Raw genomic sequence first — 224757 nt, 5'->3', positions numbered from 1 at the left:
GGTGCCGGAAAGCCACCGCGCTCGGGCGGTCGATATCCAGAACGCCGACGACAAGTCCGTGCTCGCCGGCTACCGGACGATGCTCGCCTTGCGCAAGGCGCATCCGGCGCTGGTCAAGGGCCCGATCCGCTTTCTCGATACCGACGGCGATGTCCTTGCCTTCATCCGGCAGGGCGAGGACGAGATATTGCTCTGCGTCTTCAATTTCGCCGACAAGCCGGCCGACTGGCGACTGCCGCCGGATCTCCAGCCTGTCGAGGCGATCGCTCTGGGTGGCGGTGCCGTCCTGCAGGAGGAGGGGCTGTCGCTGCCGGCCCTGGGCTGGTTTGTCGGCAAGGTAGGCTGATCTTTCAGGGACGCCGTCCGGCTTCAAAAAAGATCGTGTCCGCATGCAACCGTGCCGAGTGATCCGCGCAACGTCACCGGCGCCACGTTTTTCATTTTCGGGCTTCTTCGGTACTTTCGTCGAGCTTGGCCACGACGGCATTCCTGAAATGTTTCCAGGTGGTTGCGCTAATGACAACTGCTGAGGGCAAAAGGCAAAATTACAGGACAACCTCAAGCTGCACCCAATTGAACCTGGTAATATAGATTAGCTATGGCTGGTTTAGGGTGAGGATGCTCACTTAGCGTCAAGCAAGACTCGGTTGAAATAGCATTTCCGTCTGTCTAGTCTCCTGCCACCAGCTGCCGGAACGGGAACCGGCGGCGCGCTCGAAGGGGCCAGAAATCGGTTCCGGGGCGTCAACACTCGTAAGGCGCAGCCGATGGGCAGCGCCACAGGGAGAGACTTCATGCTGAAAAATATGCTGAAGGCGACGCTTGTCGCCGCGACCATGACCTTTGCCGCAGGCACGTTCCTGACGCCGGCCCTTGCCGAGACCGTCTATAACAGAGGCAGCGCCGCCGAAGCGGAGACGGTCGATCCGCACAAGACCTCGACCGTCTACGAAGCCGATATCATACGCGACCTGTTCCAGGGACTGGTCATGCACGATCAGAAGACGAACCTCATCCCGGGCGCCGCCGAAAGCTGGACGGTATCGGATGACGGCACCGTCTACACCTTCAAGCTGCGCAAGGACGGCTTGTGGTCGGATGGCAGCCCGGTGACGGCTGACGATTTCGTCTATTCCTTCCGTAGGCTGGAGGATCCGGCGACCGCCGCCGAATACGCTTCCATGCTCTATCCCGTGAAGAACGCCGAGGAAGTCAACACCAAGAAAGGCAAGCCCGAGGACATGGGCGTCAAGGCGATCGACGCCAACACCCTGGAAGTGACGCTGAAGGCGCCGACGCCATACTTCCTGGAGATGCTGACCCACCAGGCTACCTATCCGGTCAACAAGGCCTCGATCGACAAGCTCGGCGCCGACTGGATCAAGGCGGGCAATCTCGTTTCGAACGGCCCCTATACACTGGCCGAGTGGATTCCCAACGACCACATGAAGCTGGTCAAGAATCCGAAATTCTGGGATGCCGCGACCGTCAAGATGGACGTCGTCAACTACATCCCGACCGAAGACCGCTCTTCGGCGATGAAGCGCTTCGAGGCAGGCGAACTCGACAGCTACGGCGACCTGCCGACCGAACAGCTCGCTGACCTCAAGACCAAGTTCGGCGATCAGGTCCGCGTCGGACCGTATCTCGGCACCTATTATTACGCGATCAAGACCGACAAGGCGCCCTGGGACAATGTCGAGCTGCGCAACGCCATCTCGATGGCTATCGACCGCGACTTCCTGGCCGAAAAGGTCTGGCAGAATTCCATGCTGCCTGGCTATTCGATGGTGCCTCCGGGCATCGCCGGCTACACGCCGGCAATGGCCAAATACGCCGACATGCCGCAGATCGACCGCGAGGACGCCGCCAAGAAGATCCTTGAGAAACTCGGCTATACGCCCGAGCATCCGCTGAAGATGGAGATCCGCTACAACACCTCGGAAAACCACAAGAACACCGCGGTTGCCATCCAGGAACAGTTGAAGCCGCTTGGCGTCGAGATCACGCTGCTCAACACCGATACCAAGACCCACTATTCCTTCCTCGAGCAGAAGGGCAACTACGACGTGGCGCGTGCCGCCTGGATCGCCGACTACAAGGATCCCGAGACCTTCCTCGGCATCACCCGCAAGGCCAGCGGCAACAACTATTCGAACTACGTCAGCCCGGCATATGAGGCGGCCATGGACAAGGCCGCGGCTGCCGGCGGCAAGCCGGAAGAGCGCATGAAGGACCTCACCGAGGCCGAGCGCATCCTTGTCGATGACGTCGGCAACATTCCGCTTCTCTACTACAGCTTCCACGATATCGTTTCCTCGAAGCTGCATGGCTTCGATGACAATGTGATGGACATCCATCCGTCCCGCTTCGTCTCCAAGGACTGATAATCATCCTTGACTGGACCGCCGCGCCCCATTTGGGCGCGGCGGACTGGTCGGTCATCGCACCGGTCCGAAAGTCGTGGTCGATTTTCGGCAAGCCCGGTGCGAAGATTTGGCGCCGGAGCGTGGCAATGCGTCCGCATGGACGTATGTCGCTCTGGCCGAAGCGGGGCGCCGATGCTGCGATACATCTTACGGCGGCTTCTGACCGCCATTCCGACGCTGTTCGTCATCGTGACCATGGCGTTCTTCCTGATACGCGTCGCACCGGGCGGCCCCTTCAATCAGGAGCGGGGCCTCAGTCCCGAGATCAGGGCCAATCTGGAAGCACAGTTCGGCCTCGACGATCCGCTCTGGCTGCAATATGCCCACTATCTCGGCAATCTTCTGCGCGGCAATTTCGGGCCGAGCTACAATTTGCCTGACTTCACCGTCACCGAACTGTTTGCCAAGGGGCTGCCGATATCGGTCCAGCTCGGCACCTCGGCGCTGATCCTGGCGCTGCTGCTTGGTTCGGTGCTCGGCACCATCGCCGCGCTCAACCAGAACAAGCTTGGCGACTATACGGTGATTGCGCTGGCGACCGCCGGCAGCACTATCCCCACCTTCGTCATCGCTCCTGTGATTCAGCTGGTGTTCGGATTGACCTGGAAGCTGTTGCCGATCGGCGGCTGGGGTGATGGCGCATTAATCAACAAGATCGGCCCGGTGCTGACGCTGGCCTTGCCGCAGATCGCCATCGTTGCCCGCCTGATGCGCGGGTCGATGATCGAGAGCTTGCGTTCGCATCATATCCGAACGGCGCGTGCGCTCGGCCTCTCCGACTGGTCGGTGGTGGTCAAGCACGCGCTGCGCGGCGCCATCCTGCCGATCGTTTCCTTCACCGGCCCCGCAGCCGCGGCGCTGCTCACCGGTTCGGTCATCGTCGAGACCATCTTCTCCATTCCCGGTGTCGGCCGCTATTTCGTCGATGCCGCGCTCAACCGCGACTACACGCTGGTGATGGGGACCGTGGTGGTGATCGCGCTCTTCACCATCGTCTTCAACCTGATCGTCGACGTCATGTACGCGGTCGTCGACCCGAGGGTACGCTATGACTGAGGGTGCGCTATGACTGACATCACAGCCGCCGCCGCTCCGCCGGCCGTCGTCGGCCGCTCGCTCTGGGGCGACGCATGGGCGCGCCTCAAAGCCAACCGCGCCGCCATGTTCAGCCTCTATTACCTGGCCTTCATTGGCGTCATCAGCATCTTCGGCCCCTGGTTCGTGCCGCATCAGTACACCACCATCTATGCCGACTATGTGCGCACGCCGCCAAGCTTTTCAGCCTATCCGAAGCCCGACATGATCGAGACGGCGCTCAAGGATGCCATCAAGCGCATGCGCGTCGACATCAAGGAGTGGAAACTGGACGGCAGTCGCGTCACCGTCACCGTCACCTCGACCAAACCGATCGACGACCGCAACATCCGCTATCTTGACCGCTCCGATGCCTTCGACGATACCAAGATAGAGAGCAAATCGGCCGACGGGCTCGAATTGACTATGACTGCGTCGGTCAAACAGCAGTACTTCCTGTTCGGCACCGACAACACCGGTCGCGATCTTCTCTCGCGAACGCTGATGGCAGGGCGCATCTCGCTGGCCATCGGCCTGCTTGCCGGCATTGTCGCGGTGGTCATCGGCGTCCTCTACGGGGCGGCGGCCGGCTTTTCCGGCGGCAAGATCGACGAGGTGATGATGCGCATCGTCGACGTGCTCTATTCCTTGCCCTTCATTTTCTTCGTCATCATGCTGGTGGTGTTCTTCGGCCGCAACTTCGTGCTGATGTTCCTGGCGGTGGGAGCGGTGCTGTGGCTCGACATGGCGCGCATCGTGCGCGGCCAGGCGCTGTCGATCCGGCGGCAGGAGTATGTCCAGGCGGCCGAAGCCATGGGCGTCGGCCAGCGCGGCATCCTGCTGCGCCATGTCATCCCCAATCTGCTCGGACCAGTGGTGATCTACATGACGCTGCTGGTGCCGCAGGTCATCATCCTGGAAAGCTTTCTGTCCTTCCTCGGCCTTGGCGTGCAGGAACCGATGACCAGCTGGGGCGTGCTCATCTCCGTCGGCGCCAAGAACATCGGCACCGCCAACTGGCTGCTTTTGTTCCCCGCCTTCTTCCTCGTGTCGACGCTGTTTGCGCTGAACTTCGTCGGCGACGGCCTGCGCGATGCGCTCGATCCGAGAGACCGATAATATGGGGACCAAATAAAATGGGGACCGTTGCGATGGAAACGCCCGAAACGATCCTCAGCGTCAAGGACCTTCGCGTCCGTTTCCGCACGCTCGACGGCGCGGTCGAAGCGGTCAAGGGCATCAACATCCACGTCAAGGCAGGGGAAACCGTTGCCGTGGTCGGCGAATCCGGATCCGGCAAGAGCCAGACCATGATGGCGGCGATGAGCCTGCTGGCGTCCAATGGCGAGGCGACGGGTCACGTCGATTATCGCGGCCGCAACCTTTTGACCATGAGCAAGCCCGACCTCAACAAGGTGCGCGGCGCCAAGATCAGCATGATCTTCCAGGAGCCGATGACCTCGCTCGATCCACTCTATTCGATCGGCAACCAGCTTATCGAACCGATCCGCAAGCACCGGGGGCTGAACGCAGCCGAGGCACGGAACGAGGCGCTCAAGTTGCTCAGGCTGGTGCATATCCCCGATCCCGAGCGGCGGATGAAATCCTATCCGCACGAAATGTCGGGTGGCCAGCGCCAGCGCGTCATGATCGCCATGGCATTGGCCAACGACCCCGACATCCTGATCGCCGACGAGCCGACGACGGCGCTCGACGTCACCATCCAGGCGCAGATCCTGGTGCTGCTCGCCGAATTGCAGCGCAAGCTCGGCATGGCCATCGTCTTTATCACCCACGATCTCGGCATCGTCCGGCGCTTTGCCGACCGCGTCTATGTCATGCGCTATGGCGAGGTGGTCGAGGAAGGCGAAGCGGAAGCACTTTTCGCCAACCCGCAGCATGCCTATACCAAAATGCTGCTGGCCGCCGAACCGACCGGCACCAAGGCGGCGCCGCCGCCCAGCGCTCCTGTGCTGCTGGAGGGCCGCAATGTCGAAGTGACCTTCAAGATCGGCGGCGGCTTCCTTGCCGGCGAACCGCTGCTGCTACGCGCCGTCGATCACATTTCGATCCGGCTGAAGCGCAACCAGACCATCGGTATCGTCGGCGAGTCCGGTTCGGGAAAATCGACGCTCGGCCGCGCACTTCTGCGCCTGTTGCCCAGCGACGGTGTCATCCGCTTCGGCGACCGCGACATCTCCACCGCCGACCGCCAGGCGATGCGGCCGCTGCGTCGTGAGATGCAACTCGTCTTCCAGGATCCGTTCGGCTCGCTGTCGCCGCGCATGACCGTCGGCCAGATCATCACCGAAGGGCTTCTGGTGCATGAGCCGAACCTGTCAGGCAAGCAACGCGATCAGCGCGCCGTCGAGGCCTTGCTCGAGGTCGGCCTCGATCCCAACGCACGCAACCGCTACCCGCACGAATTCTCCGGCGGCCAACGCCAGCGCATCGCCATCGCGCGTGCCGTGATCCTGAAGCCCAAACTGGTGGTGCTGGACGAGCCGACTTCGGCGCTCGACCGCTCGGTGCAGAAGCAGATCGTCGAATTGCTGCGCAAGCTGCAGGCCGACCACGAACTATCCTACCTCTTCATCAGCCACGATCTCTCCGTGGTGCGCGCCATGGCCGACTACATCATCGTCATGAGGCAGGGCAAGATCGTCGAGGAAGGCCCGACCGAACAGATATTCAGCAACCCGCAGGCCGCCTACACCCAGACGCTGATGGCTGCGGCGATCGATGTCACGCGCTTCCGGCTGAGTGCTTAAGGCGTGACGTTGAGCAGATAGTCAGGGTAGGGCCAGTTCGCTTAGCCCGCTGACCTGGGACATCTGTTGGCTCTTGTCGCGACAATGGCCTCTTGCCGCTGCTTCAGCAGTTCGATTCTGGCCGTCTCACGCTTGGCCACTGCGCTCTTCACGCGCGTGCCGCCGAGCAGCCAGTTCGGCACGCTGGTGTTGGCGACCTTGCCGCGGGTGATGGCGGTTTGCGAGATGTCGCGCGCGGTATCGCCTACGGCGGTGTTGAGCTCGGCGCATGTCATGCTGTCGTATTTCGCCGGGTTCACCGCGCTGCCCAGCGATGAGCAGCCTGCCGCCAGGGACAAAGCGAGCAGCGCTGACAGCCGGCTTGAAATCAACAAATTCATCTTCCGCAAACCTCGTTCCGGCCGCTGTCTCGGCGGCATTCCTATTATCGAGGTAGCGCGGAAGGTTGTCGCGTCAAAACACCATGCTGACAGCGACGCCGACGCGGCCGGTTTGCATCAAGCTATCTTGTGGGTCGGGAGAACAAACACCTAAGTGTCTGTTTTTTCTGGTCGGAGTGGCAGGATTTGAACCTGCGACCCCCTCGTCCCGAACGAGGTGCGCTACCAGGCTGCGCTACACTCCGTGACCAGACCGCGGGCTTATAGCTGCCGCATACCGTTCCTGCAAGCGGCAATGGCAGCGCTTCTGTCGCATTTCGTTGGCTTTCGTTGGGCATCGCCGCAAAGCTTGGCTTTCCCTCCCGGGATAAACCCGGCTTAAAGCCTTGTGTGCTAAGTCGCAGCCCCGATAGATCGTGTTTTCGCCATCTGGAGCTTTGCTGCCTTGCCCCTGAAAATCGTAGGCGACGCCCGGCCCAACAGCTTCGAATTCGAAACCGAAGCGCTGATCAAGGCGTCCGGCTTTCGCGAATACGACGCGCGCTGGTGGTTTGGCCATGCCGGTTCGACGCAACCGCCGGACCTGAACCTGATCGGCGTCCAAGCGTTGGGCATGGGCCTGGGCACTTTGATCCGCCGTCTTGGCGCGGGTCCCGACATCGTCACCGGGCATGATTTCCGTTCCTATTCGCTTGCCATCAAGCTGGCGCTGGTTTCCGGCCTGATGGCTGCGGGCGCAAAGGTGAAAGACATTGGCCTGGCGCTGTCGCCCATGGCCTATTTCGCCCAGTTCGCGCTCGACGCGCCTTCCGTCGCCATGGTCACCGCATCGCACAACGAGAATGGCTGGACCGGAGTCAAGATGGGTGCGGCGAGGCCGCTCACCTTCGGACCGGAGGAGATGAGCGCCCTGAAACAGATCGTGCTGTCGGGCGATTTCGATCTTGCCGGCGGTGGCTGCTACGAATTCGTCTCCGGTTTTCGCGAGACCTATCTCGACGATCTGGTGAGCGACAAGCGCATCGCGCGAAAGCTGAAAGTCGTGGCCGCTTGCGGCAACGGCACTGCCGGCGCCTTCGCGCCACAGGCGCTGGAGCGCATCGGCTGCGAGGTGATCCCGCTCGATGTCGAGCTCGACCACAGTTTTCCGCGCTATAACCCGAACCCGGAAGACATGCAGATGCTGCATGCCATCAGGGACAAAGTGCTGGAAACAGGTGCTGATGTCGGGCTGGGCTTCGACGGCGACGGCGACCGTTGCGGCGTGGTCGACAATGAGGGCAACGAGATTTTTGCCGACAAGGTCGGCGTCATGCTCGCGCGGGACATATCAACCCAATACCCCGGCTCGACCTTCGTCGTCGATGTCAAGTCGACCGGCCTGTTCAACACCGACAGCGTCCTGCGCGCCAACGGCGCGAAGACAGATTACTGGAAGACCGGCCATTCCTACATCAAGCGCCGCGTCGCCGAGCTTGGCGCCGTCGCCGGCTTCGAGAAGTCGGGCCATTTCTTCTTCAATCCGCCGATCGGCCGCGGCTATGATGACGGTCTCATCACGGCAATAGCCATTTGTGAGATGCTCGTCCGCAACCCCATAAGTTCGATGGCCGATCTCTATCGCGCGCTGCCGCTGACCTTCGGCACGCCGACCATGTCGCCGCATTGCGCCGATGACGTGAAATACGGCGTGGTCGGTCGGGTGGTGGCGGACTTCCAGGCGATACAGCGCGCCGGCAAGGCTTTTGCCGGCCAGAAGATCGCCGAGCTGATCACCGTCAACGGCGTGCGCATCGTGGCCGAAGATGGCACCTGGGGCGTGGTACGGGCGTCGTCGAACAAGCCGGAGCTTGTCGTGGTTGTCGAAAGCCCGGTATCGTCCGACCGCCGCCGGCAGATGTTCGAGGCGGTCGACGCCGTGCTGCGCCGCAGCCCCGAAGTCGGCGCTTACAACCAGACGTTCTGATTGGACCTTTCATGACCGAGCGCATCGTCAGTTTTGTCATGAGCGGCGGTGTCGGTTCGCGGCTGTGGCCGCTGTCACGCGAGGACAACCCGAAACAGTTCCACGATCTTTCCGGCGACGGCTCGATGCTGGCCAAGACACTGCGCCGGCTGACGGCGCGGCCGGAGGGCGAAACGCCGATCTTCCTGATCGCCGCCGAGCGCCATGCCGAGCGCGTGCATGCCGACCTTGCCGGCCTCGACCTCGCCGGCGGTGGCCCGCTGTTCGAGCCGACCGGGCGCAACACGGCTGCCGCCGTGGCGCTGGCCGCGCTGCGCACATTGTCGGAGTTCGGCGACAGCCTGGTGCTGGTGGTGCCGTCAGACCACGAAATCGCCACGCCCAAGCAGTTCTGGCAGAGCGTCGAGGCGGGCAGCCAGGCAGCGCTTGCCGGCCGTCTGGTGGTGTTCGGCATCAAGCCGACGCAGCCCGAGACCGGCTATGGGTATATCGAAGTCGCAGCCGAAAGCGGCGGCGTCTTCGACGTGTCGCGCTTCGTCGAAAAGCCCGACCTCGCCACTGCGCAGAGCTATCTCAGTGCGGGCACCTTCTACTGGAACACCGGCATTTTCCTATTTCGCGCCGGCGCCATGCGCGACGCATTTGCGGCCTTCCAGCCCGACATCTGGCAGGCCACCGAAGCGGCCTACAAGGCAGCAACGAGCGACCTGTCCGGCCTCTATATGCCGCTCGACCTCTACGCCGCCATCCCGTCGAACTCGATCGACTACGCCATCATGGAACGGGCCAAGGACATCGCCATGGTGCCGGCCGGCTTCCGCTGGAACGACCTCGGCTCCTGGCAGTCGCTGCTTGATGTCGGCCCTGCCGACGCCAAGGGCAATGTCGTCGTCGGCGATGTCGTCGCCATCGATTGCGAGAACTCCTACATCCGCAGCGACGGCCGGCTTTTGTCGGCGATCGGCATGAAGGATGTCGCCATCGTCTCGACCGCGGACGCCACCTTCGTTGCCCCGGTCAGCCACAGCCAGCACGTCAAGAAGATCGTCGAGCAGCTGGAGAAATCGGGACGGCTGGAAACCAGGTTTACGCCGGCACACGACCGCGTCATCGAGAGCGGCGCCTGGCGTCGGCGCGTGCATCACTGGCTGTTCGAGGAGACCTTGCCGCTGTGGTCGACTTCAGGCGTCGATGAGCGTCATGGCGGCTTCCACGAGGCGCTCGGCTTCGACGGCGAGGCGCTGTTGAAGCCCAAGCGCATGCGCACGACGGCGAGGCAAGTCTACGCCTTCGCCGTTGCCAAGGCCCGCGGCTGGGACGGTCCTGCCGATCGCCTGATCGCCCATGGCATCGCCTTCATGGCCGGCAAGGGCCGCACGGACCGGGGCGGCTGGGTGCGCACGCTCAATGTCGACGGCTCCGTCGCCGACCCAACCGAGGATGCCTACGACCATTCCTGCGTGCTGCTGGCGCTGGCGCACGCGCATATGTGCGGCGATCCGGATGCGCTGCGGCTGGGCCAGGAGACCTTCGTGTTTCTCGACGCGCATCTCGAGGACAGCCGCATGACCGGCTTTCTCGAGACATCCGACGGCGAGGGCGAGCGGCGCTCCAACCCGCATATGCATCTGCTCGAGGCCTTCCTCGCCTGGTATGAGGCGACCGGCGACCGCACCTATCTGCGCCGCGCCGCGCGCATCATCGACCTTTTCCGCAGTCATTTCTTCGATGCCGAGAGCTGGACGCTGGGCGAATATTTCGACGCCGGGTGGAAGCCGGCCGCCGGCGAGAAGGGCACATGGACCGAGCCCGGCCATCATTTCGAATGGGCCTCGCTGCTCACCGATTTCGTCGCCCGCAGCGGTCAGGGCGAGTTGAGCAATTTTGCCCGCAAGCTCTACGCCTCGGCCATCGCCAACGGCCTCAACCGCGCCACCGGCCTTGCCTATGGCGCCGTCTCAAGACAAGGCCTGCCGCTCGACCTTGTATCGCGCAGCTGGCCACAGGCCGAAGCGATCAAGGCGGCGATCGCGCTTGACGGGCCTGGTGGCCCCGACCTCAAGCCGGAGATCGAGGCGCGCGTCGGCCGCCTGTTCCGCTGGCACATCGATCCGGCCCCGCTCGGCCTGTGGATTGACCGCATCGACGAACGCGGCCGCTCCTTGGCATCGGACGTGCCGGCCAGCATCTTCTATCATCTGGTCTGCGCGCTGACGCAGTATCTTGATGGGACAGCGCAGAAGGGGTGAAGCGTTGGAGCTGCCAATCTCCCCCCTTGCGGGGGAGATGCCTGGCAAGGCAGAGGGGGTGCTGTCCCGCCGACGTCTCCGCTACTCGAAGATCAGACCAAAGGTTGGCGATCCGTCACACCCCCCTCTGGCCTGCCGGCCATCTCCCCCGCAAGGGGGGAGATCAGCTGTCACTTCGCTTTCAACCCTCAATACGGGCTCGCCACGTCCCCGGTCTCGACATACACCGCCTTCAGCTGCGAATAGAGCGCTAAAGCCGCCAGCGAGTTCTCGCGCCCGATGCCGGATTGCTTCACCCCGCCAAACGGAATTTCCACCGGCGTCAGATTGTAGGCGTTTATCCAGCAGGTGCCGGCCTGCAGTTCGGCGATCACCCTATGAGCGCGCTGCAGGTCGCGGGTGAAGACGCCGGCGGCGAGGCCGAATTCGGTGTCGTTGGCGCGGTCGATCACCTCGTCCTCGCCGTCGAACTTCAGCACGCTCATCACCGGCCCGAAAATCTCCTCGCGCGCAATGCGCATCGTATCGGTGACACCGGTGAACACCGTCGGCTCGACAAAGAAGCCGCCATCGAACCCTTGCAGCGACGGCACGTTGCCACCGCAGGCGAGCGTTGCTCCATCCTGCCTGCCGGCCGCGATGTAGGAAACGACCTTCTCCTGCTGCGCCTTGTTGACCAGCGGCCCCATCTGCGTCTCAGGATCGAGCGGATCGCCGATGCGGATCTTTTTCGTCCGCTCGACCAGCCGGTCGACGAAGCGGTCATGGATGCCGCTTTGTACGAAAACACGCGTGCCGTTGGAGCAGATCTGCCCGGTCGAATAGAAATTGCCGAGCATGGCGCCGCCGATGGCGTTTTCGAGATCGGCATCGTCGAAGACGATCAGCGGCGACTTGCCGCCGAGCTCCATCGTGGCGTGCTTCATCTTCGAACCGGCGAGCGACAGCACCTTGCGGCCGGTCGGCACCGAGCCGGTCACCGAAACCTTGGCAACGACATCGTGGCCGACGAGGCCGGCGCCGACATCGCCATAGCCTTGCACCACGTTGAACAGCCCGTCGGGCAGGCCCGCCTCTGAGTAGATCTCGGCCAGCGCCAGCGCCGACAGCGGCGTGTTCTCCGAAGGCTTGAATACCATGGCGTTGCCCATGGCGAGCGCCGGGGCGGATTTCCAGCCGGCGATCTGGATCGGATAGTTCCAGGCGCCGATGCCGACGCACACACCGAGCGCCTCGCGGCGCGTATAGGCAAAAGGTCCACCAAGATCGATCGCCTCGCCGTTGAAGACGGCAACCGCGCCGCCGAAATATTCGAGGCAGTCGGCAGCCGACGGCGCATCCGCCACCAGCGTTTCCTGGATCGCCTTGCCGGTGTCGAGCGTCTCGATCCGCGCCAGATCTGCGTTGCGCGCGCGCAAAATGTCGGCGGCGCGGCGCAGGATGCGGCCACGCTCGACCGGCTTCATCCGCGCCCAGGCCGGTTGTGCGGCCCGCGCAGCTTCGATGGCGAGTTCCAGCACGTTCGGCGTCGCCGAATGCAAGGTGGCGATGATCTCGCCGGTCGCCGGATAGATCACCGGCAGCGGCGCGCCGCCTTCGTCCTCGATGTAGCGGCCGTTGACATAGTGCGATGCCGTTGGCTGGGCGCGCATATGAATTCTCCAATGGTCTTGGCCGGACAATGCCCTATCGATCCGCCACCTGCCAGCGCGGATTGATCCAGGGTTCCTGGTTGGATGGCGCCAGCGGCGTGCGGCCGAGAATGTGGTCGGAGGCCTTCTCGCCGGTCATGATCGACGGCGCGTTGAGGTTGCCGTTGGTCACCCGCGGGAAGATCGAGGAGTCGGCGACGCGCAGGCCGTCGACGCCGATGACCCGGCACTCCGGATCGACCACGCTCATGATGTCGTCGGCGCGGCCCATCTTGCACGTGCCGCACGGGTGGTAGGCACTCTCGGCATGATCGCGGATGAAGGCGTCGAGATCCTCGTCCGACTGGACGTGCGAACCCGGCGAGATTTCCTTGCCGCGAAAGCCGTCAAAAGCCTTCTGGCCGAAGATCTCGCGGGTCAGCCGGATGCAGTGGCGGAACTCGGTCCAGTCGTCTGGATGCGACATGTAGTTGAAGCGGATGACCGGCGTCGCTTTCGGGTCGGGCGAGCGCAGCGTCACCGAACCGCGCGACTTCGACCGCATCGGCCCGACATGCGCCTGGAAGCCATGCGCCTTCGCCGCCGCCTTGCCGTCATAGCGCACCGCCGCCGGGATGAAGTGGTACTGGATATCGGGGTAGTCGACACCGGCCTGCGAGCGTACGAAGGCCGCGGCCTCGAAATGGTTGGTGGCGCCGAGGCCGGTCTTGAAGAACAGCCACTGCGCCCCGATCAGCGTCTTGGAGAATGGGTTGAGAACCGAATTCAGCGTGATCGGCTGGGTCGATTCCTGCTGGATGTAGAGCTCCATATGATCCTGCAGATTGCGGCCGACACCGGGCCGGTCGGCCACGACTTGGATGCCGTTCTCCGTGAGATGCGCGGCCGGGCCGATACCGGATAGCATCAGGATCTTGGGCGAATTGATCGACGATGCGGCGACGATCACCTCACGTCGTGCCTTAACGACCTGAATCTGTTTGTGAGCTTCGATCTCGACTCCGACGGCACGCTGATTCTCGATGATCACCCGGCGGGCGAAGCCTCTGATCACGCTGACATTTTGCCGCTTGAGCGCCGGCTTCAGATAGGCTGACGCCGCCGACCAGCGGCGGCCGCCGCGAATGGTTTGCTCCATCGGTCCGAAGCCTTCCTGCTTCGAGCCATTGTAGTCGTCGGTCAGTTCGAACCCGGCTTGGCGGCCGGCCTCGACAAAGGCGCCGTAGAGCGGATTCTTGCGCGGGCCACGCTGGACGTGCAGCGGGCCGCCGTGGCCGCGCCAGCCGTCCTCGCCGCCGTCACTGTCCTCCATGCGCTTGAAATAGGGCAGCACGTCGGCGAAGCCCCAGCCGGCCGCCCCCTGTTCGGCCCAGTGGTCGAAGTCGCGTGCGTGGCCCCTGACATAGACCATGCCGTTGATCGAGGACGAGCCGCCGATCACCTTGCCGCGTGGCGTCGCCAGCACGCGGCCGCCGAGATGCGGCTCCGGTTCGCTGGCAAAGCCCCAGTCGTAAAGGCTCATGTTGAGCGGGATCGACAGCGCCGACGGCATCTGGATCAGCGGCCCGATGTCGGTGCCGCCGAACTCGATGACGATCACCGAATGCTTGCCGTCTTCCGACAGTCGGTAGGCCATGGCCGAGCCGGCCGAGCCGGAGCCGATGATGACGAAGTCTGCTTCAAGCATGGTTCACATGCGCCCATCGTTCATATGCGAAATAAAATCGGCGAGCGAGACATTGCCGCCGGTAGCCATGACCAGGACCGTTTTACCCGCCACATCCACCTTGCCGCCGAGCAGCGCCGCCAGAGAGGCGGCGCCTGACGGCTCGAGCACCAGCTTCATCCGTTCGAAGGCGATCTTCATTGCCCGCCTAACCGATTGGTCGTCGACGGTGATGCCGCGCACGCCGGCGGTCTTGACCGCCGCGAACGGCGCGTCGCCCGGCCGCCGCGACATCAGCCCGTCGCAAATCGATTTCGGCGCGATCGGCATGGTCTCGATGGCGCCATGCGCTAGCGATGCACCCATGCCGTTGAAGCCTTCCGGCTCGACGCCGATGATCTCGGTTGCTGGCGACAGATAGTGGAAGGCGAGCGACATGCCGCCGATCAGTCCGCCGCCGCCGACTGAGCAGAACAGAAGGTCGGCACTGGCGTCCTTTGCCTCGAGTTGTTCGAGCGCTTCGAGCCCGGCGCCGGCCTGGCCGGCAACGATCTCCGGATCGTCGAATGGATGCAGCAACGCCAGCCCTTCGGTCTCGGCAATCTCGCGGGCCTTGGCGGCTGCGACCTCTTCACGGGCGCGCTCGCCATGATCGGTCAGCACGACGCGCGCGCCATAACCTGCGGTCGCATCGCGCTTGGCGGCCGGCGCGTCGATCGGCATGACGATGGTGACGGGAATGCCGAGCGCCTGGCCGGCAGCCGCCAACCCTTGCGCGAAATTGCCGGAGGAGTAGGCGACGACGCCTTTTCTGGCCTCATCCGGCGACAGCCGCTTCAACCGCCAATAGGCCCCGCGCACCTTGAACGATCCCGCCCATTGCAGCGATTCCGGTTTGATGAAGACGCGGGCCGCACCCGTCTCCTTGGCCAAGGCTGTCGATTCCAGCAAAGGCGTGATCTGCGTCGCCTTCGACGTCACGGCATAGGCCTGTCTGAGGTGCTCGAGGGAGGGGACAATTGTCATCATTCGCCTCGCGGAAAGCGTTTCTGTTCCTCGAGATTGTCGAGGTTCATGTGGTTGCGCATGTAGCGTTCCGACGCCTTCTGCAGTGGCTGGAACTCCCAGGGGTAATGCGTGCCGTTGCGCAGCGCGGGATAAACCACCCAGCGCCGCGCCTGGCTGACGCGCACCGCGGCATCGAAGGCCGCCATGTCCCAGCGCGCCCGCACTGCTCCTGTGAAGGCGGCCACCAGATCGGCATGCGCCGGATCGGCGGCAAGATTGGTGCGTTCTTGCGGATCGGCTTCGAGATCGAACAGAAGCGGCGGGTCGATCTCGCAATGGATGAATTTGTAGCGGCCGTCGCGGATCGCCACCAACGGCGCGTTGGAGCCCTCGGCGGCATATTCCATCAGCACCGGCGCGGTGCGCTGTCCGCCATCAAGCAACGGCAGCAGCGACTGGCCATCGGTCCACGGTGCGATCGCGGAGATGTCGATGCCGGCGAGATCGCACAATGTCGGCGTCACGTCGAGGTTGGAGACCGGCGCCTCGATCAGCCCTGCAGGAATGCCTTTGCCGGCGATCATCAAAGGTACTCGCGCCGAGCCCTCGAAAAAATTCATCTTGAACCACAGGCCGCGCTCGCCAAGCATGTCGCCATGGTCGGAGCAGAACAGGATGATGGTGTCGTCCAGCATGCGCGTTCGCTCCAGCACTGACATCAACTCGCCGACCTTGTCGTCGAGATAGGAGATGTTGGCGTAGTAGCCGCGCCGCGAGCGGCGGATCTGCTCCGGCGTGATGTTGAAACTGTCGTAGTCGCTGGCCCGGTAAAGCCGTTGCGAATGCGGGTCCTGATGGGCATAGGGGATGAATCCCACCTCCGGCTCAAGCGCCGGACAGTCTTCATAGAGATCCCAATATTGCCGCCGTGCGACATAGGGGTCGTGCGGGTGGGTGAAGGAAACCGTCAGGCACCAGGGCCGGCTGGCCTCGTCCTCGGAGGTGCGGGCAAGATCGTAGAGTTTTTGCACCGCGTGGAAGGCGACCTCGTCGTCATACTCCATCTGGTTGGTGATCTCGGCAACGCCGGCGCCGGTGACCGAGCCCAGATTGTGATACCACCAGTCGATGCGCTCGCCGGGCTTGCGGTAATCCGGCGTCCAGCCGAAATCGGCGGGATAGATGTCGGTGGTCAGCCGCTCCTCGAAACCGTGCAACTGGTCCGGCCCGACGAAATGCATCTTGCCCGACAGGCAGGTGTAGTAGCCGGCGCTGCGCAGATGATGCGCATAGGTCGGGATCGAGGAAGCGAATTCGGCGGCGTTGTCATAGACCTGGGTGCGCGACGGCAATTGCCCGCTCATGAAAGCGGCGCGGCCCGGCGCGCAAAGCGGCGAGGCCGTGTAGTTGTTGCCGAAGCGCGCCGAGCGTGCGGCCAGCGCCTTGAGATGCGGCACATGCAGGAAGTCCGCCGGCCCGTCCGCAAACAGCGTGCCGTTGAGCTGATCGACCATGACGATCAGGATGTTGGGTCGCCTTGATATCACTGAGGCTGTCACTGTGTCTGTCGCCCGCCGAGTTTGATTTCGAGATAATCTTCGACCAGCGCGATCGCGGTTTGAGCATCCGGCACGCCGTCCTTCAGCGCGCGCCTGATGTACAGCCCGTCGATCATCGCCGCGACCGCTTCCGCCGCGCGGTCGGCCTCGTTGCGCGGCAGTATGCCGGTCAGTCCGCTCATCAGGTTCGAGTGCAGCCGCCGCGCATAGACCCTGAGCAGCCGGCGCAGGGCCGATGATTTCTGTGCCTCGACATAAAAGGCGAGCCAGGCCGCGATGGTTTCCGGCCGGAACTGGATGTCGGAGAAGTTGACGGCGACCACCGCCGAGACGCGTTCGCGCGGCGAGCCGGCGGATTGCAGGGCGCGCCGCATGTCGATGGTCAGCTCGGCCAGTATGTGCCGCATCGTCGCCAGAAGGAGCTCGTCCTTGGCGCCGAAATAATGATGGGCGAGGGCTGAGGATACACCGGCACGGCCGGCGATCTCCGACATGGTCACATCAAGCGAGCCGCGCTCGCCGATCGCCGAGATCGTCGCGTCGATGAGCGCCTTGCGGCGCAACGGTTCCATTCCGACTTTCGGCATTGGGGAGATCCAGATCAAAACAGAGATTATTTTCTATTGACGGATCAATCAATAAAAAACTCGCGCTCGGATCAACCGATCGTGTCGCTCTGGCCCATCCCTTGGACTGGAAAACGGTTCACTGTTGAACAATATTAGAGGCTGATGCCGCGCTATGACATGTTAGGCTTGCGGCGAACGGAGGTTGCCATGACCGGATGCATCGTCGGCTGGGCGCATTCGCGCTTCGGCAAGCTTGAAGGCGAGACGCTCGAGGGCCTGATCACAAAGGTCGCGGTCGACGCGCTCGACCATGCCGGCATTGGCCCGGACGAGGTCGACGAGATCGTGCTCGGCCATTTCAACGCCGGCTTCTCCCCTCAGGATTTTACCGCCAGCCTGGTGCTGCAGGCCGATGACCGGCTGCGCTTCAAGCCGGCGACGCGGGTCGAGAACGCCTGCGCCACGGGTTCGGCAGCGGTCCGCCAAGGCATCCGCGCCATCGACGCCAATGCCGCCCGCATCGTGCTGGTGGTCGGTGCCGAGCAGATGACGACGACGCCCGGCCCCGAGATCGGCAAGAACCTGCTCAAGGCTTCCTATCTGCCGGAAGAGGGCGACACGCCGGCCGGTTTTGCCGGCGTCTTCGGCAAGATCGCACAGGCCTATTTCCAGCGTTATGGCGACCAGTCGGATGCGCTGGCGATGATCGCCGCCAAGAACCACAAGAACGGCGTCGACAATCCGTACGCGCAGATGCGCAAGGATTTCGGCTACGAATTCTGCCGCCAGGAAAGCGAGAAGAACCCCTTTGTGGCCGGTCCGCTGAAGCGCACCGACTGCTCCCTGGTTTCCGACGGCGCCGCCGCCCTTGTGCTGACCGACACCTCGACGGCGTTGAAGATGCGCCGCGCCGTCGCCTTCCGCGCCAACGAGCATGTCCAGGATTTCCTGCCGATGTCGAAGCGTGACATCCTGTCCTTCGAAGGCTGCGAGCAGGCCTGGAACCAGGCTTTGAAGAAGGCCGGCGTGACGCTCGACGACCTCTCCTTCGTCGAGACGCATGACTGCTTCACCATTGCCGAGCTGATCGAATATGAGGCGATGGGCCTAGCCAAGCCGGGCGAGGGCGGCAGGCTGGCGCTAGACGGCACGACTGCAAAAGACGGCAGGCTGCCGGTCAACCCTTCGGGCGGGCTGAAGGCCAAGGGCCATCCGATCGGCGCCACCGGTGTGTCGATGCATGTGCTGACCGCCATGCAGTTGACCGGCGAAGCAGGCGGCATCCAGGTGCCGGACGCAAAGCTTGGCGGCATCTTCAACATGGGTGGCGCTGCCGTCGCCAACTACGTTTCCATCCTCGACCGGATCAGGTAGAAGCGGCCCGTATTTTTCGGGGTGGTGATGACAAATCCGGTTCTGGTCGAAGTCTTGCGCGGCGCGATCGTCGAGAGCGCCCATCGCGGCGCTGTCGCAATCTTTGACGGTGACGGCAAGCCTGTCCTGGAGATCGGCGATACGGCGCGGCCGGTGTTTCCGCGCTCGGCGGTCAAGGCGATCCAGGCGCTGCCGCTGGTCGAAACGGGTGCCGCCGATGCCTATGGCTTCGGCGACCGCGAACTGGCGCTGGCCTGCGCTTCACATTCAGGCGAACCCGCGCATGTCGAACTGGCGCAGGCGATGCTGGCCAAGGCCGACCTCGACAAGTCGGCGCTGGAATGCGGCGCGCATTGGCCGTCGAGCCACGACGCGACGATCGCACTGGCCCGCACAGGCGTCTCGCCGAACGCACTGCACAACAATTGCTCGGGCAAGCATTCCGGATTTCTCTGCACCTGCGTGCACTCAGGGATTGCCCACCAAGGCTACGTCAAGGCAGGCCATGGTTTGCAGGAGATGGTGCGCGACGCCATGCAGGCGGTGACCGGCGCTGCCCACGATGCGGATCACCGGGCAACCGATGGCTGCTCGATCCCCACCTATGCCGTGCCGCTGAAAAGTTTTGCCCTTGGCTTTGCCCGCATGGCTACGGGCAGGAGCTTTGGCCCTGAGCGTGCCAAGGCGGCCAAACGCCTGCTGTCTGCCTGCATGGCCGAGCCTTTCCTGGTCGCCGGCACCGGCAAGGCCGATGTGGCGCTGATGCAGGCCGCGCCCGGCCGCATCTTCGTCAAGACGGGCGCCGAAGGCGTCTATTGCGCTGCCGTTCCGGAGCTTGGCCTCGGCATCGCGCTGAAATGTGATGACGGCGCCGGCCGCGCCGCCGAGGTGATGATTGCTGCTGTGCTGGCAAAACTTCTCAGCGCCGACGGCGCACTGGCGGCGAACCTTCTGGAGCGGGCCAATCCGCCGATCGAAAGCCGCATCGGCGCCAAGGTCGGCTCGCTGCGGTCGACGACGACGCTCAGCTGACCCTGTTTCGCTCGACCGTCAGGTGCGCATAGCCGCTATCGCTCGACCGCGCGAGGTCGCCGGTCGCCCGTTCGGCCCAGCGCTGGCCGATGATGGCGCCGTTCTCGGCGCCGTCGACGACGTTGTCGGAGATGATGGCGTTCCCAGCGCCCTCGACCACAGTGACGGCGATGCCGGTTCCGGCCTGACGAATGATGTTTCCCGTCGCCACAACATTGCGCATATAGGCGCCCCAGCCGATCTGCATGCCGTAGAGCGGCGCGTTCTCGATGACATTGCCCGAGACGGTGGTGTCGGCCTCGACGCTGATACCGACGCCGAAGCCCGGCGCGTCGGCGGGGTAGGGGCCGGTGGTCGAGAGGTTGCGCACGATGTTGTTCGAGCAGACACCCATACGGCCGCCCTCGTTGAAATTGACGATCGAGATGCCGTTAGCGGCACCATCGACGATGTTGTTGCCGATGATGGCGCCTTCGAAGGAGAATTCGGAATAGAGCGCGGTTTCGCCCGACCGCGAGCAGGTGTTCCCGGTCATCTGCAGATTGCTTGAACTGTTGGCGCGGATCGCCGAGAAGGCGCAGTCCGAGACGATGTTGCCGGTGACGGAGACATTGCCGGCACGGAATGCGTTGATGCCATTGCCGTTCTGCCCGGTGCCGCCGCTGCGCGCGCCGATCCGCTGCACGCGGTTGCCGCTGACGATCGTGCCGTCCTCGGCCTGCTGCCAGCGATGGACAAGAATGCCGCCATTGCCGCAGTCGGATACGGCATTATCGGATATCGCCAGGCCAGCGGCCTCGACGGAGTAGATGCCGGCGTCCGCAGCCCCCGAAATCTCGGAGCGCTCGACGCGGCCCGACGCATGCTCCAGCGCCAGCCCATGCTTGCAGCTGCCGGTGATCGTGCAATTGTCGATGACGAGATGGGCGACGCGGCGCAGGTCGAGCAGGCCTTGCGCATCGTCGGCCAACCCGCCGTTGGCGCCGTCGAAGACCAATGCGGTGAACTCTATATGCTCGGCCTGTTCGGCCGTCAGCAAATGGCCATTGCCGCCATAGAGGATGCGCGAGGCGCCCGGCACGCCCGAAAGCCTGACGCGGGCGGGCAGGGTCAGGTTGGACACGACATAGGTGCCCGGCGGCAGGAACACCGGCGCATTGCGCTGGCTTGCCTCGGCTAGCATCCTGGCAAAGGCCTTGCTCTGGTCGTCCGGTGCGTCCGGCTCCACGCCAAGCTCGGCGGCGTTGATCGAGCCGCGCACCGCCGTTTTCGCCAAGGCGTTGCCCACCGAAAGGCCGAGCACGGCAAAGCCGGCCGTCCCCTGCAGAAGCGTTCGTCTGTTCAACATCGGCACATCCCTTGCGATCATCCGGCTGATCGCAGGAATTGGGCCAGCCGCATAGGTCTCCGCTCGGCCATAGTCCGGCCAATGACCTGGTCCGGCAAGTGGCTTGTGCAGTCACGGAAGCGGGCCTAAGTTTATCCGATGAGCAGAGCTTTTACCCGCGAGGAAGACAGCGAAAACGCCATTGCCGGCATCGGCGAGCGGCCGATCAGCCAACACCGCAATCTGGTGACGGAGCGCGGCCTGGCGATGATCGAGGACAATCTGGCCGATCTGCGCGACATTTTGGCGAAAGCCGAGCGAAAAGCCGATCGCGAGCGCATTGCCGTCGTCTCGCGCGACCTGCGCTACTGGACAGCGCGCCGCGAAAGCGCCGAGCTTTCCGTGCCGGAACCGGGCAGCGACCAGGTGCGCTTCGGCATGGGTGTCACGCTGGAAAGCGATGACGGCAAGAAAGTGCACTGGAAGATCGTCGGCGAGGACGAGGCCGACCCCTCAAAGGGCAGCATCTCACACGTCTCGCCAATGGCCGTGGCGCTGTTCGGCAAGAAGGTCGGCGACGTCGCAAGCGTCAACGGCAAGGAATGGGAAATCGTCAAGCTGTCGGACGCCTGACGCCAGCTCACCCTATTTGCACAGCCAGCTTTCGCAACGCGGGCTCATACTTGTCCATGACACCGCGAGCAGCAAGCATTTCCCGTTCGACGTCGTCACACGGCACCGGCCTTAGGATGATGCCGTCGTCGGTTTCGATGATCTGGAGTTCATCGCCCACCTGCAGGCCCAAGCTGTCGAGCGTTTCCCGCGGCAGGATTACAACGCCCGATCCGTCCTCAAGTCCGTGAATGATGGTGTTCATAGCTATACCATAGGTTGCGCCCGATATTGTAACGCAACTTTGATAAGCAGTGCAACTGTTTCAATCAGCCCGCCAGCAGCCGGTCCAGCAACCGATCCGCAGCCTCCGGGATAACCGTCCCTGGCGGGAAGATTTCCGCGGCACCCGCTTCCAGCATTGCGCCGTAATCCTGCGGCGGGATGACGCCGCCGGCGACGATCAGCATGTCGCTGCGGCCGAGCTTCTTCAGCGCGTCGCGTAGTTCGGGGATCAGCGTCAGGTGCCCCGCCGCCAGCGATGAGGCGCCGATGACATGGACGTCCTGCGCCACCGCCAGCCTGGCGATCTCGTCGGGTGTCTGGAACATCGCGCCGACCGTGACGTCGAAGCCGAGATCGGCGAAGGCCGTGGCGATCACCTTCTGGCCACGGTCGTGGCCGTCCTGTCCCATCTTTGCGACCAGGATGCGCGGCTTGCCGCCGGACTTCTTCTCGAAAGCTTCGAGCTTCTCCAGCAATCGGTCGACCGTCAGATTGTCGCCAAGCGCATTGCGATAAACGCCGGAGATCGTTTGCACCGAGGCGACGTGACGGCCAAAGACCTTTTCGAGCGCCAGCGAGATCTCGCCGACCGTGGCATTGGCGCGCGCGGCGCGGATGGCAAATTCCAGCAGGTTTTCGTTACCCTGCGCAGCGCGGGTCAGCGCATCGAGCGCGCTCTCGACCGCGCCGACATTGCGCGTGCCTTTCAGGTTCTGCAGCTTCGACAATTGCCGGGCCTTGACCTCGGCATTGTCGATCTTCAGCACGTCGACGTCGATGTCGTTCTCGGGGCGATGCGCGTTTACGCCAACCAGTATCTGCTCGCCGGAATCGATACGCGCCTGCGTGCGCGCCGCCGCTTCCTCGATGCGCAGTTTTGGAATGCCCTGTTCGGTTGCCGCCGCCATGCCGCCAAGCGCCTCGACCTCTTCGATATGGGCGAGCGCACGCGCCGCCAGATCGTGCGTCAGCCGTTCGATATAGGCCGAGCCGCCCCACGGATCGATGATGCGGGTGGTGCCGGATTCCTTTTGCAGGATCAGCTGCGTGTTGCGGGCGATGCGGGCCGAGTGGTCGGTCGGCAGCGCCATCGCCTCGTCGAACGAGTTGGTGTGCAGCGACTGGGTATGTCCCTGCGTCGCCGCCATCGCCTCGATCATGGTGCGGGTGATGTTGTTGTAGGGGTCCTGCGCCGTCAGCGACCAGCCGGAGGTCTGGCAATGGGTGCGCAGCGACAGCGAGCGTTCATCCTTCGGTGCAAAATTCTTCTGCATCAGGGTCGCCCACAGCAGGCGCGCCGCGCGGAGCTTGGCGATCTCCATGAAGAAGTTCATGCCGACCGCCCAGAAGAAGGAAAGCCGCGGGGCGAAACGGTCGATATCGAGCCCGGCGGCGACGCCGGCGCGGGCATATTCGATGCCGTCGGCGATGGTGTAGGCGAGCTCCAGGTCCGCGGTCGCGCCGGCCTCCTGCATGTGATAGCCGGAGATCGAGATCGAATTGAACTTCGGCATGTGCTGGGAGGTATAGGAGAAGATGTCAGACACGATCCGCATCGAGGGCTTCGGCGGATAGATGTAGGTGTTGCGGACCATGAACTCCTTCAGAATGTCGTTCTGAATGGTGCCGGCGAGATCCTTCTGAGCAACGCCCTGTTCTTCGGCCGCGACGATATAGAGCGCCATGATCGGCAGCACCGCGCCGTTCATGGTCATCGACACCGTCATCTCGCCCAGCGGAATGCCGTCGAACAATTGCCGCATGTCGAGGATGGAATCGATGGCCACGCCCGCCATGCCGACATCGCCGGCAACGCGCGGATGGTCGCTGTCATAGCCGCGATGGGTGGGCAGATCGAAAGCGACCGAAAGGCCCTTTTGGCCGGCGGCGAGATTGCGCCGGTAGAAGGCGTTGGATTCCTCGGCCGTCGAGAAGCCGGCATATTGCCGGATCGTCCACGGCTGCTGGACATACATGGTCGGGTAGGGACCGCGCACGAAGGGCGGCATTCCCGGATAGGTGTCGAGATGCGGCAGCCCCTTGAGATCGCCCTGGCTGTAGAGATGCTTGACGGCAATACCTTCCGGCGTCAGCCGCTGGCCCTTGACCTCGACCGGCGCGCGCCGTGGCGCCGACCAGCCAATGTGGCTGAAATCCGGGATCACTGTGCGGCTCCGATTGCCTGGTCGATGCGGACCGGAAACAGCGCCTCGCACACCGCCACGCCCTCTGTGAAAGGCGGCCGCCGCTCAGCCGCCAGCGTCTCGACCGGGGCATCGTTTTTCAGCGGGTAAAGCGTGGTGCCGATGATTGCCCGTTCACCCGACCGGTAGGCCTCGGCGCGGCGCTCGGATGCTGCCTTGACGCGCTTCTGGATATGCCCTTGCTGCAGGCTTGCCAGAACGCCGCCTTCCGCTTCGATCCGCTGGAACTCTTCCCACGCCGCTTCGCACAGGCCCAGGGTCAGCGCCTCGACTGCGCCCGACCCAAATGCTGGGTCGGCGACATGGTCGATATGGCTTTCATTGGCCATGATCAACTGCGCATTGCGGGCGATGCGGCGGGCAAAGCCGGCCGGCAGCCCGAGGGCGATGGTGTGTGGCAGGATGGAGATCGAGTCCGCGCCGCCTGCTGCCGCTGCAAAGCTAGCGATGGTGGTGCGCAGGATGTTGGTTTCGGGATCCGCCGCCGTCATCATGCGGAACGACGTCTCGGCATGGATGTTGGCTGTCGATGCCGGGATGGAACAGGTTTCCTGGATGCGCGCCCACAGCCTGCGCAAGGCCCGGACCTTGGCCATCGACAGGAACTGGTCCTGGTCGACGCTCAGCGCAAAGCCGATATGGGGAGCGGCATAGACAAGCGGCTGGCGCGCATCCTCGAACATCCTGAGGTATGACACGGCGGAAGCGAGCATGGTGCCGAGTTCCTGCGCTTCCGTGGCGCCGGCATTGTGGAACACCCGCCCGTCGGCCTCCAGCAGCACACCCGGCACGCCCAGCGAGAAGAAATGCGCCAGCGATTGCGGCATCGATGCCTGCAACGCCTCGATCGACATGCGCAGCCGGCCGGTTCCGGCAAAGATTGCCGCCGGGTCGATGCCGAAGGAGAGGTTCAGCTTTGCCGGGTCGGAGCGGCGCTTGCTCAGGAACGCCACCAGCCAGTCGGCGACGGCACGGCTCCAGGGATGGGCGTCGATGCGGATCTGCGTGCGGTTGAGCGGTACGCCATCCAGCACCGTTTCCAGCGCCTGCGCCGTCCTCGGCAGGCCATAGCCGAACGCATTCGGAGCACCTTCGAAGACAAGCGACAATCCCGTCGCGCCTTGTGCCACATCGTCCAGGGCCTGCGCCTTGGCGCGGCCGATATCGGGATCGTCAATGCGCTGGCTGACGATCCAGGGCAATTTGGGGTTGGCGCGCACAAGCGGCTCGGCGCCGCCAGCGCGATCGTAGAGCGGTTCGATGCGAATCTGATCGTCGGTATGCGAGACTAGTTTTTCCTCGAAGGAGGCGCCGGCGAGCGCCTTTTCGGCCAAGGCCAGCCAACGCTGGCGCTCGACGTCAGCGGGTTCGACACTCCTGGTCAAGGCTCCGGCGCCCATCCATGCTCCTCGTTTTTATGCGGCCGCACCAGCGTCAGCCGTCCAGTCTACGGTTCCCTGCCAGATATCGCAATGCAATGCGCTTGCGCGGTTGGGATTCGCTTCCCTGACATAGGGCAGCCTGCGTGGACGAACCATGGAACGATTGCCAAACAGCGGCAAAATCCGCAAGTTCCAAAAACCGATTTGGAGGATTGGTTCAATTTAGACGATTGGCCCAATCTGGATGAATAGCCAACTGGATGGATAGCCCGATTGGAGAATAGCATTGTCGCTGCGCAATGGCCTGACTATACCCTGCGGCACGGCCACAGGCTTTTAACACATCAGTTTGCGGAGACATGGTCATATGGCTGACGACACCAGCATTTTCCTCGGCGCCAGCCGCAAGCCCGACGACAGCTATCAGCGCGCCGAACAGCTCTTGCTGCAATATGGGAACCGCCATGGCCTGATCACCGGCGCCACCGGCACCGGCAAGACAGTCAGCCTGCAGATCCTGGCCGAGGGGTTTTCCAATGCCGGCGTGCCTGTGTTCTGCGCCGATATCAAGGGCGACCTGTCCGGCATTGCCATGATGGGCAAGGCGCAGGATTTCCTGGTCAAGCGGGCCGAGCAGGTCAAGCTCGACCCTTACGACTTCCAGGAATTCCCGGTCATCTTCTGGGACCTGTTCGGCGAGCAGGGCCATCCGATCCGCGCCACCGTCTCGGAAATGGGGCCGCTGCTTCTGTCGCGGCTGATGAACCTCTCCGAAGCGCAGGAAGGCATCATGAACATCGCCTTCCGCATCGCCGATGAGGATGGCCTGCTGCTGCTCGACATGAAGGATCTGCAAGCACTGCTGGCCAACATCGCAGCGCGCGCCGACGAGATCAGCTCGCGCTACGGCAATGTCACCAAGCCGTCGGTCGGCGCAATCCAGCGCACGCTTCTCGTGCTGGAACAGCAGGGCGCGGCGCATTTCTTCGGCGAACCGGCTTTGCGCATCGCCGACATCATGCGCACCACCCGCGACGGCCGCGGCGCCATCAGCGTGCTCGCTGCCGACAGGCTGATGATGAACCCCAGGCTCTACGCCACCTTCCTGCTCTGGCTGATGTCGGAACTGTTCGAGGAATTGCCCGAGGTCGGCGATCCCGACAGGCCGAAGCTGGTGTTCTTCTTCGACGAGGCGCATCTGCTTTTCGACGAGGCGCCGAAGGTGCTGATCGACCGCGTCGAGCAGGTGGTTCGCTTGATCCGCTCCAAGGGCGTCGGCGTCTATTTCGTTACGCAGAACCCCTTGGATATCCCTGAAAAGGTTCTCGCCCAGCTCGGCAACCGTGTGCAGCACGCGCTGCGCGCCTATACGCCGCGTGAGCAGCAGGCGGTCAAGACCGCCGCCGACACCTTCCGGCCCAATCCCGATTTCGACTGCGCCACCGCCATCACCCAGCTCGGCACCGGCGAGGCGCTGGTCTCGACGCTGGAGGTCAAGGGCGTGCCGTCCATGGTGCAGCGGACATTGATCCGGCCGCCGTCGTCCAGGCTTGGCCCGATCACGGCGGACGAGCGCCGCAAGCTGATCGACCAGAGCCCGGTCGCCGGCCAGTACGACCAGACCATCGATCGCGAATCGGCCTTCGAGATGCTGCAGAAGAAAGCCGTGGGCGCGCAGGAGGCGGAAGAACAGGCACAGCCGGCCGACAGCGGCCGCTCGCGCTGGACCATCCCCGGCTTCGGCAATGACGATTCGCCGCCACCGCAATCCGGTGGCCGGCGCGTGCCGGCGCCGCGCCCGTCCAACCGCCAGACGGTGGCCGAAGCCGCGATCAAAGCTGTCGTGCGTTCGGTCGGCTCGTCGGTCGGCCGCGCGATCGTGCGCGGGATTCTGGGCAGCCTGTCCAGGGGGCGGTGAAAAGTGTCAGCCAGCCCGCCTCGGACATGATCAGCGGCCAAAATATCGCTATTGACGGCGGTTGGTAGGGATGGCCGGCCTCCTGGAACTGCGCGACGACCGCGCCCGTCTGGTCCTGGCGCCGCAAAAGGGCGCAGCGATCGCCCGCTTCGACGCACTGGTCTGCGGCGCAACGGTGCCGCTGCTCCGCCCCGACGATGGCACCGGCGCCTCCGGCTGCCAGCTTCTGGTTCCCTGGTCGAACCGCATCTCAGGCGGCGGTTTCGCCTTCGACGGCCGCTTCCATGCGATCGAGCCGAACGTGCCGGGGGAGGCCTTTCCAATCCATGGCGACGGCTTCCAGAGGGAGTGGCGGATTGCCAGCCACAGCGCCACCGAGGCAGAACTGGTCCTCGACGCCGGTGAAATCGGCCCCTACCGATATACGGCGCGGGTCGCCTATGCGCTGCATGACGGGGCCTTGGATGCCACGCTCACGGTGGAGAATCGCACCGGCATTCGCCTGCCTTACGGGCTCGGCTTTCATCCGTGGTTCCCGCGCAGCGCCGGAACGACGCTCGAGGCGAAGGCGGCGCGGGTCTGGCTGGAGGACAAGCATCATCTGCCGGTCGGCGTGGCGCCGGTGGCCGATTACCCCGCGTGGAATTTCTCGAACGCCTCCCTGTTGCCGCGAAGCTGGGTCAACAACGCCTTCGACGGCTGGGACCGCCGCGCCAGGATCACCCGGCCCGAGGACAGGATCGCCATCTCGCTCACCGCCTCGCCATTGCTCGACGTCTTCATCCTCTATTCGCCGTCGCAGGATGCCGATTTCTTCTGCTTCGAGCCGGTGTCGCATACCGTCGATGCGCATCACGGCAAAGGGCTGACCCCGCTTGAGCACGGCGCTACGCTGAGTGCAAACATGCGCCTCGATTGGCGTTCCGCTGCTTCGCTCTGATGCGTCATGTGCACACCCACTCGCGGATCTTGCATTTTTGTCCGTTCCGCTCGCACGCCTGCAGTGTCAGGTCTTCGGCATCCCGGCGTGTTTGCGCCGTCTCGGCGCCCCAACTGGTCAGCCGCCCTTCCGGCTTCTCGCCTACGGCGAGGGCGCCGCAATGCTTGTAGGGAAAGCCGGTATTGTCGTCATCGTCCCAATGGCGATGATTGCGGAATACGCTGACCACGGCGCAGCTGCCGCCGCCGGCGTTCTGGCAATGCTTCAGCGCGATGTCCATCGCCTCCTGCCGCTTGTCGGCGCCCCAAAAGAAGCCGTGCTTCTCGTCGGGGCTCGAATAGGCGATCGCCGCCCAGATGCCTCTCTCCTCCTGGGCCGGCGGCTCGGGCACGTCCGCCGCCGGGGCTAGGTCCGCCGCGCCCAGCCGCCCGGCGCAAAGCAACAGCATGCCGATCGCCGCAATGGCGGAATTCACCCTCATTGTACGCCTCCTTGTTTACCTGCTGCCGAGGCCACGGAAATGACGACGCAGCTGTTGCCGGTTGGCAGCAGCATCGCGTTGCCCCCTCCATTGGCCAGTTCATAGACGCTGATTTGTCCAAGATTGTTGGCGAGCTTGCTGTCTTTCGGAAGCAGGGCCGGAACATCGGCGCAATTGGCCGCGAATGGCGCCACCCTGACCATCGTACCTTCGCAAACGGATGCGGTGGGTGCCGCGAACACCAGGCCTGCCGCCGGGCCGCTGTAGCCCTGTGTAGCGTAGTTCATGCCGACCAAGGCTTCCACGAGGTGTTTGTCGGGGGCCTCGTTGTTCCAGATCGACTGGACGCTGTACGTCGTGCCGGTCGTCAGCATCTGCCCAAGGGCTGGGAAAATGTTGGAACAAGACTGCAAGCCTGCCTCTTTGGCGTGTTGCAGAAATGGCGTCTCGGCCAGGGCCGGATTGGGCTGGTTGGTCTCCGCGACCGCCGGCTGCGGCAATAAATTGTGGAGCAGGTCGTAGCGCATGGCCGCGAAGCCGGCCGTGGCGACGACGGCAATGGCGAGCAACGAGAAGACAGCGGTCCTCGCGCGGTTTCGTTGCGGTCTGCTCCGGTCTTCGATGCCGACCCGGACAGCATCCTTTCCCTGGTTGCGGGACATTATCCGGTCATGGATCGATTGCTGGTTCATCGCGATTGCCTCGTCAATTGATCGCCGCAACGGCCGCGGCCAAGCCCTTGAGGGTCGCGGTTACGTTGATCGTCCTGCCATCCGTGGTCGGGAAGGAGATGACGGATGCCGCGGCCTTCGAAATCTGTTCGCGCATGATCGGACCAACCGGCAGCATGCCGACGCAGACGGCCTGATTGCATCCGTCGAGTTGAATTTTTATCGGCTCCTTGCGCCCCTCGAATGTCAGCGAGACAGGAGCGTCGCTCTTGGCGATCGGCGGGGCGCGCAAGATCATGTAGGGGTTGCCTTCCTTGGTGGCGGCAAGCGACCAGCTGAACGCAACCTGTCCTGCCTGGTCCTCGATGATCTGGGTGACATTGCAGACCTTTTGGCGCGCCTTCAGGTTCTCGTCGCAGATCAGCGTCCAGTTCTCGAACGGACGGGTGGTCCGTTGATATTCGCCAAGCTTCGCATCCGCAGGGATCGCTACGTCGGAAGGTTTTACCCTGTAGCCGGAAGGGATTGCTTCCTGCCCGGCCGCTAACGGGCCGGACAGGAGCATTGACGTCATGGATATCGCGACAGCAAGGACTGCCTGCCTGATCATGGCCGGGCTCTAGTTCAGCGTAAGGCTGACGCCCGCGCCGACACCCCAGTGTCCGCCTGCCGTCGTACCGGACAGGTTCGCTCGAACACGTCCTTCCTCGCTGGTGTAGCCGGCGCCGAAGGCCAGGGCGCCTTCACCGCGCCAATAGCCTCCGCCGGCGGCCACGCTCAGCTTGCCGGGACGATCGTCGTAGCGCAGCGAGCCGGCCGCCAAGCCGATTGCCGCAGCCTGGCGCGCCTCGCCCCTGACCTCTCCCATGTCCATGTTGAGCTGGCTGAGTTTGGAGTCCGCATACGCATTGGCTTGCTGCAGCGTGGTGGCCGCCACCTGGTTGGTGTAGTTCTTCGAATTGTCCAGGTTGAGTGCTAACCCGCTGTTGAACTGCTGAACATTGACCGCATCGGTGTTGGCAACGCCCGGCCCGACATTGTGGATGACCACCGGCGTGTTGGGATCGCCGCCGGCAAGGGTAATCGAGTTGGACTTGTTGCCGTTCCCGTCCTTGTCGTACTGGACGGCGAACTGGTTGAGGTCGCCGACGCTACCCTGCATGGCTTCGACCGCCTGGTTGGTGGCGAAGAGCTGGCTGCCGTTGATGGCGTCGGTGGAGGTGCCGCTGATCCGGCCCGCCGCGACATTGGTGACGGTGCGCTCGTTGCCGACGGTGCCGACGCTGACCGTGCTCGTCGGAGCTGTTCCGGCGAAGGTATAGGCAACGCCGTTGATCGTGGTGCCGGTGGTGGCGACCGCCGCCGCCGTCGTCGAGCCCGCGCCGAGCGCGACGCTGCCCGGCTCGTTGGCCTTTGCGCCGGCGCCGAGCGCCACCGCCTGCGCTCCGTTGGTGGTCGCGTTGGTACCGAGGGCGATGCTGTCGGCCTGGTTGACCGTCGAATTCTGGCCGATCGCGATGCCTCCCGGCGCCGTCTGCTGCACGATGGCGCCATTGCCGATGCCGATGCCGTTGTCGCCATTGACGGTGGTGCGCGGACCGACCGCAACCGAATCGACGCCGACCGCAAGCGAATCCGCGGCCGTCGAATTGGCGTGGAAGTACAGGCTCCCCGTCACCGCGAACGAGCTCAGCGCGCCCTTCAACTGGCGAAGCGTGACCGCGTCCTGGTCCTGCGTGCCGTCGGCCACGTTGATGATCTGGCGGTAGGAGGTGGAGGTGCCGACCGAGACGGCGCCGAGCAGGCTCATGTCCGCGGTGTTGTAGGGAATGAGGCCGGTGCCGGAGAGGATCGATCCCGATACGGGTGCGACCGCCCGATCCGAAACCGAGCCGGCGCCGAGCGCCACGCCGCCGATGACGCTGGCCTGGGTGTCGCGGCCGAGCGCCAGCGTATTGTCGGCGCTCGCGGTCGCCTGGTAGCCCAGGGCGGAAGAGCCGATCCCTTGCGCGAAGGAGTCCGCGACGGCAAGCGTCCTGTCGTTGGTGCGCACATAGCGTATGCCGTCGCCATTGGCGTCGGTGTAGGCCAGCGAGGTGTCGCCGGTAATATTGCTGATCGAATTGCCGAGATTGGTGATGTCAGCAGTATTGGCAGCGATATCGGTGGTGTTCTGCGTCACCTGCTGGTTGGTCGCAAACAGCTGCGAGCCGTTGACCGCATCGGTCGAGGAGTTGCTCAACTGCCCGGCCGCGACGTTCTGGATCTGGCGTTCGGCGCCCACCGAGCCGACCGAGAATGCACCCGCGGGCGTCGCGCCGGCGAAGGTGTAGGCAACGCCGCCGATCGTGGTGCCGCCGACCGCCGTGGTCGCGGTCGACACCGCATTCGCGCCGATCGCCACGTCGCCGGCATTGTTGGCCACAGCATTCGGGCCGATGGCAACGGAATCCGTCCCCAGCGCCTGCGAATCCGCCAGCGTCGAATTGGCGTGGAAATACTTGATGCCGCCGCCCGTGCTGATGCTGTTGATCGTGTTGCCGAGATTGGTGATGTCGGCGGTGTTGGCGGCGATGTCGGTCGTATTCTGCGTCACCTGCTGGTTGGTGGCGAAGAGCTGCGAGCCGTTGATCGCGTCGGTCGACGAATTGCTGAGCCGGCCCGCCGCGACATTGGTGATGGTGCGTTCCGCGCCGACCGCGCCGACGCTGACGGTGCTTGCCGGCGTCGTGCCGGCGAAGTTGTAGGCGACGCCGCCGATCGTCGTGCCGGCGGTGCCGACCGCCGCGGCGGTTACCGAGCCCGAGCCGAGCGCCACGTCGCCGGCGTTGCTGGCATTGGCGAGGGCGCCCAGCGCGATTGCATTCTGGGCGCCGGCATTCGCTCCTACGCCGAGAGCGGTCGCTTGAAAGGCGGTTGCAAACGCGTTCTGGCCGATCGCGGTGCTGGACGTGGCTGTGGCATTGGCGTTGGCACCGACGGCGGTGCTGTATTGGCCCGAGGCCTTGGAGATGTATCCCATCGCCGTTGCGTCAAGCGCCGATGCGACGGCGCCGCTGCCGAAGGCCGAGGCGTTGGCGTCGGAGGCGCTCGAATTGGTGCCGGCCGCGATGGCGTTTGTCCCCGTCGCGGTCGCGACTGGTCCGATAGCAACGGAGTCCGTGCCCGTTGCGGACGAGTCCGCCGCCGTCGAATTGGCGTGGAAATACTTGATGCCGCCACCGGTGCTGATGCTGTTGATCGTGTTGCCGAGATTGGTGATGTCGGCGGTGTTGGCGGCGATCGCCGCCGTGTTCTGCGTCACCTGCTGGTTGGTCGCAAACAGCTGCGAGCCGTTGATCGCGTCGGTCGACGAGTTGCTGAGCCGGCCCGCCGCGACATTGGTGATGGTCCGCTCCGCGCCGAGCGCGCCGACGCTGACAGTGCTCGTCGGCGTCGTGCCGGCGAAGCTGTAGGCCGTGCCGCCGATCGTCGCGCCGCTGGTGCCGACCGCCGTCGCGGTCACCGAGCCCGAACCGAGCGCTACGTCGCCGGAGCTTGCCGTCGCCGTCGCGCCGTTGCCCAGCGCGACATTGCCGGCAAGGCCGGCTGCACCCGCCGTCGAGCCATTGCCCAGCGCCACGGAGCCTTGCCCGACGGCCTTGTTGTTGTTGCCGATGGCAACCGCGCCTGCGGCCTGGTTTGCGGCTGTGGCGGTTGCCGTGCCGTCGCTGTTGGCGATGTTGTTGGCGCCGCCGGTGAAGGCGCCGGTGCCGCTGGCATAGCTCGGATCGCCGATGGAGACCGCGCCGTTGCCGTAAGCCGTGTTGCCCGAACCGATGGAGACGGCCTTGCCGCCGGTTGCCACCGCATTGGTGCCCATGGCGACCGCTTCGGCCGAATCCGCCTTGGCGTTGTTGCCCACGGCGATGGCGCTCGTGGCGCTGGCGGTGGAGAGGGCGCCCAGCGCAACCGCATTCTGGGCGCCGGCATTCGCTCCTACGCCGAAAGCGGATGCTTGAACGCCGGTTGCAAACGCGTTCTGGCCGATCGCCGTGCTGGACGTGGCGGTGGCGTTTGCGTTGGCGCCGACGGCGGTGCTGTATTGGCCCGAGGCCTTGGATATGTACCCCATCGCCGTTGCGTCAAGCGCCGATGCGATGGCCTCACGTCCTACGGCAGCGGAATCGGCGCCGCTGGCGACAGTTCCCCAGCCTACGGCGGTCGCATAGTTGTTGCTGGCCGTGGAACTGGTGCCTAGAGCAGTGGCATTCCCTCCCGAAGCGACGGACAACGTGCCCAAGGCGTTGGAGCCGGCTCCAGTGGCATTAGCCTGAACGCCGAGTGCAACGGAATTGACACCGCTCGAGATCGTGCCTTGGCCCAACGCCATCGCGCCACCCGCTCCTGTAGCCTTCGCATTCAGGCCAATGGCAACCGCGTATTGCGCCGACGAAACGGACGAACGTCCCATCGCAATGGCATCGACCTGGGATGCTGTCACATCTGTGCCTATGCCGACCGCGCCTTGGGCCAGCGCTCCCGTTCCGGCCGCGGTACGCGAGCCGAGATAGACGGAGTTTATCGCCGTAGCAGTCGACTGGAATCCGATGGCGACGGCATTCTGGTTGCTTGCGACAGCGCTGTTACCTTGGGCAATCGAATCCACGCCGGATGCCGTTGCCCCGAACCCGAGCGCGGTGGCGCGCAATCCGGTCGCCCGGGTAACAGGGCCGATCGCGGTCGAGTTGACTCCGTCGGCACGCGCATTATTGCCAAAAGCGGCCGCGCTTGTGGTTGCAACCGAATTGACGCCAATAGCGCTTGCTGCGTCCCCGTTGGCCTTGGCGTTCCCGCCCACGGCGAGGGCATTGACGCCGGTTGCGCCTGCGAAGACACCTATGCCTATGGAATTGAGGCCATTGACACCCATCGCATAGCCGATGGCGATCGTGCCGTCGCCCGTTGCACTGTTGGAACTGCCCAACGCCACGCTGTTATTGCCATTCGTCGCGGCGCCGTTACCGATGGCGACGGCGTTGCCGCCGGTCGCCGAACCGCCGCCAGCCTGATATTGTGCCTGGGCCGGTGTGGCGAGGCCGAGCGCGGCGAGCGCGGCCAGGCCGCCGAGCATGCTGGCCGGGCTCACACCACAGGCCAGAGCCGAACGCACGCTGGTGCCGCTTCCCAATGTTCCCAGACCCATATTCTTGCGACCGAATCCAAGAACCCGGTGAGCCATGCGCAGCACCGCCATCAGGCGGCGCCGCACCGAGCGGCTGTCGGCCGCACCCGCGATCCAGTTTCCGACAAAGCTTGAAGAAAGTTCGATCCTTCTCCGCCCCTCGACGCGTTTGGTCATGCTAGTTTTTCCTCGCAATTGCCGAGGCGCTCTGATGTGCCGCACCATTCGCCTCGGTGGCCAAAAAATCTTCGAAATTGCGCGTCTTCTCCCGCAACGAGAGACCGACCTTCGCGCCTTGTTTTTCAATCAGCTGATAGGCGCTCGCGACCCATGGCTGCGTCGGTTCTGGAACCGTATGCAGTGCAGCCTCCGTCCGTTCCGGCGGCAGGCTTACCGCCACCAGCGCGCGGCAGAGATCGAAATGAAATCCCGGATCGCCTTCACCACAAGCCGGAGAGGTCAGTCCAAGCACGAAACAGGCCAGGAGATGGTCGAGTTCCGCAGCGCTGATCCGGCTGGCGTATTGGCGTTGCAGTGCAGCCCAGGCCGCTTCGGCCTTAGGCGCGAAGACCTCGATTTCCGCGAATTGAATGTCCATGGGACAATCCGACATGCTGTATCATCTGGTTGCTCCCCCCGCCCCAAATGACTTCCATCGCGACCATGAGCACATTCGCGGTGCAGGTATTTTGGAATAATCCGGAATCTTTGTAGGAAAATCCGGTATTTGGTCCCTGCGCGACAACTGTGACTGCTCTGCCACACAACCTTCGACTATACTGAAGATCAATCGAGGTATCGCCGCGGACAATCATGCGCGCCGCAACAGTCGTTAACGTTGCAGCTTCACCTGCTTGGGGGTTCTGTTCCGGTATCTGGACATGGTGACTGTCAAGTGGCTCTGGTCCGAGAATCCACTGAGATGAGCGACTTCCGCAATCGACAGGTCGCTCTCGATGAGAAGTTTTTCGGCGAAATCGAGACGCAGCCGCAGCAGGTATTTGTGCGGCGGCTCGCCAAAGGTCTTGGTGAATGCCAGGATGAAATGGCTCGGCGAAAGGCCACAGAGTGCGGCCAACTCGGCCACCGCGATCTTGCTGGAAAAACTTACCTCCAGGAATTCGCGCACCCGCCGGGCGCTGCGGTTCGACAGACCGCCCTTTGGGGCTTGTGGCAACTTTCGCGCTCCTGCGTAGTTCCGAAGCAAATGGACGCCGAACATGGTGACCAACGAATCGACATAGAACTCGTTTGGAGTTTCCCGATCCGTCAGTTCCGCCTTCAGCAACTGCGCGAGTTGCAGCGCTTGGAAGTCGACGGTCCCGAACGGCGGCGGCTGAAGCTCGGCATGGCCGGTGTCGAATTCACGCGTTGCCAGCTCGAAGAGACTCTCGGGGGTGAGCGCCACGATTGCGCTTTCCGTGGTGGATGACCGGGTCACCTTGCCGCCGAGGTCGGCTGGGACGATCATGATCATGCCGACGTCGCCGTCGTATTCGTGGACTTTGTCGCTGCCCAGCGATGCCGCAATCCCTGGTGAGGGTGTAAGCAGAACCGAAGCGAAATGTTCCGCCGCTTTGAATGTGTGTGATCCCGGCCCATGAACGACATGAGCCGCGCCGCCTCGAAACGTGACCAGGTAGCGCCCCGCGCTTTCCGGAATTCCGTCGAAGATGCGACGATCCGCGCGCCGCCGCTCTGTCCCGGCGCTTTCCTGGACGTTGCCTCTATGTTGCATCTTCGTCTCTGCCACTGCTGCGCCGATCAATCCAATCCTGTGCTGTATCGAGGCGCCCAGAATTCACGTTTGCTCCTGGGCGTTCCTTCGAATCTTACAGATGCTGCTTTATATTGCAAAGAAGAATTTGAGCTCAAGCGAAATTTTACCAGGATTTTGACTATAAATTTACAGGTTTGAATTTTTAGCCAAGGCTACCTGACTATTTTCCGATCTTATCTTACCATTTTTAGCCTAGTTATTGTGCATAGTGCGCCGTCACAATCCAGCGTTGTATTCTGAATATAGATCGCGCGGCCATTGACAGAGCTGGTCGACTATCTGTCATCGCCACGGACGATCCAGCAGCAGTTATCGCCCGAACCATGGCTTCTTTCCCTTGTGCTTCTTCATGGCGGTGGCCAAATGGCCTTGATCCGAAAATCCCGCGAGGTAGGCGACTTCGGCGATGGCGACCCTCCGGGAGCGATCCAGGGCTGCGGACAGAGCATATCCCGCTCCCCCGCATGGTTGCTCTTCTGGGATTGGCATTTTCGGGGATTGTGTCGAGGGCGTGCCGATCGACCCGATCGGCGCCTGCGCTGCGTTCCTGAACCTCGCCCGCATTTTTCATTCAGCCTTGCCTCAGCCGCTTTGCCAGCCCATCGAAATTCCGTGCCGTGCAAACAGCCAACCCGGAAATCCGGACGGTAATTTGTATCCCCCATAGTCCTGCCCAAAGGCAGCGTAGCGCATCCCGCGGATAGAAAAAACATTGTAGGTGAAGAAAAAAGTTCGCGCGAGAAAAACATGGCCTGGCTTGGCCGGCGCTACGGAATTATCCGGCTCACGCAGGCCTGCTAAAGATCGCCTCGGCGTTTCTCGTACAGATCCCAGGACAGCTCGACCATGGCCAGAAGAACGTCTTCCTGGCTCCACCCGGCGGCAACCGCCGCCTCGACAATTCCGCGGACGAGCGGCAGCAATTGCCGCTCGCATTCGGCCGACAGGTTGGCCTCGGCGCCGTCGGCAGGCGGACTATCGAAATCAAATCCCACCATCGGCGTTCCCCCGCCATCAATGATCTAATGAAATGTATGTCTCTGCAATCATACTCCCGTCTAATATACATCAATCGGTAACGAAACACAGCAGCGTCGAGATTGACAGGGCATGGCCGCCCCGATTGCAGCGGCTCCATGGTTCGTCTGGACGTCTTTTTTGGCCTCCTGTTGCCGGCATTGCATATCTTGGATGCGAACCCCAGGCATTCGCGTAAAGCTATCGGAATCCTGGCGGGGGTTTGCCGCATGGAGCGGCGAACCTGCCGCTTCATGACATCGATGAAGTCGATCAGGTCACCGGGCCGAGCAGGACCGAGCCATCCGGCACCCCGCCATCGATCGGGATGGCTCTGCGGTTTGCGCCCGCCGCCATCGGCTGGCCGATGTCGGACGTCACGATGACCGGGCTCTTCGACGGCACGCGGTCGTAGAGGTCGATGATGTCCTGATTTATCAGGCGCACGCAGCCTGACGAGACGGATTTGCCGATCGAGTTCCATTCCGGCGAGCCATGCAGGCGGTAGAGCGTGTCGACGTTGTCGTGGAACAGGTAGAGCGCGCGGGCGCCGAGCGGGTTCTTGAGGCCGCCGGGCATGCCGCCGTTCTTGGCGCTGTATTCTTCCAGTTCAGGCTGGCGGGCAACCATCTCATCGGGCGGCGTCCATTTCGGCCATTTCTGCTTCCACTGGACGACGGCGTCTCCCGACCATTCGAAGCCGGCGCGGCCGAGGCCGACGCCGTAACGGATCGCCTGGCCGCCTTCGCGCACCAGATACAGGAAATGGTTGGTCGTATCGACGATGATGGTGCCTGGCCGCTGGCCGGTCGGATCGGGAACGATCTGGCGCAGGAACTGCGGGTCCATCTTCTTGATCGGGATGGCCGGGAGCTCGAACCCGCTGTCGGAAATCGGGCCGTACATCGTCGCATAGTCGCCGAGCGGCGGCTCGTCATAGGTCGGCGGTGGCGGTTCGACCGGCGCCGGCGTCGGTCCGGTGGTGGTGCAGGCGGAGACCGCAATCGAAGCGGCGCCAAGGGCTGCAGCATTCAGAAAGCCGCGACGGCTCAGGCGATAGGGGTCGATTCCGGTCTTCAACATGGTTGCCTTTTTTAAGTCTCGAATCGCAAGAAAGCGTGAATGCCTTCAAGCGGCGCAGTGGTCGGCCTCCCCCAATGCCTGACGCGATAGGCGGTTCCGATTCTGGCCTGAGGGTGGACAAACAAAGGCGAAGCTGTGACCGCCCTGCCACTGTTGCTCGAAGGCAACAGAGTGATCAGCCGCCGGTCAGCAGGCCTTCAAGCGACGGCAGGATCAGCGCCGGCGGGAAATCCCGGTATTCCTCGGGCTGGTTGGCGCGGTTGATCCAGACGGTGCGAAAGCCGAATTTGGTGGCGCCGGCGATGTCCCAGCGGTTGGACGACTGGAACGAGACGGCGCCCGGATAGAGCCGCCAGCCCGTCGCCACCATGTCGTAGGTCGACGGGTCGGTCTTGAAGCGCCTGACGGCGTCGACCGAAAAGATATCGTCCAGCACCTGGTCGAGGGCGGCCGACTTGACCGCCGCTTCCAGCATCTCGGGCGAGCCGTTGGACAGGATCGCGAGCTTGGCGCCGGATGCTTTCAGCGCCTTGAGCACGGCCGGCACTTCCGGATAGCAGTCGAGCCGCCAATAGGCTTCGAGCAGCTTGGCCTTCAGTCCCTTGTCGGCGGAGGGAACCTTGAGCAGGGCGAAATCGAGCGCCTGTTCGGTGAGCTGCCAGAAATCGGCATAGCCGCCCATCAGCGTGCGCACCCAGGAATATTCCAGCTGCTTGGCGCGCCAGATTTCCGAAAGCAGCGGGCCGTCGGGGCCGATCTCGCCGTCGTGACGGCGCACGGCGGCGTGCACGTCGAACAACGTGCCATAGGCGTCGAAAACGTAAGCCGCGTAATGCATGGCGACAGTTTTGAGGGCAGGCGGCGCAAGGTGCAAGCATCGATTGTAGTCTTGATCGCTTTCTTGGGGCGCTCTGGCCTCAACAAAAACCGCTCCATGCCGGTTGACGGCGCCGGTCAAAGCATCTTCCAATGCTTGGCACAGGCAGCTTTGAAGCGGAACCGAACAATGACACTGGCGACTGCGGCGCTATCGGCGACATGGACCTTCGTCGACGGCGACTGGTACGAAGGCAACGTCGCCATTCTGGGTCCGCGCAGCCACGCCATGTGGCTCGGCACCAGCGTCTTCGACGGCGCCCGCTGGTTCGAAGGCGTCGCCCCCGATCTCGAGCTGCATGCCGCTAGGGTGAACGCATCGGCGACCGCGCTCGGCCTCGCGCCGTCGATGAGCGCCGATGAGATTGTTGGACTGACCTGGGACGGGCTGAAGAAGTTCGACGGCAAGACAGCGGTCTACATCAGGCCGATGTACTGGGCCGAGCATGGCGGCTACATGGGCGTGCCGGCCGATCCGGCCTCGACCCGTTTCTGCCTCTGCCTTTACGAATCGCCGATGATCTCGCCGACCGGCTTTTCGATCACCGTGTCGCCGTTCCGGCGGCCGACCATCGAGACCATGCCGACCAATGCCAAGGCCGGCTGCCTCTATCCCAACAATGGCCGCGCCATTCTCGAAGCCAAGGGACGCGGCTTCGACAATGCGCTGGTGCTGGACATGCTGGGCAATGTCGCCGAGACCGGAACCTCGAACATCTTCCTGGTCAAGGACAGCCACGTGTTGACGCCGGCGCCCAACGGCACCTTCCTGTCCGGCATCACCCGCTCGCGCACCATGACGCTGCTTGGCGATTACGGCTTCAAGACCACGGAGAAGATGCTGTCGGTGCGCGACTTTCTCGAAGCCGACGAGATATTTTCGACCGGAAATCATTCCAAGGTCGTGCCGATCACCCGCATCGAGGACCGCGATCTGCAGCCCGGGCCGGTGGCCAAGAAAGCGCGCGACCTTTATTGGGAATGGGCGCATTCGACTTCCGCCGGTTGAGCCGCTAAAAGGCAATTGGCGCTTCATTCCGGAGTTGTTCCAGATCAATGCAGCCCTATCTTAATCCGGTATCCGCACCGGATTTTTCCATGAGGAGTATGACCGATGGCTTTTGAATTGCCCGCCTTGCCCTACGACTACGAGGCCTTGCAGCCTTACATGTCGAAGGAGACGCTGGAGTATCACCACGACAAGCACCACAAGGCTTATGTCGACAACGGCAACAAGCTGGCCGCCGAAGCGGGCCTTGGCGATCTGTCGGTCGAAGAGGTGGTCAAGCAGTCGTTCGGCAAGAATGCCGGCCTCTTCAACAACGCAGCCCAGCACTACAACCACATCCATTTCTGGAAGTGGATGAAGAAGGGCGGCGGCGGCAACCAGCTTCCGGGCGCCCTGCAGAAGGCTTTCGACGCCGACCTCGGCGGCTACGACAAGTTCAAGGCCGACTTCATCGCCGCCGGCACCACGCAGTTCGGTTCGGGCTGGGCCTGGGTCTCGGTCAAGGACGGCAAGCTGGCGATCTCCAAGACGCCGAACGGCGAGAACCCGCTCGTCCATGGCGCATCGCCGATCCTCGGCGTCGATGTCTGGGAACATTCCTATTACATCGACTACCGCAACGCGCGGCCGAAATATCTCGAGGCCTTCGTCGACAGCCTCATCAACTGGGACCATGTCCTTGAAATGTACGAAGAGGCGAAAGCCTGATCGACCCAGAGAAGCCCCGGTACTCCGGGGCTTTTCTTTCTCAGCTGAAGCAGCAGGCACACAAAATTCGGCAGAATCCGGCCGGCGGACAGGGAATAATCCCGGCCCGCCCTCCGTTAACGTTAGGTCGCGACCCCTCATCATCCTGGAGCCAATTGAATGAGAAAGCTTGTTATCGCCATCTCTATGCTCAGCCTCGCCGCCTCGGCGGCTTTTGCCGACCCGATCCTCGACCGACAGGGACTGATGAAGGAACGCGGCAAGATTGTCGGCGGCCTGTCGAAAATCGCCAAGGGCGAGGCAGACTTCGATGCCGCCGCCGTGCTGACGGCGCTGCAGGCGCTGCAAGTCAATGCCGAGAAGTTCGATGTCGACGCGCTGTTCCCGGCCGGCAGCGACAGCGGTGATACCACCGCCTCGCCCAAAATCTGGGAAGACATGGCGGGCTTCAAATCGACCGAGGACAAGTACGTCGCCGACGTCAAGGCCGCAGTCGCCGCCGCACCCGCCGATGTCGATGCGCTGAAGGCGCAGATCGATACGCTCGGCAGTGATTGCGGCACCTGCCACAAGACCTATCGGGTGAAGAAGAGCTGATCCCGGGCAATGCCCTTGTGGAAAAAATTTGTCGGCGCCGCCCTTGTCCTGGGCGTCGTCGGTGCCGGCGCCGGCTGGTTCCTGTCGGCGCCGGTCAAGCTCGACACTGGCACCCTGGCGCAGCTCGGCCCCGGCGACGCCGCCAGGGGGAAGCGCATTTTCAATGCCGGCGGCTGCACCTCCTGTCACGCCAAGCCGGGCTCGCAAGGCGACGGCCGTTTGCAACTGGTCGGCGGCCTCGAGCTCAAGACGCCGTTCGGCACCTTCGTGCCGCCCAACATCTCGCAGGATCCCAAGGACGGCATCGGCGCCTGGACGGTCGAGGACCTTGCCAACGCCATGCTGAAGGGCGTGTCGCCGTCGGGCGAGCATTTCTATCCGGCCTTCCCCTACACATCCTACGCCCGCATGAAGCCGGCTGATATTGCCGATCTCTATGCGTTCCTGAAGACGCTGCCGGCGGTCGCCGGCAAGGCGCCGGACAATTCCCTGAGTTTCCCCTTCAACATCCGCCGCGGCCTCGGCCTGTGGAAGCGGCTCTATCTCAGCAAAGAGCCGGTGATTGCCTTTGCCGATGGCACGCCTGATCCGGTACTCGCCGGCCGCTATCTGGTCGAGGGGCCTGGCCATTGCGGCGAATGCCACACGCCGCGCGACATCACCGGCGGCACCAGGAAGAGCCAGTGGCTGGCTGGCGCGGCGGCCGCCGAAGGCAGCGGCATCGTGCCGAACATCACATCGGGCGAAGGCGGGCTCGGTGACTGGTCGGAAGCCGACATCGCCAACTATCTGGAAACCGGTTTTACCCCTGATTTCGATTCGGTCGGCGGCGCCATGGTCGACGTGCAGCACAACATGGCCGAACTGCCGCCGGCAGATCGCGCGGCAATAGCCGCCTATCTCAAGGCGGTGCCGCCGCATCCCAACGGCTACCCGGTGCGCAGCAAGCCGGCCAAGTGATCCCGGCTACAGGTGGCGATCTACAGGTGGCGATCACCGAGGAAGTCGAAGCCCGTCTCGAAGAAATGACTGTAATTGCAGGTCAGTTCCTCGCCGGGTGCGATGTCGCGCAAGGCATAGGTTTCCTCGGGCGAGGAGACATCGCAATTCGGTTCGTCGTCATGGTTCATGTAGCGTGCGTCGTCGGCTTCGAAGACGATGTAGTTCGGATCCCGGCGGTCTGGATAGGAATAACGGTCGAGATAGTTCTTCACCGGGCCGCTCTCGCCTTCATAGGTCTCGACGTCGATGATCCGGTCGAATCTGGGGTCGAGCTTCCAGACCAGCGTGCCCTTGGCAATGTGGTTCCTGGCGAAAACCCCGATGCCCTGGATCGGTGATTTCTCGAGATAGGTGTCGACGAGCAACATAGTGGCCCCTTTGCGTATGTCATGGTCTGGAAGGTGGCGCGCATTGGGTAGCGCGCAGCCATTGCAAATGCGAGTGAAAATGAGCAGCCTGGAATTCAAAAAGTGACGACCGGCGCGCCTCGACGGGCGCGCCTTTCGCATCGACATCAGCGCTGCTGCAAGGCCAGACGGACGCCTAACGCGCAGTAGATGCCGCCAACCACCTTGCCTTGCAATTTCACCACCGACGGATTGCGGCGCAGGAACGTGCCGAGCCGGCCCGCACTCACGGCAAAGACGACTGTGCTGAAAAGGCCGAGCAGAACAAAGATTATGCCCAGCGTCATCAGCTGGAGCATCACCGATCCGTTTTCAGGCCGCACGAACTGGGGCAGGAAGGCAAGGAAGAAAAGCGCCGTCTTTGGATTAAGCACTTCGGTCAGGACAGCTTGACGAAACGCCTTGCTGGCGGAGATCGCGAGTGCACCGGCAGTAGGATCGGCCGGTATTTTCTCGATGATTGCGCGAATGCCGAGGTAAACGAGATACGCCGCGCCGATGTATTTTACGACGCTGAACAGCGTTGCCGAAGTGGCGATGATCGCCGAAATGCCGACCATCGCCATGATGGTATGGAACACATCGCCAGCCGCGACGCCCGCGCCCGTCGCGACGCCAACCCTGGTTCCGGAACTCGTCGCTCGCGCGACCGTCAAAAGCGTGGCTGGGCCTGGAATAAACACAAAGCCAAGCACAACCGCTATGTAAGCCGTCAAGGTGGATAGATCGATCATTGCGACGCCTCCGTTGCATTCTCAGCCTTGCCCGTAACCTCGGGTTCGGGCTTGGCCGTAACCTTGAGCGCGAAGGAGTAGGTATAGGCGATCTCCTCCAGCCTTGAAAAGCGGCCGGAGGCGCCGGCATGGCCGGAATCCATGTTGATCTTGAACAGCACCGGATTGTCGCCGCTCTTGCGCTCGCGCAGCCGCGCCACCCATTTGGCCGGCTCCCAATAGGTGACGCGCGGATCGGTGAGGCCGGCCAGCGCCAGGATCGGCGGATAGTCGTGATCGGCGACATTGTCATAGGGTGAGTAGGCGGCGATCGTTTGGTAATCTTCCGCCGACGCGATCGGGTTGCCCCATTCCGGCCACTCCGGCGGCGTCAGCGGCAAACTTGCGTCGAGCATGGTGGTCAGCACGTCGACGAAGGGAACCTCGGCAACGATGGCGCCGAAATTTTGCGGCGCCATGTTGGCGATCGCACCCATCAACATGCCGCCGGCCGAGCCGCCTTGCGCGACGATGCGGTCGTGTTGGGTGTAACGCTCGGCGACGAGATGCTGCGCGACGGCGATGAAATCGGTGAACGTGTTCATCTTGTGCGCCCGCTTGCCGTCGTCATACCAGCCATAGCCCTTGTCCTTGCCGCCGCGGACATGGGCGATGGCAAAGACAAAGCCACGGTCGACCAGCGAGAACCAGTTGGTGTTGAACGCCGCCGGAATGGCAATGCCGTAAGAGCCGTAGCCGTAAAGCAGGCACGGTGCGGAGCCATCGAGCGGCGTGTCGCGGTGGTGCAGCAGCGAGACCGGCACCAGTTCGCCATCGGCGGCCGGCGCCATCAGCCGGCGCGTGACATAATGATCCGGATTGTGACCGGACGGCACTTCCTGGGTCTTCAGCAGCACACGCTCGCGGCTGCGCATATTGTAGTCGAAGACCTGCGCCGGGGTCGTCATCGACGAATAGGTGAAGCGCATGATCTCGGTGTCGTATTCATAGGACCCCGACAGGCCGAGCGAGAACGCCTCTTCGTCGAACGAGATCAGATGCTCCTCGCCGCTGCGGCGATCGCGAACGACGATGCGCGGCAGCCCTTCCTTGCGCTCGAGCCTGACCATATGATCCCTGAAGCCGACCACCGACAGGATCAGCCGGCCTGGCTCGTGCGCCACCAGCTCTTCCCAATTGGCGCGAACCGGGTCATTAGCCGGCGCCGTCATGATCTTGAAGTCCTTGGCGCCGTCGGCATTGGTGAGGATAAAGAAGATGTCGCCGCCTTCTTCCAGATCATATTGCAGGCCAGTCTCGCGCTTTGCCACCAGCTTTGGCTCGGCGAAAGGCTCATCGGCGCGCATCAGGTGATATTCCGAGGTTTCGTGATCGTTGATCCCGATCATGATCCATTCGTTGGAGCGCGTGCCGCCGACATCCATGAAGAAGCCGGGATCGGTTTCCTCATAAATCAGCCGGTCATTAAGGGGGCTGCCGCCGAGCGCGTGGAACAGCACCTTGGACGGGCGATGATTGTCGTCGAGCCTTGTGTAGAAGAAGCCGTCATCGGCGGCATTCCAGACGCCGCCACCACTGGTGGCCTCGATCTGGTCGCTCAGTTCCTTGCCGCTGGTGAGATCGCGCACGCGAAGTGTGAAGAATTCAGAGCCCTTGTCGTCGAACGCCCACAACAGCTTGCGGTGATCGGCCGAATGGTCGACGCCGCCGAGGCGGAAATAGGGCTTGCCCTCGGCTTCCGCGTCGCCATCGAGCAGGATCTGCTCATCGCCGCCATCGCGCGGCATGCGGAAATAGCGGGGCTGTTCGCCGCCAAGCTTGAAGGATGAGCCGTAAGCATAGGGGCCATCCTTCATCGGCACCGTCGAATCATCTTCCTTGATGCGCCCCTTCATCTCGCCGAACAGCTGCTTCCGAAGCTCTAGCGTATCGGCCATAAGCACTGCTTGATAGGCGTTTTCGGCTTCGAGATGGGCGCGGATGCGGCCCTCAAGCAGGGAAGGGTCCCTGAACATCGCCTGCCAGTTCTCGGCCCTCAGCCAGGCATAGTCATCTGTGCGGGTAATGCCGTGATGCGTGTCGAAGACGGGGTGTTTCTCGGGGCTCGGCGGGCTGGCGGTCGGAAAAGCTGAGGTCTTGGTCATTGCGTCTCACTGAAGAAATTACTTGAATGGCAAATGAACACGCCGATCAGCGCGGGTTCAAGGGCCGGGATGTATTGGTTGCGGCGGGCTCGGGAGATGAGCCAAAAGGAGAGGATGATGAATTTCCATATCAACACCGCTGCGGCTCTCGCCGTCGTCGCTTCGACCGTTCTGGCTTTCACCGGCCAGTCTCATGCAACCGCGTTCGCCGCTTGGCAAGTGGCTGGCGTGCCGTTCGGCGACACGCTCAACGTTCGCAAATATCCGTCCGGCACCTCGCGGAAGCAGGCCGCCTATCCTAACGGGACGATCCTGCAGATGACCGGCAAGTGCACCGGCGGCTTGAATCTTCTGGAGATCGCCGGCCAGCCGCACTGGAAACAGAAACAGGCAATTCGCTATCAATGGTGTCAAGTTTGGCACGACCCGGCGCAAAATGGTGGTTTTGTTAGTGGCTGGGTCTATGGAAAATACCTCACGCCGTATTGAATCCGGTCAGACCGAAGATCTTCTTCGGCGTGTTTCGCCAACGCTTTGCAACTTACAGTTTGGTACGAATCCGACAATCAGCCGCCCAAACCTCGAAGCATAGACCAAGCATCGCTGCCCACTTTATGAGTCCTTGCTGATTTAGCGGTGGTGTGACCTTACGTCATGCTAGTCCTGGTCCGACCAGAAAATATCGCGAAGTTACAGAGTGCACGAAAGATTGAAGCTGAAGAGCGACTATTCGATGAATATCGTTGAATATAGCGCAAGATGCGAATTGACTTACTTTGTCTGTGGGCTCATTAAGATGCCCGGACGCGAATCCATGAAGCTCTTCCCGCGTGAAATTCGCGCCATGCCCGATCTTCCAAAAAGGGCGCAAACAGAAACATCCTTCGTTGGGGCCTAAACCATGGATATCGTCGAAACACCTTCCAGAAATAGCGATGCGCTGATCGAGCTGACCGCCGATGTGGTGGCAGCCTATGTCAGCAACAATCCCGTGCCGGTCGGCGAATTGCCGAACCTTATCGCTGATGTCCATGCCGCTCTCGGGCGCGTGGGCGGAGCAAGCGAACAGCCTCCGGCCGACAAGCAGAAGCCTGCGGTAAACCCGAAGCGCTCTGTTCATGACGATTACATCGTCTGCCTTGAAGATGGCAAGAAGTTCAAGTCGCTGAAGCGCCACCTGATGACCCATTACGGTCTGACGCCCGATGAATACCGCGAGAAGTGGAATCTCGACGCCAGCTATCCGATGGTTGCCCCCAACTATGCCGCTGCCCGTTCGCAGCTGGCCAAGAAGATGGGCCTCGGCCGCAAACGCAAGGGGCGGTAACACCGGCTCCAATGGACAAGATCAACGGCGCCCCTTACGGCGCCGTTTTGTTTCTAGAACAATTCCAGGAAAACTGCCGAGCGCTTTCTCTTGGGAATTGCGTCGAAAGAAGAGAAGATAGAGCAATCAAGCAGTCTGCTTGAGAGCCATCTCGGCGTCGCGCTTGATGCGCTTGACCATTGAGCGCAGGCCATTGGCCCGCTGCGGCGACAGATGTTCGTCGAGGCCAAGCGACCTCAGCGTCGCCTCGGCGTCCGTTTCAAGGATCTGGCTGGCAGTCCGTCCCGAAAACAGCGCCAGCATGATGGCGACCAGACCGCGTACGATATGAGCGTCTGAATCGCCTGTGAAGGTGATGACCGGATCGGCGCCCGGCGCTCGGCTCGTGGTCAGCCAGACCTGGCTGACGCAGCCCGGCACCTTGTTGGCGGCGTTGCGTTCGGCGTCGGGAAATGGCGGCAGCGCTTCGCCGAGCTCGATCACATAGCGATAGCGGTCTTCCCACTCGTCGAGCAGGGAGAAGTCGTCGCGGATCGTCTGGATCGTCGTGGCCATTGCTCGGGATATAGTCATCCGCGGCTGCGGCGTCACGGAAAAAGAAGAAAAGCACCGCAGGCATCGAGAGGTCCGACCGGCCTGCGGTGTCGCTGTAGATACCAGCTGAAACGGTGTTTAGTTCTTCGCCACCAGCTTGGCAGGTATGTTGACTGTCGCCGGCAGCACGATGTCCTCGGCGACGCTGCCGGTGGCCAGCGATGTATCGGGCGAGGTCTCGGCGCTCTTGTCGTCCAGCATGGCGGCGGCGATCTTGGCGGTTTCCTTGGCCCGGGCGCTGATCGTATGCATCGCCGACTTGCCGGTTTCGCAGACGTCCGGCTTACGCTCGCAAATGCCGGCGATGTCGCCGACCGCTTCGCGCGCCGCAAAAAGCGCCTGGAACGGCCCGACGCTCTCGCGGCCATCCTCGTCGGGGCCGACGGTCAGCGGCAGCGCCAGCAACACCAGCGAAAACCAGAACGCCATTCTTATCAAAAAGCCCATCGATCTGCCCTCTCGTCCAATGACCGGATCATGCGTCCATGCGCAATGACCTCTTTATATCAGCGACAATGGCACATGAGGCGCAAAGGACGGCTTTCTTGCTCAGTGAAAATTTTCCTCAAATTTTAGGCAAATTCGAAGCGAGGCGTTTTGCAGTGCATTAGCCTCAAATGCCGCCAATTTTCTTAACCTTGCAGTAACCATCTAAGCGATTGTTGCGCATGGATATCTTCAGAAGAGCAGGCATGCCGGCTCAGGGTTTCGCAGCCACGGGCACGCCCTTTGCACATAACGCTCCGTTTACTATGGCTACAAATGGCGGTGCATTCCGGTGCCGGCGCTCCAATTTTTGCCGCAGCGCGCTCGTTGTTCCGGTCAGCCTTATTCATTCCTTAAACGCTGGATGCGAGTTTCAAACAAGCAAAAGCGACCTGCAACGCAGGGGCAGTCACGACCGGGTGCGAGTGCGTTGAGTTTGACAACTGCCAGATATATTGAACTGCCTGGCGCGCTGGCGGCCGGTTGCGAACGCATGGTCCATCCGGCCATCATCGGCCAGGGCGATCGCCTGCGCCAGCGCCGGTTCATCGGCATCATGCTTGCCGCTCCGTTCTTCGCCGCCGGTGCGGCGGTGACACTGGTCACCTCGGGCATGGGCGCCGCCGTCACCGTCGCAACCATTTTCGCCGCCTTCGGTCTTTGCTGGTTCGCCGCCTTGCTGGTGGCGGCGTCGGGCAAGATGACGCTGGCAGCCCAGGTTGCCCTTGCCGCCGGCGGTCTTGCGCTTGCCGGCGCCGTCGCGGCAGCAGGCGGCCTGGCGTCGCCGGTTGCGCTGCTGGCCCTGGCACTGCCATTCGAGGCCTGGTGGATCGGCGGTTCAAAGCGCGCGGCACTTTGGGGCGGCCTCTCGGCCTTGGCCGCAATGCTGCTGCAGCCCTTTGTCGCCTCTGTCGTCCCGCTCGGCGGGGCGCAAGTCGCGGCGTGGCACTGGCTGCTGCCGCTCGCCTGGGGCCTGACGCTGGTTCCCCGGCTCGCAGCCCTAGGCGATGCCGCACGCGCGCAGCCCGCGCTGCTTCCAAACGACCGCCTTGAAGACATGATCGACGCCGTTGTCCTGCATGTCGCCCGGCATGGCGAGGTCCTGGATGCCTCAGCCAAGGCGCGCACCATCCTGAAGCTGCCGCCGGAACTGCTTTTCGGCGCCGGGCTGTTCGACCGCATCCACCTGTCCGATCGCGTCGCTTATCTCAGCGCGCTTGCCGACATGCGCGATGGCGCCCTGGCGCGCCGGCTCGATCTTCGGGTAAGGCTGCCGCAGGACGGCAGCGCCTCGACGGCCGACAATTACCGGCCATTTCAGCTCGAACTGATGCGTGCCGAAGAGCAGCAGGAGACCTTCACTCTGCTGCTGCGCGAGAACGACGAGACTGCCGAATTGCGCGACGAGCTTGCTGCCGCCAATGAGGCCGCAGCGTCGGCCGAGGTGGCAAAGGGCCGCTTCCTGGCGGTCGTCAGCCATGAGCTTCGGACGCCGCTCAACGCCATCATCGGTTTTTCCGACATGCTGCTGCATGAGATGTTCGGCGGCTTCAAGGACCCGCGCCAGAAGGAGTATGTCGGCCTGGTGAAGGAGTCGGGCCAGCATCTGCTTGCCGTCGTCACCTCCATCCTTGATGTCTCGAGGATCGAGGCCGGCGCCTACGCGACCGAGCCCGAACCGTTCCGATTCATCGAAGCGGTCGAGATGTGCCAGTCGATGATGCAGCTGCAGGCGAATGCCAAGAACATCGGTCTCCAGGCGCAGATTGCGCCGGACGCCGGGGAGATCAATGCCGACCGTCGTGCCGTGCAGCAGATCCTGATCAACCTCGTCTCCAATGCGGTCAAGTTCACGCCCGATGGCGGCAATGTCGTCGTCGGCGCCAAGCGGATCGGCTCGCGGCTGCATTTCTGGGTCAGGGACACCGGCATCGGCATCGCCGAGGAAGATTTTGTCAATCTCGGCAAGCCGTTCATGCAGATCCAGAACGACTATACGCGCCGCTTCGAGGGCACCGGGCTCGGCCTGTCGCTGGTCAAGGGCCTGGTGGCGCTGCACGACGGCACGATGTCGATCGAAAGCATGCCGGGCGAGGGGACGACGGTCACGATCAGCCTGCCGGTGAACGGGCCGAAGAGGAGCGCGACCGAGAGGAACGGCGTGCTGCCGATGCCCGCGACCAGGACGAAAGGCGACGCGAAAGGGGACAGGAATGGCTCGCTCCGCAAAACAGCCTAAGGCGGTCAAGCGCCGCAGCGGCGCGTTCGAGGCCGGCGCGATTGCGCTGGGCGGCGCGATCTCGCGCAATCCGGTCCTGGTCGGCGGCTCGACCGCCTTCCTGGTGACGCTGTTCTACGTTTCCGCCAACGCGCTGTGGTACCAGCCGTTTCCGCATGCCGGCGCCTTCTTCGCCACCCGCAGCATCGAGGGTTTTCCGCACCCCGGCGCGGACGAACCCGAAACCACCATCAACATCCTGCGGCCCGGCCCGGCTCCGGTCAAAAGCGATCCGACCGTCGAGCAGGTCCAGGGCATCCTGAAGGATCTCGATTTCTACACGGGAACGGTCGACGGCATTTCCGGGCCGAATACCCAAAAGGCGATCCAGGCATACCAGCAGAAAGTTGGCATGCCGGCCTCCGGTGAGATCGACGCCGTCCTGCTCGACCAGCTCGGCGCCAAGCAGACAACGGCTGGCATCCCGCATCCTGTGCCGAGGCCCGTGGATATGGCCGCCGCTCGAGTTGCCGCGCCCGAGGCCGCGCCTGCGCCCATCCCGGTTTCCGCGCCGGTATCCGCCCAGGCGCCCGATGCCCGCATCGTCAAGATCCAGGCCGGCCTGAAGGCATTCGGCAATGACGACATGCAGCTCGACGGCGTCGTCGGCGCCCGCACCAAGGCGGCGATCAAGGAATTCCAGTCGCTGTTCGGCCTGCCGGAAACGGGCGAGCCCGACGAGGTCGTCTACGTCAAGATGCGCGACATCGGCCTGACCAATTGAGTGGTCAAGACGACCGCTCGCGGATAGACGAAAATCCGGCTAAGACGCCGCGCATGTCCTCCGGAGCCTCGTCATGCGCGTAACCACCGAGTTTTGGGTGTCGGCCCTGCTGCGCCGTGTTTTCGGCGCCGGCGGCTTTGCGGCCGTCGTCAAGCGCGGCGCGACCGAGGCCGGCGCTGTCTTCGTGCTCTCCCGCGGCAGGCTGGGCGACGTCTCCCTGTTCGGCCCGGCGCCGCAGACGAGCTACGATTCGGACAAACCGGATGATCGCTTTTTCACGCTGCTAGGCGCCGGCGACGATGCCGCCGCGCTTGACGCCAGGCTTGAGCGGGAGAAAAAATTCGATCCCGACATCTGGGTGGTCGAGATCGAGGCCGGAACGGTTTCCGTCGAGGAGCTTCTCTCCGTCAAGACGCCTTGAGGCTGGCCCCTAAGCTGGCTTTGTCGACGTCCGGCGCTTGGTCGCCATTCGCGGCGACAGGGGTGTTGCCGCGCACCGCTCGCGACAATGTTTCGGCCTTCCAGCCGCGCACCTTGTCGAGCGCCGCCTCGTGGTGCAGCAGCCAGTAGCGGTCGAGGAAGATGCGGATCGCCTGCGGGTGCGGAAACTCCCGGGGGTAAACCGCGACCACGATCAGGAATGCCCTGTCCTCACTGAGGTCGAGCGCCCGCAGCGCGGCGAGCAGCGAGACATAGCTCGAATGCTCGGTCAGCGACCGCGCCGTCGAGAAGTCGATATCGAGCGCGTCGGCAAGCGCGGTCTGGAAGAAGGCGGCGTTGCCGGTCAGCGCCGTCTCGCGCAGTTTGCTGTAAGTTGCTGAGCCGACGAAGGGAGTGACCGATGTCGCCTCGCCCTCGGCGAGCATCATCGAGCGCAGGCGGCGCCTGGCGGTTTCGGCGGCGCTGCCGGGCAGTTTTGGTGCGCTGGGAGCGGCGGCAGCGGCTTCGGCGCCGTCGCCCGCCACGTCGGCGATCGGCTCGGGCTGCCGCACGCGCACCAGAGTCGGCTTTTCCAGCGCCTTGATCAACTGCGCGATGGTCGGGTTCAAATCCTTGCGGCGGGCAATGGCGCGCGCATGCGGCAGGCCGTGGCGGCCGATCAACGCGATCAGGTCGATGTCGCCCAGCGCCCGCGAACGGACCAGCAAGGGCGCGCAGACATCGACCGGCTCCTCGCAAAGCCGCCGCACCAGGGCGGCCGGCGCATATTCGCATTCGGACAGGGCGGCGGCGACATAGCGGCGCGATTCGACCGGCACGCTGTCGAACAGCGGCAGCGTCAGATCCTCGAGCTGGGCGATCTCGCGGCGCGACGGGCGGGTCAGCGAGCAGAACGCCGACACCGCGGCGCGAAACAGCCTTTCGGCTTTTCCCGATTCCGTCCGTATGGCGATTTGCCTGAAATCCGAAGCTGACACGGAAGATACGCCCGACACTCGACACAACCCGGACCATGCTCAACCGCAACTGTGTCGGTTTCGCGTGAGGCCTGGAACAAACATCAAATTAGCCGCGATCCGTTAGCGCTCCGTTAACCCTCTGCCGGCCTTAATCACATTTGGAGGCGTTGCGTTGTGCTCCGGGGCAACCGAGAGGAATACGCGAACCATGGGCATGGTACTGTCTTTCGTGCCGCGATCGGCACCAGTCAATCGAGCAGTTCAGGACACCGGTACGCCGGCGGCGGTGATCATTTTTCCCGGCGTCCGCTACGAGCATCCGCCATTGGCGGGCCAGGCGCGACCGGCGGACAAGCCGGGCACACCACGGACGCCTGTTCCGCACCACTGAGTTTGCTGGTCGTCGGGCTGAGGTCAGTAGTCCTGCAGTTCGCAGGAGCTCTGGTCCAGGAACTGCGACACAACCGGCTTCCAGCTGTCGTCAGGCACGAAGGCGCGGATGACGAAGATGCCTTCCTCGATCGGCGCCTCGACGAAGATCGCCCCTTGCAGGTCTTCGGGAAGCTCCCTGCGCACGTCGATCATCTGTGCCGGCGTCAGCACCACGGTGTCCAGCTTGTTGCCGGTCGCCGTGCGGTCGTTGAATGAATAGAAATTGTGGCCGTTGCGGTCATAGACCGACACCGACCAGAACGGCACGCTGCCCGGCGCCTTGATCCGCACCATGCCTTCGGCAAGGTCGAAGCGGCAGGCGGCGGCGTAAAACAGCGGATCCACCGACTTCACCACCGGCGCGCCGCCCGCCTCGGCATCCAGCCTGGTCATCTTGTAGAGGTCGGACGCCATCGCCAGCCGTGACCAGGCATCGCGCTCGGTAAATTCCGGCACCAGCAAAAGCACCACGATGTGGACGATGCCGGCGCCGAGCAGGCCGAGCAGGATGGCGTGCAGCAACCTACGCATTGCAGCCAGCCTTGACGATCCGGGGCAGCGACACGTCGGAAAGGCCGGTGCTTGAGGCAATCGGCGTGTCGTAGAAGGTGAGCACGAAATACATCCGGCCAAAACCTTCGGTCAGAAGCCAGTTGCCGGGGGCCGGACGGTTGCCGACGGCGATGATCACCGAATTGTCGGGCTGACGCAGCACCTGGTAGGATTGCAGCGCCGCCAGCCTCGGCTTGCCGGTGTCGACCACGCCGAGCGATTGATCCGCGGCATAGAGCGTCCAGAACCGGGCTGTGGGGAAACTGCCCTCGATCCTGTAGTCGCATTGCCGCTGAAGCTCATTGCCGGCCGCATCGCGCTCGGCGATGAAGGACAAGCCCTCGGCCTTGCCGAGCGCCAGCACGCCTTCACGCGCCACGCGCGCCTTCGAATAGGGGTCGGCATCTTGCGTGCCGATCTCGGGAAAGGCGGTCCATTCGCCGATGCTGATCGCGCCGACGCCGCTCTGCGCCTGCAGCGCATACCAGACGCTGCCGCCGCCGAGGCCGATGGCTATGGCAAGCGAAAGCAGCGTGAAAAAGGCGGTCTTGAGCATGAAGAACCGGGACGAGTGAATTATCGTTGGGGGATATAGCGGGGCAGGCCGCAGAGCAAGCAGCGCTGTGGAATCAAAGCGCCGACAGGGTCTCCGGTGTCTGCGGCGAGCCGAGCACGGGCGCGGCCTGGAACACCTTGGTCATCTCGCGCAGCGTCTGTGTCGTGCGGCTGGACAGCACCGCCGGGCGCTCGGCCGCGGCATCCGCTGCTGCCTGATCGGCATTTTTCTTCTCCGCTTCCTCGGCCTTGGCCGCGATCTCTTCGTCGACGAAGGGTTTGTCTAGGCCGGGGATCGGCTTCAGGTCGATATTCTGGTGCGCGTAGACCATCAGCCGCTGCCACACCATCGCCGGCAGCGTGCCGCCGGTCATGTTGCGGGTCGGGGTGAAGTCGTCATTGCCGAGCCAGACGGCAGCCGTGTAGTTGCCGGTGAAGCCGACGAACCAGGCGTCGCGGTAGGATTGCGTCGTCCCCGTCTTGCCAGCGACGACGATGTTGGGCAGCTGCGCGCGCCGCGCGGTGCCGATCGCCGGCACCGCAGCCAGCATGGTGTTCATGTATTTCAAAGCCTGTTCCGACAGAACCCGATGCGGCGCCGGCGCATCCTTGGCAAAGTCGTAGACGACATCGCCGGTGCGGGTGACGAGCTGGGTGATGCCGTGCCGCGAGCCGGCGAAGCCGTTCTGCGCGAACACGCTGTAGCCCGTCGCCTGGTCCATGACCGTCATGCCCGATGTGCCGAGCACCATGGTCTTGTGCGACTCCAGCGGCGATTCCACGCCGAATGATTCGGCCATCGCCTTGATCGGGCCGATGCCGAGATAGTCCTTGGCCAGCCGTACCGGCACGGTGTTGATCGATTTGGCGATCGCCGTGATCAGCGTCACATTGCCGGCCGAGCCGCCATTGTAATTGTGCGGTGACCAGCCGCCCCAGCTGATCGGCCCGCCTGAGACGACGGAGTCCGGGGTGAACCCGTGCTCCATGGCGGTGGCGTAGACGTAAGGTTTGAACGAGGAGCCGGTCTGGCGCAGCGCCTTGGTGGCGCGGTTGAACTGGCTTGCGCCATAGTCGCGGCCGCCGACAATGGCGCGTACCGCGCCATTGGTCTCGATCACTACAACGGCGCCCTCGGTGACGTTGTATTCCTTGCCGAACTGGCGGAGATGGAATTCGACGGATTCCTCCGCCGCTTTCTGGATGTTGGCGTCGAAAGTGGTGTGGGCGACCAGCGAATGCTGGCCGGGCTTGGCGATTTTCTTGACCTCATCGAAGGCCCAGTCGAGGTAATAATCCGGGCTCTTCTGCTCGCCGCGGTCGACGATCTCGGCTGGATGCAGCCTTGCCTGCAGCACCTGGCCTTCGGTCATGAAACCGGAATCGACGAGGTTCGACAGCACCACATTGGCGCGAGCACGGGCGGCGGGCAGGTTGATGTGCGGGGCGTATTTGGTCGGCGCCTTGAACAGGCCGGCCAGCATCGCCGCCTCGGCGAGGTTCAGATCCTTGACGCTCTTGCCGAAATAGAAATCCGCCGCCGCCTCGATGCCGAACGTGCCGCCGCCCATATAGGCGCGGTCGAGATAAAGCTGCAGGATCTCCTTCTTCGACAGATTGGCCTCCAGCCACAGCGACAGGAAGGCTTCCTTGATCTTGCGTTGGAAGGTCCGCTCATTCGACAGGAACAGGTTCTTGGCCAGCTGCTGGGTGATGCTGGAGCCGCCCTGGACGACGGAATTGGCCCGCACATTCTCGAAGATGGCGCGCGACAGGCCGAGCACGTCGATGCCGTAGTGCTCGAAGAAGCGCCGGTCCTCGGTCGCCAGCACTGCTTTGATGACATGGTCCGGCATCTCGTCGACAGGCACGGAATCGCGCTGGATGATGCCGCGCTGGCCAATCTCGTTGCCGTAGCGGTCGAGGAAGGTGACGGCGAAATCGCCCTGACTGCGCCAGTCGCCGGTGGTGATCTGGAAGGCCGGCATCGCGAGTGCGAGCAGCACGACGACGCCGCCGGCGCCCATCGTAAAACCTTCGCTCAGCACCTCGATGATGCCGCGTCGCCAGCCGGTGACTCGGAAGCGCCGCGAAAAAATGGTCGCCGATTCCCAGAACTGGCCGGCCTTGAAGCCGATTTCGTAGAGCGAGGAATCGATCCACGCGTCCACCGCCAGCAGTGCGGCGGCGATCGGACCTCTTCGTCTTGGACGTCGTTCTAAAGGACTGGCCATTCCCGAAACTCACCCCACCCACCTGAGAACCGCAAGCGGGCAATTTCAGGGCGGGCATACCCGGCGAAGACTATTCTTCCATTTCAGCCCGGCTCACAAGGGCAGCCAGGCCACACCGCACGGTTTGTTGAGCGCCGCCCGGATCGTGACGCTGGAGGTCGACGCCGTCGATGCCGACGCCAGTGGCTTCGAGCCAGTCTGGCACAAGGGCCGGCGCGTCGGCTTCGTCGCCTCAGCCGGCTATGGCTACACAATAGGCAAAAGCGTCGCGCTGACGTTGCTGGGCGACGAATTCGCCGGGGAGGGGACCGCGCTTTGGGTGCACATTGTCGGCGTCGAGCGGCCGGCGCGAATTATTCCGGCCTCGCCATACGACCCCGAGGGCAGGCGATGCGGCAATGAGGAGTTTTGGCCATGGTCGATGACATTATAAGGGAGACCAGGCGCGAGCGCCGGCGCGGGCACACCGGTGAGGCCGGCAGCGGGTCAAGCCGCCACCCGAACTATCGCTCGCTCAAGAACCCGTTCCTGCCGCAGCCGGTGTTTTCGGACGACCAGGTCGCGGCCATCCACGACACGGCGTTGCGCGTGCTGGAAGAGCTCGGCATCAAGGTGCTGCTGCCGGAGGCACGGGCGATCTACGCCAAAGCCGGTGCGCTGGTCGACGAGGACAGCCAGATGGTGCGCATCGGCCGCGATATTGTCACTGCGGCACTGGCCTCGGCGCCGAAATCCATCCGGGCGCTGGCGGGCAACCGTAGCCGCGATCTCATGCTGGAGCTCGGCTCGATGACGTTCCTGGCCGGAGCCGGGGCGCCCAACGTCACCGATCTCGAACGCGGACGGCGTCCGGGCACGCTCGCCGCTTTCGAAGAACTGACCAAGCTTGTTCAGAATTTCGACGTGCTGCATATGCTCGGCCCCTGGATCGAGCCGCAGGATGTCGACAACCATTTGCGCCACTATGCCGTCAACCGTGCGCAGCTGACCCTGTCGGACAAGTTCCCCTTCGTCTTCGCCCGCGGCACGCCGCAGGTCGAGGATGGGTTCGAGATGATCAGGCTGGCGCGCGGGCTCTCGCAGGACGAGTTCCTGGCCGGCGTCCATTGCTACACCGTGATCAACACCAATTCGCCGCGCCAGCTCGATATCCCGATGGCGCAAGGCATCATCGACTTCGCCAGCGCCGGCCAGGTCTCTGTCATCACGCCCTTCTGCCTGGCCGGCGCCATGGCGCCGATCACCGTCGCCGGCGCATTGACGCTGCAGCATGCCGAGGCGCTGGCTGGTCTCGCGCTGGCGCAGATGGTGCGGCCGGGCGCACCGGTGGTCTACGGATCCTTCTCCTCCAATGTCGACATGAAGTCCGGCGCACCGGCCTTCGGCACGCCCGAGCACGTCAAGGCGACGCTGGGCGCCGGCCAGCTGGCGCGCTTCACCGGCCTGCCTTGGCGGTCCGGCGGCGGCAGTGCGGCCAACATTTCCGATGTGCAGGCGGCGCACGAGACGCAGTTCGCGCTGTGGGGCTCGGTGCTTGCCGGCGCCACCGTCTGCATCCATGCCGCGGGCTGGCTGGAGGGTGGCCTCAGCGTCTCCTACGAGAAGCTGATCACCGATATCGAGGCATTGCAGACGGTTGCCGAACTCTGCGCTACGACCCCCGGCGACGAGGATTCGATCGGCTTCGAGGCGATCGCTGAAGTCCAGCCGGGCGGGCATTTCTTCTCCGCCGGCCACACCATGACGCGCTACCGCACCGCCTTCTACGAGCCGCTGGTCGCCGATTGGTCGAATTTCGGCAGCTGGACGCAGTCCGGTTCGAAGTCGGCCACCGAGCGCGCCACCGGCATCTGGAAGCGGACGCTGGCCGACTTCCAGCCGCCGGCGTCGGCCGTTGCCACATCCGATGTGCTCGACGAGTTCATTGCCCGCCGCACCGAAGAGGGCGGAGCGTTGCCGGTGTCGTGAGGTTGGCAGCCGTCACGTCGGCCGCTTGTCGCCGGTCTTCGACGGCTCGCGGCGAATCGGCCCGGCATCGGCCTGCCTGTGCTTGTCGGCGGCAATCCGGCGGATGCGATCGAAGCGGCTCTCCTCCGCCGGCTTGGTCGCGGATACAGCGTTTGGCTTCGGGGCGAATGTGATCATCTGTCGATCTCCCTGTCGTTGATGACAGTCTTGACTGACTGACGGAAATTCCTGGCTCGCCGGGGAAATGTCCCCGGCAGCCTGTTCTGATTTATGCCCGCCCAGATTCCAGCGGGCAATTTTCGGGCGATGGTCAGTAGCCGCCCATGCCGCCACCGCCGCCCGCAGGCGCCGCATCCTTGGCCGGAACGTCGGTGATCATCGCTTCGGCGGTGATCAGAAGGGCGGCGATCGAGCCGGCGTCCTGCAACGCGGTGCGCACCACTTTCGCCGGGTCGACGATGCCGGCCTTGATCATGTCGACATAGACCTCGTTCTGGGCGTCAAAGCCCTGATTCTGGTCCTTGCTGTCGGACAGCTTGCCGACGACGATCGAGCCTTCGACGCCGGAATTCTCGGCGATCTGGCGGATCGGCGCTTCAAGCGCCCTGAGCACGATCGAAATGCCTGCCGTCACATCGTCATTGGCGCCAGTCAGCCCGGCCAGCGCCGATCTGGCGCGCAGAAGCGCCACGCCACCGCCGGGCACGATGCCTTCTTCCACCGCCGCGCGCGTCGCATTCAGCGCGTCGTCGATGCGGTCCTTCTTTTCCTTCACTTCAGACTCGGTGACGCCGCCGACGCGGATCACGGCGACGCCGCCGGCGAGCTTGGCCAGCCGCTCCTGCAGCTTCTCCTTATCGTAATCGGACGTGGTCTCCTCGATCTGGCCCTTGATCTGCGCGATGCGCGCCTGGATGGTCGCCTTGGTGCCGGCGCCGTCGATGATCGTGGTGGTGTCCTTCTCGATCAGTACGCGCTTGGCGCGGCCAAGCATCTCGATGGTGACGTTTTCGAGCTTGATGCCGAGATCCTCGGAAATCATCTGGCCCGATGTCAGCACGGCGATGTCTTCCAGCATCGCCTTGCGGCGATCGCCGAAGCCCGGCGCCTTGACGGCCGCGACCTTGAGGCCGCCGCGCAGCTTGTTGACGACCAGCGTCGCCAGTGCTTCGCCTTCGACGTCTTCCGAGATGATCAGCAACGGCCTGCCGCTCTGCACCACTGCTTCGAGGATCGGCAGCATCGCCTGCAGATTGCCGAGCTTCTTCTCGTGGATGAGCACGTAAGGCTCTTCCAGTTCGACGCGCATCTTGTCGGCATTGGTGACGAAATAGGGTGAGAGATAGCCGCGGTCGAACTGCATGCCTTCGACGACGTCGAGTTCGGTGTCGGCGGTCTTGGCCTCCTCGACGGTGATGACGCCGTCATTGCCGACCTTGTCCATCGCCTTGGCGATCATGGCGCCGACGCTGGCATCGCCATTGGCGGCGATGGTGCCGACCTGCGCGATCTCGGCCGACGACTTGACCTTCTTGGCCTTCGCCTTGATGTCCTTGACCACGGCGGCGACAGCCTGGTCGATGCCACGCTTGAGGTCCATCGGGTTCATGCCCGCGGCAACCAGCTTGGCGCCTTCGCGCAGGATCGATGCGGCCAGCACCGTGGCGGTGGTGGTGCCGTCACCGGCGAGGTCGTTGGTCTTCGAAGCCACTTCGCGCACCATCTGCGCGCCCATGTTCTCGAACTTGTCAGCAAGCTCGATTTCCTTGGCCACCGTCACACCGTCCTTGGTGATGCGCGGCGCGCCATAGGCCTTGTCGATGATGACGTTGCGGCCCTTGGGGCCGAGCGTGACCTTCACCGCATTGGTGAGGATCTCGACGCCGCGCAGCATGCGGTCGCGCGCGTCGGTGGCGAATTTGATTTCCTTGGCAGACATTTTTTTCAATCCCGTTGGTGTGGTGAAGCAAGCGGCTCGCCGGAGCCTGGCAAAGCCAGGCCGGTCAGGCGGCCTTCTTGGCTTTGACGCTCTTCTCGGTGACGACCGTCCCGCTCTTGCCGATATTGGCCGTCTCGCTCTTGTCGATGACGCCCATAATGTCGGCTTCCTTCATGATCAGCAGGTCCTCGCCGTCGATCTTGACCTCGGTGCCCGACCATTTGCCGAACAGGATGAAGTCGCCGGCCTTGACGTCGAGCGGAACAAGCGCGCCGTTTTCGTCGCGTGCGCCCGGCCCAACGGCGATGACTTCGCCTTCCTGCGGCTTTTCCTTGGCATTGTCGGGAATGATGATGCCGCCCTTGGATTTGACATCGCCTTCGGCGCGCCGGATGACGACGCGGTCGTGGAGTGGCCGAAACTTCATGAGAACTTCTTTCTGGGGCCGGCATAGGCGACCGCGCCGTTCTTATAGGCGTATTGGCACTCGATAGATAGGAGTGCCAAAAATTATTCGTGGCCAAAATTAAATATTAAAAAGTATTATGATGTCTGCCGGATTCGAAACGTCGCGAGGCGCCTAGATATTTCGAAAAATTGAATTTCGAGGCCAAAGCGACTATTTATATCGTAAGTTCGATTTCACCATTTCAGGCACGAGGAGATTTAGGCGATGGCCGAAGGCAATCAGAGCATCATGGAAAAAGCTGAAGCCCGCTTCATGGACAAGCAGAAGAAGACGGCCGAGCGCAACAAGGCAACCTCCGACTACATGTCCGAAGCGAGGGCCAGGGAGATCAAGACGGCAAGGCTCAGGGAATTGCGCCTGGCCAAGGAAGAGGCCGACCGCGTCGCGGAAGCCTTGAACCCGACACCGAAGAAGAAGCGGGCTACCGTCAAGAAAGCCGCCGCCGCGCCGAAGGGGGGCACGTCATGAGCCTGACATTCCCCAATCCAAGCCGCTTCTATGACGAGGCCGGCAAGCGCATCCGCTTTGTCGGCCATGACGGCATGTTCCAGATTTCCTTCTCTGTCGCCGCCGATGCCCTCTCGAAGGCGCCATCAGGGACGGCGACCGCGGAAGCCACCTATCTGGCGGCCTTCGATACCGCGTCCAGCTCCATCCATGACATTGCCAGCAAGGCCTACGCCCGCACCCGCAAGAGCATTTATGTGCTCACAGCCGCAGATTTCGGCTAGCGCGCGTTCGTCTTGCAATCAGAGCGGCTGAGATCAGCGTGCGTCAGGACTTGCGGTCGGCTTTTGCCCGCCGCTTGACGTCCCGGCTGTTCAGGCGGTCGGCCATCGCTTCCGCATCGCGCAAATTCATGGCCACCATTACCTGTTGCTTAAGCTCGACAGGCTGCCCGGTGAAGATGTCGAAGATAGTCCAGCTCTCGGGCTCGTCCATGCGCAACGCGTAGCGGTTTGCCATATCGGCATCAGGCCCTTGACATGAAAAATGCCGCCGCCAGGATCAGGATTGTCAGGCCACCACCGACAGCTTCAAGGCCAGGCCGCCATGCATTGAAAGTATCTCGCGCATGCGCAGGGCCACGGTGCTCTTCGACAGGGCGGGTGCTGCCGCAATCGCGACCGGGGGCTTGACGCCAAGCTTTCCAAAGGCCGGCAGCAGCGGTGGCGTTCGCATGAAATGACCTCGAATTGCCGGAGAAAACAGGGCTCCTCATAACACCCTTCTTGAAACTCCCCGCATGCCAAATAGAACCCGGTCCGTGAAAGGGCCATGCCGCCCGATTCGCCGCCTTCCATCAGGCGGATCGTCATCTGGCGCAATCCGTGCAACGCGGTTAGGTTGCGCGCGAAACTGAGGTTGTTCAAAGCGTGACAGGCGAACGGAGACGACGATGACGGCGCCCGGCGATTTGCTGCAAGCCTTGTTCATGAGATTGAAGAGCGATGCCTCGCTGACGGCGCTGCTCGGCGGCGCCGGGTTGCGCGAGCAGGCGGCCGACAGTGCCGCCTTCCCTTATGTGACCTATGGCAGGACCAGCGCATTCGATCTGGACACCGGCGCCGACAATGATGACGACCAGCTCATCACGCTGCATGTCTGGTCGAAGGCGCAAGGCGAGGCCGAGACGCGTCTGATCATGGACAGCATCCGGGCGCGCCTTGACGGCGCCGCTTTCGCCACCGGCTCGCGCGACCAGACCCGCCTGTCCTTGGAGTTCGCCGAGGCCCGCTACGACGAGGACCTGGCGCTCTACCACGGGGTGCTGCGGATACGCGCTCTCACCGAGCAAAGTGATTGAAGCAACCTAGATTTGCGCCTGGATCTCGGCCTTGTCGATGACTGACCACACCTCGAGGATGCGACCCTCTCCGAATTCGTAGAAAACATTCTCAGCGAACGACACGCGCTTGCCGTTCACCGGCAGGCCGAACAGCACGCCCTTGGGATGACAGTCGAAATGCAGGCGCGCCGCCACGCGCGGCGGCTGGCAGACCAGCAGTTCGATGTTGAAGCGGAGGTCGGGTATCGCCTCGAAATCGCCTTCGAGCATACGGCGATAACCCGACAGGCCGAGCATTTCGCCATTGTGCTGCACCTCGTCGCCGACAAAGTCTCCAAGTTTCGCCCAGTCCTGGGCATTCAGGCAAGCGATATAGCCCCGGTAAAGGTCGGCAAGGTGTTTATCCGTCATGGCGCACTCCGATGATTTGACGTTTTCCCGCGCTATTTAGGGCGGTCCCAGAATGGTCTCGCCTTGACCTGTTCCCAATCTGGCTGCGAATTGAGAACCTGCGCGCAAACACCATAGCCGCGCAGCCGGTTTTCCGGTTATGAATCCATTGCCCGGTCTGAGGGACTGGGCAGTAGGATCGCATTCATTCGTTGCGCGCGCAGGGGGTATTGCGGGGATGGATTTTCACCCGTTCACCGTTCATTTCACGTTCAGCACAGTTGCGTTACAACGCCGACCATGAAAACGCTTCGCTCTCATGTCAGAACCGCGATACTGGCGCTCACAGCGGCCGGCCTGTTGGCGTCGCAAGCGACGCCGGCAGCCGCGGCGGATTGCTACGCGATCGGCCAGCAGGTTGCCGAGCAGAATGGCGGCACGCTGGCCAAGGCTTCGCAGACGACGCGTGGCGGCCAGGAGGTCTGCGTCATCGTCGTGCTTGTGCCGGGCAAGGACGGCCAGCGTCCGCGCCGCTCCGAGATCGTCGTCCCGGCGAACTGATCCAATCTTCCCCCTTGCAGGGTCGTTTCCCAGACCACCGGAATCGGCCTATAGCTGACCCATCAACAGGCCTGACCGATCATGCGCGTACTCGTCGTCGAAGATGACAAGGATCTCAACCGGCAACTGGCCGACGCGCTGGTCGATGCCGGCTATGTCGTCGACCGCTCCTATGACGGCGAGGAGGGGCATTTCCTCGGCGACACCGAGCCCTACGATGCCGTCGTGCTCGACATAGGCCTGCCGCAGATGGACGGCATCAGCGTCGTCGAGCGCTGGCGCCGCAACGGCCGCAAGATGCCGGTGCTGATCCTGACAGCGCGCGACCGCTGGAGCGACAAGGTGTCGGGCATCGATGCCGGCGCCGACGACTATGTCACCAAGCCGTTCCACATCGAGGAGGTGCTGGCCAGGGTGAGGGCGCTGATCCGCCGCGCCGCCGGCCATGCCTCGTCCGAGCTCACTTGCGGGCCGCTGCGCCTCGACACCAAGGCCTCCAAGGCCGATGTCAACGGCGTGCCGCTGAAGCTGACCTCGCATGAGTTCCGCCTGCTGGCGTATCTGATGCACCATATGGGCGAGGTGGTGTCGCGCACCGAGCTGGTCGAGCATCTCTACGACCAGGATTTCGACCGCGATTCCAACACCATCGAGGTCTTTGTCGGCCGGCTGCGCAAGAAGATGGGCATCGACATGATCGAAACCGTGCGCGGCATGGGCTATCGCATGCGTGAGCCGGAGGCGTAAGGCGGAACCGCTCCCCATACCAGCAAGGAAGCCTTTTTCGGCGCGGCTCTGGCCGCGCTCGCTGGCCTTCCGCGTCATCGGCTTTTCCACGATCTGGGCGATCCTCACCCTGATTGTCATCTTCACTCTGATCACCACGCTCTACCGCCAGGCCAGCGAGCGCGGCTTCGACAGCCTGCTGTCGGCGCATCTGTTCAATCTGATCGGCTCGGTCGGCGTTTCCGAATCCGGCCAGCTCACCGGTGCTCCCGACCTTGGCGACCTGCGCTTCTCGGAGCCGAATTCGGGCTGGTACTGGTCGGTGGAGCCGGCTTCCGAAGGTGTGCACGGCAACCTTCATTCGTCCTCGATGACCACGACGATCCCGTCGCCGACCGTCGCCGAGGTGCCGTTCAATTCGAGCTTCCAGCGCAGCTACTCCACCGACGGTATCGGCGACGAGCAGCTCGAAGTGTTCGAGAGCGAATTCGTGCTCGACGCCAAGAACCGCGCCGCGCGCTTCCGCGTAATGGGCAACAAGACCGAGCTCGAACAGGAGATCGCCACCTTCCAGGGCCGATTGCTGACCTATCTCAGCCTGTTCGGCGTCGGCATGATCGCCATCAATGCGATCGCTATCCTGCTCGGCCTCCAGCCCTTGCGCCGGGTTCGCAACGCGCTTGCCCAGGTGCGCGAAGGCACGGCGCAGCGGCTCGATGGCCGGTTTCCCGCCGAGATCGAGCCGCTCGCCAACGAAACCAATGCGCTGATCGAAAACAACAAGCGCATCGTCGAGCGCTCGCGTACGCAGGTCGGCAACCTTGCCCATTCGCTGAAGACGCCGCTCGCCGTGCTGATCAATGAGGGCCGGGCTCTCGGCGGCGCCAAGGGCCAGCTCATCGCCGACCAGGCGGCGTCGATGCAGAAACAGGTCGACCACTACCTGCAGCGGGCACGGGTCGCGGCGCAGCGCGACAGCGTCGTCTACCGCACGCCGGTGACGCCGCTGGTGCAGCGCATGGTGCGCGTGCTGCAAAAACTCAAGCCTGATGTCAGCCTGTCGCTTACGCTGCCGGCGGCCGACATCGTCTTTGCTGGCGAGCGCGAGGATTTGGAGGAACTGCTCGGCAACCTTCTCGACAATGCGATGAAATGGGCGAAGAGCACTGTTGCCGTATCCGTCACGCCGGCCGCAGCCGGCCTGTTCGAGCTATCGATCGAGGATGACGGTCCCGGCATCCCCGAGGACAAGGCCCGCGATGTCTTGAAACGCGGCCGGCGCCTCGACGAGACAAAGCCGGGAACCGGGCTCGGACTTGCCATCGTTGCCGACCTCGTCAACGAGTATGGCGGGGCGCTGGCGCTGGAACGCTCCACAATGGGCGGGCTGAAGGCGGTTGTGCGCTTGCGGAGCTTGCAATGATGTACTGCCCAGGGCCAATCGACACGGCCGAATGCCTGTGTTATGGCGGCCCCTCGATTGCGCAAAAGCCGTTAAGAACGGCCAAATTTCCGACAAATATCAATAGTATGACGTCCTGACGCCCCCGATGACGCGGCCCCCAGCGCATCCCGTTCAAGAAAACCGGTTGTTGGCATGAAGATTCGCGTTGCGCTCGTTTCCGCACTGCTCGCTCTTTCCGGCTGCGGAACGCTGGGCAAGGGCAGTGGCCCGGATATCTCCATCACCAACCCGCCCGCGTCGCCTCCTTCAGGGGCCAAAGTCGCGACGACGATCATCTCGGCCATGGCCGGCGGGCTCGTCGGCGGATCGATCGGCAGCGGCCTGAACAGCACCGAGAAGCGCAAGGCGCTCGAGGCGGAATACAAGGCGCTCGAATATACGGCGAGCGGCCAGAAGGTGACGTGGAAGAGCGACAGTTCGGCTCATTCCGGCGAAGTCGTCGCGGCCCAGCCCTACCGCGTCGGCTCGCAGGATTGCCGCCAGTACACCCATACGGTGTTTACCGGCACGGCCGGCCAGACCGCGCGGGGCACCGCATGCCGCAACGCCGACGGCAGCTGGACGCCGCTGACCTGAACATTGGGCCGGGGTCGGAATCCCGTCAAAGCGTCGCAGCACCCTCATGTTGTGAGAGCAGGGCTCTCGCTCTATTGGAAGAACCATGCTGTTCTGGGTCATAGCCGCAATCCTCACGCTGGGCGCAAGCCTGGCGGTGCTGCTGCCGCTGACCAGTGGCGGCAAGGACGCTCCGACCAGCAGCGACCACGACCTCGAAGTCTATCGCGACCAACTGGCCGAGCTTGAGCGTGACGCCGCGCGCGGGCTGATCCAGCCGGCGGAAGCCGAGGAGGCGCGCGCCGAAATCGCCCGCCGCATCCTTCGCCTGGGAGATGTTGGTCAAGCCAATGTCGGTCAAGCCGATGCGCCTGGCACGCGGCAGCCGTCAAAGGCGGCAAGGCTGGTGGCAACGGCTGCGGTACTGGCGGTCCCTCTGCTCAGCTGGGGCCTTTACAGCCAGCTCGGCTCGCCGGATCTGCCGTCGCAGCCGCTTGCCGAACGGCTGGCCAAGAATCCGGCCGATAGTTCGGTCGACGAGTTGGTGGCGCGCGCCGAGGCCCATCTTGCCGCCAACCCTGGCGATGGACGCGGCTGGGACGTGCTCGCCCCGATCTATCTGCGCCTGCAGCGCTTTCCCGATGCCGTGACCGCCTATCGCAATGCCATCCGCCTCGATGGCGACACGGCTGCCCGCGAGGCCGGTCTCGGCGAAGCGATCGCCAATGCGGCCGGCGGCATCGTTTCGGCCGATGCGCAATACGCTTTCGAACAGGCGCTAAAACTCGACCCGGGAAACGCGAAAGCCTCGTTCTATTTGGCGATGGCGCTGGCCCAGGAAGGCCACATACCCGAGGCAACCACGGCTTGGCAGAAAATGCTCGATTCCCTGCCGCAGGATTCGCCATGGCGCGGAGCTGTCCAACAGGCACTGGCCGAGGCCGCCAACCGCAGCGTCGCGTCAGGAGAGCCCGCCAAAGGCCCCGACGCCGCAGCCGTCGATGCCGCCTCGTCGATGGCGCCGCAGGACAGGCAGGCCATGATCGAAACCATGGTCGCCGGCCTCGACGAAAAATTGCGGCAAAATCCGCGCGACACGGAAGGATGGATGCGGCTCATTCGTTCCTATGTTGTGCTGGGCAAGGCCGACCAGGCGCGCGACGCGCTGCATCGCGGTATTGTCGTGTTTGGCGCCGACAGTGAGGAAGCGAAGAAATTCACCGCCTTTGCCGCCTCGCTCGGCCTGACGGCGACGGAGTAGGACATGACGCGCAAGCAGAAGCGATTGTCGGTTATTGTCGGAGGTCTTGCCTTCCTCGGCGCCGCCACCGGGCTGACCTTCTATGCGTTGGGCCAGAAGGCCTCCTATTTCTATATGCCCGCCGATCTGACCACCGCCAGCTTGCAGCCGGGACAGCGCATCAGGCTCGGCGGCCTCGTCGAAAAGGGCACGGTCGTGCGCGGGCAGGGCGCGACGGTTGCGTTCTCGGTCACCGACACGCACAAATCGGTCAAGGTCAGCTATACCGGCATCCTGCCCGATCTGTTCCGCGAGGAGCAGGGCGTCATCACCGAAGGCAGCTTTGGCGCCGACGGCGTTTTCGTCGCCGACAGCGTGCTGGCCAAGCATGACGAGCGCTACATGCCCAAGGAAGTCGCTGACGGGCTGAAGGCCAAGGGCGTGTGGCAAGAGAGCAAGAGCCAGTAATGGTTGAGACCGGACACTTCGCGCTCGTCCTCGCCTTTGTGCTGTCGCTGGTGCAGACGCTGGTGCCGCTGATCGGCGCCCGTACCGGCAACCAGAGGCTGATGGCTGTCGGCGGTCCCGTCACGGTCACCGGCTTCGCGCTCACGGCGCTATCGTTCGCAGCACTCGCCGGCGCCTATGCAAGTTCCGATTTCTCGGTGGCGAGCGTGTGGGAAAACTCGCATTCGCTGCAGCCGCTGATCTACAAGATCACCGGAACCTGGGGCAATCACGAAGGCTCGATGCTGCTCTGGGTGCTGATCCTGACCTTCTTCGGTGCGCTGGTCGCCGTCTTCGGCTCCAATTTGCCGGCGACGCTGCGCGCCAATGTGCTGGCCGTGCAAGGGGCGATCGGCGCCACCTTCTTCCTGTTCATCCTGGCGACATCCAATCCGTTCACCCGGCTCAATCCGGCGCCGATCGAGGGCCGCGATCTCAACCCGGTCCTGCAGGATCTTGGCCTCGCCATCCATCCGCCGCTGCTCTATCTCGGCTATGTCGGGTTCTCCATCTGCTTTTCCTTCTCGGTCGCCGCCCTCATCGAAGGCCGCATCGATGCCTCCTGGGCGCGCTGGGTGCGGCCGTGGACGCTGGTCGCCTGGATGTTCCTCACCGGCGGCATCGCGATGGGCTCCTACTGGGCCTACTACGAGCTCGGCTGGGGCGGCTTCTGGTTCTGGGATCCGGTCGAAAACGCCTCCTTTATGCCGTGGCTGGCCGGCACGGCTCTTCTGCATTCGGCGATCGTCATGGAGAAGCGTTCGGCGCTCAAGATCTGGACGCTGCTGCTTGCCATCCTCACCTTCTCGCTGTCGCTGCTCGGCACCTTCCTGGTGCGCTCCGGCGTGTTGACCTCGGTGCATGCTTTCGCCACCGATCCGACCCGCGGCATCTTCATCCTGTGCATTTTGACGCTGTTCATCGGCGGCTCGCTGGCCCTGTTTGCGCTGCGCGCCTCGCGGCTGACGGCCGGCGGCCTGTTCCACCCGATCTCGCGCGAAGGCGCGCTTGTCCTCAACAATCTGTTCCTGACCACGGCCACGGCCACCGTGCTGGTCGGCACGCTCTATCCGCTGGCGGTCGAAGCGCTTTCGGCCGGCAAGATCTCAGTCGGCCCCCCCTTCTTCAACCTGACATTCGGCCCGCTGATGGTGCCGCTGCTGGTCGTGGTTCCTTTCGGACCATTGCTCGCCTGGAAGCGCGGTGACCTCTATGCCGTCGCCCAGCGCCTGATGGCGGCTTTCGGCGCCGCTCTCCTGGCGATGCTGGTCACCGGGCTGTTCATCGACGGCGCGTCGGTGTTCGCCGCCCTTGGTGTCGGCCTCGCCTGCTGGCTGGTCTGCGGCGCGCTCACCGACCTCGCCGTCAAGTCCGGCTTTGGCAATGTGTCGCACGCCATCATGCTGCGCCGTTTCGCCGGCCTGCCGCGTTCGGTGTTCGGCACTGCACTTGCCCATCTCGGCCTCGGGCTGACGACGCTCGGCATTGTCGGCACGCTGTGCTTCGGCACCGAAAGGATACTGTCGATGCATGCCGGCGAGAGCGTCGAACTCTCCGGCCACACGCTGCGTTTCGACGGCCTCTTCCCGGCGCAGGGTCCGAACTACAGCGAGCAGCGCGGCCGCTTTTCCCTGATCGGCGCCGATGGCGGCGTTTCAGCCGAAATCACCTCGGCCAAGCGCTTCTTTCCGGTGCGGCAGACGACGACGACCGAATCCGGCATCGAGACGATCGGCTTCAGCCAGCTCTATCTGTCGCTGGGCGATGAAGGCACCGATGGATCCGTCGTGGTGCGCCTGTGGTGGAAGCCGCTGGTGACGCTGATCTGGGGCGGAGCTCTGGTGATGATGGCGGGAGCCGCAATGTCGCTGCTCGACCGTCGCCTGCGGGTTGGCGCACCCTCGCGCCGCCGCAAGCAGGCAGCCTCCATGCCGTCGGCAGGCGCGCCGTGAGCACCAGGTTCTCGTTGGCCTCGCTCACCCTGCTTCTGGCGCTGCTGTTTGCCGGCGCGGCGCAAGCGGTGAAACCGGACGAGGTTCTCACCGATCCGGCGCTCGAGGCGAGGGCGCGGCTACTGTCGGAAGGCCTGCGCTGCATGGTCTGCCAGAACCAGTCCATCGACGAATCCGATGCAGACCTCGCCCGCGACCTGCGCATCCTGGTGCGCCAGCGCCTGGTTGCCGGCGATACCGACCAGCAGGTGATGGACTATATCGTGTCGCGCTACGGCGAGTTCGTGCTGTTGAAGCCGCGCTTCAGCCCGCGCAACGCCTTGCTTTGGGGCACGCCGGTGCTTCTGCTTCTGGTCGGCGGCATTTTCATTGTGCTGACCACACGCTCCCGCCGCTCGTTGGCAACCAAGGCGCTGAGCGCCGAGGAACAGGCGGCGCTGGACAAGATGCTGAGCGACTAGCTCGGCCATTCCTCCAAAGGCCAGTCCCGCGACGTGTGGATGGCGCGCAGGATAACAATGCTCTGACGGCCGGCGATCAGGCGCAATTCATAGGCAATGATGTAGGGCAGGCGGCCGATGGGCTTCTCATAAGTGCCTGTTACCCGGCCAGGTCGGCCCGTCGCCATATCACCAAGGCCCCGGCCCATTTCACGGATACGGTCCGCGAGGCGTCGGGCGGCGGCAGGATTGTCCTGAGCGATAAAGGCAACTTGCTGCGTGAGATCGTCCAGCGCTTCTCGCGACCAGGTGACGAACCGCTTCACGCCTTGCCTGCGCGCCTAGCTTTCGCTGCTTCGATCACCGCGTCGACCTCCGCCATGGCGTCGTCGTGGGGCACGACGCGGCCAGCCTCTGCGTCGGCCATGCCACGTTTTATGCCTTCGATGATATCCAGCTCGCGATCGACATAGGCTGAGACCGCCTCGGCGGCGAGGAACGATTTACTACGCCTGGTATCGGTAGCGATCTGCTCCAGCTTCAGCTTGGTCTCGGACGAGACTCGAATGGTCATGGTGGTGCTTGCTGTCATTGTGAAAGCCTTGTGCTGAGTTGTGTACACCATAGGGCAGCAGGCGAGCGCAACCAAGCGATTTGTGCGACCGCCCAACATTACAAAACTTTCATGCACCGGAAATGGCGCCGTAATGTGCGCCTCTCTATTTCTCTTGTCCGAGGATGCTCTGCCTGAGCCGCATCCAGTGAAAAGAGGATACGAGACCCATGACTATCGCCCCCAACCCATATTCCCGCACCCGCAAGCGCCTGTTGGCCGCCGCCGCTTCGCTGGCCATTGCCGGCGGCATCGGTTTCGGCGCCGTTGCCACTGGTACAGCTCCCGTTCTGGCCGATGCCGTGCGGGTCGAAGCGCCGCAGGTACCGGGCTTTGCCGATGTCGTTGAGCGCGTTTCGCCGGCCGTGGTCAGCGTCAAGGTCAAGGCCAAGATCGAGCCTGCCGCCGATGACGGCTCCGACCAGTCCGACGATCCGGACGGCATGAACAACCTGCCCGACAATCCGCAGCTGCGCCAGTTCTTCAAGCAATTCCGCGGCTTTGGTGATCAGAACGGCCATGACGGCGGCAATCGTCGCTTCAGCCACCGCGACCATAACAACGACCAGCCGCGTCCGGTGGCGCAGGGTTCTGGCTTCTTCATCTCCGATGACGGCTATCTCGTCACCAACAACCATGTCGTCGAGGAAGGCTCCGCCTTCACAGTGGTAATGAATGACGGCAAGGAGCTTGACGCCAAGCTGATCGGCACCGATCCGCGCACCGATCTGGCGGTGCTCAAGGTCGATGGCGTCGGCAAGTTCACCTATGTCGATTTCGCCGACGATTCCAAGGTTCGCGTCGGCGACTGGGTGGTGGCCGTCGGCAATCCGTTCGGCCTCGGCGGCACCGTCACCGCCGGCATCGTCTCGGCTCGTGGCCGTGATATCGGCGCCGGTCCCTACGACGACTTCATCCAGATCGACGCCTCGGTCAACCGCGGCAATTCGGGCGGCCCGACCTTCAACCTCAACGGCCAGGTCGTCGGCATCAACACCGCGATCTTCTCGCCGTCGGGCGGAAGCGTCGGCATCGCCTTCGACATTCCGGCCTCGACCGCCAAGCAGGTGGTGCAGGATCTGATGAAGAGCGGCTCGGTGCAGCGTGGCTGGCTCGGCGTCGAAATCCAGCCGGTTACATCGGACATAGCCGAATCGCTGGGCCTGAAGTCGCAGAACGGGGCTCTGGTTTCGGGCGCCCAGGACGGTGGCCCCGGCAAGAAGGCCGGCATCACCGCCGGTGACGTGATCACCCAGGTCGAAGGCAAGGACGTCGCATCGCCGAAGGAACTGGCTCGTCTGATCGGCGCCTACCCACCCGGCAAGTCGGTCGACGTCACGGTGTGGCGCGACGGCAAGAGCCAGACCATCAAGGTCGATCTCGGCACGCTGCCATCCACTGACAAGCAGGCCTCGGCCGACCCGCAGCAGCCCGCGGCACCGGCAAAGCCCGCCGCGCTGGCCGATCTCGGCCTCACCGTCACCAAGTCGGAAAACGGCAAGGGCCTGGTGGTGACCGATGTCGATCCCGACAGCGATGCCGCCGACCGCGGCATCCAGCCCGGCGATGTCATCACCTCGGTCAACTCGACGGAGGTGAACGGCACCGAAGACGTCGCCAAGGCGATGGCCGATGCGGTCAAGTCCGGCCGCAAGGCGGTGCTGATGCAGATCACCCGCGACGATTCAAACCGCTTCGTCGCGCTGCCAGTCGCCAAAGGCTGACATCACACAGTTTCCAGTGCGGCGGTTTCAACACCCCCGAGCCGCCGCACGGGAAGCAAGGGGCCGAACGCGTTAGTCAGTCATCGTGTTCTGCCCCCGGCGGCAGCGGGCCCCCATCGCCCGCTGCCGCTCTAACAGCGAAGCATGTCGCCCAAAAGTGCACGGCGGTTTTGGCAAAACGACATGCTTGAACGAAAGCTTTTGCGCTCATGGCGGCCCCTCAATCTTCCGGCGAAATCGCGTATAACGGCTCTATGAAGATTCTCGTCATAGAAGACGATCGCGAGGCGGCCGACTATATGCAGAAGGCCTTTGCCGAGGCTGGGCACACCGCCCATGTCGCCGGCGACGGCGAAACCGGCTTTGCGCTGGCCGATGCCGGCGACTATGACGTGATGGTCGTCGACCGCATGATGCCACGCCGCGACGGGCTCTCCGTCATTGCCGGCCTGCGCTCGCGCGGCAACACCACGCCGGTGCTGATCCTGTCGGCGCTGGGCGAAGTCGATGACCGCGTCACCGGTCTGCGCGCCGGCGGGGACGACTATCTGACCAAGCCCTATGCCTTTTCCGAATTGCTCGCCCGCGTCGAGGTGCTGAACCGCCGCGCCAGCGCCAGGGAGGCCGAAACCGTCTACCGGGTCGGCGATCTCGAGCTTGACCGGCTGTCCCATTCGGTCAAGCGCGCGGCGCGCGAGATCACGCTGCAGCCGCGCGAATTCCGCCTGCTCGAATATCTGATGCGCCATGCCGGCCAGGTGGTGACGCGCACCATGCTGCTCGAAAATGTCTGGGACTATCATTTCGATCCGCAGACCAACGTCATCGACGTTCACGTCTCGCGCCTGCGTGGCAAGATCGAGAAGGGTTTCGACAAGCCGATCCTGCATACGGTTCGCGGCGCCGGCTATATGCTGAAGAGCGGCTAGAGCATGATCCCAAAAAGTGGGTACCGGTTTTTGGAGAAGATCATGCTCCAACAAAGGGGTAGGTCATGGTGAGATTTCAGCCAAATCTCATCATGAGCTAGAACTCGATGGCCCTTTCCCTGCCGGCCATCATGAGGACGACGGCGGCGCGGCTTTCAGCGCTTTATTTCCTGCTTTTCGCGCTATGTGCCGTGTTGCTGGTCTTCTACATGACGTCGTTGTCGGCCCGCATGCTGACCGGCCAGACCCAGCAGACCATCAATGACGAGGTGCTCGGCCTCGCCCGTGCCTATCAGAGCGGCGGCCTGCCGCGGCTGGTGCGCGTCGTCGAGCAGCGCTCGCGCCAGCCCGGCGCCAACCTCTATCTCATTGCCGACGTCAACGGCCAGATCCTCACCGGCAACGTGCAGAGCCTGGCACCGGGGGTGCTCGAGACCGATGGCTGGACGACCGAACCCTTCTCCTATCGCCGTTTCGGCGAAGGTGAGCTCGAACGGCAGCGCAACCAGGCTGCCGACCCGAACGGCGCGCAGCCCGGCGAGACCGAAATTCCGTCCGAGGGCGAGAAGGGCCACAACGCCATCGCGCTGGTGCTGCGGCTGCCCAACCAGATGATCATGCTTGTCGGCCGCGATCTCGGCGAACCCGAGCGCTTCCGCGCCGTCGTTCGCCGCGCCCTGATGCTGGCGCTGGGCATGATGGGACTGGGCGGGCTGCTGATCTGGTTCCTTGTCGGCCGCGCCGCGCTGAAGCGCATCGACAGCGTCTCGGAGGCAAGCCGCCGCATCATGGGCGGCGATCTCACGGGACGGCTGCCGGTGACCGGCGCCGGCGATGAGTTCGACCGCCTGTCGGAAAACCTCAACACCATGCTGGCCAGGATAGCGACGCTCAACGAAGGGCTGAAGCAGGTCTCCGACAACATCGCCCATGATTTGAAGACGCCGCTGACCAGACTGCGCAACCGCGCTGAGGCGACACTTTCGGGCAAGCACAAGACCACCGACTACCGGCAGGCGCTGGAAGGCACCATCGCCGAATCCGACCAGCTGATAAAAACCTTCAACGCCATCCTGATGATCTCCAGGCTGGAGGCCGGCTATTCCTCGGAGAGCACCAGCAAGGTCGATCTCGCCGCCGCGGTGCATGACGTTGTCGAGCTTTATGAGCCGGTGGCGGAGGAGGCTGGCGTGGTGCTTGAAACTGCCGCGAACGGGAATATTTCCGTCGATGGCAACCGCGAGCTGATCGGCCAGGCACTGTCGAACATCGTCGACAACGCCATCAAATACTCGACCGATGCGACGGAAAAGCCTGCCGTGCGCGTAGCCCTGCAGCGCGTCGGTCACGAAATCCGCCTTTCCGTTTCCGACAATGGCCATGGCATCCCCGACGATGCCGACCGCGCCAGGGCGACCGAGCGCTTCGTGCGGCTGGAAAAGAGCCGCTCGCAGCCGGGATCCGGTCTTGGCCTCAGCCTCGCCAAGGCGATCATGACTTTTCACAATGGCCGGCTTGAACTTCTGCCTGCCAATCCCGGATTGTCCGTTATCATGAGCTTCCCGGCGCGGGAGGACCATTGATGGCGGTGAGGATGGCTGCGAAACGGATCGAGACCGAATGGCGCCTGCAACTGGCGGCGCAGCTCGCGCCGCTGGATGAGGCCCGCGCCCGGCGTGAACTGTCGGAGATCGCTGGCGATGCCAAGGACGAGAACCTGCCGCGGCTGGCGAAATTCCTAGGAGGCAAGGGCACCGCACAGGAGTTTCTCGCTGCCGTCTTCGATCTCTCGCCCTTCCTCCGCGATGTTGCGCGCCGCCGGCCGCGATTCCTCGACGCGCTGTTCGATGGCAGTGTCGAGGCTCGGCTGCTCGCCATCGCCGAAGCGATCGGCAAGGCCGCCTTTTCCGAGACCGTTTCCGAATCCAGCCTGATGATGGAACTCAGGCAGTGGAAGGGTGAAGCTCACTTCCTGATCGCACTTGCAGACCTCTCCGGCGAGGCCGATGCCGCGCTGACGGTAAGGCGCCTCAGCAATCTCGCCGATGCCTGCACCTGCGCGGCGGTCGACTTCCTGCTGCGCGAGGCGCACAGCCAAGGCAAGCTCAAATTGCCCGATCCCGAAAATCCGTCACGGCAATCCGGCTGGATCGTGCTCGGCATGGGCAAGCTTGGCGCGCATGAACTGAATTTCTCCTCCGACATCGACCTCGTCGTCTTCTTCGATCCGGATGCGCCGGCGATCGTCGATCCGCTCGACGCCACAGAGCTGTTTGCGCGCCTGACCCGCAGGCTGGTCCGCATCCTGCAGGACCGCACCGGGCACGGCTATGTCTTCCGCACCGATTTGAGGCTTCGTCCCGATCCAGGCTCGACGCCGCTGGCGATCCCGGTCGAGGGAGCACTTCGCTACTATGAGGCGCGCGGCCAGAACTGGGAGCGCGCCGCCATGATCAAGGCGCGTCCCGTGGCCGGCGATCTCGATGCCGGGGACGCGTTCCTGCGGGAATTGCAGCCCTATGTCTGGCGCAAATACATGGACTATGCGGCGATCGCCGACGTTCATTCGATCAAGCGCCAGATCCATGCCCACAAGGGTCATGGCGAGATCGCGGTCAAAGGACACAACGTCAAGCTCGGCCGCGGCGGCATTCGCGAAATCGAATTCTTCGTCCAGACCCAGCAACTGATCGCCGGCGGCCGTTTTCCGGAGCTGCGCGGCCGCGAGACTGTGCCGATGCTGGGTGCGCTGGCGGCGCGCAACTGGATCACCGCCGATGCACGCGACGCGCTCACGCAGCAATATTGGTTTCTGCGCGGCGTGGAACACGCCATCCAGATGGTCGCCGACGAGCAGACGCATATTCTGCCCGACGATGATGAAGGGCTGGAACGCATCGCCCATATGCTGGGCTTTGCCGATGCCGCCAGATTTGCCGAAACCTTTCGCGCGGCTTTGCATGAGGTCGAGCGCCATTACGCCGCGCTGTTCGAGACCGCGCCTGAATTGTCGGCCGGCGTCGGCAATCTGGTCTTCACCGGCGATGTCGACGATCCCGACACGCTGCAGACCTTGCATGGCCTTGGCTTCCAGCGGCCAAGCGACATCTGCCGCGTCATTCGGGGCTGGCATTTCGGCCGCTATCGCGCCACCCAGTCGGCGGAAGCGCGCGAGCGGCTGACCGAACTGACGCCGGCGCTGCTCAAAGCCTTCGGCCAGACGCGCCGGGCCGACGAGGCGCTGGTTCGCTTCGATGAATTCCTCGCCGGCCTGCCCGCCGGCATCCAGCTGTTTTCGCTGCTGCAGTCGAATCCCGCTCTGCTGAAGCTTATGGCGACGATCATGGGCGCCGCGCCTCGGCTGGCGGCAATCATCACAAGGCGCCCGCATGTCTTCGACGGTCTGCTCGACCCGGCGCTGCTCACCGAACTGCCCAACCGCGCCTATCTCTCAGCGCGGTTGGCCGCTTTCATCGATGGCGACAGGCCCTACGAGGATGTGCTTGACCGGCTGCGCATCTTTGCCTCCGAGCAGAAATTCCTGATCGGTGTCAGGCTGCTCGCCGGCTCGATCGACGCGGCGCGCGCCGGCCGCGCCTTTTCCGATCTCGCCGACCTCACCATCGACGCCGCATTGCAGGCGGTGACCACCGAATTCGCGCTGCGTCATGGCCGCATCGCCGGCGGCACCGTGTCGCTGCTCGGCATGGGCAAACTCGGCAGCCGCGAGCTCACCGCCGGCTCCGATGTTGACCTCATTCTGCTCTACGACCACGACGCGGATGCCGACGAGTCCGAAGGCGACAAGCCGCTCGCACCATCGCACTACTATACCAGGATGACGCAGCGGCTGATCGCGGCTGTCTCGGCGCCGACCGCCGAAGGCGTTCTCTACGAGCTCGACCTGCGCTTGCGGCCATCCGGCAACAAGGGGCCGGTGGCCACCCACATCGATGCCTTCAAGAAATACCAGCGCCAGGAGGCCTGGACCTGGGAGCACATGGCGCTGGCCCGGGGGCGCGCCATCGGCGGCGACGCGGCCCTTTGCGCCGAGGTCGAGGCCGAGGTGGCGGCACTTCTGGCCTTGCCGCGCGACGCCGCCAAGGTGAGGGCGGAGGCATCCGAGATGCGCGCGCTGATCGAGAAGGAAAAATCGCCGCGCGATCTCTGGGACATCAAGCTCATCTCCGGCGGCCTCATCGACCTCGAATTCATCGCGCAGGTGGCGGTTATAACCGGGCAGGTCGAAGCCGGCCGCAGGGTGACCGCGACCGGCGAAATCCTGGCGCATCTGTCGCCGGATTTCGCCGAGGCTGACGTCAGGCAGCAGCTTTGCGAAGCCTACCAACTCTATCTGGCGCTGACCCAGATGACGCGGCTTTGCCTCACCGGTGCATTCGAACGCGATGACGTTCCGCCGGGATTGTCGGATCTGCTTCTGGCGGTGACTGACCTGCCGGATTTCGGTGTGCTGGAAGCACATCTCAAGGAAACGTCGCAAAAGGTCAGAAAGGATTTCAACCTTTTGCTTCGTACGAAACGGTCGTGAGGGCGTGAAGCGTTGGCGGCTGTTTCGGATCGCATCGGGGGTGACGATGCAACAGGAGATACCCATGAGAAAGACAACCGGACTTGCCCTTGCCTTTGTCGCGCTTGCCGGCGCCGTTGGCACCACCGCCTATGCCGAGAACAATGCCAGCGCCAGAATGCGCGAGGGCGCGATGATGCGCCTCGACAAGGCGATGAAGGATTCCAACGGCACCATCAGCTTCGACCAGTTTTCCGACGCCATGAACGCGCGGCTGAAGAAGCTGGTCGCCGATAATGGCGGCAAGCTGACAGTCGCCCAGCTCGCTGACGCGCTGGAGAAGGCGCGGTTCGAGGAAATGGCCAAGCGCATAGTTGCCCGCTACGACAGCAAGGGCGACGGCACGCTGACCACGGACGACATCACCGGGCGCGAGAAGAAGGTGTTCGCCATGCTCGACCGCAACAATGACGGCAAGATCGAGCGCAACGAACTCCCAAAGAAAGGCCGCATGGGCCGCCACCACCAATGGGACGGCGGCGACGACAGCATGGAGTGAGTGGTGATTGTGGCTCCGGCGGCGAAGCCGCCGGAGTCCTTACATGACCGCGCCTACTCAGTCCTTGAACGCAGCGGAGAGCACCGCTGGCATTGGCGGGCCGTCAGGCCGCCGCCTTCACCGCCGGTTGCGCCTTCTTCACCGGGATGCGCACCGACACGATCGTGCCGACGCCTTCGGTCGAGCGGATTTTCAGCGCTCCTCCTTGCAACTCGGCCAGCGAGCGCGAGATGGCAAGGCCGAGGCCGGAACCGGCGTGGTTCTTCGAAAACTGGTTCTGCACCTGTTCGAAGGGGCGGCCAAGCTTGCTCAGTGCCTCCTTCGGAATGCCGCAGCCATTGTCCTCGATGGTCAGCACCAGCGCGCCTGACGTGTTGCGGGCGCGCACCGAGATATGGCCGCCCTGACCGGTGAACTTCACCGCATTCGACAGCAGATTGATGGCGATCTGCTTGATCGCCCGGCGGTCGGCGAACAGCGTCATCGTGTCGGCGATGCGGGTTTCGACCGTGATCGATTTCTCCGCCGCCTGCAGCGAGATCACCCGCACCGTCTCGCGGATCAGCGGGCAGAGATCGATTTCCTCGCGGTCCACCGAGAATTGGCCGGCTTCGATCTTCGACATATCGAGTATGTCGTTGATGACGCCGAGCAGATATTTGCCGCTGCCGTTGATGTCGTTGGCATATTCCTCGTAGCGCGGCGAACCGAGCGGCCCGAACAGGCCTTGTTCCATCAGTTCGGAGAACCCGATGATGGCGTTGAGCGGCGTGCGCAGCTCGTGCGACATGTTGGCTAGGAATTCGGATTTGGCCCGATTGGCGGCCTCGGCGCGCTCGGTTTCCTTCATATATTCGCGGTTGAGCTCGACCAGTTCCTTGGCGCGCTCTTCCTCGGCCCGGCGGGCGAGGCTGAGGTCGTGGATGGTCGCCATCAGCCGGCGCTCGCTGTCGACCAGCTTTTCCTGGTGCAGCTTGATCTGGGTGATGTCGGAGCCGACGGAGACCGTGCCGCCGTCCCGGGTCCTCAGTTCGTTGACCTGCAGCCAGCGGCCGTCGGAGAGCTGCCGCTCGAAGGTTGCGCCCCCTTGCGGCCCGTTGGTGTTGGCCAGCCGCCGTTCAGAGGCGAAGGCCAGCATGCGCTCTTCAAGCACGGCGCGCGCAGCGCCCGGCATGACGTCGCGGTCCGACAGGCCGTTGTCCTTCTGGTATTTGGAATTGCACATGATCAGGCGCTGGGCGGCATCCCACAGCACGAAGGATTCGTTGATGTTTTCGATCGCGGTCCGCAGGCGCAGGTCGGCCGCCTCCGAGCGCAGCGCCAGATGCCGCTGCTCGGTGACGTCGACGGCAATGCCGATCAGCTGGATCTCAGGCGCTTCCGGGTCGATCACCTGGGCCCTGGCGCGCATCCACACCCACTGGCCGTCGGCGTGACGCATCCGGAACACCTGGTCGATATGGTCGATCTCGCGCTCGACGATTTTGTTGGCGAGCTCGAACAGGTCGCCGTCCTCAGGGTGGATGATGTCGTCGACCTCGCCGAACGACAGCATCGAGTTGCAGGGCTCGTAGCCCAGCATGTCGTACATCGAGCGCGACCAGTACATCTTGCCGCGCACCATGTCCCAGTCCCACAGGCCGCAGCGACCGCGAACCAGCGCCATGTCGATGCGCTGATGGGCTTCGAGATAGATGCGGTCGGCTGTCTGGGCGCGCGATGCCTGGCCGAAATAGGCGTAGAGGATGATGATCAGCACGCCGGCTGTCAGCACAAACAGCGTGACGTTGAGCGAGACGGTCTTGCGCCAGTTGTCGAACACCGCTTCCTGCGGCACCAGCACGGCGGCGGCGTTCTTGCGGTCCCGGGTCAGGCTCACCGCCGCGTACCAGTCCTGGCCGCCGATGCTGACATCCATGACCCCGGCGCGGTCGCCGAACATGAACAGCGGCTGGCCGTCCAGCACCAGGCTGTCCAGCGATCGCCCTTGCCAGCCGGTCGACAGCGGCGACACGGCAATGATCTTGAAGGCGCTGTCGGTGATCACAAGCACATGGCTTCTGCCCATGGCGCCCTGGCGGCTCGTGCTTTCCAGAAGATCAATTGCACCGCTGGATGCCGCGGTCGGGTCGGCCGAGATTGCGTTCGCCATCTGGCCGGCGGCGAGACCTAGCACCGCCTTGCCGTCGCGCTCGGCCTCGTCGCGCTCGTTCATCAGCGACAGCACGCGCAGTGCGGCGATGACGATCAGGAAGATGATGATGAGAGCCGGTATCGAACGGCGCAGAAGGGGTTCGGCAGCCAGGAGCCGCCGGTAGGCTGGTTCAGCGATGAGCCGCGTATTGCCGGCGAGGCCGTCGCCTCGCGCCTTGCGCCGCTCAAAAGCCGTCCCTTCGGGCGCGCCCCACGCGTCCGCCTTGGCCATAAATGGCACTCCCCGAATTTCCGTACGCTTGACGATCCGGCAACACCGCACATCCGAATCGTCTGTAAAGAATCAAAGGTGATTCGCCTTGTCCAGAGGCGCGGCCGAAAAACATTAAAAATTGATTGAAATAACGCTGAAATCCCTCCCCTTGAGGGGAGGGTGGCCCGAAGGGCCGGGTGGGGTCCTCGGCGAAGCGCTCGACTCTCTCAATCACGGTCGAAGTTGGTCGAGGTCGCGCACTGCCGCAACGACCCCACCCGTCCATCCGCCTTCGGCGGCTGTCCACCGTCCCCTCAAGGGGGAGGGATCAGGCCAGCGTTCGCTCCACAATGTCCCGCAAATCCGCCGACAGGTTCTCGGCACCGGCGATGGCCAGCAGCGCTTCCCTGGCCTTGGCTTGCCTGCCCGGCTCCAGCGAGCGCCACGAGCGCAGCGCTGTCGCCAGCCTGGCCGCCACTTGCGGATTGCGTTTTTCAACCTCGAGTACGGTCTGGGTAAAAAACCGGTAGCCTTCGCCATCGGCGCGGTGGAAGCCGGTCTGGTTGGCGCTGGCGAATGTGCCGACCAGCGAGCGCACCCGGTTCGGATTGGCCATCGAGAAAGCTGCGTGACCAGTCAGCTCGCGTACCGTGTCGACTGTCCGGCGTCCCGGCACGCTGGCCTGGATCTGGAACCATTTGTCCATGACCAGCGGATCGGCGCCATAACGCGCCTCGAAATCGGCCAGCGCCTTGATCGCCTCCGGCGAACCGTCATGGCGGTGCGCAAGGACGGTCAGCGCTGCGGCGCGGTCGGTCATGTTGGTCGCGGTTTCGAAATGCCGGGCGGCGAGCGCAGCACCTTTCGGCAGCAGCGAGAGGTAGTCGAGCAGGATGTTGCGCAGCGCGCGGCGTCCCGCACTTGCCGCGTCGGGGCTGAACGGCCCGTCGCCGGCGAGGCGGCCGTATAGGTCGGTGAACGTTTGCTGATTGGCGCGCGCGATTGCCAGCGCCAACGCCTCGCGAGCGGCAAAGATGGCGTCGGGATCGATGTTCGTGCCGATGTCGCGGGCAATGTCGGCCTCGCCCGGAAGTGACAGCGCCAGCGCCCGGTAGGCAGGTTCCAGGGTCTCGTCGCCGGCGATCTTGCCGGCAAGTCCGGTCAGCCTGGCGGTGAAAGCCGGCTTCGCGCCGCCGAGGATCTGGCGGAAGGCCGCTATCAGCGCATCGGTGAGCAGCGTGTTGAACGCCTGCCAGCGCGCAAAGGCATCGCTGTCATGGCCGGCGAGGAAGAACTGGTCGTCGGCCTTCTGCTCGACCGAAAGTGTGATCGGCGCCGAAAAGCCGCGATTGAGCGACACCGCCGGCCGCTCGGCGACGCCTGAGAAGCGCACCATGTGACGGCGCTTGCGGATGTGGATAACGCCGTCCTCGACGGTGGCTCCCTCGACGCCATCATAGGCGACCGGCTCACCGCCCGCGCCGACCAGCCCGAAGGCGAGCGGAATGTGCATCAAGCGCTTGCGGCTCTCCGACGGTGTCGGCGGCACCGACTGCTCGATCTCAAGCGTAAACTCGCGCGTCGCCGGATTGTGCGTCGAACTGACGGTCAGGTTCGGCGTGCCCGCCTGGTGATACCAGAGCGCGAACTGCGACAGGTCGCGCCCGGAGGCGTCCTCGAACACCTTCAGGAAGTCCTCGATCGTCGCGGCCTCGCCATCATGGCGCTCGAAATAGAGGTCCATGCCGGCGCGGAAAGCCTCGGCCCCGAGGATAGTGCGGATCATGCGCACGACTTCCGAGCCTTTTTCGTAGACCGTCGCCGTGTAGAAATTGTTGATCTCGCGGTAGCGGCGCGGCCGCACCGGATGCGCCAGCGGTCCCTGGTCCTCGGGGAACTGGTGTGCCCTCAGCGTGCGCACTTCGGCGATGCGCTTGACCGCGCGCGAGCGCTGGTCGGCGGAGAATTCATGGTCGCGAAAGACCGTCAGCCCTTCCTTGAGGCAGAGCTGGAACCAGTCGCGGCAGGTGATCCTGTTGCCGGTCCAGTTGTGGAAATACTCATGCGCGATGATCGCCTCGATATTGGCGAAATCGGCATCGGTGGCGGTTTCCCGGTCGGCCAGCACATACTTGTCGTTGAAAATATTGAGGCCCTTGTTCTCCATGGCCCCCATGTTGAAGTCGGAAACGGCGACGATGTTGAAGACGTCGAGGTCGTATTCGCGGCCGAAGGCCTGCTCGTCCCATTGCATCGAGCGCTTCAGCGCATCCATGGCGTAGCCGGCAAGCCCCTCCTTGCCTGGCTCGACATAGATGCCGAGTTCGACCTCGCGCCCGGACATGGTGACGAAACTGTCCGCAACCTTGCCGAGATTGCCGGCCACGAGCGCAAACAGATAGGACGGCTTGGGGAAGGGGTCGTCCCAGACTGCAAAGTGCCAGCCGTCGGCAAGCGCGCCGCTTTCGACCGGATTGCCGTTTGAAAGCAACAGCGGCGCTTCGTCCAGCCTTGCCTCGATACGCACGGTATAGACCGACAGGATGTCGGGGCGGTCGAGGAAATAGGTGATGCGGCGAAAGCCCTCGGCCTCGCATTGCGTGCAATAGACATTGCTGGAGCGGTAGAGGCCCATCAGCGCCTCATTGCTGGCCGGCGCGATCTCGGTCTCGAGCAGCAGCTGGAAACGGGCCGGCGGCCTCAAAATGGTCAGCTGGTCCGGCGTGGCGAGATACTCGGCCGGGGCAAGCTCGCGACCGTCGATGGCAATGCGCTTGAGCACCAGCCCGTCGCCGTCCAGCACCAGCGACGTCGAGGCGGCGGCGCCATCGCGGCGTTCGATCGTCAGCACTGCGGTGACACGCGTTGCGTCTGGCGAAAGGCGGAAGGTGAGGCCGGTTTGCGGGATGGAAAAGTCGTTGGGGCGGTAGTCTTCGAGCTTGAAGACCTGGCCGGTATCGGTTCGCATTCCCTTGGGTTTCCCTGTCGCTATCGGAGCCGCTGACGTGTCCTGGCCCATTAAATCTAAAGTTGCGCGCTCTTTACACGAAACGGTCACTCGACAAAACTGCGCCAATGCCTATTTCGGGGCGTTCCCCTTCCGCCATCATCGTGAGGCCTTGATGACCGTCGTCACATCGAAGTTCGGCATGGGCGCCTGTGTACCGCGTCGTTCGACGCGCATCTCAGCGGAGATCCGGGAAGCAACAAAACAGTGAAAGCCGGGCCTGGAGACGAAGCGGGCGGGAAACTGTCCGATCATCCCGGCGCGCATCGGCCCAAAAATCAATGTCGATTTTTGGAAAGCATGATGCGCAGATTCAAAGTGTCAGAGCGTCCTTTGCGCGTCGAAGACGACGCGCGGCGCTCTAATGTTCTCACCGGGATCATGCTCAAGGTCATGTCGGTGGCGGTCTTTGTCAGCATGCAAACCTTCATCAAGGCCGCCGGCACTTTGCCGGCCGGCCAGATCGTCTTCTTCCGCTCCTTCTTCGCCATCTTCCCGATCATCGTCTTCCTGGCCTTCACGAGAAAACTGGGCACGGCGTTTGCCACCAAACGCCCGCTGAACCACATCGCACGTGGTGTCGTCGGCGTCTGCGCCATGGGGCTCGGCTTCTTTGCGCTGACCCGGCTGCCGCTGCCGGAAGCGATCACGCTGAACTATGCCCAGCCTTTGCTGGTGGTGGTGTTCTCCTCGCTATTCCTCGGCGAAGCCATTCGCGTCTATCGCTGGAGCGCGGTTGCGGTCGGTCTGGTCGGCGTGCTGATCATCTCCTGGCCGGAGCTGACGCTGCTCACGTCGGGCGCCGCGCTCGGCGACCAGGAGGTGCTGGGCGTCATCGCTGCTCTTGTTTCTGCGGCAATCTCCGCCAATGCCATCCTGCTCGTGCGCAATCTGGTTCAGACCGAACGGACAGCGACCATTGTGTTGTGGTTTTCGGCGACGGCGAGCGTCATGGCGCTGTTTTCGCTGCCTTTCGGCTGGCAGGCGCTGACGCTATTGCAGACCGGCCTTCTGGTCGCCGCAGGCTTCTGCGGCGGGCTGGCGCAGATCCTGATGACGGCAGCCTATCGCCACGCCGAGGCCTCGGTGGTGGCGCCGTTCGAATACACCTCGATGATCCTCGGTGTCGTCGTCGGCTATTTCGCCTTTGGCGATATCGCCACCTTCAACACGCTCGTCGGCGGTGTGATCGTCGTTGCCGCCGGCATGTTCATCATCTGGCGCGAGCGCCAACTCGGCCTGGAACGCACCCGAACGCGCAAGGCAGCGCCACCACAGGGGTGAGGAGGTCCGCGGGGTTGGCTCAGTTAGCTTCCGCACGTTCCTTCGCCAGCCGCACCAGCACCGCTCGCGTCTGCTCGTCGGCCGGGAAGAAAGACTCGATCGCCAGTTCCGACAGCGTCACGTCAAGCGGCGTGCCGAAGACGGTGATGGTGCTGATGAAGGACAGCACCTGGTCGCCATGCGCCAGCCGCAGCGGATGGACGATGCCGTTGGGCTCGACCGGCACCGGCCGCGCACCCTTGAGCCCGGACGGATAGGTTCGCAATTCGCGCTCCAGCTCGACCAGGACGGGACCGCCGGCGGCATCGTTCTGGTGTTTCAGCCGCTCCAGCAGATGCGCCCGCCATTCCGCGAGATTGACGATGCGCGGTGCGATGCCGTTCGGGTGCAGGCTGAGGCGCAGCACATTGACCGGCGGCTGGAGCAGCGACGGCTCGGCAACATCGGCCAGAAACGGGCCGATGGCGGCATTGGCGGAAATCAGGTTCCAGTGCCGGTCGACGGCCAGGGCGGGGAACGGCTCATGCCCTTTGAGCACGCTCTCGACCGCGGCAAGCGCCGGCGCCAGCGTCGTATCTGTGAGTGGCCGCTCGCTGAAGCTCGGGGCAAAGCCGGCAGCCAGCAACAGCTGATTACGCTGCCGCAGCGGAATCTCAAGCTGCTCGGCCAGATGCAGCACCATCTCGCGCGAGGGCGCGGCGCGGCCGCTTTCGACGAAGGAGAGATGACGCTGGGAAATCTCAGCCTCCATTGCGAGATCAAGCTGGCTCATGCGCCGGCGCGTGCGCCATTCGCGGATCAGGCTGCCGGCGGAGGTTTGGACTGTTGTCATGGGAGGATGAGTAGGCCGGGGCGGGCGGTATTTCAATTACCTCTGAGGTCATTGGCGCGGTTCTCCCTTCTCCCCCTGTGGGAGAAGGTGGCCGAGCGAAGCTCGGTCGGATGAGGGGTGTTCCAGGGAACGCCAACGTCTCACTCCGCTGGAACACCCCTCATCCGTCTCGGCGCTGCGCGCCGATCCACCTTCCCCCACAAGGGTGGAAGGAAGAGGCGCGCCTCACCCCACCTCCCGCAACTTCGCCTTCACCTCGAGAAAGTCCCGCCAGGCTAGCTTCTTGTGCGCAGGGGTCCGCAAGAGATAGGCCGGGTGCAACGTCGGCATGGCCGGAATGGCAGTGCCCGACACCGTCGTGTGCACCTGCCAATTGCCGCGCAGGCGCAGGATGCCCTCGGTAGTGTTGAGCAGGGTTTTGGCCGAAGGGCCGCCGAGATTGACCAGCACCTTCGGATTGACCAGCTCTATCTGCCGCTCAATGAAGGGACGGCAGATTTCGGTCTCGTGCGGCGTCGGCGTGCGGTTGCCGGGTGGCCGCCAGGGAATGACGTTGGCGATATAGACCGAAGTCCGGTCAAGCCCGATCGCCGCCAGCATGCGGTCGAGCAGCCGGCCCGAGCGGCCGACGAAGGGCAGGCCCTCAATATCCTCGTCGCGGCCGGGCGCCTCGCCGACCAACATCACCGAACCTTCCGGATTGCCGTCGGCAAAGACCAGGTTCTTGGCGGTGAATTTGAGGTTGCAGCCATCGAACGACGCCATGTGCTGGCGCAGTTCGTCGAGCGTCGAGGCACTTGCCGCCATTTGCCGGGCCAGGGCCGCCTGTGCCTCGTCGGGCACCGTCGCCATGGCCGGAACGGAACGCGCCGGCGCGTCCGGCACCCGGCTTGCGTCCAGCCCGGGGCTGGCGGCGGCTTGTTCCGGAAACTTGTTTTCGCGAGGCGGCGCGGCAGGCGCCGTTGTGCGCTCGGGGCGCTTCGGTGCTGCCCCGGCAAACCGGTTCACCGGCGCGTCCTCCAACGCTTCGTCGACACCGGCAGAGGCGTAGAAGGCGAGCAACTCGGCCAGGTCGGATCGGTTGTTGGGGGAGGCGGCAGTCATGCCGGGCACATTCGTCCGCCGAGAGACGATTTGCAAGGTTGGGCGGTTAGTAATCTCCCCCTCAAGGAGGGAGATTACGCGCTCGTCGGCTTTCGCCAATCACGAAGGGCATTTCGTGGCGATTTTCACGGCGTCTGCCGCTTACCCCGTCGGTATCCGCGGATCCTGCACCAGATAGAACGTCCAGCGCGGCGTGTAGTCGGTGATCAGAAACTGGAAGCGTCCCCTCTTCAGCGGGTCGATCTGTCCACTCTTGAACAAGAGCCGGTCATAGGGTTCGAAATCGCGGTCGAAATCGGCGTACGCGCTCGACAGGATGTTGTCGGGCGTCTTGTTGCGCTGGTCGAAGGACAGGCCGTCGCCGAACACGCTCGGCTGGTTGAGTATCTCCTGCAGCTCGAACTGGAATTCGACCCAGGCCTGGCCGCTGTTGTTGAGCACCTCGATACGCATGTACAGGATGCCGTTGGCGAATTCGCCGTTGGTGCTGAACGGCTGGATCGGTTTGGTGGTGCGGATGGTGAGCGTCACCGGCGTCGACGAATTCAGCTCCTCGGAGATGACCAACGGATCTTCCTTGGTGCCGGTGCCCGAGGCGCCGGTGATGTGGAAACCGCCAAGCTCGTCGGAAAAGGAATAGGCGCCGGTCGCCCACACCTTCACCGGCTCGGCCTGAGCGCGAACCGGCGTAAGCATTGAAAGGGCGAGAAGGATCGCTCGGCAGGTCCGGCCGGGCGGAAGGGGGAAGCGCGTCAATGAATAGCCGGACGGCGTGCGCATGGAAATAAGTATGGCCGATAAGAGAGCCGTCGAACAATTAAAATATGGGACGCTGAGCGCGGCCGCGCGCAAAACGCTTGCGGCAGAGTTGTTATCCGCGACTTTTTGTCGAAATCGGCATTGTCACGTCAGCGCCGGTTTCCTGTCGCGGATTGATGCGCTATGCAGCGCAGGAGCCAGCAAAATGCCGGAAACGGTTGGCCAGAGCGGAGGGGTTGATGAGCGAGATCGAACGCGAGAGCATGGAATTCGACGTGGTCATCGTCGGGGCCGGCCCGGCGGGCCTTGCCGCAGCGATCCGTCTCAAGCAGGTCAATCCCGAGCTTTCCGTCGTGGTGTTGGAAAAGGGCGGCGAGGTTGGTGCCCACATTCTGTCAGGCGCCGTCGTCGATCCCATAGGCATCGACCGCCTGTTGCCGGGCTGGCGCGAGGAAGATGGCCACCCCTTCAAGACGCCGGTTACGGCCGACGATTTCCTGGTGCTCGGCCCCGCCGGCTCGTTCCGTCTGCCCAATATCCTGATGCCGCCGCTGATGAACAATCACGGCAACTACATCGTCTCGCTCGGCAATGTCTGCCGCTGGCTGGCAACCAAGGCTGAAGCGCTAGGCGTCGAAATCTATCCGGGCTTTGCTGCCGCCAGCCTCGTCTACAACGATGCCGGCGCGGTCACGGGCGTCGTCACCGGCGACATGGGCGTCGAAAAAGACGGCACACATGGCCCGGGCTTTGCGCCGGGCATGGCGCTGATGGGCAAATACGTGCTGATCGGCGAGGGCGCGCGCGGTTCGCTGTCCAAGCAGCTGATCGCAAAATACAAACTGTCCGACGGCCGTGAGCCCGGCAAGTACGGCATCGGCCTCAAGGAGCTGTGGCAGGTCAAGCCCGAGAACCACCGGCCGGGCCTGGTGCAGCACTCCTTCGGCTGGCCGCTCGACCTGAAGACAGGCGGCGGCTCCTTCCTCTACCACCTCGAGGATAACCAGGTCGCGGTCGGCTTCGTCCTGCATCTCAACTACAAGAACCCCTGGCTGTCGCCCTTCGAGGAATTCCAACGGTTCAAGACGCATCCGGCGATATCGCGCACCTTCGAGGGCGCCAAGCGCATCGGCTATGGCGCGCGCGCCATTACCGAAGGCGGCTGGCAGTCGGTGCCGAAACTCTCCTTCCCCGGCGGCGCGCTGATGGGGTGTGCGGCGGGCTTCGTCAACGTGCCGCGCATCAAGGGTTCGCACAATGCGGTGCTGTCCGGCATGCTGGCGGCCGAGCATGTCGCGCAAGCGATCGGCTCCGGCCGCGCCAATGACGAACTGTCGTCTTATGAGGACGCCTGGCGCGCGACCGATATCGGCAAGGATTTGAAGAAGGTCCGCAACGTCAAGCCGCTCTGGTCGCGCTTCGGCACCATTATCGGCGTCGGCCTCGGTGGTCTCGACATGTGGCTGAACACGCTGTTCGGCTTCTCGCCCTTCGGCACGCTGAAACATGGCAAGGCCGATTATGCCACGCTTGAGCCCGCGGCCAAGCACAAGAAGATCGCCTATCCCAAAGCGGACGGCGTGCTGACCTTCGACCGCCTGTCCTCGGTGTTCCTGTCCAACACCAATCACGAGGAAAACGAGCCGGTGCATCTCATCGTCGGCGACATGGAGTTGCAGAAGCGTTCCGAGCATGATGTCTTTGCCGGGCCTTCGACCCGCTATTGCCCGGCCGGTGTTTACGAATGGGTCGACAAGGACGGCAACGCCGCCGCCGATCCGTCTGCCAAGGATGTGCGCTTCGTCATCAACGCGCAGAACTGCGTGCACTGCAAGACCTGCGACATCAAGGATCCCAACCAGAACATCAACTGGGTGCCGCCACAAGGCGGCGAAGGCCCGGTCTATCAGGGCATGTGAGCCCCACCGACCGGGGCCGTCTCGACCAGCAAAAATGGCGGCGATGGCCGGGTTTACCAAGGCATGTAAGGCGCTCGGCGCCAAAGATTGTTGAAACCGTCGTCTGCTTGTGGTCTCATTGCCGCGTCCATGGGGAAAATGGCATGCGCGTGTTGGTCTTGTTTTGCGTCGCCGTCATAAGCGCGGCCTGCGGCGTCGTCGGGACGGCGTCGGCGGGGGTGAAAACCGTCGTCAAGACGCGAACCTATGACATCACCGGCACGACAGGTGCCGGTCTGGTTATCGCCATGAACCGCAGGGGCCCCAAGCACGGTTTCATGACCCACGCCATCGCGCAGACAAGCTACACCGCCGACTGGAGCCTGGACGTGGGTCAGGTCAACGGCGTCTGCCGCCTGCGCCAGGCCAATGGAACGCTCAACATCGCCTACACCTACCCGCGCGTCGCCTCGGCCGTCACGCCGGCGCTGCGCAAACGCTGGAACCGGTTTTTCACAGGCGTTCTCGCTCATGAAGGAACCCATGGCCGTATCGCCGGGCAGATGATGCAGGCTGCCGAGCGGTCGGTTCGCGGCCTGAAATTTGCCAACGATCCGCAATGCAACAAAACGCGCGTCGAAGCCACGCGGCGCTTGCAAGCCACTTCCAAGCTCTATGAGGCAAAACAGATCGCGTTCGACGCGCGCGAGCACAGTGAAGGCGGCCATGTCGAGCGCATCATCGAGGCCTTGGTAGGCTTGTGAAACCGTAAGCCCTGTGGCGTACGATCTAGCCGCCCATGCTGGGCTGGATCAGCGACACAGTCGCGGTAGAATCCTCGTCGACCGGCTTGGTCTCGTCGCGCATCAATGAAAATTCCACCATCACCGGCAGATGGTCGGAGCCGGTCTCTTCCATCTGCGTCGACGACAGGATGGTCACCCCGCCCTTCGAAAACACCTGGTCGATCGGCAGGCCCACATAGCGCCGCAGGAAATCGGGCAGGGTCCGGTGGATCCAGGTCGGTCCGGCCGACGGCATCACGGTCAGTCCGCCGAGCGAGGCAACGCGCCGTACCGCGGCGCTCCACGGCACGGCATTGCAGTCGCCGGCCATGATCGCCGTCTCGCCGAGCGAGGTGAGCGTCTCGGTCAACTCGCCGATCTGCCAGTATTGTTCCTTCGGCCACGGCCAGCTCAAATGGATCGCCGCGACATCGACCGGAGTGCCGCCGAAATCGACGGTGGCGGCCGCCATCGCGCCGCGCGGTTCGCAATGCGGCTCGGTGCCGGCCGCAAAAGGTCGCCGGGACAAAAGCGCCACGCCCCACACGCCGTCGGGATGGGCGCACAGGATGCGATAGGGATAGGCGTTCTGGATATAGCCGAGTTCGGTCGCCCACATGGCCGATACTTCGTCGAGCGTGATCACGTCTGGGTTGGTCCTGGCGATCAGCGAAAGAACCTTCTTGGGTGTCGGATTGTTGAAACGCAGGTTCATCTGCAGCAGCCGGTAGACCGGTTCGTTGCCGGGCGCGGCGTCATTGGCGGCCTGCACCGGCCACAGGCGCGGCAAGGTGCTCAACGTGCTGGCGAAGGCGGCCACGGCCAGCAGCAGGCCCACGCCCGCCTGCAGGCGAAACGAGGTGGCGAGCAGCGGCAGCGCAATCAGCCCCATCAGCACGGCAAAATGGATGCGGAAATGGGCGAAGGAATCGAAGGCCGGATGCAGTGCGCCAAAGAACCCGGCTACAAGCGCGGCCGAGAGGCCGAGCATTGCCAGGAACGCCATTGAAGCCATCATCTTTCGCACGCGTGCCATCAGACCGGGTTTTGCCCATAGACCGGGTAATACATTGCCGAGGTATCAGGCCTTTATCGGCTGAAATGCGGCCCAATCAAGATGACGAAACGCCTCGCGGCAAACATTTACGGCAAGCCGTCTACTGAAAGGCCGTCTCCGAAAAGCTTCTCAGCTTGCGCGAATGCAACCGTTCCATCGGCATTTCCGCCAGCTTCTCCATCGCCTTGATGCCGATGGTCAGATGCTGCGCCACTTGCCGCTTGTAGAATTCGGTCGCCATGCCGGGCAGCTTCAACTCGCCATGCAGCGGCTTGTCGGAGACGCAAAGCAGCGTGCCGTAGGGCACGCGGAAGCGGAAGCCATTGGCGGCGATCGTGGCCGATTCCATATCGAGCGCGATGGCGCGCGACTGCGACAGCCGCTGCACCGGTCCGCGCTGGTCGCGCAGTTCCCAGTTGCGGTTGTCGATGGTGGCGACGGTGCCGGTGCGCATGATGCGCTTGAGATCGTAGCCGGAAAGTCCGGTGACTTCGGCGACCGCCTCCTGCAGCGCCACCTGGATCTCGGCCAGCGGCGGTATCGGCACCCACACCGGCAGGTCATCGTCCAGCACATGGTCTTCCCGGACATAGGCATGCGCCAGCACATAGTCGCCCAGCGCCTGAGTGTTGCGCAGGCCGGCGCAATGGCCGAGCATCAGCCATGCATGTGGCCGCAGCACCGCGACATGGTCGGTGATCGTCTTGGCGTTGGACGGGCCGACGCCGATGTTGACCATGGTGATGCCGCCATGGTTCGGCTTCTTCAGATGATAGGCTGGCATCTGAGGCAGGCGCGGCGCCGCCACGCCTTCGCTGGGCGCGTTTTGCCCTGCCTTGGTGATGACATTGCCCGGTTCGACGAATTCGGTATAGCCGTGGCCGCCTTCAGCCATCTGGGCCCGCGCGCGGGCGACGAACTCGTCGATGTAGAACTGGTAGTTGGTGAACAGCACGAAGTTCTGGAAATGCTGCGGGCTGGTCGCCGTGTAGTGCGTCATGCGGTGCAGCGAATAGTCGATGCGCTGCGCCGTGAACGGCGCCAGCGGCCTTGGTTCGCCGAACGCGACCTCGAAGGTGCCGTTGGCGATCTGGTCGTCGGTGCCGTCGAGATCCGGCACGTCGAACAGGTCGCGGATCGGCCGTTTGATGCGGTCGGCGGCGGCGCCATCGACATGGGTTCCTTCAAGGAACGCGAAATGCAGCGGGATCGGCGTGGTCGATTCCGAAACCGTTACCGGCACGCCGTGATTGCGCATGATCAGGCGAAGCTGCTCTACGAGATAGCGTTCGAACAGCACCGGCTGGGTGATGGTGGTCGAGAAATGCCCGGGGGTCGGCATGTGGCCGTAGGCCTGGCGCGAGTCGATCTGGGTGAACGAATTGGTGGTGACGCCGATCTCCGGGTAGAAGGCGCGGTAGCGCTTGCTTTCGTCGCCGCCGGCGGCAAGCGTGGCAAAGGAGTCGCGCAGAAACTTGGTGTTGCGGTCGTAGAGCACCTGCAAGGCGGCCACGGCCTTTTTGGCGTCGTCGAAGCTCTGCTTGCCGAAAGGCTCCGGCAGGACGACCGATTCGATAGCTTGTGGGTAGATTCGCTTTTCCATGGCTCAATATAGAGACTTGAGGCCGCACTTGGGAGGGGAGGGTGGCCGCCAAGTGGTCGATTTATTCGTCCACGCCCAAGGTGTGCTGAGATTCAGGTAAGGCTGAGCCGGAGTCGAGGACGGGCGCGAAGCGACCAAACTGGTTGGCTTCGAGAACCGGAGCGGAGCGTACTCGAAGCATGTGAGCACCAAGGCCGCCACTTGCAGGCCGGCATCACCTTAATACCGGCACACCTTACCCGCGCTGCAGACTGACCAGCAAGACAAAGCCGACGCCATGCTTCTTCGTCGCCGGCGCGTCGATCGTCGTGTCGGCATTGGCCCGCATCATTGGCATGGCCAGGACCGGCGCCGACAGCACGACCAGGACGAGCGCCGCCCGCGGCAGGAGCCGAAGGGTCTGGAGGGCGTTGATGGCGATGCGGTTCATGGCTTTTGCTTTTCTGTTTGGATCTATGTCTTTGTCGTCTCAGGGGCGAAAATGGTTCATGCAATCGAATTGGCAGGAACTGGCTGCATCCCAGGAACGGGCCGGACGGCCGGATTCGGCCACGAGGATGGCGAAGAGCATCCCGAACAGGCTCATCAACAGGCAGACGATGGTGAAGCGGCGAGCGAGCATTTGCGGAGTGTCTCCTTGAACACGCCATCAAAATGCCCTGATGCGACTGAACCGGCGCTGATGCCGACGTTCATCTGCGGTTCAAAGTGATTGACGATGTTTTAGGGAGAGCATCGGTTCGGGTTTGCGCCGCCGCAAACGGCACGGTCGTCGCTATGGCGCGGACCGTCCTGCAAAAGAAAACGGGGCCTGTGAAGGCCCCGTTGGTCAACTCAAAGCAGCAAGATCAGAGCTTGTGCCAGGTCTGGCTCTTGCAGATCAGCCCGCCGAGCACGCAGCCGCTCATCTTGAGCGAGGTGCCCGACAGTGTTGCCTTGCCCGAATAGGTCTTGTCGTTTGCCGGATCGGTGATGTTGCCGGCATATTTGTTGCCCCCGGCCGCCTTGAGCGAACCGATGGTCTTCCCGGCATATTTGCCGGTCTTCAGCGTGATGGAGAATGAACCGCTGCCGCCGATTACTGCTGTGTCGCCGGCTTGTGTCTTCCAATTGCCTTCGATCGGATCGGCCCAAGCCGCACCAGCCATCATCACGGCGGCCGCCAGGGCCAAGCTCACTTTGCGAAACATATCTGTCCTCCCTGGTTTAGATGGGGCAGCCGCCTCTCTGCCGCTTACGCAAACGTAAGCTAATCCAGCTCCCGGCAAAACAAAAGCGTGCCGCGACGGAAGGTTTCGCATTTTCATGCGGGGTCGGGAGAGCGCAGCCCGTGAAAATGAAACGATCGAGGCGTTGGCTTTGGTTTGCGTGGTTAGCAGAGTGTTGATCGGCGCCTTGCAAATTTTCGTCAAATCGATCGAAAAACGGCGGGATTGCTGACTTTGTATCCTTAACGAATTTCCGCGTTTACCTCTTGTTTTAGCTTTGTTTTCTCCAAATTAAGCACGCCATTTAACGACGGATTCAAGGCTCGGCCTCATTCTCGGAAGCATCGAAAGAGCGGCTCCCCAGGGAACACCGGGGGACAGAAGAGGCCCGCTCTCGGGAGCCAGACAGGGGACTAAAATGGCACGTTTTGAAATGCTTGAAGCCGGCTTCGGCGCCATGGGGGCAACTGCCCAGGCCGACATTCTTTTCGAACTGGGCATGATGTATGCGACCGGCCGCGATTGCGAGACCGATGTCGTTGCCGCCCACAAATGGTTCAACATCGCCGCCATCAAGGGCTCGGTCCGCGCCGCGGAACTGCGCTCGGAACTGTCGGCCGCAATGTCCAAGGTCGAGATCGCCAAGGCGCTGCGCGAAGCCCGCGAATGGATGACGATGCACTGAGATCGCGAGCAGATTATCGCAGGCAGATTATCGAAAACAGGGAAGCCCCGGGATCAAGACCGCAAAGACGGTCGGAACCGGTGAAACGACAAGGCCGCGACAAGACGGCCGACCATGAAAGAACAAGAACGCGGCAGGCGGGCACGGTCCAGTCGTGCACAATGGGGACGGCGGGCAGGTTTTCGTGGCGCGGGGGCGCATGGGGACTGCTACGAGCAAAAAGCCACGACCGGCCGGAACAGGCTGGCGTGGCTTTTTGCGTTGATGAGGCCCAATCGAGCGGCGCCGATGCGCCTAGACAGGCCCAATGAAGGATGAAATTGTCCCGCCTTCGGAAAGAAGCGCGGCCAGAGCGGCTGCGCGAGTGTGGGAGGAGTTCTATCACCATGAAAAAAACGGGTATTTTGAGCGCGGCCGTATTTGGCCTGATGATGAGCGCGCCGGTTGCCTTTGCCGATGACATCACCATTTCGGTGGTCGGCCCGATGACCGGACAGCTCGCCACGATCGGCGATCAGTTCAAGCAGGGCGCAACGGCAGCCGCCGATGCGATCAACGCCGCCGGCGGTGTCAACGGCTCGATGATCAAGCTCGACATCGAGGACGACCAGTGCGATCCCAAGCAGGCGGTTTCGGTGGCCAACCGGATCGTTGCCAACAGCGTCAAGTTTATTGACGGCCATGCCTGTTCAGGTTCGAGCATCCCGGCTTCCGCCGTCTACGCCGAGGCCGGCGCGCTGATGATGAGCCCGGCCTCTTCAAATCCCGAGCTGACCGATGCCGCCGCCAAGGCCGGCTGGCCGACGATCATGCGTCTCTATACGCGTGACGACGCGCAGGGCGCCTTCATCGGCCCGTGGATCGCCAAGAAATATGCCGGCAAGAATGTCGTTATCCTGCATGACAAGAGCGCCTACGGTCAGGGCGTTGCCGATGCCGTGAAGGCGACGATGAATGCCGGTGGCCTCAAGGAGATCGACTATGAAGGCATCAATGCCGGCGAGAAGGATTATTCGGCTCTCGTCACCAAGCTGAAGGACCTCAAGGCCGACGTTGTCTATTTCGGCGGCTATCACCCGGAAGCCGGGCTTATCCTGCGTCAGTCGGCCGAGCAGAGCGTCAAGTTCCAGCTGATCATGCCGGACTCGATCGCCTCGCCGGAATTCTGGCAGGTCGCCGGCCCCGCCGGTGAAGGCACCCTGTTCGTCTTCCCGTCGGACCCGCAGGCCAAGCCGGAAGCCAAGGAGGCCATCGCCAAGATCAAGGCGGGCGGCTTCGTGCCGGAAGGCTTTACGCTGTTCTCCTACGCCGTCGTTCAGGCGTTTGCAGAGGGCGTCAAGCGCGCCGGAACGGACGATCCGGTCAAGGTAGCCGAAGCGCTGAAGAACGGCACGCCGTTCAGCACCGTGGTCGGCGACGTGACCTTCGACGAGAAGGGCGATCTGAAGAACGCCAGCTACGACATCAACCAGTGGCACGACGGCAAATACGCACCGATCGCGCAGTAAGCGGCCGCGTACTCATGGCAATGGCCGGGCTTGTCCCGGCCATTTTTCATTCAAGCCTCCAGCCGGCTATGCAGCCTCTTCAACGAAGCGCACCAGCACCGTTCCGTCGGTGACCTGCGCGCCCTCGGTGGCGATCTCGGCGATCACGCCGTCATGGCTGGCCGCGATCGTGTGCTCCATCTTCATCGCTTCCAGGATCAGTAGCGGCTGGCCCTTGATCACCCTTTCGCCCTTTGCCGCGCGCACCAGCTTGACCAGGCCCGGCATCGGCGCGCGCAGGCTGCCCGAAGCGGCGGCCGCCTCGTCGGTTCGCGCCAGCGGATCCGGGACGAGGAAACTGTAGCCGACCGCGCCTTCGAACACGGTGACGTGGCCTGGCCAGCGGGCAAGGCGAAGGGCGGCGCGAAGATCATGCGAATTGACGCTGTCATAGGGCGCGTCCAGCGCCACCTCGAAGCGCCCGTCCGGCCGCACTGAAACACGCGCCAGTATATCGTCCTCGCCATGGCGCAGGCGCGTGCGGCGCGCAACGCTGTGGAAATGCGCATAGCCGGCAAGCGACGACCACGGATCGTTCGACGGCGGCAAGGCACCGGCGCCCGCCGCGGCAAGGGCCGCCGCGGCAACGATCTCGCTGCGCGGCAGGGCGACCGCGGTCAGCGCTTCCTGATGCCTGCCGATCAGGCCGGTATCGACATCACCGGCCGAAAAATCGGCGTCCGCGGCAAGTGCCGCGAGAAAGGCGGTGTTGACGGTCGAGCCGGCAATCTCGGTCTGCGACAACGCAGTGCCGAGCGCATCGAGTGCCGCCTGCCTGTCCTTGGCGTGGACGACCAGCTTGGCGATCATCGGATCGTAGAAGGGCGAGATGGCATCGCCGGCCCGCACGCCGGTCTCGATGCGCATGCTGGCGCCTTCGGGCGCGTTGTCGGGAAACGCCAGGTGATGCAGCGTGCCGGTCGCCGGCAGAAACCCTTTCGCCGCGTCCTCGGCATAGATGCGCGCCTCGAAGGCGTGGCCGGAAAGCGTGATTTCGCTCTGCGTCTTCGGCAGCTTTTCGCCGGCGGCTACCCGCAACTGCCACTCGACCAGGTCGGTGCCGGTGACCATTTCGGTGACGGGATGCTCGACCTGCAGGCGGGTGTTCATTTCCATGAACCAGAAGCGGTCGGCCTTCAGCCCTTGCGAGGCATCGACGATGAATTCGATGGTGCCGGCGCCGGAATAGCTGATCGCCTTGGCGGCCTTGACCGCCGCTTCCGTCATCGCCTCGCGCAGCGCCGGCGTCATGCCGGGCGCCGGCGCTTCCTCGATCACCTTCTGGTGGCGGCGCTGCGCCGAGCAGTCGCGCTCGTAGAGATGCACGGCATTGCCAAAATTGTCGCCGAATACCTGGACCTCGATGTGGCGCGGCTTGTCGACATATTTTTCGACCAGCACGCGGTCGTCGCCGAACGCGGCCTTGGCCTCGCGCCGTGCGCCCGACAGCGCCTCGGAGAAATCGTCGGGATGTTCGACCCGGCGCATGCCCTTGCCGCCACCGCCGGCGCGCGCCTTGATCAGAACGGGATAGCCGATCTCACGCGCCTTGGACGCCAGCAGCACGATCTCCTGCGCCTCGCCATGATAGCCCGGCACCACCGGCACGCCGGCCTTTTCCATCAGCCGCTTGGCCGCGTCCTTCAGCCCCATGGCGCGGATCGAGGCGGCCGACGGGCCGATGAATGTGAGCCCTGCTGCTGTCACCTGGTCGACGAAATCAGGGTTTTCCGAGAGAAAACCGTAGCCGGGGTGGATTGCTTGCGCGCCGGTCGCCAGCGCCGCCGCAACAATCCTGTCGCCGCGCAGATAGCTTTCACCGACGGGCGAAGCGCCGATATGCACCGCCTCGTCGGCCATTTCGACATGCAGGGCCTTGGCGTCCGCGTCGGAATAGACGGCAACGGTGCGCACTCCAATCTTCCTGGCCGTGCGTATCACCCGGCAGGCGATCTCGCCGCGATTGGCGATCAGGATCTTGGCGAACATGGAGCCTCCCGGGTTTGTCTCGGGCGGCGCCGGTCTAGCAGGAATGAGCCTATTTCGAAGCCGCGATTTTGCAGCCGCCGCTCGCGGTCTGAACCTTCCACTTTTTCAGGCCAACCTGACAGCTTCGCAACGCCAACTCTTCCGCGGCCTTCTGAGATGGCGCGTTCAGCCGCGCACCGCAGATGATGTAAAGATCGTCGACGCGGGAGTAGAATGTGGTCGCGTAGGCCGAGTGGCCACTCGCCGCGACATAGGCGTTGTACGACTTCGTGCAGGGCTCCTTTGGATTCAGTGACAACGGAGGCCAGAATCGGGTGTCTCCCTTGCTGCCCGCCAGCGATCCAGCCGCCCCGATACCGGGTGCCGTAAATACGAGCAGGCCGGCAAGCATCGATACAGTAATTCGTTTGATGCGTGTCGATTTCATCTTGCGCCGCCCATTTGAAAAATGCCCAAGCCGATGCTTGTCGGCCTACTTCGATGCCGCAACTTCGCAGCCCGCACCTGTAATGACCTTGTAATGGCTGCGGGCGGACTCGCAGGATTTCATCGCCCGTTCTTCGGCAGCCTTCTGTGACGGTGCATTCAAGCCCGAGCCGCAGATGATGTACAACGAACGGATCCGGGCATAGGGCGTGGTCGCATAGGCCGAATGGCCGCCGGCGGCCACATAGGCGTTGTAAGCCATGGTGCACTGGTCTTTCGGGCTTTTCGGCAAATACGGATAGAAATGGATGTCGCCTTTGCTTCCCGCCAGCGATGCCGCGGCGCCAACGCCGGGTACCGCAAATATAAGCAAGACTGCAAGTACCGACGCAGTCGTTTTTCCCGAATATTTCGGCCTCATCTTTACCCCATCCCCGTTGCCCAATGCGGGATGAACAATAGCGTCTATTCTCCAGTGCCGCCAGCCTGCTCACCGAAAATTTCTTTTGCGTAGGTGGATGAACCATCTTATCCATGCAGACTAGCATCCTTCAATGGCAGCAACGGCTTGTCGGTATAGTTGAGCTGTTGGCTCGTCGAAGCAGCAGAAAATAACTGTTTCGGGCGTTGAGTTCTGTCCGACGAAGGTACCTGCGATGCCAACGGCAATCTGCGTCGCCTCATTTTTCGGATAACGGTAGATGCCGGTGGAGATCGCCGGAAATGCCACGGTCCGGCAATCCCTGGCGGCGGCGATTTCGAGCGACCTGATATAGCAGGAGGCGAGCAGCCCGGCTTCGCCTTTTCCGCCGCCTTGCCAGACAGGTCCGACCGTGTGGATGATGTAACGTGCCGGCAGGTGATAGCCCTTGGTAAGCTTTGCTTCGCCGACCTTGCAGCCGTTCAGCATCCGGCATTCGAATTCGAGCTCCGGGCCTGCGGCGCGGTGAATGGCGCCGTCGACGCCGCCGCCGCCCAGCAACGAGGAATTGGCGGCGTTGACGATGGCATCGACCGCAAGCCTGGTGATGTCGCCGGTGTGGACATGTATCCGTTCGCCGAACTTGCTCATCTACATCCTGAACACGCCGAACTTCGTTTCTTCGATGTCGGCGTTGAGCGCGGCCGAAAGGCTGAGCGCGAGCACTTCGCGCGTTTTCCCCGGATCGATGATGCCGTCGTCCCACAGCCGCGCCGAGGAGTAGAGCGGGTGGCCCTCATGCTCGTATTTCATCAGGATCGGCTTCTTGAATTTCGCTTCCTCGTCCGCGCTCCACTCACCGCCCTTGCGCTCGATGCCCTCGCGCTTGACCACCGCCAGCACGGTCGCCGCCTGTTCGCCGCCCATCACCGAAATGCGCGCGTTCGGCCACATCCACAGGAAGCGCGGCGAGTAGGCGCGGCCGCACATGCCGTAATTGCCGGCGCCGAACGACCCGCCGATGATCATCGTCACCTTCGGCACCTTGGCGGTGGCAACCGCCATCACCAGCTTGGCGCCGTCCTTGGCGATGCCGCCGGCCTCGTACTTTCGCCCGACCATGAAGCCGGTGATGTTCTGCAGGAAGATCAGCGGGATCTTGCGCTGGCAGCACAGTTCGATGAAATGCGCGCCCTTCACAGCACTTTCGGAAAACAGCACGCCATTGTTGGCGATGATGCCGACCGGCATGCCCTGAAGATGGGCAAAGCCGGTGACCAGCGTGGTGCCGTAATTCTGCTTGAACTCGTCGAACTCGGAGCCGTCGACGACGCGCGCGATCACCTCGCGCACATCATAGGGCTGGCGCAGATCCGTCGGCACGATGCCGTAGAGTTCCTGCGCGTCATGAAGCGGCGGCATGGGTTTCTGTAAGGTCAAGCTTACAGTCTTGCGCCGGTTGAGGTTTTTGACGATGCGCCGGCAGATGGCCAGCGCATGTTCGTCGTCCAGCGCATAGTGGTCGGCGACACCGGACAGCCTGGTGTGCACGTCGGCGCCGCCAAGCTCCTCGGCGCTGACATCTTCGCCCGTAGCCGCCTTCACCAGCGGCGGGCCGCCGAGAAAAATGGTCGCCTGGTTGCGCACCATGATCGTCTCGTCCGACATTGCCGGCACATAGGCGCCGCCCGCAGTACATGAGCCCATGACGCAGGCGATCTGCGGAATGCCGGCCGCCGACATGTTGGCCTGGTTGTAGAAGATGCGGCCGAAATGCTCGCGGTCGGGAAACACCTCGTCCTGGTTGGGCAGGTTGGCGCCGCCGCTGTCGACCAGATAGACGCAAGGCAGATTGTTTTGCAGCGCGATCTCCTGCGCCCGCAAATGCTTCTTCACCGTCAGCGGATAATAGGTGCCGCCCTTCACCGTGGCGTCGTTGACCACGACCATCACCTCGGTGCCTTCGACACGGCCGACGCCGGCGATGAGGCCGGCCGAGGAAATCTCCTCGCCATAAATGGACCATGCCGCGAACTGGCCGATCTCGAGGAAAGGCGAGCCGGTGTCGAGCAACTGCGCCAGCCGCTCGCGCGGCAACAGTTTCCCGCGCGAAACATGACGCTCGCGCGCCTCCTCCGAGCCACCGCGCTCGACGGTTGCCGCCTTGTCCGCAATGTCGGCAACCAGCGCCCGCATGCGCTCGGCATTGGCGAGGTAGGTTTCGGAGGAGGGCGAGATCTGGGTTTGGAGTACGGCCACATCGGTTCCTATTGCTCTGCCACGACTTGCAGCTTGCCGTCACGGCGCTCGAAAATGTACTCGGAGAGAAGATCAGGTTCGGTCTTGAAAACCTTGTCAATAAATGAGCGAGCAAACTGAACCGCATTGGGAAGCCGCTTGTCTACAACGACGATGGCATCGCGTTTTGGAATGGCTATGAAAACGCCGTTGGGGAATTGCGGTCCAAGCGTGGCCCAGAATTTTTCGGTCAGGAGGAGAGCGGGTGAGATGGCCTCATCCCCTTCGACGGTGAAGATCGATATCCCGTCGAGGATACGCTCCTGCTTGACCTTCGTAATCTGCTTGTTGATGTTTTCCAGAGCAAGCTGGCGAAGCTGTGCGAGTGAGCGGTCTCCAACATCGTCAAGCCGGACGCTGGCGAGCGAGTCCTCATTGTCGATCTGGTAAAGGATCACGACGTCACCCGCCAAGGTTTCAAACGCCGGTCCTTTGTCGGGCTCTGTGCCATCGCCTTTGAAAGCGTCGAGATGTTCGCGCGGTCGAATGTTGGCAATCAGTAGATCGGCCTGGAAGCCGCTTTCGCTATCGCTGAGCACGAGCGTGGTTAGAAAACGTTCGATTTCGGTTTCCGCCTCTCCCGCCGGCAGGTCGCGAATGCGGCCTAGCAGGTTCGTAACGTCCACCTGAAGATGAATATCCTTGCCGGTAGAACCGACCCTGGTTACGTCAAGACGCGCCGGATCGGCGGGGTTGGGAATTGCTTGCTTGACTCGGCTGTCAGCCTTCAGGCGGGAAATGACTTCAACCCGCAGTGCTGCAACGTCTCGAAATTGCGGCATATCTGAAGAGGCGGCATTCGCAAATCCCGACAATGGGATCAATGCGACGATAGTCCGTGCTAATACTCCAAGGTATTTTGGCAAACCAGGCATTGAAATCGCTCACACCCCTTCCGCCATGATCTCGCGCCCGATCAGCCAGCGTCGAATCTCGCTGGTGCCGGCGCCGATTTCGTAGAGCTTGGCGTCGCGCAACAGCCGGCCGGTCGGATACTCGTTGGTATAGCCGTTGCCGCCAAGCAGCTGGATGGCGTCGAGCGCCATCAGCGTCGCTTTTTCGGCGGCAAACAGCACGCAGCCGGCGGCATCCTTGCGTGTCGTCTGGCCGCGATCGCAGGCAGCCGCGACAGCATAAACGTAAGCGCGCGCGGCGTTCATCGTCGAATACATGTCGGCAAGTTTGCCCTGCACGAGTTGGAACTCGCCGATCGGCTGGCCGAACTGCTTGCGCTCATGCACATAGGGGATCGCCACGTCGAGACAGGCCGCCATGAGCCCGAGCGGGCCGCCGGCGAGCACGGTGCGCTCGTAGTCGAGGCCCGACATCAGCACCTCGACGCCGCGGCCCTCCTCATGCAGCACATTGTCATAGGGCACCTCGACATTGTCGAACACCAGTTCGCCGGTGTTGGAGCCGCGCATGCCGAGCTTGTCGAGCTTTGGCGATGCCGAGAAGCCGGCCATGGTCTTTTCGACGATGAAGGCGGTGATGCCGCGCGATTTCCGCTCCGGATCGGTCTTGGCGTAGACCACCAGCGTTTCGGCGTCGGGGCCGTTGGTGATCCACATTTTCGAGCCTTTGAGCACATAGCGATCGTTGCGCTTTTCGGCGCGCAGCTTGAGCGAGACGACGTCGGAGCCGGCGCCCGATTCCGACATGGCCAGCGCACCTGCCCTTTCGCCCGAGCACAATGCCGGCAGGAATTTCTCCTTCTGCGCCGGCGTCGCCCAGCGGTTGATTTGGTTGACGCAGAGGTTCGAATGGGCGCCGTAGGAAAGGCCGACCGAGCCCGAGGCGCGCGAAATCTCTTCCACCGCAATGACATGGGCGAGATAGCCCATGCCGCTGCCGCCGAAATCGGGATCGGCGGTGATGCCGAGAAGGCCGAGCGCGCCGAGCTCTTTCCACAGATGCGTGGGGAATTGATTGCTGCGGTCGATCTCGGCAGCAATCGGCGCTATTTTCTCCTGGGCAAAGCGGCGCACCAGATCGCGCAGCGCCTCGATGTCTTCGTCATGCCCGAAGCTGAGTGTGTTCGTGTACATGCCGTTCCTCCCCGATTTCGATCTTCGCGCCAACCAGGCGCATTGTCATTGAAAGATATCTCGCCGTGACTTCAGCCATCGACAGCCGCTCGCCCGGCCGGAACCAGACGATGACGCCGGTCATCATCTGGATCAGGGCCATGGCAGTGAGCCCGGTGTCATCGACACTGAAGGCGCCGGCCTCCGCGCCGTCGCGCAGGATGGCGCGCAACTCCTTCTCATAGGCGGTGCGCATGCGAAGGATCTGCGTCAGCCGGTCATGCGACAGGCTGCGCAATTCCATGTTCGAGACATGGGTGGAGTGGCGGCGCTCGATGTGGAAAGCGATGTGGTTTTCGACATAGGCGGCAAGCCGCATTGCCGGATCGGCTGCGTCGGGGCGTGCGGCGTCCCACGCTTCGATCAGCCCTTCCATATGTTCGCGCATCAGCGTGAACAGCAGGTCTTCCTTCGTCGGAAAATAGCGGTAGAGCGCGGCCGCCTGGACGCCGACCTCGGCGGCAAGCTGTCGCATCGACGTCGCCTCATAGCCGAAGCGGGCGATCAGGCTGACCGCCGCCTCGCGGACGGCCGCTTCAGTTTTTTCGCCATCGGATCCCGTTGTGCGTGCCATGATCGCCTCCCGGTATTTGGTAATAAAACGAACGTTCGATTAATTCAAGCGGCAATAAAGTGGTTCCGTCTAGACAATGATCCGAAAGTCGATGGGCGCGTCGAGGAGTTCGAATTCTTCGATCTCGACCTTCGAAACCGAAGCACCCCGTGGCCCTTGCCGGAGCCGTTCGATCATTGTGGAAACCGCAGCATCGGCACCGGCAATCGAGGCCGTCACCGTGCCGTCTCGTTCATTGCGTACCCAACCTACGAGGCCAAGCCCTATCGCTTCGCGTCGCGCCCACATCCGATAGCCGACGCCTTGCACCTTACCATGCACGCGCGCCTGCACCGCCTTTTGCCGGTCGTTATCTCCCATGCTCAAGAACTGGCGCGGGATCGGACGAAAGCAACAGCCTTGAACGGTTGGATTGTTGTTGGATCGACGGAAGCCGGGGACCCGGCTGATTCTGTCTTGGCCTTTGGCGGCATTGGCAGGCCGTGTCGCGACGGCAATCGGCCGGGCTAATTTCCCCGCGCAGCGGCGAGCGCGCCGGGCAGTTCCTCGGCAAAGATGTCGAGCTCATGATCGAGGCCGACGCTGACCCTTATGCAACGGTCGAGCCCTGGCGCCATCGGTTTGCGAATGAACACGTCGCGCGACAAAAGATTTTGCAGCACTTTCAGCGCGAAGGCGCCGTCCTTGCCGCAATCGATGGTGACGAAATTGGTCGCCGATGGCAGCGGCTTCAGCCCGTTCGTCTCGGCAATCCCGGCTATACGTGCGCGTCCGGCAGCGACTCGCGCCACCACGCTGTGCAGCCAGTCCTGGTCGGCCAGCGCCTCGACGCCGGCGATCTGCGCCATGCGGCTGACGCCGTAATGGTTGCGGATCTTCTCGAAATCGCGGATCACCTCAGCTTCGGCCACCGCATAGCCGCAGCGAATGCCGGCCAGCCCGTATGCCTTGGAGAAGGTGCGCATGCGGATGACGTTGGGCCGCGCGACATCGATCGGCGGCAGCGCCGAGGCCGGCCCCAATTCGCCATAGGCCTCGTCGAGCACCAGCATGGTGGTTTCCGGCAACGCTTCGACGAAGCGGGTGATATCTCCTGCTTCCCACCAGCTGCCCATCGGATTGTCCGGATTGGAGAGATAGACCAGCGGCGCCTTCTCCTTGATAATTGCCTTGAGCAGTCCATCCAGACTTTCCTTGTCGTTCTCGTAAGGCACCGTGACCAGCCGGCCGCCGACGCCGGCAATGTGGAAATTGAACGTCGGATAGGCGCCGAGCGAGGTGACCACCGCGTCGCCAGGCGCGACATACATGCGCGCCACCAGGCTAAGCAGCCCGTCTATGCCTTCGCCGACCACGACGTTTTCGGCGCCGATGCCGAGATGGGCGGCCGCAGCCTGCTTCAGCTCGTAATTGTCGGGATCGCAATACATCCACTGGTCACGCGCGACGCTCTCCATGCGCTCGATAACGCGCGGCGAAGGCCCGAAACTGCTCTCATTGGCGCCGATGCGAGCGCGAAACGCACGTCCGCGCTCGCGCTCCTGCGCTTCCGGTCCGACAAACGGCACCGTGGAGGGAAGCGCGCCGACAAGCGGCGTGAGGGCAGGGCGCTGGCGCATGGCAAAAGCTCACGAGAAAATGGCTCTTCTTGCTAGCGTGCCCGATAGGACGGCGCAAGTTCTGGCGAGGCGCAAGGCGGCGCCTTTGCCGATCTGCCGGTTGAGCCAGAAAACCCCTCGAGATCCGCACGGCGACCGATCAGTCCGGACGCCTCACAAGAAAAACCCGGCGGTTGCCCGCCGGGTTCGATTTTCAGCCAGGTTCTGCCTGTTAGAACGAGCGCTGGAAGCGGAGGAGACCGCCGATGCTGCTCTTCTTGTCGGCATTGGTAAAGTTGGAGAAGTTGGCGTCGTCGAACTTGCCTGCGTTGAGGTAGTCGACTTCGGCCGTGACCGTGAAGCCGGGAACAACGTCGTAGGCGATGTTCGCGGCGACGCCGAGGTTCTTCCACTCGTCATACGAGACCTGGGCATTAAACGAGGTCTTCTCGTTTATGGTGTAGGTGCCGCCACCCCAGAATGCCCAGTTGCCGCCCCACTGCTTGTAGAAACCGCGGCCACCGGCGTTGATCGCGTTGCCGTTGTGAATCAAGGTCGTGTCGTCATTCAGGTTGTCGTCGGTGCCGTAGCCGCCCATGATGAACAGCGACAGGTTCTGCATCGGGGTGATGTCTAGGCGAACCTTGCCGGCGACTTCTTCATAGTTGCTGTCATAAGCGACGACGCCGGTGATGGCGCCCCAGCCCTGCGTGTACTTCACGCCGCCGACGACATGCGGAACGTAGCTGTCGATCGTGCCGACGACGCCCGAGCCTTCTTCAAGAGAGACGACGGCCGAGAAGCCGTTGCCCGCATCGAAGTAGTACTGGACCACGTTGGTGTCGAAATCGCCGTAGGGAACGAGCGTATCCTGGAGGACGTTGCCGGCGTAGCCGATGAACGTGTCGAAGGCCGATTCGTCCTTACCGACGCGCAGGCCACCGAGCTGGATCCAGGCGAAGTTCAGCGAAACGTTCTTGTTGCCGGCAGGGTTGGAGTTGAACTCGTCTGCTTCCGTGGTCGGATCGTCTGCCGACGGGTAGCCGTTACGATTGCCGAAGTTGAAGCGGGTCTCGGTGTAGGTCTTCAAGGTGCCGAGTTCGGTTTCCTGGCCGGTCCAGGTCTTCAGCGTGAAACGGGCATTCTTGTAGAAGGTGTCCTGCTCGTCGCCATCCTTATGGTCGAAGGACCTCGCACCGTCGAACGAGCCGACGTCGCCCACGCCGATGTCGTAGCGGACATAGCCGCCGATGCGCAGGCAGGTTTCGGTGCCGGGGATGTAGAAGTAGCCGGCGCCGTAGACGTCGCAGATCTTGACGTATTCAGCCGGTTCCGGCTCGGCGACGACGACGGCGTCGGCGGCGCGCGCACCGGAAACTGCGATCAAGGCCGCAGCGGAGCCGAGGAGAAGGCTCTTAATGTTCATTTTCTGACCTCCAGTCAGAATCGAACAAGATAGTGAAGCCGGCGACAAGCGTTTTCGCTGTAACCAATTGTTATTGTTGAAGTTTATTGAAAAGATGGACCTTTGCGGCAGGTGATGCGGCCATCACCACAGGGGCTTGTTGGCGAAAGCATGCCCTGAACCGGATTTGAGATAGCGCTCGAATGAAGCTGCCTTGGCCTGGTTCGAAAAGGCCATATAGCTGACGATCCGCCACGGCAGAAACTTGGATGTATGGCTGGATTTCCCCGCATTGTGCTCGACAAGCCGCCGTTTCAGGTCTGTCGTTATGCCGATATAGCGTTCGCCTTCCGCAGCCGTACTCTCCAGAAGATACACATACCACGTGAGCTGCTCTCCTACGCCAAGGCTTCGGAGGGCATCCTCTCCGCCATCCTGCTTCGCGCTGAGGGTTGGGCTTGTCCTGCGAAGCTCGAAGAGCGAAGCAGGACTGCCAATCGAATTTTACAAGGGATTTTCTGGGCCTACGCTGTGCGGCACGTAGCACACCACACGGTCCGGCCCTCCTACGCCAAGGCTTCGGAGGGCATCCTCTCCGCCATTGCTTCGCGCTGAGGGTTGGGCTTGTCCTGCGAAGCTCGAAGAGCGAAGCAGGATGGCGGAGAGGATGGGATTCGAACCCACGAGAAGCTTTTGACCTCTACTCCCTTAGCAGGGGAGCGCCTTCGACCACTCGGCCACCTCTCCGTTGCGCCGCTGGATAAAGAAAAGCGCGGGCACAATCAACAAGCCGGCGCCATTATCTATGAAAATTCCGGATTCGGCTGCGGCGTCGCCTTTTGCATGCGGCGAATCTGCGGCGGCTCCCTGGCCGGCGAGTCGGCAGCAGCGCCGCAATTCCGGCCGGCGATCGCCGGATTCTGCCGCAATGCGGCGCGCTGGACAAGGCTTCCGGGCCCCTCGATAGTTAATGAGAGCTTTCTGACTGAGGCCAAATCGTGTCATTTGTGCAACAACGCCGGGGGATAGCACCCGCACAGCCCTTTTGCCGGTACGATCGTGGTTGAACGCCGCCGCCTCATGGGTAATGTCGATTTCGAAGGAGCGGCGCGGTGCGCATCTTTTTCGGTAGTGGGGATGGGGCAGGGAACGCTGTCCTTCAGCAAAGAATACCCAGACCCGTTTTTTAACTTTTGACTGGAGGTCAGAAAATGAACATTAAGAGCCTTCTCCTCGGCTCCGCTGCGGCCTTGATCGCAGTTTCCGGTGCGCGCGCCGCCGACGCCGTCGTCGTCGCCGAGCCGGAACCGGCTGAATACGTCAAGATTTGCGACGTTTACGGCTCGGGCTACTTCTACATCCCCGGCACCGAGACCTGCCTGCGCATCGGCGGCTATGTCCGTTACGACATCGGCGTCGGCGACGTCGGTTCGTTCGACGGTGCGACGTCCGCCGACGTTGAGGACGGCGGCAGCAACGACACCTACTACAAAAAGGCCCGCTTCTCGCTGAAGACCTGGACCGGCCAGGAAACCGAGCTCGGCACCTTGAAGACCTACACTGAGACCCGCTTCAACTTCCAGAACAACAACCGTGATGCGGGCGCGCTTGGTGACGTCAATCCTGCCGGCAACACCGGTGCTTCGCTGAACTTCGCCTGGATCCAGCTTGGTGGCCTCCGTGTCGGTAAGGACGAATCGGCCTTCAACACGTTCATCGGCTACGCCGGCAACGTCATCCAGGATACGCTCGTTCCCTACGGCGATTTCGACACCAACGTCATCCAGTACTACTTCGACGCGGGCAACGGCTTCTCGGCCGTGATCTCTCTCGAAGAAGGCTCGGGCGCGGGCGGCTCCACGGTCGGTTCCTACGGCGTCGGCACGATCGACAGCTACGTTCCGCATGTCGTCGGCGGCCTGAAGTACACGCAGGGCTGGGGCGCCATCACCGGCGTGCTCGCTTACGACAGCAACTATGAAGAAGTCGCTGGCAAGGTTCGTTTGGACATCACCCCGATGCAGAACCTGTCGCTCTTCATCATGGCCGGCTATGGCACCGACGACAATTACACGGACCCGCTCTATGCGTTCCCGGCCGGCGGTCGCGGCTTCTACAAGCAGTGGGACGGCAACTGGGCAGTCTGGGGTGGTGGCACCTACACCATCAACGAGAAGACCTCGTTCAACGCCCAGGTCTCGTATGACGAAGGTGAGAACCTCGGCATCGCCGCGAACATCGCCTACGACGTGGTTCCCGGCTTCACGGTCACGGCCGAAGTCGATTACGTCAATGCAGGCAAGATCGACGAGGTCGATACCCTTGGCTCGAACCACAACTGGACCGGTATCACTGATGGCGACGACGCCATCGGCGGCATGCTCCGCTTCCAGCGCTCGTTCTAAGGGTTGGCTTTAGACAAATGAATACCAGCCCGGGCGCGTCAACGCCCGGGCTGTTTTGTTTCGTGACTGGGTCAAGGCAAGCAGAAGGAACAGGGGGAATCGGCAGCTGAACAGTCCGTAGGGTGAGTTCGTGGGATCCGCTGATGGGCGGATGAATTCACAACTGCGTGATTAAATCTCTTGAAAGGACGCTTCCAAGCGGGTAGGTCTGACTCTATCCACTCGGGGGTGTGGCAATTTATGACCATCGAAGCGATACAAGAGGGCGACCCCTCCGAACATTTCTCAATGTTCTCTTCTCAAAATGCGAAGATAAAATACAGCTACAACAAGATCAGAGAAGTAAAGTCGCACCGGGTCGGAGAGCTTTTTTCAGCGTACCGAGACATACTCTGGGATGATGGGCGACATAAGTACAATGTCAGCTCCTTCATCGGCGAAATAGACGAGATTCTCCTCGGAGAACGGTTCAGCGCCTTCGACCAGAGCACCCTTGACAACCTTATCGGCACCTTGCGCCAGCGCGGCAACAGCAACGCAACCATCAATCGAAAGATGGCTGCCCTCAGCAAACTGCTGCGCAAGGCTTACAAGATGGGGGATATCCACAGCCTGCCCGAGTTCCGCCGCCAGAAGGAGCGGGCGGGACGGATACGTTTCCTCGAAAGGGACGAAGAAGCAAGGCTGTTCGCCGCCATCAGGACCCGCAGCGAGGATGCCTACCGTCTCTCGGTCTTTCTCGTCGACAGCGGTTGCCGCCTTGGCGAAGCGCTCGGACTGATCTGGAACGACATCCAGGAACATCGCGTCTCGTTCTGGATCACCAAATCCGGCCGCAGCCGCACCATCCCGATGACCGAGCGGGTCAAGGAGGTGATCAAACTGCCCCCGTCAGAGGGCCGCCGGCCCAAGGGTCCGTTCACCAAACTCAGCCAGGCACAGTTTCGCGCCATCTGGAACGATGCCAAGGTCGAAGTCGGTCTCGGCGCCGACGACCAGGTGGTTCCGCACATCTTGCGTCACACCTGTGCCTCGCGTCTGGTCCAGGGCGGCATCGACATCCGCCGCGTGCAGATGTGGCTCGGCCACCAGACGCTTTCGATGACCATGCGCTATGCGCATCTGGCCACCAACGATCTCGACGGCTGCGTTGTCGTGCTGGAAACGCCCCGCGGCGAGGGGTTATCCGGCGATGGAAAAAGCTCGGCCTTCGCATCGCCGCTGACCACGGCCTCAGTGCCAGCGCCTGCTCAAAAAAGTAAAGCGGCAGCGGCGAAGGCACCCAAGGCGCCCCGGAAAAGCTCGAAAGCCAAATAGTTACCCAAGGCTTTCATATACTGCCTCGGCAACCCCAGGATCATCTTTGATCTTGGGGTTTACTTTTTCTGGGCCGCATTTGGTACTCCATCCAGGAAAGCCGCGATAGCGCCCGGCAGATTGCCTGTCTCCAGGAAGGGCGCATGGCCCTGGCCCTCGACGGTGATCGCTTCCATGCCGGAATGACGCTTTTGCATCTCGTCGAGTGTGTCGGCCGACAGGAGTTTCGAGTTGGCGCCGCGAATGGCAAGCAAAGGTATGGCCGCCAGCGCCTCGAACTGCGGCCACAGATCCGGCAACGGCTTGCTGAGGTCGAGGCCCGCCACCGTCTCGACCAGCTGCGTGTCGAAATCCGGCAGCAGGAGGCTTTCGTCCGTCTCGCGGTAGAGGGCCGACACCATCCGCTCCCAATCCGCTGCGGTCAGAGCGGGAAAATCCGCGCCGTGAGCGACGCGTTGGGCATCGATCGCCTCAGCGCGGCTCTTCGGTTTCGGTGCCGGGTCGAGATAGGTTTGGATATAGGCGAGCCCCGCGGCCTCGATCACCGGTCCGATGTCGTTCAGCACGATGGCTTTCAGCGCGGCCGGCCGCAGCGCGCCGAGCACGTGGATGATCAGCCCGCCGCGCGAGGTGCCGATAAAGGCCGCTTCCTCGACGTTCAGAGCGGCCAGTCCGGCGAGGACATCGCCGGCTTCGATGCCGACATTGTAGTGGCCGATATCAGGATCGTAAGCGGACTGGCCGCGGCCACGGTAGTCGAAGGCGATGACCTTGCGCGGATTGTCGGTTCGCTGCGACAGATAAAGCGCCAGCTCATGGAAATCGCGCGCGTTGCGGGTCAGGCCGGGCAGGCAAACGACCTGCCAGTCTGCCGAATTGGTCTCGCCATAGACGCGGGCGTGAAGCTTGAGCCCGTCCGGCGCGGTGTAGAAAAAGTCGGAGAAGCCGTCGGTGCTCGACATATTAAAAGGACTCCCTGGCCGGATTGTCTCCGTCTGCTACAGGCGAGGGTGGGAGCGGTCAAATCGAGGGTTGTCGGCAAGCTGACACTCTTGGAAATGTCGGAGGGACAGCGCCCCCCTCTGTCCTGCTGGACATCTCCCCCACGAGGGGGGAGATTGGCGGTTCCGGCGCTACGCCCTTCCTTCGACGTTGGAGATTGGCGAAATCGGCAACGAAGCTGATCTCCCCACTCGTGGGGGAGATGGCCGGCAGGCCAGAGGGGGGCGCGAAGGATCCCCAACGTTTGCCCATGGCGACAGCTCTGCCGCCTCAGCCCCTTCCGTTCACCAAATCCCCAACGATATCGTACTTCCCCGAAATACGCATCTTGTAGACCTCGTAATTCTCCATCACGCGCTGCACGTAACTTCTTGTTTCCGTGTAGGGAATCCGCTCGATCCAGTCGACGACGGCGTCGATGCCATTGCCGCGCGGGTCGCCGTACTTGGCCACCCATTGCCTGGCCCGGTTGGGGCCGGCATTGTAGCCGGCGAAGGTCAGCACATAGGAGCCGCCGAAGCGGTCGAGCTGCTCGCCGAGGAAGGCAGCCCCCAACGTCGCATTGTAGCCGGCGTCGCTGGTCAGCCGATCCTGCGAGAAGGTCACGCCGGCCTTCTTCGCCAATTGCTTGGCGGTGCCCGGCATCAGCTGCAGCAGGCCGCGCGCGCCGGCGCTGGAGACGGCGCCGACATTGAATTCGCTTTCCTGGCGGGCGATCGCATAGGCCAGCGCCTTGCCCGAGCCGGATATGTCGGCGGTGTCGGGAATGACGCCCAGCGGATGCGACAGCGCGCCGACATCGATGCCGCGCGCGCCGGCGATCTTGCCGATCTTCAGCGCCATGAAATGATTGCCCTGCTTTTCCGCCAGCACCGCAAGCAGCGCCAGCTCGCCGGGGCTGGTCAACTGCCCGGCGAGGTCGCGGTAAAGCGTCTCGGCATAGCGGTCGTAGCCCGCCTCCTGCAGCCGCTTGATGGCGCTGACGGCTTCGCGGCCGTCAAAGCTTTGGCGGTCGGCAGTGCTTGGCTCGGGATAGACAATGTTCAGCGTGTGCAAGCCAACCCGTTCCGCCGCCAACTGGCCGTAGAAAGTGGTGCCATAGGCCGCCGCCTTGGTGAAATAATCCTTCGCATCGCCTGGACCGCCGACTTCCGCCGCGCGGCCAAGCCAATAATAGGCGCGTGACAGCGACATCGGTCCCTGCGCGAGATCGGCGATGCGGGCAAAATGGGTCGAGGCCGTCGCAGGATCGTTGAGGCCGCGCAACGCATACCAGCCGGCGTGGAATTCGGCCTCGGCGGCGCTGGCGGGGCTTTCGGCGGCATGCGCGGCAACGACCTTGTAGGCGGTCTTCCAGTCGCCCTGGTCGACCAGTGCGCGCGACAGCACGCGGCGCTCGACCCACCAGGCATCGGGATCGACCAGCGCGTCGCGGTTCGTTGGCGCTTTCATCATCACCGCGGCGGCGTCCGCAAACTTCCGCTGCTTGCGCAGATATTCGGCTTGCGCGAAGAAATAGCCGGCCGATTGCTGCGCGGCAGGCACCGCTTTCAACAGCTTGGCCGCGTTCTTGTCGCCACGCGAGGCGGCGGCCCAGGCATCGGCCAGCGGTTGCGCGCCGGCAAGTGCTGCGACCCGCAGTGCCGAATTCTCCCGGTCGGCATAAAACATCCGTTCCATGCGGAAACGATGGTCGGCAGCCGGAATGATGGCGCCAAACTCCTTGCTGACGGCCGCCTCGTCCCTGGCTTCCAGCTTCTCGGTGCGCCAGAATGGCGACAGCACGGAAAGCGCAGCCTTGGTGTTGCCAAGAGCTACATAAGAACGGGCAAGGATGACCACGCCTTGAAAGGTCAGCGGTTGGCTGCCGTCAAAGGCTTTCACCACGGTCTGCGGCGACGGGCTTTCGCGGTAGAGCGCGCGCTCGCTGTTCTTGCGCAGAGCGATGGTGCCCGGCCAATTCGGCAACATCTTTGCGGTATCGGCAATCTCGCTGCTCGGCACACGGTCGCCGCCATAGAGCGCGATCGCCCAGGCCAGGATATGGCGGTCCAGCGAACTGGCCGGCAATGTTTCGCGCACCGCTCGTGCCGCGGCGATATCGCCGGTCGCCAACGCGTCGAGACTGCCTTTCAACACGGCGATATTGGCGGAGGGCGCATCGGTCTGCGCTCCATCTTGCATGTCAGGCATCGGGATCGATGAGGTCGTCTGCTCGTCGACGCTCTCGTTTGCCGCCGTTCCCACTATCAGCAGGGCAACGGCGCCAAGCAATATGAAGCGGAGTGGCCGACTGGCCGGCATGATCCTGATCTTTCCCTGTTGCGGCACTTTAGATGGCAAGCCCAGGTGCCCGAGAGCCTAGACTTAGGTCGTGAAGAGCTCGTAAACAAAGGGTTATCGAGGCCGTTCGAATTGCGCTTGCTGGCACCATCGGCATGCTTGCCGCGCAACAGTGTCGAGACTATGGTGCGCGGCTTCGCTTTCGGCTAGAAGGCGCCCGATGCATGTCGCCCAAAAGCGGGAACCGGTTTTGGGACGATGATACGCATAAACAAACAAGTTCCAAGGAGTTGGACGACATGCTGAGAGGCTCGCTTACTGCGCTCGTGACGCCGTTCGAAAAGAGCGGACGTTTCGACGAGAAAGCCTTTCGCGCTTTCGTCGAATGGCAACTTGGCGAGGGCACGACGGGCCTCGTCCCGGTCGGCACCACCGGTGAGTCGCCGACGCTGTCGCATGACGAGCATCGCCATGTCGTCAAGGTCTGCATCGATGTGGCCAAGGGCCGCGCTCCGGTCGTCGCCGGCGCCGGCTCCAACAACACCGCTGAAGCGGTCGGTCTGGTGCAGTACGCCGAGCAGGCGGGCGCCGACGCCGCTCTGGTCGTCACGCCTTATTACAACAAGCCAACACAGCGCGGCTTGTACGAGCATTTCGCTGCCGTCGCCAGGGCGACCAAGCTGCCGATCATCATTTACAACATCCCGCCGCGCTCGGTGATCGACATGATGCCGGAGACGATGGGCAGGCTGGCGCACGACTTCAAGAACATCGTCGGCGTCAAGGATGCCACCGGCAAGGTCGAGCGCGTGTCCGAACAGCGCGCCACCTGCGGCAAGGATTTCATCCAGCTTTCAGGGGAGGATGCCTCGGCGCTCGGCTTCAACGCCCATGGCGGCGTCGGCTGCATCTCGGTGACGTCGAATGTCGCGCCGCGGCTGTGCGCCGAATTCCAGGAAGCCACACTGTCCGGTGACAGCGCCAAGGCGCTGGAATTGCAGGACCGTCTGCTGCCGCTGCACAAGGCCATCTTCCTTGAGCCCGGCCTGTGCGGCGTCAAATACGCGCTGTCGAAAATTGGCAAGGTCGAGAACGTGGTGCGCTCGCCGCTGGTGACCATCGAGGCGTCGACCGCCGAGAAGATCGATGCGGCGATGAAACACGCCGGCTTGATAAATTAAGGATGAGGCGCCACCTCTCCGCATCATGAACCAGGTCAGAAAAGCCGATCCCAACAACAAGACCGTTGCGGAAAACCGCAAGGCGCGGTTTTCCTATGAGGTGCTCGACACCGTCGAGGCCGGCCTTGTGCTGACCGGCACCGAGGTCAAGTCGTTGCGCCAGGGTCAGGCCAACATCCAGGACAGCTACGCCTCGGTCGAGGGCGGCGAGATCTGGCTGATCAACTCCTATCTGCCGGAATATCTGCAGGCCAACCGCTTCAACCACGAGCCCAGGCGGCGCCGCAAGCTGCTGCTCAACAAGCGCGAGATGGCAAAACTGGCGCAGAGCATCGACCGCGAAGGCATGACGCTGGTGCCGCTGAAAATCTACTTCAACGACCAGGGCCGTGCCAAGCTGCTGCTCGCCGTCGGCCGCGGCAAGAAACTGCACGACAAGCGCGAGAGCGAAAAGCAGCGCGACTGGTCGCGCGAAAAGGGCCGGCTCATGAAGGAACGGGGCTAAGAACCTCGAGCCACAGCCCCAGAAAAGCCACATCGGCTTTCAAGTTTCCAGCGACATACGATGGGGAAAGGCTTGAAGAACCGGATCATTCTCTGGGGTGCGGCCAGTCTGGTCTTCGCCGGCATCGTCGCCGCAGGTGGCATCTTCTATTTCCGGACGTTCTCGCCGGATCGTGACAGCTATCCGGTCAGGGGTATCGACGTTTCCCATCATCAGGGTGAGATCGACTGGCGGCGCGTTGCCGCCGATGACGTCGCCTTCGCCGTCATCAAGGCGACCGAGGGCGGCAACCATGTCGACGATGCCTTCGCCAAGAATCTGCGCGAGGCGCGCGCGGCCGGCCTCGCCGTCGGCGCCTATCACTTCTTCACCTTCTGCCGGCCGGGCGCCGACCAGGCGAAAAATTTCATCGCGGTGGTGCCGCACGACCAGCCGCTGCTGCCACCGGTCGTCGACATCGAATTCGGCGGCAACTGCCCGCAACGCCCGTCGCCGGAACAGCTGAGCGCGGAACTCCAGGCCTTCCTCGGACCGGTTGAAGCTGCGTTCGGCAAGCCGGCGATCATCTACCTGACCGACGAGGCTGAGGACGCCTATGCCGGACAGATGGCTGTGCGGCAGCGCTGGCTGCGCTCGCTGGCGTTCAAGCCGAGCGAGGACGGCTGGATTTACTGGCAGTACCACAATATGGGCCGTGTCGACGGGATCGAGGGCGATGTCGATCTCAACGTCCTGCAGGGTGGGCAGCAAACGCTGGCCGAGCTATTTGCTGCGCCCGCATCGCTCTCTTCGCAAAAGCCTCCATCGCCTTGAACGAATCATCTGGCCTTGAGTTTGGCATCCGCAGTCTTACGCAGGCTTGGGAACAGGCCTGGAAAGAGCCGAAAAAGCCATCCCCGCGGCCATGATCAGTACGGCGGCGAACTGGGCGCCGGTCGGCGTCTCGCCGAGCACCGTCATCGCGATCAGCACGGTTGCGATCGGCACGCATGGCATGAACAGCGATGCCGCCTGCGACCCCAGCTGCCGGACGATATAGGTGTACAGGAACATGGCGGCCGCACCTGCCAAAAACCCTTGAATGACGATCTGGCTGGCAATCTCGGCCACTGATGCCGCGCGGAGGCCGCTTGGGGCAAAGAAATAGAGCAACGGCAGCGGCACGCATGACAGCAGCACCACCGTTGCGGTCGCCGCAACCGGATCGACGCGCCAGCGCCGCACGAGAACGGCATAGGCGGCAAACATCGCGCCGGATCCGACGAACAGAAGATCGCCGAAGAGGACATCCTTCATGCCGCCGCCAGTGCGCACGGGTGCAATGAACAGGATCAGCCCGGCGATGATGGCTGCGACGCCGATGGTTCGCTGGCGCGAGGTTTTCTCCCTCGTGGCGATGCGCGACAGCACGAATGAGAAGAACACGATCGAGGCAGGGCAAAGTGCGGCACCATGCGCTGCCGGCGCATAGGTCAGTCCCCAATTGATGATGATAGGGTAGGGCAGTCCGGCCAGTGCCGCCAGCGTCAAGGCACGCCTCCAGCCCAATGCCTTGCCAGTCGCCCGGCCGTTTCTCCAGGCGACCAGCAGCATGACCATGCCGGCGCCGGCAAAGCGCAACGTTGCCAAATCGGTCGCGGTCAGATGTTCCCGCAGGCTGAAGCGGGCGGCGACGAACTGCACGGCGTAGATGCCGATCATGGCCAGGCCAGCAAGGATTGCCGGCTTCGTGTTTCGGTCCTCTGTCACGTGCATTCTTGTCCCGCTCGATCCTGCCAGCGGAAGGGTACTTCCTCCAGACGGCTTTCGTTGAAAACGCAGCCTATTGTCGAAAATGGTGCGTCAAAATATGCTGTTTTCGCAATATGGAAGTGAAAGTCACGCGATATGGGCGCTGCAAACGTGAATCATGAATCCGATCAGCTTGATGCCATCGACCGCAGCCTGCTTCGGTTGCTGCAGGAGGATGGGCGTCGCACCACGCTTGATCTCGCCGCCCGCGTCGGCCTGTCGCCGACCGGCACCAGCCAGCGCGTGAAGCGTCTTTTCCGTGACGGTTTCATCACTGCAGTGAGAGCCGTCCTCAATCCGCAAAAGATCGGCCGTGGCACGCTTGTCTTCATCGAAGTCAGGCTCGACCAGGCGGCGCCGCATGTTTTCGACCGTTTTGCCGAAGCGGTGGCGAAAGCTCCAGAAGTGCTGGAATGCCATATGGTCGTCGGCGGCTTCGACTATCTGGTGAAGGCGCGCATTTCGGAAATGGCTGCATACCAGGATTTTTTGAAGCGCGTGATCCTGCCGTTGCCGGGTGTCAGGGAAACGCACACCTATGCGTCGATATCGGACGTTAAGCCGGACGCGCTGCTGCCGGTGTGAGACGGGGGCCTGAGATCAGGCGGCCTGAGAAACCTCCGGCGCCAGCGTCACATTGGCATCGCCCCAGACTTTCAGGGCGGTGATCACCGGCTCCAGGCTTCGGCCGCGCGGCGTCAGGCTGTATTCCACCTTCGGCGGCACCTGCGCATAGACCTTGCGGGAGATGAGCCCGTCCGTCTCCATCTCGCGAAGCTGGTTGGTCAGCATGCGCTGTGTACAGTTTGGAATGCGCCGGCGGATCTCGTTGAAACGCATTGTGCCTTCCAACAGATGGTAGAGCACCACGCCTTTCCACTTTCCGTCGATATAGCGCAGCGTGCCCTCAACGGTGCAGCCGGGGCTGCAATCGAATCGCTCATGGCGAATGCGCGGCATGACGGTATCCTTTTCGACACTATGTGCTTTATATGCGCATTCTTGCGCTTTGCGAACATAAACCGCATCTCTGCCCTACACAACGCTCAACAGCAATTGCGGAGAAACCAGAATGCGCGCCGTCGGCTATCAAATCCCAGCCCCCATCACCGATGAGGCGTCCCTCGTCGATATCGACCTTCCCAAGCCGGAGCCGAAAGGCCGTCAATTGCTGGTCGAGGTGAAGGCGGTCTCGGTCAATCCGGTCGACACCAAGATTCGCAAAAGCGCTAAACCCGAAGCCGGAAGCTGGCGGGTGCTTGGTTGGGACGCTGCCGGCCGCGTCGTCTCCACGGGTTCGGACGCCAGCCTGTTCAAGGCCGGAGACGACGTCTTCCGGTGCGCTGGCACCGCAAGGCACCAATGCCGAGTTCCACCTTGTCGACGAGCGCCTTGTTGGCCGCAAGCCGAGCGCGCTCCACTATGCCGAGGCGGCGGCGCTGCCGCTGACGGCGATCACCGCCTCCGAGGCGCTGTTCGACCGCCTTGACGTGAAGAAGCCTGTCGCGGGCGCCACAAACGCCATCCTGATCATCGGCGGCGCCGGCGGCGTCGGCTCGATCGCGGTCCAGCTTGCGCGCCAGCTTACCGATATGACCGTGATTGCGACCGCATCGCGGCCCGAAACCCGCGACTGGGTGCTCGGCCTTGGCGCCCATCATGTCGTCGATCATTCCAGGCCGCTCGCCGCCCAGGTTGCAGCGCTCGGCATCGGCGCGCCGGCCTTTGTGTTCTCGACCACCAACACCGACAAACACCTGGCTGAGATCGTCGAACTGATCGCGCCGCAGGGCCGTTTCGGGTTGATCGACGATCCTCAGACACTCGATATCAATCCGTTCAAGCGCAAGAGCGTCTCGGTCCACTGGGAGCTGATGTTCACCCGCTCGCTGTATGAAACGCCTGATATGGCCGCGCAGGGCGAGCATCTCAACGAACTGGCGCGGCTTGTCGACGCCGGCATCATCCGCACCACGCTGGGCGAAACGTTGGGCACTATCAACGCCGCCAATCTGAAGCGCGCCCATGCGCTGATCGAGACCGGCAAGGCCAAGGGCAAGATCGTGCTGGAGGGGTTCTGAAAGGCGCGGCTATTTTTTCAGGAATTCCGCGATGTCGCTGAATACCCTAACGAACATCGCTTCCGTCAGCACACCGGTGTTGGTGTTATAGCGCGAGCAGTGGTAGCTGGAAAACAGCGTGACGCCGCCGGCCGGCAACTGACCGCCGTGCTTGAACGGATAGGCGGCGACACGCCCGCCCAGTGCCCGGACCGTCGACTGGTGCGCAATCGAACCGAGCGCCAGCACGGCGCGCAATTTTGGAAAGCGTGCAATCGTCGGCACCAGGAAGCTGCGGCAAGTGGCGATCTCGGCGCCGACCGGCTTGTTCTCCGGCGGCACGCAGCGCACCGCATTGGTGATCGCGGTGCCGACCAGCTGCAACCCGTCATCCGGCCGCGCCTTGAACTCGCCGCGGGCAAGACCGTGAGCGATCATCGTTGAGTAGAGCAGGTCGCCGGCATAGTCGCCGGTGAACGGTCGCCCGGTGCGGTTGGCGCCGCGCAGGCCGGGCGCCAGCCCGACGATCAGCAGCTCGACGGCGTCCTCGCCATCAGGCGGCAGGAAAGTCGGCACCGGCGCATTGAACCACGACGGCTCGCGCTGCCGCCAGTCTGCGATGAAATCATGCAGGCGCGGGCAGAGCGGGCAGTCGCGGTCGGGTTCGGGAGCGGCGTCCAAGGCCGCCGCCGTCAATAGTCTTCCTCTTCGACTTCGGCCGGCTCGGGCCTGCGCACCGGCCGTTCGGAGGGATCGCGGCCGACCTCGTTCTTCAGCGAGGTCAAATCGATGAAATGGTCGGCCTGGCGGCGCAGATCGTCCGAGATCATCGGTGGTTGCGAGGCCATGGTGGAGACGATCGAGACCTTGCGGCCGCGCCGCTGCAGCGCTTCGACCAGTGTGCGGAAGTCGCCGTCGCCGGAGAAGATGACATAGTGGTCGACAACATCGGCAAGTTCGAGCGCATCGACGGTCAGTTCGATGTCCATATTGCCCTTGATCTTGCGGCGGCCGGTCGAGTCGGTGAACTCCTTGGCCGGCTTGGTCACCACCTTGAAGCCATTATAGTCGAGCCAGTCGATCAAGGGACGGATCGAAGAGTATTCCTGATCCTCGACCAGAGCGGTGTAGTAATAGGCCCGCAGCAAATAGCCGCGCTTCTGGAAGCTGGACAGCAGTTTGCGGTAGTCTATGTCGAAGCCGAGTGCGCGCGAGGTGGCGTAGAGATTGGCGCCGTCTATGAATAGAGCGATTTTTTCACGGGGGTCGAACATGGCAATATTCCTTTTTCGAAATAGGTGGCGGACTTATCGAAATGGGTCGTTATATCGCTCGGCTCGTAAATAAACCGGCTGACCTATCGTCAACCGAGATAGCGCCAGTTTTACGGCAATCCAAGGGTGCCGGGGCGCACTGCAAGCAATTGTGATCGGAGCCGTGTCGTCGCCGGTAGGCGGGCTTCGCCGGCAAGGCATTCACCGGCGCCCAGAAACTGGCATCCGCCAGCCCACGAGGCCACAGCGCCATTATGCTTGTATTTTGGCGGCGTTCGGGTTATGGACCGCGCCTGTTTTCCATCAAATCCAGGCATGAAAGGGGCAATCAATGGCCCGCGTAACCGTTGAAGACTGCATCGACAAGGTCGACAACCGCTTCGAGCTCGTGCTGCTTGCCGGCCATCGCGCCCGCCAGATCAGCCAGGGCGCGCCGATCACCGTGCCGCGCGACAACGACAAGAACCCGGTCGTGGCGCTGCGCGAGATCGCCGACGAGACGCTGTCGCCCGACGACCTCAAGGAAGATCTGATCCACTCGCTGCAGAAGCATGTCGAGGTTGACGAGCCCGAGGCCGATGGCGAGGCGATCGCCGACCAGACCGGCAACGCAGTTGCAGCTACCGACGCCGACGACGCGGAAGAAAACGTCACCTTCGATCGCATGACCGAGGAAGACCTTTTGGCCGGCATCGAGGGCCTGGTTCCCCCGGAAAAGAGCGACGACTACTAATCGCTGCCCTGGACCTGCCGGGAATATGGTTCCGGCACTTCCGTCCCGTGTGTTTCGTGGCTATCTATGAGATGCGCCGTACATCAGTGCGGCGCATCAATCATTTCAGCACCGTGAGAACCCGCCCATGATGCGTCAGTATGAGCTTGTCGAGCGCGTTGCGCGCTACAAGCCTGACGTCAATGAGGCGTTGCTCAACAAGGCCTATGTCTACGCCATGCAGAAGCATGGCCACCAGAAGCGCGCTTCCGGCGATCCCTATTTCTCGCATCCGCTCGAAGTCGCCGCCATCCTCACCGAAATGCACATGGATGAGGCGACGATCGCTGTCGCCTTGCTGCACGACACGATCGAGGACACCACCGCGACGAGGGCCGAGATTGACGATCTGTTCGGCCCCGAAATGGGCAAGCTGGTCGAAGGCCTAACCAAGCTGAAGAAGCTCGATCTCGTCTCCAAGAAGGCCGAGCAGGCAGAAAACCTGCGCAAGCTGTTGCTGGCCATCTCGGAGGATGTCCGCGTTCTGCTGGTCAAGCTCGCCGACCGTTTGCACAACATGCGCACCCTCGACCACATGCCCGAGGCCAAGCGCCTGCGCATCGCCGAGGAGACGATGGACATCTACGCGCCGCTGGCCGGGCGCATGGGCATGCAAGGCATGCGTGAGGAACTGGAAGAGATCGCCTTCCGCTTCATCAATCCGGAAGCCTACCGCGCCGTCACCGCGCGGCTCGCCGAGATATTCGAGCGCAACAAGGGTGTACTGACCGACATTGAAAAGGCGCTGTCGGCGCTGTTCGAGAAGCATGCCATCAATGCCGGGGTGAAGAGCCGGCAGAAGAAGCCTTGGTCGGTGTTCCGCAAAATGGAGGCCAAGGCGCTGTCCTTCGAGCAGCTCTCGGACATCTTCGGCTTCCGCGTCGTCGTCGACAGCGTCGAAGACTGTTACCGCGCGCTCGGCGCCATCCACACCACATGGTCGATGGTGCCTGGCCGCTTCAAGGATTACATTTCTACGCCCAAGCAGAACGACTACCGTTCGATCCACACCACCATTGTCGGCCCGTCGCGCCAGCGCGTCGAACTGCAGATCCGCACCCGCGAGATGAACAAGATCGCCGAATATGGCGTCGCCGCCCATTCGATCTACAAGGACACCGGCGGCAAGACGAACGGCGCCGCCCATGCGATCTCGAAGGAGACCAACGCCTATGCCTGGCTGCGGCGCACCATCGAGCAACTGGCAGAAGGCGACAACCCGGAAGACTTCCTCGAAAATACCAAGCTGGAGCTGTTCCAGGACCAGGTATTCTGCTTCACGCCGAAAGGCATGCTGATTGCGCTGCCGCGCGGCGCCACGCCCATCGACTTCGCCTATGCCGTGCACACCGATGTCGGCGACACCTGCGTCGGTGCCAAGGTCAACGGCCGCATCATGCCGCTGATGACGGAACTGAAGAACGGCGACGAGGTCGAGATCATCCGCTCCAAGGCGCAAGTGCCGCCGGCGGCGTGGGAGTCGGTGGTGGTCACCGGCAAGGCGCGCTCAGCCATCCGCCGCGCCACCAAGAACGCCATTCGCAAGCAATATTCAGGTCTTGGTGCCCGCATTCTCGAGCGCGCCTTCGAACGCGCCGGCAAGACCTTCACCAAGGAAAGCCTGAAGCCGGTGCTGCACCGGCTGGCGCGCAAGGACATCGAGGATGTGCTGGCCTCGGTCGGGCGCGGCGAACTTGCCTCGACCGACGTCATGAAGGCCGTCTTCCCAGACTACAAGGACGAGCGCGTCACCGTCAGCGCCCCCAAGCAGCGCGAGGAGGGCTGGTCGAAGATCCGCAACGCCGCCGGCATGCTGTTCCAGATGCCCGGCACCCGAGCCGCGCGCAAGGACAAGGACCAGCCGCGCGATGGCGCGGTACCGATCCGCGGCGTGCGCGGCGACCTGCCGGTGCGTTTCGCGCCGGAAGGGGCCGTGCCTGGCGACCGCATCGTCGGCATTGTCCAGCCGGGCACCGGCATCACCATCTATCCCATCCAGTCGCCGGCGCTGCAGGCCTTCGACGACCAGCCGGAGCGCTGGATCGACGTGCGCTGGGACATTGACGAGCAGACCAAGGAGCGCTTTCCGGCGCGCGTCTCGGTCACCGCCATCAACGCGCCGGGCTCGCTCGCCGATATCGCCCAGGTCGTTGCCTCCAACGACGCCAACATTCATACGCTGTCGATGGTGCGCACCGCGCCCGACTTCACCGAAATGCTGATCGATCTCGAAGTCTGGGATCTGAAGCACCTCAACCGGCTGCTGTCGCAGCTCAAGGATAATTCGAGCGTCAGCGATGCGCGGCGTGTGAATGGGTGAATAGTGAATAGTGAATAGTGAATAGTGAAAGAAGGCGCTCTCACTACCATTCACCATTCACCATTTCACCATTCACCATGGACATGGGGCGAGTTATGAATACCGACGAGGTGCTGGGCATTTTCCGCGAGGCGGGCGCTGTTCTGGAGGGGCATTTCATCCTGACGTCCGGCCTGCGCAGCCCGGTCTTCTTGCAGAAGGCGCGCGTCTTCATGCATGCCGACAAGACCGAGCGGCTTTGCAAGGCGCTGGCCGAGAAGATTCAAAAGGCGGTGCCGGGCAAGATCGACTACGTCGTCGGCCCGGCGATCGGCGGCCTGATCCCGGCCTATGAGACGTCGCGCCATCTCGGTGTGCCTGCAATCTGGGTGGAGCGCGAAGGCGGCGAGTTCAGGCTGCGCCGCTTTGAGATCGCTGCCGGCTCGCGCGTCGTCATCGTCGAGGACATCGTCACCACTGGTCTTTCGATCCGCGAAACCATCGACTGCCTGCGCGCGATTGGCGCCGAGGTCGTGGCGGCGGCCTGCATCATCGACCGCTCGGCCGGCAAGACCAATGTCGGCGTGCCGCTGATCGCGCTTGCCGAATACGAGGTCCCGGCCTATCCCGCCGACCGCCTGCCGCCGGAACTTGCCGCCATTCCCGCCGTTAAGCCAGGAAGCCGCAACATCTAGGGGACATCACAATGATCGCCGGCATCGATCATTTCGTGCTGACGGTCCGCTCGGTGGAGGACAGCTGCGCCTTCTACCAGCGGGTGCTTGGCCTGAAGCGCCTCGACGAGCCGGAGCGGCCGACGGCGTTGCTGTTCGGATCGCAGAAGATCAATCTGCATCAGGCAACGCACACTTTTGAACCGAAAGCCAAGACGCCGATGCCTGGCTCCGGCGATTTCTGCCTGGTCGCCGCAAGGCCGCTTGCCGAGATTTGCGCCAGTCTCGAAGCCAATGGCGTTGCCATCGAAGTCGGCCCGGTCGAGCGCACCGACGCCCGCGGCACGATGATGTCGGTCTATTTCCGCGACCCGGACAGCAATTTGGTCGAAGTCAGCGAATATCGGGAATAGTCTATCCGCCTCGGCGTCGTCTTCCCGGGCAGGCCTGATCGTCGTCATGAAAGTCTCGCTTGGATGTTGTGTTGTCCTCAGTTTCGCCCCAATGGCGCTCTTGTTACCCGCCTGCGGCAGACCATCGCGGCGGCGTTTCATTGTTCCGCCGCAAGGCAGTCGCTATATCAAAGTCGTTGTTGCCTTTCTGCGCCCTCGAAGCGCAAGATGGAGCGACCGCGCCCGGCCAGGGATGGTTGCAATTTGGGCGTGACGAACCGGGAACTGGAACAGAGTGCTTTTTCGACGCCGAAAGCCTGATGGCATTCTGGAGCGGGTGCGTACCTATCTGTGGCCGCGCCGCTCGTTTTCGCGCTCGTTGCAATATTTCTCCAAGCGCATCCTGCGGCTGAAGGCGACACCGCATGCGGTCGCGGCCGGCGTCGCGGCCGGCGTTTTCGCCTCCTTCTTTCCGCTCGGCTTCCATTTCGCCGTCGCCGCCGTGCTCTGCTGGGTGGTCGCCGGCAATCTGGTGGCCGCCGCCCTCGGCGCGGTATTCTTCGGCAATCCGCTGACTTTCCCGCTGCTGTGGGGAGCGTCCTGGGAAGTCGGCAAGCTGATCCTGCATGAACGCCTGCCCAAGAACGGACCGCCTGCGCATCTTGGTGAGATGATGCACACGCTGTCGTTTGCAAAACTGTGGCATCCGGTGCTCGAGCCGATGCTGATCGGCGCTGTGCCGCTCGGCCTGATCTTCGGGCTGATCTTCTACGGTATCACCCGCTGGGGGATGACAGCCTTTCGCGAGCAGCGCAGGAAGCGCATGGCAGAGCGGGCGCATAAGGCCGAGCACCGCGGACGGGAAGTTCCGGCGGAATGATCATCGGCATCGGCAGCGACCTGATCGACATCAGACGCATCGAAAAGTCGCTGGAACGGCATGGTCAGCGCTTCATCCAGCGCATCTACACCGAGGTCGAACAGGTCCGCTCGGAAGGCCGCAAGGGCCGCGCAGCCTCCTATGCCAAGCGCTTCGCCGCCAAGGAGGCCTGCGCCAAGGCGCTTGGCACCGGCCTGGCGCAGGGCGTGTTCTGGCGCGACATGGGGGTCGCCAACCTGCCCAGCGGCGCGCCGACGATGGCGCTGACCGGGGGAGCGGCGGCACGGCTGGCCAAAATCCTGCCACAGGGGCACAGAGCGGCGATCCACCTCACAATCACCGATGATTTCCCGCTTGCTCAAGCCTTTGTGATCATCGAGGCGTTGCCCGCCGAACAAGCGCCACATTGATTGCATCAGACGACCGCTATCTAAAGCCGACTTGACGTTGCCCAGCGCGCGCCGAGACTCTATACCATCCAACGCACAATCGAGGACGACATGAGCGTGGCTGAAAAATCCGAGAAGAAATCCGGCGGGCTTGGCGAAATCGTCAGCGTCATCATCCAGGCTTTGCTGCTGGCGATGGTCATCCGCACCTTGCTGTTCCAGCCCTTCTCGATCCCGTCCGGCTCTATGCGGCCGACCTTGCTCGAAGGCGACTATCTGTTCGTCACCAAATGGTCCTATGGCTTCTCGCGTTATTCGCTGCCATTCGGCCCCGACATCTTTTCCGGCCGCATCTGGGGTTCCGATCCGAAGCGCGGCGACGTGGTGGTCTTCAAGTTCCCGCCGGATCCGTCGCTCGACTACATCAAGCGCGTCGTCGGCCTGCCCGGCGACAAGATCCAGATGAAGGACGGCCAATTGTTCATCAACGGCCAGGGCGTGCCTCGTGTGAAAACCGGCCAGATCCAAAATCCTGATATCACGGAAGTGCCTGAGCCGGTCGACGTCTATCGCGAGACCCTGCCCAACGGCGTCAGCTACGACACGCTCGACCTGACACCGAATTCGATCACCGACAACACCCGCGAGTTCGTCGTGCCCCCCGGCAACTATTTCATGATGGGCGACAACCGCGACAACTCCTCCGACAGCCGCCTCAGCGTCGGCTACGTGCCGGCGGAGAACCTTGTCGGCCGCGCCAACATCGTCTTCTTCTCGATCGCCGGGAAGGCGAGCCCGCTCGAGATCTGGAAATGGCCGTCGCTGGTGCGCCTGTCGCGCCTGTTCCATTTCGTGAATTGATGGCTTTGAAGCGCCCGACGGGTGAAACTCTGGCCGATTTGGTGACAGCCAAAACCGGCCATTCCTTCCGGGATGTCCGTTTGCTCGAGACCGCGCTGACCCATTCCAGTGCGGTCAAGGCAAGCAGCAACAACCAGCGCCTCGAATTCCTTGGCGACCGCGTGCTCGGCCTGATCGTTGCCGACCTGCTTTTCGAAAAGTTTCCTGAAGCGCCGGAAGGTGAAATCGCCCCGCGCTTCAATGCCCTGGTCGATGCGCGGACATGCTCCGAGATCGGCATTGAAATGCAGCTCGAAGATCTGGTTCGGGCCGACGCTGCCTTGAAGGCGCGCTCGCGTGGCTCGGGCGGAAACTATCTGGCGGATGCGGTCGAGGCGCTGATCGCGGCGGTCTATATCGACGGCGGCCTCGATGCCGCAAGGCAATTCGTCCTGCGCTACTGGGAGCCGCGCTCGCAAAAGGTGGTGGCCAAGCCGCCCAATCCGAAATCCGACCTGCAGGAATGGCTCGCCAAGACCAGCGATGTCAGGCCCGAATACGCGATCGAGAAACGCGAGGGACCTGAACATCAACCGGTTTTCACGGTGTCCGTGAAAGTCGGCGGGTTTGCGCCGGCAAGCGGCACGGGCGGCTCTCGCCGCGCAGCCGAAGAAGCGGCGGCATCGGCGTTTCTTATGCGCGAGGGCATCTGGGCCAACCAAGGGAGTGCGGCATGACCGGCAGCGAAGATCTCCCTCCGGCAGCGGAGCCCACGCATTCCGGCTTCGTTGCCCTGATTGGGGCGCCCAATGCCGGCAAGTCGACGCTGGTCAACCAACTGGTCGGCGCCAAGGTGTCGATCGTCACCCACAAGGTGCAGACCACCCGCGCCATCGTGCGCGGCATCGCCACGCATGACAACGCGCAGATCGTCTTTGTCGATACGCCCGGCATCTTCAAGCCGAAGCGCCGGCTCGACACCGCGATGGTGACCACCGCCTGGGGTGGCGCCAAGGACGCCGATATCGTGCTGCTGCTGATCGATGCCGAGCGCGGCATCAGGGGTGACGCCGACGCCATCCTCGAGCGGCTGAAGGACGTCCGCCAGCCGATGGTGCTGATCCTCAACAAGGTCGACCGGGTCAAGCACGAGGCGCTGCTGGCCCTGGCTGCGGCAGCAAACGAAAAGGTGCCGTTCAAGCGCACCTTCATGGTCTCGGCGCTGACCGGCTCCGGCTGCAAGGATTTGCTCGACTATCTCGCGCAAGCTCTGCCGGTCGGCCCCTGGTACTATCCGGAAGACCAGATCTCGGACCTGCCGATGCGCCAGCTGGCCGCCGAGATCACCCGCGAGAAGCTGTATCTGCGGCTGCATCAGGAGTTGCCCTATTCCTCGCATATCGAGACCGAGAAATGGGAAGAGAAACCGGACGGCTCGGTGCGCATCGACCAGACCATCTATGTCGAGCGCGACAGCCAGAAGAAGATCGTGCTCGGCCACAAGGGCGAGACCATCCGTGCCATCGGCCAGTCGGCGCGCATGGAAATAGCTGGCATTCTCGAGCAGAAAGTGCACCTGTTCTTGTTCGTCAAAGTGCGTGAAAACTGGGGCGACGACCCCGAGCGCTACCGCGAGATGGGGCTTGAGTTTCCCCATTGAGCTTCATCGTCTGGAAATGCCGCCCGGCAGTTTGAGACGATGACATGCCTGATCCAAAACCGACCATCCATACCGATCTCGTGCGCCGGTTGATCGCCGCGCAATTTCCGCAATGGCGGCATCTGCCGGTGAGGCCGGTGGCGTTTGGCGGCTGGGACAACCGAACCTTCCACCTCGGCAATGATATGACTGTGCGGCTGCCGAGTGCCGCACCATATGCCTTGCAGGTCGAAAAAGAGCACCGCTGGCTGCCCAGGCTGGCGCCGCTTCTGCCGCTGCCGATCCCGGTTCCACTGGCGATGGGCGAGCCTGGGGAGGACTACCCCTGGCAATGGTCCGTCTACCGCTGGATCGACGGCGAAACAGCCAAGACCGCCGAAATCGCCGATCGCCGACAGTTCGCGGTCGATCTGGCCAAGTTCCTCATTGCGCTCCGGCGGATCGATCCGGCGGGCGGGCCGCCCGCGGGCCAGCACAATTTCTTCCGCGGCGGATCGCCAAGCGTGTATGACAACCAGACAAGGGAAGCACTCCAGGCGCTGGAGGGGCAGATCGACACCCAGGCGGCCACCGCTGTCTGGTATGCGGCCCTTGCCGCCACCTGGCAAGGGTCGCCCGTCTGGTTCCACGGAGACGTCGCTTGGGGCAACCTTCTGGTCCAAAACGGCCGTTTGAGCGCCGTCATCGACTTCGGCACCTCCGGGATCGGCGATCCCTCTTGCGACCTGGCGATCGCCTGGACGTTCTTCCAGGGCGAGAGCCGGGAGGCGTTCCGTGCCGCCATCGACGTCGATGAAGCGACCTGGGCGCGCGGCCGCGGCTGGACGCTGTGGAAGGCGCTGATCACCGTTGCCGGACACGACGCCAACCAAGCCGAAGCCGAGCGATCGCGCCGCGTCATCGACGACGTCCTGGCCGATCACCGGAAATTCGCGTGATCGGAGCCTTTTGACGATGTGCGGAGATCCAATGTCAGCACAGATCGCACGCGGTGCGCCAAAATCTTGATTTCGCCATGCAACCGGTGACAAGCTCCTGCCATGGAATGGCGCGACGAGGGAATCATACTCGGCACCCGGAAGCATGGCGAAACCAGCGCCATTCTCGAGGTAATGACGCGTGCGCATGGCCGCCATCTCGGCCTGGTGCGCGGCGGGCGCTCGCGCAAGCAGCAGCCGGTGCTGCAGCCCGGCAACCGGGTCGACCTTTTGTGGCGGGCACGCCTCGACGAGCATCTCGGCACCTTCCAGGCCGAGGCGATCGAGATGAATGCCGCCCGGTTGATGGACAGCGCAGTCGCCGTCTACGGCCTGCAGACCATGGCCGCGCATCTCAGACTCCTGCCCGAGCGCGACGCCCATGGCGGCCTGTATGAGACGCTTGCCGTGATGATCGCCCATCTGGACGATTCGGATGCCGCCGGCGAACTGGTGGCGCGCTTCGAACTGCTCATCCTCGACGAACTCGGCTTCGGCCTCGATCTCAGCCAGTGCGCGGCGACCGGCGCCAGGCAGGATCTGGCCTATGTCTCGCCGAAATCCGGCCGTGCGGTGTCGCGAGCCGCCGGTGCGCCGTGGCGCGACAAGATGCTGGCGCTGCCGGCCTTCCTGCAGCGCGGCTCCGGCTTGCGGGCGGACCACGCGGCACTCGAGGACGCCTTCCATCTGACCGGTTTCTTTTTCACCCGCCATGTCTACGAGCCGCGCGGCATCGAACAGCCCGATGCCCGTGCCGGCTTCCTCGCCGCCTTGCGCAAGCATCATTCGGGCGGCAATGCCGCCACTACGGCAGACGCTGCGCCAGAAAGGGGAGGGAGACTCGGTGGGTGCTGACCTCCGCAACCGTCCAGGTTCACAGCAAAAGCTGCATGCGGCAGCATTCCCTCCCCCTTGTGGGGAGGGTTAGGGTGGGGTACTCGTAGGGCAAGAGCCTCAGCCGGCCTTGCGATGCTCCATGAAATCATCGAGGATGGCGCGCTGACCGCCGAGGATCTTGAGGCTGGCCTCCGCGAAGGAAAACCAGCCGGCCCTGTCGATTTCGGGAAATTCCCTCGTCACGCCTGACCTGGGCGGCCATTCCATCGTGAACATGTTGCTTTTAACGGCATCGGGATCGAAATCGGCTTCGACACTCCAGGCGATGACGATCTTGCCGCCGGCTTGCCGATAGCTGCCGACAGGCTCGAAATCACCCTCGATGCTGACTCCGAGTTCTTCCCCAGCCTCGCGCCGGGCGGCGGCCAACTCATCTTCATTGTCCTCGACGAGGCCCTTGGGGATCGACCAAGCGCCTTCATCCTTCCTTGCCCAGAACGGGCCGCCGGGATGGACGAGCAGAAATTCGAGAATGCCGGCCCTTGTCCGGTGGATCAGCAGCCCTGCACTTCGTTTCGGCATTCGATTTCCCCACAGTTCATCCGAGGATAGCATGGCTCCTGGGCAAGTGGCGGCGGCATGCCATTCCTGGCTATCTCAGATGATGGGTGAGGATAAAGACCGTAGGCCGCTGGAATTTGCCGACGAAACATGCTCGATAACTTCTTTTCGGCCACCATTGCGGTGGCGTGACTTGAATAGCCGTCTGGGGTGGCCGTGTGGCCGCCGCAATTGTCAGTGAAAACTGGCCTGGTTTGGGGGAACCGCGATGTTTGAAAGCCTGATTGGCGCCGTCGTCGTTATCGTGCTTTTTGTCCTCGTCTTGCGCCAGCAGGGCCGCGTCAGTCTGATCGAGCGCGAGCTCGGAGCGCTGCGCAGCCTGGTTCTGTCCGGCGTGCATGCGACACCGCCCGTTGCCAAACCGGTCGAGCAGGCTGCAAGCGCACCGGCGGATGCCGCTCAGGCCACCGCACCAGTTGCCGACATAGCTTCGCCAACAACAGCCGACGCGGCACATGCCCAGGCACCGGCCGCCGAAGCCGATGCGGCCACCAGCGAGGCCGTGCCAGAACTGTCGGCCGCGGCCAGGGCGGCATTCACCGGATCCGCGCCTGCCGCCACGGCGAAGGCAGCCCGCCAGTCAGAGGTCGAAACGGCGCTCGGCACCCGTTGGGCGGTCTGGGTCGGCGGCGTCGCGCTGGCCCTGGGCGGCCTGTTCCTGATCCGCTACACCATCGAGGCCGGCATTTTCGGCCCTGAAGTGCGGCTGTCCCTGGCGGCGCTGCTCGGCCTGGTGCTGATCGGCGGCGGCGAGTTCATCCGCCGCACCGGCTTCAAGGTGCCGGTGCAAGGGGCTGCAGGCGCCTATATTCCGGCGATCCTGACGGCTGCCGGCGCCTTCATCCTGTTCGGTACGGTCTATGCCGCGCATGCCATTTACGGTTTCGTCGGGCCGGCCTTCGCCTTCACCGTGCTCGGCGCCATCGGCGTGGCGACCATTGTCGCCGCCCTCGTCCACGGCCAGGCCCTGGCCGGCATCGGTCTCGTCGGCTCGATGGCGACGCCGGCGCTTGTGTCCTCGCAGGCGCCCAACCCATGGGCGCTGTTCGTCTACCTGGCGATCGTGCTTGCCGCCACAGCCGTGATCGCCCGCATTCGCGACTGGAAATTCCTGATTGCGGCGGCCTTCTTCGGCACCGGCGCCTGGACCATCGTCTACATGATGAGCACGCTAGTCGCCGACCTTGCCGTCATCCTGTTCATCGACGCGGTGACGCTGGCGGTGCTTGCCTTTGTCTGGCTGGGCACACGTGACAGCGAAGCGGAGACGGCGAAGACCGGCTTCGACTGGCCCTCTATCGTGCCAGGCGTTTTCGTTGCGTTTTCAGCGCTAGGCCTGTCCGTCGACACGACGCTGGTCGCCGCCGGTGGCGCCTTGCCGGGCGCCTTCGTCCTCGTCGCCCTTGTCGCCACCGCACTCTACCGGCCGCGCGCGCTGCCGCTGCTGCATGCCGCCGGCGTGGTGAGCGTGATGATCCATCTCGGCATCATTCCGCCCACCACCATCGGCTCCGACATAACCCAGGGGAATATCGGCTTTGACGGCATGCCGGTGGCGGCCGGAAATCCGTTGACGCTGCGCATCGGCATTGCCCTCGGCCTGGTTTTCATCGGCGCCGGCTTCTGGGCCGCACGCCGCTTCGCCGCCTCAGCACGGGTCCGCGCGGCATGCTGGGCGGCATGGGGCGTCGCTGCGCCGCTCCTTATTCTGCTGACGCTGTGGCTCGCCTACGGCAATCTCGACCGCGACCTTGTCTACGCAGCGATAGCTGCCCTTCTGGTTGTTGTCTTCGCTGCCGGTGGCGAATGGATCGCGCGCGCCGAACAGCCGCCGCTCAAGGGCGACATTGCCGTCTCCTTCGCGCTTTGCGGCTCGGCTCTGGCCGGCCTGCTGATGCTGCACATGGCCTTCGGATCCGGCTGGACGACCATTCTTGCCGGCGTTGCCGCCATCGTGCCGGCGCTGGCGACGCGTTGGCGTTCTTATCCCGTGCTGGGCTGGATTTCGGTCGGCGCGGTCGTCGCCGTGCTCGGCCGCGTCGCCTTCGATCCGACCATCGTCGGCGCCGAGTTCCTGACGACGACGCCGGTGTTCAACTGGCTGCTGCCGGGATACGGCGTGCCGGCGCTGGCCTTCGGCTTTGCCGCCTGGCAACTCGCGCGTACCACCCCCGCACTACCAACAACTGGCAATGGCCGGCCGCGCCTAGCGATGGAGGCGGGTGCAGCCCTGTTTGCGCTGCTCACCGTCGCCATGCTGGTGCGCCACGCCATGCATGGCGGCGTCATCGACACCGGCCCGGTGACGCTCGCCGAACAGGCGATCTATACGCTGATCGCCATCGGTGCCGGCGCGATACTGGTGGCCATCGACATGCGCTCGCCAAGCTCTCTGCTGCGCTACGGCTCGATGGCCGCCGGCGTGCTCTCGGTCGCCTTCATCGTCCTCCAGCATTTCCTGGTGCTCAATCCGCTGTTCACCGACGAATCGACCGGCCAGATCCCGGTGTTCAACCTCTTGTTCCTGGCTTACCTGTTGCCGGCCATAGCCGCCGGCGGGCTGGCGCTCTATGCCAGGGACAAGCGGCCGCCATGGTATGCGCAGATGCTGGCGGTAGTGGCGGCATTGCTTGTCTTCGCCTACGCCACACTGTCGGTCAGGCGCGTGTTCAAGGGCGAGTTCATCGGCCTGTGGAGCGGCCTCGGGCAGCTTGAGACCTACACCTATTCGGCGCTCTGGCTGATCATCGGCGTCGTGCTGCTGACCGCCGGCGTCTGGCTGAAGTCGCAGGTGCTGCGCATTGCCTCGGCGGCGCTGATCGCGATTGCCGTGGTAAAAGTCTTCCTGTTCGACATGTCGGAACTGGAAGGCGTGCTCAGGGCGCTGTCCTTCATCGGTCTTGGCGCCGTGCTGATCGGCATCGGCCTGTTCTACCAGCGGCTGCTGACGCGGGCGGCGAGGGAGGCCAACGCTGCAACTTGAAGTGATATACGAGATGGAATATATGAATATCCAACGGAGGATATTCGATGCCGCTCTATATCCGCGACGACGAAGTGGATGCGCTGGCCAGCAGATTGCAACGCGAGACGAACGCTCCGAGCAAAACGGAGGCGGTGCGGGTCGCGCTCGTACACGAACTTGAGCGCAATCGGGCGAAGGTGCCGCTGCGCGATCGGATCGCCAGTCTTCAGGACAGGGCCAGGAAGCTTGGCCTGCCCAATCCCGATTTCGATATGAAGAAGTTCACCGACGAGATGTGGGAAGACTGATGTTTGTCGACGCGTCGGTGATCGTCGCCATTCTCAACCAGGAACCTGGGTGGGAGGAATTGCTGAAGCAGCTATCCGGTTTTTCCGGGCAGGTCTGGGTTTCTCCGTTGGTTCACTTCGAAGCAACACAGGCATTGGCAAGGGCCGGCGCCGGCCCGCGCAGACCCAGCGCTGAAGCCCTTCTCCATGCCCGCGATCTGATCGATGAGTTCATTGTGGAGATCATGGGAGAGAGTCTGGCCATTGACGACAACATCGGCTCTCGGGCCATTGACGCGAGCGCCCGTTACGGCAAAGCCGTTGGCCACAAGGCGGATCTGAATCTCGGGGACTGTTTTGCTTACGCCTGCGCGAAAAGCCGCGATCTTCCACTGCTGTACAAAGGCCATGATTTCGCACTGACCGATTTAGGATAATTCGGCCCTTTTGTTGATTGCGGGGAATAATTTAGCCGATCAACTCGTTATCTCACTGCTTGGGTTACCGGGGCGGCAGACCGCTTCGCGCTGGCCGCTTGCGCCGCGCCGGGAAGGCGCGTTCAATCGGGTTAAACAAGGGCGACCTCAGAACCAGCGGTCATGGACGAAAAGAAGGCAGCAATCCTTGGCGAAATACCGCGCCTGCGCCGCTACGCACGCTCGCTTCTGCGCGACCGCGAATCCGCTGACGATCTCGTCCAGGATTGCCTCGAACGAGCGCTCTTGCGGCTTGAAAGCTGGCAGACGGGAGAAAGCCCCCGGAGGTGGCTGTTTACGATCATGCATCATTTGTTCATCGATCAGATGCGCAAGGTGAACCGGCGCGGTGAGGCAGCGATCCTGCCGCTTGACGCAAACGAGGCGCAGGCAGTCCCCGCCGAACAGGCGGAGAACGCCGCCTCGCGCGAGATCATCGACGCATTGCACGCGATCAGCCCCGACCGTCGCGCCGCTCTCGTCATGGTCGCCATCGAAGGGTTTTCCTATGCCGAAGCCGCCAACATTCTCGGCGTGCCCGCCGGCACGCTGATGTCGCGCATAGCGCGCGGACGCGAGGAGCTGCGCAGCCTGCTCGATGACACGGCGCGCCGCCGCTCGATAAGGATCGTCGAGAAATGACCCGCCGCGATTTTTCCGAACGCGATATCCACATGGCTCTCGACGGCGAGCTGCCGGGCGACGAGCGCGCCGCCTACGACGCCTGGATCGACGCCAATCCCGAAATGAAGGCGAAAAGCGCCCGCTACACCGCCGACCGCGCCGCGTTGCGCGCCGCCTTTGCCGGTGTGCTCGACGAGCCCGTGCCGGTGCTGTTCAAGCAGATCGTTAGCGGTGAAGGCGCGACCAAAGCGGCGGCGCGGCAGTCGCGCTGGTGGCTTGCGGCCGCGGCGGCCGCAGTGCTCGTCATCGGCGGTCTTGGCGGCTATTTTGCCGGCATCGACGGCATCGGCAGGGAAGATGGCGCCGATGACCAACTGGCCGAAGAGGCGATCGCCGCCCATGTCATCTATGCCGCCGAACAGCGCCATGCGGTGGAAGTGCCGGCAAGCGACAAGGATCACCTGCAGACCTGGCTGTCCAACCGCGTCGGCCTGAAACTGGTGGCGCCGGATCTGGTGGCGGAAGGCTTCCAGCTGGTTGGCGGCCGGCTGCTGCCCGCCGGCCAGGGCAAGGCAGCGATGCTGCTTTACGAGGACGCCAAGGGTCAGCGCATCTCCTTGTTCGTTACCGCTGATTCCTCAGCCAAGTCCAAGGGCACCTACATGGCGGACGCCGACGGCCCCGAGGCGGTCTACTGGCTGGACAAGGGCTATGCCTGCGCCGTCGTCGGCTCGCTGCCGCGCGAGCAACTGGCTGCGGTCGCCAAGCGGGCCTACGGTCAGCTTCTGGCTGGTATCGCCAGTTAAGCGCATTCCGTTTCGGGAATGCGCCGGGGTAGAAAGTGTCACAATTCGGCCCTATTCGAAGTGCGATAGCGCTTGATGGATATCGGCGTTTCGGCTGATGTTTGCGACGTTTTTGACTGCGGTCTTTTCCTCCACCCAATCGAGGTTTTCCAAACCCGCATGCCTGCCGAGATTCGCAAGGCCCGCGCGTCCGACGTCGATGACCTCGCCGCCATCGAGAAGGCGGTCTTTTCCAGTGACCGCATTTCCCGGCGCTCCTTCCGCTTGTTGATCGAACGCGAGACAGCCGAGATGCTGGTCGCCGAAAGCGATGGTCGTGTCGCCGGCTACGCCATCGTGCTGTTTCGCAAGGGCAGCGGCGTCGCCCGGCTCTATTCGCTTGCCACCAGCCCGTTTTTCAGCGGCCGCGGCATTGGCCGCATGCTGCTTGCAGCGGCCGAAGAAGCTGCCTTCGAGCACGACCGCATGATGTTGCGTCTCGAAGTGCGCGAGGACAATCTTCGCGCCATTGGCATCTATGAGCAGAGCGGCTACCGCAAGATCGGTCGCGAGCCTCACTATTACGAGGATGGCGCCACCGCGCTGCGCTACGAAAAGACCTTGCGCGGCGATATTCCGGTCGCCACCAAAGTCCCATTCTACCAGCAGACCTGCGAGTTCACCTGCGGTCCATGCTGCCTGATGATGGCGATGGCCAATTTCGATTCCGGCTTCGTGCCCGATCCGGTCATGGAAATCCGCCTATGGCGCGAGGCAACGACCGTGTTCATGATGTCCGGCCCAGGCGGCTGCGAGCCCTTCGGCCTTGCGGTTTCCGGCTACGAAAGCGGGCTTGCGGCGGAAATCTTCGTGTCCTTCTATGGCGCGCTGTTCTTGCAATCGGTGCGCAGCGACGACAAGCGCCGGGTGATGGAACTTGCCCAGGTGGACTTTCGCCGCCGCGCGGAACTTTACGGCATCCCGGTGAATTACCGTCCATTCACCATCGACGATATCCGCGGCGCCCTGGCTCAGGGAAAACTGGTGCTGGTGCTGATCAGCGGCTTCCTGATGTTCGGCAAGAAGGTGCCGCATTGGGTGCTGGCTATCGGCGACGATGGCGACCACATCCTGATCCACGATCCCTGGGTCGAGGACGAAAGACAGGAGACCATCCTCGATGCCGCCAACATTCCCGTGCCGCACGGCATCTTCATGAACATGGCGCAATTCGGCCGCGACGGACTGCGTGCTGCCATCACTCTTGGGAAACGCTGATAACAATGACCTGGGTCATCCTCACCGGCCGTCAGAACGATCTCGACCCGGCGGCGACGCCGCACAAGATCATCACCAACCGTGACTATCTTGCGCATCCGGCGCTGTTTCGCGGCCAGCAGCCGAAGGTCATCAACCTGTCGAACAATTACGCCTACCAGAGCCGCGGCTATTATGCCTCTCTGCTCGCCGGTTCGCGCGGCCACAAGGTCATCCCGACGGTCGAGACGATGATCGACCTGTCCGAGCGCAAGCTCTACGAGCACGCGCTGCCGGAACTGGAGCTGGCGCTCAACAAATGTCGCAAGGATCTCGGTGGCGTATTCCCGCAAAAAATCTGCATCTTCTTCGGCATCGGACCGTCGAAGGTCTGGGACCGCTTCGCCAAGCTGTTGTTCGACTGGTTCCGCGCTCCGGCGCTTGAGGTTCACATCAAGGACAGCGCCGAATGGGCTTCGATCCGCAAGATCGGCTTCCTGCCGCTGGCCAGGATGGCCGAGGAGGAAGAAGCCCTCTTCGTGCAGGCGCTCGAGACGTACACCAACCGCGAGTGGCGCGACACCAAGGGCCGCACGCCGGCACGCTACACCTTCGCCACGCTGGTCGATCCGCATGAGGAACTGCCGCCGTCGGAGATTTCCTCGCTGCGTTACTGGGCCAAGATCGCCGAAAAGATGGGCGTCGAAATCGAGCCGATCACCAGGAAGGACCTGGCCAAGCTCGCCAATTACGACGCGCTGTTCATCCGCGAGACCACCTCGATCTCAAACCACACCTACCGCTTCGCGCGCCGCGCCCAGCAGGAAGGCATGCCGGTGATAGACGACCCGCTGTCGATGATCCGCTGCACCAACAAAGTCTATCTCAACGAACTGATGGCCTACAACAAGGTGCCGGTGCCGCCGACGGTGATGATAGCCGGCACCTCGGACCTCGAACTGGCGGCGCAGACGCTGGGCTTTCCGCTGGTGCTGAAGATCCCGGATTCATCGTTCTCGCGCGGCGTCAAGAAATGCGGCAACTTCGAAGAACTGAAGACGCTCGCCACCGAGTGGCTGGAGGATTCCGATCTCCTGATCGCGCAGAAATTCATCCCGACCGAATATGACTGGCGCGTCGGCGTGCTCGGCGGGCAGCCGCTGTTTGCCGTGCATTATCTGATGGCGAAAAAACACTGGCAGATCGTCAACCACAAGGCCAGCGGCAAGCCCGACCAGGGCGGCATCAAGACCTTCACGCTGAAAGAGACGCCGCCGCATGTCGTCGACACCGCGGTGAAGGCGGCGCGCTGCATCGGCGACGGGCTTTACGGCGTCGATCTCAAGGAAACCAAGGATGGCGTCTTCGTCATCGAGGTCAACGACAACCCGAACCTCGACCATGGCTGGGAGGATTCCGGCGAAAAGGACGAAGTCTGGGTGCGGCTGACGCAATGGTTCCTGGAGCGGCTGGACCGTCCCGGGCGTTAGTTTGCCGTCCCGGGCGGCAATTCAACCGAGGGGGAAAAATGCAGTTCATCGTCATCGAGGATTTCACCGGCTGCGACCGCAAGGAGATCTACCGCCGTTTCGGCGAGCGCGGCAGATTGAAGCCGGACGCGCTCGTCGTGCACCACTCCTGGATCGCGGCTGATATGAGCCGCTGCTTCCTGCTGGTCGAGGCCGATGACGTCACGCTGCTGCAGCGCTGGGTCATCGAATGGTCTGACCTGGTGGAGTTCGAGATCATTCCCGTGGCGACGAACAAGGACATGGTCGCCGCACTGGCCGGCCATCTCTGAGCAGCTCGGGCCATCAGCCGAGCACCGGCGAACCCACCGACCGCCGGCATTCCTCAATCAGCCAATTGCGAAACGCCGCCACCAGGTCGCGCCTTGCACTGCGTTCCGGGATCGTCAGGCAATATGGCTGACGCAGCGCGATCGATAGGGCATTAGCCCGGACCAAACGGCCCTCTTCCAGCGCCCAGGCGCAATAAATGCCTTGCGCCAGCGCCGCGCCCAGCCCTGAAATGGCAAGGTCGAGCGCTGCCCGCGACGAGTTCGCCGACAGTCCGCGCTGCACTGCGCGGCCGGGCTCTATGCCCGCCGCCTCGAACCAGGTGCGCCAAGACGGAAACGACGCGCCGGTCGGTCCCCAGTCGGTGTGAATCAGTGGCAGGCCGGCGAGGCTGTCGGTTTTGGCGGTGAGTTCTGGCGCGCAGACGGGGTAGACGGCGTCCCTGACGATCTCCTCGCTCGGGTGTTCACGATAGTGCGGGCCGAAGGACAGCCGGATGTCGATCAGTTCGCGGTCGAACGGCACCGGATCGTCATCGCCGCGCAGGGATATGTCGACGGCGCCGTGGCTGGCGACAAAGCCGGCGAGGCGTTCGGAAAGCCAGCCCATCGCCATGGACGGCGGCACCGATACGACAAGCCGCGGGCGGAAGGCATCGCTGCCACGCGCGATGCTGCCGATCTCCCGAAAAGCCAGGGTCAGCCGGGGCAGCATCTCGACGCCGGCTTCCGTCAGCACCACGCGGCGGTTGACGCGATGGAACAGTTTTCGACCCATCTGCTCCTCGACGGTGCGAATGAGCTGGCTGACCGCAGCCGCCGAGATCGAGAGCTCATCCGCCGCTGCGGCGAAACTCCCCGAGCGCGCCGCCGCCTCGAAGGCTTGAAGTCCTCTCAGGGAAGGAAGCGCGGTCATTGGGTGATCCGATAGGTAAGGTCAGCTTATCTGTGTCGCAGAAATCCTCGTCTTTCGAAAGCTTTCTTATTCGAGTAGCTTGGCGCCATGACCGTATCGGCCCAGTTTGAACCCAGAGACCATCGCGACGTCATCGCGTTCCTGACCAATGAGCAGCGCAGCCGCCTGACCGGCAAGTCGGACGGGCCGGGTCTGGTCCAACTCGCCTTCCATCTCGGCGCGATTGTGGCTATCGGCGGGCTGATTGCGGCCAAGGTGTCGTACTGGCCGCTGTTGATGTTGCCGCAAGGCATTCTTATCGTCTTCCTGTTCACGCTGCTGCATGAGACGGTGCACAGGACGGCGTTCGAGACGCAGTGGCTCAACGATGCCGCCGCAAGGGTCTGCAGCCTGGCGATCGCGCTGCCCGCCGACTGGTTTCGCTATTTCCACTTCGCCCATCACCGTTTCACCCAGGATCCCGAGAACGATCCGGAACTCGCCTTCCCGAAACCGGAGACGATGCGGCAATACATCGTCCACGTCTCGGGCCTGCCGGTGTGGTGGGGGCATTTGCAGACACTCTACACCAACGCGATTGGAGGCTGCCACGACAGCTACGTGCCGCCGAAAGGCCTGCCCAAGGTGCGCACTGAAGCCCGCGCCATGATCGCTTTCTATGTCGTGGTCGCCGCGCTAGCCCTGTGGTTCGAGGCAAGTGTACTGCTCTATGTCTGGATCGTGCCGGCGCTGCTCGGCCAGCCCTTCCTCAGGCTCTATCTGCTGGCCGAGCATGGCCGCTGCCCGCTTGTCGCCAACATGCTGGAAAACACCCGCACCACGCTGACCAACTGGCTGGTGCGCAAAGTCGCCTGGAACATGCCGTATCACGCCGAGCACCACGCCAATCCCGGCGTGCCCTTCCATCAGCTGCCGGCCTTCCACCAGCTGATCGAGCGCCATCTCAAAGTCGTCGAACCCGGCTATGTCAGCTTCCACGAGAAATACGTCGAGACCTTGCGCTGAGGCGCTCGGCCGTCAGCGTAGCGTCTGCTCAGCGAGCGTGACGAAATAGCGGAGCACGGTGGGGACGATGGCGTCGTTGAAGACATAGCGATCGCCGTGCAGCCCTTCGCCCAGTCTGACCGCTCCTGCGCCGACCCAGGCATAGCAGCCGCCGGCTTCGCGGACCATGTAGGCAAAATCCTCGCAGCCGAGGCTCGGGTTGAATGCGGTCTCGACCTGCTCGCGGCCGACAACCGCGGTTGCCGCCTGGACGGCCCGGTCAGTGGCAGCCGACGTGTTGACCAGCGGCGGGTAGCCTTTCTTGTAGGCGAGCTTGGCGGTGAGTGCATGCGCCGAGGCAATGCCTTGCGCGATGTCGCCGATCAGCCTTTCGCAATGGTCCGACAAAGTTGGCTCGAAGAAGCGGCAGGTTCCCTGCAGCCAGACCTTGCCCGGCACGATGTTGCCGACATTGCCGCCATGGATCTGGGTGATCGAAACGACCAGCGCCATTTGCGGGTCGACCGAACGGCTGACGATGCGCTGCACGGCTTGAACGAAGGCGCCGGCCGCGAGCACGGGATCGTCGCCTAGCTGCGGCATGGCGGCATGCGCGCCGGTCCCCTCAAAGTTCAGTTCGAAAGTGTCGACGGCCGCCATCATCGACCCGGCACGGGCCGCGATCTTTCCGAGCGGCAGCCCCGGCCAGTTGTGGACGGCGTAGACGGCTTCCACGGGGAAGCGCTCGAACAGTCCGTCCTCGATCATCCGCATGGCGCCGCCTTCATTTTCTTCCGCCGGCTGGAAGATGAAACAGACGGTGCCGTCGAAGGCTCTGTTGTCGGCGAGCAGCTTGGCGGCGCCGAGCAGCATCGCGATGTGCCCGTCGTGGCCGCAGGCATGCATCACGCCGTCTTTCTTCGACGCATATGGCAATCCTGTCTTCTCCAGCACGGGCAAGGCATCGAGTTCAGCCCGAAGCCCGATGGCGCGCACGCCTGGTCGTCCTCTGAGGACGCCAACCACGCCGGTGCCGCCTTTGCCTTCATGAACCTCGTCGAGCCCGAAGGTGCGCAGCTTGTCGGCGACGAAGCGCGCGGTCTCATACTCTTGGAAACCGAGTTCGGGGTTGGCGTGGATGTGACGCCGCCATTCCACCACCTGCGGGGTGAGGGCGGCGATGGGGTCGTTGTGCAGCATTGCGCTCTCCTTGCCGGCTATCGTAAATTCGGCCTTGTCGATGCCAGCACGTAAAGGATTTGCGCCGGCAGCGTCTTGAACAGGATTGACCGTGTCTGGAATTCAACAGCCTCAGGAGACGACGCAGTTCTGGCGTCATCCGCGCTTTCGCGATCTTGGCATGCTCAAGGCGCGCTTCACGCGGCATCGCTACCAGCTGCACACGCACCCGACCTATGTCGTCGCCCTGATCACGCAAGGGTGCGAGCGGGTCCGCATCGGCAACGAGACTGTCCTCGCGCGGTCGGGCACGGTTCTGCTCGTCAATCCGGAGATATGGCATGACGGCGAGGCGGGTGCCGACCAGGGTTGGGCTTACCGCACCTTCTATCCGTCGGCCTCGCTCATGGGTGCGATCGCGGACGAACTCGGGCAGGATCGCCCGCCGTTGTTTTCGCAAGCGATCGTCGATGATGCCGATCTCGTCCAGGCAGTAGGCGTCGCGCACTTGGCTTCGACATCGGGTGATGCCACGAGCGCCGAAACATCCATGCTGATCGCCTTGCGCAAGCTCATCCTGCGCCATGGCGATTGGGGCGGCCGGCGGCGCGAGGCGGTCGAAAGCTTCGGATCGAAAAGCCGGCTCCGGGTCTATGAACAGGTCATCGAAGACCATCTGAACTCGGACCTCGATTTGCAGCGGCTCGCTGAAGCCGCAGGCGTGACGCGCTTTCAAGTTATCCGCGATTTCAGGAAAGTGCTGGGTCTCACCCCTGCTGCCTTCATCCGTGACCGCAGGCTGCGCCGTGCCGATCTGCTGATCCGGCAAGGTTCAGATCTCGCCGGTGCCGCCTTTGCGGCCGGCTTCTCCGACCAAAGCCATCTCTCGCGCACCTTCCGCGCCGCGCATGGAATGACGCCGGGGATGTTCAGGCGCGCCGGGACGCTGCCCTCGTCTTGAGAAGTCGAGCCATGTCGGCGGCCTTTGACGGCATGCCGATCAGAAAGCCCTGCACCTCGACGCAGCCAGCCTTGCGCAATATGTCGAGCTGCGCTTCGGTCTCGACGCCTTCGGCGGTGACGGTGATGCCAAGTTCGGCACCAAGCCCGATGATCGTGCGCACGATCGCCGCCGTGTCCTTGTTGTCGATATCGTGGATGAAGGAGCGGTCGATCTTGATCTTGTCGACGGGAAAACGCCTGAGATAGCCGAGCGACGAATAGCCGGTGCCGAAATCGTCGAGCGCGATGCGGATACCGAGTTCGCGCAGCTGCCTCAGCGTCTTCAGCACCGTCTCGCTCTCATCCATCAGCACGGTCTCGGTGATTTCCAGTTCGAGCCGGCTGGCCGGCACGCCGGAAACGGCCAGCGCCGAAATCACGCTGCGGGCAAAGTCGGCGCTTCTGATCTGCACTGCCGAGACATTGACGGCGATGCGCATTCCAGGCGGCCAGCCGGCGGCCACGCTGCAGGCCTGTTTCAGCGCCCATTCGCCCAGCGGAACGATCAGCCCGCTGTCTTCGGCGGCTGCGATGAAATCGTCGGGCGCCACCAGGCCGCGCGTCGGTGAATTCCACCGCATCAACGCTTCGGCGCCGACGATCTTGCCCGACGCGATGTTGGTGATCGGCTGGAACTCCAGCACGAACTCCCGCCGCTTCAGTGCCGTCTCGAGATCGGTTTCGAGCGCCAGGCGCGCCCGCACCAAGGCATCCATGCCGGGCTCGAAAAAGCGGTAAACGTTGCGGCCTTCGCTCTTGCCGCTGTAAAGCGCCATGTCGGCGTTCTTCAAAAGCGTGTCGGCGTCCTTGCCGTCACCGGGATACAGCGCGATGCCAAGGCTGATGCCGACATGCATCTCGCGGCCCTTGTCGCGAAACGGCTGGCTGACGACAGCGACGATGCGTTTTGCCAGTTGTTCCGCATCGGTGGAGCCTTTGGGATTGAACTGCAGGATGGCGAACTCGTCGCCACCGAGGCGGGCGACCATATCGGTGTCGCTGCGCAGGCTGTGCCGCAACCGCTCAGCCACGCATTTCAGCAGCCAGTCGCCGGCAGGGTGTCCCCAGGTGTCGTTGACGGCCTTGAAGCGATCGAGGTCGAGCGAGAAGATCGCCAACGGTGTATCGCCGGCCATCGCCTGGTCGAGCCGTTCGCGAAACATCGAGCGGTTGGGCAGGTCGGTCAGCGTGTCGTAATGGGCAAGGTGGCTCATGCGCTCTTCGGCGCGCCGGCGCTCGGTGATGTCTTCGAAGGTCGCCACCCAGCCGCCACCGGTAAGCGGCCGGCGCGCAACCAGCAGCGTTCGGCCATCGGCAAGGCTGCGGTCGGTCGAACGCTCCTCACCGGCCTGCAGGCTGGCTCTGGTGTTGGCGATCTCGCCGTCGATGTCCATTGACGGATAGATGCGCAGTTGCACCATCTGTTCGAGCAGGGCGCGCTGGCTCATGCCGAGCGGGAAGTCGTCAGGCGTGACCTTGTAGAGGTCGAGGAAGCGCTGGTTGCGCACGATCAGCGTGCCTTCGGCGTCGTACATCAATAGGCCTTGCGACATGTTGGCGAGCGCCGCATCGAAGCGGCGGTGCTGCTCCTTCAGTTCCTGCTCGGCCCGCCTTTGCTCCGTAATGTCCTCATAGATCGACACCCAGCCGCCTGAGGCCAGCGGCCGGTGCGTGATGGAAACGATGCGTCCGTCCGACAGTATTTCTTCGTAGGTCGAGGCTTGCGCGCGCTCGATATAGGGCTTGCGGATGGCATACAGGTCTTCGGCGCTCTGTGAGGCGACACCGATGTCGACGCTGTGCTTTAGAATGTCCAGGAACGCGATGCCGGGCCGCACGATCTTCGCGTCGAGGGAGAAGATGCTGATATAGTTGCCGTTGCAGATGATCATCCGCTCGTCGGCGTCGAACATGCACAGCCCGTGCGACATATTCTCGACGGCCGCCGAAAAGCGCTCGTTCTGGTGGCGCAGTTCGTCGGCGATCTGCCGTGGCGCGGCGACGCCTCCGGCTCCCCGTCTGCGGACGGGCGAACCACCCTTGACGTGCGCAACGGACATGAGGCGTGCCTGCTGACCGTGATCGAAACCCGGTACTGTGGTTACCGCTGGTTAATTTAGCGTATGTTCACTGCGCCGAATGCACGGCAACCGTTGCCTGGCGTTGCTTTTCAAGCGTTGCGTAGCGTTTGAGGAAGGCAGCTTGCGCCGAGGTCACCGAGTGCGGCTTAAAGTCGAAGCGGTCGGCATTGAACCCGCGCGGCCGGCCGAAGAACTCGGTTGCTTCTGCGGTCGAGAAACCGGCAAGCAGCGTCGCCTCGTAATAGGCGGCGATCTGGTCGGCGCGCTTGATCTCCTTGCGCAAGCCGACGCCGAGTTCGGGCGGCAGCGAAAAGCGCTGATGGATGGCGCGCTGGAGACGCAGCTCACACTCCTTGTAGGAGCCGCCCATTACCGATTTGAACGGCGAGATCATGTCGCCGATGACATATTCCGGCGCGTCATGCAGCAGTGCTGCCAACTGAGCGTTGGCCGAGGCGTCCGGCTGCAACTCGCTGAACAGCGCCTCGACCAGCAGGGAATGCTGGGCGACCGAAAAGGCGTGATCGCCGCGGGTCTGCCCGTTCCAGCGGGCAACGCGGGCAAGCCCGTGGGCGATGTCTGAGATTTCGATGTCGAGCGGCGAGGGATCGAGCAGGTCGAGCCGCCGCCCCGACAGCATGCGCTGCCACGCGCGCGGTGGCGCTCCGACGCGATCGGCAGCCATCAGGCGTCCTCCGCGCCGATGGCTTCCCTGGGAAAGCTGAACTTCGCCCAGGACGGGATGGCGAGCGAGACGGTGACATCACCGGCCAGTACCGGCTGGCCAGCGTCGAGCGCCGCCTTGACCCGGTCGATGCGGGCAATGGCGAGTCCGGCCGTGCCCGCGCTGGAACCGAGCGTGCCGACCGGCCGCCCCGCAACCGTCAGCTCCGTGCCGGGCGCGGGTAAGGCGCGGTCGGCCGAAACGATCAGCACGCGGCGCCTGGCGGTGCCGCGATGCTGCATGCGCGAGACCACTTCCTGGCCGACATAGCAGCCTTTCTTGAAGCCGACGCCGCCGGTCTCGTCGAGCAGCACGTCGTGAGGGAAGGCATCGCCGAGCTGATAATCGGAACCGCTTTCGGCAATGCCGTTGGCGATGCGGAGCGCCTGCCACGCAGCCGGGTCGCCACCTACGGATGCGCCGCCATAGGAGCGGCTCACAGCCACCTCGCGGAAGCGGGCATCGGCAAGTACCGTTGAATCAGACTGTGAAGCGCTTGAATCATCGCCCCACCCAACCGTCACAAGCACTTGATCCTGCCTGGCAATCTCGGCCTTGGCGCGCAGCTTGTAAAGCATCAGCCGGCGCAGGAAATCGTCTGCGATGTCGGCACGGCAATCCAGCCGGAATGCGTTCTCGCCGCTACGCGAGATCAGGAAATCGAACAGGATCTTGCCTTGCGGCGAAAGCAGCGCACCTGGCTTTGCCGCGTCGACGGCCAGCGTGTCGAGGTCGGTGGTGAGGATATTCTGCAAAAAATGCTCGGCATCCGGGCCTGACACGGAAATGAGGGCGCGGTCTTTGAACAGGGCAAAAGGCATGGGCGGCAAAGAACCTGATCTTGCAAAACAGTCGGCCTTTACGTAAGCCGACGATACTCCCCCCGCAAGAGACCGAACGCCCATGGCCACCACCTACGACCTCATCCTGACAGGCGGCACTGTGGTCAACCATGATGGCGAAGCCGCGCTCGATGTCGGCGTCAAGGGTGGTCGCATCGTCGCAATAGGCGATCTTCGCCAAGCTTCGGCCGGCGAAGCGATCGACTGTCGCGGGCTGCACGTCCTGCCAGGCGTCGTCGACAGTCAGGTGCATTTTCGCGAGCCGGGGCTGGAGCACAAGGAAGATCTCGAGAGTGGATCTCGCGCGGCTGTGCTGGGCGGGGTCACCGCCGTCTTCGAAATGCCCAACACCAATCCGCTGACCACCAGCGAGGCGGCGCTTGCCGACAAGGTGCGCCGCGCCACCAGCCGGATGCATTGCGACTTCGCCTTCTGGGTTGGCGGCACGCGCGAGAATGCCGATGATGTCGGTGAGCTCGAGCGGCTGCCGGGTGCTGCCGGGATAAAGGTGTTCATGGGCTCGTCCACCGGCGACCTGCTAGTCGAGGACGACGAGGGTGTCGCATCGATCCTGCGCAACACCCGCCGCCGCGCCGCCTTTCACTCGGAGGACGAGTTCCGGCTGCGCGAGCGCCTCGGCTTGCGCGTCGAGGGCGACCCGTCATCGCATCCCGTCTGGCGCGACGAGATCGCGGCGCTTCGCTGCACCGAGCGGCTGGTGCGCATCGCGCGAAACACCCGCGCCCGCATCCATGTGCTGCATATCTCCACCGCCGAGGAAATCATCTTCCTCCAACAGCACAAGGATGTCGCCACCTGCGAGGGGACGCCGCACCATTTGACGCTCACCGCCGACGACTATGCGCGGCTGGGCACGCTGATCCAGATGAATCCGCCGGTTCGCGCGGCCCGCCATCGCGACGGCGTCTGGCACGGCATTGCGCAAGGCATTGTCGATGTGCTCGGCTCCGACCACGCCCCCCACACGCTGGCCGAAAAGGCAAAGCCCTATCCGGCCTCACCGTCTGGCATGACCGGGGTGCAGACGCTGGTGCCGATCATGCTCGACCATGTCAATTCAGGCCGGCTGACCCTGCAGCGCTTCGTCGACCTCTCCAGCCATGGCCCACAGCGCATCTTCGGCATGGCCCGGAAAGGCCGTATCGCCGCAGGCTATGACGCCGATTTCACCATTGTCGACCTCCAGCGGCGCGAGACCATCACCAATGCGCAAGCTGGCTCCAAGGCCGGCTGGACGCCCTATGACGGCAAGGAAGTCACCGGCTGGCCGATCGGCACCATCGTGCGCGGTCGTCGCGTGATGTGGGAAGGCGAGATCGTCACGCCAGGACAGGGCAGGCCGGTGGAGTTTTCCGAGGCGCTGCCGGCTTAGCGGTTTCTTGCTGCGTTGGATTTTTTAAGCGCTATCCACTACGTTAAGGGCATTATGAACGCAGATATCGCGCCCATGATTGTCCCTGCGGAGTTTCCGGAGCTCCAGGCGCTCGCCTGGAACCGCGATGCGGCACGCCCGATTCCGGCCAAAGAGGCATTTGCGCTGTATGAGCATAATTGGCGGTTTGTCGATCAAAAGCGTCTTACTATGCGTGAGAAGATGCTTATCCAAAGTTTGGCAGACAAATTCGGTCACGGCGTGCTCTTGACCGCCGGCTGATTTCCCTCACCTGATCGTTCCTCGCAGCCGGAATATCAACAGGACACACCGCGAGCGTCATGATGGAATTCAAGAGGCCCGAGCACCAGATCATTGCCGAAGCGCTCGATTGATGGATCGCCATTTCCTGACCGCAAACCAGTGCTGGTTCGGCGGTGGCACTGCGATCGTTATGAAATTCGGGGAATATCGCCGCTCACTGGATGTGGACTTCCTGTGTGCCGACAGCGATGGCTATCGCGAATTGCGGACCTCCGCAGCCGAACGTGGCATTAGAGCATTCTTTCCTGAGCCGGTTGAGGCTGTTCGGGACTTCCAGATCGATCAATATGGCTTGCGGACGATCGTGCGGTTGAAAGGCCAAACGATCAAGTTTGAAGTCATCCGCGAAGGCCGCATAAAACTGCGAGGCCATTTCGACGACGATCTGAATGTATCCGCCCTGGTCCCGGCGGATATGTTTGCCGAGAAGTTGCTGGCGAACGCGGATCGATGTCAGGACCGTGCAATTGCATATCGCGATGCCATCGATCTTGGAGTGCTGGTTGGCATCTATAAGGAAATCCCGAGCGACGCTGTTGGCAAGGCGAAGGCGGCCTATGGCGTGGATATCGAGCGCAAGGTGGCTTGGGTGGTAAACAGGCTGCGGGACAAGGAAGAATTGCGGCATGCCGCCGAGGTGCTGCAAATGGATCCCAACGCGGCGGTCGAAGCGATTTCGGCCCTTCGAAATGAAGGTATCCGCATATGGCCTGACACAGGCCTCGAGCTTTCTAGCCCTAGCCAGTAGCCATCCCAGGGGAATCGCCGTTCAATCCCCGGCGACGAAAAATGTCCACTGCCCGGCCGGCGTGATGCCGACGCGGTAGAAGATGTAGGCGCCGAACTGCTTCATGTCGTCATAGTCGCCGGCGGTGACGATCTTGAACAGTTCGACCCGCTGCCTGGCGTTGAGCTTGTCCAGCGGCAGGGCGAAGAAATATGGCCAGACATAGAGTTCCTGCGGTGTGCCGACGTCTACATGGACATAGCCGGCATTGAGCACCTCTTCCAGGATAGCGAGGATTTCCTGACCTTCCTTGTCGCCCGATAGCCCTTTCAGGAAGGCGATCGGGTCGCCCTCGATTTCGCCCAGCGACAATTGGGTCATGGTGTCGCCCTTGCCGATCAGCGGCCGCAGCTTCTCGATGTCGCCGCTTACGCAGGACTCGACCATCAGATCGCGCATGCGCCTGACGGGCTCGGGCAATTTGGAAAGGTCATAGACGACTTCGGGCACCGGCGCTTCTGGATCGGCACGCGGGTTGGCCACGCCGCCATCGTTGGCGGGGGCTTCCGGTTGGCTTTGTTCGGGCTCCGTGGGCGATTTCGGCTGGCTGGCGGCCGGTGGCGCCGTGCCGGGCAGATCGGGCATTGGCACTGAATTTTCAGACGGCGCCGTCTCACCATTGGCTGGTGGCCCGGCAGGAGCTGGAAGCTCCTCGCGCTTGATCTCGCTCAACGCGTAGGCAGGGTTGCTGGTCAGGACAAACGCCAGCGGACCCGCGGCGCAGGAAGCGGCAAGCCAGATGCTGAGGGCCACGCCGCGAGGCCGGCCTGACATCGAAAAATTCACCGCTTGCCTCTCCTTGGGCCTAGGCTCTTCAGGCATGATGCCCAAACGACTCGCCGTCGTCAAAGAACCGGTAAGCTGGCAGTGCACCCTCTGAGACGCGCGACGCCTAGTGCCGAAACCGCTCCGGCTCGAAGGCGCCGGCGATCACCTTTTCACGCATGCGATCGAGCAGGGCAAGGGCCGAGGTTTCGCCATTGGCTCGCAGCATCTCGCCGAACGCGGTTTCAAGCGCTGCCTCGGCGATGATTTCAGGTTCTATGCCGGCCGACAGACCTTCCGCCCAGGCCTCGCTATGGCTTTCCACCGCGGTCAGGCGCTTTTCTTCCCTGACCAGCGCGTCGATGTCGTTGACGCCATGTTCCATTTGCGATGTCCACCTTTTCAAGCGGCGGTCCGACGGGTCGGATCCGGCTTGGGCTGCCCCTATCTCACGCAGGCTAAGTAAGTATCTGTAAATACGACATTTTTTTGATCGTCTTTACAAACTTCGTCGCCTACGTTCGGTCCGATTCAAACTTAGCCGATTAGACCGGTGAGCGGGATGAAAACCTTCAGTTTGAGTTAATTCCGCATTCGCGCGCTAACGTTTCGTTAATACTGTTGCGCAAGTGCAACACCAAGATTGCATCAACGTGCCGTGGATACAAGGCGGGTGCTCGAAAAGGCGTTAGCTAAACGCCGTCTGGCGCTCGTCAGTTGCCGTAACGCGAGGCGATGTCGCGCGACAGCGTCTCGCCTTCCTTCATGTAGCGGCTGATGGCTTCGGTCGCTGACGGCGTGCATTGGGTATAGGTGCCGCCGAAGGAACGGTAACCGCGGTTGAAGCTGGCGATGAAGCGGGCACGCCGCTCCGGATCGGGATTTTCCGAATCGATCAGCTTTTCCATCTCGGTGCGCCACTGGTCGCCCTTTTCGCCGCACAGATTGCGCAGGAAATGCAGCGACCCCAGCACCTCGGCCAGTCGCATCAGCCCGGGCTCGAACGGCGACTCGGCGGCCAGCGCCGGCTGCACGGCAAAAGCCGTGGCGGTGGCGATGCATGCGGCAAGGAACAGCGAGGCGCGGGTCATAAGTCTATCTGACGAAACATTTTGTCGCCTGCAAGGCGATTCTCGGAGCGGCAGATATGGGCCTGCTTCAGGCCAAAAGCTCTTCAGCCACCTCCATGACGTCACCCGCGAGCGGCAGCGTCGCCATTTCATCAAGACTATAGAAGACGGCGGTCTCGGCATCGTCGCTGGCCGTCGCTTCGCCGCCGGCATAAACGGCGCCGAACACGGTCAGCAGATAGTCGACCGGGTGATTCTCGCCGCTGCCGTCGATGTGGATGTCGCGAAGCGGACGATAGTCCTGCGCCCGCAGCCCGGTTTCCTCCAGCAATTCTCGCACTGCTGCTTCTTGCAGCGTCTCGCCGGGCTCGACCTTGCCGCCGGGAAAGGCATAAAGCCCCTGCGACGGCGGCCGCGCCCGTTTGACCAGCAGCACCGTCCTGCCGCGCACGACGGCGACCGAGACTGCGGGAAGTGTCTTGCGCTGTTCGTTCATCGATATCGATTCGCTTATGTGAGGCCCACCCTGTGGACCGGCTGGCAGCGAGCAGCTTTAGCGGTTGCGCAGCGCCGGTTCCATCGCCACGTTCGCGATCGGATCAATTCATCGAGCTTGCCAATGTGCGGACGCTTTGCCCTGACCGCGACGCCCGACCAGACCGCCGCCTTGCTCGGCCTGGCGGAGCTGGACGATTTTCCGGCCCGCTACAACATCGCGCCGACGCAGCCGGTGCTGATGGCGCTGTCGGGACCGCCGCGCATGCCGGGCTCGAATTTCCCGGATCGCCAGGCGATGCTGGTGCGCTGGGGGCTGATCCCCACCTGGGTCAAGGACACCAGGGAATTTCCGTTGCTCATCAACGCGCGTTCGGAAGGCGCTATTGAAAAAGCCTCGTTCAAAGCCGCCATGCGCCATCGCCGTGCCTTGGTGCCGGCCTCCGGCTTCTATGAGTGGCAGCAATCCGGCAGCGGCAAGAAGGGCCAGCCCTACTGGATACGGCCGAGGCATGGCGGGTTGATCGCCTTTGCCGGGCTGATTGAAACCTATGCCGAGCCGGGCGGTTCGGAAATGGACACCGGCGCCATTCTTACCATCAACGCCAATGCCGGCATCGCCCATATCCATGACCGGATGCCGGTGGTGATCGCGCCTGAAGATTTTGCCCGCTGGCTGGACTGCCGCACGCTCGAGCCGCGCGATGTGGCCGACCTGCTCAAACCCGCGCTGCCCGATTTCTTCGAGGCAATTCCGGTCTCCGACCTCGTCAACAAGGTCGCCAACACCGGGCCGGAGATACAGGACATGGGCATCGTCGAGCCCGACAAGGTCAGGCGCCAGAAGCCCGGCGCGGACGACAGTCAGATGACGCTGTTTTAGAGCGCGCTCCCAAGAAGCCAGGTCCGGTCTTCGGGAAGAACCTGCTCAATAGGAAGAGCTGTTGTTTTCAGGCGCGCTATGGGCCCTCAGCCTTCCGTTCCGGCGCACGCCTTGTCGGCGGCCGGCACGATGCCTGTTCAGGCAGCGCGGGGCGAAGTGATTTTCGGCGCCGGCTTTTTATTCTTCGCGGTATGGAGAAGGGCGGCGACGATCGCGGCCGGGCCGATCGCACGGTAGTGGTTGGCGAGCGCCGGTTGCTTGGCGCGGCTCGATTCCTGCTTGGTTCGTGACATCGATCTCTTCCCTGGTAACATTTCCGTGTCTGCGTTTGCCGGCCGAATCTGACCGAATCGTGACCTATGGTGGACTAGCCGGCGAATGTTTCATGACTGTGCCGACATGTTTAATAAAATGTTTCAGCGGCTCCTGACCTATGATCCAGCGACGCTTTTGCCGGAAGTTGCGACTTGACGGCAACACCGGCCAAGGCGATAAAGCCGCCGATGAAAACGTTTTCCGCCATTTGTGGCATTTGCATTATTGGCTAGCTTCGCGCTGGTCCGGACGTTTTCGCCTCATCTTTCCCCAGAGTGGACAAACGCCCCGGCCAGCAGGCTGGAGCCGATTTGTGCCTTGGCACAGGTTAGACTCCATCCAGAACTTAACGGGCCGGAAGGGCACGCATGTCTGACGCATCGAAGGGTCTCAGCCTCTACAACACGCTAACGCGGACGAAGGACGTGTTCCTCCCGATCGACCCGTCGAATGTGCGCATGTATGTCTGCGGCCCAACCGTCTACGACTTTGCCCACATCGGCAATGCGCGTCCGGCGATCGTCTTCGACGTGCTGTTCCGTTTGCTGCGTCACCTCTATGGCGAGGCTGGTGTCACGTATGTGCGCAACATCACAGATGTCGACGACAAGATAAACGCCCGCGCGCTGCGCGATTTCGGCGCCGAGATCGCGTCGGGAAGCCTGACGCTCAACGAGGCGATCCGCCGCGTCACCGAAAAAACCGCCGATCAGTACCACAAGGATGTCACCGCACTCGGCTGCTTGCCGCCGACGGTCGAGCCACGCGCCACCGAGTTCGTCGCGCGCCGCGCCGACGGCAAGGTTGACATGATCACCCTCATCGAACGTTTGATCGAACGCGGCCACGCCTATGTCGCCGCCGGCGAAGTGCTGTTCGACACCGCCTCGATGCCGGATTATGGCGAGCTGTCGAAGCGCAATCTCGACGAACAGCAGGCCGGTGCGCGAATTGCCGTCGACGCTCACAAGAGGAGCCCGGGGGATTTCGTGCTGTGGAAATTGTCGTCACCGGAGGAGCCCGGCTGGGACAGCCCATGGGGCAGGGGCCGGCCCGGTTGGCATATCGAGTGCTCGGCCATGTCGGCCGCCTATCTCGGCGACGTCTTCGACATCCATGGCGGCGGCCTCGACCTGATCTTCCCGCACCATGAGAACGAGATCGCCCAGTCGCGTTGCGCCCACGGCACCGACGTCATGGCCAATGTCTGGATGCACAACGGCTTCCTGCAGGTCGAGGGCCAGAAAATGTCGAAGAGCGTCGGCAATTTCTACGCCATCGCCGAACTGCTGGAAACCGACACTTTCGGCGGCCGCAAATGGCCGGGCGAGGTGCTGCGGCTGGCGATGCTGATGACGCATTACCGCGAGCCGATCGATTTTTCCGTACGCAAGCTGGAAGAGGCCGAGAATACGCTGCGCAAATGGAAGCGCGCCGCCGATCTCTCCCCGTCGGCAGGGCAAGTTCCGGCGGAGGTTGTGGCGGCGCTGTCTGACGACCTCGCCACCTATGCCGCCTTCCAGCAGCTCACGCAGCTTGCCGGTGAGGCCGCGGAGGGCAACGAAGCGGCCGCATCGCTGAAGGCATCGCTGTCGTTCCTCGGCTTCGATATCGGCGCGGCCGCCGTGGATGAGGACAGCGTTGCCAAGTTGATCGCGCAGCGCCTGGAGTTCATCGCCGCCAAAAACTGGGCCGAAGCTGACCGCATCCGCGACGAGCTTCTGGAGCAAGGCGTGCAGCTGAAGGACGGCAAGGATCCTGTTACCAACGAACGCGTGACGACGTGGGAGGTGAAGCGGTGAGGGTGGCGCTAGGCACCCACCTCTGTCCTGCCGGACATCTCCCCCTCAAGGGGGGAGATTGGACGGCGCGTCGGCTTTCGCCAATCGCCGACGTTCAAGGGTTGGAGCCGTCATTGAAACTGCTGATCTCCCCCCTGAGGGGGAGATGTCCGGTAGGACAGAGGGGGGGTGCCTCGCGATGAACCATTATCGCGTATCTCCCATCAATCGCGGCAACGCGCGCAAGATGCGCAAAGCCATGGCAGACGCAGAACTAAAAGTCTGGAATGAGATACGCGCCCACCGGCTCATGGGACTGGCCTTCCGGCGCCAGATGCCGATCGCCGGTTACATCGTCGATTTCGCCTGCCCTATCAAAAAGCTGATCGTCGAGTTGGACGGTTCTCAGCACGCTCAGGCCGAAGCATCAGCATCTGACGCCGCGCGAACCGCCAAGCTGGAAGCGCTGGGCTGGACCATCCTGCGCTTCTGGAACGACGACGTCATCCGCGATATCGACAATGTCTGCCAGCACATCGTCATCGGGGCCGGCTTGGCCGGCGCCGACGTGCCGGCGCCAGCAAGGGAGGAGCTTGTTTCATGATCGACCATCTCGGCATCAATGTCGCCGACTTCGACGCGTCGAAAGCCTTTTATGACCAGGCGATGGCGCCGCTTGGCGCCTCGCTGATCTACATGGTGCCACTGGAATATACCGGCGGCGCCAAGGTCGGCGGTTATGGCCGCGACCGGCCGGTGTTCTGGCTGCAGGCCAGCGATGACAAGCCGAGGACCCATCAGCACGTCGCCTTCACCGCGCGCAGCCGCGCCGAGGTCGACGCCTTCCATGCCGCGGCGCTCGCCGCCGGCGGCAAGGACAATGGCGGGCCGGGGCTGCGCCCGCATTATCACCCGGACTATTACGGCGCCTTCGTCTTGGATCCCGACGGCAACAATGTCGAGGCCGTCTGCCATGCGCCCGAATGACTATGAAACGGAGTGAAACGCCATGAGCCTCGACAACCGGCCGATCTACACCGGCGGCTGCCAGTGCGGCGCGGTGCGCTTTCGCGTCGAGGGTGCGCTGGGTGACGCCTCGATCTGCCATTGCCGCATGTGCCAGAAGGCGTTCGGCTCATTTTACGCGCCCCTGGTCTCGGTGCGTGGCGCCAAACTCGACTGGACGCGCGGCGAACCGAAATATTTCGCCTCGTCCAGCCATGTCGATCGTGGCTTTTGCGCCAATTGCGGCACGCCGCTGACCTTTACCGCGCCCGACGGCATCGGCCTCGCCATCGGCGCCTTCGACAATCCGGCTGATATCGTGCCGCTGATCCAGTGGGGCACGGAGGCAAAACTTCCCTATGTCGATACCATCCCGCAATTGCCGGGCGAGGACACTATGGCCGACATGTCGTCGGCGCCTTATCTCGCCGAGCTCGTCTCCTACCAGCATCCCGACCATGACACCGAACAATGGCCGCCAGAGGAAAAGTTATGACCGATGAAGTTCGAACCGGCGGCTGCCAGTGCGGTGCCGTGCGTTTCCGCATCAAGGGCAAGCTCGGCCGGGCGTCCATCTGCCATTGCCGCATGTGCCAGAAACAGTTCGGTTCGTTTTTCGGCGCGCTGGTGACAGTGCCCAAGGATGGCGTCGAATGGATGCGCGAAGAGCCCACCTATTTCCAGTCGTCGGTCAACATCGATCGCGGCTTCTGTGCCCGCTGCGGTACACCGCTGACCTATCGCCAACCTGGCGCACTGGAGATCGCCATCGGCGCCTTCGACGACCGCTCCGATCTGGCGCCGCAGATCCAGGTCAACTACGCGGTCCGATTGCCTTGGGTGGAAACGATCTTTGACCAGCCCGTGCATCAGGATCCGGATTTCTACTCCCGCCAGGAGCAGATCATCTCCTTCCAGCATCCCGACCACGAAACCACGGACTGGCCCGCGCACGGCCTGAAGATATGAGCAATGGAATGAACAGTGAACTTCGTACTCTTTATCCAGAGATCGAGGCGTTCGAGTCCGGCATGCTCGATGTCGGCGACGGCCATCATATCTACTGGGAGCGCTCCGGAACCAGGGGCGCCAAGCCGGCCGTTTTCCTGCATGGCGGTCCCGGCGGCGGCTTCTCGCCAAAACATCGGCAATTGTTCGACCCGAAGCTTTACGACGTCATCCTGTTCGACCAGCGCGGCTGCGGGAAATCGACACCCAACGCCTCGCTCGAGGCCAACACCACCTGGCACCTGGTTGCCGACATCGAGCGGCTGCGTGAGATGTGCGGCTTCGAAAAATGGCTGGTGTTCGGCGGCTCGTGGGGCTCGACGCTGGCGCTGGCCTATGCCGAGACGCATCCTAATCGCGTCAGCGAGCTTGTCGTGCGCGGCATCTACACGCTGACCCGCGCCGAACTCGAATGGTACTATCAGTTCGGCGTCTCCGAGATGTTCCCCGACAAATGGGAGCGTTTCCTGGCGCCAATTCCTGAAGCCGAGCGCGGCGACATGATGGCCGCTTACCGCAGGCGGTTGGTCGGCGCCGATGGCAAGGCGCAGCTGGAAGCCGCCCTTGCCTGGAGCCTGTGGGAAGGTGAGACGATCACGCTGCTACCGGAGCCGGAGACCAGCGACAAGTTCGGCGAGGACGACTTCGCCATCGCCTTTGCCCGCATCGAGAACCACTATTTCGTCCACGCCGGCTGGCTGGAGGAGGGGCAGCTTCTGCGCGATGCCCATAAGCTCGCGGATATTCCCGGCACAATCGTCCACGGCCGCTACGACATGCCGTGCCCGGCGCGCTATGCCTGGGCCCTGCACAAGGCCTGGCCGAAGGCGGATTTCCACCTCATCGAAGGCGCCGGCCATTCCTATTCGGAGCCGGGGATTCTGGATCGGCTGATACGCGCGACGGATGGGTTTGCGGGGAAATGACAGCGCGTGGCACCCCCCTCTGTCCTGCCGGACATCTCCCCCTCAAGGGGGGAGATTGGCTGTCATCGGCGCTTTCGCAAATCTCCGTCGCTGCAGGAAACGATCCGACGCTAAAGCTGCCGATCTTCCCCCTTGAGGGGGAAATGGCCGGCAGGCCAGAGGGGGGTGCTCGCGCGCCAACAGAACAATGACCAAACAACGCCTCTATCTCTTCGACACAACCCTCCGCGATGGCCAGCAGACGCCGGGCATCGACTTTTCCGTCGAGGACAAGATCGCGATTGCCAAGCTGCTCGATGAGTTCGGCATGGACTATGTCGAAGGCGGCTATCCCGGCGCCAATCCGACCGACACCGCCTTCTTCCGGCAGAAGCGCACGGCGAAGGCAAAGTTCGTCGCCTTCGGCATGACCAAGCGGGCAGGCGTGTCGGCATCCAACGACCCGGGCCTGGCAGCGCTCGTGCAGTCCAAGTCCGACGCCATCTGCTTCGTCGCCAAGAGCTGGGACTATCATGTCCGCGTCGCGCTCGGCTGCACCAATGAGGAAAACCTCGACTCGATCAACGCGTCGGTCGAAGCAGCTGTTGCCGCCGGCAAGGAAGCGATGGTCGATTGCGAGCATTTCTTCGACGGCTTCAAGGCCAATCCGGACTACGCACTGGCCTGCGCCAGGACCGCCTATGATGCCGGCGCGCGCTGGGTGGTGTTGTGCGACACCAATGGTGGCACGCAGCCCTCGGAAGTGCGCGCCATCGTCGACAAGGTCATTGTTTCAGGTATTCCGGGCGGCCATCTCGGCATCCATGCCCATGACGACACCGGCCAAGCGGTGGCCAATTCGCTCGCCGCCGTCGAGGCCGGCGTGCGCCAGATCCAGGGCACGCTGAACGGCATCGGCGAGCGCTGCGGCAACGCTAATCTGGTCTCGATCGTACCGACGCTGGCGCTGAAGCCGGCTTTCGCCGATCGCTTCGAAACCGGCATCTCGGCCGAGGCGCTGACCGGGATATCCCGGCTTTCCCGCGCCTTCGACGAATTGCTGAACCGCGCTCCGGAAGCGCAGGCGCCCTATGTCGGCGCCTCAGCCTTCGCCACCAAGGCCGGCATCCATGCCTCCGCCCTGGCCAAGGAGCCGGCGACCTATGAACATGTGCCGCCCGAGGCGGTAGGCAACCGCCGCCGCGTTATGGTTTCGGACCAGGGCGGCAAGGCCAATTTCCTCGCCGAGCTGAAGCGGCGCGGCATCGATGTGCCCAGAGACGACCATCGTCTCGATGCGCTGATCTCGGTGGTCAAGGACCGCGAGGCCGAGGGCTACGCCTATGAGGGCGCCGATGCCTCCTTCGAGCTGTTGGCGCGCAAAATGCTGCACGGCCTGCCGGAGTTCTTCAACGTCACTTCGTTCCGCTGCATGGTCGAGCGCCGCTTCGATGTCAACGGCCAGTTGAAGACGGTCTCCGAAGCCATCGTCAAGGTGATGGTCGAGGGCGAGGAGAAGATGTCGGTGGCCGAAGGCCACGGCCCGGTCAACGCGCTCGACATCGCGTTGCGCAAGGACCTCGGCAAGTTCCAGAGCGAGATCGCCGACATGGAGCTCGCCGATTTCAAGGTGCGTATCCTCAATGGCGGCACCGAGGCGATCACTCGCGTCCTGATCGAATCGCATGACGGCACCGGCGCACGCTGGTGGACGGTCGGCGTGTCGGAAAACATCATCGATGCGTCCTTCCAGGCGCTGATGGATTCGATCGTCTACAAGCTGATGAAGAACCGCGACATGGCGGGATTGGTGGCGGCGGAGTAAGCTTGCAGGACTTGGGTTCCTCGCCCCTCGAAGTGGGGCGAGGAACTGGCGGCGCCCCTTGAACCATCAGCGGAAGTCCATTGATCCATCATAATTTTGCGATGGTTTTGGATGGCCCACTGGGCCATAGCGTTTGCCATGGCCAGCGACACGATCCAGCCCGACGCCGACTCCAAAGCCCGCAGCGGCTTTCTCCTCGCGCTCGGCGCTTATCTGCTATGGGGCCTGTTGCCCTTCTACATGAAGGCGGTTGCGCATCTGCCGCTGATCGAGGTGATCGCCCACCGCATCGTCTGGTCGGTGCCGATTGCTGCTGCAGTGCTGGTCTGGGCCGGCCGCACAGCCGATTTCAAGGCGGCGATCCGCTCGCCGCGCAGCATCGCCATGGCGGCGCTGACGGCGACCCTGATCTCCGTCAACTGGGCCATCTATGTCTGGGCGATCTCGGTCGACCGCACCGTCGAGACCGCGCTCGGATACTACATCAACCCATTAGTTAGCATCGTCGTCGGCGCGTTGTTGCTCGGCGAGAAGCTCGACCGGCTGCAGATCGTGGCCGTGTTGCTGGCGGCGGTCGCAGTTGCCGTTCTGACCGTCGATGCCGGCAAATTGCCTTGGGTGTCGTTGGCGCTGGCGTTTTCCTTCGCTGCCTATGGGTTCTTCCGCAAGACGCTGCCGATCGGCCCGAGCCAGGGCTTTCTGCTCGAAGTGCTTTTGCTGTCGGTGCCGGCGCTTGCCTACATCGTCTTCCTGGTCGTCAACGGCCAGGACCATTTCATCTCCAGCAACGGCACCGATATGGCTTTGCTCATCGGCTGCGGCCCAGTCACCTCGGTGCCGCTGCTTCTGTTCGCCTTCGGCGCCAAGCTTCTGCGCCTCTCCACCATCGGCATCATGCAGTACATCGCACCGACCATGGTGTTCCTGATAGCCGTGCTGATTTTCGACGAGCCGTTCGGCACCACGCAAGCAATTGCCTTCGCGCTGATCTGGGCGGCATTGGCGATGTATTCCTGGTCGATGTTTCGTGGCCGTGAAATCCGCCCGGTGGCGTTGGCCCCGAAGTAGGGAGCCTTTCGATGTACGTGCTGCATATCGCCAACAAGAACTATTCGTCATGGTCGCTGCGGCCATGGGTGCTGATGCGCACCCTCGACATTCCGTTCGAGGAGCAATTGACGCCGTTTCCGACCGGGCCCAGTTTCGATCTCTACCGGGCGTTCTCGCCCAGCGGGCGCGTGCCTTGCCTGGTGGATGACGGCTGGGCTGTCTGGGATTCGCTGGCTATTGCCGAGTATCTCGCCGAGCGCCACCATGGTGTGTGGCCTGCCGAGGCCAAGGCGCGAGCCTGGGCGCGCTCGGCCGCCGCCGAAATGCATTCTGGTTTCACGGCCTTGCGCGGCGCATGCCCGATGAATTGCGGCTTGCGGGTGAAACCGTTGCCGATGTCGGACGCGCTGAAGCAGGATCTGTTCCGTTTGGGCGATCTCTGGAACGATGGCCTTGCCCTGTTCGGCGGGCCGTTCCTTGCCGGCGGCCATTTTACCGCCGTCGACGCCTTCTTTGCTCCGGTGGCGTTCCGTGTGCTATCCTATGGGCTGTCTTTCGAAGGGGCAGCTGCAGCCTATCCCCCGCAATTGCTTGGCCTGCCGGCCATGCAGGAATGGTATGCGGCGGGTCTCGCCGAGACCTGGCGGGAGCCGGACCATGAGGCGGAGGTCGCTGCCGCCGGCACCATCGTCGAGGATCTTCGCGCTACGGCGTGATGGGCATTCCAGGAAAAGCGCGTCGCGTTCCCTTGGGAATTGAGTGAAAACAAAGGGATCGAGGCGTTACGTCCGCCCGAGCCGCCTTACGAACATGTAGGTCGCCGCGGCGATCACGATCGAAACCGCCGAGACCACCCAGAAGCCCATCGGCGTATTGACCATGGGCAGGCCACCGACATTCATGCCGAACAGGCCTGATATGATGGTCATCGGCAACAGCACCGCCGTCATCACCGACAGCACATAGAGCAGCTGGTTGGACTGCATTGTCAGCTTGGCCATCAACTCGTCCTGCAGCAACCTTGCGCGTGCCTGCAACTGCTCGCCGTCGTGATAGAGCGTGTGTGCCCGGTGCGAGAGCCTTGTCGCCATGTCATTGATCCGATCGGGCAGCTCATTGCGATGCGAATGGTCGAGATGGCGAAAAAGGTTTGTGAGCGTCGCCATCTGCCGGTGGATGACCACCAGTTGACGGCGCGCCTCGACCAGCGCCTGCCGCTCGCCGTGCCAGGCATCGCGCACGATACGGTCCTCGATGCCGTCCAGCGTATCGCCAAGACCGAGGAGCTCGGCCGCCATGCCGTCGAGCGACTGGCCCATGACCGCTTCGACCAGGTCGGCGGGGGAGCGGAATTTGCGCGAGCCGCTCTCCACCGCCTTGCGGATGAGATCGACCGATTCCAGTGGCTGCTTGCGCGCGCCGATCAGCGTCTTGTCGTTGAGCGCAAAACGGAAATGGCCGAGCCCGCGCGCTTCCGCCGAATAGTCGTGGCGCAGATCCGGCAGGTCGCCATAAAGCCAGGCATCCTCGAGATCGATGTGGCAACCCTGGCTGGCGCCGAGGAAAGCTTCGCGCACCGGCCCGGGCAGAGCCTGCTCGGCGGCGATCTCATGACGGGCGCGCAGGTCGGACAGCTGGTAGCTGCGCCATGTCCATGCAACCTCGGCCGCGTCCTTGGTGCGCAGGCCCTCGGCGGTGAAATGGTAGATGAAGAACAGCCCGTGCTCGTCGGGCAGGTAAGGCGACAGGCCTTCCGCGTTGAGAGCAATGTTCACGGCTCGCCTCGCCAAGAAATTTCGACCAGGTTCAGATTTCGACTATGCCGACGCGCGGATGCCGACCCGTCCTTCGTAACACGAGGGAGGCGGGTTCCGTGTGACGGTTTCTTGACAGGCGATCACAGTTTGTCGAGCAGCGTTTAGAGTGTTTGCTGCTATCGCCGACGAATGGAGCTCACCCATCGCAACGGTCCGGTCAATCGCCATCTGCGTGACGCAAGCGCCGCATCGCGCTCCGCCACCAGGTCGTCTCGGATCCTGGCCAGCGCGCTACGCTCGGCTACGAGGCCGTCTTGGCCCAGGGCGAGCGCGTCACGCTCCGCCATGAAGCTGTCTCGGGCTTGGATGAGGTCCTGCTGGGCGTGAGCAAGCGCATCACGCTCCGCCATGAAGCTGTCTCGGGCTTGGATGAGGTCCTGCTGGGCGTGAGCGAGCGCGTCACGCTCCGCCATGAAGCTGTCTCGGTCTCGGATGAGGGCCTGTTGGGCGTCAGCGAGGGCGTCACGCTCGACGATGCCCTTTCCCAGTTCGCCGTGTAGCCGTTTAGCGGCCAGGTTCCCTGCGGCAACGGCCTTGCCAACCACATCGCAGCTCTCATCGAACGTCGCCCGCACCCTGTCGAGCTGGTCGCGCAAGTCCTGGCTGTCGCCTTCAGACGCCATACTGCGCAAAATGGCATAGGCACTGCGGACTAACGGCGTGGCATCCGGATGGTTTTGCAGATCAGCGACCGAGGCCCGCTGATGATGCAGATCCTTGTCCAGGAACTCGGCGATTGCGGCGTCGGCGTGATCGGACGTGACAGGCCAGAGATTCCGGTCTCCCTGGCCGCGCGGTCCATCTGATGTCGCCAGTCGCTCAACAGGTCTTCGTGGCGCAGGATACAGCGCGGCATGTGTCGCGAATGATGCTCCGCTTCGAGCACGTGCCTGAGCCACAGCATGAACGCTGTCGGCAGTGCCATTTGATCCCGTTCCTGCAGCGAACAGGCGACTTCGAGCGGGTTGCGAACAGGCAGAATGCGATCGGGTCAATCCTGAGATCGGCCAGGATCGAGGCTATGAAGGGAAGGAACCGGCAGATCCGCGGATCCTTGACGAAAAACAGGGGGGCATCGCCGAACTCGCTGGCAATGATCGCCGTCATCATGGGCCGAAATCGCTCGGTTGCCGGCGACTGCAGCCACTGCCGATCTAGCGGCAGCCAATCTTGCCAGGAGGAGGCGGCCGCCGTGAGCAGGTGGTCGTCGGCGATGGTGAGTGGGGTACTTTCCCAATGTCCCTTGGGATTGTGGAGGCTCCCGGGCAGCAGATGTTTCGGCGCGGCGGCGTGACTCCATGCGCGGCGACGAGGGCGCCGAGCGCCGAGGTGCCGCTGCGGTGCATTCCGAGGACCAGGATCGCCGTCCTTGGTTGCGACGCGATCTCGCCCTTCGCGGCCGTCAATCGCTCGCGCGGATTCATCTTTCCTTTGTCTCGCTCTCCAAATTTCCGTTCCCGCCCAATGTTCTCCGATAACCAACTGCGAAGCGGGCTGCAAATGGAAATCGTCGCCAACGTGCTTACATTGCGCACAAGACGGAGCTCAAGAAAAGCTGGACAGATCGAAGTCAGCTGCCCCAACGCTACAGATCCTTGCCAAGCAGATGCAGTCGATCAGTGGCTTCGCATTGGACTTCTGCTTCTGGGCCAGGCTGGCCTTGTTGCTGTCGCCGATCCAGGTGTTGCCCAGTGTTTCGTAGCCGGCAGCCTTGAGCGCCAGCACGACGCGGCGCAGTTGGTGCGCCAGGCCGACGACACCAACCGGGCTCAATTCCTGGCCGCCTGCGCCAAGGCCGGCTTCGTCCTCACATCTTGTCAATTACAGACTGCACGCCTTCCGTCGGCGCATCGACCGACGACCCCGCCACCATGATGGCGGCGACGATGGCCTCGGGGTCTTCGACCACCAGCGGCTTGACCCGTTGCGCGGTGTGGATGAAGCCTTCGCTGGCCATATGGTCGAGCAGCGCCAGCATCGGATCCCAGAATCCTTGAACGTTGGCGAAGACGATCGGCTTGCGGTGATGGCCGAGCTGGCCCCAGGTCATGATCTCGACGATTTCCTCGACCGTGCCGATGCCGCCGGGCAGCGCCACAAAGGCGTCGGATTTCTCGAACATCTTGTGCTTGCGCTCGTGCATGTTGTCGGTGATCAGCAACTCGTCGAGCCGGTCAAGCGCGGTTTCGGTCGCCTCCTTGTTGATGAGGAAGCGCGGAATGATGCCCGTTACCTTGCCGCCGGCCTTGAGCGCGCCTTCGGCGACTGCGCCCATAATGCCTTTGGTGCCGCCGCCATAGACCAGCCGCAGGCCGGCTTTGGCGAGCGAGCGGCCAAGCAGGTGCCCGGCCTTGGCATAGATTTCATCGCGGCCCGGAGACGAGCCGCAATAGACGCAGACGGATCGAATCGTGTTCATTCGTGATTGGTGATTGGGTCTGAATGCGGGGTCAAGCCCTAAGGGCTGACAAGCCCGGGCTTTTTCTTGTCGGTGCCGGCAAAACACGCTAGACCGGCTTCAGGTGGCTAAGGGGTAGGGGAAATATGGCTGTTAATCCATTGAAGGCGTTTCTGTTCGCGGCGGGTGGGACCGTCGCGGTCGTCGGAACCGCCTATGTATCGGGCGCACTCGACCCGTATCTGAATCCCACGCCGCCTGCGGCGATTGCATCGCTGACGCCGCCGGCTGAAAAGCCGGCCGATCCGGGGACCGAGGGAAGGCTGCCGCCGGCGCCCGCCGCGCCCACCGATGCCAAGGCTCCCGCAGCACCCGCGCCTGCCGACGCAACGGCTCCCGCGACCGAAGCTGCGGCTCCGGCGGCACCTGCCGCGCCCGTTGCTGCCCCAGCAACCCCAGCACCGGCCGCGGCCGGCCCGGTTGCGCCGAGCTTCGACGTCGTGCGCGTCGAAAGCAACGGCTCGATCGTCGTTGCCGGCAATGCTGCGCCCAATTCGAAGATCGAGATCCTCAACGGCTCCTCGGTGCTTGGCTCGACTGTCGCCGGTCCGGACGGCGCCTTCGTCATCGTTCTCGACGATCCGCTGAAGCCCGGCGACTATACGATTGCGTTGCGCGCGACGGCCGGCGATGTGGTTACCCCTTCCGTGCAGACCGCCGTCGTTTCGGTTCCCAAGGACGCCGCCGGCCAGGTGCTGGCGATGGTCGAGGAACCCGGCAAGCCGGCCGAGCTGCTTAGCGTCCCGGCGCCTGAGACCAAGCCCGCGGCACCGGCCGCCGGCGATCAGGCCGCTGCCCCGGCCGCTGAGGCACCTGCCGCGACCCCACCCGCCGCTCCCGCTGAAACCGCGCCTGCAGCTCCGGCTGTGGAAGCCGCCGCCGCTCCGGCAACACCGGTGCCGGCACCGGCGGCACCGGCAACGCCGCCGGCTGCCGCCGTGGCTGAACCCAAGATCGTCGTCGAAGCGGTCGAGATCGACGGCAACAAGATCTTCGTTGCCGGTCTGGCTGACGCCGGCCGCAAGGTGCGCGCCTATGCCAACGATATCCTGCTTGGTGATGCGGTGACCTCGCCCGACGGTCATTTCCTGGTCGAGGCGACGCGCGATATCCCGGTCGGCAACTACACCATCCATGTCGACGGTCTCGATGCGGACGGCGTGAAGGTGGTAGCGCGTGCCGCCGTGCCGTTCGAGCGCGAACCCGGCGAGGCGATCGCCGCCGTGGCGCCCGCGGAGGCCAAGCCCGCCGAGACCAAGCCCGCCGAAGCAAAGCCTGCTGAGCCGGCCGCACCGGCTGCTGCCGCATCCGCACCAGCCGCACCGGCTGCTGCCGCATCCGCACCAGCCGCACCGGCAGCGCCCGCCGCTGAGGCTCCAGCCGTCGTCGCGGCGGCAACGCCCGACCTGCCCGAGACGGTGGCGCCAAAGCTCGAACATGCAGACGGCGCGGTCATCATCCGCAGGCACGACACGCTGTGGCGGATCTCACGGCGCGTCTACGGTCACGGTGTGCGCTTCTCGACCATTTATCTCGCCAACCAGGACCAGATCAGCGATCCCGACCGCATCTGGCCGGGGCAGGTGTTCAAGGTTCCGGAAAAGTCCAAGGAAGGCGAAGCCGCCGACCTCAAGGCGATGGGCGAGCAGGTGACAACGGCGCCGGTGAAGACGCAGTAGCGGCCGAGCGCTTGATCTCCTCCCTTGAGGGGGAGATGGCCGGCAGGCCAGAGGGGGTCGCCGCGCATAGAACGCCGACCTTCTCTTTGCTGCAAACGACGTTGCATCAGGACGTACCGACCCCCTCTGTCGCCTTCGGCGACATCTCCCCCTCGAGGGGGGAGATTAGGTCGCTCTACCCATCGGGTTAGCTTGCCACGCACCCGTTCATCGTCTATCGCCGATGAACGATGGCAGACTCGCTCACTGAACCAGACCACGCAAACTGCGCACCGCCCCAAAGCCGCGCCGTTGCCGCGAGCTTCGCCGCACTCTCGCACCCGGCGCGCATCGAGATCCTTAGACATCTCTCGGCCAGCAATTCCTGCTGCTGCCGCGAGGTGGTCGATCATCTCGATCTGGCGCAGTCCACCGTGTCCCAGCATCTGAAGATCCTGGTCGAAGCCGGGCTGGTCCGCTTCGAGCCCGACCGCCAGCGCTCGCGCTATCAACTCGACCGCGCCGCGCTCGCCGACGTTTCCGCATCGCTGACCGCACTCGTCAATTCCTGCTGCTCCGGCCGCTGATTTCTCACCCAAAAGGCAAGACAAGTGGCAGAAAAAACCGTTTCCGATAGCTCGACCTTCAGCACCTTGCGCAATCTGTGGCCCTATATGTGGCCGGCCGACCGCGCCGATCTCAGGGCACGCGTCACCTGGGCAACGCTGCTTCTGGTCGTTGCCAAGCTGACACTGGTTGCCGGGCCGTACTTCTTCAAATGGGCGACCGATTCTCTGGCCGGTGACGCCAAATCGCCGCCGCCGCTGCCGTCCTTCCTGCTGGCGCCGGTGATGCTGGTCGTCGCCTACAATGTCGTGCGGCTGGTGCAACTCGGCTTCAACCAGCTGCGCGATGCGCTGTTTGCCCGTGTTGGCCAGTATGCGGTGCGCCAGCTTGCGTTCCGCACCTTCGTTCACATGCACCAGTTGTCGCTGCGCTTTCACCTCGAGCGCCGCACCGGCGGCCTGTCGCGCATCATCGAGCGCGGCACCAAGGGCATCGAGACGATCGTGCGCTTCATCATGCTGAACACGGCGCCGACCATCCTCGAATTCGCGCTGACCACCGGCATCTTCGCCTACACTTATGGCTGGAAATATGTGGTCGTGGTGGCGGCCACGGTGTGGCTCTACGTCTGGTTCACGGTGCGCGCCAGCGACTGGCGCATCTCGATCCGCCGCGACATGAACGACAGCGACACCGACGCCAACACCAAGGCGATCGACTCGCTGCTCAACTACGAGACCGTCAAATACTTCAACAACGAGGGTATGGAGGCTGAGCGCTTCGACCGTTCGATGGCGCGCTATGAAATGGCGGCGACCAGGATATGGACCTCGCTCGGCTGGCTGAATTTCGGCCAGGGCATCATCTTCGGTCTCGGCACCGTCATCGTCATGTGCATGTCGGCGCTGGAGGTGCAGGCCGGCACGCAGACGGTCGGCGATTTCGTCTTCATCAACGCCATGCTGATGCAGCTTTCGGTGCCGCTCAATTTCATCGGCTTCATCTACCGCGAAATCCGCCAGGGGCTGACCGACATCGAGCAGATGTTCGACCTGCTCGATGTGCCGCAGGAAATCACCGACAAGCCGGATGCCAAGCCGCTCACTGTTACAGCCGGCAAGGTCGAGTTCCGCGACGTGCACTTCGCCTACGACCCCAGCCGCAAGATTCTGAAGGGCGTCTCCTTCGAAGTTCCGGCCGGCAAGACGGTGGCCATCGTGGGCCCGTCCGGCGCCGGCAAGTCGACGATTTCGCGGCTCTTGTTCCGCTTCTACGACGTCCAGGGCGGTCAGGTGCTGATCGACGGCCAGGATGTCCGTGATGTGACGCAGGCGAGCCTGCGCGGCGCCATCGGCATGGTGCCGCAGGACACCGTGCTGTTCAACGACACCATCGCCTACAACATCCGTTACGGCCGCATCGGCGCCAGCGAGGAAGACATGCAGAAAGCCGCCGAGCTTGCCCAGATCGGCCCGTTCATCGAACGACTGCCCGAAGGCTACCGCTCGATGGTCGGCGAGCGCGGGCTAAAACTGTCGGGCGGCGAAAAGCAGCGCGTGGCGATTGCCCGCACGATTTTGAAGGCGCCGCCGATCCTGATGCTCGACGAGGCGACCTCGGCGCTGGACAGCCACACCGAACAGGAGATCCAGGCCGCCCTCGACCTGGTCAGCAAGGGCCGCACCACCATCGTCATTGCCCATCGCCTATCGACGGTGATCACGGCCGACGAGATCATCGTACTCAAGGACGGCGAGATCGCCGAACGCGGCACCCATGCCGAGCTGATGCGCCAACACGGCCTCTACGCCTCGATGTGGGACCGCCAGCGCGAAGCGACGGAAGCCGAGGAGAGGCTGCGCATTGCTAGGGAGAGCGATGAGCTGGGTGTGGTTGTGCGCAGAAGGACTTCGGAGGTGAGCTAGGCGGCGGAGCGCCGATCTCCCCCCTTGAGGGGGAGATGTCGCCGAAGGCGACAGAGGGGGTCGCCGCGCGTGGAGCGCTAACCTTCATCGGTCGCAAGGGGGGCGCATCCAGTCGAACCGACCCCCTCTGGCCTGCCGGCCATCTCCCCCTCAAGGGGGGAGATATGCAGCGTCGTCGCCATCATCACCACCGAAAATTTCCCCTTGACCTCAACCTAAGTTGAGATCGCAAACCCGTTCCTGAGCCACCGAACCCAAGTCGTTCAAGAACGGAGACAGATTCAAATGGATAAACTTGCCGAGGCAGCCGTGTTCAGGGTCGACAAATTCGTCGTTCCTGCCGAGGCCCGTGAAGAAATCCTTCGCAAGGTCAGGGCGACGCATGAACTGCTGCGCCTGCAGCAAGGCTTCGTCCAGGATTTCGTGCTCGAGCAATTTTCGGGTCCGGGTGAGTTCAACCTGGTCACCATTGTCGAATGGGAAAACCAGGCGGCCGTCGACAATGTCGTGCCGATCGTCAAGGCGGCCCACGAGCGGGCGGGCTTCAACCCGCAGGAGACCATTGCCCGGCTGGGTGTGAAGGCCGATATCGCCAACTATCAGCGTCTGCCTGAGATGTAGGAGGGCCAGCCCGTGCCAGGTGCTGGCGCCTCGACGCTCAGCACCTAGCCGGTGCGGGCATCGCTGATCATGTTCTCGAAACCACGCCATTCGGCGGCGACGATGAACAGTGTCGTGCCATCCGGCCCGCCCAGCATTCAGGCAAAGCAGCCGCGATCGGCATCGACTGTCTGCAACACCTCGCCACCTTCGCGCACCCGCACGCAGCGCTTGTTGGGAACATCCGCGTACCAGGCAGCCCCTTCGGCATCGAGGCAGATGCCGTCGGGAAAGCCATCGAGATCGGCCCAGACCCGGCGGTTGGAAAGCCCGCCATCCTCCGCGATATCGAAGGCGGTCAGCCGGTTGGCATGCGACTCCGCCACGATCAGTGTCCTGTTGTCCGGCGTCACCGCCATGCCGTTGGCGAAAGCGATGTTCTCGGCCACTTGTCGAACCGAGCCGTCCGGCGTGATCAGCACGATGGTGCCGGGCCCGAAATGCTCGCCCGGTGCAGGCGCCGACCCGCCGCCATTGACATAGATGTTGCCGCGCCCATCGACGACGATCTCGTTCCACGGGCTCTTTGACAGTTCTCTCAAATCGGCATGGGTGGCGAGCGTCCCGTCCGCCTCCTGCCGCAGCAACAGCCCTTCGCGCCCCGAAATGACCAGCAGCCGCCCGTCCGGCAGCCAGTCGATCGAATAGGGTAGTATCGCAGGCACCGTGAGCATCACCTCGGTCTTGCCGCCCACACCCACCGCGATGATCTCTCCGGTTCCCCAGTTGCAGAGCCACAGGCGTCCGTCGTGCCAGCGGGGAGACTCTCCGAAAGCGAGGCCTTCTGTAATGACCTTGGCGTTCAGGGCGACTGATTTCGACGATGGCATCTCTGACCCTGGTTTGTCGACTCGCCGCAATTCGGCATTGTCGCGAAGCGCTTTCCTGCCAAGGACGTGTGAATCTGTGGCGCCCCGACATGACCGACAATTTTGGCAAACCATCGTGCGGATGCCTCTGGATCAGAGTGCCTTTAATCCTTGAGGGCAGCTGATATTGTCGCGTCGGAAATAACCCGTTCGCGCAAGTTTTGCGACCAAGAGAGTATTTTCGATGTTCGGTTTCTTTTCCCGCAAATCCAAGAAAACGCCCGAGAAGTCGGCATCAGATTCTGGAAAGCAGTTGGAATTCGGCCTGCCGTTGCCGGTCGTCGTACTGCGTTCGAACGTCGAGGATCCTGATGAAGAGCCGTTTTTTCTCGTCTTCGCTGTCATGCAATTCGTCACAGCGATGGTTTCCAAAGGACTCTATCGTTATCCCGAAATCGACACCAAGGCGATGCAGGTCCTTCATGCCGACTCGTACTCTTCGGAGGTAAAGAACGGCGGCCATAGTCAATTCATCCACAATGCCGGGCAGGAAATCGGCGCCATGATTGCCAACGCACGAGCTGGACTCACTGCTTGTGGCGCAAAGGGCCAGCTTGCGACTTTGGAAAAGATGTCCAGCTGGATTGCAGACCATCCCAACGAAGCCGCCCAGCAGACGGGCTTCGAGGGCGGGCGGGATGATTTTCTCGATACACTTGATCATGCGTTCTACGTTGCGGATGAGGCCGCGCCCATGGAAAACCTTTTGGCGCGCTGGATCGCGTCATGGCCTGATCTGCAAGTTGTCGATAGTGACGATTACGACGACGTCATACACCGGCTGGTGATGGCCAATCCGAAGCGCGAAGGCAGGCTTCTTCATAAGTCCGTTGGCAACTTGGCAGGCCAGATGATCTTCAGCTGGCGCGATGTCGGGGCCGGCCTTGCCTGCGCCAAGATCGCGCCGCCCGAGATCAAAATCGCGTTCGGCATGGCAAGGATGCTGAACATAGAAGGAGAGAAACAGCTGGTTTTTCAACTTCAGACCAGCGCGAAGAAGACCCGACTATGCAGTGCGACGGAGACACACGTCACGGTCTACGAGTACATCGCTCCAGAAGAGTTGCTTGTCATACCGCCAGGCGAGAGCCCGCTAGCGGCTAACGCCCCGAAAGTTGGCGCCAAGCTTGGCATTGCTGAAGAGACCGAGATCACAGCGGTCATTGAGCTGGCGGAACAATACCATGCTCCCGCCGCCGTCGACCTCCTGCTCCGCAAGGCAGGCTTCGACCCGACGGATGCCATCGTTTCTGCGAATTCGGTGGTGCAGAAGGAGGAAGGAGCAATCGTGAATTGGGTGGTGCTGGCATCAGGCCAAGTCTTCCTTTTCCAATCGTTGCGGAACGGCGGTGTGCTCTTGCGCGGCAAGGATGATGAAAGCCTCGCTGAGGCCGCTATGGCCGAGCTCAATGCCCACTTTGATTGCTCCGCTGCGGCGGGTTAGCGACAGCAAGCCTACTTTTTCTCCGTCAGGAAGAACGTGCCATCGGCATGGCCGTTGGCACCGCATGACAGGGGCTCCGATTTGCCATCCTTGCCGGCGCCGCTCTGCTCGACGACAAGCGCATCGCCGTCGCGGCGAAAGGTGAAGACGAATCCAGTCGGTTTGTCGTTGTCGTCGGTGTCCTCAAGTCGAAGCGTATTGCGCTCCTCGACCGTGCCGTCGATCTCGCATGACCCACTTCCCGAGACTGGATTGGAAACGACATCTTCCGAGATTTCGACCTTGCCTCCGCCAACAGCCTTGATGTCGACGCTGCCGCGCACGCTGCTCCATGTGCCGATCAAACCTGCATCGGGGGGCTTGCGTATGCCGGACAGGAAGGTTGCGCGGTCGCGCAGGAATTCGCCGAGATCGAAAGTCTGTTGGTTCTTGGGCGAACTTTCGTTGAAGCCGGCGATCTGGTCGCGATACGCGATGAAATCGCTTTGGTCGTCCCGCAGCGCCTTGCCGGCATGAGCATCGAGCCTCTTCAGCAGCGCGGTATAATTCTTCGCGACGTCGGCATCGGCTTGCGCCAGGACCGGATCGGCGCAAATGGCCTTTTCCGCCACGCTGGCGGCCTTGGCGCAGTCGAAGGATGGCTTGCCTTGCGCAACTGCGTGGTCGCTCGCTGCCACAAGTACGGTCAAAACGGCACCCACGGCTGACGATCGTATGGCAACAAGATACGTTTTGCCTGAATTTGGCGCCATGGCAGTCGGCCTTTTCGCCGCGCGTTCAGCCGGCGTTGGCCCGAATTCTGGCGGCAAAGCAGCCGGCAGGCAAGCACGTCACCGTTCCTGCCGGCTGCGGACGATGCGGCCTTGCCCAATGTTGCGTTGCGGCCGCGGAGCCTTTCCGGTATTGAGGCCGGACCTGAAACAGGGACCGCCCCCAGCCCATGAGCTCCAGCCAATGAGCCTCGTCGACTCGATCAAGAATGCCTTCGTTCCGATCCATCGCGAGGGCTATCCGTTCATTGCCGCCTTTGGTGCGGGCACGCTGTTCCTCGGCTATTTCTCCTCGGTGCTGTTCTGGATCGGCCTGATCCTGACCGCCTGGTGCGTCTATTTCTTCCGTGACCCCGAGCGTGTCACCCCGGTCGATGACAGGCTGGTGGTCAGTCCCGCCGACGGCGTCATCTCGGCGGTCGGCCCGGCCGTGCCACCGCGCGAGCTCGGCCTCGGCAACACCGAAATGACCCGCATCTCGGTGTTCATGAATGTCTTCTCCTGCCATGTGAACCGTGCTCCCGTGCGCGGCCGCATCACCAAAATCGAGCATCGGCCGGGCAAGTTCCTGAATGCCGAACTCGACAAGGCAAGCTCGGAGAACGAGCGCAACGGGCTGGTCATCGACAGTCCCAACGGCATCGTTGTCGCCGTGCAGATCGCCGGCCTGGTGGCACGCCGCATCGTCTGCTGGGCCGAGACCGGCGGTTCGATCGCCATCGGCGAACGCTTCGGCTTGATCCGCTTCGGCTCGCGCGTCGATGTCTTCCTGCCTTCGACCGCGGTGCCGCGCGTCGCCGTCGGCCAGACGGCGGTCGGAGGTGAAACCGTGCTCGCCGAATTCGGCGGCGTCTCCGCAACCCCGCTCGTCAGGATTTCGTAAGCGGTGGGCGCGCCGTTCAAAAAGTTCGAGGCCCATGGCAGCGGCGGCCCGCGCATCCGCGAGATTCCGATGCGCATGGTGCTGCCCAATCTGGTCACCGTACTTGCCATCTGCGCCGGCCTGTCCGGCATCCGCTTCGGCTTCGAGGGCCGTTTCGAGCCGGCCGTGGTGATGGTGCTGCTCGCCGCCTTCCTGGACGGCATAGACGGGCGCCTGGCGCGCATGTTGAAGGCGACATCCAAATTCGGCGCGCAGATGGATTCGCTGGCCGACATCGTCAATTTCGGCGTCGCGCCGGCACTGGTGCTCTACGCCTTCCTGCTCGACCGCGCCGGCTCCTTCGGCTGGATCGCAGCCCTTCTGTTCACCATCGCCTGTGGCCTGCGGCTGGCGCGCTTCAACGTGCTCGACGAAGACCATGACCGGCCGATCTGGCAGAGCGAATACTTCGTCGGCGTGCCGGCGCCGGCCGGCGCCGTGCTGGTTATGCTGCCGCTCTATCTGTCCTTCCTGCGGCTCGGTCTCGAGCCGGACCGCCTGACGGCATTCGTCGCCACCGGCTTCACTGTGCTGGTCGCTTTCCTGCTGGTCAGCCGGCTGCCGGTCTATTCCGGCAAAAGCCTGAAAGTGCCGGGCGACAAGGTGCTGCCGATCATCCTGGCGGTCGTTCTATACGTCCTGCTGTTGATGACCTATCCCTGGTACACGCTGACCGCCTCTGTCGCAGGCTATCTCATCTTCCTGCCTTTCAGCGTGCGGGCGTATTCGAAGCGCGCCAAGCGCGAGGGCGAAAAAGTGCCGCCTTCGGATATTGGGTAGTTGTTATCTCCCCCCTTGAGGGGGAGATGTCGCCGAAGGCGACAGAGGGGGTCGGTACGCCCCGGACGCGACCTCGTTTGAGCGAAGAGGACGTCGGCGCTTCACGCGAGGCGACCCCCTCTGGCCTGCCGGCCATCTCCCCCTCAAGGAGGGAGATACGCTAAGCCGCCAGGCCCAGCCCCAGCTTCTCGATCGCCAGGTTCCGCGTCGAGACATAATCCGTCTTACCGGAACCCAGCACCGGGATCTCCTCGACCTTGACGATGTCGTTGGGCACCATCAGTTCGGCCGCACCTGCCTTCTTGCCGAAGGCGCGCAGTTCTTCCGGATCGGCGTCGTCGGCGGTGGTGACCAGCACGATGCGCTCGCCGCGCCTCTTGTCCGGCACCGCCACCGCGGCGTGGCGCTCTTCCGGCCACAGCGACTGCACCAGCATCTCGACGGCGCCCAACGACACCATCTCGCCAGCGATCTTGGCGAAGCGTTTTGCCCGGCCGCGAATGGTGATGAAGCCTTCGCGGTCGACCGAGACGATGTCGCCGGTGTCGTGCCAGCCGTCCAGCGGCTGCAATTCGCCGGGCCGATCAGCGGTCATGTAGCCCATCATCAAATTCGGCCCGTCCAGCCACAGGCGGCCGGCACCCTCGATACCCTCGACCGGTTCGAGCTTCATGCGCATCGCCGGCAACAGCCGTCCGACCGTGCCGTCGCGACCATGGATGGCGGTGTTGACGGCGACGACGGGAGCGGCCTCCGTCAGCCCGAACCCCTCGATGATCGAGGCATCGAAGCGCTCGCGATAAACGCGCCGCGTCTCCGGCTTCACCGCTTCCGCGCCGGCGACGACGAAGCGCAGGCTGGAGAAATCGCCATCCTTGGCGGTGCGGGCATAGTTGGCAAGGAAAGTGTCGGTGCCGAACATGATGGTCGGCTTCACCTTGCGGGCGATCTCCGGGATGATCTTGTAGTGCAGCGGCGAGGGGTAGAGGAACAGTTTCACCCCGGTCACCAGCGGCAGGATGGTACCGCCGGTCAGGCCGAAAGAGTGAAAAACCGGCAGCACGTTGAGCAGGATGTCGGACGGCGAAATGGTAATGCGCGCCTCGGCCTGCATGGCGTTGGCGTGGAGATTGCGATGCGACAGCACCACGGCCTTGGGCGTGCCTTCCGAGCCTGAGGTGAACAGGATTACCGCCGGCTTGGCCGCATCCTGCCGCTGCAGCGGGAAGCGCCACAGCGCGGCTGCTGCGAGTTTCTCCAGTGTGGTGACGCTTGCGCGCACATCCTCCAGCCACAGCATTTTGGCGCCGCCGGCCTCGACCGCGGCGATGATGTCGGCAAGCGCCGCCTTCTCGACGAAGGCGCGCGAGGAAACCACCGTTCGGATGACTGCGGTGCGCACCGCGGCGGTGACGCTGGCCGGCCCCGCCGTGTAGTTGATCATCGCCGCCACACGGGCTGCCGAGAGCAGGCCGACGAAGGACAGCACCACGCCTTTGGCGTTGGGCAGCAACACCCCGACCGCTTCGCCGGGTGACGTTATAGCCTCGAAACGGCGGCCGAGAACGCGCGCGCCGATGAACATCTTTCGATAACTGAGCGAGCCGCTGATCACATCCTCGATGATCGGATGCGAGGCGCCGGTGCGATCGGCGGCATCGCGCATGGCCAGGAACAGGCCGCGATCGAGGTTGCTGCCATAAAGCCGCGCCTCGGCGATGCGGTCGAACAACGCATTTGTGTTGGAAGCCTGGTCGGGGTTGCGCGCCACCAGTTCGGCAACCGTCATCGGCTCCAGCACGCTGATCGAGAGTTTTGGGAACCAGTGGCGGGGCGCCCGATCCTTTGGCGTCAGAGAAACCGGCAGGTCGCGCGCGCCGGCGACGAAGATCGGCACGATGCGGGCGTCAGCCTGCATGGCGATGCGGGTGACGGCGCGGAACAGGCGAAACGCCTTCACATCGGGCTCGACGTCATCGGGCAGATAGACGGCAAGCCGGCCTTTACCCTTCAGCACCCTGACCAGCCGCCGGCTGACGAAGAGATGCTCGGCGTTGAAGGCGATGGTGCGGCCAAGCTCGCGCCATGGCTCCAGCCAGGGCGAGCGCGCCGAGGCCTCGTCGAGAATGTGCAGCGTGTCGTCGGGCAGCAGCGACAGCATCATCGCCGGCTCGAAGCGCGACTGGTGCGAGACCACATATATCACTGGCGTCGGCGCGTTGCGGGCAATGCGGATGCGCCGGTCCTCGATCCGGTAGGCAAGCTTGAACGGCACATAGAGCAGCGCCTGGGTAAAGCGCAGGTCGAGACGAAAGGTCTCGATCGCGCCAATCAGCAGCCAGGCCAGAACGAGGCCTGCAAGCAGCGCCAGTGCCAGGATCATGCCGCGTCTCTCCCAACGGTCCGGTATGCGGCTCTTCGTCCGCTTGGAGAGCAGAGGGTAGCGCAATGGGGGGCAAGGTCAATGCGCGGGTGCGAGGGAGCGGTGTTCCACCTGACCTCACCAGGCAATGATCCAAACGCAGACCTTGAAATATTGCGACACGTGTCGTAAATAAAGCGACACGTGACGGAGAGGTAATATGGCCAGTTCCCCGGTGGGTTTTGCCGAGGCACCGCATATGGAGCCGGAGTTCGAACGGATGGTCGACCTGTTTGGTGGACGGAAGGTTCTTGGATTCTCGGTAGCCAGTCCTCTTGAGGCACATGAAATGATCCTGCATGGAATTCCGGGCCAGGCGCTCGAAAGCCTCGTCAGGCATCTGATGGTCATTGATCCCGCCGATGCGTTTGAGACCGCGTTCGGCATGAGCGAGCGGACATTTCAGCGGCGCAAATCGGATCACTCCAAGACCCTCAGTCGGGAGCAAGGTTCCAGAACCTGGAACTTCGCCAAGCTCCTGACAAAGGCCACGTCCGTGCTCGGGACTCAGGAAGAAGCGGAAAAATGGATGATCGAGCCTGCCATGGGTTTGGACAATCGCCGGCCGATCGATCTGCTGGCCACGGCGGCGGGCACTGCGCTTGTGCAGGAGTTTCTTGAGCGGCTCGACTATGGTGTCTACGCGTGACGCCTTTGCCGGGCTCCCTCGGAACAGGGCAGGTTTTGGGCTGGAGGCTTGATCATAGACGCTTCAAGGCGAGCTGGGACAGTGGCGAAGGAGCCTTCAAGCTTGGGGGAAGGTGGAACAGCAAAGGGATCAGAGCCGTATATGCGTCCATCGACCCGTCGACCGCCATCTTGGAGGTGGCGGTCCACAAGGGGTTTCGCACGCTGGATGCTGTCCCTCACGTGCTGACGGCATTCGACATCGTCGATCCATCAGAGATTTATGTGGTCCAAACCGACGATATTCCGAACGCGAACTGGCTGCGTCCCGGCATCCCAGGCGCGGGACAGCAGCAGTTCGGCGATGGTCTGCTGGCAAAGCATCCGTTCTTTCTGATCCCCAGCGCGGTATCCCAGCACAGCTGGAACCTGGTGTTCGATCCCAATCGGGCGGCAGGCCTTTATAGCTTGCATCTCCGGGAGGATTTCGCGCTTGATACAAGGCTTCATCCTCCCGCTGGGTAGCAATCAGGCCGTGGCCTTCAGCCGCCCACTGATGAACCGGAACTCCTGCGACTTGCCGCCATAACCGTAAGCAGCGGCCGGGACTTCATGCACGAAGGCATAGCTTTCCTCGTGCACACCACCCAGCAACTTACCAAAGGCCTCAAAGATCGCCTTCAGATAAGCCTCCAGTTCCAGCTTGGTGTTGGTGCCGTCGACCACCTTGATGTCGAGCCAGAAGGTGTTGGCGCCATGCTCCGCCAGCGATTTGCCGCCGGCGAACCAATGCTGCGGGTCGACATAGGTGACGCCGACGGCGGTAATCGTCGGGTCCTTGCGCAGATGGGTTGCCGTCAGTTCGGCGATTTCCTTGGCGATTGTGGCGGACAGCTTGGCGTCGGGCTTGCCGGTGACGCTGATGTTGATGATGGGCATTTTTCTCTCCTTCGTTTGAGCGGCGTCTGTTTGCCGTTGGAGAGACAATGCCATCATCTTTGAATCAAAAAAATCGAATTGTTTCGAACAAAAGGTTCTGTATTATCGAAGCATGCAAGCTCTCGATCCCGATCTGCTCAAAACCTTCCTTGCCTTTGTCGATGGCGGCTCGCTGGCTCAGGCTGCGTCTGCTGTCGGCCGCTCGCCCTCGGCGGTGACCGCGCAGATGCAGCGTCTGGAGGAGATCGTCGGCGAACCGCTGCTGGTGGCGCAGGGGCGCGGGCGCGGGCTGACGCCGGCCGGCGAGGATCTTGTCGGTCATGCCCGCCGCATTCTTGCCGTGCACAGCGAGGCCTGGCTGGCGCTCAAGGGCGCGCGTGCCGCTGGTCGCGTCGCCATCGGCACGACACAGGATTTCGCCGATAGCGGCCTGCCGGAGCTGCTGCGCGCCTTCGCGACCAGCCATCCGCGCGTCAGGGTCGAACTCCGCGTTGGCCGTTCGGCCGAGCTTGGCGAGGCGCTGCAGGCCGGGCAGCTCGATCTGGCCGTTGTCATGCGCAAGACGCCGGCCAATGACGAAGTCGGGCTGTTCAGTGAGCCGATGCTGTGGCTGTGCTCGCAAAAAGGGCTTGCCGTGCGGGAAGAGGAATTGCCGCTGGCGCTGCTCGACCCCTATTGCGGCTTTCGCGAAGCAGCACTCGCGGCCCTCGATGCTGCCGGCCGCCGCTACCGCATCGCCGCCGGCAGCGCCAGCCTTGCCGGCTTGCGTACGGCGGTCAATGCCGGCATCGCGCTGACCTTGCGCACCGCCCGCTTTGCCCATTCAGGCATTGCCGAAGCACCGCGCGAATTCGCCCTGCCGCCGGTGCCGACAGCGCAATTCGCGATAAAACTCGGCCAGGGCGCTGAGCGGCCGGCGCGCGATCTTGCCATCCTGCTCAGCGACAACCTCGCCTTGCCCGGCTTTGCCGGCTGATGTCCAAAGAAAAAGCCGACCTTTACGGTCGGCTTTGAGGAGGACGGGTCGAGGGGTTTGGGGGGACTTGGGGGGTGACCCGTCGCACATAAAACTGCCTGATCCGCATGATGGTTCCATGACTTGGAAAATAATTATTGGGTTGCCGCACTTTTTCTCGCAGCCAGCCAGTCGCGCCCCGCATGGGCGAAAACCGCGCAGAGTACTATGGCGCCGCCGATCAGGCTGGCGGCCGGCGCGATCTCGCCGAGGAACAGGAAGGCGAACAGGATCGCAAACGGCACTTCGGCGGCACCGAGAAGGCCGGACTCAGGCGCCGGGATCAGCCGCGAGCCTTCCGTCCACAGGATCGACGCCGCTGCGAACGATCCTCCGAAGGCGACGAGCAGCACGGCGTCGCGAGCAGAAATCGCCAGGGGGTCGGTGACGAACCAGCCGAGCACGAACAGCAGAAGCGCCGAGACTGCGCCCGCCCACACCACCGGCGTGTCGCGGAAGGCGCGCACCATGATCATGTAGAGCGCACTGCCGGCGGTCATCAGCAGCGCGAGCCCATCGCCAAACAGATGACCGCTGCCGAAGCCGGAGCCGACCATGATCGCTACGCCGCACAGCGAAACGGCGGCGGCGGCAAGCGTCTGCGCCCGGAACGGCTCGCGCACCAGCACGAAGGCGAGCAGCGCGGTGATGAAAGGCGCGGTGGCGTAGATGACCGCGACATTGGCGACATAGGTGAATTTGAACGCCGAGATGAAGGCGATGCTGGCCGCGGCGCCCTCGAGGGCCAGCAGCCAGCCGCGCCAGCCAAGCCGCAAGCTTTCCGGCCCGCCGGAGCGGCGCCGGCGCCACAGCACATAGAAGGTGATCAGGATCGCGCCGACAAAGCCGCGCCAGCAGGTGATGGTCAGCGGGTCGGCGTGGATCGATTTGGTCAGCACGCCGGTGAGGGCGAAGAAAGCCGCCGAGGCCGCCACCAGCATAATGCCGAGCGTACGCTCGGCAGCGGTATCTGTGGTGCCTGGGCCGTCGAGCGCTTCCGTCATCTCAGCAGCCTATCCGTCTTCTCCTGCCACCATGCTGTCAGTACGGGGGTACTCATAGCCGCTTGCGGAAATGCTCGTTGCCGATGATCAGCAGGCCGGCGCCGACGATCAACGCCGCCCCCAGAAACACCTCGCGACGCGGCACGTCGCCCCAGATCGCAAAGCCGAGCCCGAAGGCCCAGACCAATGAGGTGTATTCGAACGGCGCCACGATCGACACCGGCGCCCGCTTCATGCCTTCGAACAGCATAAATTGCGCCACGCCGCCGAGCGCGCCGACGCTGATCAAAAGCAGCAACTGGCGCCAGTCCGGCATCTGCCAGACCAACAGCGCCGGCACCGCGGAAAACACCAGGAAGTAGAAATTGTTGAGCACAAGCTGGATCAGCGTGCGCTCGGCCAGCGCCGTCTTGCGCAACAGCACCACGGCAATGCCCCACAGCACTGCCGCAGCCAGTACCAAGAGCATCGGCACGGACAAGCCGAGACGAGTGGGATCACAGGCGATGAAGACGCCGACGAAGCCGATGAACACCGCCAGCCAGCGCAACAGCGGCACCTTTTCGCCAAGCATCACCACCGACAGCACGGTGACGATGATCGGGGCGGCGTAATAGATGGTGGTGAGTTCGGCCAGCTGCAGGGAGCGGGCCGCGTTGTAGTAGCAGAGCCAGGCGCCGAGCGTGAAGGCGCTGCGCACCAGCATCGGCCGCACGATGGGCGAGCGCATTGTGTCGGCAAAGATGGGCGGTCCGCCGATTGCAGCACAGCCGATAAGCACAGCGATCGAGCGGAAGAACATGATCTGCCAGACGCTGATGCCGACGACCAGAAGCTTGATCGCGGCGTCCTGCGTCGAAAACAGGAAATAGGCGCAGCCGGTGAACAGGATGCCGGCAAGCACCCTTTCGCGGGTTTCCAGAATGGCAATATCGGCCATGCGGCGTGTCCGGCGCTGTCAAGAGGACGAAGAAGAAGCCTGCCCCAATCAGGCTCCCATTGCAGGCTATACGGGCGAAAGCCTGCGGGGCGCTACGCCAGTGGCAAGCTTGCGTTGGCGCAGCCTGGCCGACAGCGTGGGCACGCCGTTCACTGTGTTGCCTGGTAGAGCTCCGAAGCGGCCTCCTTCAGGGCGCGCCGGCCGCCCGGCCTGAGATACATCATGTGGCCGCCTTCGACGACGTCGAGACGGATGGGTTTTGCCCCGCCCAGCGTCGGGATTTGGCTCACCAGATAGCGTGAGGCCAGATAGGGAGTGACCAGATCGGTGTCGCCGTTGACGATCACCACGCCGAGCCCCGGGTTGAGCGAGCGCGCCCGCTGCAGATCGTCCATCACCCCGGCATAGCCTTGCCGCGAGCCGCCATAGTCCCAGGCGTGGGTCACATCGCCATTGAGCAACCTGTAGCTGACATCGGTGCGAAAATTCAGCTCGTCGCGCGCATAACCGACAAAGGCCGAGGTCAGCGCCGGCACGCTGCGGTCGAGCACCGGATCCGGGCCGGCGCTGCGGGCGCTCTCCGGGGCGATGTCGCTGGTGGCGATGGTGCCGTCATACGGGCTGAGCACTTTGCCACTGGCGCGCTGGAATTCGCGCGCGAACAGGCCGGTCGGGATGCGGGCGGAATTGCGCTGCACGAGGTCGAGCGGCAGGCCGGTGATCTCGGCCACGCGCTGGCTGGCCAGCCGCCCGCCCTGTTCCAGCCCGCCGGTCAGAGCCGTGAGGTAGTCGCCCAGCGCATACTTTTCGACCTCGGCGACCTTTTCGCGCAGTGCTTCGCCGCTGAGGCCTTCGCTGCGCAGGCGCACCGCCGCCATCGAGGGCAGTTCCAGCGCCCAATGCAGCGGCTGGAATTCGTCGGGCAGCACCAGCGTGAACTCCAGTGCAGGCGAGATCAGCACGATGCCGTTGGGGCTCAGGCCGACATCTTCCTGCAGGGTCCTGGCGAGAAGTGCCGCGCGGAACCCGCCATAGCTTTCGCCGGCAAGGAAGAGCGGCGATCCGGTGCGGCCGTTCTGGGCGAGATAGAGCCGGATGAAAGCGCCGATCGAACTGGCGTCCTGGCTGACGCCCCAAAAATCTTTTGTGTCCTGGCCGGGGGCCTCGCGGCTGTAGCCGGTGCCGACCGGATCGACGAAGACGAGGTCGGTCATGTCGAGCCAGCTGTCGGGATTGTCGATCAGCTTTTGCGGCGGCGGCAGGAATTGGCCATCGGCGCCGGTCGCGACGACACGCGGGCCGAGTGCGCCGAGATGCAGATAGGCGGATGCCGCGCCCGGGCCGCCATTGAAGACGAAGGTGATGGGGCGAGCCTTCTCCGCGCCCGCCAGTGGCGGCAGCGTATAGGCGACATAGAAGATTTCCGCGGTGACCTCGCCCTTGCCGGACAGCAGTGACAGCGTGCCGGCCTTAGCCTGATAGTCCAGCTTGCGCCCGGCAATGGTGATTGAATGGCTGGTCGTCTGCGGTGCCGGCAGCAGCGACAGCACGCCGCCTGCCGGTGCGGGGCGCTCGGGCGTTTCGGCGAGGACTGGCTGCGCGAAGGCTGCAAGCACCAACAGGGTAAGCGAGATCAGTTTCAGCGTGAACGGCATGATGTCTCCGCGGGAATGACTCTGCTTAGGTATGGCCGGGGCGGTCGAAGTCAAAGTAACTCTTCGTGAGGTAGCATTCCTTCAGCCCCCTCTGTCCTGCCGGACATCTCCCCCCACAGGGGTGGAGATTGGATGTCGCGACCGCCTTCGCTAATCGCCGGCGTAGAAAGCGCCATCGGCGAAGCTGCAGATCTCCCCCCTGTGGGGAGGTGGCCGGGCCAGAGGGGGGCGCTGTCTCGCTGGCATATCAGTGCTATCAAAGCGCGACGGACTCGAAAAGGAATGCAACATGGACGCCACCGCACTCAAGGCCATGCAGGCACCGATCAAGGAGGCTTATCGCGACGATTCCTCGCGAGCGCTGATCACGCTTCGCGCCAAAGGCTCCATCGACGACCAGTCGATTGCCTGCAAGGTCGAGACGGGCAGGGCGCTGGCGGTCGCCGGCCTGCATCCGGCGACCGGCGGTTCCGGGCTCGAATTGTGTTCGGGCGACATGCTGCTCGAGGCGCTGGTGGCGTGCGCCGGGGTGACGCTGAAGGCGGTGGCCACCGCACTAGAGTTCAAACTCGGCGCAGCCACCGTCGAGGCCGAAGGCGATCTCGACTTTCGCGGCACGCTGGGCGTGGCCAAGGACGCCCCCGTGGGCTTTCGCGCCATCCGGTTGAATTTCAACCTCGACACGGATGAGCCGCAGGATCGCATCGACGCGCTGATCAAGCTGACGGAACGCTATTGCGTGGTCTTCCAGACCATCAACAGCAAGCCGGAGCTGACGGTGAAGGCGCGCGCCTGATCTCCCCCCTTGAGGGGGAGATGTCGCCGAAGGCGACAGAGGGGGTCGGCCGACTGGACGCGACGCCCTTTGTGCGGAAGGAGGTTGGCACTCTACGCGAGGCGACCCCCTCTGGCCTGCCGGCCATCTCCCCCTCGAGGGGGGAGATTGCGCTACTGCGCCGCCGGCTCTTCCGCATCACCCTCATCGGTGAAAGGCGAGGCGCTCGGCACGCAGTTGACCGCCCAGCTGGCCGGCGTCGGCTGCTTCTGATATTCGGTAATCGCGTTTGTGCACTGTTCGCGGGTGTCGAAGGTGCTGGGCAGCACCACCATGCCGCCTTGCGGGCCGGCGATCACCAGGTACCAGACCAATGCTACGCTGGGAGCAGCCATGGGAATTCCTCGCTTTGCTGAGTGTCGGAGTCGGGTCGACCCTAGCAACTCCCGGCTGATGGCGAAAGCAGGGCGAGGGGGGAGGGACCTGCCGGATCATCACAGACCCGTGAACGAACCGCTCCCAGCCCGCTTAGTTCGCGGCAAAGCAGTAGAACAGGCCGTCGCCGCCGGTGCCTTTCAGCGCCTCCTGGCTGCAGCCGCCGCGCGAGGCATGCGAGGAGTTCCAGGATTTCGCCGCCGCCGACTCGTCGAGGCCGGTGCGGTCGTGATGGCCCATCATCGCCGCGCCCTCCGCCCCGCTCAAGGTCCAGTCGCCGCAGGTCTGGTCGGCGATCTTGGTGCCGTCGGGCTTCGAGCCGGTCAGAATGTCGTGCCGGTTCGGCTTGTCGCCGCGGCCGTTGACCACCTCGCCCTTTTCGTTGAGCGCCGTCTGCTTGGTGATGGCGTTGGCGTCGCTGTGCAGCGAGGCGACGTCATCGGCGATCTTCTCGCCCTTGGCGTTGACCCAGGGACCCTTGCCGATACGGTCGCGCGCATCGACATTGGCGCTCGAGAGATAGGCGTGCCATTCCTTGCCGGTAACCCCAGCCGCTTCCGCCAGCGAGGCGCAATGCGCGTCGGCACCCTTGAGACCGCCGAGATCGGCGCCCTTGCCGGAACCGACGCTGGTGACGAAGAAACTCATCTTGGCGTCTTGCGCCAGCGCCACGCCAGCTGTGGCGGCAATCGCGGCGGCGGCAACGAGAAGAAGTCTACGCATGTCGGTCCTCCGGTTTCGAATGTCCTACATTCGAAGAAACGTAACTGGAGGCCTGTTTAATCCCGCTACAACCCGGTTTATTCCGGCTGCCGGTAGGCGACGAAGCGGTTGTTCTTGACCTGGAAGATCAGCCCCGTCTCTTTCATCTCGGGGCTCGCCAGCGGCACGATGCGTTTTGCCACCTCTGAGGGGTGCGGCAGCGTTTCCGGATCCTCGCCGGGCGCGGCCTGCGCACGCATGGCGGTGCGGGTGGCGCCGGGGTCGACGGCATTGACGCGGAGCGGCAGGCTCTGCGTCTCATGCGCCCAGGAACGCGTCATGGCTTCCACCGCCGCCTTCGACGCCGCATAGGGCGCCCAGAAGGCGCGCGCCGAATGCGCGGAGCTGGAGGACATGAGAATGGCGCGGCCGGCGTCGGACAGCCTGAGCAGCGGGTCGACCGAGCGGATCAGCCGCCAGGTCGAGGTGACATTGATGGTCATTACCTTCTCGAAGGTTTTGGCCTCGACATGGCCGATCGGCGAGATGACGCCGAGCACGCCGGCATTGGCCACCAGAATGTCGAGCTTGCCCCAACGCTCGTGAATGGCCCCGCCCAACCGGTCGATGCCGGCCATGTCTGAGAGGTCGAGAGGCACCAGCGTCGCTTCGCCCTTGCCGGTTTTCACGCGTTCGGCCTTGATCTGGTCATCGAGTTCTTCCAGCCCGCCGACGGTCCGGGCTACCGCAATGACATGCGCGCCGGCGGCGGCAAGTTCCCTGGCGATGAAGTAGCCGATGCCGCGCGAGGCGCCGGTAACGACCGCGACGCGGCCGGAGAGGTCGAGGGTCATGCGAGCGCTTTCAAGGATAGCAGTTGGGCTTTACGCCCCGTTGTTCGCCAGCAGCGACAGCGTGCGCACATTGTCGTGGCCTTCGAAGTCGAGCAGGCGGGTCGGGTACTGGCCGGTGAAACAGGCGTCGCAGAATTGCGGCTGCTCATTGTCGCGGCTGGCTTCGCCGACGGCGCGGTAGAGCCCGTCAATGGTGAGGAAGCCGAGCGAATCGACACGGATGAACTCGGCCATTTCCTCGATCGACATGCGCGATGCCAAAAGCTTCGACTTCTCCGGCGTGTCGACGCCGTAGAAGCACGACGCGCTGGTCGGCGGCGAGGCGATGCGCATATGCACTTCCTTGGCGCCGGCGTCGCGCACCATCTGCACGATTTTCTGGCTGGTGGTGCCGCGCACGATCGAATCGTCGACCAACACCACGCGCTTGCCCTCGATCATCCGGCGGTTGGCGTTGTGCTTGAGCTTGACGCCCATATGGCGGATCGAATCGCCGGGCTGGATGAAGGTTCGGCCGACATAGTGGTTGCGGATGATACCGAGTTCGAAGGGGATGCCTGCCGCCTGGGAGAAGCCGATTGCCGCCGGCGTGCCGGAATCCGGCACCGGCACGACGATATCGGCCTCGACCGGGCTTTCCTGCGCCAATTCGGCGCCGATACGCTTGCGCACTTCGTAGACATTGCGGCCTTCGACCGAGGAGTCCGGGCGGGCGAAATAGACATATTCGAAGATGCAGAAGCGGGTCTTCTGCGGCTCGAAGGGGAACAGGCTCTCGATGCCCTTCGAGGTCACCACGACCATTTCGCCGGGCTTCAGGTCGCGCACGAAGCGGGCGCCGATAATGTCGAGCGCGCAGGTTTCGGAGGCCAGGATCCAGGCGCCGTCGAGGTCGCCGAGCACCAGCGGGCGGATGCCGAGCGGATCGCGGCAGCCGATCATCTTCTTGGAGGTCATCGCGACCAGCGAGAAAGCGCCTTCGACCTGACGCACGGCGTCGATGAAGCGCGAATTCAAATCGCGTTCCTTACTGGTGGCAACGAGATGCAGCAGCGTCTCGGTGTCGGAGGTCGACGAGAAGATCGCGCCCTGCTTCTGCAGCGCGCGCTGCACGGTCATGGCGTTGGTGAGATTGCCGTTATGGGCGACGGCAAAGCCGCCATCGGCGAGTTCGGCGAAGAAGGGCTGGATGTTGCGCATGCCGGCGCCGCCGGTCGTGGCATAGCGCGTGTGGCCGATGGCACGGTTGCCTTGCAGGCTGTCGATGACGTGCTGCTTGGTGAAGGTGTCGCCGATCAGGCCGACATGGCGTTCGACATGGAACTGCGTGCCGTCATAGGAGACGATGCCGGCCGCTTCCTGGCCGCGATGCTGCAGCGCATGCAGGCCTAGCGTTACGATGGCCGCAGCGTCCTGCCGGCCGAAAATGCCGAACACCCCGCATTCGTCGTGGAAATGATCGTCTGCTTCGGCGGAAAGCACGTCGTCCGCGTCTGCCTTCGAAACTGCCATGGGGCTCAAGCTCCGCTAAAATGGCCATATAGTGCGATAGCACCGCGAAAGCAACGTAGTCAGGCCGGAACTGCCGGGATGGCGCCTGTCCGGCACCATCCGTCCGTATCAGTTTGCCGGCGCAGCCGGAGCAGCGGGCGCGGGTGCGTTATCGGCCGGAGCGTCGGTCTCGTCGTCGGGCGCCGGCGTATCGTCACCGGTTGCCGGAGCATCCGCCGCCGGTGCATCGGCCGCCGGAGGCGTCTCGGCTGCCGGCTGATTCGGATTGAGCTTCTTCAGGATGGCGTTTTCCGGATCTTCGGGCAGCAGGCTTTCCAGCTTGGCGCCGATGGTCTCGAGCAGCGGCTTCGACTTGGCGTTGGCGATCCAGGCAGGGGCCTTGGCGCCGGCCAGCCAGTTGAAGAACAGCAGCGCCACGGCGACGACGAGGACGCCGCGCGCGGCGCCATAGAGGAAGCCCAGCGTACGGTCGAGCGCGCCGATCCTGGAATCTATGATCCAGTCGGCAAGCTTCATGGTGATGACGGAAACGACAATCAGCGCGATGAGGAAGACGATGCCGGCGGATGCCGCCATGGCGATCTTGTCGCTTTCGACATAGGGCTGAACGTAAGGCAGCACCGGCTTGTAGAAGAAGAATGCCGCCGCGGCGGCAGCCGCCCAGGACACGACGGACAGGATTTCGCGTGACAGGCCGCGAACCATGGCGAGCATCGCCGAGACCAGGGTGAAGCCGACGAGAATTCCGTCCAGCAGCGTAATCGGCATGTCTTTCGCCCCACTCAGATTGTCTTTTCACGGCTCGGGCGAGCCGCGTCAATCTTCCACGTCGACACGGCTGCGCCGTGAGCCGGCTATGCGTGCGACGAGATCGGCAAGTTCGGTCGGCTGGAAAGCGCCGGCCCCGATCCCCCCGACAACCTCCTCGCTGCCCAAGGGCAGAACCGCACTTCCAAAACCCAGCTTTTCGGCCTCTTTAAGGCGCTGCTGCGCATGCGCAACCGGCCTCACTGCGCCCGACAGGCTGATTTCGCCGAAATAGACGCAATCGGCGGGAAGGGCAAGACCGGTGAGCGACGAAACCAGTGCAGCGGCAACCGCCAGATCGGCCGCCGGCTCGGAAATCCGGTAGCCGCCGGCGACGTTGAGGTAGACATCGTGGGTGCCGAAGCGCACGCCGCAATGGGCTTCGAGCACGGCAAGGATCATCGACAGCCGTGCGCCGTCCCAGCCGACGACGGCACGGCGCGGCGTGCCCAATGTGGACGGCGCCACCAGTGCCTGGATCTCGACCAGCACCGGACGTGTCCCTTCCATGCCGGCAAATACCGCGGCACCCGGCGATTTTGCGTGGCGTTCGCCGAGGAACAACTCCGACGGATTGGCGACCTCGCGCAAGCCCTTGTCCGACATCTCGAAAACGCCGATCTCGTCGGTCGGCCCAAACCGGTTCTTCACCGTGCGCAGGATGCGGTAGTGATGGCCGCCTTCGCCTTCGAAATAGAGAACGGCGTCGACCATGTGCTCGACGACGCGCGGACCGGCGATCTGGCCTTCCTTGGTGACATGGCCGACCAGCACGATGGCAGCACCGGTGGATTTGGCGTAGCGGATCATCGCTTGCGCCGAGGCGCGCACCTGGGTGACGGTGCCGGGCGCCGAGTCGGCCATGTCGGTCCACAGCGTCTGGATGGAATCGAGGATGACGAGGTCCGGCCTTCTGCCGTCGGCTATTGTTGCCAGGATATCCTCGACATTGGTCTCGGCGGCAAGTTCGACCGGCGTGTCGGCGACGCCAAGCCGCTGCGCCCGCAGCCGGATCTGCGCGACAGCCTCTTCGCCCGAGACATAGACGATGCGGTGGCCTTTTGACGCCAATGCTGCTGCGGCCTGGGTAAGCAGCGTCGACTTGCCGATGCCGGGATCGCCGCCGACCAGCAGCGCCGAGCCGCGCACGAAGCCGCCGCCGGTGGCGCGGTCGAGTTCGCCAATGCCCGAGATGATGCGCGGCGCGTCCTCGATGTCACCGGACAGGCTGGTCAGCACCACGGCGCGGCCCTTGCGCGCATTGCGCGTGTTGGCCGGTCCCGAGCCTATGCCGCCCGAGGTGCCTTCCTCGACCAGCGTGTTCCACTCGCCGCAGGCATCGCATTTGCCGGCCCAGCGCTGATGCACCGACCCGCAATTCTGGCAGATGAACTGGACGCGCGATTTAGCCATGGAGTGATGCTGCCTGCAAATGACCGAAGGAGGGTGATCCTGCACACCCCCCTCTGTCCTGCCGGACATCTCCCCCGCAAGGGGGGAGATTGGCTATCGTCGCTGCTTTCGCCAATCGCCAACGTCGCAAGATGAGCGCCATCCGCAAAGCTGCTGATCTCCCCCCTTGCGGGGGAGATGGCCGGCAGGCCAGAGGGGGGTGTGACGGAGCGCTGCGGTAGGCCAAAAAGCTACTCAAACCTCTCCGCAATATGATGCTCTTCGGCGAGGTCGGAAAACCGTGTGAACTCGCCCTGGAAGGCGAGGCTGACCGAACCTGTCGGGCCGTGGCGCTGCTTGGCGACGATGACTTCGGCCTTGCCGCGCATCTCGTTCATCTCGTGTTCCCACTTGATGTACTCGTCGGTGCCGGGCTTCGGCTCGCGGTTCTTCAGATAATATTCCTCGCGATAGACGAACATCACCACGTCGGCGTCCTGCTCGATCGAACCGGATTCGCGAAGATCGGACAGCTGCGGGCGCTTGTCTTCGCGGCTTTCGACCTGACGCGACAGCTGCGACAGCGCGATGATTGGCACGGAGAGCTCCTTGGCCAGCGCCTTCAGGCCGGTGGTGATCTCGGTAATTTCCTGCACCCGGTTCTGTGAGGACTTCGCGCTCGATCCCTGCATCAGCTGGATATAGTCGATGACGATGAGGTCGAGGCCGCGCTGACGCTTCAGCCGCCGCGCCCGCGCCGACAGCTGCGCGATCGAGATACCGCCGGTCTGGTCGATGAACAGCGGGATCTTCTGCATGGTCTGCGAGCAGGCGACCAGCTTTTCGAAATCCATCTCCGAAATCTCGCCGCGGCGGATTTTTGACGACGAAATTTCCGTCTGTTCGGAAATGATGCGGGTGGCGAGCTGCTCGGACGACATTTCCAGCGAGAAGAAGCCGACGACGCCTCCATTGGCTGCCTTGAACGAGCCGTCGGCCTGCTGCGCCGGCTCATACATCTCGGCGATGTTGAAGGCGATGTTGGTGGCGAGCGACGTCTTGCCCATGCCCGGACGGCCGGCAATGATGATCAGATCCGACGCCTGCAGGCCACCCATGCGGCGGTCGAGATCGCGCATGCCGGTGGCGAGGCCCGACAAATGGCCGTCGCGCATATAGGCGGCGTTGGCCATGTCGACGGCGGTCTTGACCGCGTCGGTGAAGCTCTCGAAGCCGCCGTCGTAACGGCCGGTTTCGGCCAGTTCGAACAGCCGCCGCTCGGCATCCTCGATCTGTTCGGACGGCGCCATGTCGACCGGCGCGTCATAGGCGATGTTGACCATGTCCTCGCCGACGGTAATCAGTGCCCGGCGCGTGGCCAGATCGTAGATGGCGCGGCCATAATCGGTGGCATTGACGACGGTGACGGCTTCGACCGCCAGACGAACCACATATTGCGCCACCGTCATGTCGCCGACCTTCTCGTCGGCCGGCAGGAAGGTTTTCAGCGTGATCGGCGTCGCCACCTTGCCCATGCGGATGAGCTCGGCTGCGACCTCGAAGATTTTCCGGTGCAGCGGCTCGTAGAAATGGCCGGCCTTGAGGAAGTCGGAGACGCGGTAGAAGGCATCGTTGTTGACGAGGATGGCGCCGAGCAGCGCCTGCTCGGCCTCGATGTTGTTCGGCGCTTCACGATAAAGCGGTTGCTGCTCCGCCACGCCGAATTTTCGCGCTGCCTCTGCCATGATGTCCCCGATTTTGATCCCGGCTTCTCGATATCAGAACGAGATAAATCGGTGCTGACCTTTCTGCATCACCGCACGACCAATCAACCTCGATGCCCCGTTGTTCACAGGGGCGGCAAACCGTCCACAGAAGAGTGTTTCCGCGCCCCGATTCCGGTTGACTCAGAAAGGCGCTGACTTCTATCCGAGTCGTTGGAACAGAGCAAGAACAATCTCGGTGATTACCCGCTTCTTCCGTCCAATGTATCGCCCCAGTCCAGCCGCCGCGCTGCCTTGAACAGCTCGCCCTCGCGCTTGGTGAAAAGTGTCTCGCCGGCGCCGCCATCCGGCTGGCACAGTTTGAGCAGCACCTTGCCGGAGCCCGATTTCGGCGGCGCAATCACGCGGGGCGGATGTACAGGCGCGGGTTGCCGCGACGCCGCGACGTAGATGAATTTCTCGTCCTCCCACGGCACGTCCGCGTCTTTGGCCAGGCGATGAAGGCGCGAGCGGGCGACGCGGCGCGAAAAATGGCACCAGTCGGGCGGCTCAAGCGGGCAGGGCGCCTCATGCGGACAAGGCGCCAGCACATGCGCCCCGGCCTCCAGCAATTGCCTGCGCACTGCCAGGATGCGCTGCCAGCCTGCCGGCGTGCCGGGCTCCACGATCAGCAGTGTGTCGCCGGTCAAATGCCAGAGCCGGACGACAAGCTTCGGCAGCGATGCCGGCGCGATCTCGTCCAGCACATAGGCGCAGGTGACGAGGTCGGCAGGCTTGAGATCGGCAAGGTCGATGGTCACGTCGCCGGCCCGCCAGTCCATCCTGGTGGCGATGGTATCAAGGGCGAGCGACTGGCCAACCTTGCGCACCGCGGCGCTTGCTTCAACCAGAACCGCCTCTTCGAGGTCGGGCCACAGATCTGTAGTGGCCCAAAGCACCGTGCCAGGACCGGCGCCGACATCGAGCAAGCTCGTTGGCTGGAAATCGGGCCGCGCATAGGCGAGTTCGTCGAGACCGGCCCGTACCGCCGCGTAGGTCGCCGGCAGCCGCGTCGCCAGATAGGCTTTTACCGCCATCTCTTCGGCCATGTGCGGGCGGCCGTCGCGCAATTCGGCGCGGTAGCGGTCAGACAGCGTCTTCGCCGCCTGGCGCAGCACCGCCAGCGGTGTCGTTTCGAGCAGGCGCTCGACGCCTTGTCGCAGCGAAGCGGGGAGTTCCACGCTCAGGCTCCGCGTGGCGAGAGCACCGAGGCGCCGGCGAACTCGACAAGGGTGGTGGCGATGGTGGGCAGGCAGATCATTAAAAAAGGTCTCGCGAGAACGAGACCTTTTTCAGTGTCAGAGCCGTCGATGGCAAGCGGCAATACGCAATCGAGGCGTTATTCGCGATCCGCCACCTTGCGACGGCGCGCTGGCTTGGCCGCAACGGACCTGACAGCAACGGACCTGGCAGGCACGGACCTGGCGACAGCAGGCTCGGCGGCCGCCGCCTCCTGACGATGCCCCATTTCGCGCATTTCGAGCGCCTTTTCACATTTGGCCATGTAGTCGCGCGTCATCGGCAGCGTGTCGTTCTTCTTGGCGATCTGGATCTGGAAGATCACCAGATCCTGCCAGCGGAAGGCGGCTTCCGAAGCCGCCAGATAGAACTCCCACATCCTGCAGAAGCGCTCGTCGTAGATGGCCTTGGCCTTGTCCCGGTTGGCGGCAAAGCGCTGGCCCCAATGCTTCAGCGTATCGGCATAGTGCAGCCGCAGAATCTCGATGTCGGTGACCACAAGCCCCGACTTCTCGATCGCCGGCATCACCTCCGACAGCGAGGGAATGTAGCCGCCCGGAAAAATGTACTTGCGGATAAAGGCGCTGGTCGCCCACGGCACGCCGGAGCGGCCGATCGTGTGCAAGAGCATGACGCCGTCGGGCTTCAACAGCGTCGCCGACTTGTCGAAGAAGGTGCGGAAGTGGTTGACGCCGACATGCTCGAACATGCCGACCGAGACGATGCGGTCGAAGCGTTCGTTGAGTTCGCGGTAGTCCTTGAGGTCGAAATGCACGCGGTCCTGCAAGCCTTGCGCATGCGCCCGGTCGGTGGCGACGCCGTGCTGCTCGGTCGACAGCGTCACGCCTTGGACGTCGACATCGAAAGCCTTGGCGAGATAGAGGCCGAGCCCACCCCAGCCGGAGCCAATATCGAGCACGGTCTGGCCGGCCTTCAGCCTGAGCTTGGCGGCGATATGGCGTTTCTTGGCCATCTGCGCCTCGTCGAGCGTCATGTCCGGCTGTTCGAAATAGGCGCAGGAATACTGCATGTCGTCGTCGAGGAAGAGCCGGTAGAGGTCACCCGACAAATCATAGTGGCGCTGCACGTTGCGGCGCGCCCGTGATGCGGTGTTGATCTGCTGCAGGCGGCGAAAGGCGTGGCGCAGACCCTCGATGGCCTTCGACCAGGTGGCGTCGATACCGCCGCTGCCCATGTTCTGGAAGGCGATGCGCATCATACCCAGTACGCCGCCCTCGATGATGTCGAGTTCGCCGTCCATATAGGCTTCCGGCACGGCCAGCATCGGATCGAAGGTAATGGCGCGCTCGGCATGCGCGGTCTTGATGTGCATATGCACCGGCTCGCCGCTGCCGTCGCCGAAAACCACTGTCGAGCCCTTCGGCCCGGTGACTTTCAGATTGCCCGTACGCACCAGGCGGTCGAGAACGCGCTTCAACAGAATATTCATCACCAAATGTCCCCTCACGGTCAGACTGGCGGACCAATTCTGCAACAATATATAGGGGTTCGAAAAGTTCCATTTGGCACAAAAATGCCCGGGCGAGAGGCCCGGGCATTGGTCCAGAAAGGCTGGATGACGAGGAAGTGATTGGAGCGCTGCTCCCCTCGCTTCCCGATCAGGCCCCGTGCGGGATCAGGCGTTGTCTTCTTCGCCGCCTTCGAACTCGGTGTTCGGGTCGAAGAAGTTCTCCGGCCGTGCGTTGTCGTTGATGTCATCGCCATAGATGGCTTCGGCGGTGGTCAGCGTCTCGCCCTTGGCCTGGCGCTCGGCTTCGTCGGCCGTGCGGGCGATGTTGAGGCTGATGGTGACCTCGACTTCCGGATGCAGCGCAATCGCCACATTGGTGACGCCGATGGTCTTGATCGGCTGGTTGAGCTGGATCTGGTTGCGGTTGACCGAGAACCCTTCGGCGGTCAGCAGGTCGGCGATGTCGCGGGTCGACACCGAACCGTAGAGCTGGCCGGTCTCGCCTGCGGAACGCACGGCGATGAAGCTCTTGCCGTCGAGCTTTTCGGCAACCTGGCTGGCTTCCGACTTGCGCTCGAGGTTGCGCGCTTCGAGCTGCGCGCGCTGCCCTTCGAACTTCTTCTTGTTGGCTTCGTTGGCGCGCAGCGCCTTGCCCTGCGGCAAGAGGAAGTTGCGGGCAAAGCCGTCCTTGACCTTGACGGTATCGCCCATCTGGCCGAGGCGGGAAACGCGTTCGAGAAGAATCACTTGCATGGTCTTGTTCCTTCGTCTGGGCACCGACCGCGGGATCGGCGCCGAATTGAATGGAACAGGTCAGGAAGCTCTGAGCGCCTTGGCGCCGGTGTCGCTGTCCTGCCTGTCGCGGCAGTTAGAGGCTTTTCACCTCAACTCGGGATTTCAATGCACGTCGCCAAGAGTGGGCCCGGTTTTGGGGCAACGACATGCATCATCAAATTACCCCTGCGGCGCCCGTCGCCGTGGGAGAAGGAAGCAGGCGGCGAACCGCCTGCTTCGGAGATCTTAGCGAACCACGTAGGGCAGCAGGCCGAGGAAGCGGGCGCGCTTGATCGCCTTGGCGAGTTCGCGCTGCTTCTTCTGGCTGACGGCGGTGATGCGCGACGGCACGATCTTGCCGCGCTCGGAAATGTAGCGCTGCAGAAGACGCACGTCCTTGTAGTCGATCTTGGGCGCATTGGCGCCAGAGAACGGGCAGGTCTTGCGGCGGCGATGGAACGGGCGCCGGGTCGGGATCTGATTGATGTCGACCATTATTCTGCACCTCCTTCAACGCCTTCGCGCGGACGGCGCGGACCACGATCGCCACCGGCATCGCCAAATGAGCGCGGCGGACGATCGCCACGGTCGCCGCGATCACGGTCGCCGAACGAGCGCGGACCACGATCGCCACGGTCGCGGTCGCCGAAGCCGCCGCGTTCCGAGCGCTCTTCGCGCTTCTGCATCATGGCCGACGGGCCTTCCTCATGCGCCTCGACCTTGACGGTCAGGAAACGCAGCACGTCCTCGGACAGGCCCATCTGGCGCTCCATCTCGTTGAGCGCTGCCGGCGGGCAGTTGAGGTCCATAAGCGTGTAGTAAGCCTTCCGGTTCTTGTTGACCCGGTAGGTGAGGGACTTCAGTCCCCAGTTCTCGACCCGGCCGACGGACCCGCCATTTGCGGAGATGACGCCCTTGTACTGTTCGACAAGCGCATCGACCTGCTGCTGCGAGAGGTCCTGCCGGGCAAGGAACACATGTTCGTATAGAGCCATAGTGGTTCAGTGCCTTTCTTCGTTTCTCTCCCGGATCCTCGCGGCAAAAGCCTCTGCAACTTCTCTGACCCGCTGATCCCGAGGGGGCGGGGAAGAAAGGAGCATTTCGAGACGGTCGAGAGCGGAGACACGGGAGGCGGAAGCGCTTCTGGCTTCACACGAAGGTTTTGGGTAAAACCTCCGGCCCTCCGTTCAGCCCCCAGCAAGGACCGGCAGATTGCGGGCGTCTATAAAGCAAATTGGCTGGAAGGCAAGGGTAACGCATGCTCCGGACAGCGTCCTGGCGTCGCAGGGTTGGAAAAATACCAGGCATCAACTCGTATGCGGGGTACCACCGTTGATCGTTTCGGGGAAGAAGTCCGGAGCCGCCTTACGCTTGCCGAACATCATGTCGTATTGCAGCAGGCGGAAGTCGTTGATCGCCGGATCAACGTCCTTCTGCCGCGCCCAGTCCGGCGTGGCCTCACCTGACGGTGTCAAAAGCAGATTGCGGTCGACGACGCGATAGCGTTCGCGCAACGCGCCCAGGAAGCCGGTGTAGTAGGGGTGCGTGATCCCGGCCGTTGTCAGGATGTGGTAGGGCAGGAAGGCCGGGCTCACCGCGCCCATATCCTGCGCCGGACCGGTGCGGTTAGACCAGATGACCAGCGGCGTCTGATGATGCTCCAGTGCCGCCTCCGGCGTCGGTTCCTTGCGCGGCGCGACATTGTCCTTCAGGTAACCGGTTTCGACATAGACGGGGCCGAGCGGCGGCAGATGGTCGCCGAAGAAGGCGATGACCGTCGGCCGCTCGCGCTTCTTCGCCCATTCGATCAATCGTTCGAGGCCACGGTCGGCATCGGCGGAGCCTTCGGCGTAGCTGAGCAGCGATTCCCGCGCCCATGTGCTGATCGGTGCCGCGACCTTGTGGGTCGGATTGTAATAGCGGTACGGCTCGTAGGGACCGTGGTTCTGCAGGCTGACGGCGAAGAAGAACACCGGCCGCTCGCTGGCGTCGGCCTCTGCGATGATCTCGTCGGTCATCGACGCATCGGAAGCCAGCGGCCCGCGCTTTTCCAGTGGCGGCAGCGTCTCTTCCGAGCGGAAATCGTTGAAGCCGAAATCGGCATAGACGGCGCCCCTGTTCCAGAACCAGTTGGTGCCCGGATGGATGGCGCGCGCCCGGTATCCCTCGCTTTTCAGGAAGGTCGCCAGCGACGGCGTCGGTGTGCGCACATATTGCTGGTAGGGGATCGAGCCCGCCGGCAGGAAGGCATTGGAAAAGCCGGTCAGCGCCTCGAATTCGATGTTGGCGGTCATGCCGCCGAATTCCGGCGAAAACATATAGCCGGAACGCAGCGCCCGCACATTGGGGATCGGGTCAGGCGTGATTGTGACGCCGGGCAGCTTGGTCGGATCCCAGAAAGATTCGCTCATCACCACGATGATGTCGGGTTTCTCATCCGGTACCGAGGCCGCCACAGCAGGCCTGTCGATCGCGTCGATCGCCTTGTCGGAATAGCCCGCCGGCGCCGAGACATGCGCCATCGGCACGTTGAGCGCGAAGGCCAGCGCAAACCCGTTGGAGGCGTAGTTCTCCTTCTGGTCCCACATGATCGGGATGATCTGCAGCCGGTCGCGGGTCCACGAGAAGGTGGCGTAGTCCATGATCGAGACGAAGAAGGCGAGCAGCGGCACTGCCAGCGTCAGCCGCGCCAGCCGCCCTTTGCGGCTGAGGATCGGAACCTTGCGGCGCCACAACCGCCAGCCATAGATCAGCAGCGACAGGCCGGCGACGATGCCGACCGCCATGGCGAGCGCCGTCCAGGGCCGCTCGCGCACCAGGAGCGGCATCAGTGCCATGATCTGGCGCGAATAAAGAAAATCGGTTGGGTAGAGCGGATCGCCGAGATAATGCGACTTCTGATGCCCGACAAAGGCCAGCGCCAGCGTCAGGGGCGCCACGATCATCAGGCTCTGGTGACTGCGGCCAAGCACGGCGTCCAGTCCCATCAGCACCAATGCAAAGACAATGATGGTGGTCCAGCCCGGCTTGAATGGCTGCAGGAAGAAGTCGACCGTGCCGAAGAAGTCGCCGCGCACGATCCATTCGATAGCGAACACCAGGATGGCGGAGGCAAGCAGCGTGACCAGACCGTAGCGGATGACCGGCCATCTGCGCCCCGGCAGGTAGCCGGTGGACGGATCGTCTTCCAAGAATTGTGGCGCGGGTACGGCCGCGCCTTTCCTGATCCTAGCCACGTCTCTTCCCCCGGCCCAAGCAACGCGTATTTCCACTCGCGCCACCGTTCTGTCATAGAACTGTCATGCAAAAGCTAGCGCCTGTGGCGAAAATAAGAAGAGCCAGCAAACGATTCGTGAGCGGTTTTCATCAGGTGTGATCGGCAAAAAGCCTTTGGGAACAGGGACTCGAGGTCAGCTCCGGTTCAAGCGAGAGCCGAAATGCCGCCTCCGGGCTTGACTTGACGGTCCGCCTTGCGTCACAGGCAGGAAAAATCAGCCGCTGGAGAGCGCCCAAATGGCCGTCGCATTCACCTTTCCGGGACAGGGCAGCCAGGCTGTCGGCATGGGCAAGGACCTCGCCGACGCCTTCCCCGAGGCACGCAGGGTGTTCGAGGAAGTCGATGATGCGTTGGGCGAAGAGCTGTCGAAACTGATCTGGGAAGGCCCGGAAGAGGCGCTGACCCTGACTGCCAATGCCCAGCCGGCGCTGATGGCGGTCTCGCTGGCGGCGATCCGCTCGCTGGAAGCGCGCGGCTTTTCGCTGAAGGACAAGGTTGCCTACGTTGCCGGTCATTCGCTCGGCGAATATTCCGCCCTTGCCGCGGCCGGTTTCGTTTCGGTCGCCGATGCTGCCCGGCTGCTGCGCATCCGCGGCAACGCCATGCAGGCGGCGGTGCCGGCCGGCGAGGGCGCCATGGCGGCGATCATCGGACTGGAACAGCCCGACGTCGAAGCCGCTTGCACCGAGGCCGCAACGGGATCCGGCAAAGTCTGCCAGATCGCCAACGACAATGGCGGCGGCCAGCTGGTGATCTCCGGCGCCAGGGCGGCGGTGGAACTCGCCGCGAAACTGTGCACAGAAAAGGGCGCCAAGCGGGCGCTGATGCTGCAGGTCTCCGCACCCTTCCATTCGGCGCTGATGGCGCCGGCGGCCGATGTCATGCGCGAGGCGCTGGCCGGCGTGACCAAGAATGCACCGGTCGTGCCCGTCGTCTCCAACGTCACTGTAGCCCCGACCAGCGACCCCGACGAGATCGCGCGCCGCCTGGTCGAGCAGATCACCGGCCGCGTGCGCTGGCGCGAAACGGTGGAGTGGTTCGGCGCCAACGGCGTCGCCACGCTGTTTGAGATCGGCGCCGGCAAGGTGCTTTCCGGCCTGGCGCGGCGGATCAACCGCGACATCGCCACATCCGCCGTCGGCACGCCGCCAGATGTCGAGGCGGCGCTGGCCGCGCTTGCATAATCCACTGGCGATTCAACCCCTCCCGTGGGAAGGGTGTTCTCTTAAGATCAGGAGACGAAAATGTTCGAACTGACCGGCCGCAAGGCGCTCGTCACCGGCGCATCGGGCGGCATTGGCGAGGCGATTGCCCGGGTGCTGCATGCGCAAGGCGCCATTGTCGGCCTGCACGGCACCCGCATCGAGAAACTGGAGACCCTGGCCGGCGAACTCGGCGACCGGGTAAAGCTGTTCCCGGCCAATCTTGCCGACCGTGACGAGGTCAAGGCGCTTGGCCAGAAGGCCGAAGCCGAACTCGAAGGCGTCGACATACTGGTCAACAATGCCGGCATCACCAAGGACGGCCTGTTCGTGCGCATGGCGGACGCGGATTGGGACAGCGTGCTGGAGGTGAACCTCACCGCCGTGTTCCGGCTGACCCGCGAGCTGACCCATCCGATGATGCGCCGCCGCCATGGCCGCATCATCAACATCACCTCGGTGGTCGGCGTCACCGGCAATCCTGGCCAGACCAATTATTGCGCCTCCAAGGCCGGCATGATCGGCTTTTCCAAGTCGCTGGCGCAGGAGATCGCCACCCGCAACATCACCGTCAACTGCGTCGCCCCGGGCTTTATCGAATCGGCCATGACCGACAAGCTCAACGACAAGCAGAAAGACGCGATAATGGCCGCGATCCCGACGCGCCGCATGGGCACGAGTGTTGAAGTGGCGTCGGCCGTCGCCTATCTCGCCTCCAACGAGGCAGCCTACGTCACCGGCCAGACCATCCATGTCAACGGTGGCATGGCCATGATCTGACAGGATATTGCCGGGTGATAAGAAGACATGGCCGGCTTGTGAAAAGAGACCATTTCGCCTTGGACCTCAGCCATTTTTCGTGTAATGCGGCCCGCAACCCGGCGGTTCGGGCAAAAACCGGTCCGGCATCGTTGCGTTTCCGGCAGGACCATCTTTCAGCTTGATTAGCGGCATTCTGCCCGCTAACGAAGACAGACAAACAAAAGACGAGGATGCCCCAAATGAGTGACACCGCAGAGCGCGTCAAGAAGATCGTCATCGAACATCTTGGCGTCGATGCCGACAAGGTGACGGAGCAGGCGAGCTTCATCGATGATCTGGGCGCAGACAGCCTCGACACGGTCGAACTCGTCATGGCCTTCGAAGAAGAGTTCGGCGTCGAGATTCCGGACGATGCGGCCGAGACCATCCTGACCGTCGGCGATGCCGTGAAGTACATCGACAAGGCTTCGGCCTGACACCATCCGCAGTCATCACCGGGGAGGACCTGCGATGAGGCGTGTCGTCGTCACGGGCCTTGGCCTGGTTTCGCCGTTCGGCATGGGCTTCGAGCACAGCTGGAAGGAACTTCTGACCGGCCGCAGCGCCGCGAAGCGCGTCACCGAGTTCGAAGTGGAAGATCTTGCCTGCAAGATCGCCCACGTCATTCCTCGCGGTGACGGCACCAACGGCACGCTCAATCCCGAAGCCGTGCTCGAGCCCAAGGAACTGCGCAAGATCGGCGACTTCATCCTTTACGGGATTGCGGCCGCCGACGAAGCGCTGAAGGATTCCGGCTGGGAGCCCAGCACCGAAGCCGAGCGCTGCGCCACCGGCGTCATGATCGGCTCCGGCATTGGCGGCCTCGAGGGCATCGCCGAGAACGCTATCATCCTGAAAGAGCGCGGACCGCGCCGTATCAGTCCATTCTTCATTCCCGGCAACATTATCAACCTGGTATCTGGCCAGGTATCGATCCGGCATGGGCTGAAAGGCCCCAACCACGCCGTCGTCACCGCCTGCTCGACCGGCGCGCACGCCATTGGCGATGCCGCCCGGCTGATCATCTTCGGCGATGCCGACGTGATGCTGGCCGGCGGCGCGGAATCGCCGGTGACCAGACTATCGCTTGCCGGCTTCGCTGCTTGCCGGGCACTGTCCACCGACCGCAACGACACGCCTGAGAAGGCCTCGCGTCCCTATGACCGCGACCGTGACGGCTTCGTCATGGGCGAGGGCGCCGGGGTCGTCGTGCTGGAAGAACTCGAACACGCCAAGGCGCGCGGCGCCAAGATCTATGCCGAGGTCACCGGCTACGGCCTGACCGGCGATGCCTATCACATCACTGCACCGGCCGAAGACGGCGACGGCGCCTTCCGCTGCATGACGGCGGCGCTGAACCGGGCCAAGCTGACGCCCGCCGACGTCGACTACATCAACGCGCACGGCACCTCGACCATGGCCGACACGATCGAACTCGGCGCCGTCGAGCGGCTGGTCGGCAACGCCGCCTCGAAAATCTCGATGTCGTCGACCAAGTCGTCGATCGGCCATCTCCTGGGTGCCGCGGGTGCCGCCGAGGCGATCTTTTCGATCCTCGCTATCAGAGACAACATCGCGCCAGCTACCATCAATCTTGACAACCCGGAACGCGAAACCGCGATCGATCTTGTTCCGAACACGCCACGGCATCGCCAAGTCGACGTGGCGCTGTCCAACTCCTTCGGCTTCGGCGGCACCAACGCTTCGCTGGTATTCCAGCGTTATACAGGCTGATTGCGGTATCGACCGGCGCGCCAGCGGTCTGTCGTCAATTTTGCCATATTCAAGCCTACTCTGCCGCTGGGGATTCGTCGCATCGGCCTGAAACCGAAGGCGCTTTTTTTAAAAGCACGATGCGTAGGCTTGAAATGTTAGGGCACGCTGTGCGTCCAATCGGGCGCATGGTCGCTCTAAGAGATCAGATGGTAGGGCGCTAATGAACACCAATCCGGGCGGCAGCGGACAATTCGGACAAAACCAGCAGACCGGCCCGATCGTGCCGAAGACCGCGGCCGAAGCTTTGCGCCCGGAAGCCGGCACACCACCACCAAAGCGCTCGCGCGCCTCGCGCAGCCAAGTCGTCGTGTTCATGAACTTCGTCATCTCCGCGGTGATGTTGATGATCCTCGCCGCCGGCGTTTCGCTCTATTTCGGCAAGCAGGCATTCAACGAACCGGGCCCGTCGGTGGCCGGCGACACCTTCCTGGTCAAGCCGAGCACCGGCGTCCAGGATATTGCCGACCAGCTCGAACGGCGTGGGCTGATCAGCGATGCCCGCATCTTCCGCATCGCCGTGCGGGTCTATGGCAATGATTCAGCGCTGAAGGCAGGCGAATACGAGATAAAGCCGCGCGCCTCCATGCGCGACATCATGGAGCTTCTGAAGAGCGGCAAGTCGGTGATGTACTCGCTGACCATTCCCGAGGGCCTGACGGTCGAGCAGGCGCTGCAGCGCATCGCCGAGCAGGATGCGCTGACCGGCGACATGCCGGCCGCCAAGCCGGCTGAGGGCAGCCTCGCCACCGACACGCTGCGCTTTACCCGCGGCGCCACGCGCCGACAGATGGTCGACAAGCTGCTCGCCGACCAGAAGAAGCTGGTCGACGAGGTCTGGCAGCGGCGCGCGCCCGACCTGCCTCTGGCCAATGTCGACGACTTCGTCACCTTGGCCTCGATCGTCGAAAAGGAAACCGGCCGGGGCGACGAGCGCTCGCGCGTTGCCGCCGTCTTCCTCAACCGTCTGGCCAAGGGCATGCGGCTGCAATCCGATCCGACCATCATTTACGGCCTGTTCGGCGGCAAGGGCAAACCCGCCGACCGGCCGATTTATCAATCTGACATCCAGAAACAGACGCCTTACAACACCTATCTGATCAACGGCCTGCCGCCGACGCCGATCGCCAATCCCGGCCGCGCCGCGCTCGAAGCCGTCGCCAACCCGTCGAAGACCGATGATCTCTATTTCGTCGCCGACGGCACCGGCGGCCACGTCTTTGCCACCACGCTTGCCGAGCACAATGAGAACGTTGCCCGCTACCGGGCACTGCAGAAGAAGCAGGCTGAAGACGCCGCCAAGGGCGCCAAGACTCCGGGCCAGACCGATGCGCCGGCGGATGGCGACGACAACGGTGACGCAAGTGGCGATGCCGCCGGTGACAGCGGTGATGCCGGCGATACGGGTGCCGCCCAGTAGCAGGCCGGCGCTTTCAGACGGATCGACCTTAAGCGATGCGGACAGAGGCGGACGCGCTGCTGCTTTGAACGAGTAGCGCCGTTCGAAGCGTCTTCGGTCTTGCTCGGGTGCCTCTGCTTCGCTCGATTTCAGCCCCGCGAGATCGAAACGACACCAGAAATCAAGATCTTGCCGGTATTGCGATTCTGACATTCGCGCTGCCCGTGATATCGAACGCATGCGCAATTATTAGAATCGGACCATCAGGGAGACACGAGCCGCATCATGAATTTGCAGAGCATGACCGGATTTGCACGCACTGTTGCCGAACATGACGGCGCCTCGATCGCCTGGGAGGTCAAGTCGGTCAACGGCAAGAGCGTCGAGGTCAGGTTGCGGCTGCCGCAAGGTTTCGAGCGGCTCGAACCGACTGTGCGGCAGACGCTGCAGAAGCGCTTTTCGCGTGGCAATTTCCAGGCGACGCTGACCGTCGGCCGCGCCGCCGGCCAGCAGGCGCAGCCAGTGGTCAACGAAGCCTTCCTCAGGGATCTGGCGGGCTTGGCCAAGCGGCTGCAGGACCAGTTCGGTGTTGGTCCGGCAACTGCCGACGGTCTGCTTTCCCTGCGCGGCGTGCTCGATATCCCTGAAACCAGCGAAACCGAGGAGGTGCGGGCAGCACTCGACGCGTCAATCCTGTCCGCGCTGGAAACGGCGCTTACAGGCCTCGAGCAGGCACGCCAGAGCGAGGGCGAAGCGCTGCGTTCGCTGCTTTCCGGCCATATCGACGCCATCGAGGCGTTGACGCTTCAAGCCGAGGCCGACCCGTCGCGCGAACCGGCGGCGATCCGCGAGCGAATCGCCGAACAGGTGCGGCTGCTGATGGATGCGTCGGCCAACCTCGATGCCGGCCGGCTGCACATGGAAGCGGCGTTCCTGGCCACCAAGGCCGATATCCGTGAAGAGATCGACCGGCTGAAGACGCATGTGACGTCGGGCAGAGCGCTGCTGGCAAATGGCGGCGCCATCGGCCGCAAGCTCGATTTTCTGGCGCAGGAATTCAACCGCGAATCGAATACGCTGTGTTCCAAGTCGAACGCCGCCACTGTCACCGCCATCGGGCTGGAACTGAAGGCGGTGGTCGACCAGTTTCGCGAACAGGTCCAGAATCTGGAGTAAACCCGAATGGGTGGCAAGGAGCCGATGGTTGCCAGGGATCTCGGATCCCGCATTCGCCGCCGCGGGCTGATGCTGGTTCTGTCGTCGCCGTCGGGCGCCGGCAAGTCGACGATCGCGCGCAACCTGCTGGAAAGCGACGGCAGCCTTGAATTATCGGTCTCGGTCACCACCAGGCCACGCCGCGGCTCGGAGATCGAGGGCGTCCACTATCACTTCCGCACCACGCGCGAGTTCGAGCGGCTGCGCGATTCCGACGCGTTGCTCGAATGGGCCGAGGTCCACGGCAATTGCTACGCGACGCCGCGCGAGCCGGCCGAACTGGCGCTCGCGCAGGGCCGTGACATGCTCTTCGACATCGACTGGCAAGGCGCCCAGCAGCTCAAGGAGAAGATGCGCGCCGACATCGTCTCGATCTTCATCCTGCCGCCGTCGATGAAGGAATTGAAGTCGCGCCTCAAGCGCCGCGCCGAGGACCAGGAGCACGTGATCGAGACCAGGCTGAAGAACGCCCGCAACGAGATCGAGCACTGGAAGGAATATGACTTTGTCATCGTCAACGACGATCTCGACCGCGCCTTCGCCGAAGTGCGTGGAATCGTGACGGCGGAAAGGCTGCGGCGCGACCGCCGGCCCGGGCTGTTCGATTTCGTCTCGGGGTTGCTGGACGAGAAGACGGAATAGGCAGCTGTCGTTCCCCGATGGCCGGCTGTCCCCATGAAGGCGTCTTTGGCAAACGATCTGGCAATATGACGCTGTGGGCATCTGTTACTGGCTGGCGATATCTTTTATGAGTTCTGCCAATGGGGTTTCCTCGCCGGCAAAGCTCTCAATCATCGCATTCAGGACGTTTTCGCGACCGAGCATATCGGCATTGAATGGGAATCCCGCATTCTCCATCAGCATTGCCAGAAAGGTAAGCTGCGTGCGGCCGTTGCCTTCGCGAAACGGGTGGACGGCATTGATTTCGGCCAAAACATGCGCGGCCCGAACGGCGAAGGCGTCGAGGTCGAGTTCGCAGAGATAATCACCGTCGGCGAGTTCGCCGAAAATTCTATGCATTTCCTGGTTGATATACTCAGGATAGCAGAACCAGTTGCCCCCCCCTTGCCGATGCGGATGGCGCGAACCTCTCCCGCCCATTCATAAACGTCCTGGAACAGGTGATGATGGACAGCCTTGTAGTGCTCGAAATCCAGACGGCCTGCGGGGATATGTTCGTCGGCCCTGGTCAGGAAAAGTGCCAACTCGAATTCATCGAGTTGGGCCTGGTCTTTGATATTCAGCCTGTTGCGGAGAACGGTCGTGCCTGGCTAGCACAGCGGATCATGTTCAGCGGCATAGACCACCTGCCGATCCTACTTCTTGCGGGTTACTTGGTCCTTGATAAGCGCCCTGCGCTCATCCCCGCTCAGGCCGCGCTCACGGCTTTCCTTCAGAATGAAGCCCATACGTTGCGATAGCTTCAAGCCTTCAACCGCGCTGATTTTTTCGCCCCTGCCGCTGGTCAGGACAAACTGGCTTTGGGTCGGCCGGAGGCTTGAGGTACTCTTTTTCATATGACGACAATATCACGCTCGGCGACTCACCGGCAACTGCATGCCGCTATTAGCTGCTTGTCGTCGCTGTCACACAGGATGCGATTTGGGTCCACGGCCGACCAGCGCCGCCGGTCAAACCGCGTTTGTCAGCCGCACGAATTCCTCGACGCTGAGCGTCTCGGCACGCCGGGTCGGATCGATGCCGGCGCGCGTCAGCAGTGCCTCGCCACCCAGGCTCTTCACGCTCTGCCGCAGCATTTTCCGGCGCTGGCCGAAAGCGGCTTCGGTGACGCGGCCGAGTTTTTTCACGTCGGTTGACAAAGGGCTGGCGCGCGGCACCAGATGCACCACCGACGACGTTACCTTGGGTGGCGGCGTGAACGCTTGCGGCGGCACGTCGAAGGCGATCCTCGCCTCGGTCCGCCAGCCCGCCAGCACGCCGAGCCGGCCATAAGCATCGCTGCCGGCACCGGCGACAATGCGCTCGGCCACCTCGCGCTGGAACATCAGCGTCATCGATTGATAGAAGGGTGGCCAGTCCGCCACGGTCAGCCAACGGATCAACAGCTCGGTGCCGATATTGTAGGGCAGGTTGGCGGCAATCCTCACCGGGCCGACTTGTGACGCGGTCTTGGCAAGAGCGGCAAAATCCGTCTTCAGCGCATCGCCGCTGATCACCTCGAGCCGGCCCGGATAGTGGTTGGAGACCTCGGCCAAGGCCGCAAGGCAGCGTTCGTCGCGCTCGATGGCGACGACGCGGCCGGCACCGGCAGCGAGCAGCGCCCTGGTCAGCCCGCCGGGGCCGGGGCCGACCTCGATCACCGTGCTGTCGCTGAGGTCGCCGGCGACCCGCGCGATCTTGCCGGTCAAATTGAGGTCGAGCAGGAAATTCTGGCCAAGCGCCTTCTTTGCCTGCAGTCCATGGCGCTCGATCACCTCTCGCAGCGGCGGCAGCCCGTCAATGCTCATGAATTTGGCTCATGATTTTGGGCTCATGATTTTGGGCTCATGCAGCTGCGGGCTTTGCGCCGGTATCGGCCAGCCGGCGGGCCAGCTTCAGCGCCGCGATCAGGCTGTCGGGACGTGCGATGCCCTTGCCGGCGATGTCGAAGGCTGTGCCGTGATCGGGCGAGGTGCGGATGAACGGCAGGCCAAGCGTGACGTTGACGGCCTCGTCGAAGGCCAGCGCCTTGGCCGGGATCAACGCCTGGTCATGATACATGCAGACCGCCACGTCGTAGCCGGCGCGGGCGCGCGCATGAAACATCGTATCGGCCGGCAGCGGCCCGAAGGCATCGATGCCTTGCGCCCGCAACATGTCGACCGCAGGACGAATGATGCGCTCGTCCTCTGTCCCCATGGCGCCGCTTTCGCCGGCATGCGGATTGAGGCCGGCAAGCGCGAGCCTCGGCCTGGCGATGCCGAAACGGCGTGCAAGATCGCCGGCGGTGATGCGCGCGATGGCAACGATCAGCTCCGTCGTCAGCGTCTTCGGCACCTCGGCCAGCGCGATGTGGATGGTGACCGGAACGGTGCGCAATTCGGGGCCGACGAGCAGCATCACCGGCATCACCGCGCCGCCTATATGGAGCGAGGCCAGATGCGCCAGATATTCGGTATGGCCGGGAAAGCCGAACCCGGCATCGTAAAGCGGCTTCTTCGCGATCGGACAGGTGACGACCGCGGCCGCATGACCGGCAAGGCAGTCGGCGACGGCGCGATCGATGGCCTCGATGATGCCGGCGGCATTGGCCGGGTCGGGCCGGCCGGGATCATCGGTGAAGTGGGCCGCCAGCGGCACCACGGGCAAGGCGTGTTGAAAGACACCAGCTGCTTGGGCCGGCACCGTCTCGGCGATTGCCACCGCCGCGCCGAGCCGGCGCGCCCGCGCGGCAATCAGCGCCGGATCGGCGAGAAGATAGAAGGGCGCGGCACCGGAACCGCGGGCGCTCTGCCACGCGGCAATGGCGATTTCCGGACCGACGCCGGATGGATCGCCGACGCTCAGCGCCAGCGGAAGCTCTGTCTCATGCACGGCTGGGCCGGTTCAGCGCGTAACGATCTTGGCTTTCGCCTTCAGCTCTTCGACATACTTGGCCGAGAGCTCGTCGGCGTTCTTGTCGCCGCTGCCTTCGCTCTGGAACACCATCTGGGCCGCCTTGTCGTCGGAAACCTCGCGCGATGAGCAGATGCCGATGAATTCGATGCCGCGATCGGTCTCGCGCACGGCCGTGGCGCCGCCCAGCTTGGTGGCCTTGATCTGCTCGGCCCAGTCCGGCGGCAGTTGCGGCGCCAGCAATCGGGGGAGGTCGCGAACGGTGACGTCGATCAGGCCCTTGGCGAATTCACGCGTGGTGTTGCAGCCATTGAAGCGGGCGCGCATGGCTTCGGCCTCGCGCTTGCGTTTGGCGAGTGTGGCACTGCGCTCGGCCTTCGGCACCACGAAGATCACCTGCTGCAGCATGTACTCGGTGGCGCTTGGCTTGGCGCCGCCTTTTTCGAGCATGCGCTTGACCAGATCCTGTTCGCTCACCTGCCCGCCGCCGCCGCTGTAGCGTGCGCTCAGCGCCTGGTTCCACGCCATCTGGGAGCGGATGAATTCCTTGAAATGCTCCTTGGTCACGCCGGACTGCGCCATGACACCGTCGAGCTGCTTGAGCTGCATCTTGTTGCTCGAGGCAAAGCGCTGATAGGCAGCCTCTACCTGGGCGTCGGAGATGCGGATGCCGAGACGCCTGGCCTCCGCCATACGCAGCGTCTGGTCGATCATTTCCTGACCCGCGTCACCCTTCTTGCGCTGCAGTTTCAGGAAGGCAGCCCGGTGCGCGATGTCGCCGGTGGTGATCGGCATGTTGTTGACGACATACTTGATTTCACTGGCGAAGGCCGGCGGTACCATCGTGGTGACAGAGACCGAGGTCGCCGCGAACAGGAGCGCGAATCCTGCCGAAAACAGGTATTTCCTCATCGAAAGCATCCCAATTCTAGCCCGGTTTTGGCCGATTCCAGCCCGATATTGGCGAAATCCGTGCCCGCTTTATGCGGCAAAACGATGTCGTCAGCCGGCTCTACTGGATGGAGTCGATCGAGCTTTGGGACGAGCCGAAATCGCCGAGCGTGCGGAACGACAGGTTGAAGCCGACATTCTGCGACACTTCCTTGGTTTTGATGTCGCGTGATTCCGAGTACGTCATCAGGTAGGTGAAGCAGGAATCATTGTAGGCAAAGCCGACGCCGTCCTTGACCAGCACGCTTTGTTGCAGGTCGTAGGTGCCGGTGCCGAAGACGCGCCAGTTTTCGGCCAGGTGTGTCGAGGCGCCGAGCGTGACTTCGTGGCGGTCGGTGGTGAAACCATAGAGCGGCTGCGCCTGGATGAAGGCGTATTTGGCGCTCAGCGAAACCGGCAGCCCGGAATAGGCGGCCTTCACCTCGGCACGGCGAACTTCGAAGGTCTGCTCGTCGAAGCGGCCGCTGAGCGAACCGGAGAAGCCGCTCGGGCTGCTGAAGCCGACAAGGCCGACATAGTCGGAGGTCGAAGTCTCCAGGCCCGAATTGGCGGCGCCATCGACATTGGCGCCGACATTGACCAGATCCGGCGAATTGAAGGAGTTGCGGCCGCCCAGCTGGTAGGATTGGCCGAAGATGGCATTGGTGCCCCAGCCATTGTCATAGGCGCCGGAATAGCGGAAGCCGACATTGGCGCGGCTGCCGCCTTCGACGCGGTCGTAGCCGGAGAACTTGTCGCGCTCGAACAGCGTCGTGGCATCGAAGACGAAGCTCTGTGCGTCCTCGTTGGGAACGGCGAGCCCGCCGACATACTGCTCGTTCGGGCGCATGAAGACCTGCGCCATCGGCTCGACGATATGGCTGGAGCGGGCCATCGAAAACAGCACCGGCCAGCGCATCTCAAGGCCGGCGGTCGCCATGTAACGGGCGAAGGAAGACCGCATGTCGTCGGCGGCACCGACATTCGTTGCCATCTGGTTTACCGCAGTCAGCGAAGCCGAAGAAGCGTTGAGATAGTCGACGTCGCCCTGCAGAGCCAGAAGGGGCGTCAACTGCAATCCGCCGTCCGTGGTGAAGGTACGCTTCCATTCGGCTTCGGCGGTGAGGCGACCGGATTCGCCCTCGATGCCGCGCACGCGCTGGACGCCTGAGCCCGGCACATAGGGGGTAAAATAGGCCTGATCGAGATCGTCGCGGCGAATGACTCGTGCATTGACGTTGAACGACAGCTGGCCGCCGGCCACCGACATGTCGGGGATGTAGGCATAGTCGAGCGACGGCAACACCCAGGGCTGCTTGTCGCTGCGCGATGCGACGTTGCCGTCCGGTGTGTTTTCCTGAACCTGGAAGCGCATGGCGCGCACATCGAAATAATTGCGGTCGTTTAGGCCGGTCAGGTAGACGGACGATTGATGCACGGCGTCGTTGTAGCCTTCGATCGTGTAGGTACGCGAAAAATTCTTGTCGGTCTGAAGCAGGATATCCCAGCCGAAGTCCCAGCGCGGATTGATGGCGAACTGGCCTTTGGTGCCCATCATCCCGCGGAATTTGTTCGGATCGCCTGCTGGCCCCGAATTGACATTGTAGCCGCCGGGGAAAGCCGCGAAATCACGGAAAGCGCCAGGGTCCTGCTGGTTGATTCCGGCAAGCTTCAGCGTGTATTGGCCATTGTTGAAGCGCTGGCGCCACTCGGCCTCGCCGAGGAAACCCTGCTTGGTGTAGCCGCTGCCGGTAACGGTGAGGTCGTAGGTCGGCGACAAAGCGAAGTAGTAGGGGATTTTGACGCCGACGCCGAGACGATTGTTGTAGCCGATGCTGGGGATCAGGAAGCCGCTTTTGCGCTTGACCGTCGGGTCGGCGATCTCGAACGCCGGCAGATAAGCCAGCGGGAAACCGAAGAATTCGAAATTCGCGTTCTCGAAGCGAACCGTTTTCTTTTCGCCGTTCCAGATGATCTTCCTGGCTTTGATCCGCCAGGTCGGCGCCTTGTCCGGCTTGTCTTCGCAAGGCTCGCAGGCCGTATAGACGCCGTTGTGGAACGTTGTCAGCACGCCGCCCATGCGCTCGGCGCTTTCGGCGGCGAAATAGGCTTTTTCGGGCGTTTCGACGCGCAGCGCATTGACGAAACCGTCAGCGAAATCGTCGGTAATATCGATATGCTGCGAGTTGATCTTGGTGCCGTCGCTGTTGACGATCTCGACATTGCCGCTGGCAACCAGCCGCTTGGTGTTTCGATCATAGACGACGCGCTGGGCGACGAGCTTGTTGCCGCCATAGTCGATCTGGACGCCGCCGATGGCGGTGACCGTCTGGTTGTCGTTGTTATAGACGAGCGTGTCGGCCGCCAGCAGCATCTGGGAGCCGGAGGGAACCTTCGTTGCCACGTCGGTGACGTCCTGCGCCAGCGCAGGGGCCGTCAGCACGCCACAGGCGAGCAGGCATGCCAAGGCGCTCGCCGAATAGAGGCGCGCCAAACCGGCCTGCCTATGGCTGCGCAAAGCCGCCTCCCTCACTAGCCGTCTTCCTTGTATAGCAGGAATGTCACCCCAAAGAACATAGCCACGACAACCGGAACCCATGCAGCCACGGCTGTGGGCACGAATCCCGCCACGCCGAATGCCTTGACCAATACCGAAACGACATAAAGCAGAAAGCCGGCGAGGACGCCACCCAGAATCATCGTTGCCGACTGCCCCATCCTCGCAAATCGCATTGAAACTGTTGCCGCAATCAGCGTCATGGCCACAAGCAGGAACGGTAACGCCACCAGCGAATCGAACTGCATGGCGAAGGCATTTGCCTTGAGGCCGAAGGAGCGGGCAACCTCAATCTTGCCGGGAAGGTCGTAAAACGGGATGGTTTCGGGGCGCGCCAGCCGTTCCTGCACGAATTCCGGCTTGAGGTTGGTCGGCAACTGGTCGGTCGTTTCGGAACGGATGTTGCCGTCCTTGAACACCTTGACGTCCTGCAATTCCCAGTAGCCGTCGCGCAGAAAGGCCCGCGCGGCGTCCTTGCGCTCGACGATGTTGCCCTGCGGATCGAGGACGAAGAACACGGTGTCGGCCATTTCCAGGCCCTGGTTCAGGATGGCGCGGGCGCCGATGATGGTGTCGCCCGAGTTGGTTTTCTGGCGGATCCACGGCGTGGCATCGGCCGCCACCACGTTCGAATTGCCGGATCGCAGCTGGTTTTCCATCTGCTCCGACCATGAGAAGCCATGCGCGGCGATCGGATTGAGCACGCCGACCGATAGTATGCCGAATAACAGCGCACCTATGCAGCAGGGCAACAGAAACTGCCAGGCCGACACTCCGGCCGATCGCGCAATCACCAGCTCGTATTTGCGGTTGAGCGACACCAGCGTCGCCATCGCCGAGAACAGACCGACGAACGGCACCGTCTGCAGCATGATCATTGGCATCCTCAGCGCCGAGATCGCGACCGCCGTGCCGTAGGTGAAGCCCGGCAGGCCGGTGATGCGGCCGGACAGCTCGGTGAAGTCGATCAGGAACACCAGCGCCAGAAGGCCGATGAAGAACCAGATCGTGATCGACACGTAGCGAAAGAAGAAGTAGCGGCCCAGGGTCCAGCCCATCGTCAGGCTCCCTGGCCGGATGTGTAGCGCCGATTGAGGCGCAGCTTGAGCGCCGTCCAGCCATCGCTGACGCGGCCGGCGAAATTCGTCATCCAGTCGGCCCAGCTGCCGGGCAGTTCCATGCTTCGCGAGGTGACGATGAACCAGATGGCGACCGCCGAGGCGATGACCGGCACGCCATAGACCATATAGGCGTATTGCGGGATCTTGTCGGCCTTGCCGGCGGCAAAGAAGCCCAGCCAGCGCACGAACAGCGCAATGGCGATGGCTGTGATCAGCGGGTGGATGCGCGCCTCGCGGTGTGAGCGCGCATCGCCTGCCACGGCCAGCGCGATCAGCGCGAACACCAGCGAATAGGACCATTCGGAAAAGCGCTGGTCGAGCTCGGCCTTGTAGGCGCCGGGCCTGCGCTGGAAGATCTTGTCGTTCGGATCCGGGTTGAGCAGGTATTGCGTCGTTCGGTCCTTGGGCAGGAGCATGATATCGTTCGCCGCCGACATGAAGGCGGAAAGGTCGAAGGCGTAGGACGTGAAGCGGATGACCGACAGGTCGCCGGTCAGCGTCTTGCGATGAATGACGCCGTCATTCATCATCAGCACCTTCTCGTCACCCTTTTCGACGACGCTGCCGCTCTTGGCATAATAGATCAGATTGGCGCCTTCCTCGCGCGAATCGGCCACGAAGATGCCGCCGAGCCGGTTGTCCGGAAGCCGCTCGCCTATCTGCAGGAACAGCCCGTCGTCGATCTTGCGGAACGTGCCTTCCTGGATGATCAGCGACAAGAGATCGGCGCGCGAGGACGCGATCAGCTGGCGGTTCTTCTGCCTGGCATAGGGTTCGACGCCATTGTCGACCGCGAAGGAAAAGACGCTGGCCGCCAGCGCGATCAGCAGGACCGGCCGCACAATCGTCCAGCGCGAGGCGCCGGCGGCGTTGATGACGGCCAATTCCGAATCGGAGTTCATGACGCTGAGCGTCTGGGCCACCGCCACCACCAGGGCGAATGGCACCACGATCGGGATGATGGTGGGGATGATGAGGCCCGCGACCTCGAAAAAAGTCAGCGCCGATTGGCCACTGTCGGTGACCAGGTCGATGCGGGCAAGCACCTGCGTCGTCCAGACAATGGCCAGCGTCCAGATCAGCGCAGCGAGAAACACCGCCAACGCGCGACGCATGATGTAGCGTTCAACGACCTTCATGTAAGGCTTTTCTCGATTTGCCGAACGGCATCATGCCCGCGGACAAGGTAGTCGTCCGGCTGCGGCTGTACAACTGGGTGCGTTTGGCCATTTCTTTCAGGCAGTTCGATCCGATTCTCCGTCCCACATCGCCCGTCCCGCAGGCCGGAGTGTCGGCGGCAATGGATAAGAAAGGGAGAACATCGATGGTTAACAACAGGTTGCGGCAGGAAAGCGGGGCCGTGCCGCGACGAATCGTTATCGATTCCGCTGCGCATATGAGCCCTGATTCCGGCAAAGTCTTGCCAAATCAAGGAAAACGACCAAATGTCGCGCATCTTCCCTGAGAATGCATTTTTCCTGAAAATCTGAGCCGTTTCCCGAAAGCAGGACCTGATGACTTTGAGACCATTGATCGCCTTCGCCAAATTTGCCGCACCCAAAAAGGGCAGCATCTTCGTGCTGGCGGCCGACGATGGTGGCCTTGGCGAACCGGCAAAGGCCTGCGACCCCTCAGGAACGCTGGCGCGGGCGTTTCCGGTGGCGGAGTTTTCCGGAAAATTCGCCGGTGTCGTGGAAGTGCTGGCGCCGCAGGGAACATCGCTCGACCGACTGGTGGCGGTCGGCGCCGGCAAGGTCGCCGGCCTCGATGACTTTGCCTGGCTGAAGCTTGGCGGCACCATCGCCGCGTCCCTGCGCAAGGCAGCGGAGGTGGCCGTCATCCTCGATGTGCCGGGCGCAAAGATTGGCGGCAGGCAAGCGGCGAACCTTGCCGCCGGCATCATTCTTCGCAGCTACTCCTTCGACAAATACAAGACCAGGAAAGACAAGGACGATGCCGAGCCGAAGAAACCGGTCAAGGTGACCATCCACACCGCCGATCCTGCCGCGGCGAAAAAGGCCTTCGCCGACGAGGTTGCGGTCATCGACGGCGTGCTTCTGGCGCGCGACCTTGTCAACGAACCGGCCAATACGCTCGGCCCGATCGAATTCGCCGCCCGCGCCAAGGAACTGGAAGCGCTCGGCGTCGAGGTCGAAATCCTCACCGAGAAGGAAATGAAGAAGCTCGGCATGGGCTCGCTCCTCGGTGTCGCGCAAGGCTCGCCACGCGGCGCCCGGATGGCTGTCATGCAATGGAAGGGCGGCAAGGCCAAGGACGCACCGGTCGCCTTCGTCGGCAAGGGCGTCACCTTCGACACCGGCGGCAATTCGATGAAACCGGCTTCCGGCATGGAGGACATGAAGGGCGACATGGGCGGCGCCGCGGCCGTCATCGGGCTCATTCAGGCGCTAGCCGCGCGCAAGGCCAAGGCCAATGTCGTCGGCATCGTCGGGCTGGTGGAAAATGCCGTCGACGGCCATGCCCAGCGCCCCGGCGACATCGTCACCTCGATGTCGGGTCAGACCATCGAGGTGCTCAACACCGATGCCGAAGGACGCCTCGTTCTGGCCGACGCGCTGTGGTATTGCAACGACCGCTTCCAGCCGAAATTCATGGTCAATCTGGCGACGCTGACCGGCGCCATCATGGTCGCGCTCGGCCAGCATTATGCCGGCCTGTTCTCCAACAATGACGAACTTTCGGACAGGTTGACGGCGGCCGGCCAGGCGAGTCAGGAGCGGCTGTGGCGCATGCCGCTTGGGCCTGAATACGACAAGCTGATCGATTCCAAGAACGCCGACATGAAGAACATCGGCGGCCGCTATGGCGGCGCCATCATCGCCGCGCAGTTCCTGCAGCGGTTCGTCAAGGAAACGCCGTGGGCGCATCTCGACATCGCCGGCACCGCGATGGGCTCGCCGCCGAGCGAGATCAACCAGTCCTGGGGCTCGGGTTTCGGCGTCAGGCTGCTCGACCGGCTGGTGCGCGACAATTACGAGGGATAAGGCAGGGAATGGCCGATGTCCTGTTCTACCACCTGACCGAATCGACGCTGGAGGATGCGCTTCCCGGCCTGCTCGAGCGCAGCGTCGATCGCGGCTGGCGCGCCGTGGTGCAGACAGGGACCGAGGAGCGGCGCGATGCGCTCGACCTGCATCTGTGGACATTCAGGGACGATTCGTTCCTCGCGCACGCGACCGACCGTGAAGCCCATCCGGCCGAACAGCCAATCCTGCTCACCACGAGCGACGCCAACCCCAACCAGGCGCAGATACGCTTCCTCGTCGATGGCGCCGCACCCGCCGATCTCGCCGGCTACGAACGCGCCGTGTTCCTGTTCGACGGCCATGACGCGGCCCAGGTCGAAGGGGCGCGGACGCATTGGAAGGTGTTGAAAGAAGCGGGCCACGCTGTCACCTACTGGCAGCAGACGCCCGACCGTCGCTGGGAGCGCAAGGCGTAAGTCGCGTTATCGGTCGCTGATCGTAACCTTGTTTATCTTCGCGCCCTGCGGGAGATCTTTCACCTGCCGATGGATTTGGCCGGCGATATGCACCTTCACAACGAAAAACGTCGTTTCCATCTCTCGCAGACTCATTTCGCCGCCAAGCACCGGCGGCTTCTTGAAATCATAGCATTGGCCGGCTGCCGGAATCAGTCCGTTCTTTCGGGCGGCAACGACAAGGCCCGCCAGCAGCAACTCGTCGCGGCGCGCTTCATTCTGCAAGTCGGCCTGAAATTCCGCCCAATGACCCGCAATTCTGGTCAATTTCCCGTCGAGCATATCGAGATGACGAACCGACCCGTCGCCGGCACGGAAAAATATGTCGCCGAAAGCTGACACCGCAGCTGGTTCAAGGCCATCCAGTCCGATCCACTTCCAGCCGTCCAACGCTTCCGCGATTTCGTTCGCAGGTGGTTCGATAAAGAGGAACTGATAGTCATGGGGCCATTCGGCTCTGATCAAGCCCCCTGTATTGGCTCTGTTGGGCTCGGCTTTTCCTTCCTGTCTGGCGTCGGACGCGCCAAAAATTGAAGAAATAAAGCGGAAAAAAGATCTGGCCATAATCGCCCCCGTACGGGTCTTTATACTTGCGAGAGATTCTAGCCGCAATCCACTGAAGGCTCCATAGTTCCCACGCATTCGTCTTGATGATGGCCATCACATTGGATCCGTTTTATGGATTGACTGGATGCAGGCTCATTGGGCGGGCTGAGAATGCGGATCAGGATCATCGGAACCGGGCGGGCCGTGCCGGCTCGATGCGTGACGTCGCGCGCCCTCGATGCGCGGCTGGGGTATGGCGATGGACATTTCGAGGCCGCGACCGGCGTCATCGAACGCTATGTCTGCGACGCCGAATCGCAGGTCGACCTTGCTTGTGCCGCAGCCCGTCTGGCGCTTGCCGATGCCGAACTTGAGGCAGGCAGTGTCGATCTGGTCATCGGCGGTTGCGGCGTGCCTTATCAGCCGTTGCCGTCGACGGCTCCGCTGGTCATGCAGCGCCTCGGCCTTGCCGATGGGTCGGCGGCCGCCTTCGACGTCAACAGCACCTGCCTCGGTTTCCTCACAGCCTTCGAGACCGCGTCGCGCCTGATCGAGGCCGGGCAATGCCGGACGGCGCTGGTGTTCTCGTCTGAAATCGCCTCGCGCGCCCTGCCGTGGCAGGACCAGCCGGAAATTGCGGCCCTCTTCGGCGATGGCGCGGCGGCCGCCGTGCTGCAACAGGCAGCCCCTGGCGAAGGTGGGGTGGCGGCCAATCTGATGCGCACCTACCCTTCCGCCTATGCGGCCTGCAGCATCGGCTCCGGCGGCACCCGGTTCGACTTTCATCGTGAGCCCGAGGAATTCGCCCGCCACAGCCTGTTCCACATGGAGGGTAAGGAACTGTTTCGCGTCACGTCACGCAATTTCAACGGCTTTGTAGCGGAGTTGCTCGATCGCGCCGGCTGGCGGCACGACGATGTCGACCTCGTCGTGCCGCATCAGGCAAGCCCTTTCGCGCTCGCCCACATGGCGCGCCAGACCGGCTTCGCCAGGGAAAAGCTCGTCGACATCGCGGCGCGCTACGGCAATCAGATCGCCGCTTCCATCCCCTTTGCGCTCGACGTCGCGCGCCGCGAACAACGCATTGTGCCCGGCGCCAAGGTGCTGTTCCTCGGCACCTCGGCCGGCGTGTCGTTCGGCGGCATGGCGCTGGAAGCATGACCGTGGGACGCGTCCTCGTCACCGGCGCCAGCGGCTTCCTCGGCGCGCATGTCATGGCGCGGCTGGCTGCACTGGGTACACCTGCGCTGGGTCTTGGCAGGGACGCCAAACGCTGCGCGGCGCTCGAAGCCGCTGGTCATCGGGTCGTTCGGCTCGATTTGTCTCAACCGTTCGATGCAGCTGCCGCGCGCGCTCTAGACGGAGTCGATGCGATCATCCACTGCGCGGCACTTTCCGCGCCCTTCGGTAGGTTGGCGGATTTCCAGACGGCAAATGTCACAGCTACCCGCAACCTCAGCGATTTCGCGCGCGGGCAAGGCGTGCGCCGCTTCGTCCATATCTCCAGCCCGACGGTCTGTTTCGCCTATCGCGACCAGCTCGGAGTTTCCGAGAATGCGGCCTTGCCCCCTCCGGTCAACCACTATGCCCGCACCAAGCGGCAGGCCGAGGAGATCGTGCTGGCGGCGCCTGAGATCAGCCCGGTGGTGCTACGGCCGCGCGGCCTCTACGGTCCCGGCGACCGCACGCTGCTGCCGCGTCTGCTGCAGGTGGCACGGCAGCGGCCGCTGCCGCTGTTTCGCGACGGCAAGGCGCGCATCGATCTCACTTATATAGAGGATGTCGTCGATGCGGTGCTTGCCGCGCTGTCCGCCGGCAGCGCTGCCGAGGGACAGGTATTCAACATCTCCGGCGGCGAAGTGGTGCCGGTCCGCCGCATTGCCGAGGCGGCCTGCGCCCGCGCCGGCGTGCAGCCGCGCTGGCGCAGAATGCCGCTCTGGCCCGCCATGCTGGCGGCCGGGATAGCGGAGACGGTAGCGAATATATTGCCCGGCTGCCCGGAACCGCCGGTGACGCGCTACGGTCTTGGCCTGTTCGCCTATGCGCAGAGCCTCGATCTTTCCAAGTCAGGCCGCATCCTCGGCTGGGCGCCGAAAGTGTCGTTCGAGGAAGGGCTCGATCGCACATTCGGCAAGGCGACGGAAAGCAGGGAGGCTGCGTGAAGATCGTCTTCGCCAACAGCGCCTCTGTCGGCGCAGTCGAGCGCCTGATCCTGCGCGGCGGCAGCTGGGCGAAGGTCAGGCTACGTGTCCGCTACGGCCTGATCATGCATCCGCAGGCCGGCCCCGTACTGGTCGATACCGGCTACACGCCGCATGTGACACAAGGCAGCGAGCGCAGCACGGCGTTGCGTCTTTACAGTGCGATCCTCCGGCCCCAGCTCAACGAAGCCGAGCAGCCGCTCGCGGTACTGGCGCGCTTCGGCCTGTCTTTGCAGGATGTGCGCACCGTCATCGTCACGCATTTCCATGCCGACCACATGTCGGGCCTGTCGCTGTTTCCCAACGCTCGGCTTATCGCCAATGACACCGCCTGGGCGCGGGCGAAGGCCAAGACTTCCCTGCAGAATCTGCGCCATGGCGTCTTCAAGGAACTGTTCCCGTCTGACTTCGAGGCCCGACTCGACGGGCTGTCGTCGAAGCGGCAGGTCGAGCCGCGTGGCGGCGTACCGGGCGGCGCCGATCTGTTCGGCGACGGCAGCGTCATCGCAGTCGGTCTGCCCGGCCATGCCGATGGCCAGTTCGGCCTTTCGTTCCCAAATCTGGAGCGGCCGCTGCTCTACGCCGTCGACGCGCAATGGTTGTTCGCGGCCCTTGTCGAAAACCGAACTCCCGGTCTGCCGGCAACCCTGCTGGCCGAGGATGCCGCCGCGATCGAGCCGACCAGCGTAATGTTGCGCCGGTTTCTGGCGACCGGCGGCGAGGTTGTTCTTTGTCATGATCCGGCGGTGACGGCCTACGATCTGGCCGGAGAGAGCGCATGAACGGGCCGACGGAAGCGGCCCGTTCGTTTGTGTTGACGCAATGGCTCTCGCGCAAGAGCCGTGAGAATTTCGAACGCTGGCAAGGTCATGCCTTGCGCCGCTTTCTCGACCGCGACCTGCCGCGCGCGCCGTTCTACGGCAAGACGCCGCGTCATCTCGGCGATCTGCCGGTGACCGACAAGGCGACGCTGATGGGCAATTTCGAGCGCTTCAACATTCATGGCGTCTCGGCCGCCGAGGCCTGGAAGGCGCAGGCCGGCGATAGCCGCATTGGCGAGCTGACTGTCGGCTCCAGCACCGGCACGTCGGGCAATCGTGGCCTGTTCGTCATTTCCGAGGCGGAAAAATACCGCTGGCTGGGCACCATCCTGGCCAAAGCCGTGCCCGATCTGCTCTGGCGCCGGCAGCGCGTTGCGGTGATCCTGCCGCAAAACACCGGGCTCTACGATAGCGCGCGCAAATCGCGGCGTATCGACCTGCGCTTCTTCGATCTGACGCGCGGTCCGGAGAGCTGGCGCGGCGCTCTCGAAGATTTCGCGCCGACGGTGATCATCGCGCCACCGAAGATACTGCGGCACTTCGCGGCCGAGGGCTTTCGGCTCAAGCCGCAGCGTGTCTTCAGCGCCGCCGAAACGCTCGACCCGGTTGACCGGCCGGTCATAGAGGCATTCTTTGGTGGTCAGGTCGACCAGATCTACATGGCGACCGAAGGGCTGTTCGCCGTCACCTGCCGCCAGGGCGGGCTGCATCTGGCCGAGGATTCGGTGTTCTTCGAGTTCGAACCGGCCGGCGACGGCCTGGTCATGCCGCTGATCACCGCCTTTCGCCGCCGGACCCAGATCATGGCGCGCTACCGGATGAACGACTTGCTGCGGCTGTCCGAAAAGCCATGCCGCTGCGGCTCGCCGCTGCGCACGCTGGACGAGATCGTCGGCCGCATGGACGACGCTTTCCGGCTAGCCTCGCCGCACGGGCAGCTCCTCGTCACGCCCGACATACTACGCAATGCGGTGCTCAAGGCCGACCGGCGCATCGACGATTTCCGCCTGGTCCAGACCGCTGAAGATGCAATCGAACTCAGCCTGGCCCCCGGGCTTGCCGACGAAGCCGCCACCGCCGCCCATCAGTCCGTGCGCAATTTGCTGGCGGCGCGCCAGGCGACAGCTTCGGTCAGCCTTGTTCGCAGGGACCTGCCGTTGGAGACCGGCCGCAAACTGCGTCGGGTCGAATGCCACCTGGGAGCGGCATCATGAACCGGCTCGCTATGTTGCCACTCGATCAGACGAACCGGGTAGAAAACAACCCGCGTGAGGTCGAAGCCTTCGTTCAGCTTTTCAACGAGGTGCCGGTGCGCGACCTCGTGCGCAATCTGACAGTGGCTGTCGAAACCTTCGAGATCGCCGGCCGCTCCTTTCCGCTGACGCTGAACGACAGAAGCGAAGCGCCGAACTGCTACATCTGCTGCCCGTCCAGCGCCTATGTCGACTATGCCATCGACGAGACCCGCAATTTCGTCTCCTCGCCCTTGCTGCAAAAAACGATGCGGATGCTGATCGGCCTGTGCGCGCCGCTGGTCAGGATGAGCGGCCTTGACCATCAGGTTCAGGTCAACAACTGGCTCTATTCGACCAATCCGGTGCCGCTGCTCGATCGCAACGCGGTCGCGGCGATGCGCGACGATCTCACCGCGCGTTTTCCCGATCGCGCTGTTCTCATCCGCTCCCTGAACGAGATCGCCGATCCGTCGACAATCGCAGCGCTGAAGGCGGAGGGTTTTCGAATGCTGGCGGCGCGGCAGATCTACATCTTCGCAGGCGACGGTTCGGCCATGACCAACGACATGAAGCGCGACCGCAAGCGGCTGCCCACGACGCCTTTCGAGCAGGTCGGCAATGGCGACTTCACCGAGGCCGACTATGCGCGCGCCGAAGCGCTCTACCGGATGCTCTATCTCGACAAATACACGCCGCTCAACCCGCACTACACGGCCCGCTATATCGGCGAGACGCACCGTCGCGGCATCCTGCAACTGGCAGGCCTGCGTCGTCCCGGCGGTGAACTGGTCGCCGTCGCCGCTTTGTCTCAGAACGGCAGGACACTGACGCAGCCCATCGTCGGCTACGACACCGGCCTCCCGGTGAGCGAAGGCCTTTACCGCATGATGATGGCGCTGGCGCAGGATCATGCGATGGCGCACAGCCTGTTCTTCAACATGAGCGCCGGTGCCGCCGCCTTCAAACGCTTGCGCGGCGCCGTGGCGACGGTGGAATACAACGCCGTCTATGCTGCCCATCTGCCGCGCCGCCAACGCATGGCGGTGCGGATCATGGAATTTGTGCTCGCGAAGATCGGCATTCCCCTGCTCAGGAGATTTGAACTTTGAGCGACACCCGGCAGCAGAAAGACAAAGACTATTGGCAGGCGGTGATGCGGTCTGCCGACATCAAAGCCAAGCCGAAGCGCATCCTGTTCGACGGCGCGCCACTGGTGCTGTTCCGCTCGGCGAAAGGCATTGCCGCCCTCTTCGACCGCTGCGCTCACCGCCTGGTCGAACTCTCGACCGGCAAGGTCGTCGGTGGCGAGATCGAATGTCCCTATCATGGCTGGCGCTACAATGGGGAAGGGCGCTGCACCGCCATTCCCGGCCATGTCGGCGACGTCCCGCATTACCGTATCCGCCGCTACAGCGCGATCGAGCGCGACGGCGTCGTCTTCGTCTCGGCAGGCACGCCTGAGGGCGAGCCCTATCTCCATTGCATGCAAGGCAAGGATGTCGTCGTGAAGCGGGTGCGAAGCTCGGCGCGATCGACGGTGCTCGACGCCGCCGAGAACATTCTCGACGCCACTCACACCCACTTCACCCACAAGGGTGTGCTGCGCGGCCTGACCGCAAAGCGCCATCTCGTGCGCGTCGAGGTGACCGGCGGCAAGGGCTGGGTCGAAAGCTGCTACACCGGCGAGGACCGCCAACAGGGGCTGGTCAGCCGGCTGCTGGAAGGCGAGCGCGCCAAGACCATCGGCCGCTACCGCCATCCCGGCATCGTCGAACTCGAATATTGGGGCAAGGGCGGCTTGGCGCTGGCGACCACTTTCCATTTGCGTCAGGCGGACGAACGGACCGTCGAAGGCGTCGGCTGGCTGATCGGCCCGCGACAGGGCCTGTTCGGCGAACTCAAGGCGCTTGCTTTCCGGCCGCTCTTTGCCTTTGCCCTGCAGCAGGATCGCCATGTGCTGAAATCGGCCAGCGACAACGCCCGTATATCGCCGCAGGTTCAGCCGGCGATCGGCCCGCTGGATTTCCTGCGCCGCGACATAGCGGCGATCATCGACGGCAAGATGCCACCGGCGGCGGCAGAGCCGCGGGTGCACCAAATCGAGTTGTAATCTAAAGTTCACGGCACTTGATTCCAGTTCTGCTGTAAATTATAGTTCACGGATGATCGAAGTTCGATCCACTGACGAATTCCGAAAATGGCTCAGAGGGCTCACGGACATTCGCGCCGTAAAGAAGATCACCCAACGGATTGTCCGCGTTCAGGCTGGGCTGTTGGGAGATGCCAAGTTCTTCGATGGCATAGGAGAATTGCGCGTAGATTACGGTCCGGGATACCGCGTGTACTTCGTCCGGCGCGGCAACACGGTCATTATCCTGCTCTGCGGCGGTGACAAAGGCTCGCAGGACAGGGACATCGGAAAAGCCAGGAAAATGGCAAAGGAAGTTTGATATGACCCTCAGAACCACACCATTCGACGCCGCCGAATATCTTGATGATGCTGAGTCTCAAGCCGAACTGCTCGCTGATGCGTTCGAGACCGGGGACGCGACTTATATTGCGCACGCCCTCGGCATTGTCGCGCGCGCCCGCGGCATGACAAGCATAGCGAAGGACGCCGGCGTGACCCGAGAGGCACTCTACAAGGCGCTGAGCGAAAAGGGCGATCCGCGCCTCAGTACATTGCTGGGCGTAACCAAGGCGCTTGGCCTGCAATTGTCCGCAAAGCCAGTTAATCCCGTTTAGGCAACCTTAGCAGGAC

221 protein-coding genes, 2 tRNA genes and 3 pseudogenes (1 of these 226 running past the window's edge) are annotated in these 224757 nt (G+C 63.2%); 117 read left to right on the top strand and 109 right to left on the bottom strand.

What is annotated here, in order from left to right; genetic code table 11:
- The 5 genes and pseudogenes from bglA to NKJ75_RS09120 all read left to right on the top strand — a co-directional run.
- On the top strand, positions 1-346 hold the 3' end of the coding sequence (bglA, locus tag NKJ75_RS09140) for a beta-galactosidase BglA (protein ID WP_023834454.1). Its footprint begins 1304 nt before the window's first position; 346 of the gene's 1650 nt are visible here — the last part of the coding sequence; its start codon lies beyond the left edge, outside the window; its stop codon occupies positions 344-346.
- Between the two features lie 421 nt (positions 347-767).
- Positions 768-2135, top strand: a pseudogene (locus tag NKJ75_RS09135) (peptide ABC transporter substrate-binding protein); the annotation flags it as partial.
- Positions 2136-2561: 426 nt separating this feature from the next.
- Positions 2562-3485 carry an ABC transporter permease subunit gene (locus NKJ75_RS09130; RefSeq protein ID WP_023684574.1) on the top strand — a complete coding sequence of 308 codons (924 nt, stop codon included), beginning with the start codon at positions 2562-2564 and terminating at the stop codon, positions 3483-3485.
- A 9-nt stretch (positions 3486-3494) separates the two neighbouring features.
- The gene (locus NKJ75_RS09125; RefSeq protein WP_023670736.1) at positions 3495-4622 is read left to right on the top strand and encodes an ABC transporter permease; all 1128 of its coding nucleotides are present in this window, start codon (positions 3495-3497) and stop codon (positions 4620-4622) included.
- A 32-nt stretch (positions 4623-4654) separates the two neighbouring features.
- A complete protein-coding gene (locus NKJ75_RS09120) occupies positions 4655-6274 on the top strand; it encodes an ABC transporter ATP-binding protein (RefSeq protein ID WP_023684573.1) in 1620 nt (539 codons plus the stop codon).
- A 41-nt stretch (positions 6275-6315) separates the two neighbouring features.
- Here NKJ75_RS09120 and NKJ75_RS09115 read toward each other — a convergent pair whose 3' ends face one another.
- The gene (locus NKJ75_RS09115) at positions 6316-6654 is read right to left on the bottom strand and encodes a hypothetical protein (RefSeq protein WP_023684572.1); all 339 of its coding nucleotides are present in this window, start codon (positions 6652-6654) and stop codon (positions 6316-6318) included.
- A 168-nt stretch (positions 6655-6822) separates the two neighbouring features.
- A tRNA-Pro gene (locus tag NKJ75_RS09110) sits at positions 6823-6899 on the bottom strand.
- A 200-nt stretch (positions 6900-7099) separates the two neighbouring features.
- Between NKJ75_RS09110 and NKJ75_RS09105 the strand changes: the two genes are divergently transcribed.
- Positions 7100-8620, top strand: a complete 1521-nt coding sequence (locus tag NKJ75_RS09105) for a phosphomannomutase/phosphoglucomutase (protein ID WP_023834452.1) — start codon at positions 7100-7102, stop codon at positions 8618-8620.
- Between the two features lie 11 nt (positions 8621-8631).
- Positions 8632-10869, top strand: coding sequence for a mannose-1-phosphate guanylyltransferase/mannose-6-phosphate isomerase (locus NKJ75_RS09100; RefSeq protein WP_023834451.1), 2238 nt, complete (start codon positions 8632-8634; stop codon positions 10867-10869).
- Positions 10870-11057: 188 nt separating this feature from the next.
- On the opposite strand, the gene betB is transcribed toward NKJ75_RS09100, so the two are convergent.
- Genes betB through betI form a run of 5 tightly spaced genes read right to left on the bottom strand, consistent with a single transcriptional unit; the run spans position 11058 to position 17341 of the window.
- Complete coding sequence (gene betB, locus NKJ75_RS09095) at positions 11058-12521, bottom strand: betaine-aldehyde dehydrogenase (protein ID WP_023754821.1); 1464 nt, start codon at positions 12519-12521, stop codon at positions 11058-11060.
- 34 nt (positions 12522-12555) lie between these two features.
- A complete protein-coding gene (gene betA, locus NKJ75_RS09090) occupies positions 12556-14208 on the bottom strand; it encodes a choline dehydrogenase (RefSeq protein WP_023743711.1) in 1653 nt (550 codons plus the stop codon).
- A gap of 3 nt (positions 14209-14211) precedes the next feature.
- Entirely contained in the window at positions 14212-15216 is a 1005-nt protein-coding gene (locus NKJ75_RS09085; protein ID WP_023754820.1) for a threonine/serine dehydratase family protein, read from the bottom strand.
- On the bottom strand, positions 15213-16742 hold the full coding sequence (betC, locus tag NKJ75_RS09080; RefSeq protein WP_023834450.1) for a choline-sulfatase: 1530 nt from the start codon (positions 16740-16742) through the stop codon (positions 15213-15215). The genes NKJ75_RS09085 and betC overlap by 4 nt, the downstream gene beginning before the upstream one ends.
- Before the next feature lie 8 nt (positions 16743-16750).
- Entirely contained in the window at positions 16751-17341 is a 591-nt protein-coding gene (betI, locus tag NKJ75_RS09075) for a choline-binding transcriptional repressor BetI (protein ID WP_023742680.1), read from the bottom strand.
- A 189-nt stretch (positions 17342-17530) separates the two neighbouring features.
- Between betI and NKJ75_RS09070 the strand changes: the two genes are divergently transcribed.
- Both NKJ75_RS09070 and NKJ75_RS09065 read left to right on the top strand, forming a co-directional pair.
- The gene (locus NKJ75_RS09070) at positions 17531-18697 is read left to right on the top strand and encodes an acetyl-CoA acetyltransferase (protein ID WP_023834449.1); all 1167 of its coding nucleotides are present in this window, start codon (positions 17531-17533) and stop codon (positions 18695-18697) included.
- A gap of 27 nt (positions 18698-18724) precedes the next feature.
- Positions 18725-19729, top strand: a complete 1005-nt coding sequence (locus tag NKJ75_RS09065; protein ID WP_352499573.1) for an asparaginase — start codon at positions 18725-18727, stop codon at positions 19727-19729.
- Here the strand turns inward: NKJ75_RS09065 and NKJ75_RS09060 are convergent.
- Positions 19722-21077 carry a TIGR03808 family TAT-translocated repetitive protein gene (locus NKJ75_RS09060; RefSeq protein WP_352499572.1) on the bottom strand — a complete coding sequence of 452 codons (1356 nt, stop codon included), beginning with the start codon at positions 21075-21077 and terminating at the stop codon, positions 19722-19724. The two genes, NKJ75_RS09065 and NKJ75_RS09060, sit on opposite strands and share 8 nt — an antisense overlap.
- Before the next feature lie 138 nt (positions 21078-21215).
- On the opposite strand from NKJ75_RS09060, the gene greA reads away from it, so the two are divergent.
- A complete protein-coding gene (gene greA / locus NKJ75_RS09055) occupies positions 21216-21689 on the top strand; it encodes a transcription elongation factor GreA (protein WP_023670749.1) in 474 nt (157 codons plus the stop codon).
- 7 nt (positions 21690-21696) lie between these two features.
- On the opposite strand, the gene NKJ75_RS09050 is transcribed toward greA, so the two are convergent.
- The 3 genes from NKJ75_RS09050 to NKJ75_RS09040 form a co-directional block, all read right to left on the bottom strand.
- Complete coding sequence (locus tag NKJ75_RS09050; protein ID WP_023834447.1) at positions 21697-21933, bottom strand: AbrB/MazE/SpoVT family DNA-binding domain-containing protein; 237 nt, start codon at positions 21931-21933, stop codon at positions 21697-21699.
- A 64-nt stretch (positions 21934-21997) separates the two neighbouring features.
- Positions 21998-24118 (bottom strand): methylmalonyl-CoA mutase, encoded by a 2121-nt coding sequence (scpA, locus tag NKJ75_RS09045; RefSeq protein ID WP_023834446.1) that lies wholly within the window; start codon positions 24116-24118, stop codon positions 21998-22000.
- Positions 24115-25557 (bottom strand): methylmalonyl-CoA mutase subunit beta, encoded by a 1443-nt coding sequence (locus tag NKJ75_RS09040; protein WP_023834445.1) that lies wholly within the window; start codon positions 25555-25557, stop codon positions 24115-24117. The genes scpA and NKJ75_RS09040 overlap by 4 nt, the downstream gene beginning before the upstream one ends.
- Positions 25558-25906: 349 nt before the next feature.
- On the opposite strand from NKJ75_RS09040, the gene NKJ75_RS09035 reads away from it, so the two are divergent.
- Together NKJ75_RS09035 and NKJ75_RS09030 are read left to right on the top strand one after the other, a co-directional pair.
- Positions 25907-27457, top strand: coding sequence for a helicase HerA-like C-terminal domain-containing protein (locus tag NKJ75_RS09035; RefSeq protein WP_352499571.1), 1551 nt, complete (start codon positions 25907-25909; stop codon positions 27455-27457).
- A gap of 70 nt (positions 27458-27527) precedes the next feature.
- A complete protein-coding gene (locus NKJ75_RS09030) occupies positions 27528-28397 on the top strand; it encodes an aldose 1-epimerase (protein WP_023705454.1) in 870 nt (289 codons plus the stop codon).
- Positions 28398-28401: 4 nt separating this feature from the next.
- Here NKJ75_RS09030 and NKJ75_RS09025 read toward each other — a convergent pair whose 3' ends face one another.
- The 9 genes from NKJ75_RS09025 to NKJ75_RS08985 form a co-directional block, all read right to left on the bottom strand.
- Complete coding sequence (locus NKJ75_RS09025; protein WP_023687219.1) at positions 28402-28878, bottom strand: DUF4189 domain-containing protein; 477 nt, start codon at positions 28876-28878, stop codon at positions 28402-28404.
- Positions 28875-29570 carry a hypothetical protein gene (locus tag NKJ75_RS09020; protein ID WP_023727661.1) on the bottom strand — a complete coding sequence of 232 codons (696 nt, stop codon included), beginning with the start codon at positions 29568-29570 and terminating at the stop codon, positions 28875-28877. Before NKJ75_RS09020 ends, NKJ75_RS09025 begins: the two co-directional genes overlap by 4 nt.
- Before the next feature lie 13 nt (positions 29571-29583).
- Positions 29584-30159 carry an invasion associated locus B family protein gene (locus NKJ75_RS09015; RefSeq protein WP_023670757.1) on the bottom strand — a complete coding sequence of 192 codons (576 nt, stop codon included), beginning with the start codon at positions 30157-30159 and terminating at the stop codon, positions 29584-29586.
- 9 nt (positions 30160-30168) lie between these two features.
- Positions 30169-34890 carry a YadA-like family protein gene (locus tag NKJ75_RS09010; RefSeq protein ID WP_023834443.1) on the bottom strand — a complete coding sequence of 1574 codons (4722 nt, stop codon included), beginning with the start codon at positions 34888-34890 and terminating at the stop codon, positions 30169-30171.
- 1 nt (position 34891) lies between these two features.
- The gene (locus tag NKJ75_RS09005) at positions 34892-35311 is read right to left on the bottom strand and encodes a hypothetical protein (RefSeq protein WP_023687221.1); all 420 of its coding nucleotides are present in this window, start codon (positions 35309-35311) and stop codon (positions 34892-34894) included.
- A 234-nt stretch (positions 35312-35545) separates the two neighbouring features.
- A complete protein-coding gene (locus NKJ75_RS09000; protein WP_348524528.1) occupies positions 35546-36481 on the bottom strand; it encodes a helix-turn-helix transcriptional regulator in 936 nt (311 codons plus the stop codon).
- A gap of 809 nt (positions 36482-37290) precedes the next feature.
- Positions 37291-37491: a hypothetical protein gene (locus NKJ75_RS08995; RefSeq protein ID WP_023684556.1), complete on the bottom strand. Its 201-nt coding sequence runs from the start codon at positions 37489-37491 to the stop codon at positions 37291-37293.
- Positions 37492-37783: 292 nt separating this feature from the next.
- Positions 37784-38593, bottom strand: coding sequence for a L,D-transpeptidase (locus NKJ75_RS08990; RefSeq protein WP_023834441.1), 810 nt, complete (start codon positions 38591-38593; stop codon positions 37784-37786).
- 175 nt (positions 38594-38768) lie between these two features.
- On the bottom strand, positions 38769-39431 hold the full coding sequence (locus tag NKJ75_RS08985) for a haloacid dehalogenase type II (RefSeq protein ID WP_023834440.1): 663 nt from the start codon (positions 39429-39431) through the stop codon (positions 38769-38771).
- A gap of 168 nt (positions 39432-39599) precedes the next feature.
- On the opposite strand from NKJ75_RS08985, the gene NKJ75_RS08980 reads away from it, so the two are divergent.
- From NKJ75_RS08980 to NKJ75_RS08965, 4 genes are all read left to right on the top strand, one after another.
- The gene (locus NKJ75_RS08980) at positions 39600-40478 is read left to right on the top strand and encodes a branched-chain amino acid aminotransferase (RefSeq protein ID WP_023673688.1); all 879 of its coding nucleotides are present in this window, start codon (positions 39600-39602) and stop codon (positions 40476-40478) included.
- A gap of 105 nt (positions 40479-40583) precedes the next feature.
- Entirely contained in the window at positions 40584-41186 is a 603-nt protein-coding gene (locus tag NKJ75_RS08975; protein WP_023699276.1) for a superoxide dismutase, read from the top strand.
- Between the two features lie 159 nt (positions 41187-41345).
- Positions 41346-41783: a c-type cytochrome gene (locus NKJ75_RS08970; RefSeq protein WP_023834439.1), complete on the top strand. Its 438-nt coding sequence runs from the start codon at positions 41346-41348 to the stop codon at positions 41781-41783.
- Positions 41784-41792: 9 nt separating this feature from the next.
- Positions 41793-42743 carry a cytochrome c gene (locus NKJ75_RS08965; protein WP_023834438.1) on the top strand — a complete coding sequence of 317 codons (951 nt, stop codon included), beginning with the start codon at positions 41793-41795 and terminating at the stop codon, positions 42741-42743.
- Positions 42744-42763: 20 nt separating this feature from the next.
- On the opposite strand, the gene NKJ75_RS08960 is transcribed toward NKJ75_RS08965, so the two are convergent.
- From NKJ75_RS08960 to NKJ75_RS08950, 3 genes are all read right to left on the bottom strand, one after another.
- Positions 42764-43153, bottom strand: coding sequence for an SET domain-containing protein (locus tag NKJ75_RS08960; RefSeq protein WP_023673684.1), 390 nt, complete (start codon positions 43151-43153; stop codon positions 42764-42766).
- 146 nt (positions 43154-43299) lie between these two features.
- Entirely contained in the window at positions 43300-43926 is a 627-nt protein-coding gene (locus NKJ75_RS08955) for a LysE family translocator (protein ID WP_023673683.1), read from the bottom strand.
- Positions 43923-46070, bottom strand: coding sequence for a S9 family peptidase (locus tag NKJ75_RS08950; protein WP_023673682.1), 2148 nt, complete (start codon positions 46068-46070; stop codon positions 43923-43925). The genes NKJ75_RS08955 and NKJ75_RS08950 overlap by 4 nt, the downstream gene beginning before the upstream one ends.
- A 114-nt stretch (positions 46071-46184) precedes the next feature.
- Here NKJ75_RS08950 and NKJ75_RS08945 point away from each other — a divergent pair, with 114 nt between their 5' ends.
- Both NKJ75_RS08945 and NKJ75_RS08940 read left to right on the top strand, forming a co-directional pair.
- Positions 46185-46559, top strand: a complete 375-nt coding sequence (locus tag NKJ75_RS08945) for an SH3 domain-containing protein (RefSeq protein ID WP_023673681.1) — start codon at positions 46185-46187, stop codon at positions 46557-46559.
- A 412-nt stretch (positions 46560-46971) separates the two neighbouring features.
- A complete protein-coding gene (locus NKJ75_RS08940) occupies positions 46972-47397 on the top strand; it encodes a Ros/MucR family transcriptional regulator (protein WP_023673680.1) in 426 nt (141 codons plus the stop codon).
- Positions 47398-47523: 126 nt separating this feature from the next.
- Here the strand turns inward: NKJ75_RS08940 and NKJ75_RS08935 are convergent, their stop codons facing one another.
- Together NKJ75_RS08935 and NKJ75_RS08930 are read right to left on the bottom strand one after the other, a co-directional pair.
- The gene (locus NKJ75_RS08935; RefSeq protein ID WP_023684547.1) at positions 47524-47952 is read right to left on the bottom strand and encodes a SufE family protein; all 429 of its coding nucleotides are present in this window, start codon (positions 47950-47952) and stop codon (positions 47524-47526) included.
- A gap of 117 nt (positions 47953-48069) precedes the next feature.
- The gene (locus NKJ75_RS08930; protein ID WP_023732038.1) at positions 48070-48438 is read right to left on the bottom strand and encodes a DUF5330 domain-containing protein; all 369 of its coding nucleotides are present in this window, start codon (positions 48436-48438) and stop codon (positions 48070-48072) included.
- A gap of 532 nt (positions 48439-48970) precedes the next feature.
- Between NKJ75_RS08930 and NKJ75_RS08925 the strand changes: the two genes are divergently transcribed.
- The 3 genes from NKJ75_RS08925 to NKJ75_RS08915 all read left to right on the top strand — a co-directional run bounded on the left by NKJ75_RS08925 (position 48971) and on the right by NKJ75_RS08915 (position 51900).
- Positions 48971-50716: a sensor histidine kinase gene (locus tag NKJ75_RS08925; RefSeq protein WP_023732037.1), complete on the top strand. Its 1746-nt coding sequence runs from the start codon at positions 48971-48973 to the stop codon at positions 50714-50716.
- On the top strand, positions 50691-51479 hold the full coding sequence (locus NKJ75_RS08920) for a peptidoglycan-binding domain-containing protein (protein WP_352499570.1): 789 nt from the start codon (positions 50691-50693) through the stop codon (positions 51477-51479). The genes NKJ75_RS08925 and NKJ75_RS08920 overlap by 26 nt, the downstream gene beginning before the upstream one ends.
- A gap of 73 nt (positions 51480-51552) precedes the next feature.
- Positions 51553-51900, top strand: a complete 348-nt coding sequence (locus tag NKJ75_RS08915; protein WP_023698568.1) for a DUF1491 family protein — start codon at positions 51553-51555, stop codon at positions 51898-51900.
- Here the strand turns inward: NKJ75_RS08915 and NKJ75_RS08910 are convergent.
- From NKJ75_RS08910 to NKJ75_RS08895, 4 genes are all read right to left on the bottom strand, one after another.
- Positions 51887-52897, bottom strand: coding sequence for a hypothetical protein (locus NKJ75_RS08910; protein WP_352499569.1), 1011 nt, complete (start codon positions 52895-52897; stop codon positions 51887-51889). The genes NKJ75_RS08915 and NKJ75_RS08910 overlap by 14 nt on opposite strands.
- A gap of 396 nt (positions 52898-53293) precedes the next feature.
- On the bottom strand, positions 53294-53842 hold the full coding sequence (locus NKJ75_RS08905) for a DUF1254 domain-containing protein (protein WP_023732034.1): 549 nt from the start codon (positions 53840-53842) through the stop codon (positions 53294-53296).
- Positions 53835-54419, bottom strand: coding sequence for a DUF1214 domain-containing protein (locus tag NKJ75_RS08900; RefSeq protein ID WP_023732033.1), 585 nt, complete (start codon positions 54417-54419; stop codon positions 53835-53837). The genes NKJ75_RS08905 and NKJ75_RS08900 overlap by 8 nt, the downstream gene beginning before the upstream one ends.
- Positions 54420-54492: 73 nt before the next feature.
- On the bottom strand, positions 54493-56652 hold the full coding sequence (locus NKJ75_RS08895) for a transglycosylase domain-containing protein (protein WP_023684539.1): 2160 nt from the start codon (positions 56650-56652) through the stop codon (positions 54493-54495).
- 127 nt (positions 56653-56779) lie between these two features.
- Here NKJ75_RS08895 and NKJ75_RS08890 point away from each other — a divergent pair, with 127 nt between their 5' ends.
- The gene (locus tag NKJ75_RS08890; protein ID WP_023727644.1) at positions 56780-57085 is read left to right on the top strand and encodes a glycine cleavage T C-terminal barrel domain-containing protein; all 306 of its coding nucleotides are present in this window, start codon (positions 56780-56782) and stop codon (positions 57083-57085) included.
- Positions 57067-58620, top strand: coding sequence for a trimethylamine methyltransferase family protein (locus tag NKJ75_RS08885; RefSeq protein WP_023732032.1), 1554 nt, complete (start codon positions 57067-57069; stop codon positions 58618-58620). The genes NKJ75_RS08890 and NKJ75_RS08885 overlap by 19 nt, the downstream gene beginning before the upstream one ends.
- Before the next feature lie 12 nt (positions 58621-58632).
- On the opposite strand, the gene NKJ75_RS08880 is transcribed toward NKJ75_RS08885, so the two are convergent.
- The 3 genes from NKJ75_RS08880 to NKJ75_RS08870 all read right to left on the bottom strand — a co-directional run bounded on the left by NKJ75_RS08880 (position 58633) and on the right by NKJ75_RS08870 (position 60986).
- On the bottom strand, positions 58633-58797 hold the full coding sequence (locus tag NKJ75_RS08880; RefSeq protein ID WP_023687237.1) for a hypothetical protein: 165 nt from the start codon (positions 58795-58797) through the stop codon (positions 58633-58635).
- Positions 58798-58930: 133 nt separating this feature from the next.
- Positions 58931-60559 (bottom strand): chaperonin GroEL, encoded by a 1629-nt coding sequence (gene groL, locus NKJ75_RS08875; protein ID WP_023687238.1) that lies wholly within the window; start codon positions 60557-60559, stop codon positions 58931-58933.
- Positions 60560-60623: 64 nt separating this feature from the next.
- Positions 60624-60986, bottom strand: coding sequence for a co-chaperone GroES (locus NKJ75_RS08870; protein WP_023834437.1), 363 nt, complete (start codon positions 60984-60986; stop codon positions 60624-60626).
- Positions 60987-61232: 246 nt separating this feature from the next.
- Here NKJ75_RS08870 and NKJ75_RS08865 point away from each other — a divergent pair, with 246 nt between their 5' ends.
- Together NKJ75_RS08865 and NKJ75_RS08860 are read left to right on the top strand one after the other, a co-directional pair.
- The gene (locus NKJ75_RS08865; RefSeq protein WP_023670169.1) at positions 61233-61496 is read left to right on the top strand and encodes a hypothetical protein; all 264 of its coding nucleotides are present in this window, start codon (positions 61233-61235) and stop codon (positions 61494-61496) included.
- Positions 61493-61759: a DUF1488 family protein gene (locus tag NKJ75_RS08860; protein ID WP_023670170.1), complete on the top strand. Its 267-nt coding sequence runs from the start codon at positions 61493-61495 to the stop codon at positions 61757-61759. Before NKJ75_RS08865 ends, NKJ75_RS08860 begins: the two co-directional genes overlap by 4 nt.
- 43 nt (positions 61760-61802) lie before the next feature.
- On the opposite strand, the gene NKJ75_RS08855 is transcribed toward NKJ75_RS08860, so the two are convergent.
- A complete protein-coding gene (locus tag NKJ75_RS08855) occupies positions 61803-61970 on the bottom strand; it encodes a hypothetical protein (RefSeq protein WP_245261983.1) in 168 nt (55 codons plus the stop codon).
- A gap of 75 nt (positions 61971-62045) precedes the next feature.
- On the bottom strand, positions 62046-62210 hold the full coding sequence (locus NKJ75_RS08850) for a hypothetical protein (RefSeq protein WP_245265722.1): 165 nt from the start codon (positions 62208-62210) through the stop codon (positions 62046-62048).
- Positions 62211-62427: 217 nt separating this feature from the next.
- Between NKJ75_RS08850 and NKJ75_RS08845 the strand changes: the two genes are divergently transcribed.
- A complete protein-coding gene (locus NKJ75_RS08845; RefSeq protein WP_023670173.1) occupies positions 62428-62835 on the top strand; it encodes a DUF3168 domain-containing protein in 408 nt (135 codons plus the stop codon).
- A gap of 6 nt (positions 62836-62841) precedes the next feature.
- On the opposite strand, the gene NKJ75_RS08840 is transcribed toward NKJ75_RS08845, so the two are convergent.
- On the bottom strand, positions 62842-63228 hold the full coding sequence (locus NKJ75_RS08840) for an ester cyclase (protein ID WP_023743734.1): 387 nt from the start codon (positions 63226-63228) through the stop codon (positions 62842-62844).
- Between the two features lie 279 nt (positions 63229-63507).
- Here NKJ75_RS08840 and NKJ75_RS08835 point away from each other — a divergent pair, with 279 nt between their 5' ends.
- The 8 genes from NKJ75_RS08835 to NKJ75_RS08800 all read left to right on the top strand — a co-directional run bounded on the left by NKJ75_RS08835 (position 63508) and on the right by NKJ75_RS08800 (position 70674).
- Positions 63508-63768 (top strand): hypothetical protein, encoded by a 261-nt coding sequence (locus NKJ75_RS08835; RefSeq protein WP_023670174.1) that lies wholly within the window; start codon positions 63508-63510, stop codon positions 63766-63768.
- 81 nt (positions 63769-63849) lie between these two features.
- A complete protein-coding gene (locus NKJ75_RS08830) occupies positions 63850-64515 on the top strand; it encodes a response regulator transcription factor (protein ID WP_023670175.1) in 666 nt (221 codons plus the stop codon).
- Complete coding sequence (locus NKJ75_RS08825) at positions 64499-65917, top strand: ATP-binding protein (RefSeq protein ID WP_023702189.1); 1419 nt, start codon at positions 64499-64501, stop codon at positions 65915-65917. The genes NKJ75_RS08830 and NKJ75_RS08825 overlap by 17 nt, the downstream gene beginning before the upstream one ends.
- A gap of 174 nt (positions 65918-66091) precedes the next feature.
- Positions 66092-66535 carry an RT0821/Lpp0805 family surface protein gene (locus tag NKJ75_RS08820; RefSeq protein ID WP_023687241.1) on the top strand — a complete coding sequence of 148 codons (444 nt, stop codon included), beginning with the start codon at positions 66092-66094 and terminating at the stop codon, positions 66533-66535.
- Between the two features lie 85 nt (positions 66536-66620).
- Entirely contained in the window at positions 66621-67775 is a 1155-nt protein-coding gene (gene ccmI / locus NKJ75_RS08815) for a c-type cytochrome biogenesis protein CcmI (RefSeq protein ID WP_352499568.1), read from the top strand.
- 3 nt (positions 67776-67778) lie between these two features.
- Positions 67779-68222 carry a cytochrome c maturation protein CcmE gene (gene ccmE / locus NKJ75_RS08810; protein WP_023670179.1) on the top strand — a complete coding sequence of 148 codons (444 nt, stop codon included), beginning with the start codon at positions 67779-67781 and terminating at the stop codon, positions 68220-68222.
- Entirely contained in the window at positions 68222-70213 is a 1992-nt protein-coding gene (locus NKJ75_RS08805) for a heme lyase CcmF/NrfE family subunit (RefSeq protein ID WP_352499567.1), read from the top strand. Before ccmE ends, NKJ75_RS08805 begins: the two co-directional genes overlap by 1 nt.
- On the top strand, positions 70210-70674 hold the full coding sequence (locus NKJ75_RS08800) for a cytochrome c-type biogenesis protein (protein ID WP_023670181.1): 465 nt from the start codon (positions 70210-70212) through the stop codon (positions 70672-70674). The genes NKJ75_RS08805 and NKJ75_RS08800 overlap by 4 nt, the downstream gene beginning before the upstream one ends.
- Here the strand turns inward: NKJ75_RS08800 and NKJ75_RS08795 are convergent.
- Entirely contained in the window at positions 70671-70979 is a 309-nt protein-coding gene (locus NKJ75_RS08795) for a type II toxin-antitoxin system RelE/ParE family toxin (RefSeq protein WP_023670182.1), read from the bottom strand. The genes NKJ75_RS08800 and NKJ75_RS08795 overlap by 4 nt on opposite strands.
- Positions 70976-71245 (bottom strand): CopG family ribbon-helix-helix protein, encoded by a 270-nt coding sequence (locus NKJ75_RS08790; protein WP_023670183.1) that lies wholly within the window; start codon positions 71243-71245, stop codon positions 70976-70978. Before NKJ75_RS08790 ends, NKJ75_RS08795 begins: the two co-directional genes overlap by 4 nt.
- Positions 71246-71436: 191 nt before the next feature.
- Here NKJ75_RS08790 and NKJ75_RS08785 point away from each other — a divergent pair, with 191 nt between their 5' ends.
- The 5 genes from NKJ75_RS08785 (at position 71437) to NKJ75_RS08765 (ending at position 79006) form a co-directional block, all read left to right on the top strand.
- Positions 71437-72990 carry a Do family serine endopeptidase gene (locus NKJ75_RS08785; protein ID WP_023752740.1) on the top strand — a complete coding sequence of 518 codons (1554 nt, stop codon included), beginning with the start codon at positions 71437-71439 and terminating at the stop codon, positions 72988-72990.
- Positions 72991-73244: 254 nt separating this feature from the next.
- The gene (locus NKJ75_RS08780) at positions 73245-73919 is read left to right on the top strand and encodes a response regulator transcription factor (protein ID WP_023670185.1); all 675 of its coding nucleotides are present in this window, start codon (positions 73245-73247) and stop codon (positions 73917-73919) included.
- A 107-nt stretch (positions 73920-74026) separates the two neighbouring features.
- Positions 74027-75502 (top strand): sensor histidine kinase, encoded by a 1476-nt coding sequence (locus NKJ75_RS08775; RefSeq protein ID WP_023698585.1) that lies wholly within the window; start codon positions 74027-74029, stop codon positions 75500-75502.
- Positions 75502-78468 carry a bifunctional [glutamine synthetase] adenylyltransferase/[glutamine synthetase]-adenylyl-L-tyrosine phosphorylase gene (locus NKJ75_RS08770; protein WP_031355726.1) on the top strand — a complete coding sequence of 989 codons (2967 nt, stop codon included), beginning with the start codon at positions 75502-75504 and terminating at the stop codon, positions 78466-78468. Before NKJ75_RS08775 ends, NKJ75_RS08770 begins: the two co-directional genes overlap by 1 nt.
- Positions 78469-78532: 64 nt before the next feature.
- Positions 78533-79006, top strand: a complete 474-nt coding sequence (locus tag NKJ75_RS08765) for an EF-hand domain-containing protein (protein WP_023702181.1) — start codon at positions 78533-78535, stop codon at positions 79004-79006.
- Between the two features lie 103 nt (positions 79007-79109).
- Here the strand turns inward: NKJ75_RS08765 and NKJ75_RS08760 are convergent, their stop codons facing one another.
- Entirely contained in the window at positions 79110-81431 is a 2322-nt protein-coding gene (locus NKJ75_RS08760; protein ID WP_023670189.1) for a PAS domain-containing sensor histidine kinase, read from the bottom strand.
- 310 nt (positions 81432-81741) lie between these two features.
- Positions 81742-84381, bottom strand: coding sequence for an aminopeptidase N (gene pepN / locus NKJ75_RS08755; RefSeq protein WP_352499566.1), 2640 nt, complete (start codon positions 84379-84381; stop codon positions 81742-81744).
- A 37-nt stretch (positions 84382-84418) separates the two neighbouring features.
- On the opposite strand from pepN, the gene NKJ75_RS08750 reads away from it, so the two are divergent.
- Together NKJ75_RS08750 and NKJ75_RS08745 are read left to right on the top strand one after the other, a co-directional pair.
- Positions 84419-84631, top strand: coding sequence for a hypothetical protein (locus NKJ75_RS08750; protein WP_155923818.1), 213 nt, complete (start codon positions 84419-84421; stop codon positions 84629-84631).
- A gap of 170 nt (positions 84632-84801) precedes the next feature.
- Complete coding sequence (locus NKJ75_RS08745; RefSeq protein WP_352499583.1) at positions 84802-85704, top strand: DMT family transporter; 903 nt, start codon at positions 84802-84804, stop codon at positions 85702-85704.
- A 19-nt stretch (positions 85705-85723) separates the two neighbouring features.
- On the opposite strand, the gene NKJ75_RS08740 is transcribed toward NKJ75_RS08745, so the two are convergent.
- From NKJ75_RS08740 to NKJ75_RS08730, 3 genes are all read right to left on the bottom strand, one after another.
- The gene (locus NKJ75_RS08740) at positions 85724-86536 is read right to left on the bottom strand and encodes a helix-turn-helix domain-containing protein (protein ID WP_023834429.1); all 813 of its coding nucleotides are present in this window, start codon (positions 86534-86536) and stop codon (positions 85724-85726) included.
- A gap of 225 nt (positions 86537-86761) precedes the next feature.
- A complete protein-coding gene (locus NKJ75_RS08735) occupies positions 86762-87640 on the bottom strand; it encodes a uracil-DNA glycosylase (RefSeq protein WP_023670194.1) in 879 nt (292 codons plus the stop codon).
- Between the two features lie 141 nt (positions 87641-87781).
- Positions 87782-88336, bottom strand: coding sequence for a hypothetical protein (locus tag NKJ75_RS08730; protein WP_032889263.1), 555 nt, complete (start codon positions 88334-88336; stop codon positions 87782-87784).
- 302 nt (positions 88337-88638) lie between these two features.
- Here NKJ75_RS08730 and NKJ75_RS08725 point away from each other — a divergent pair, with 302 nt between their 5' ends.
- Positions 88639-90318: an electron transfer flavoprotein-ubiquinone oxidoreductase gene (locus tag NKJ75_RS08725; RefSeq protein ID WP_023727629.1), complete on the top strand. Its 1680-nt coding sequence runs from the start codon at positions 88639-88641 to the stop codon at positions 90316-90318.
- Between the two features lie 143 nt (positions 90319-90461).
- Positions 90462-91061 carry a DUF922 domain-containing protein gene (locus tag NKJ75_RS08720; RefSeq protein ID WP_023692824.1) on the top strand — a complete coding sequence of 200 codons (600 nt, stop codon included), beginning with the start codon at positions 90462-90464 and terminating at the stop codon, positions 91059-91061.
- A gap of 25 nt (positions 91062-91086) precedes the next feature.
- Here NKJ75_RS08720 and NKJ75_RS08715 read toward each other — a convergent pair whose 3' ends face one another.
- The 5 genes from NKJ75_RS08715 to NKJ75_RS08695 all read right to left on the bottom strand — a co-directional run bounded on the left by NKJ75_RS08715 (position 91087) and on the right by NKJ75_RS08695 (position 94932).
- Positions 91087-92100, bottom strand: a complete 1014-nt coding sequence (locus NKJ75_RS08715) for an endonuclease/exonuclease/phosphatase family protein (protein ID WP_502899905.1) — start codon at positions 92098-92100, stop codon at positions 91087-91089.
- Between the two features lie 139 nt (positions 92101-92239).
- Entirely contained in the window at positions 92240-93742 is a 1503-nt protein-coding gene (locus NKJ75_RS08710; protein WP_352499564.1) for an AMP nucleosidase, read from the bottom strand.
- 235 nt (positions 93743-93977) lie between these two features.
- Positions 93978-94172 carry a hypothetical protein gene (locus NKJ75_RS08705; protein WP_023670200.1) on the bottom strand — a complete coding sequence of 65 codons (195 nt, stop codon included), beginning with the start codon at positions 94170-94172 and terminating at the stop codon, positions 93978-93980.
- 39 nt (positions 94173-94211) lie between these two features.
- Positions 94212-94364 (bottom strand): hypothetical protein, encoded by a 153-nt coding sequence (locus NKJ75_RS08700; protein WP_023670201.1) that lies wholly within the window; start codon positions 94362-94364, stop codon positions 94212-94214.
- Between the two features lie 226 nt (positions 94365-94590).
- A complete protein-coding gene (locus NKJ75_RS08695) occupies positions 94591-94932 on the bottom strand; it encodes a DUF2147 domain-containing protein (RefSeq protein WP_023731827.1) in 342 nt (113 codons plus the stop codon).
- Between the two features lie 436 nt (positions 94933-95368).
- Here NKJ75_RS08695 and NKJ75_RS08690 point away from each other — a divergent pair, with 436 nt between their 5' ends.
- Positions 95369-95635, top strand: coding sequence for an SEL1-like repeat protein (locus NKJ75_RS08690; protein ID WP_006199745.1), 267 nt, complete (start codon positions 95369-95371; stop codon positions 95633-95635).
- 386 nt (positions 95636-96021) lie between these two features.
- Complete coding sequence (locus NKJ75_RS08685) at positions 96022-97143, top strand: ABC transporter substrate-binding protein (RefSeq protein ID WP_023687260.1); 1122 nt, start codon at positions 96022-96024, stop codon at positions 97141-97143.
- Positions 97144-97209: 66 nt separating this feature from the next.
- Here NKJ75_RS08685 and NKJ75_RS08680 read toward each other — a convergent pair whose 3' ends face one another.
- From NKJ75_RS08680 to NKJ75_RS08620, 13 genes are all read right to left on the bottom strand, one after another.
- The gene (locus tag NKJ75_RS08680) at positions 97210-99171 is read right to left on the bottom strand and encodes an acetyl/propionyl/methylcrotonyl-CoA carboxylase subunit alpha (RefSeq protein ID WP_352499563.1); all 1962 of its coding nucleotides are present in this window, start codon (positions 99169-99171) and stop codon (positions 97210-97212) included.
- 49 nt (positions 99172-99220) lie between these two features.
- Entirely contained in the window at positions 99221-99598 is a 378-nt protein-coding gene (locus NKJ75_RS08675) for a hypothetical protein (protein WP_023684512.1), read from the bottom strand.
- A 45-nt stretch (positions 99599-99643) separates the two neighbouring features.
- Positions 99644-100018: a hypothetical protein gene (locus NKJ75_RS08670; RefSeq protein ID WP_023670207.1), complete on the bottom strand. Its 375-nt coding sequence runs from the start codon at positions 100016-100018 to the stop codon at positions 99644-99646.
- A gap of 120 nt (positions 100019-100138) precedes the next feature.
- Positions 100139-100669, bottom strand: a complete 531-nt coding sequence (locus tag NKJ75_RS08665) for an O-acetyl-ADP-ribose deacetylase (RefSeq protein ID WP_023670208.1) — start codon at positions 100667-100669, stop codon at positions 100139-100141.
- Positions 100670-102277, bottom strand: a complete 1608-nt coding sequence (locus NKJ75_RS08660) for a carboxyl transferase domain-containing protein (RefSeq protein ID WP_352499562.1) — start codon at positions 102275-102277, stop codon at positions 100670-100672.
- An 8-nt stretch (positions 102278-102285) separates the two neighbouring features.
- Positions 102286-103191 carry a hypothetical protein gene (locus NKJ75_RS08655; protein WP_155922473.1) on the bottom strand — a complete coding sequence of 302 codons (906 nt, stop codon included), beginning with the start codon at positions 103189-103191 and terminating at the stop codon, positions 102286-102288.
- A 9-nt stretch (positions 103192-103200) separates the two neighbouring features.
- Complete coding sequence (locus NKJ75_RS08650) at positions 103201-104364, bottom strand: isovaleryl-CoA dehydrogenase (protein ID WP_023805711.1); 1164 nt, start codon at positions 104362-104364, stop codon at positions 103201-103203.
- A complete protein-coding gene (locus NKJ75_RS08645; RefSeq protein ID WP_352499561.1) occupies positions 104333-104977 on the bottom strand; it encodes a TetR/AcrR family transcriptional regulator in 645 nt (214 codons plus the stop codon). The genes NKJ75_RS08650 and NKJ75_RS08645 overlap by 32 nt, the downstream gene beginning before the upstream one ends.
- A gap of 69 nt (positions 104978-105046) precedes the next feature.
- Positions 105047-105337: an acylphosphatase gene (locus NKJ75_RS08640; protein ID WP_023709796.1), complete on the bottom strand. Its 291-nt coding sequence runs from the start codon at positions 105335-105337 to the stop codon at positions 105047-105049.
- 146 nt (positions 105338-105483) lie between these two features.
- Positions 105484-106596, bottom strand: coding sequence for a pyridoxal phosphate-dependent aminotransferase (locus NKJ75_RS08635; RefSeq protein WP_023834421.1), 1113 nt, complete (start codon positions 106594-106596; stop codon positions 105484-105486).
- A gap of 211 nt (positions 106597-106807) precedes the next feature.
- Positions 106808-108001, bottom strand: a complete 1194-nt coding sequence (locus tag NKJ75_RS08630) for a porin (RefSeq protein WP_352499560.1) — start codon at positions 107999-108001, stop codon at positions 106808-106810.
- A 123-nt stretch (positions 108002-108124) separates the two neighbouring features.
- A complete protein-coding gene (locus NKJ75_RS08625) occupies positions 108125-108358 on the bottom strand; it encodes a GIY-YIG nuclease family protein (RefSeq protein ID WP_023834418.1) in 234 nt (77 codons plus the stop codon).
- 278 nt (positions 108359-108636) lie between these two features.
- A tRNA-Ser gene (locus NKJ75_RS08620) sits at positions 108637-108727 on the bottom strand.
- 464 nt (positions 108728-109191) lie between these two features.
- Here NKJ75_RS08620 and NKJ75_RS08615 point away from each other — a divergent pair.
- Positions 109192-110385 carry a porin gene (locus NKJ75_RS08615; protein WP_352499559.1) on the top strand — a complete coding sequence of 398 codons (1194 nt, stop codon included), beginning with the start codon at positions 109192-109194 and terminating at the stop codon, positions 110383-110385.
- Positions 110386-110625: 240 nt separating this feature from the next.
- Positions 110626-111702, top strand: coding sequence for a tyrosine-type recombinase/integrase (locus tag NKJ75_RS08610; RefSeq protein WP_023835283.1), 1077 nt, complete (start codon positions 110626-110628; stop codon positions 111700-111702).
- A 59-nt stretch (positions 111703-111761) separates the two neighbouring features.
- Here NKJ75_RS08610 and NKJ75_RS08605 read toward each other — a convergent pair whose 3' ends face one another.
- A complete protein-coding gene (locus NKJ75_RS08605) occupies positions 111762-112664 on the bottom strand; it encodes an alpha/beta fold hydrolase (RefSeq protein WP_023743756.1) in 903 nt (300 codons plus the stop codon).
- A gap of 310 nt (positions 112665-112974) precedes the next feature.
- Entirely contained in the window at positions 112975-115008 is a 2034-nt protein-coding gene (locus NKJ75_RS08600) for a lytic transglycosylase domain-containing protein (RefSeq protein ID WP_023743757.1), read from the bottom strand.
- Between the two features lie 278 nt (positions 115009-115286).
- On the opposite strand from NKJ75_RS08600, the gene dapA reads away from it, so the two are divergent.
- The 3 genes from dapA to NKJ75_RS08585 all read left to right on the top strand — a co-directional run bounded on the left by dapA (position 115287) and on the right by NKJ75_RS08585 (position 117486).
- The gene (dapA, locus tag NKJ75_RS08595; RefSeq protein ID WP_023832471.1) at positions 115287-116168 is read left to right on the top strand and encodes a 4-hydroxy-tetrahydrodipicolinate synthase; all 882 of its coding nucleotides are present in this window, start codon (positions 115287-115289) and stop codon (positions 116166-116168) included.
- Between the two features lie 25 nt (positions 116169-116193).
- Entirely contained in the window at positions 116194-116673 is a 480-nt protein-coding gene (gene smpB / locus NKJ75_RS08590) for an SsrA-binding protein SmpB (RefSeq protein ID WP_023687280.1), read from the top strand.
- A gap of 72 nt (positions 116674-116745) precedes the next feature.
- Positions 116746-117486, top strand: a complete 741-nt coding sequence (locus tag NKJ75_RS08585; RefSeq protein ID WP_023832472.1) for a glycoside hydrolase family 25 protein — start codon at positions 116746-116748, stop codon at positions 117484-117486.
- A gap of 36 nt (positions 117487-117522) precedes the next feature.
- On the opposite strand, the gene NKJ75_RS08580 is transcribed toward NKJ75_RS08585, so the two are convergent.
- Positions 117523-118422 (bottom strand): DMT family transporter, encoded by a 900-nt coding sequence (locus NKJ75_RS08580; protein ID WP_245266202.1) that lies wholly within the window; start codon positions 118420-118422, stop codon positions 117523-117525.
- Between the two features lie 153 nt (positions 118423-118575).
- Between NKJ75_RS08580 and NKJ75_RS08575 the strand changes: the two genes are divergently transcribed.
- The gene (locus tag NKJ75_RS08575) at positions 118576-119049 is read left to right on the top strand and encodes an Lrp/AsnC family transcriptional regulator (protein ID WP_023727560.1); all 474 of its coding nucleotides are present in this window, start codon (positions 118576-118578) and stop codon (positions 119047-119049) included.
- A gap of 15 nt (positions 119050-119064) precedes the next feature.
- On the opposite strand, the gene NKJ75_RS08570 is transcribed toward NKJ75_RS08575, so the two are convergent.
- Positions 119065-119424 (bottom strand): winged helix-turn-helix transcriptional regulator, encoded by a 360-nt coding sequence (locus tag NKJ75_RS08570; RefSeq protein WP_023832474.1) that lies wholly within the window; start codon positions 119422-119424, stop codon positions 119065-119067.
- A 112-nt stretch (positions 119425-119536) separates the two neighbouring features.
- On the opposite strand from NKJ75_RS08570, the pseudogene NKJ75_RS08565 reads away from it, so the two are divergent.
- Positions 119537-120545: pseudogene (locus NKJ75_RS08565) on the top strand (zinc-binding alcohol dehydrogenase family protein).
- A 9-nt stretch (positions 120546-120554) separates the two neighbouring features.
- On the opposite strand, the gene NKJ75_RS08560 reads toward NKJ75_RS08565, so the two are convergent.
- Positions 120555-121220 (bottom strand): uracil-DNA glycosylase, encoded by a 666-nt coding sequence (locus NKJ75_RS08560; RefSeq protein ID WP_023832475.1) that lies wholly within the window; start codon positions 121218-121220, stop codon positions 120555-120557.
- A complete protein-coding gene (locus tag NKJ75_RS08555) occupies positions 121217-121798 on the bottom strand; it encodes a LabA-like NYN domain-containing protein (protein WP_023670234.1) in 582 nt (193 codons plus the stop codon). The genes NKJ75_RS08560 and NKJ75_RS08555 overlap by 4 nt, the downstream gene beginning before the upstream one ends.
- A 331-nt stretch (positions 121799-122129) precedes the next feature.
- Between NKJ75_RS08555 and rpoZ the strand changes: the two genes are divergently transcribed.
- From rpoZ to recO, 11 genes are all read left to right on the top strand, one after another.
- Positions 122130-122531: a DNA-directed RNA polymerase subunit omega gene (gene rpoZ, locus NKJ75_RS08550; protein ID WP_023670235.1), complete on the top strand. Its 402-nt coding sequence runs from the start codon at positions 122130-122132 to the stop codon at positions 122529-122531.
- A 127-nt stretch (positions 122532-122658) separates the two neighbouring features.
- Complete coding sequence (locus NKJ75_RS08545) at positions 122659-124890, top strand: RelA/SpoT family protein (protein WP_023670236.1); 2232 nt, start codon at positions 122659-122661, stop codon at positions 124888-124890.
- A gap of 95 nt (positions 124891-124985) precedes the next feature.
- Positions 124986-125564: an orotate phosphoribosyltransferase gene (gene pyrE, locus NKJ75_RS08540; RefSeq protein WP_023754778.1), complete on the top strand. Its 579-nt coding sequence runs from the start codon at positions 124986-124988 to the stop codon at positions 125562-125564.
- An 11-nt stretch (positions 125565-125575) separates the two neighbouring features.
- Complete coding sequence (locus NKJ75_RS08535; RefSeq protein WP_352499558.1) at positions 125576-125956, top strand: VOC family protein; 381 nt, start codon at positions 125576-125578, stop codon at positions 125954-125956.
- A 274-nt stretch (positions 125957-126230) separates the two neighbouring features.
- Positions 126231-126815, top strand: coding sequence for a DUF2062 domain-containing protein (locus NKJ75_RS08530; protein ID WP_023709783.1), 585 nt, complete (start codon positions 126231-126233; stop codon positions 126813-126815).
- A complete protein-coding gene (gene acpS, locus NKJ75_RS08525) occupies positions 126812-127225 on the top strand; it encodes a holo-ACP synthase (RefSeq protein WP_023670240.1) in 414 nt (137 codons plus the stop codon). The genes NKJ75_RS08530 and acpS overlap by 4 nt, the downstream gene beginning before the upstream one ends.
- A 90-nt stretch (positions 127226-127315) precedes the next feature.
- Positions 127316-128065, top strand: a complete 750-nt coding sequence (lepB, locus tag NKJ75_RS08520; protein ID WP_023670241.1) for a signal peptidase I — start codon at positions 127316-127318, stop codon at positions 128063-128065.
- Positions 128065-128781 carry a ribonuclease III gene (gene rnc / locus NKJ75_RS08515; protein WP_023670242.1) on the top strand — a complete coding sequence of 239 codons (717 nt, stop codon included), beginning with the start codon at positions 128065-128067 and terminating at the stop codon, positions 128779-128781. The genes lepB and rnc overlap by 1 nt, the downstream gene beginning before the upstream one ends.
- Positions 128778-129704: a GTPase Era gene (gene era / locus NKJ75_RS08510; protein ID WP_023747463.1), complete on the top strand. Its 927-nt coding sequence runs from the start codon at positions 128778-128780 to the stop codon at positions 129702-129704. Before rnc ends, era begins: the two co-directional genes overlap by 4 nt.
- Positions 129705-129748: 44 nt before the next feature.
- Entirely contained in the window at positions 129749-130642 is an 894-nt protein-coding gene (locus NKJ75_RS08505; RefSeq protein ID WP_023835277.1) for an aminoglycoside phosphotransferase family protein, read from the top strand.
- A gap of 102 nt (positions 130643-130744) precedes the next feature.
- The gene (gene recO / locus NKJ75_RS08500; RefSeq protein ID WP_023692858.1) at positions 130745-131536 is read left to right on the top strand and encodes a DNA repair protein RecO; all 792 of its coding nucleotides are present in this window, start codon (positions 130745-130747) and stop codon (positions 131534-131536) included.
- 99 nt (positions 131537-131635) lie between these two features.
- Here the strand turns inward: recO and NKJ75_RS08495 are convergent, their stop codons facing one another.
- Entirely contained in the window at positions 131636-132100 is a 465-nt protein-coding gene (locus tag NKJ75_RS08495; RefSeq protein WP_023687287.1) for an NUDIX hydrolase, read from the bottom strand.
- Positions 132101-132347: 247 nt separating this feature from the next.
- On the opposite strand from NKJ75_RS08495, the gene NKJ75_RS08490 reads away from it, so the two are divergent.
- The 8 genes from NKJ75_RS08490 to NKJ75_RS08455 all read left to right on the top strand — a co-directional run bounded on the left by NKJ75_RS08490 (position 132348) and on the right by NKJ75_RS08455 (position 140334).
- The gene (locus NKJ75_RS08490) at positions 132348-135122 is read left to right on the top strand and encodes a DUF2339 domain-containing protein (protein ID WP_023835276.1); all 2775 of its coding nucleotides are present in this window, start codon (positions 132348-132350) and stop codon (positions 135120-135122) included.
- Between the two features lie 47 nt (positions 135123-135169).
- Positions 135170-135412 (top strand): type II toxin-antitoxin system VapB family antitoxin, encoded by a 243-nt coding sequence (locus NKJ75_RS08485; RefSeq protein WP_023670248.1) that lies wholly within the window; start codon positions 135170-135172, stop codon positions 135410-135412.
- The gene (locus NKJ75_RS08480; RefSeq protein ID WP_023692861.1) at positions 135412-135828 is read left to right on the top strand and encodes a type II toxin-antitoxin system VapC family toxin; all 417 of its coding nucleotides are present in this window, start codon (positions 135412-135414) and stop codon (positions 135826-135828) included. The genes NKJ75_RS08485 and NKJ75_RS08480 overlap by 1 nt, the downstream gene beginning before the upstream one ends.
- A 162-nt stretch (positions 135829-135990) precedes the next feature.
- Positions 135991-136509: a sigma-70 family RNA polymerase sigma factor gene (locus NKJ75_RS08475; protein ID WP_023743769.1), complete on the top strand. Its 519-nt coding sequence runs from the start codon at positions 135991-135993 to the stop codon at positions 136507-136509.
- Positions 136506-137297, top strand: a complete 792-nt coding sequence (locus tag NKJ75_RS08470; RefSeq protein WP_023687291.1) for an anti-sigma factor family protein — start codon at positions 136506-136508, stop codon at positions 137295-137297. The genes NKJ75_RS08475 and NKJ75_RS08470 overlap by 4 nt, the downstream gene beginning before the upstream one ends.
- A 159-nt stretch (positions 137298-137456) precedes the next feature.
- Complete coding sequence (locus NKJ75_RS08465) at positions 137457-138554, top strand: peptidase C39 family protein (RefSeq protein WP_023692865.1); 1098 nt, start codon at positions 137457-137459, stop codon at positions 138552-138554.
- 5 nt (positions 138555-138559) lie between these two features.
- Positions 138560-140023 carry a RimK family ATP-grasp domain-containing protein gene (locus tag NKJ75_RS08460; protein ID WP_023692866.1) on the top strand — a complete coding sequence of 488 codons (1464 nt, stop codon included), beginning with the start codon at positions 138560-138562 and terminating at the stop codon, positions 140021-140023.
- Positions 140024-140061: 38 nt separating this feature from the next.
- Positions 140062-140334 carry a DUF3303 domain-containing protein gene (locus NKJ75_RS08455; RefSeq protein WP_023670254.1) on the top strand — a complete coding sequence of 91 codons (273 nt, stop codon included), beginning with the start codon at positions 140062-140064 and terminating at the stop codon, positions 140332-140334.
- A gap of 13 nt (positions 140335-140347) precedes the next feature.
- Here NKJ75_RS08455 and NKJ75_RS08450 read toward each other — a convergent pair whose 3' ends face one another.
- Positions 140348-141247, bottom strand: a complete 900-nt coding sequence (locus NKJ75_RS08450) for a LysR substrate-binding domain-containing protein (RefSeq protein ID WP_023743771.1) — start codon at positions 141245-141247, stop codon at positions 140348-140350.
- A gap of 87 nt (positions 141248-141334) precedes the next feature.
- On the opposite strand from NKJ75_RS08450, the gene NKJ75_RS08445 reads away from it, so the two are divergent.
- Positions 141335-142252 (top strand): fatty acid desaturase family protein, encoded by a 918-nt coding sequence (locus tag NKJ75_RS08445; protein WP_023743772.1) that lies wholly within the window; start codon positions 141335-141337, stop codon positions 142250-142252.
- Positions 142253-142264: 12 nt separating this feature from the next.
- Here NKJ75_RS08445 and NKJ75_RS08440 read toward each other — a convergent pair whose 3' ends face one another.
- The gene (locus NKJ75_RS08440; RefSeq protein WP_023743773.1) at positions 142265-143431 is read right to left on the bottom strand and encodes an amidohydrolase; all 1167 of its coding nucleotides are present in this window, start codon (positions 143429-143431) and stop codon (positions 142265-142267) included.
- A 91-nt stretch (positions 143432-143522) separates the two neighbouring features.
- Between NKJ75_RS08440 and NKJ75_RS08435 the strand changes: the two genes are divergently transcribed.
- On the top strand, positions 143523-144371 hold the full coding sequence (locus NKJ75_RS08435; protein WP_031194164.1) for an AraC family transcriptional regulator: 849 nt from the start codon (positions 143523-143525) through the stop codon (positions 144369-144371).
- Here the strand turns inward: NKJ75_RS08435 and NKJ75_RS08430 are convergent.
- The 3 genes from NKJ75_RS08430 to ygfZ form a co-directional block, all read right to left on the bottom strand.
- The gene (locus NKJ75_RS08430; protein ID WP_023743774.1) at positions 144340-146472 is read right to left on the bottom strand and encodes a putative bifunctional diguanylate cyclase/phosphodiesterase; all 2133 of its coding nucleotides are present in this window, start codon (positions 146470-146472) and stop codon (positions 144340-144342) included. The genes NKJ75_RS08435 and NKJ75_RS08430 overlap by 32 nt on opposite strands.
- 67 nt (positions 146473-146539) lie before the next feature.
- A complete protein-coding gene (locus NKJ75_RS08425; protein ID WP_023670260.1) occupies positions 146540-147178 on the bottom strand; it encodes an HD domain-containing protein in 639 nt (212 codons plus the stop codon).
- The gene (gene ygfZ, locus NKJ75_RS08420; protein ID WP_023743775.1) at positions 147178-148038 is read right to left on the bottom strand and encodes a CAF17-like 4Fe-4S cluster assembly/insertion protein YgfZ; all 861 of its coding nucleotides are present in this window, start codon (positions 148036-148038) and stop codon (positions 147178-147180) included. Before ygfZ ends, NKJ75_RS08425 begins: the two co-directional genes overlap by 1 nt.
- A gap of 82 nt (positions 148039-148120) precedes the next feature.
- Here ygfZ and NKJ75_RS08415 point away from each other — a divergent pair, with 82 nt between their 5' ends.
- The 3 genes and pseudogenes from NKJ75_RS08415 (at position 148121) to NKJ75_RS08405 (ending at position 150524) form a co-directional block, all read left to right on the top strand.
- Positions 148121-149452 carry a dihydroorotase gene (locus NKJ75_RS08415; protein ID WP_023743776.1) on the top strand — a complete coding sequence of 444 codons (1332 nt, stop codon included), beginning with the start codon at positions 148121-148123 and terminating at the stop codon, positions 149450-149452.
- Positions 149453-149506: 54 nt separating this feature from the next.
- Complete coding sequence (locus NKJ75_RS08410) at positions 149507-149734, top strand: hypothetical protein (protein ID WP_352499557.1); 228 nt, start codon at positions 149507-149509, stop codon at positions 149732-149734.
- A gap of 62 nt (positions 149735-149796) precedes the next feature.
- Positions 149797-150524: pseudogene (locus NKJ75_RS08405) on the top strand (nucleotidyl transferase AbiEii/AbiGii toxin family protein).
- Between the two features lie 21 nt (positions 150525-150545).
- Here the strand turns inward: NKJ75_RS08405 and NKJ75_RS08400 are convergent.
- The 4 genes from NKJ75_RS08400 to NKJ75_RS08385 form a co-directional block, all read right to left on the bottom strand.
- Positions 150546-151349: a hypothetical protein gene (locus NKJ75_RS08400; RefSeq protein WP_023743778.1), complete on the bottom strand. Its 804-nt coding sequence runs from the start codon at positions 151347-151349 to the stop codon at positions 150546-150548.
- Positions 151350-151455: 106 nt separating this feature from the next.
- The gene (locus tag NKJ75_RS08395; RefSeq protein WP_023673564.1) at positions 151456-151713 is read right to left on the bottom strand and encodes a hypothetical protein; all 258 of its coding nucleotides are present in this window, start codon (positions 151711-151713) and stop codon (positions 151456-151458) included.
- Positions 151714-152041: 328 nt separating this feature from the next.
- Positions 152042-152419: a TIGR02301 family protein gene (locus NKJ75_RS08390; protein ID WP_023698666.1), complete on the bottom strand. Its 378-nt coding sequence runs from the start codon at positions 152417-152419 to the stop codon at positions 152042-152044.
- Positions 152420-152486: 67 nt separating this feature from the next.
- Entirely contained in the window at positions 152487-152894 is a 408-nt protein-coding gene (locus NKJ75_RS08385) for an NUDIX hydrolase (RefSeq protein WP_031246861.1), read from the bottom strand.
- 123 nt (positions 152895-153017) lie between these two features.
- Here NKJ75_RS08385 and NKJ75_RS08380 point away from each other — a divergent pair, with 123 nt between their 5' ends.
- A complete protein-coding gene (locus NKJ75_RS08380; RefSeq protein WP_023743779.1) occupies positions 153018-153776 on the top strand; it encodes an SOS response-associated peptidase in 759 nt (252 codons plus the stop codon).
- A gap of 137 nt (positions 153777-153913) precedes the next feature.
- On the opposite strand, the gene NKJ75_RS08375 is transcribed toward NKJ75_RS08380, so the two are convergent.
- Positions 153914-154069, bottom strand: coding sequence for a hypothetical protein (locus NKJ75_RS08375; RefSeq protein WP_023673568.1), 156 nt, complete (start codon positions 154067-154069; stop codon positions 153914-153916).
- 390 nt (positions 154070-154459) lie between these two features.
- Between NKJ75_RS08375 and cysS the strand changes: the two genes are divergently transcribed.
- The 9 genes from cysS (at position 154460) to NKJ75_RS08330 (ending at position 162381) form a co-directional block, all read left to right on the top strand.
- The gene (cysS, locus tag NKJ75_RS08370; RefSeq protein ID WP_023743780.1) at positions 154460-155893 is read left to right on the top strand and encodes a cysteine--tRNA ligase; all 1434 of its coding nucleotides are present in this window, start codon (positions 154460-154462) and stop codon (positions 155891-155893) included.
- Between the two features lie 178 nt (positions 155894-156071).
- Entirely contained in the window at positions 156072-156476 is a 405-nt protein-coding gene (locus NKJ75_RS08365; RefSeq protein WP_023743781.1) for an endonuclease domain-containing protein, read from the top strand.
- The gene (locus tag NKJ75_RS08360) at positions 156473-156859 is read left to right on the top strand and encodes a VOC family protein (RefSeq protein ID WP_023692879.1); all 387 of its coding nucleotides are present in this window, start codon (positions 156473-156475) and stop codon (positions 156857-156859) included. The genes NKJ75_RS08365 and NKJ75_RS08360 overlap by 4 nt, the downstream gene beginning before the upstream one ends.
- Before the next feature lie 22 nt (positions 156860-156881).
- Complete coding sequence (locus NKJ75_RS08355) at positions 156882-157373, top strand: GFA family protein (RefSeq protein WP_023673573.1); 492 nt, start codon at positions 156882-156884, stop codon at positions 157371-157373.
- On the top strand, positions 157370-157846 hold the full coding sequence (locus NKJ75_RS08350) for a GFA family protein (RefSeq protein ID WP_023743782.1): 477 nt from the start codon (positions 157370-157372) through the stop codon (positions 157844-157846). The genes NKJ75_RS08355 and NKJ75_RS08350 overlap by 4 nt, the downstream gene beginning before the upstream one ends.
- Positions 157847-157854: 8 nt before the next feature.
- The gene (gene pip / locus NKJ75_RS08345) at positions 157855-158811 is read left to right on the top strand and encodes a prolyl aminopeptidase (RefSeq protein ID WP_023743783.1); all 957 of its coding nucleotides are present in this window, start codon (positions 157855-157857) and stop codon (positions 158809-158811) included.
- A 187-nt stretch (positions 158812-158998) separates the two neighbouring features.
- The gene (cimA, locus tag NKJ75_RS08340; protein WP_352499556.1) at positions 158999-160615 is read left to right on the top strand and encodes a citramalate synthase; all 1617 of its coding nucleotides are present in this window, start codon (positions 158999-159001) and stop codon (positions 160613-160615) included.
- Between the two features lie 111 nt (positions 160616-160726).
- The gene (rarD, locus tag NKJ75_RS08335) at positions 160727-161683 is read left to right on the top strand and encodes an EamA family transporter RarD (RefSeq protein ID WP_460221953.1); all 957 of its coding nucleotides are present in this window, start codon (positions 160727-160729) and stop codon (positions 161681-161683) included.
- 11 nt (positions 161684-161694) lie between these two features.
- Complete coding sequence (locus tag NKJ75_RS08330) at positions 161695-162381, top strand: glutathione S-transferase family protein (RefSeq protein WP_023673578.1); 687 nt, start codon at positions 161695-161697, stop codon at positions 162379-162381.
- A 66-nt stretch (positions 162382-162447) separates the two neighbouring features.
- On the opposite strand, the gene NKJ75_RS08325 is transcribed toward NKJ75_RS08330, so the two are convergent.
- Positions 162448-163440: a transporter gene (locus NKJ75_RS08325; protein WP_352499555.1), complete on the bottom strand. Its 993-nt coding sequence runs from the start codon at positions 163438-163440 to the stop codon at positions 162448-162450.
- A gap of 296 nt (positions 163441-163736) precedes the next feature.
- Between NKJ75_RS08325 and NKJ75_RS08320 the strand changes: the two genes are divergently transcribed.
- The gene (locus NKJ75_RS08320; RefSeq protein WP_352499554.1) at positions 163737-163982 is read left to right on the top strand and encodes a hypothetical protein; all 246 of its coding nucleotides are present in this window, start codon (positions 163737-163739) and stop codon (positions 163980-163982) included.
- Between the two features lie 152 nt (positions 163983-164134).
- Here the strand turns inward: NKJ75_RS08320 and NKJ75_RS08315 are convergent, their stop codons facing one another.
- From NKJ75_RS08315 to NKJ75_RS08305, 3 genes are all read right to left on the bottom strand, one after another.
- Complete coding sequence (locus NKJ75_RS08315) at positions 164135-164407, bottom strand: sulfotransferase family protein (protein WP_352499553.1); 273 nt, start codon at positions 164405-164407, stop codon at positions 164135-164137.
- A gap of 620 nt (positions 164408-165027) precedes the next feature.
- The gene (locus NKJ75_RS08310) at positions 165028-165303 is read right to left on the bottom strand and encodes a hypothetical protein (protein WP_023727585.1); all 276 of its coding nucleotides are present in this window, start codon (positions 165301-165303) and stop codon (positions 165028-165030) included.
- Positions 165290-165901, bottom strand: a complete 612-nt coding sequence (locus NKJ75_RS08305; protein ID WP_023673582.1) for an LOG family protein — start codon at positions 165899-165901, stop codon at positions 165290-165292. The genes NKJ75_RS08310 and NKJ75_RS08305 overlap by 14 nt, the downstream gene beginning before the upstream one ends.
- A gap of 125 nt (positions 165902-166026) precedes the next feature.
- Here NKJ75_RS08305 and NKJ75_RS08300 point away from each other — a divergent pair, with 125 nt between their 5' ends.
- From NKJ75_RS08300 to NKJ75_RS08285, 4 genes are all read left to right on the top strand, one after another.
- Positions 166027-167619, top strand: a complete 1593-nt coding sequence (locus NKJ75_RS08300) for a LysM peptidoglycan-binding domain-containing protein (RefSeq protein WP_352499552.1) — start codon at positions 166027-166029, stop codon at positions 167617-167619.
- A gap of 230 nt (positions 167620-167849) precedes the next feature.
- Positions 167850-168185, top strand: a complete 336-nt coding sequence (locus tag NKJ75_RS08295; protein ID WP_023693986.1) for an ArsR/SmtB family transcription factor — start codon at positions 167850-167852, stop codon at positions 168183-168185.
- Positions 168186-168209: 24 nt separating this feature from the next.
- The gene (locus NKJ75_RS08290) at positions 168210-170090 is read left to right on the top strand and encodes an ABCB family ABC transporter ATP-binding protein/permease (protein ID WP_352499551.1); all 1881 of its coding nucleotides are present in this window, start codon (positions 168210-168212) and stop codon (positions 170088-170090) included.
- Between the two features lie 285 nt (positions 170091-170375).
- Positions 170376-170711 carry an antibiotic biosynthesis monooxygenase gene (locus NKJ75_RS08285; protein WP_023685667.1) on the top strand — a complete coding sequence of 112 codons (336 nt, stop codon included), beginning with the start codon at positions 170376-170378 and terminating at the stop codon, positions 170709-170711.
- Between the two features lie 137 nt (positions 170712-170848).
- On the opposite strand, the gene NKJ75_RS08280 is transcribed toward NKJ75_RS08285, so the two are convergent.
- A complete protein-coding gene (locus tag NKJ75_RS08280) occupies positions 170849-171580 on the bottom strand; it encodes an SMP-30/gluconolactonase/LRE family protein (protein ID WP_502903845.1) in 732 nt (243 codons plus the stop codon).
- 223 nt (positions 171581-171803) lie between these two features.
- Here NKJ75_RS08280 and NKJ75_RS08275 point away from each other — a divergent pair, with 223 nt between their 5' ends.
- Positions 171804-173063 (top strand): DMP19 family protein, encoded by a 1260-nt coding sequence (locus NKJ75_RS08275; RefSeq protein WP_023705372.1) that lies wholly within the window; start codon positions 171804-171806, stop codon positions 173061-173063.
- Positions 173064-173074: 11 nt separating this feature from the next.
- On the opposite strand, the gene NKJ75_RS08270 is transcribed toward NKJ75_RS08275, so the two are convergent.
- A complete protein-coding gene (locus NKJ75_RS08270; protein ID WP_033001048.1) occupies positions 173075-173752 on the bottom strand; it encodes a lysozyme inhibitor LprI family protein in 678 nt (225 codons plus the stop codon).
- Between NKJ75_RS08270 and NKJ75_RS08265 the strand changes: the two genes are divergently transcribed.
- Together NKJ75_RS08265 and pssA are read left to right on the top strand one after the other, a co-directional pair.
- Positions 173658-174716 carry a phosphatidylserine decarboxylase gene (locus NKJ75_RS08265; RefSeq protein WP_352499550.1) on the top strand — a complete coding sequence of 353 codons (1059 nt, stop codon included), beginning with the start codon at positions 173658-173660 and terminating at the stop codon, positions 174714-174716. The two genes, NKJ75_RS08270 and NKJ75_RS08265, sit on opposite strands and share 95 nt — an antisense overlap.
- A gap of 3 nt (positions 174717-174719) precedes the next feature.
- A complete protein-coding gene (gene pssA / locus NKJ75_RS08260) occupies positions 174720-175535 on the top strand; it encodes a CDP-diacylglycerol--serine O-phosphatidyltransferase (RefSeq protein WP_023672701.1) in 816 nt (271 codons plus the stop codon).
- A gap of 160 nt (positions 175536-175695) precedes the next feature.
- Here pssA and NKJ75_RS08255 read toward each other — a convergent pair whose 3' ends face one another.
- Positions 175696-177918: an AMP-binding protein gene (locus NKJ75_RS08255; protein ID WP_352499549.1), complete on the bottom strand. Its 2223-nt coding sequence runs from the start codon at positions 177916-177918 to the stop codon at positions 175696-175698.
- Between the two features lie 199 nt (positions 177919-178117).
- Between NKJ75_RS08255 and NKJ75_RS08250 the strand changes: the two genes are divergently transcribed.
- Together NKJ75_RS08250 and NKJ75_RS08245 are read left to right on the top strand one after the other, a co-directional pair.
- A complete protein-coding gene (locus tag NKJ75_RS08250; RefSeq protein WP_023749863.1) occupies positions 178118-178606 on the top strand; it encodes an Xre family toxin-antitoxin system antitoxin in 489 nt (162 codons plus the stop codon).
- Entirely contained in the window at positions 178603-179109 is a 507-nt protein-coding gene (locus NKJ75_RS08245; protein ID WP_023705368.1) for an RES family NAD+ phosphorylase, read from the top strand. Before NKJ75_RS08250 ends, NKJ75_RS08245 begins: the two co-directional genes overlap by 4 nt.
- A 3-nt stretch (positions 179110-179112) precedes the next feature.
- Here NKJ75_RS08245 and NKJ75_RS08240 read toward each other — a convergent pair whose 3' ends face one another.
- The gene (locus tag NKJ75_RS08240) at positions 179113-179523 is read right to left on the bottom strand and encodes a tautomerase family protein (protein WP_352499548.1); all 411 of its coding nucleotides are present in this window, start codon (positions 179521-179523) and stop codon (positions 179113-179115) included.
- A gap of 112 nt (positions 179524-179635) precedes the next feature.
- On the opposite strand from NKJ75_RS08240, the gene NKJ75_RS08235 reads away from it, so the two are divergent.
- Positions 179636-180499 carry a LysR substrate-binding domain-containing protein gene (locus NKJ75_RS08235; protein WP_023693978.1) on the top strand — a complete coding sequence of 288 codons (864 nt, stop codon included), beginning with the start codon at positions 179636-179638 and terminating at the stop codon, positions 180497-180499.
- Between the two features lie 134 nt (positions 180500-180633).
- Here the strand turns inward: NKJ75_RS08235 and NKJ75_RS08230 are convergent, their stop codons facing one another.
- The 3 genes from NKJ75_RS08230 to NKJ75_RS08220 all read right to left on the bottom strand — a co-directional run bounded on the left by NKJ75_RS08230 (position 180634) and on the right by NKJ75_RS08220 (position 184137).
- The gene (locus NKJ75_RS08230; RefSeq protein ID WP_023685676.1) at positions 180634-181542 is read right to left on the bottom strand and encodes a DMT family transporter; all 909 of its coding nucleotides are present in this window, start codon (positions 181540-181542) and stop codon (positions 180634-180636) included.
- Between the two features lie 52 nt (positions 181543-181594).
- The gene (locus tag NKJ75_RS08225) at positions 181595-182482 is read right to left on the bottom strand and encodes a DMT family transporter (RefSeq protein WP_023685677.1); all 888 of its coding nucleotides are present in this window, start codon (positions 182480-182482) and stop codon (positions 181595-181597) included.
- Between the two features lie 149 nt (positions 182483-182631).
- Entirely contained in the window at positions 182632-184137 is a 1506-nt protein-coding gene (locus NKJ75_RS08220) for a S10 family peptidase (protein ID WP_352499547.1), read from the bottom strand.
- 289 nt (positions 184138-184426) lie between these two features.
- Here NKJ75_RS08220 and NKJ75_RS08215 point away from each other — a divergent pair, with 289 nt between their 5' ends.
- A complete protein-coding gene (locus NKJ75_RS08215; RefSeq protein ID WP_023702954.1) occupies positions 184427-184933 on the top strand; it encodes an OsmC family protein in 507 nt (168 codons plus the stop codon).
- A gap of 152 nt (positions 184934-185085) precedes the next feature.
- On the opposite strand, the gene NKJ75_RS08210 is transcribed toward NKJ75_RS08215, so the two are convergent.
- The 13 genes from NKJ75_RS08210 to NKJ75_RS08150 form a co-directional block, all read right to left on the bottom strand.
- Complete coding sequence (locus NKJ75_RS08210; protein ID WP_352499546.1) at positions 185086-185307, bottom strand: hypothetical protein; 222 nt, start codon at positions 185305-185307, stop codon at positions 185086-185088.
- A gap of 133 nt (positions 185308-185440) precedes the next feature.
- Complete coding sequence (locus NKJ75_RS08205; protein ID WP_352443818.1) at positions 185441-186070, bottom strand: hypothetical protein; 630 nt, start codon at positions 186068-186070, stop codon at positions 185441-185443.
- Between the two features lie 77 nt (positions 186071-186147).
- Positions 186148-186903 carry an SDR family NAD(P)-dependent oxidoreductase gene (locus tag NKJ75_RS08200; RefSeq protein ID WP_352462901.1) on the bottom strand — a complete coding sequence of 252 codons (756 nt, stop codon included), beginning with the start codon at positions 186901-186903 and terminating at the stop codon, positions 186148-186150.
- Between the two features lie 30 nt (positions 186904-186933).
- A complete protein-coding gene (purF, locus tag NKJ75_RS08195) occupies positions 186934-188415 on the bottom strand; it encodes an amidophosphoribosyltransferase (protein WP_023672714.1) in 1482 nt (493 codons plus the stop codon).
- A 108-nt stretch (positions 188416-188523) separates the two neighbouring features.
- A complete protein-coding gene (locus tag NKJ75_RS08190) occupies positions 188524-189183 on the bottom strand; it encodes a CvpA family protein (protein ID WP_023738600.1) in 660 nt (219 codons plus the stop codon).
- Between the two features lie 48 nt (positions 189184-189231).
- Positions 189232-190635 carry a DNA repair protein RadA gene (gene radA / locus NKJ75_RS08185; protein ID WP_023672716.1) on the bottom strand — a complete coding sequence of 468 codons (1404 nt, stop codon included), beginning with the start codon at positions 190633-190635 and terminating at the stop codon, positions 189232-189234.
- A gap of 230 nt (positions 190636-190865) precedes the next feature.
- Positions 190866-192359: a replicative DNA helicase gene (locus NKJ75_RS08180; RefSeq protein WP_023731144.1), complete on the bottom strand. Its 1494-nt coding sequence runs from the start codon at positions 192357-192359 to the stop codon at positions 190866-190868.
- A 221-nt stretch (positions 192360-192580) separates the two neighbouring features.
- The gene (locus NKJ75_RS08175) at positions 192581-193558 is read right to left on the bottom strand and encodes a small ribosomal subunit Rsm22 family protein (protein WP_023672718.1); all 978 of its coding nucleotides are present in this window, start codon (positions 193556-193558) and stop codon (positions 192581-192583) included.
- Positions 193559-193716: 158 nt separating this feature from the next.
- Entirely contained in the window at positions 193717-195066 is a 1350-nt protein-coding gene (locus tag NKJ75_RS08170) for a cyclopropane fatty acid synthase (RefSeq protein ID WP_023672720.1), read from the bottom strand.
- A gap of 186 nt (positions 195067-195252) precedes the next feature.
- Positions 195253-195840 (bottom strand): 50S ribosomal protein L9, encoded by a 588-nt coding sequence (gene rplI, locus NKJ75_RS08165; protein ID WP_023672721.1) that lies wholly within the window; start codon positions 195838-195840, stop codon positions 195253-195255.
- Positions 195841-196107: 267 nt separating this feature from the next.
- The gene (rpsR, locus tag NKJ75_RS08160; RefSeq protein ID WP_006203718.1) at positions 196108-196356 is read right to left on the bottom strand and encodes a 30S ribosomal protein S18; all 249 of its coding nucleotides are present in this window, start codon (positions 196354-196356) and stop codon (positions 196108-196110) included.
- Entirely contained in the window at positions 196356-196856 is a 501-nt protein-coding gene (rpsF, locus tag NKJ75_RS08155; protein WP_023672722.1) for a 30S ribosomal protein S6, read from the bottom strand. Before rpsF ends, rpsR begins: the two co-directional genes overlap by 1 nt.
- A gap of 312 nt (positions 196857-197168) precedes the next feature.
- Complete coding sequence (locus tag NKJ75_RS08150) at positions 197169-199097, bottom strand: LTA synthase family protein (protein ID WP_023695600.1); 1929 nt, start codon at positions 199095-199097, stop codon at positions 197169-197171.
- A gap of 277 nt (positions 199098-199374) precedes the next feature.
- Here NKJ75_RS08150 and fabD point away from each other — a divergent pair, with 277 nt between their 5' ends.
- The 7 genes from fabD (at position 199375) to gmk (ending at position 206170) form a co-directional block, all read left to right on the top strand.
- Positions 199375-200322: an ACP S-malonyltransferase gene (gene fabD, locus NKJ75_RS08145; RefSeq protein ID WP_023743797.1), complete on the top strand. Its 948-nt coding sequence runs from the start codon at positions 199375-199377 to the stop codon at positions 200320-200322.
- Between the two features lie 60 nt (positions 200323-200382).
- On the top strand, positions 200383-201120 hold the full coding sequence (fabG, locus tag NKJ75_RS08140; RefSeq protein WP_023685686.1) for a 3-oxoacyl-[acyl-carrier-protein] reductase: 738 nt from the start codon (positions 200383-200385) through the stop codon (positions 201118-201120).
- Between the two features lie 221 nt (positions 201121-201341).
- Positions 201342-201578, top strand: coding sequence for an acyl carrier protein (locus NKJ75_RS08135; protein ID WP_006203723.1), 237 nt, complete (start codon positions 201342-201344; stop codon positions 201576-201578).
- Positions 201579-201612: 34 nt separating this feature from the next.
- The gene (gene fabF, locus NKJ75_RS08130) at positions 201613-202875 is read left to right on the top strand and encodes a beta-ketoacyl-ACP synthase II (protein ID WP_023685687.1); all 1263 of its coding nucleotides are present in this window, start codon (positions 201613-201615) and stop codon (positions 202873-202875) included.
- Between the two features lie 202 nt (positions 202876-203077).
- Positions 203078-204334, top strand: a complete 1257-nt coding sequence (mltG, locus tag NKJ75_RS08125; RefSeq protein WP_352499545.1) for an endolytic transglycosylase MltG — start codon at positions 203078-203080, stop codon at positions 204332-204334.
- 264 nt (positions 204335-204598) lie between these two features.
- On the top strand, positions 204599-205489 hold the full coding sequence (locus tag NKJ75_RS08120) for a YicC/YloC family endoribonuclease (RefSeq protein ID WP_023743798.1): 891 nt from the start codon (positions 204599-204601) through the stop codon (positions 205487-205489).
- Positions 205490-205495: 6 nt separating this feature from the next.
- Positions 205496-206170, top strand: coding sequence for a guanylate kinase (gene gmk / locus NKJ75_RS08115; protein ID WP_023672729.1), 675 nt, complete (start codon positions 205496-205498; stop codon positions 206168-206170).
- A gap of 84 nt (positions 206171-206254) precedes the next feature.
- Here the strand turns inward: gmk and NKJ75_RS08110 are convergent, their stop codons facing one another.
- Entirely contained in the window at positions 206255-206629 is a 375-nt protein-coding gene (locus NKJ75_RS08110) for a Fic/DOC family protein (RefSeq protein WP_348524570.1), read from the bottom strand.
- A 23-nt stretch (positions 206630-206652) separates the two neighbouring features.
- Between NKJ75_RS08110 and NKJ75_RS08105 the strand changes: the two genes are divergently transcribed.
- Complete coding sequence (locus NKJ75_RS08105) at positions 206653-206949, top strand: hypothetical protein (protein WP_198022429.1); 297 nt, start codon at positions 206653-206655, stop codon at positions 206947-206949.
- Between the two features lie 210 nt (positions 206950-207159).
- On the opposite strand, the gene rsmA is transcribed toward NKJ75_RS08105, so the two are convergent.
- The 6 genes from rsmA to lptF all read right to left on the bottom strand — a co-directional run bounded on the left by rsmA (position 207160) and on the right by lptF (position 214830).
- Positions 207160-207996 carry a 16S rRNA (adenine(1518)-N(6)/adenine(1519)-N(6))-dimethyltransferase RsmA gene (gene rsmA, locus NKJ75_RS08100; RefSeq protein ID WP_023743800.1) on the bottom strand — a complete coding sequence of 279 codons (837 nt, stop codon included), beginning with the start codon at positions 207994-207996 and terminating at the stop codon, positions 207160-207162.
- A 37-nt stretch (positions 207997-208033) separates the two neighbouring features.
- Positions 208034-209062, bottom strand: coding sequence for a 4-hydroxythreonine-4-phosphate dehydrogenase PdxA (gene pdxA, locus NKJ75_RS08095; protein WP_031246866.1), 1029 nt, complete (start codon positions 209060-209062; stop codon positions 208034-208036).
- A 12-nt stretch (positions 209063-209074) separates the two neighbouring features.
- Positions 209075-210004 carry a peptidylprolyl isomerase gene (locus NKJ75_RS08090; RefSeq protein ID WP_023731133.1) on the bottom strand — a complete coding sequence of 310 codons (930 nt, stop codon included), beginning with the start codon at positions 210002-210004 and terminating at the stop codon, positions 209075-209077.
- Positions 210005-210095: 91 nt separating this feature from the next.
- A complete protein-coding gene (locus tag NKJ75_RS08085) occupies positions 210096-212546 on the bottom strand; it encodes an LPS-assembly protein LptD (protein WP_023743802.1) in 2451 nt (816 codons plus the stop codon).
- Positions 212546-213628, bottom strand: a complete 1083-nt coding sequence (gene lptG / locus NKJ75_RS08080) for an LPS export ABC transporter permease LptG (RefSeq protein WP_023702945.1) — start codon at positions 213626-213628, stop codon at positions 212546-212548. The genes NKJ75_RS08085 and lptG overlap by 1 nt, the downstream gene beginning before the upstream one ends.
- A 2-nt stretch (positions 213629-213630) precedes the next feature.
- Positions 213631-214830, bottom strand: a complete 1200-nt coding sequence (gene lptF / locus NKJ75_RS08075; RefSeq protein WP_023672737.1) for an LPS export ABC transporter permease LptF — start codon at positions 214828-214830, stop codon at positions 213631-213633.
- Positions 214831-214847: 17 nt separating this feature from the next.
- On the opposite strand from lptF, the gene NKJ75_RS08070 reads away from it, so the two are divergent.
- From NKJ75_RS08070 to NKJ75_RS08060, 3 genes are read left to right on the top strand one after another with little or no spacing between them, the layout of a single operon-like run.
- Positions 214848-215156 (top strand): hypothetical protein, encoded by a 309-nt coding sequence (locus NKJ75_RS08070; protein WP_352499544.1) that lies wholly within the window; start codon positions 214848-214850, stop codon positions 215154-215156.
- 49 nt (positions 215157-215205) lie between these two features.
- A complete protein-coding gene (locus tag NKJ75_RS08065) occupies positions 215206-216696 on the top strand; it encodes a leucyl aminopeptidase (protein WP_023715072.1) in 1491 nt (496 codons plus the stop codon).
- Positions 216697-216704: 8 nt separating this feature from the next.
- Positions 216705-217154, top strand: coding sequence for a DNA polymerase III subunit chi (locus tag NKJ75_RS08060; RefSeq protein ID WP_023672739.1), 450 nt, complete (start codon positions 216705-216707; stop codon positions 217152-217154).
- 6 nt (positions 217155-217160) lie between these two features.
- On the opposite strand, the gene NKJ75_RS08055 is transcribed toward NKJ75_RS08060, so the two are convergent.
- Positions 217161-217757 (bottom strand): T6SS immunity protein Tdi1 domain-containing protein, encoded by a 597-nt coding sequence (locus NKJ75_RS08055; protein ID WP_023743803.1) that lies wholly within the window; start codon positions 217755-217757, stop codon positions 217161-217163.
- A 201-nt stretch (positions 217758-217958) separates the two neighbouring features.
- On the opposite strand from NKJ75_RS08055, the gene NKJ75_RS08050 reads away from it, so the two are divergent.
- The 8 genes from NKJ75_RS08050 to NKJ75_RS08015 are packed head-to-tail and all read left to right on the top strand — an operon-like array spanning position 217959 to position 224741.
- A complete protein-coding gene (locus NKJ75_RS08050) occupies positions 217959-218900 on the top strand; it encodes a 3-oxoacyl-[acyl-carrier-protein] synthase III C-terminal domain-containing protein (RefSeq protein ID WP_352499543.1) in 942 nt (313 codons plus the stop codon).
- A complete protein-coding gene (locus NKJ75_RS08045) occupies positions 218897-219901 on the top strand; it encodes an NAD-dependent epimerase/dehydratase family protein (protein ID WP_031204524.1) in 1005 nt (334 codons plus the stop codon). Before NKJ75_RS08050 ends, NKJ75_RS08045 begins: the two co-directional genes overlap by 4 nt.
- Positions 219898-220722: an MBL fold metallo-hydrolase gene (locus tag NKJ75_RS08040; RefSeq protein ID WP_023743806.1), complete on the top strand. Its 825-nt coding sequence runs from the start codon at positions 219898-219900 to the stop codon at positions 220720-220722. The genes NKJ75_RS08045 and NKJ75_RS08040 overlap by 4 nt, the downstream gene beginning before the upstream one ends.
- Positions 220719-221975 carry a F390 synthetase-related protein gene (locus tag NKJ75_RS08035; RefSeq protein WP_023715075.1) on the top strand — a complete coding sequence of 419 codons (1257 nt, stop codon included), beginning with the start codon at positions 220719-220721 and terminating at the stop codon, positions 221973-221975. Before NKJ75_RS08040 ends, NKJ75_RS08035 begins: the two co-directional genes overlap by 4 nt.
- Entirely contained in the window at positions 221972-223105 is a 1134-nt protein-coding gene (locus tag NKJ75_RS08030) for a GNAT family N-acetyltransferase (protein WP_023715076.1), read from the top strand. Before NKJ75_RS08035 ends, NKJ75_RS08030 begins: the two co-directional genes overlap by 4 nt.
- A complete protein-coding gene (locus NKJ75_RS08025) occupies positions 223102-224106 on the top strand; it encodes a Rieske 2Fe-2S domain-containing protein (RefSeq protein WP_023743808.1) in 1005 nt (334 codons plus the stop codon). The genes NKJ75_RS08030 and NKJ75_RS08025 overlap by 4 nt, the downstream gene beginning before the upstream one ends.
- Before the next feature lie 52 nt (positions 224107-224158).
- Positions 224159-224446: a type II toxin-antitoxin system RelE/ParE family toxin gene (locus NKJ75_RS08020; protein WP_023672746.1), complete on the top strand. Its 288-nt coding sequence runs from the start codon at positions 224159-224161 to the stop codon at positions 224444-224446.
- A gap of 1 nt (position 224447) precedes the next feature.
- On the top strand, positions 224448-224741 hold the full coding sequence (locus tag NKJ75_RS08015; RefSeq protein ID WP_023672747.1) for an addiction module antidote protein: 294 nt from the start codon (positions 224448-224450) through the stop codon (positions 224739-224741).
- Positions 224742-224757 lie beyond the last annotated feature (16 nt).

Origin of the sequence: Mesorhizobium sp. M0058, assembly GCF_040323095.1 — a bacterium.
Taxonomy (GTDB): Bacteria; Pseudomonadota; Alphaproteobacteria; order Rhizobiales; family Rhizobiaceae; genus Mesorhizobium.
Note: the sequence above shows the minus strand (reverse complement) of the source record. Positions and strands in the feature narration are given on the sequence as shown.

Excerpts from the sequence above, each read along its gene's own strand:
- NKJ75_RS08805 (WP_352499567.1), top strand. The coding sequence starts at position 68,222 with ATGGTTGAGACCGGACACTTCGCGCTCGTCCTCGCCTTTGTGCTGTCG.
- NKJ75_RS08730 (WP_032889263.1), bottom strand. The coding sequence starts at position 88,336 with ATGCTTACGCCGGTTCGCGCTCAGGCCGAGCCGGTGAAGGTGTGGGCG.
- NKJ75_RS08210 (WP_352499546.1), bottom strand. The coding sequence starts at position 185,307 with ATGGCTGCTCCCAGCGTAGCATTGGTCTGGTACCTGGTGATCGCCGGC.
- NKJ75_RS08765 (WP_023702181.1), top strand. The coding sequence starts at position 78,533 with ATGAGAAAGACAACCGGACTTGCCCTTGCCTTTGTCGCGCTTGCCGGC.
- smpB (WP_023687280.1), top strand. The coding sequence starts at position 116,194 with ATGAACCAGGTCAGAAAAGCCGATCCCAACAACAAGACCGTTGCGGAA.
- NKJ75_RS09010 (WP_023834443.1), bottom strand. The coding sequence starts at position 34,890 with ATGACCAAACGCGTCGAGGGGCGGAGAAGGATCGAACTTTCTTCAAGC.
- NKJ75_RS08990 (WP_023834441.1), bottom strand. The coding sequence starts at position 38,593 with ATGTTGAAGACCGGAATCGACCCCTATCGCCTGAGCCGTCGCGGCTTT.
- NKJ75_RS08895 (WP_023684539.1), bottom strand. The coding sequence starts at position 56,652 with ATGGCCAGTCCTTTAGAACGACGTCCAAGACGAAGAGGTCCGATCGCC.
- NKJ75_RS09040 (WP_023834445.1), bottom strand. The coding sequence starts at position 25,557 with ATGGGCGCCGGAGCCTTGACCAGGAGTGTCGAACCCGCTGACGTCGAG.
- NKJ75_RS08610 (WP_023835283.1), top strand. The coding sequence starts at position 110,626 with ATGACCATCGAAGCGATACAAGAGGGCGACCCCTCCGAACATTTCTCA.
- NKJ75_RS08925 (WP_023732037.1), top strand. The coding sequence starts at position 48,971 with ATGGTCCATCCGGCCATCATCGGCCAGGGCGATCGCCTGCGCCAGCGC.
- NKJ75_RS08485 (WP_023670248.1), top strand. The coding sequence starts at position 135,170 with ATGCCGCTCTATATCCGCGACGACGAAGTGGATGCGCTGGCCAGCAGA.
- NKJ75_RS08865 (WP_023670169.1), top strand. The coding sequence starts at position 61,233 with ATGGCCGAAGGCAATCAGAGCATCATGGAAAAAGCTGAAGCCCGCTTC.
- NKJ75_RS09065 (WP_352499573.1), top strand. The coding sequence starts at position 18,725 with ATGACAAATCCGGTTCTGGTCGAAGTCTTGCGCGGCGCGATCGTCGAG.
- NKJ75_RS08445 (WP_023743772.1), top strand. The coding sequence starts at position 141,335 with ATGACCGTATCGGCCCAGTTTGAACCCAGAGACCATCGCGACGTCATC.
- acpS (WP_023670240.1), top strand. The coding sequence starts at position 126,812 with ATGATCATCGGCATCGGCAGCGACCTGATCGACATCAGACGCATCGAA.
- NKJ75_RS08450 (WP_023743771.1), bottom strand. The coding sequence starts at position 141,247 with ATGACCGCGCTTCCTTCCCTGAGAGGACTTCAAGCCTTCGAGGCGGCG.
- NKJ75_RS08980 (WP_023673688.1), top strand. The coding sequence starts at position 39,600 with ATGACACTGGCGACTGCGGCGCTATCGGCGACATGGACCTTCGTCGAC.
- NKJ75_RS09085 (WP_023754820.1), bottom strand. The coding sequence starts at position 15,216 with ATGATGACAATTGTCCCCTCCCTCGAGCACCTCAGACAGGCCTATGCC.
- NKJ75_RS08170 (WP_023672720.1), bottom strand. The coding sequence starts at position 195,066 with ATGAATATTCTGTTGAAGCGCGTTCTCGACCGCCTGGTGCGTACGGGC.
- NKJ75_RS08425 (WP_023670260.1), bottom strand. The coding sequence starts at position 147,178 with ATGGCTGCCGATCGCGTCGGAGCGCCACCGCGCGCGTGGCAGCGCATG.
- NKJ75_RS08535 (WP_352499558.1), top strand. The coding sequence starts at position 125,576 with ATGATCGCCGGCATCGATCATTTCGTGCTGACGGTCCGCTCGGTGGAG.
- NKJ75_RS08905 (WP_023732034.1), bottom strand. The coding sequence starts at position 53,842 with ATGCGTAGGTTGCTGCACGCCATCCTGCTCGGCCTGCTCGGCGCCGGC.
- NKJ75_RS08680 (WP_352499563.1), bottom strand. The coding sequence starts at position 99,171 with ATGTTCGCCAAGATCCTGATCGCCAATCGCGGCGAGATCGCCTGCCGG.
- NKJ75_RS08635 (WP_023834421.1), bottom strand. The coding sequence starts at position 106,596 with ATGCGCCAGCGCCCTGCCCTCACGCCGCTTGTCGGCGCGCTTCCCTCC.
- NKJ75_RS08375 (WP_023673568.1), bottom strand. The coding sequence starts at position 154,069 with ATGTCACGAACCAAGCAGGAATCGAGCCGCGCCAAGCAACCGGCGCTC.
- NKJ75_RS09060 (WP_352499572.1), bottom strand. The coding sequence starts at position 21,077 with ATGTTGAACAGACGAACGCTTCTGCAGGGGACGGCCGGCTTTGCCGTG.
- betA (WP_023743711.1), bottom strand. The coding sequence starts at position 14,208 with ATGCTTGAAGCAGACTTCGTCATCATCGGCTCCGGCTCGGCCGGCTCG.
- NKJ75_RS08850 (WP_245265722.1), bottom strand. The coding sequence starts at position 62,210 with ATGCGAACGCCACCGCTGCTGCCGGCCTTTGGAAAGCTTGGCGTCAAG.
- NKJ75_RS08965 (WP_023834438.1), top strand. The coding sequence starts at position 41,793 with ATGCCCTTGTGGAAAAAATTTGTCGGCGCCGCCCTTGTCCTGGGCGTC.
- rsmA (WP_023743800.1), bottom strand. The coding sequence starts at position 207,996 with ATGAGCATTGACGGGCTGCCGCCGCTGCGAGAGGTGATCGAGCGCCAT.
- NKJ75_RS08135 (WP_006203723.1), top strand. The coding sequence starts at position 201,342 with ATGAGTGACACCGCAGAGCGCGTCAAGAAGATCGTCATCGAACATCTT.
- NKJ75_RS08380 (WP_023743779.1), top strand. The coding sequence starts at position 153,018 with ATGTGCGGACGCTTTGCCCTGACCGCGACGCCCGACCAGACCGCCGCC.
- NKJ75_RS08330 (WP_023673578.1), top strand. The coding sequence starts at position 161,695 with ATGTACGTGCTGCATATCGCCAACAAGAACTATTCGTCATGGTCGCTG.
- fabD (WP_023743797.1), top strand. The coding sequence starts at position 199,375 with ATGGCCGTCGCATTCACCTTTCCGGGACAGGGCAGCCAGGCTGTCGGC.
- NKJ75_RS08305 (WP_023673582.1), bottom strand. The coding sequence starts at position 165,901 with ATGAACACGATTCGATCCGTCTGCGTCTATTGCGGCTCGTCTCCGGGC.
- NKJ75_RS08315 (WP_352499553.1), bottom strand. The coding sequence starts at position 164,407 with ATGGCACTGCCGACAGCGTTCATGCTGTGGCTCAGGCACGTGCTCGAA.
- NKJ75_RS09015 (WP_023670757.1), bottom strand. The coding sequence starts at position 30,159 with ATGATCAGGCAGGCAGTCCTTGCTGTCGCGATATCCATGACGTCAATG.
- cimA (WP_352499556.1), top strand. The coding sequence starts at position 158,999 with ATGACCAAACAACGCCTCTATCTCTTCGACACAACCCTCCGCGATGGC.
- NKJ75_RS08960 (WP_023673684.1), bottom strand. The coding sequence starts at position 43,153 with ATGTTGCTCGTCGACACCTATCTCGAGAAATCACCGATCCAGGGCATC.
- NKJ75_RS08760 (WP_023670189.1), bottom strand. The coding sequence starts at position 81,431 with ATGGCCAAGGCGGACGCGTGGGGCGCGCCCGAAGGGACGGCTTTTGAG.
- NKJ75_RS08220 (WP_352499547.1), bottom strand. The coding sequence starts at position 184,137 with ATGCCGTTCACGCTGAAACTGATCTCGCTTACCCTGTTGGTGCTTGCA.
- NKJ75_RS08490 (WP_023835276.1), top strand. The coding sequence starts at position 132,348 with ATGTTTGAAAGCCTGATTGGCGCCGTCGTCGTTATCGTGCTTTTTGTC.
- NKJ75_RS08395 (WP_023673564.1), bottom strand. The coding sequence starts at position 151,713 with ATGGAACATGGCGTCAACGACATCGACGCGCTGGTCAGGGAAGAAAAG.
- betI (WP_023742680.1), bottom strand. The coding sequence starts at position 17,341 with ATGCCGAAAGTCGGAATGGAACCGTTGCGCCGCAAGGCGCTCATCGAC.
- cysS (WP_023743780.1), top strand. The coding sequence starts at position 154,460 with ATGTCTGACGCATCGAAGGGTCTCAGCCTCTACAACACGCTAACGCGG.
- NKJ75_RS08020 (WP_023672746.1), top strand. The coding sequence starts at position 224,159 with ATGATCGAAGTTCGATCCACTGACGAATTCCGAAAATGGCTCAGAGGG.
- NKJ75_RS08665 (WP_023670208.1), bottom strand. The coding sequence starts at position 100,669 with ATGAGCAAGTTCGGCGAACGGATACATGTCCACACCGGCGACATCACC.
- NKJ75_RS08790 (WP_023670183.1), bottom strand. The coding sequence starts at position 71,245 with ATGACAGCAAGCACCACCATGACCATTCGAGTCTCGTCCGAGACCAAG.
- NKJ75_RS08285 (WP_023685667.1), top strand. The coding sequence starts at position 170,376 with ATGGATAAACTTGCCGAGGCAGCCGTGTTCAGGGTCGACAAATTCGTC.
- NKJ75_RS08300 (WP_352499552.1), top strand. The coding sequence starts at position 166,027 with ATGGCTGTTAATCCATTGAAGGCGTTTCTGTTCGCGGCGGGTGGGACC.
- lptF (WP_023672737.1), bottom strand. The coding sequence starts at position 214,830 with ATGAAGGTCGTTGAACGCTACATCATGCGTCGCGCGTTGGCGGTGTTT.
- NKJ75_RS08775 (WP_023698585.1), top strand. The coding sequence starts at position 74,027 with ATGGCCCTTTCCCTGCCGGCCATCATGAGGACGACGGCGGCGCGGCTT.
- dapA (WP_023832471.1), top strand. The coding sequence starts at position 115,287 with ATGCTGAGAGGCTCGCTTACTGCGCTCGTGACGCCGTTCGAAAAGAGC.
- NKJ75_RS09120 (WP_023684573.1), top strand. The coding sequence starts at position 4,655 with ATGGAAACGCCCGAAACGATCCTCAGCGTCAAGGACCTTCGCGTCCGT.
- rpsF (WP_023672722.1), bottom strand. The coding sequence starts at position 196,856 with ATGGCTCTATACGAACATGTGTTCCTTGCCCGGCAGGACCTCTCGCAG.
- NKJ75_RS09050 (WP_023834447.1), bottom strand. The coding sequence starts at position 21,933 with ATGAACACCATCATTCACGGACTTGAGGACGGATCGGGCGTTGTAATC.
- lptG (WP_023702945.1), bottom strand. The coding sequence starts at position 213,628 with ATGGGCTGGACCCTGGGCCGCTACTTCTTCTTTCGCTACGTGTCGATC.
- NKJ75_RS09005 (WP_023687221.1), bottom strand. The coding sequence starts at position 35,311 with ATGGACATTCAATTCGCGGAAATCGAGGTCTTCGCGCCTAAGGCCGAA.
- NKJ75_RS08465 (WP_023692865.1), top strand. The coding sequence starts at position 137,457 with ATGCCTGCCGAGATTCGCAAGGCCCGCGCGTCCGACGTCGATGACCTC.
- NKJ75_RS08985 (WP_023834440.1), bottom strand. The coding sequence starts at position 39,431 with ATGCATTACGCGGCTTACGTTTTCGACGCCTATGGCACGTTGTTCGAC.
- mltG (WP_352499545.1), top strand. The coding sequence starts at position 203,078 with ATGAACACCAATCCGGGCGGCAGCGGACAATTCGGACAAAACCAGCAG.
- NKJ75_RS08915 (WP_023698568.1), top strand. The coding sequence starts at position 51,553 with ATGCGCGTAACCACCGAGTTTTGGGTGTCGGCCCTGCTGCGCCGTGTT.
- NKJ75_RS08240 (WP_352499548.1), bottom strand. The coding sequence starts at position 179,523 with ATGCCCATCATCAACATCAGCGTCACCGGCAAGCCCGACGCCAAGCTG.
- NKJ75_RS08090 (WP_023731133.1), bottom strand. The coding sequence starts at position 210,004 with ATGCTTTCGATGAGGAAATACCTGTTTTCGGCAGGATTCGCGCTCCTG.
- NKJ75_RS08280 (WP_502903845.1), bottom strand. The coding sequence starts at position 171,580 with ATGCCATCGTCGAAATCAGTCGCCCTGAACGCCAAGGTCATTACAGAA.
- NKJ75_RS08950 (WP_023673682.1), bottom strand. The coding sequence starts at position 46,070 with ATGACCAAGACCTCAGCTTTTCCGACCGCCAGCCCGCCGAGCCCCGAG.
- NKJ75_RS09025 (WP_023687219.1), bottom strand. The coding sequence starts at position 28,878 with ATGAGGGTGAATTCCGCCATTGCGGCGATCGGCATGCTGTTGCTTTGC.
- NKJ75_RS08035 (WP_023715075.1), top strand. The coding sequence starts at position 220,719 with ATGAACGGGCCGACGGAAGCGGCCCGTTCGTTTGTGTTGACGCAATGG.
- NKJ75_RS08120 (WP_023743798.1), top strand. The coding sequence starts at position 204,599 with ATGAATTTGCAGAGCATGACCGGATTTGCACGCACTGTTGCCGAACAT.
- NKJ75_RS08365 (WP_023743781.1), top strand. The coding sequence starts at position 156,072 with ATGAACCATTATCGCGTATCTCCCATCAATCGCGGCAACGCGCGCAAG.
- rplI (WP_023672721.1), bottom strand. The coding sequence starts at position 195,840 with ATGCAAGTGATTCTTCTCGAACGCGTTTCCCGCCTCGGCCAGATGGGC.
- NKJ75_RS08065 (WP_023715072.1), top strand. The coding sequence starts at position 215,206 with ATGACTTTGAGACCATTGATCGCCTTCGCCAAATTTGCCGCACCCAAA.
- NKJ75_RS08105 (WP_198022429.1), top strand. The coding sequence starts at position 206,653 with ATGATGGACAGCCTTGTAGTGCTCGAAATCCAGACGGCCTGCGGGGAT.
- NKJ75_RS08720 (WP_023692824.1), top strand. The coding sequence starts at position 90,462 with ATGCGCGTGTTGGTCTTGTTTTGCGTCGCCGTCATAAGCGCGGCCTGC.
- NKJ75_RS08770 (WP_031355726.1), top strand. The coding sequence starts at position 75,502 with ATGGCGGTGAGGATGGCTGCGAAACGGATCGAGACCGAATGGCGCCTG.
- NKJ75_RS08355 (WP_023673573.1), top strand. The coding sequence starts at position 156,882 with ATGAGCCTCGACAACCGGCCGATCTACACCGGCGGCTGCCAGTGCGGC.
- betB (WP_023754821.1), bottom strand. The coding sequence starts at position 12,521 with ATGCGCGCCCAGCCAACGGCATCGCACTATGTCAACGGCCGCTACATC.
- NKJ75_RS09130 (WP_023684574.1), top strand. The coding sequence starts at position 2,562 with ATGCTGCGATACATCTTACGGCGGCTTCTGACCGCCATTCCGACGCTG.
- NKJ75_RS09115 (WP_023684572.1), bottom strand. The coding sequence starts at position 6,654 with ATGAATTTGTTGATTTCAAGCCGGCTGTCAGCGCTGCTCGCTTTGTCC.
- NKJ75_RS08055 (WP_023743803.1), bottom strand. The coding sequence starts at position 217,757 with ATGGCCAGATCTTTTTTCCGCTTTATTTCTTCAATTTTTGGCGCGTCC.
- NKJ75_RS08820 (WP_023687241.1), top strand. The coding sequence starts at position 66,092 with ATGAAGATTCGCGTTGCGCTCGTTTCCGCACTGCTCGCTCTTTCCGGC.
- NKJ75_RS08605 (WP_023743756.1), bottom strand. The coding sequence starts at position 112,664 with ATGTCGAGCACCGACGGCTTCTCCGACTTTTTCTACACCGCGCCGGAC.
- NKJ75_RS08060 (WP_023672739.1), top strand. The coding sequence starts at position 216,705 with ATGGCCGATGTCCTGTTCTACCACCTGACCGAATCGACGCTGGAGGAT.
- NKJ75_RS08835 (WP_023670174.1), top strand. The coding sequence starts at position 63,508 with ATGAAAACGCTTCGCTCTCATGTCAGAACCGCGATACTGGCGCTCACA.
- NKJ75_RS08705 (WP_023670200.1), bottom strand. The coding sequence starts at position 94,172 with ATGAACCGCATCGCCATCAACGCCCTCCAGACCCTTCGGCTCCTGCCG.
- NKJ75_RS08955 (WP_023673683.1), bottom strand. The coding sequence starts at position 43,926 with ATGATCGATCTATCCACCTTGACGGCTTACATAGCGGTTGTGCTTGGC.
- era (WP_023747463.1), top strand. The coding sequence starts at position 128,778 with ATGACCGGCAGCGAAGATCTCCCTCCGGCAGCGGAGCCCACGCATTCC.
- ccmE (WP_023670179.1), top strand. The coding sequence starts at position 67,779 with ATGACGCGCAAGCAGAAGCGATTGTCGGTTATTGTCGGAGGTCTTGCC.
- groL (WP_023687238.1), bottom strand. The coding sequence starts at position 60,559 with ATGTCTGCCAAGGAAATCAAATTCGCCACCGACGCGCGCGACCGCATG.
- NKJ75_RS08480 (WP_023692861.1), top strand. The coding sequence starts at position 135,412 with ATGTTTGTCGACGCGTCGGTGATCGTCGCCATTCTCAACCAGGAACCT.
- NKJ75_RS08645 (WP_352499561.1), bottom strand. The coding sequence starts at position 104,977 with ATGGCACGCACAACGGGATCCGATGGCGAAAAAACTGAAGCGGCCGTC.
- NKJ75_RS08045 (WP_031204524.1), top strand. The coding sequence starts at position 218,897 with ATGACCGTGGGACGCGTCCTCGTCACCGGCGCCAGCGGCTTCCTCGGC.
- NKJ75_RS08860 (WP_023670170.1), top strand. The coding sequence starts at position 61,493 with ATGAGCCTGACATTCCCCAATCCAAGCCGCTTCTATGACGAGGCCGGC.
- NKJ75_RS08015 (WP_023672747.1), top strand. The coding sequence starts at position 224,448 with ATGACCCTCAGAACCACACCATTCGACGCCGCCGAATATCTTGATGAT.
- NKJ75_RS08265 (WP_352499550.1), top strand. The coding sequence starts at position 173,658 with ATGGCCTTTTCCGCCACGCTGGCGGCCTTGGCGCAGTCGAAGGATGGC.
- recO (WP_023692858.1), top strand. The coding sequence starts at position 130,745 with ATGGAATGGCGCGACGAGGGAATCATACTCGGCACCCGGAAGCATGGC.
- NKJ75_RS08640 (WP_023709796.1), bottom strand. The coding sequence starts at position 105,337 with ATGGGAGATAACGACCGGCAAAAGGCGGTGCAGGCGCGCGTGCATGGT.
- NKJ75_RS09020 (WP_023727661.1), bottom strand. The coding sequence starts at position 29,570 with ATGAACCAGCAATCGATCCATGACCGGATAATGTCCCGCAACCAGGGA.
- rarD (WP_460221953.1), top strand. The coding sequence starts at position 160,727 with ATGGCCCACTGGGCCATAGCGTTTGCCATGGCCAGCGACACGATCCAG.
- NKJ75_RS08700 (WP_023670201.1), bottom strand. The coding sequence starts at position 94,364 with ATGCTCGCTCGCCGCTTCACCATCGTCTGCCTGTTGATGAGCCTGTTC.
- NKJ75_RS08930 (WP_023732038.1), bottom strand. The coding sequence starts at position 48,438 with ATGGGCTTTTTGATAAGAATGGCGTTCTGGTTTTCGCTGGTGTTGCTG.
- NKJ75_RS08385 (WP_031246861.1), bottom strand. The coding sequence starts at position 152,894 with ATGAACGAACAGCGCAAGACACTTCCCGCAGTCTCGGTCGCCGTCGTG.
- NKJ75_RS08495 (WP_023687287.1), bottom strand. The coding sequence starts at position 132,100 with ATGCCGAAACGAAGTGCAGGGCTGCTGATCCACCGGACAAGGGCCGGC.
- NKJ75_RS08350 (WP_023743782.1), top strand. The coding sequence starts at position 157,370 with ATGACCGATGAAGTTCGAACCGGCGGCTGCCAGTGCGGTGCCGTGCGT.
- NKJ75_RS08970 (WP_023834439.1), top strand. The coding sequence starts at position 41,346 with ATGAGAAAGCTTGTTATCGCCATCTCTATGCTCAGCCTCGCCGCCTCG.
- NKJ75_RS08840 (WP_023743734.1), bottom strand. The coding sequence starts at position 63,228 with ATGACGGATAAACACCTTGCCGACCTTTACCGGGGCTATATCGCTTGC.
- NKJ75_RS08255 (WP_352499549.1), bottom strand. The coding sequence starts at position 177,918 with ATGATCCTGGCACTGGCGCTGCTTGCAGGCCTCGTTCTGGCCTGGCTG.
- gmk (WP_023672729.1), top strand. The coding sequence starts at position 205,496 with ATGGGTGGCAAGGAGCCGATGGTTGCCAGGGATCTCGGATCCCGCATT.
- NKJ75_RS08945 (WP_023673681.1), top strand. The coding sequence starts at position 46,185 with ATGATGAATTTCCATATCAACACCGCTGCGGCTCTCGCCGTCGTCGCT.
- NKJ75_RS08360 (WP_023692879.1), top strand. The coding sequence starts at position 156,473 with ATGATCGACCATCTCGGCATCAATGTCGCCGACTTCGACGCGTCGAAA.
- NKJ75_RS08555 (WP_023670234.1), bottom strand. The coding sequence starts at position 121,798 with ATGTTCGACCCCCGTGAAAAAATCGCTCTATTCATAGACGGCGCCAAT.
- NKJ75_RS08505 (WP_023835277.1), top strand. The coding sequence starts at position 129,749 with ATGCCTGATCCAAAACCGACCATCCATACCGATCTCGTGCGCCGGTTG.
- NKJ75_RS08880 (WP_023687237.1), bottom strand. The coding sequence starts at position 58,797 with ATGATCACATTCGCCCCGAAGCCAAACGCTGTATCCGCGACCAAGCCG.
- NKJ75_RS08630 (WP_352499560.1), bottom strand. The coding sequence starts at position 108,001 with ATGAACATTAAGAGCCTTCTCCTCGGCTCCGCTGCGGCCTTGATCGCA.
- NKJ75_RS08740 (WP_023834429.1), bottom strand. The coding sequence starts at position 86,536 with ATGACAACAGTCCAAACCTCCGCCGGCAGCCTGATCCGCGAATGGCGC.
- NKJ75_RS08710 (WP_352499564.1), bottom strand. The coding sequence starts at position 93,742 with ATGGAAAAGCGAATCTACCCACAAGCTATCGAATCGGTCGTCCTGCCG.
- NKJ75_RS08655 (WP_155922473.1), bottom strand. The coding sequence starts at position 103,191 with ATGCCTGGTTTGCCAAAATACCTTGGAGTATTAGCACGGACTATCGTC.
- pip (WP_023743783.1), top strand. The coding sequence starts at position 157,855 with ATGAACAGTGAACTTCGTACTCTTTATCCAGAGATCGAGGCGTTCGAG.
- radA (WP_023672716.1), bottom strand. The coding sequence starts at position 190,635 with ATGGCTAAATCGCGCGTCCAGTTCATCTGCCAGAATTGCGGGTCGGTG.
- NKJ75_RS08940 (WP_023673680.1), top strand. The coding sequence starts at position 46,972 with ATGGATATCGTCGAAACACCTTCCAGAAATAGCGATGCGCTGATCGAG.
- NKJ75_RS08225 (WP_023685677.1), bottom strand. The coding sequence starts at position 182,482 with ATGGCCGATATTGCCATTCTGGAAACCCGCGAAAGGGTGCTTGCCGGC.
- NKJ75_RS08830 (WP_023670175.1), top strand. The coding sequence starts at position 63,850 with ATGCGCGTACTCGTCGTCGAAGATGACAAGGATCTCAACCGGCAACTG.
- NKJ75_RS08275 (WP_023705372.1), top strand. The coding sequence starts at position 171,804 with ATGTTCGGTTTCTTTTCCCGCAAATCCAAGAAAACGCCCGAGAAGTCG.
- NKJ75_RS08390 (WP_023698666.1), bottom strand. The coding sequence starts at position 152,419 with ATGACCCGCGCCTCGCTGTTCCTTGCCGCATGCATCGCCACCGCCACG.
- NKJ75_RS08735 (WP_023670194.1), bottom strand. The coding sequence starts at position 87,640 with ATGACTGCCGCCTCCCCCAACAACCGATCCGACCTGGCCGAGTTGCTC.
- NKJ75_RS09035 (WP_352499571.1), top strand. The coding sequence starts at position 25,907 with ATGGCTGACGACACCAGCATTTTCCTCGGCGCCAGCCGCAAGCCCGAC.
- NKJ75_RS09070 (WP_023834449.1), top strand. The coding sequence starts at position 17,531 with ATGACCGGATGCATCGTCGGCTGGGCGCATTCGCGCTTCGGCAAGCTT.
- NKJ75_RS08475 (WP_023743769.1), top strand. The coding sequence starts at position 135,991 with ATGGACGAAAAGAAGGCAGCAATCCTTGGCGAAATACCGCGCCTGCGC.
- NKJ75_RS08900 (WP_023732033.1), bottom strand. The coding sequence starts at position 54,419 with ATGCTCAAGACCGCCTTTTTCACGCTGCTTTCGCTTGCCATAGCCATC.
- NKJ75_RS08200 (WP_352462901.1), bottom strand. The coding sequence starts at position 186,903 with ATGACCCTCGACCTCTCCGGCCGCGTCGCGGTCGTTACCGGCGCCTCG.
- NKJ75_RS09100 (WP_023834451.1), top strand. The coding sequence starts at position 8,632 with ATGACCGAGCGCATCGTCAGTTTTGTCATGAGCGGCGGTGTCGGTTCG.
- NKJ75_RS08675 (WP_023684512.1), bottom strand. The coding sequence starts at position 99,598 with ATGAAATCGACACGCATCAAACGAATTACTGTATCGATGCTTGCCGGC.
- NKJ75_RS08460 (WP_023692866.1), top strand. The coding sequence starts at position 138,560 with ATGACCTGGGTCATCCTCACCGGCCGTCAGAACGATCTCGACCCGGCG.
- NKJ75_RS08440 (WP_023743773.1), bottom strand. The coding sequence starts at position 143,431 with ATGCTGCACAACGACCCCATCGCCGCCCTCACCCCGCAGGTGGTGGAA.
- NKJ75_RS08995 (WP_023684556.1), bottom strand. The coding sequence starts at position 37,491 with ATGGTGGGATTTGATTTCGATAGTCCGCCTGCCGACGGCGCCGAGGCC.
- NKJ75_RS08190 (WP_023738600.1), bottom strand. The coding sequence starts at position 189,183 with ATGCCGATTACGCTGCTGGACGGAATTCTCGTCGGCTTCACCCTGGTC.
- NKJ75_RS08110 (WP_348524570.1), bottom strand. The coding sequence starts at position 206,629 with ATGGGCGGGAGAGGTTCGCGCCATCCGCATCGGCAAGGGGGGGGCAAC.
- NKJ75_RS08845 (WP_023670173.1), top strand. The coding sequence starts at position 62,428 with ATGACGGCGCCCGGCGATTTGCTGCAAGCCTTGTTCATGAGATTGAAG.
- NKJ75_RS08180 (WP_023731144.1), bottom strand. The coding sequence starts at position 192,359 with ATGGCAGAGGCAGCGCGAAAATTCGGCGTGGCGGAGCAGCAACCGCTT.
- NKJ75_RS08235 (WP_023693978.1), top strand. The coding sequence starts at position 179,636 with ATGCAAGCTCTCGATCCCGATCTGCTCAAAACCTTCCTTGCCTTTGTC.
- NKJ75_RS09030 (WP_023705454.1), top strand. The coding sequence starts at position 27,528 with ATGGCCGGCCTCCTGGAACTGCGCGACGACCGCGCCCGTCTGGTCCTG.
- NKJ75_RS08745 (WP_352499583.1), top strand. The coding sequence starts at position 84,802 with ATGCTCAAGGTCATGTCGGTGGCGGTCTTTGTCAGCATGCAAACCTTC.
- NKJ75_RS08780 (WP_023670185.1), top strand. The coding sequence starts at position 73,245 with ATGAAGATTCTCGTCATAGAAGACGATCGCGAGGCGGCCGACTATATG.
- NKJ75_RS08725 (WP_023727629.1), top strand. The coding sequence starts at position 88,639 with ATGAGCGAGATCGAACGCGAGAGCATGGAATTCGACGTGGTCATCGTC.
- NKJ75_RS08615 (WP_352499559.1), top strand. The coding sequence starts at position 109,192 with ATGAACATTAAGAGCCTTCTCCTCGGCTCCGCTGCGGCCTTGATCGCA.
- NKJ75_RS08430 (WP_023743774.1), bottom strand. The coding sequence starts at position 146,472 with ATGTCCGTTGCGCACGTCAAGGGTGGTTCGCCCGTCCGCAGACGGGGA.
- NKJ75_RS08455 (WP_023670254.1), top strand. The coding sequence starts at position 140,062 with ATGCAGTTCATCGTCATCGAGGATTTCACCGGCTGCGACCGCAAGGAG.
- NKJ75_RS08250 (WP_023749863.1), top strand. The coding sequence starts at position 178,118 with ATGGCCAGTTCCCCGGTGGGTTTTGCCGAGGCACCGCATATGGAGCCG.
- NKJ75_RS08670 (WP_023670207.1), bottom strand. The coding sequence starts at position 100,018 with ATGAGGCCGAAATATTCGGGAAAAACGACTGCGTCGGTACTTGCAGTC.
- NKJ75_RS08470 (WP_023687291.1), top strand. The coding sequence starts at position 136,506 with ATGACCCGCCGCGATTTTTCCGAACGCGATATCCACATGGCTCTCGAC.
- greA (WP_023670749.1), top strand. The coding sequence starts at position 21,216 with ATGAGCAGAGCTTTTACCCGCGAGGAAGACAGCGAAAACGCCATTGCC.
- NKJ75_RS08920 (WP_352499570.1), top strand. The coding sequence starts at position 50,691 with ATGGCTCGCTCCGCAAAACAGCCTAAGGCGGTCAAGCGCCGCAGCGGC.
- NKJ75_RS08205 (WP_352443818.1), bottom strand. The coding sequence starts at position 186,070 with ATGCGTAGACTTCTTCTCGTTGCCGCCGCCGCGATTGCCGCCACAGCT.
- NKJ75_RS08650 (WP_023805711.1), bottom strand. The coding sequence starts at position 104,364 with ATGTACACGAACACACTCAGCTTCGGGCATGACGAAGACATCGAGGCG.
- lepB (WP_023670241.1), top strand. The coding sequence starts at position 127,316 with ATGAGCGTGGCTGAAAAATCCGAGAAGAAATCCGGCGGGCTTGGCGAA.
- NKJ75_RS08715 (WP_502899905.1), bottom strand. The coding sequence starts at position 92,100 with ATGATGGCTTCAATGGCGTTCCTGGCAATGCTCGGCCTCTCGGCCGCG.
- ygfZ (WP_023743775.1), bottom strand. The coding sequence starts at position 148,038 with ATGCCTTTTGCCCTGTTCAAAGACCGCGCCCTCATTTCCGTGTCAGGC.
- NKJ75_RS08975 (WP_023699276.1), top strand. The coding sequence starts at position 40,584 with ATGGCTTTTGAATTGCCCGCCTTGCCCTACGACTACGAGGCCTTGCAG.
- NKJ75_RS08295 (WP_023693986.1), top strand. The coding sequence starts at position 167,850 with ATGGCAGACTCGCTCACTGAACCAGACCACGCAAACTGCGCACCGCCC.
- NKJ75_RS08935 (WP_023684547.1), bottom strand. The coding sequence starts at position 47,952 with ATGGCCACGACGATCCAGACGATCCGCGACGACTTCTCCCTGCTCGAC.
- rnc (WP_023670242.1), top strand. The coding sequence starts at position 128,065 with ATGGCTTTGAAGCGCCCGACGGGTGAAACTCTGGCCGATTTGGTGACA.
- NKJ75_RS08570 (WP_023832474.1), bottom strand. The coding sequence starts at position 119,424 with ATGCCGCGCATTCGCCATGAGCGATTCGATTGCAGCCCCGGCTGCACC.
- pepN (WP_352499566.1), bottom strand. The coding sequence starts at position 84,381 with ATGCGAACCGATACCGGCCAGGTCTTCAAGCTCGAAGACTACCGCCCC.
- NKJ75_RS08885 (WP_023732032.1), top strand. The coding sequence starts at position 57,067 with ATGGTCGATGACATTATAAGGGAGACCAGGCGCGAGCGCCGGCGCGGG.
- NKJ75_RS08690 (WP_006199745.1), top strand. The coding sequence starts at position 95,369 with ATGGCACGTTTTGAAATGCTTGAAGCCGGCTTCGGCGCCATGGGGGCA.
- NKJ75_RS08685 (WP_023687260.1), top strand. The coding sequence starts at position 96,022 with ATGAAAAAAACGGGTATTTTGAGCGCGGCCGTATTTGGCCTGATGATG.
- NKJ75_RS08230 (WP_023685676.1), bottom strand. The coding sequence starts at position 181,542 with ATGACGGAAGCGCTCGACGGCCCAGGCACCACAGATACCGCTGCCGAG.
- NKJ75_RS08415 (WP_023743776.1), top strand. The coding sequence starts at position 148,121 with ATGGCCACCACCTACGACCTCATCCTGACAGGCGGCACTGTGGTCAAC.
- rpsR (WP_006203718.1), bottom strand. The coding sequence starts at position 196,356 with ATGGTCGACATCAATCAGATCCCGACCCGGCGCCCGTTCCATCGCCGC.
- rpoZ (WP_023670235.1), top strand. The coding sequence starts at position 122,130 with ATGGCCCGCGTAACCGTTGAAGACTGCATCGACAAGGTCGACAACCGC.
- fabF (WP_023685687.1), top strand. The coding sequence starts at position 201,613 with ATGAGGCGTGTCGTCGTCACGGGCCTTGGCCTGGTTTCGCCGTTCGGC.
- NKJ75_RS08545 (WP_023670236.1), top strand. The coding sequence starts at position 122,659 with ATGATGCGTCAGTATGAGCTTGTCGAGCGCGTTGCGCGCTACAAGCCT.
- NKJ75_RS08785 (WP_023752740.1), top strand. The coding sequence starts at position 71,437 with ATGACTATCGCCCCCAACCCATATTCCCGCACCCGCAAGCGCCTGTTG.
- ccmI (WP_352499568.1), top strand. The coding sequence starts at position 66,621 with ATGCTGTTCTGGGTCATAGCCGCAATCCTCACGCTGGGCGCAAGCCTG.
- NKJ75_RS09125 (WP_023670736.1), top strand. The coding sequence starts at position 3,495 with ATGACTGACATCACAGCCGCCGCCGCTCCGCCGGCCGTCGTCGGCCGC.
- purF (WP_023672714.1), bottom strand. The coding sequence starts at position 188,415 with ATGGCAGTTTCGAAGGCAGACGCGGACGACGTGCTTTCCGCCGAAGCA.
- NKJ75_RS08855 (WP_245261983.1), bottom strand. The coding sequence starts at position 61,970 with ATGGACGAGCCCGAGAGCTGGACTATCTTCGACATCTTCACCGGGCAG.
- NKJ75_RS08030 (WP_023715076.1), top strand. The coding sequence starts at position 221,972 with ATGAACCGGCTCGCTATGTTGCCACTCGATCAGACGAACCGGGTAGAA.
- pyrE (WP_023754778.1), top strand. The coding sequence starts at position 124,986 with ATGAATACCGACGAGGTGCTGGGCATTTTCCGCGAGGCGGGCGCTGTT.
- NKJ75_RS08600 (WP_023743757.1), bottom strand. The coding sequence starts at position 115,008 with ATGCCGGCCAGTCGGCCACTCCGCTTCATATTGCTTGGCGCCGTTGCC.
- NKJ75_RS08215 (WP_023702954.1), top strand. The coding sequence starts at position 184,427 with ATGGACGCCACCGCACTCAAGGCCATGCAGGCACCGATCAAGGAGGCT.
- NKJ75_RS08410 (WP_352499557.1), top strand. The coding sequence starts at position 149,507 with ATGAACGCAGATATCGCGCCCATGATTGTCCCTGCGGAGTTTCCGGAG.
- fabG (WP_023685686.1), top strand. The coding sequence starts at position 200,383 with ATGTTCGAACTGACCGGCCGCAAGGCGCTCGTCACCGGCGCATCGGGC.
- NKJ75_RS08870 (WP_023834437.1), bottom strand. The coding sequence starts at position 60,986 with ATGAAGTTTCGGCCACTCCACGACCGCGTCGTCATCCGGCGCGCCGAA.
- NKJ75_RS08695 (WP_023731827.1), bottom strand. The coding sequence starts at position 94,932 with ATGTTTCGCAAAGTGAGCTTGGCCCTGGCGGCCGCCGTGATGATGGCT.